This window comes from Gammaproteobacteria bacterium, from assembly GCA_015709635.1.
Taxonomy (GTDB): domain Bacteria; phylum Pseudomonadota; class Gammaproteobacteria; order Burkholderiales; family Nitrosomonadaceae; genus Nitrosomonas.
This window is the reverse complement of sequence record CP054180.1, coordinates 980,412-1,211,097: the sequence shown is the minus strand read 5'-3', so window position 1 is coordinate 1,211,097 and position 230,686 is coordinate 980,412. Positions and strand designations below refer to the sequence as shown.

General features: G+C 50.4%; 222 protein-coding genes, 4 tRNA genes, 5 pseudogenes and 1 riboswitch (2 of these 232 only partly in view). Of the genes and pseudogenes, 88 read left to right on the top strand and 143 right to left on the bottom strand.

The features are described 5' to 3' along the window. Positions 1-1,403: the 5' portion of a dihydroxy-acid dehydratase gene (gene ilvD, locus HRU78_05510; GenBank protein ID QOJ23174.1), read on the bottom strand. Its footprint begins 271 nt before the window's first position; only the first 1,403 of its 1,674 coding nucleotides appear in the window; it begins with the start codon at positions 1,401-1,403; its stop codon lies off the left edge, out of view. 99 nt (positions 1,404-1,502) lie between these two features. On the opposite strand from ilvD, the gene HRU78_05505 reads away from it, so the two are divergent. After that, positions 1,503-2,327: a prolipoprotein diacylglyceryl transferase gene (locus HRU78_05505; protein ID QOJ23173.1), complete on the top strand. Its 825-nt coding sequence runs from the start codon at positions 1,503-1,505 to the stop codon at positions 2,325-2,327. Positions 2,328-2,372: 45 nt separating this feature from the next. Here the strand turns inward: HRU78_05505 and phoR are convergent, their stop codons facing one another. After that, on the bottom strand, positions 2,373-3,677 hold the full coding sequence (gene phoR, locus HRU78_05500) for a phosphate regulon sensor histidine kinase PhoR (protein ID QOJ23172.1): 1,305 nt from the start codon (positions 3,675-3,677) through the stop codon (positions 2,373-2,375). Positions 3,678-3,827: 150 nt separating this feature from the next. Next, on the bottom strand, positions 3,828-4,550 hold the full coding sequence (phoB, locus tag HRU78_05495) for a phosphate regulon transcriptional regulator PhoB (protein QOJ23171.1): 723 nt from the start codon (positions 4,548-4,550) through the stop codon (positions 3,828-3,830). 84 nt (positions 4,551-4,634) lie between these two features. On the opposite strand from phoB, the gene HRU78_05490 reads away from it, so the two are divergent. Beyond that, positions 4,635-5,045, top strand: a complete 411-nt coding sequence (locus HRU78_05490; protein QOJ23170.1) for a DUF971 domain-containing protein — start codon at positions 4,635-4,637, stop codon at positions 5,043-5,045. Positions 5,046-5,089: 44 nt separating this feature from the next. Further along, on the top strand, positions 5,090-5,824 hold the full coding sequence (gene ubiE, locus HRU78_05485) for a bifunctional demethylmenaquinone methyltransferase/2-methoxy-6-polyprenyl-1,4-benzoquinol methylase UbiE (protein QOJ23169.1): 735 nt from the start codon (positions 5,090-5,092) through the stop codon (positions 5,822-5,824). A 20-nt stretch (positions 5,825-5,844) separates the two neighbouring features. On the opposite strand, the gene HRU78_05480 is transcribed toward ubiE, so the two are convergent. Further along, positions 5,845-7,263: a hypothetical protein gene (locus tag HRU78_05480; GenBank protein QOJ23168.1), complete on the bottom strand. Its 1,419-nt coding sequence runs from the start codon at positions 7,261-7,263 to the stop codon at positions 5,845-5,847. Between the two features lie 402 nt (positions 7,264-7,665). On the opposite strand from HRU78_05480, the gene HRU78_05475 reads away from it, so the two are divergent. Continuing rightward, a complete protein-coding gene (locus HRU78_05475; protein QOJ23167.1) occupies positions 7,666-8,616 on the top strand; it encodes a chemotaxis protein CheV in 951 nt (316 codons plus the stop codon). Between the two features lie 36 nt (positions 8,617-8,652). Here the strand turns inward: HRU78_05475 and HRU78_05470 are convergent, their stop codons facing one another. Then, the gene (locus HRU78_05470) at positions 8,653-9,306 is read right to left on the bottom strand and encodes a redoxin domain-containing protein (GenBank protein QOJ23166.1); all 654 of its coding nucleotides are present in this window, start codon (positions 9,304-9,306) and stop codon (positions 8,653-8,655) included. Positions 9,307-9,480: 174 nt separating this feature from the next. Between HRU78_05470 and HRU78_05465 the strand changes: the two genes are divergently transcribed. The 3 genes from HRU78_05465 to HRU78_05455 all read left to right on the top strand — a co-directional run bounded on the left by HRU78_05465 (position 9,481) and on the right by HRU78_05455 (position 11,178). Beyond that, positions 9,481-9,936, top strand: a complete 456-nt coding sequence (locus HRU78_05465; protein QOJ23165.1) for an EVE domain-containing protein — start codon at positions 9,481-9,483, stop codon at positions 9,934-9,936. Positions 9,937-9,968: 32 nt separating this feature from the next. After that, positions 9,969-10,766, top strand: coding sequence for a sulfite exporter TauE/SafE family protein (locus HRU78_05460; GenBank protein ID QOJ23164.1), 798 nt, complete (start codon positions 9,969-9,971; stop codon positions 10,764-10,766). 256 nt (positions 10,767-11,022) lie between these two features. Next, a complete protein-coding gene (locus HRU78_05455) occupies positions 11,023-11,178 on the top strand; it encodes a hypothetical protein (protein ID QOJ23163.1) in 156 nt (51 codons plus the stop codon). Positions 11,179-11,333: 155 nt separating this feature from the next. Here HRU78_05455 and HRU78_05450 read toward each other — a convergent pair whose 3' ends face one another. Together HRU78_05450 and fumC are read right to left on the bottom strand one after the other, a co-directional pair. Beyond that, positions 11,334-12,635, bottom strand: coding sequence for an MFS transporter (locus tag HRU78_05450; protein ID QOJ24931.1), 1,302 nt, complete (start codon positions 12,633-12,635; stop codon positions 11,334-11,336). 25 nt (positions 12,636-12,660) lie between these two features. Further along, the gene (fumC, locus tag HRU78_05445; GenBank protein QOJ23162.1) at positions 12,661-14,046 is read right to left on the bottom strand and encodes a class II fumarate hydratase; all 1,386 of its coding nucleotides are present in this window, start codon (positions 14,044-14,046) and stop codon (positions 12,661-12,663) included. Between the two features lie 658 nt (positions 14,047-14,704). Between fumC and HRU78_05440 the strand changes: the two genes are divergently transcribed. Genes HRU78_05440 through HRU78_05430 form a run of 3 tightly spaced genes read left to right on the top strand, consistent with a single transcriptional unit; the run spans position 14,705 to position 15,695 of the window. Further along, entirely contained in the window at positions 14,705-14,908 is a 204-nt protein-coding gene (locus tag HRU78_05440) for a hypothetical protein (GenBank protein ID QOJ23161.1), read from the top strand. Next, positions 14,863-15,207, top strand: coding sequence for a transposase (locus HRU78_05435; protein QOJ23160.1), 345 nt, complete (start codon positions 14,863-14,865; stop codon positions 15,205-15,207). The genes HRU78_05440 and HRU78_05435 overlap by 46 nt, the downstream gene beginning before the upstream one ends. Beyond that, on the top strand, positions 15,204-15,695 hold the full coding sequence (locus tag HRU78_05430; GenBank protein ID QOJ23159.1) for an IS110 family transposase: 492 nt from the start codon (positions 15,204-15,206) through the stop codon (positions 15,693-15,695). The genes HRU78_05435 and HRU78_05430 overlap by 4 nt, the downstream gene beginning before the upstream one ends. Before the next feature lie 63 nt (positions 15,696-15,758). Here HRU78_05430 and HRU78_05425 read toward each other — a convergent pair whose 3' ends face one another. The 6 genes from HRU78_05425 to HRU78_05400 all read right to left on the bottom strand — a co-directional run bounded on the left by HRU78_05425 (position 15,759) and on the right by HRU78_05400 (position 22,621). After that, on the bottom strand, positions 15,759-16,091 hold the full coding sequence (locus HRU78_05425) for a helix-turn-helix transcriptional regulator (GenBank protein QOJ23158.1): 333 nt from the start codon (positions 16,089-16,091) through the stop codon (positions 15,759-15,761). Positions 16,092-16,198: 107 nt separating this feature from the next. After that, positions 16,199-16,435 (bottom strand): type II toxin-antitoxin system RelE/ParE family toxin, encoded by a 237-nt coding sequence (locus HRU78_05420; GenBank protein ID QOJ23157.1) that lies wholly within the window; start codon positions 16,433-16,435, stop codon positions 16,199-16,201. A 225-nt stretch (positions 16,436-16,660) separates the two neighbouring features. Then, positions 16,661-17,548 (bottom strand): hypothetical protein, encoded by an 888-nt coding sequence (locus HRU78_05415; GenBank protein ID QOJ23156.1) that lies wholly within the window; start codon positions 17,546-17,548, stop codon positions 16,661-16,663. A gap of 81 nt (positions 17,549-17,629) precedes the next feature. Further along, on the bottom strand, positions 17,630-18,829 hold the full coding sequence (locus tag HRU78_05410; GenBank protein ID QOJ23155.1) for a ribonucleotide-diphosphate reductase subunit beta: 1,200 nt from the start codon (positions 18,827-18,829) through the stop codon (positions 17,630-17,632). Between the two features lie 83 nt (positions 18,830-18,912). Beyond that, a complete protein-coding gene (locus HRU78_05405) occupies positions 18,913-21,771 on the bottom strand; it encodes a ribonucleoside-diphosphate reductase subunit alpha (protein QOJ23154.1) in 2,859 nt (952 codons plus the stop codon). A gap of 409 nt (positions 21,772-22,180) precedes the next feature. Continuing rightward, positions 22,181-22,621 (bottom strand): YaiI/YqxD family protein, encoded by a 441-nt coding sequence (locus HRU78_05400; GenBank protein QOJ23153.1) that lies wholly within the window; start codon positions 22,619-22,621, stop codon positions 22,181-22,183. A gap of 230 nt (positions 22,622-22,851) precedes the next feature. Here HRU78_05400 and HRU78_05395 point away from each other — a divergent pair, with 230 nt between their 5' ends. Further along, a complete protein-coding gene (locus tag HRU78_05395) occupies positions 22,852-24,510 on the top strand; it encodes an alkaline phosphatase D family protein (protein ID QOJ23152.1) in 1,659 nt (552 codons plus the stop codon). A gap of 196 nt (positions 24,511-24,706) precedes the next feature. On the opposite strand, the gene pgsA is transcribed toward HRU78_05395, so the two are convergent. The 16 genes from pgsA to HRU78_05315 form a co-directional block, all read right to left on the bottom strand. Beyond that, complete coding sequence (gene pgsA, locus HRU78_05390; protein QOJ23151.1) at positions 24,707-25,300, bottom strand: CDP-diacylglycerol--glycerol-3-phosphate 3-phosphatidyltransferase; 594 nt, start codon at positions 25,298-25,300, stop codon at positions 24,707-24,709. Between the two features lie 57 nt (positions 25,301-25,357). Next, positions 25,358-27,175, bottom strand: coding sequence for an excinuclease ABC subunit UvrC (uvrC, locus tag HRU78_05385; protein ID QOJ23150.1), 1,818 nt, complete (start codon positions 27,173-27,175; stop codon positions 25,358-25,360). A 5-nt stretch (positions 27,176-27,180) separates the two neighbouring features. Next, entirely contained in the window at positions 27,181-27,369 is a 189-nt protein-coding gene (locus tag HRU78_05380) for a 4-oxalocrotonate tautomerase family protein (protein QOJ23149.1), read from the bottom strand. Between the two features lie 28 nt (positions 27,370-27,397). Then, a complete protein-coding gene (locus HRU78_05375) occupies positions 27,398-28,072 on the bottom strand; it encodes a uracil-DNA glycosylase (GenBank protein QOJ23148.1) in 675 nt (224 codons plus the stop codon). A gap of 88 nt (positions 28,073-28,160) precedes the next feature. Continuing rightward, positions 28,161-30,839 carry a bifunctional acetate--CoA ligase family protein/GNAT family N-acetyltransferase gene (locus HRU78_05370; GenBank protein ID QOJ23147.1) on the bottom strand — a complete coding sequence of 893 codons (2,679 nt, stop codon included), beginning with the start codon at positions 30,837-30,839 and terminating at the stop codon, positions 28,161-28,163. 82 nt (positions 30,840-30,921) lie between these two features. Then, the gene (gene der / locus HRU78_05365; GenBank protein ID QOJ23146.1) at positions 30,922-32,319 is read right to left on the bottom strand and encodes a ribosome biogenesis GTPase Der; all 1,398 of its coding nucleotides are present in this window, start codon (positions 32,317-32,319) and stop codon (positions 30,922-30,924) included. A 57-nt stretch (positions 32,320-32,376) separates the two neighbouring features. Further along, positions 32,377-33,639, bottom strand: coding sequence for an outer membrane protein assembly factor BamB (gene bamB, locus HRU78_05360; protein ID QOJ23145.1), 1,263 nt, complete (start codon positions 33,637-33,639; stop codon positions 32,377-32,379). Next, positions 33,617-34,252: a tetratricopeptide repeat protein gene (locus HRU78_05355; protein QOJ23144.1), complete on the bottom strand. Its 636-nt coding sequence runs from the start codon at positions 34,250-34,252 to the stop codon at positions 33,617-33,619. Before HRU78_05355 ends, bamB begins: the two co-directional genes overlap by 23 nt. Before the next feature lie 24 nt (positions 34,253-34,276). Continuing rightward, positions 34,277-35,554 (bottom strand): histidine--tRNA ligase, encoded by a 1,278-nt coding sequence (hisS, locus tag HRU78_05350; protein ID QOJ23143.1) that lies wholly within the window; start codon positions 35,552-35,554, stop codon positions 34,277-34,279. Further along, a complete protein-coding gene (ispG, locus tag HRU78_05345; GenBank protein QOJ23142.1) occupies positions 35,554-36,792 on the bottom strand; it encodes a flavodoxin-dependent (E)-4-hydroxy-3-methylbut-2-enyl-diphosphate synthase in 1,239 nt (412 codons plus the stop codon). The genes hisS and ispG overlap by 1 nt, the downstream gene beginning before the upstream one ends. Positions 36,793-36,828: 36 nt before the next feature. Beyond that, complete coding sequence (locus HRU78_05340) at positions 36,829-38,022, bottom strand: helix-turn-helix domain-containing protein (GenBank protein ID QOJ23141.1); 1,194 nt, start codon at positions 38,020-38,022, stop codon at positions 36,829-36,831. Then, the gene (gene pilW / locus HRU78_05335) at positions 38,022-38,807 is read right to left on the bottom strand and encodes a type IV pilus biogenesis/stability protein PilW (protein ID QOJ23140.1); all 786 of its coding nucleotides are present in this window, start codon (positions 38,805-38,807) and stop codon (positions 38,022-38,024) included. The genes HRU78_05340 and pilW overlap by 1 nt, the downstream gene beginning before the upstream one ends. Then, positions 38,804-39,904 carry a 23S rRNA (adenine(2503)-C(2))-methyltransferase RlmN gene (gene rlmN / locus HRU78_05330; protein ID QOJ23139.1) on the bottom strand — a complete coding sequence of 367 codons (1,101 nt, stop codon included), beginning with the start codon at positions 39,902-39,904 and terminating at the stop codon, positions 38,804-38,806. Before rlmN ends, pilW begins: the two co-directional genes overlap by 4 nt. Positions 39,905-39,927: 23 nt before the next feature. Further along, positions 39,928-40,353, bottom strand: coding sequence for a nucleoside-diphosphate kinase (gene ndk, locus HRU78_05325; protein ID QOJ23138.1), 426 nt, complete (start codon positions 40,351-40,353; stop codon positions 39,928-39,930). Between the two features lie 154 nt (positions 40,354-40,507). Beyond that, entirely contained in the window at positions 40,508-41,338 is an 831-nt protein-coding gene (locus HRU78_05320; protein QOJ23137.1) for a DUF3025 domain-containing protein, read from the bottom strand. A gap of 52 nt (positions 41,339-41,390) precedes the next feature. Then, positions 41,391-42,137 (bottom strand): EI24 domain-containing protein, encoded by a 747-nt coding sequence (locus tag HRU78_05315; GenBank protein ID QOJ23136.1) that lies wholly within the window; start codon positions 42,135-42,137, stop codon positions 41,391-41,393. 281 nt (positions 42,138-42,418) lie between these two features. Here HRU78_05315 and flgM point away from each other — a divergent pair, with 281 nt between their 5' ends. Together flgM and HRU78_05305 are read left to right on the top strand one after the other, a co-directional pair. Next, positions 42,419-42,724: a flagellar biosynthesis anti-sigma factor FlgM gene (gene flgM / locus HRU78_05310; protein ID QOJ23135.1), complete on the top strand. Its 306-nt coding sequence runs from the start codon at positions 42,419-42,421 to the stop codon at positions 42,722-42,724. After that, on the top strand, positions 42,724-43,188 hold the full coding sequence (locus HRU78_05305; GenBank protein QOJ23134.1) for a flagellar protein FlgN: 465 nt from the start codon (positions 42,724-42,726) through the stop codon (positions 43,186-43,188). The genes flgM and HRU78_05305 overlap by 1 nt, the downstream gene beginning before the upstream one ends. Before the next feature lie 20 nt (positions 43,189-43,208). Here HRU78_05305 and motD read toward each other — a convergent pair whose 3' ends face one another. The 7 genes from motD to flhB form a co-directional block, all read right to left on the bottom strand. After that, positions 43,209-44,000 (bottom strand): flagellar motor protein MotD, encoded by a 792-nt coding sequence (gene motD / locus HRU78_05300; protein ID QOJ23133.1) that lies wholly within the window; start codon positions 43,998-44,000, stop codon positions 43,209-43,211. 36 nt (positions 44,001-44,036) lie between these two features. Beyond that, positions 44,037-44,777: a flagellar motor protein gene (locus tag HRU78_05295; GenBank protein QOJ24930.1), complete on the bottom strand. Its 741-nt coding sequence runs from the start codon at positions 44,775-44,777 to the stop codon at positions 44,037-44,039. A 70-nt stretch (positions 44,778-44,847) separates the two neighbouring features. After that, positions 44,848-45,564, bottom strand: a complete 717-nt coding sequence (locus HRU78_05290) for an RNA polymerase sigma factor FliA (protein QOJ23132.1) — start codon at positions 45,562-45,564, stop codon at positions 44,848-44,850. Positions 45,565-45,569: 5 nt separating this feature from the next. Further along, positions 45,570-46,466: an AAA family ATPase gene (locus HRU78_05285; GenBank protein QOJ23131.1), complete on the bottom strand. Its 897-nt coding sequence runs from the start codon at positions 46,464-46,466 to the stop codon at positions 45,570-45,572. Continuing rightward, positions 46,459-47,754: a flagellar biosynthesis protein FlhF gene (gene flhF / locus HRU78_05280; GenBank protein QOJ23130.1), complete on the bottom strand. Its 1,296-nt coding sequence runs from the start codon at positions 47,752-47,754 to the stop codon at positions 46,459-46,461. The genes HRU78_05285 and flhF overlap by 8 nt, the downstream gene beginning before the upstream one ends. Then, positions 47,751-49,832 carry a flagellar biosynthesis protein FlhA gene (flhA, locus tag HRU78_05275; GenBank protein ID QOJ23129.1) on the bottom strand — a complete coding sequence of 694 codons (2,082 nt, stop codon included), beginning with the start codon at positions 49,830-49,832 and terminating at the stop codon, positions 47,751-47,753. Before flhA ends, flhF begins: the two co-directional genes overlap by 4 nt. 38 nt (positions 49,833-49,870) lie before the next feature. After that, positions 49,871-51,022, bottom strand: a complete 1,152-nt coding sequence (gene flhB / locus HRU78_05270) for a flagellar type III secretion system protein FlhB (GenBank protein QOJ23128.1) — start codon at positions 51,020-51,022, stop codon at positions 49,871-49,873. A 221-nt stretch (positions 51,023-51,243) separates the two neighbouring features. On the opposite strand from flhB, the gene HRU78_05265 reads away from it, so the two are divergent. Further along, entirely contained in the window at positions 51,244-53,628 is a 2,385-nt protein-coding gene (locus tag HRU78_05265) for a penicillin acylase family protein (GenBank protein ID QOJ23127.1), read from the top strand. Positions 53,629-53,665: 37 nt separating this feature from the next. On the opposite strand, the gene HRU78_05260 is transcribed toward HRU78_05265, so the two are convergent. From HRU78_05260 to HRU78_05245, 4 genes are read right to left on the bottom strand one after another with little or no spacing between them, the layout of a single operon-like run. Further along, positions 53,666-54,034, bottom strand: coding sequence for a hypothetical protein (locus HRU78_05260; protein ID QOJ23126.1), 369 nt, complete (start codon positions 54,032-54,034; stop codon positions 53,666-53,668). Then, on the bottom strand, positions 54,031-55,338 hold the full coding sequence (gene pepP / locus HRU78_05255; protein ID QOJ23125.1) for a Xaa-Pro aminopeptidase: 1,308 nt from the start codon (positions 55,336-55,338) through the stop codon (positions 54,031-54,033). Before pepP ends, HRU78_05260 begins: the two co-directional genes overlap by 4 nt. A 17-nt stretch (positions 55,339-55,355) precedes the next feature. Next, positions 55,356-56,069, bottom strand: coding sequence for a nucleotidyltransferase family protein (locus HRU78_05250; GenBank protein ID QOJ24929.1), 714 nt, complete (start codon positions 56,067-56,069; stop codon positions 55,356-55,358). 19 nt (positions 56,070-56,088) lie between these two features. Further along, positions 56,089-57,093: a phosphotransferase gene (locus HRU78_05245; GenBank protein ID QOJ23124.1), complete on the bottom strand. Its 1,005-nt coding sequence runs from the start codon at positions 57,091-57,093 to the stop codon at positions 56,089-56,091. Between the two features lie 227 nt (positions 57,094-57,320). On the opposite strand from HRU78_05245, the gene HRU78_05240 reads away from it, so the two are divergent. The 7 genes from HRU78_05240 (at position 57,321) to trmB (ending at position 62,290) form a co-directional block, all read left to right on the top strand. Continuing rightward, positions 57,321-57,617, top strand: a complete 297-nt coding sequence (locus tag HRU78_05240) for an accessory factor UbiK family protein (protein ID QOJ23123.1) — start codon at positions 57,321-57,323, stop codon at positions 57,615-57,617. A gap of 84 nt (positions 57,618-57,701) precedes the next feature. Further along, positions 57,702-59,213 (top strand): YifB family Mg chelatase-like AAA ATPase, encoded by a 1,512-nt coding sequence (locus HRU78_05235; protein ID QOJ23122.1) that lies wholly within the window; start codon positions 57,702-57,704, stop codon positions 59,211-59,213. 222 nt (positions 59,214-59,435) lie between these two features. Continuing rightward, positions 59,436-59,996 carry a PEP-CTERM sorting domain-containing protein gene (locus tag HRU78_05230; GenBank protein ID QOJ23121.1) on the top strand — a complete coding sequence of 187 codons (561 nt, stop codon included), beginning with the start codon at positions 59,436-59,438 and terminating at the stop codon, positions 59,994-59,996. Positions 59,997-60,183: 187 nt separating this feature from the next. Further along, positions 60,184-60,273: a hypothetical protein gene (locus HRU78_05225; protein QOJ23120.1), complete on the top strand. Its 90-nt coding sequence runs from the start codon at positions 60,184-60,186 to the stop codon at positions 60,271-60,273. A 251-nt stretch (positions 60,274-60,524) separates the two neighbouring features. Next, positions 60,525-60,728: a sulfur carrier protein ThiS gene (gene thiS / locus HRU78_05220; protein QOJ23119.1), complete on the top strand. Its 204-nt coding sequence runs from the start codon at positions 60,525-60,527 to the stop codon at positions 60,726-60,728. A 40-nt stretch (positions 60,729-60,768) separates the two neighbouring features. Continuing rightward, positions 60,769-61,590 (top strand): thiazole synthase, encoded by an 822-nt coding sequence (locus HRU78_05215; GenBank protein QOJ23118.1) that lies wholly within the window; start codon positions 60,769-60,771, stop codon positions 61,588-61,590. 34 nt (positions 61,591-61,624) lie between these two features. Further along, the gene (gene trmB, locus HRU78_05210; protein QOJ23117.1) at positions 61,625-62,290 is read left to right on the top strand and encodes a tRNA (guanosine(46)-N7)-methyltransferase TrmB; all 666 of its coding nucleotides are present in this window, start codon (positions 61,625-61,627) and stop codon (positions 62,288-62,290) included. 49 nt (positions 62,291-62,339) lie between these two features. Here trmB and HRU78_05205 read toward each other — a convergent pair whose 3' ends face one another. From HRU78_05205 to HRU78_05180, 6 genes are all read right to left on the bottom strand, one after another. Continuing rightward, positions 62,340-63,557 carry a vanadium-dependent haloperoxidase gene (locus tag HRU78_05205; GenBank protein QOJ24928.1) on the bottom strand — a complete coding sequence of 406 codons (1,218 nt, stop codon included), beginning with the start codon at positions 63,555-63,557 and terminating at the stop codon, positions 62,340-62,342. A gap of 110 nt (positions 63,558-63,667) precedes the next feature. After that, positions 63,668-64,879: an HD-GYP domain-containing protein gene (locus tag HRU78_05200; protein ID QOJ23116.1), complete on the bottom strand. Its 1,212-nt coding sequence runs from the start codon at positions 64,877-64,879 to the stop codon at positions 63,668-63,670. A 324-nt stretch (positions 64,880-65,203) separates the two neighbouring features. Then, entirely contained in the window at positions 65,204-65,989 is a 786-nt protein-coding gene (locus HRU78_05195; protein ID QOJ24927.1) for an aldolase, read from the bottom strand. Between the two features lie 15 nt (positions 65,990-66,004). Then, on the bottom strand, positions 66,005-66,409 hold the full coding sequence (locus tag HRU78_05190) for an RNA-binding S4 domain-containing protein (protein ID QOJ23115.1): 405 nt from the start codon (positions 66,407-66,409) through the stop codon (positions 66,005-66,007). A 1-nt stretch (position 66,410) separates the two neighbouring features. After that, positions 66,411-67,649, bottom strand: a complete 1,239-nt coding sequence (locus tag HRU78_05185) for an OsmC family protein (protein QOJ23114.1) — start codon at positions 67,647-67,649, stop codon at positions 66,411-66,413. 132 nt (positions 67,650-67,781) lie between these two features. Further along, entirely contained in the window at positions 67,782-68,651 is an 870-nt protein-coding gene (locus tag HRU78_05180) for a hypothetical protein (protein ID QOJ23113.1), read from the bottom strand. 224 nt (positions 68,652-68,875) lie between these two features. Between HRU78_05180 and HRU78_05175 the strand changes: the two genes are divergently transcribed. Then, entirely contained in the window at positions 68,876-69,781 is a 906-nt protein-coding gene (locus HRU78_05175; protein ID QOJ23112.1) for a hypothetical protein, read from the top strand. A 97-nt stretch (positions 69,782-69,878) separates the two neighbouring features. On the opposite strand, the gene HRU78_05170 is transcribed toward HRU78_05175, so the two are convergent. Together HRU78_05170 and HRU78_05165 are read right to left on the bottom strand one after the other, a co-directional pair. Continuing rightward, positions 69,879-71,657 (bottom strand): Ig-like domain-containing protein, encoded by a 1,779-nt coding sequence (locus HRU78_05170; protein ID QOJ23111.1) that lies wholly within the window; start codon positions 71,655-71,657, stop codon positions 69,879-69,881. A 108-nt stretch (positions 71,658-71,765) separates the two neighbouring features. Further along, a complete protein-coding gene (locus HRU78_05165; GenBank protein ID QOJ24926.1) occupies positions 71,766-73,868 on the bottom strand; it encodes an FG-GAP repeat protein in 2,103 nt (700 codons plus the stop codon). A 1,093-nt stretch (positions 73,869-74,961) separates the two neighbouring features. On the opposite strand from HRU78_05165, the gene HRU78_05160 reads away from it, so the two are divergent. The 4 genes from HRU78_05160 (at position 74,962) to HRU78_05145 (ending at position 79,233) form a co-directional block, all read left to right on the top strand. Further along, positions 74,962-75,882 carry a branched-chain amino acid transaminase gene (locus HRU78_05160; protein ID QOJ23110.1) on the top strand — a complete coding sequence of 307 codons (921 nt, stop codon included), beginning with the start codon at positions 74,962-74,964 and terminating at the stop codon, positions 75,880-75,882. A 24-nt stretch (positions 75,883-75,906) separates the two neighbouring features. Further along, the gene (locus tag HRU78_05155; protein ID QOJ23109.1) at positions 75,907-76,110 is read left to right on the top strand and encodes a zinc-finger domain-containing protein; all 204 of its coding nucleotides are present in this window, start codon (positions 75,907-75,909) and stop codon (positions 76,108-76,110) included. Positions 76,111-76,211: 101 nt separating this feature from the next. After that, positions 76,212-77,588 (top strand): phosphomannomutase/phosphoglucomutase, encoded by a 1,377-nt coding sequence (locus HRU78_05150; protein QOJ23108.1) that lies wholly within the window; start codon positions 76,212-76,214, stop codon positions 77,586-77,588. Between the two features lie 25 nt (positions 77,589-77,613). After that, positions 77,614-79,233: an NAD+ synthase gene (locus HRU78_05145; protein QOJ23107.1), complete on the top strand. Its 1,620-nt coding sequence runs from the start codon at positions 77,614-77,616 to the stop codon at positions 79,231-79,233. Here HRU78_05145 and prmB read toward each other — a convergent pair. Then, positions 79,219-80,118 (bottom strand): 50S ribosomal protein L3 N(5)-glutamine methyltransferase, encoded by a 900-nt coding sequence (prmB, locus tag HRU78_05140; protein ID QOJ23106.1) that lies wholly within the window; start codon positions 80,116-80,118, stop codon positions 79,219-79,221. The two genes, HRU78_05145 and prmB, sit on opposite strands and share 15 nt — an antisense overlap. Positions 80,119-80,261: 143 nt before the next feature. Between prmB and tadA the strand changes: the two genes are divergently transcribed. Both tadA and HRU78_05130 read left to right on the top strand, forming a co-directional pair. Continuing rightward, entirely contained in the window at positions 80,262-80,753 is a 492-nt protein-coding gene (gene tadA / locus HRU78_05135; GenBank protein QOJ24925.1) for a tRNA adenosine(34) deaminase TadA, read from the top strand. After that, complete coding sequence (locus HRU78_05130; protein QOJ23105.1) at positions 80,743-81,222, top strand: L,D-transpeptidase; 480 nt, start codon at positions 80,743-80,745, stop codon at positions 81,220-81,222. Before tadA ends, HRU78_05130 begins: the two co-directional genes overlap by 11 nt. Positions 81,223-81,324: 102 nt before the next feature. On the opposite strand, the gene HRU78_05125 is transcribed toward HRU78_05130, so the two are convergent. After that, on the bottom strand, positions 81,325-81,633 hold the full coding sequence (locus HRU78_05125; protein QOJ23104.1) for a hypothetical protein: 309 nt from the start codon (positions 81,631-81,633) through the stop codon (positions 81,325-81,327). A gap of 280 nt (positions 81,634-81,913) precedes the next feature. Here HRU78_05125 and HRU78_05120 point away from each other — a divergent pair, with 280 nt between their 5' ends. The 9 genes from HRU78_05120 (at position 81,914) to HRU78_05080 (ending at position 88,899) form a co-directional block, all read left to right on the top strand. Beyond that, positions 81,914-82,414 (top strand): low molecular weight phosphotyrosine protein phosphatase, encoded by a 501-nt coding sequence (locus HRU78_05120; GenBank protein QOJ23103.1) that lies wholly within the window; start codon positions 81,914-81,916, stop codon positions 82,412-82,414. 5 nt (positions 82,415-82,419) lie between these two features. Further along, positions 82,420-83,526, top strand: a complete 1,107-nt coding sequence (locus HRU78_05115) for an S-(hydroxymethyl)glutathione dehydrogenase/class III alcohol dehydrogenase (GenBank protein ID QOJ23102.1) — start codon at positions 82,420-82,422, stop codon at positions 83,524-83,526. 2 nt (positions 83,527-83,528) lie between these two features. Beyond that, complete coding sequence (fghA, locus tag HRU78_05110) at positions 83,529-84,371, top strand: S-formylglutathione hydrolase (GenBank protein ID QOJ23101.1); 843 nt, start codon at positions 83,529-83,531, stop codon at positions 84,369-84,371. Positions 84,372-84,513: 142 nt separating this feature from the next. Then, positions 84,514-85,140 carry a hypothetical protein gene (locus HRU78_05105; GenBank protein QOJ23100.1) on the top strand — a complete coding sequence of 209 codons (627 nt, stop codon included), beginning with the start codon at positions 84,514-84,516 and terminating at the stop codon, positions 85,138-85,140. A gap of 142 nt (positions 85,141-85,282) precedes the next feature. Next, positions 85,283-86,107, top strand: a complete 825-nt coding sequence (locus HRU78_05100) for a hypothetical protein (protein QOJ23099.1) — start codon at positions 85,283-85,285, stop codon at positions 86,105-86,107. Positions 86,108-86,315: 208 nt separating this feature from the next. Beyond that, positions 86,316-86,513 (top strand): type II toxin-antitoxin system HicA family toxin, encoded by a 198-nt coding sequence (locus HRU78_05095; protein QOJ23098.1) that lies wholly within the window; start codon positions 86,316-86,318, stop codon positions 86,511-86,513. Continuing rightward, a complete protein-coding gene (locus HRU78_05090; GenBank protein QOJ23097.1) occupies positions 86,510-86,749 on the top strand; it encodes a hypothetical protein in 240 nt (79 codons plus the stop codon). The genes HRU78_05095 and HRU78_05090 overlap by 4 nt, the downstream gene beginning before the upstream one ends. A gap of 191 nt (positions 86,750-86,940) precedes the next feature. Next, entirely contained in the window at positions 86,941-87,174 is a 234-nt protein-coding gene (locus tag HRU78_05085) for an AbrB/MazE/SpoVT family DNA-binding domain-containing protein (protein QOJ23096.1), read from the top strand. A gap of 99 nt (positions 87,175-87,273) precedes the next feature. Then, on the top strand, positions 87,274-88,899 hold the full coding sequence (locus HRU78_05080) for a formate--tetrahydrofolate ligase (protein ID QOJ23095.1): 1,626 nt from the start codon (positions 87,274-87,276) through the stop codon (positions 88,897-88,899). Positions 88,900-89,007: 108 nt separating this feature from the next. Here the strand turns inward: HRU78_05080 and rdgB are convergent, their stop codons facing one another. The 4 genes from rdgB to HRU78_05060 all read right to left on the bottom strand — a co-directional run bounded on the left by rdgB (position 89,008) and on the right by HRU78_05060 (position 91,839). Next, positions 89,008-89,601 carry an RdgB/HAM1 family non-canonical purine NTP pyrophosphatase gene (gene rdgB, locus HRU78_05075; protein ID QOJ24924.1) on the bottom strand — a complete coding sequence of 198 codons (594 nt, stop codon included), beginning with the start codon at positions 89,599-89,601 and terminating at the stop codon, positions 89,008-89,010. A 5-nt stretch (positions 89,602-89,606) separates the two neighbouring features. Then, the gene (gene rph, locus HRU78_05070; GenBank protein QOJ23094.1) at positions 89,607-90,329 is read right to left on the bottom strand and encodes a ribonuclease PH; all 723 of its coding nucleotides are present in this window, start codon (positions 90,327-90,329) and stop codon (positions 89,607-89,609) included. Between the two features lie 37 nt (positions 90,330-90,366). Then, entirely contained in the window at positions 90,367-91,173 is an 807-nt protein-coding gene (gene map / locus HRU78_05065) for a type I methionyl aminopeptidase (GenBank protein QOJ23093.1), read from the bottom strand. A gap of 72 nt (positions 91,174-91,245) precedes the next feature. After that, positions 91,246-91,839, bottom strand: coding sequence for an SPOR domain-containing protein (locus tag HRU78_05060; protein ID QOJ23092.1), 594 nt, complete (start codon positions 91,837-91,839; stop codon positions 91,246-91,248). A gap of 130 nt (positions 91,840-91,969) precedes the next feature. Between HRU78_05060 and HRU78_05055 the strand changes: the two genes are divergently transcribed. Continuing rightward, the gene (locus HRU78_05055; protein QOJ23091.1) at positions 91,970-92,638 is read left to right on the top strand and encodes a cytochrome c4; all 669 of its coding nucleotides are present in this window, start codon (positions 91,970-91,972) and stop codon (positions 92,636-92,638) included. A 106-nt stretch (positions 92,639-92,744) separates the two neighbouring features. Here HRU78_05055 and hemL read toward each other — a convergent pair whose 3' ends face one another. Genes hemL through thiD form a run of 3 tightly spaced genes read right to left on the bottom strand, consistent with a single transcriptional unit; the run spans position 92,745 to position 95,543 of the window. Then, entirely contained in the window at positions 92,745-94,025 is a 1,281-nt protein-coding gene (gene hemL, locus HRU78_05050; GenBank protein ID QOJ23090.1) for a glutamate-1-semialdehyde 2,1-aminomutase, read from the bottom strand. A 39-nt stretch (positions 94,026-94,064) separates the two neighbouring features. Continuing rightward, a complete protein-coding gene (locus tag HRU78_05045) occupies positions 94,065-94,703 on the bottom strand; it encodes a thiamine phosphate synthase (GenBank protein QOJ23089.1) in 639 nt (212 codons plus the stop codon). Then, positions 94,704-95,543, bottom strand: coding sequence for a bifunctional hydroxymethylpyrimidine kinase/phosphomethylpyrimidine kinase (gene thiD / locus HRU78_05040; protein ID QOJ23088.1), 840 nt, complete (start codon positions 95,541-95,543; stop codon positions 94,704-94,706). 52 nt (positions 95,544-95,595) lie between these two features. Between thiD and HRU78_05035 the strand changes: the two genes are divergently transcribed. Continuing rightward, positions 95,596-95,784, top strand: a complete 189-nt coding sequence (locus HRU78_05035) for a rubredoxin (protein ID QOJ23087.1) — start codon at positions 95,596-95,598, stop codon at positions 95,782-95,784. Next, the gene (gene gloA / locus HRU78_05030; protein ID QOJ23086.1) at positions 95,785-96,180 is read left to right on the top strand and encodes a lactoylglutathione lyase; all 396 of its coding nucleotides are present in this window, start codon (positions 95,785-95,787) and stop codon (positions 96,178-96,180) included. It abuts the gene before it with no gap. Between the two features lie 50 nt (positions 96,181-96,230). On the opposite strand, the gene HRU78_05025 is transcribed toward gloA, so the two are convergent. Together HRU78_05025 and apaG are read right to left on the bottom strand one after the other, a co-directional pair. Further along, positions 96,231-96,935, bottom strand: coding sequence for an SAM-dependent methyltransferase (locus HRU78_05025; protein ID QOJ24923.1), 705 nt, complete (start codon positions 96,933-96,935; stop codon positions 96,231-96,233). Positions 96,936-96,993: 58 nt separating this feature from the next. Beyond that, positions 96,994-97,377, bottom strand: a complete 384-nt coding sequence (apaG, locus tag HRU78_05020; protein QOJ23085.1) for a Co2+/Mg2+ efflux protein ApaG — start codon at positions 97,375-97,377, stop codon at positions 96,994-96,996. 162 nt (positions 97,378-97,539) lie between these two features. On the opposite strand from apaG, the gene rpe reads away from it, so the two are divergent. Genes rpe through HRU78_05005 form a run of 3 tightly spaced genes read left to right on the top strand, consistent with a single transcriptional unit; the run spans position 97,540 to position 100,457 of the window. Beyond that, positions 97,540-98,217, top strand: a complete 678-nt coding sequence (gene rpe, locus HRU78_05015) for a ribulose-phosphate 3-epimerase (GenBank protein QOJ23084.1) — start codon at positions 97,540-97,542, stop codon at positions 98,215-98,217. A gap of 30 nt (positions 98,218-98,247) precedes the next feature. Then, positions 98,248-98,976, top strand: a complete 729-nt coding sequence (locus HRU78_05010) for a phosphoglycolate phosphatase (GenBank protein QOJ23083.1) — start codon at positions 98,248-98,250, stop codon at positions 98,974-98,976. An 8-nt stretch (positions 98,977-98,984) separates the two neighbouring features. Continuing rightward, positions 98,985-100,457, top strand: a complete 1,473-nt coding sequence (locus tag HRU78_05005; GenBank protein ID QOJ23082.1) for an anthranilate synthase component I — start codon at positions 98,985-98,987, stop codon at positions 100,455-100,457. Between the two features lie 101 nt (positions 100,458-100,558). On the opposite strand, the gene HRU78_05000 is transcribed toward HRU78_05005, so the two are convergent. The 16 genes from HRU78_05000 to HRU78_04925 form a co-directional block, all read right to left on the bottom strand. Then, positions 100,559-101,149, bottom strand: a complete 591-nt coding sequence (locus HRU78_05000) for a CBS domain-containing protein (protein ID QOJ23081.1) — start codon at positions 101,147-101,149, stop codon at positions 100,559-100,561. Positions 101,150-101,273: 124 nt separating this feature from the next. Continuing rightward, the gene (gene dacB, locus HRU78_04995; protein QOJ23080.1) at positions 101,274-102,716 is read right to left on the bottom strand and encodes a D-alanyl-D-alanine carboxypeptidase/D-alanyl-D-alanine-endopeptidase; all 1,443 of its coding nucleotides are present in this window, start codon (positions 102,714-102,716) and stop codon (positions 101,274-101,276) included. Between the two features lie 21 nt (positions 102,717-102,737). Further along, a complete protein-coding gene (locus tag HRU78_04990) occupies positions 102,738-103,049 on the bottom strand; it encodes a hypothetical protein (GenBank protein ID QOJ23079.1) in 312 nt (103 codons plus the stop codon). Positions 103,050-103,091: 42 nt separating this feature from the next. Beyond that, positions 103,092-103,967 carry a succinate--CoA ligase subunit alpha gene (sucD, locus tag HRU78_04985; protein QOJ23078.1) on the bottom strand — a complete coding sequence of 292 codons (876 nt, stop codon included), beginning with the start codon at positions 103,965-103,967 and terminating at the stop codon, positions 103,092-103,094. Positions 103,968-103,984: 17 nt separating this feature from the next. Continuing rightward, positions 103,985-105,160 (bottom strand): ADP-forming succinate--CoA ligase subunit beta, encoded by a 1,176-nt coding sequence (gene sucC / locus HRU78_04980; GenBank protein ID QOJ23077.1) that lies wholly within the window; start codon positions 105,158-105,160, stop codon positions 103,985-103,987. 15 nt (positions 105,161-105,175) lie between these two features. Continuing rightward, entirely contained in the window at positions 105,176-105,685 is a 510-nt protein-coding gene (locus HRU78_04975) for a hypothetical protein (GenBank protein QOJ23076.1), read from the bottom strand. Next, entirely contained in the window at positions 105,682-106,029 is a 348-nt protein-coding gene (locus HRU78_04970) for a nucleotidyltransferase domain-containing protein (GenBank protein QOJ24922.1), read from the bottom strand. Before HRU78_04970 ends, HRU78_04975 begins: the two co-directional genes overlap by 4 nt. A gap of 35 nt (positions 106,030-106,064) precedes the next feature. Continuing rightward, positions 106,065-106,628 carry a hypothetical protein gene (locus HRU78_04965; GenBank protein ID QOJ23075.1) on the bottom strand — a complete coding sequence of 188 codons (564 nt, stop codon included), beginning with the start codon at positions 106,626-106,628 and terminating at the stop codon, positions 106,065-106,067. 90 nt (positions 106,629-106,718) lie between these two features. Further along, positions 106,719-107,366 carry a SagB/ThcOx family dehydrogenase gene (locus HRU78_04960; protein QOJ23074.1) on the bottom strand — a complete coding sequence of 216 codons (648 nt, stop codon included), beginning with the start codon at positions 107,364-107,366 and terminating at the stop codon, positions 106,719-106,721. A gap of 22 nt (positions 107,367-107,388) precedes the next feature. Beyond that, entirely contained in the window at positions 107,389-108,006 is a 618-nt protein-coding gene (locus HRU78_04955) for a hypothetical protein (protein ID QOJ23073.1), read from the bottom strand. A 4-nt stretch (positions 108,007-108,010) separates the two neighbouring features. After that, complete coding sequence (locus HRU78_04950) at positions 108,011-108,553, bottom strand: glutathione peroxidase (protein ID QOJ23072.1); 543 nt, start codon at positions 108,551-108,553, stop codon at positions 108,011-108,013. Positions 108,554-108,634: 81 nt separating this feature from the next. Next, the gene (locus HRU78_04945) at positions 108,635-109,927 is read right to left on the bottom strand and encodes a porin (protein ID QOJ23071.1); all 1,293 of its coding nucleotides are present in this window, start codon (positions 109,925-109,927) and stop codon (positions 108,635-108,637) included. 114 nt (positions 109,928-110,041) lie between these two features. Then, the gene (locus HRU78_04940) at positions 110,042-111,241 is read right to left on the bottom strand and encodes an ABC transporter permease (GenBank protein QOJ23070.1); all 1,200 of its coding nucleotides are present in this window, start codon (positions 111,239-111,241) and stop codon (positions 110,042-110,044) included. A 7-nt stretch (positions 111,242-111,248) separates the two neighbouring features. Continuing rightward, positions 111,249-112,451, bottom strand: coding sequence for an ABC transporter permease (locus tag HRU78_04935; protein QOJ23069.1), 1,203 nt, complete (start codon positions 112,449-112,451; stop codon positions 111,249-111,251). Continuing rightward, positions 112,438-113,121, bottom strand: a complete 684-nt coding sequence (locus HRU78_04930) for an ABC transporter ATP-binding protein (GenBank protein ID QOJ23068.1) — start codon at positions 113,119-113,121, stop codon at positions 112,438-112,440. Before HRU78_04930 ends, HRU78_04935 begins: the two co-directional genes overlap by 14 nt. Continuing rightward, the gene (locus HRU78_04925) at positions 113,118-114,266 is read right to left on the bottom strand and encodes an efflux RND transporter periplasmic adaptor subunit (protein QOJ23067.1); all 1,149 of its coding nucleotides are present in this window, start codon (positions 114,264-114,266) and stop codon (positions 113,118-113,120) included. The genes HRU78_04930 and HRU78_04925 overlap by 4 nt, the downstream gene beginning before the upstream one ends. Before the next feature lie 138 nt (positions 114,267-114,404). Between HRU78_04925 and HRU78_04920 the strand changes: the two genes are divergently transcribed. Continuing rightward, positions 114,405-116,039, top strand: a complete 1,635-nt coding sequence (locus tag HRU78_04920) for a DNA mismatch repair protein MutS (protein QOJ23066.1) — start codon at positions 114,405-114,407, stop codon at positions 116,037-116,039. Positions 116,040-116,111: 72 nt separating this feature from the next. Here the strand turns inward: HRU78_04920 and HRU78_04915 are convergent, their stop codons facing one another. Continuing rightward, positions 116,112-117,254 carry a response regulator gene (locus HRU78_04915; GenBank protein QOJ23065.1) on the bottom strand — a complete coding sequence of 381 codons (1,143 nt, stop codon included), beginning with the start codon at positions 117,252-117,254 and terminating at the stop codon, positions 116,112-116,114. An 879-nt stretch (positions 117,255-118,133) separates the two neighbouring features. Here HRU78_04915 and HRU78_04910 point away from each other — a divergent pair. After that, entirely contained in the window at positions 118,134-118,982 is an 849-nt protein-coding gene (locus tag HRU78_04910; GenBank protein QOJ23064.1) for an endonuclease/exonuclease/phosphatase family protein, read from the top strand. Positions 118,983-118,988: 6 nt separating this feature from the next. Here the strand turns inward: HRU78_04910 and HRU78_04905 are convergent, their stop codons facing one another. From HRU78_04905 to gcvT, 6 genes are read right to left on the bottom strand one after another with little or no spacing between them, the layout of a single operon-like run. Then, positions 118,989-119,924, bottom strand: a complete 936-nt coding sequence (locus HRU78_04905) for a carbohydrate kinase family protein (GenBank protein ID QOJ23063.1) — start codon at positions 119,922-119,924, stop codon at positions 118,989-118,991. Positions 119,925-119,966: 42 nt separating this feature from the next. Then, positions 119,967-121,418: an aminomethyl-transferring glycine dehydrogenase subunit GcvPB gene (gene gcvPB / locus HRU78_04900; GenBank protein QOJ23062.1), complete on the bottom strand. Its 1,452-nt coding sequence runs from the start codon at positions 121,416-121,418 to the stop codon at positions 119,967-119,969. Positions 121,419-121,439: 21 nt separating this feature from the next. Further along, positions 121,440-121,937: a thiol peroxidase gene (gene tpx, locus HRU78_04895; protein QOJ23061.1), complete on the bottom strand. Its 498-nt coding sequence runs from the start codon at positions 121,935-121,937 to the stop codon at positions 121,440-121,442. 32 nt (positions 121,938-121,969) lie between these two features. Further along, positions 121,970-123,322 (bottom strand): aminomethyl-transferring glycine dehydrogenase subunit GcvPA, encoded by a 1,353-nt coding sequence (gene gcvPA / locus HRU78_04890; GenBank protein QOJ23060.1) that lies wholly within the window; start codon positions 123,320-123,322, stop codon positions 121,970-121,972. A 59-nt stretch (positions 123,323-123,381) separates the two neighbouring features. Further along, a complete protein-coding gene (gene gcvH, locus HRU78_04885; GenBank protein ID QOJ23059.1) occupies positions 123,382-123,771 on the bottom strand; it encodes a glycine cleavage system protein GcvH in 390 nt (129 codons plus the stop codon). 34 nt (positions 123,772-123,805) lie between these two features. Then, entirely contained in the window at positions 123,806-124,888 is a 1,083-nt protein-coding gene (gcvT, locus tag HRU78_04880; protein ID QOJ24921.1) for a glycine cleavage system aminomethyltransferase GcvT, read from the bottom strand. 53 nt (positions 124,889-124,941) lie between these two features. Continuing rightward, positions 124,942-125,042: riboswitch (glycine riboswitch) on the bottom strand. Between the two features lie 287 nt (positions 125,043-125,329). On the opposite strand from gcvT, the gene HRU78_04875 reads away from it, so the two are divergent. The 6 genes from HRU78_04875 to HRU78_04850 are packed head-to-tail and all read left to right on the top strand — an operon-like array spanning position 125,330 to position 128,930. Next, positions 125,330-125,572, top strand: coding sequence for a type II toxin-antitoxin system ParD family antitoxin (locus HRU78_04875; protein ID QOJ23058.1), 243 nt, complete (start codon positions 125,330-125,332; stop codon positions 125,570-125,572). After that, positions 125,573-125,866, top strand: coding sequence for a type II toxin-antitoxin system RelE/ParE family toxin (locus HRU78_04870; GenBank protein ID QOJ23057.1), 294 nt, complete (start codon positions 125,573-125,575; stop codon positions 125,864-125,866). Positions 125,867-125,896: 30 nt separating this feature from the next. Then, positions 125,897-126,883, top strand: a complete 987-nt coding sequence (locus HRU78_04865; GenBank protein ID QOJ23056.1) for a hypothetical protein — start codon at positions 125,897-125,899, stop codon at positions 126,881-126,883. Between the two features lie 35 nt (positions 126,884-126,918). Continuing rightward, positions 126,919-127,362 carry a hypothetical protein gene (locus HRU78_04860; GenBank protein QOJ23055.1) on the top strand — a complete coding sequence of 148 codons (444 nt, stop codon included), beginning with the start codon at positions 126,919-126,921 and terminating at the stop codon, positions 127,360-127,362. Positions 127,363-127,402: 40 nt separating this feature from the next. Further along, positions 127,403-128,551 (top strand): SUMF1/EgtB/PvdO family nonheme iron enzyme, encoded by a 1,149-nt coding sequence (locus tag HRU78_04855; protein ID QOJ23054.1) that lies wholly within the window; start codon positions 127,403-127,405, stop codon positions 128,549-128,551. Next, positions 128,469-128,930 carry a formylglycine-generating enzyme family protein gene (locus HRU78_04850; GenBank protein QOJ23053.1) on the top strand — a complete coding sequence of 154 codons (462 nt, stop codon included), beginning with the start codon at positions 128,469-128,471 and terminating at the stop codon, positions 128,928-128,930. The genes HRU78_04855 and HRU78_04850 overlap by 83 nt, the downstream gene beginning before the upstream one ends. Positions 128,931-129,128: 198 nt before the next feature. Here the strand turns inward: HRU78_04850 and HRU78_04845 are convergent, their stop codons facing one another. Further along, positions 129,129-131,150 (bottom strand): CopD family protein, encoded by a 2,022-nt coding sequence (locus tag HRU78_04845; protein QOJ23052.1) that lies wholly within the window; start codon positions 131,148-131,150, stop codon positions 129,129-129,131. Positions 131,151-131,410: 260 nt separating this feature from the next. Then, positions 131,411-132,460, bottom strand: coding sequence for a retroviral-like aspartic protease family protein (locus HRU78_04840; protein QOJ23051.1), 1,050 nt, complete (start codon positions 132,458-132,460; stop codon positions 131,411-131,413). Positions 132,461-132,705: 245 nt separating this feature from the next. Between HRU78_04840 and HRU78_04835 the strand changes: the two genes are divergently transcribed. After that, positions 132,706-133,146 carry a hypothetical protein gene (locus HRU78_04835; protein QOJ23050.1) on the top strand — a complete coding sequence of 147 codons (441 nt, stop codon included), beginning with the start codon at positions 132,706-132,708 and terminating at the stop codon, positions 133,144-133,146. A gap of 16 nt (positions 133,147-133,162) precedes the next feature. Then, positions 133,163-133,708 (top strand): hypothetical protein, encoded by a 546-nt coding sequence (locus HRU78_04830; protein QOJ23049.1) that lies wholly within the window; start codon positions 133,163-133,165, stop codon positions 133,706-133,708. Positions 133,709-133,888: 180 nt separating this feature from the next. On the opposite strand, the gene HRU78_04825 is transcribed toward HRU78_04830, so the two are convergent. From HRU78_04825 to HRU78_04800, 6 genes are all read right to left on the bottom strand, one after another. After that, a complete protein-coding gene (locus tag HRU78_04825; GenBank protein QOJ23048.1) occupies positions 133,889-134,443 on the bottom strand; it encodes a hypothetical protein in 555 nt (184 codons plus the stop codon). Between the two features lie 502 nt (positions 134,444-134,945). After that, positions 134,946-135,149, bottom strand: coding sequence for a YjfB family protein (locus HRU78_04820; protein QOJ23047.1), 204 nt, complete (start codon positions 135,147-135,149; stop codon positions 134,946-134,948). A 128-nt stretch (positions 135,150-135,277) separates the two neighbouring features. Beyond that, positions 135,278-135,880, bottom strand: coding sequence for a hypothetical protein (locus tag HRU78_04815; protein QOJ23046.1), 603 nt, complete (start codon positions 135,878-135,880; stop codon positions 135,278-135,280). Positions 135,881-136,000: 120 nt separating this feature from the next. Continuing rightward, a complete protein-coding gene (locus tag HRU78_04810; GenBank protein QOJ23045.1) occupies positions 136,001-137,812 on the bottom strand; it encodes a diguanylate cyclase in 1,812 nt (603 codons plus the stop codon). A 342-nt stretch (positions 137,813-138,154) separates the two neighbouring features. Next, positions 138,155-139,309, bottom strand: a complete 1,155-nt coding sequence (locus HRU78_04805; protein QOJ23044.1) for a cation transporter — start codon at positions 139,307-139,309, stop codon at positions 138,155-138,157. A gap of 2 nt (positions 139,310-139,311) precedes the next feature. Continuing rightward, positions 139,312-141,750, bottom strand: a complete 2,439-nt coding sequence (locus HRU78_04800) for an AAA family ATPase (protein QOJ23043.1) — start codon at positions 141,748-141,750, stop codon at positions 139,312-139,314. A gap of 298 nt (positions 141,751-142,048) precedes the next feature. Here HRU78_04800 and HRU78_04795 point away from each other — a divergent pair, with 298 nt between their 5' ends. Further along, positions 142,049-142,636 carry a hypothetical protein gene (locus tag HRU78_04795; protein QOJ23042.1) on the top strand — a complete coding sequence of 196 codons (588 nt, stop codon included), beginning with the start codon at positions 142,049-142,051 and terminating at the stop codon, positions 142,634-142,636. A 144-nt stretch (positions 142,637-142,780) separates the two neighbouring features. Further along, positions 142,781-143,479: a hypothetical protein gene (locus HRU78_04790; protein ID QOJ23041.1), complete on the top strand. Its 699-nt coding sequence runs from the start codon at positions 142,781-142,783 to the stop codon at positions 143,477-143,479. A gap of 379 nt (positions 143,480-143,858) precedes the next feature. Here HRU78_04790 and umuD read toward each other — a convergent pair whose 3' ends face one another. The 13 genes from umuD to HRU78_04725 form a co-directional block, all read right to left on the bottom strand. Continuing rightward, entirely contained in the window at positions 143,859-144,476 is a 618-nt protein-coding gene (umuD, locus tag HRU78_04785; GenBank protein QOJ23040.1) for a translesion error-prone DNA polymerase V autoproteolytic subunit, read from the bottom strand. Between the two features lie 297 nt (positions 144,477-144,773). Continuing rightward, entirely contained in the window at positions 144,774-145,391 is a 618-nt protein-coding gene (locus HRU78_04780; GenBank protein QOJ23039.1) for a dienelactone hydrolase family protein, read from the bottom strand. Next, a complete protein-coding gene (gene amrS / locus HRU78_04775; GenBank protein QOJ23038.1) occupies positions 145,388-146,485 on the bottom strand; it encodes an AmmeMemoRadiSam system radical SAM enzyme in 1,098 nt (365 codons plus the stop codon). Before amrS ends, HRU78_04780 begins: the two co-directional genes overlap by 4 nt. Next, positions 146,478-147,074: an AmmeMemoRadiSam system protein A gene (amrA, locus tag HRU78_04770; GenBank protein ID QOJ23037.1), complete on the bottom strand. Its 597-nt coding sequence runs from the start codon at positions 147,072-147,074 to the stop codon at positions 146,478-146,480. Before amrA ends, amrS begins: the two co-directional genes overlap by 8 nt. Beyond that, positions 147,071-147,871, bottom strand: coding sequence for an AmmeMemoRadiSam system protein B (gene amrB / locus HRU78_04765; GenBank protein QOJ23036.1), 801 nt, complete (start codon positions 147,869-147,871; stop codon positions 147,071-147,073). Before amrB ends, amrA begins: the two co-directional genes overlap by 4 nt. 360 nt (positions 147,872-148,231) lie before the next feature. Then, positions 148,232-149,410 (bottom strand): lipase, encoded by a 1,179-nt coding sequence (locus HRU78_04760; GenBank protein ID QOJ24920.1) that lies wholly within the window; start codon positions 149,408-149,410, stop codon positions 148,232-148,234. 153 nt (positions 149,411-149,563) lie between these two features. Continuing rightward, positions 149,564-150,478, bottom strand: a complete 915-nt coding sequence (locus HRU78_04755) for an FAD:protein FMN transferase (GenBank protein QOJ23035.1) — start codon at positions 150,476-150,478, stop codon at positions 149,564-149,566. A 58-nt stretch (positions 150,479-150,536) separates the two neighbouring features. Further along, a complete protein-coding gene (locus tag HRU78_04750) occupies positions 150,537-153,233 on the bottom strand; it encodes a DUF3570 domain-containing protein (GenBank protein ID QOJ23034.1) in 2,697 nt (898 codons plus the stop codon). Positions 153,234-153,273: 40 nt separating this feature from the next. Beyond that, complete coding sequence (locus HRU78_04745; GenBank protein QOJ23033.1) at positions 153,274-153,495, bottom strand: DUF4266 domain-containing protein; 222 nt, start codon at positions 153,493-153,495, stop codon at positions 153,274-153,276. A 27-nt stretch (positions 153,496-153,522) separates the two neighbouring features. Then, positions 153,523-154,029, bottom strand: a complete 507-nt coding sequence (locus HRU78_04740) for a TlpA family protein disulfide reductase (protein ID QOJ23032.1) — start codon at positions 154,027-154,029, stop codon at positions 153,523-153,525. A 60-nt stretch (positions 154,030-154,089) separates the two neighbouring features. Continuing rightward, a complete protein-coding gene (locus HRU78_04735; GenBank protein ID QOJ23031.1) occupies positions 154,090-154,548 on the bottom strand; it encodes a hypothetical protein in 459 nt (152 codons plus the stop codon). Positions 154,549-154,667: 119 nt separating this feature from the next. Continuing rightward, positions 154,668-155,450, bottom strand: coding sequence for a hypothetical protein (locus HRU78_04730; protein QOJ23030.1), 783 nt, complete (start codon positions 155,448-155,450; stop codon positions 154,668-154,670). 103 nt (positions 155,451-155,553) lie between these two features. After that, positions 155,554-156,285 (bottom strand): hypothetical protein, encoded by a 732-nt coding sequence (locus tag HRU78_04725; GenBank protein ID QOJ24919.1) that lies wholly within the window; start codon positions 156,283-156,285, stop codon positions 155,554-155,556. 389 nt (positions 156,286-156,674) lie between these two features. On the opposite strand from HRU78_04725, the gene HRU78_04720 reads away from it, so the two are divergent. Beyond that, positions 156,675-158,228 (top strand): fused MFS/spermidine synthase, encoded by a 1,554-nt coding sequence (locus HRU78_04720; GenBank protein ID QOJ23029.1) that lies wholly within the window; start codon positions 156,675-156,677, stop codon positions 158,226-158,228. A 2-nt stretch (positions 158,229-158,230) separates the two neighbouring features. Here the strand turns inward: HRU78_04720 and recN are convergent, their stop codons facing one another. Both recN and HRU78_04710 read right to left on the bottom strand, forming a co-directional pair. Then, entirely contained in the window at positions 158,231-159,907 is a 1,677-nt protein-coding gene (gene recN / locus HRU78_04715; protein QOJ23028.1) for a DNA repair protein RecN, read from the bottom strand. A 19-nt stretch (positions 159,908-159,926) separates the two neighbouring features. Continuing rightward, a complete protein-coding gene (locus HRU78_04710; GenBank protein QOJ23027.1) occupies positions 159,927-160,799 on the bottom strand; it encodes an NAD kinase in 873 nt (290 codons plus the stop codon). A gap of 302 nt (positions 160,800-161,101) precedes the next feature. On the opposite strand from HRU78_04710, the gene hrcA reads away from it, so the two are divergent. Both hrcA and HRU78_04700 read left to right on the top strand, forming a co-directional pair. Next, the gene (gene hrcA, locus HRU78_04705) at positions 161,102-162,121 is read left to right on the top strand and encodes a heat-inducible transcriptional repressor HrcA (protein ID QOJ23026.1); all 1,020 of its coding nucleotides are present in this window, start codon (positions 161,102-161,104) and stop codon (positions 162,119-162,121) included. 31 nt (positions 162,122-162,152) lie between these two features. Then, positions 162,153-163,238, top strand: coding sequence for a ferrochelatase (locus HRU78_04700; protein QOJ23025.1), 1,086 nt, complete (start codon positions 162,153-162,155; stop codon positions 163,236-163,238). A 48-nt stretch (positions 163,239-163,286) separates the two neighbouring features. Here the strand turns inward: HRU78_04700 and HRU78_04695 are convergent, their stop codons facing one another. Continuing rightward, a complete protein-coding gene (locus tag HRU78_04695) occupies positions 163,287-163,631 on the bottom strand; it encodes a metal-binding protein SmbP (protein ID QOJ24918.1) in 345 nt (114 codons plus the stop codon). A gap of 400 nt (positions 163,632-164,031) precedes the next feature. On the opposite strand from HRU78_04695, the gene HRU78_04690 reads away from it, so the two are divergent. The 5 genes from HRU78_04690 (at position 164,032) to HRU78_04670 (ending at position 167,728) form a co-directional block, all read left to right on the top strand. After that, positions 164,032-164,107 (top strand) — tRNA-Asn (locus tag HRU78_04690). Positions 164,108-164,362: 255 nt separating this feature from the next. Beyond that, positions 164,363-164,548, top strand: a complete 186-nt coding sequence (locus HRU78_04685) for a hypothetical protein (protein QOJ23024.1) — start codon at positions 164,363-164,365, stop codon at positions 164,546-164,548. After that, entirely contained in the window at positions 164,535-164,834 is a 300-nt protein-coding gene (locus HRU78_04680) for a type II toxin-antitoxin system RelE/ParE family toxin (GenBank protein ID QOJ23023.1), read from the top strand. The genes HRU78_04685 and HRU78_04680 overlap by 14 nt, the downstream gene beginning before the upstream one ends. A 453-nt stretch (positions 164,835-165,287) precedes the next feature. Continuing rightward, positions 165,288-166,694, top strand: a complete 1,407-nt coding sequence (locus tag HRU78_04675) for a hypothetical protein (GenBank protein QOJ23022.1) — start codon at positions 165,288-165,290, stop codon at positions 166,692-166,694. A gap of 308 nt (positions 166,695-167,002) precedes the next feature. Next, a complete protein-coding gene (locus HRU78_04670) occupies positions 167,003-167,728 on the top strand; it encodes a hypothetical protein (GenBank protein QOJ23021.1) in 726 nt (241 codons plus the stop codon). A gap of 217 nt (positions 167,729-167,945) precedes the next feature. Here HRU78_04670 and HRU78_04665 read toward each other — a convergent pair whose 3' ends face one another. The 15 genes and pseudogenes from HRU78_04665 to HRU78_04595 form a co-directional block, all read right to left on the bottom strand. Next, on the bottom strand, positions 167,946-169,796 hold the full coding sequence (locus HRU78_04665) for a DUF4347 domain-containing protein (GenBank protein ID QOJ23020.1): 1,851 nt from the start codon (positions 169,794-169,796) through the stop codon (positions 167,946-167,948). A gap of 230 nt (positions 169,797-170,026) precedes the next feature. Continuing rightward, positions 170,027-171,669: pseudogene (locus HRU78_04660) on the bottom strand (replication endonuclease). A 7-nt stretch (positions 171,670-171,676) separates the two neighbouring features. After that, the gene (locus HRU78_04655; protein ID QOJ23019.1) at positions 171,677-171,871 is read right to left on the bottom strand and encodes a helix-turn-helix domain-containing protein; all 195 of its coding nucleotides are present in this window, start codon (positions 171,869-171,871) and stop codon (positions 171,677-171,679) included. 117 nt (positions 171,872-171,988) lie between these two features. Then, the gene (locus HRU78_04650) at positions 171,989-172,636 is read right to left on the bottom strand and encodes a hypothetical protein (GenBank protein ID QOJ23018.1); all 648 of its coding nucleotides are present in this window, start codon (positions 172,634-172,636) and stop codon (positions 171,989-171,991) included. Between the two features lie 307 nt (positions 172,637-172,943). Then, positions 172,944-173,252: a helix-turn-helix domain-containing protein gene (locus HRU78_04645; GenBank protein QOJ23017.1), complete on the bottom strand. Its 309-nt coding sequence runs from the start codon at positions 173,250-173,252 to the stop codon at positions 172,944-172,946. Then, positions 173,224-173,547: a type II toxin-antitoxin system RelE/ParE family toxin gene (locus HRU78_04640; GenBank protein QOJ23016.1), complete on the bottom strand. Its 324-nt coding sequence runs from the start codon at positions 173,545-173,547 to the stop codon at positions 173,224-173,226. The genes HRU78_04645 and HRU78_04640 overlap by 29 nt, the downstream gene beginning before the upstream one ends. A 25-nt stretch (positions 173,548-173,572) precedes the next feature. Beyond that, positions 173,573-174,820 carry an integrase family protein gene (locus tag HRU78_04635; GenBank protein ID QOJ23015.1) on the bottom strand — a complete coding sequence of 416 codons (1,248 nt, stop codon included), beginning with the start codon at positions 174,818-174,820 and terminating at the stop codon, positions 173,573-173,575. A 343-nt stretch (positions 174,821-175,163) separates the two neighbouring features. Beyond that, entirely contained in the window at positions 175,164-175,328 is a 165-nt protein-coding gene (locus tag HRU78_04630) for a DNA-binding protein (GenBank protein ID QOJ24917.1), read from the bottom strand. 467 nt (positions 175,329-175,795) lie between these two features. Next, positions 175,796-176,859, bottom strand: a pseudogene (locus tag HRU78_04625) (IS21 family transposase). Positions 176,860-177,066: 207 nt separating this feature from the next. Continuing rightward, positions 177,067-177,756, bottom strand: a complete 690-nt coding sequence (gene kdpE, locus HRU78_04620; GenBank protein QOJ24916.1) for a two-component system response regulator KdpE — start codon at positions 177,754-177,756, stop codon at positions 177,067-177,069. Then, positions 177,747-180,413 (bottom strand): sensor histidine kinase KdpD, encoded by a 2,667-nt coding sequence (locus tag HRU78_04615; GenBank protein QOJ23014.1) that lies wholly within the window; start codon positions 180,411-180,413, stop codon positions 177,747-177,749. The genes kdpE and HRU78_04615 overlap by 10 nt, the downstream gene beginning before the upstream one ends. Continuing rightward, a complete protein-coding gene (gene kdpC, locus HRU78_04610) occupies positions 180,413-180,988 on the bottom strand; it encodes a potassium-transporting ATPase subunit KdpC (protein ID QOJ23013.1) in 576 nt (191 codons plus the stop codon). Before kdpC ends, HRU78_04615 begins: the two co-directional genes overlap by 1 nt. A gap of 14 nt (positions 180,989-181,002) precedes the next feature. Continuing rightward, entirely contained in the window at positions 181,003-183,057 is a 2,055-nt protein-coding gene (gene kdpB, locus HRU78_04605) for a potassium-transporting ATPase subunit KdpB (protein ID QOJ23012.1), read from the bottom strand. Positions 183,058-183,069: 12 nt separating this feature from the next. Further along, a complete protein-coding gene (gene kdpA, locus HRU78_04600; protein ID QOJ23011.1) occupies positions 183,070-184,863 on the bottom strand; it encodes a potassium-transporting ATPase subunit KdpA in 1,794 nt (597 codons plus the stop codon). Continuing rightward, positions 184,860-184,952, bottom strand: a complete 93-nt coding sequence (locus HRU78_04595) for a potassium-transporting ATPase subunit F (protein QOJ23010.1) — start codon at positions 184,950-184,952, stop codon at positions 184,860-184,862. The genes kdpA and HRU78_04595 overlap by 4 nt, the downstream gene beginning before the upstream one ends. Before the next feature lie 358 nt (positions 184,953-185,310). Between HRU78_04595 and HRU78_04590 the strand changes: the two genes are divergently transcribed. The 3 genes from HRU78_04590 (at position 185,311) to msrA (ending at position 189,884) form a co-directional block, all read left to right on the top strand. Next, positions 185,311-186,576, top strand: a complete 1,266-nt coding sequence (locus tag HRU78_04590) for an MFS transporter (GenBank protein ID QOJ23009.1) — start codon at positions 185,311-185,313, stop codon at positions 186,574-186,576. 213 nt (positions 186,577-186,789) lie between these two features. Further along, the gene (locus HRU78_04585; GenBank protein QOJ23008.1) at positions 186,790-188,409 is read left to right on the top strand and encodes an MFS transporter; all 1,620 of its coding nucleotides are present in this window, start codon (positions 186,790-186,792) and stop codon (positions 188,407-188,409) included. A gap of 134 nt (positions 188,410-188,543) precedes the next feature. Next, positions 188,544-189,884, top strand: coding sequence for a peptide-methionine (S)-S-oxide reductase MsrA (msrA, locus tag HRU78_04580; GenBank protein ID QOJ23007.1), 1,341 nt, complete (start codon positions 188,544-188,546; stop codon positions 189,882-189,884). Positions 189,885-189,997: 113 nt separating this feature from the next. Here the strand turns inward: msrA and HRU78_04575 are convergent, their stop codons facing one another. After that, positions 189,998-190,366, bottom strand: coding sequence for a hypothetical protein (locus tag HRU78_04575; protein ID QOJ23006.1), 369 nt, complete (start codon positions 190,364-190,366; stop codon positions 189,998-190,000). Positions 190,367-190,499: 133 nt separating this feature from the next. After that, complete coding sequence (locus HRU78_04570; GenBank protein ID QOJ23005.1) at positions 190,500-191,192, bottom strand: Crp/Fnr family transcriptional regulator; 693 nt, start codon at positions 191,190-191,192, stop codon at positions 190,500-190,502. Positions 191,193-191,389: 197 nt separating this feature from the next. Here HRU78_04570 and HRU78_04565 point away from each other — a divergent pair, with 197 nt between their 5' ends. Then, positions 191,390-191,884 (top strand): YbhB/YbcL family Raf kinase inhibitor-like protein, encoded by a 495-nt coding sequence (locus tag HRU78_04565; protein QOJ23004.1) that lies wholly within the window; start codon positions 191,390-191,392, stop codon positions 191,882-191,884. Positions 191,885-191,959: 75 nt separating this feature from the next. Here the strand turns inward: HRU78_04565 and HRU78_04560 are convergent, their stop codons facing one another. Together HRU78_04560 and HRU78_04555 are read right to left on the bottom strand one after the other, a co-directional pair. Next, on the bottom strand, positions 191,960-193,753 hold the full coding sequence (locus HRU78_04560) for a hypothetical protein (protein QOJ23003.1): 1,794 nt from the start codon (positions 193,751-193,753) through the stop codon (positions 191,960-191,962). Between the two features lie 111 nt (positions 193,754-193,864). Next, entirely contained in the window at positions 193,865-194,245 is a 381-nt protein-coding gene (locus HRU78_04555) for a hypothetical protein (protein QOJ24915.1), read from the bottom strand. A 415-nt stretch (positions 194,246-194,660) separates the two neighbouring features. Here HRU78_04555 and HRU78_04550 point away from each other — a divergent pair, with 415 nt between their 5' ends. The 11 genes from HRU78_04550 to HRU78_04500 all read left to right on the top strand — a co-directional run bounded on the left by HRU78_04550 (position 194,661) and on the right by HRU78_04500 (position 205,741). Continuing rightward, complete coding sequence (locus HRU78_04550; protein ID QOJ23002.1) at positions 194,661-194,882, top strand: YezD family protein; 222 nt, start codon at positions 194,661-194,663, stop codon at positions 194,880-194,882. Positions 194,883-195,024: 142 nt separating this feature from the next. Beyond that, positions 195,025-196,713 carry an alginate export family protein gene (locus HRU78_04545; GenBank protein QOJ23001.1) on the top strand — a complete coding sequence of 563 codons (1,689 nt, stop codon included), beginning with the start codon at positions 195,025-195,027 and terminating at the stop codon, positions 196,711-196,713. 31 nt (positions 196,714-196,744) lie between these two features. Beyond that, complete coding sequence (locus HRU78_04540) at positions 196,745-197,746, top strand: sulfate ABC transporter substrate-binding protein (GenBank protein ID QOJ23000.1); 1,002 nt, start codon at positions 196,745-196,747, stop codon at positions 197,744-197,746. Between the two features lie 48 nt (positions 197,747-197,794). Further along, a complete protein-coding gene (locus HRU78_04535; GenBank protein QOJ22999.1) occupies positions 197,795-198,139 on the top strand; it encodes a DUF2325 domain-containing protein in 345 nt (114 codons plus the stop codon). Positions 198,140-198,228: 89 nt separating this feature from the next. Further along, positions 198,229-199,062 (top strand): EAL domain-containing protein, encoded by an 834-nt coding sequence (locus tag HRU78_04530; protein QOJ22998.1) that lies wholly within the window; start codon positions 198,229-198,231, stop codon positions 199,060-199,062. A gap of 92 nt (positions 199,063-199,154) precedes the next feature. Continuing rightward, complete coding sequence (locus HRU78_04525) at positions 199,155-200,072, top strand: hypothetical protein (protein QOJ22997.1); 918 nt, start codon at positions 199,155-199,157, stop codon at positions 200,070-200,072. Next, the gene (locus HRU78_04520; GenBank protein QOJ22996.1) at positions 200,059-201,891 is read left to right on the top strand and encodes a cysteine desulfurase; all 1,833 of its coding nucleotides are present in this window, start codon (positions 200,059-200,061) and stop codon (positions 201,889-201,891) included. The genes HRU78_04525 and HRU78_04520 overlap by 14 nt, the downstream gene beginning before the upstream one ends. A 36-nt stretch (positions 201,892-201,927) precedes the next feature. Further along, a complete protein-coding gene (gene cysT, locus HRU78_04515) occupies positions 201,928-202,761 on the top strand; it encodes a sulfate ABC transporter permease subunit CysT (protein QOJ22995.1) in 834 nt (277 codons plus the stop codon). Positions 202,762-202,769: 8 nt separating this feature from the next. Further along, positions 202,770-203,648 carry a sulfate ABC transporter permease subunit CysW gene (gene cysW, locus HRU78_04510; protein ID QOJ22994.1) on the top strand — a complete coding sequence of 293 codons (879 nt, stop codon included), beginning with the start codon at positions 202,770-202,772 and terminating at the stop codon, positions 203,646-203,648. Next, positions 203,645-204,733, top strand: coding sequence for a sulfate ABC transporter ATP-binding protein (locus HRU78_04505; protein ID QOJ22993.1), 1,089 nt, complete (start codon positions 203,645-203,647; stop codon positions 204,731-204,733). Before cysW ends, HRU78_04505 begins: the two co-directional genes overlap by 4 nt. 57 nt (positions 204,734-204,790) lie before the next feature. Beyond that, the gene (locus HRU78_04500; GenBank protein ID QOJ24914.1) at positions 204,791-205,741 is read left to right on the top strand and encodes a serine acetyltransferase; all 951 of its coding nucleotides are present in this window, start codon (positions 204,791-204,793) and stop codon (positions 205,739-205,741) included. A 46-nt stretch (positions 205,742-205,787) separates the two neighbouring features. Here HRU78_04500 and HRU78_04495 read toward each other — a convergent pair whose 3' ends face one another. Then, positions 205,788-206,075: a hypothetical protein gene (locus HRU78_04495; protein QOJ22992.1), complete on the bottom strand. Its 288-nt coding sequence runs from the start codon at positions 206,073-206,075 to the stop codon at positions 205,788-205,790. A 193-nt stretch (positions 206,076-206,268) separates the two neighbouring features. Here HRU78_04495 and HRU78_04490 point away from each other — a divergent pair. The 5 genes and pseudogenes from HRU78_04490 (at position 206,269) to HRU78_04470 (ending at position 208,044) form a co-directional block, all read left to right on the top strand. Continuing rightward, positions 206,269-206,343 (top strand) — tRNA-Gly (locus HRU78_04490). Positions 206,344-206,455: 112 nt separating this feature from the next. After that, positions 206,456-206,529, top strand: a tRNA-Cys gene (locus HRU78_04485). A gap of 18 nt (positions 206,530-206,547) precedes the next feature. Continuing rightward, positions 206,548-206,637, top strand: a tRNA-Leu gene (locus tag HRU78_04480). A gap of 34 nt (positions 206,638-206,671) precedes the next feature. After that, positions 206,672-206,912: pseudogene (locus HRU78_04475) on the top strand (antA/AntB antirepressor family protein). Positions 206,913-207,951: 1,039 nt separating this feature from the next. Beyond that, positions 207,952-208,044, top strand: a pseudogene (locus tag HRU78_04470) (PEP-CTERM sorting domain-containing protein). 507 nt (positions 208,045-208,551) lie between these two features. Here HRU78_04470 and tnpA read toward each other — a convergent pair. The 5 genes and pseudogenes from tnpA to HRU78_04445 form a co-directional block, all read right to left on the bottom strand. After that, positions 208,552-208,857, bottom strand: a pseudogene (gene tnpA / locus HRU78_04465) (IS200/IS605 family transposase). After that, positions 208,845-209,081, bottom strand: a complete 237-nt coding sequence (locus HRU78_04460) for a transposase (GenBank protein QOJ24913.1) — start codon at positions 209,079-209,081, stop codon at positions 208,845-208,847. Before HRU78_04460 ends, tnpA begins: the two are co-directional and overlap by 13 nt. After that, on the bottom strand, positions 209,057-209,431 hold the full coding sequence (locus tag HRU78_04455; GenBank protein ID QOJ22991.1) for an IS5 family transposase: 375 nt from the start codon (positions 209,429-209,431) through the stop codon (positions 209,057-209,059). Before HRU78_04455 ends, HRU78_04460 begins: the two co-directional genes overlap by 25 nt. A gap of 314 nt (positions 209,432-209,745) precedes the next feature. Then, a complete protein-coding gene (locus HRU78_04450) occupies positions 209,746-210,390 on the bottom strand; it encodes an IS1595 family transposase (GenBank protein QOJ22990.1) in 645 nt (214 codons plus the stop codon). Between the two features lie 169 nt (positions 210,391-210,559). Then, complete coding sequence (locus tag HRU78_04445; protein ID QOJ22989.1) at positions 210,560-210,871, bottom strand: DUF4156 domain-containing protein; 312 nt, start codon at positions 210,869-210,871, stop codon at positions 210,560-210,562. Between the two features lie 623 nt (positions 210,872-211,494). Between HRU78_04445 and HRU78_04440 the strand changes: the two genes are divergently transcribed. Beyond that, positions 211,495-212,484 (top strand): malate dehydrogenase, encoded by a 990-nt coding sequence (locus tag HRU78_04440; protein ID QOJ22988.1) that lies wholly within the window; start codon positions 211,495-211,497, stop codon positions 212,482-212,484. 130 nt (positions 212,485-212,614) lie between these two features. On the opposite strand, the gene HRU78_04435 is transcribed toward HRU78_04440, so the two are convergent. Further along, entirely contained in the window at positions 212,615-213,880 is a 1,266-nt protein-coding gene (locus HRU78_04435; GenBank protein QOJ22987.1) for a lytic murein transglycosylase, read from the bottom strand. An 11-nt stretch (positions 213,881-213,891) separates the two neighbouring features. Then, entirely contained in the window at positions 213,892-214,332 is a 441-nt protein-coding gene (gene fur / locus HRU78_04430; GenBank protein ID QOJ22986.1) for a ferric iron uptake transcriptional regulator, read from the bottom strand. 74 nt (positions 214,333-214,406) lie between these two features. Between fur and HRU78_04425 the strand changes: the two genes are divergently transcribed. Genes HRU78_04425 through HRU78_04415 form a run of 3 tightly spaced genes read left to right on the top strand, consistent with a single transcriptional unit; the run spans position 214,407 to position 216,511 of the window. Continuing rightward, positions 214,407-214,862: an outer membrane protein assembly factor BamE gene (locus HRU78_04425; protein ID QOJ24912.1), complete on the top strand. Its 456-nt coding sequence runs from the start codon at positions 214,407-214,409 to the stop codon at positions 214,860-214,862. 18 nt (positions 214,863-214,880) lie between these two features. Continuing rightward, entirely contained in the window at positions 214,881-215,687 is an 807-nt protein-coding gene (gene dapB, locus HRU78_04420) for a 4-hydroxy-tetrahydrodipicolinate reductase (protein QOJ22985.1), read from the top strand. Positions 215,688-215,707: 20 nt separating this feature from the next. Beyond that, positions 215,708-216,511, top strand: a complete 804-nt coding sequence (locus HRU78_04415) for a symmetrical bis(5'-nucleosyl)-tetraphosphatase (protein ID QOJ22984.1) — start codon at positions 215,708-215,710, stop codon at positions 216,509-216,511. Here the strand turns inward: HRU78_04415 and HRU78_04410 are convergent. The 10 genes from HRU78_04410 to HRU78_04365 form a co-directional block, all read right to left on the bottom strand. Continuing rightward, positions 216,462-217,256 carry a 1-acyl-sn-glycerol-3-phosphate acyltransferase gene (locus HRU78_04410; protein QOJ22983.1) on the bottom strand — a complete coding sequence of 265 codons (795 nt, stop codon included), beginning with the start codon at positions 217,254-217,256 and terminating at the stop codon, positions 216,462-216,464. The two genes, HRU78_04415 and HRU78_04410, sit on opposite strands and share 50 nt — an antisense overlap. Before the next feature lie 155 nt (positions 217,257-217,411). Beyond that, positions 217,412-217,729 (bottom strand): transcriptional regulator, encoded by a 318-nt coding sequence (locus HRU78_04405; protein ID QOJ22982.1) that lies wholly within the window; start codon positions 217,727-217,729, stop codon positions 217,412-217,414. Positions 217,730-217,771: 42 nt separating this feature from the next. Beyond that, on the bottom strand, positions 217,772-218,728 hold the full coding sequence (locus HRU78_04400) for a sodium-dependent bicarbonate transport family permease (GenBank protein QOJ22981.1): 957 nt from the start codon (positions 218,726-218,728) through the stop codon (positions 217,772-217,774). 303 nt (positions 218,729-219,031) lie between these two features. Next, positions 219,032-220,306 carry a HAMP domain-containing histidine kinase gene (locus tag HRU78_04395; protein QOJ22980.1) on the bottom strand — a complete coding sequence of 425 codons (1,275 nt, stop codon included), beginning with the start codon at positions 220,304-220,306 and terminating at the stop codon, positions 219,032-219,034. Next, positions 220,281-220,976: a response regulator transcription factor gene (locus tag HRU78_04390; protein QOJ22979.1), complete on the bottom strand. Its 696-nt coding sequence runs from the start codon at positions 220,974-220,976 to the stop codon at positions 220,281-220,283. The genes HRU78_04395 and HRU78_04390 overlap by 26 nt, the downstream gene beginning before the upstream one ends. 31 nt (positions 220,977-221,007) lie before the next feature. Then, positions 221,008-222,081, bottom strand: coding sequence for a uroporphyrinogen decarboxylase (locus HRU78_04385; GenBank protein ID QOJ22978.1), 1,074 nt, complete (start codon positions 222,079-222,081; stop codon positions 221,008-221,010). Positions 222,082-222,227: 146 nt separating this feature from the next. Next, positions 222,228-223,346: a deoxyguanosinetriphosphate triphosphohydrolase gene (locus HRU78_04380; GenBank protein QOJ22977.1), complete on the bottom strand. Its 1,119-nt coding sequence runs from the start codon at positions 223,344-223,346 to the stop codon at positions 222,228-222,230. Next, a complete protein-coding gene (gene aroB, locus HRU78_04375) occupies positions 223,343-225,037 on the bottom strand; it encodes a 3-dehydroquinate synthase (protein QOJ22976.1) in 1,695 nt (564 codons plus the stop codon). The genes HRU78_04380 and aroB overlap by 4 nt, the downstream gene beginning before the upstream one ends. Positions 225,038-225,105: 68 nt before the next feature. Then, positions 225,106-228,264, bottom strand: coding sequence for a multidrug efflux RND transporter permease subunit (locus HRU78_04370; GenBank protein ID QOJ22975.1), 3,159 nt, complete (start codon positions 228,262-228,264; stop codon positions 225,106-225,108). Between the two features lie 11 nt (positions 228,265-228,275). Beyond that, positions 228,276-229,304 carry an efflux RND transporter periplasmic adaptor subunit gene (locus HRU78_04365; protein QOJ24911.1) on the bottom strand — a complete coding sequence of 343 codons (1,029 nt, stop codon included), beginning with the start codon at positions 229,302-229,304 and terminating at the stop codon, positions 228,276-228,278. Between the two features lie 498 nt (positions 229,305-229,802). Here HRU78_04365 and HRU78_04360 point away from each other — a divergent pair, with 498 nt between their 5' ends. Beyond that, on the top strand, positions 229,803-230,686 hold the 5' portion of the coding sequence (locus HRU78_04360; protein ID QOJ22974.1) for a multicopper oxidase domain-containing protein. 826 nt of this gene lie beyond the right edge of the window; only the first 884 of its 1,710 coding nucleotides appear in the window; it begins with the start codon at positions 229,803-229,805; the stop codon falls past the right edge of the window.

Below are 230,686 nucleotides of genomic sequence, written 5' to 3'. Positions count from 1 at the left end.
GTGACCAAGCCGACGGAATCGCCCAACCCTTCACCGATCAGCGCGGCGGTCGGCGACAACATTTCCCGCATGCCAGGGCCGCCTTTCGGCCCTTCGTAGCGGATCACCACGACATCACCCGGCTGGATTTTGCGCGCCAGAATCGCCGCCATGCAGGTTTCTTCCGATTCAAACACGCGCGCAGGTCCGGTAATTTTCGGGTTCTTGATACCGGAAATTTTCGCCACGCACCCTTCGGTCGACAAATTGCCTTTCAGAATCGCCAGATGACCTTGTGCATACATCGGATGATCCCACTGGCGGATTACATTTTGACCGGCGCGCGGTGTATCGGGAATATCTTTCAGTACTTCCGCGATGGTTTGTCCGCTGATGGTGATGCAATCGCCGTGCAGCAGCCCATGATTCAGCAGCATTTTCATCACTTGCGGAATACCGCCGGCTTGATGCAAATCGGCAGCCACATAACGTCCGGATGGTTTCAGGTCGCATAATACCGGCACTTTGGCGCGCATCCGCTCAAAATCGTCTATGTTCCATTCGATTTCAGCGGCATGCGCAATCGCTAGAAAATGCAGGATCGCATTGGTCGAACCACCCACCGCCATGATCACGGCAATAGCATTTTCAATCGATTGGCGTGTGATGATATCGCGCGGCAGGATCTGTTTTTTGATGGCATGCACCAATGCTTCGGCGGATTGCCCGGCGCTGAACATTTTCTCGCCGTCTTCCGCGGACATCGTGGAAGAATACGGCAGACTCATACCCATCGCTTCGAACGCGGATGACATGGTATTCGCGGTATACATACCGCCGCACGACCCGGCACCGGGGCACGCATGCCGTTCGATCTGCAGCAATTCCTCATCGTCGATCTTATGCGCGCTGTGCTGCCCTACCGCCTCGAATACGCTGACTACCGTCAGATCCTGATTTTTATAGTGCCCCGGCTTGATCGTGCCGCCGTAGACAAAAATCGCCGGCACATTCATGCGCGCAATCGCAATCATCGCGCCCGGCATATTTTTGTCGCAACCGCCGATGGCGATCACACCGTCCATGCTTCCGCCCTGCACGCAGGTTTCAATCGAGTCGGCGATCACTTCGCGCGACACCAGCGAATACTTCATGCCTTCGGTACCCATCGAAATGCCGTCCGATACCGTAATGGTGCCGAACATCTGCGGCATCGCGCCTGCTTTTCTAAGCGCCGATTCGGCTTTCAATGACAGTTCATTCAGACCTTTATTGCACGGCGTAATCGTCGAATAACCGTTAGCCACGCCGACAATCGGCTTGTTAAAATCCCCATCACTGAAACCAACCGCGCGCAACATAGCGCGGCTGGGTGCGTGTTGTGTCCCTTGAGTGATGATCTGGCTCCGTTTATTGTCTGGCATGCTTGCTCCTGAATAAAATAAAAATACGATTTATGACCAGGCGTACGCAAACGCACTTGGTATAATGTCCGCTATTTTACCGTAAATAAGGCCGAAACTATGCTCGTTCACCCGCAAATTGATCCCGTCGCCATCGCCATCGGACCGCTTTCCATTCATTGGTACGGATTGATGTATTTGCTGGGTTTCACGTTCTTTGTTTTGCTTGGACGGTATCGCATCAAACACAACCCGCATTCCACTTTCACTTATGAAATGCTCGACGACGCGTTGTTTTACGGCATGCTCGGCGTGATTCTGGGCGGGCGCCTGGGGCATGTGCTGTTCTATCAATTCGGTTATTACCTGGAACACCCGTTGCACATTTTTGCCATCTGGGAAGGCGGCATGTCGTTTCACGGCGGCTTTCTCGGCGTTTTCATCGCCATGATGCTGCTGGCGCGCAAATATAAACTCTCCTGGCTCGCCGTCACCGACTTCATCGCTCCGCTGACTCCACTGGGCTTGGCTGCAGGCCGCATCGGCAATTTCATCAACGGCGAACTCTGGGGACGGCACACCGATGTACCGTGGGGCATGGTTTTCCCGTATGTCGACGAGTTCCCGCGTCATCCTTCCCAGTTGTATCAATTCGCGCTCGAAGGTGTGTTGCTGTTTATCTTCATCTGGATTTACTCATCCAAACCGCGCGCAACCGGCGCGGTCACCGGCATGTTCATGATCGGCTACGGCGTGTTGCGCTCATTCGCGGAATTCTTCCGCGAACCGGAAGACGGTTTCATGGGCGTGATGACACTCGGAGTTACCATGGGTCAATGGTTATCGATCCCGATGATTGTGGCGGGAATCGCCGTGTTGGTGTGGTCTAAGCGGAAAGCCGCAAGCAATCCGCATACTAATCCGCGGAAAAACAAGAAACGTTAAGAATCGACTGGAAGACAAATGGGAAATTTAGGTTCACACGCGATCTTAATCTCCGGATACCAACCGCTTGGCCGGAAACCAGACGGTAAACCGGCTGCCTTTTCCCATAGCACTGGTAATTTCGAGACGTGCTTCATGCCGGTTCAGCACATGCTTGACGATCGCCAGCCCTAATCCGGTTCCGCCGGTTTCGCGCGAGCGGCTGCTGTCGACACGATAAAAACGTTCCGTCAAACGCGGGATATGCTCCGGTTCTATGCCGATACCGCTATCCTGCACAAAGAACACCCCCTGCCCGCCGCGCTTCTCCCAATTGATCGTAATCTCGCCTTCATCCGGTGTATAGCGGATGGCATTGCTGATCAAGTTGCCAAATGCGCTACGTAACTCTTGCTCGCTTCCCAGCAACTGATCATGCGTTGCAATATTCAATTTGATTTGGTGGCGGCCCGCGCTGAGCGATTCGGCATCCTGCAAGACATCGTGCAACAAGCTGACGACATTCACGGTCTTTTCGCTTACTTTATTCTGTTCATTCTCCAAGCGCGATAAAATCAACAAATCTTCGACCAGCCGCTGCATGCGGGTGGTCTGTTCCGTCATCAATGCCAGAGCGCGCTTATTGAAGCCGGTATTCACATTCTCATCGCCCGACAAAGTTTCGAGAAACCCGCCGATAACCGTCAGCGGCGTGCGCAATTCATGCGAAACATTAGCGATAAAATCGCGCCGCATCGTTTCTATTTTTTCAAACCGCGTGATGTCTCGGCTGATCAGAAGCTTCTGGTTATAACCGTAAGGCACCAGTTGTAACGAAACGATGATGCCTTGCTGGCGTGTTTGTTTCAAAATCAAGGGGGTACTGAATTGCCGCGCGGCCAAGTACTCGACGAACGGTATTTGCCTGACCAGATAAGTAATTTGCTGCCCGGCATCCAATGCCAGATTAATTCCCAAATGCTGCTCGGCTACCGGATTACACCATTCAATCCGGTCATGCTCATCCAGAATAACGATGCCATCCGGCATCGCTGAAGTAACGCTACGCATCCGTTCCAGCGCCGAACTCAACAATTCCCGGCTTTGACTATGCTGACGCACGTAGCGCGCCAAATGAGCGAATACATCGTCCCAGGCACCGGATCCGGCCGGAATACTGGCAGGAGAATGATCGGACAACTGTAACCAGCGTTCCAGCGCGACGATATGACGGATATGATGAAATACCATCCATAACATCGTCACGCTAAAAAAGATCAAGGCCTTCACGCTGCCGAGCATCATCCATAGCACCGTGGTAATAAAGATGACCAGCAAAACATTAGAAGAACGTTGCCAAATATCAGACACTTAATAAATCCCGAAAAAAATGATGATGCGAAGAAAGCTCAAGCAGAGATGATTGTGCAATTTACCGCTTTACTGCGCATGCAAATTAACCCTACTTTTTTACACCTTCGTGTCAAAACATCATAACGCCATAACATCACAGGGAATGGCTTAAATCTCCCTATTGGAATCTTTTGCCGGCTGTGCAACCGGCGCAGAAAACCGGTAACCTGTACCCCGGACAGTTTGTATCCAATCATCTTTGCCTGCCGGTTGCAACGCCTTGCGCAACCGGAGAACGTGCACATCGACGGTGCGTTCTTCGACAAACACGTGATCGCCCCAAACCCGGTCGAGCAATTGGCTGCGCGAATAAACCCGCTCGGTATGCGTCATCAGAAAATGCAACAAGCGATATTCCGTCGGTCCCAGTTCAATTTCCCGATTTCCGGCCAGCACGCGATGATTAACCGGCTCAAGCCGCAAACCGTCGATCTCCACCGCTTCGTCGGAAGCTTCCGGAATCAACCGGCGCAGCACGGCATTGATACGCGCAATCAGTTCGCGCGGTGAGAAAGGCTTGGTGATGTAATCATCCGCTCCCATTTCCAATCCCGTCACCTTATCCAGCTCCTGCGTACGCGCCGTCAACATGATGATCGGAATCAACCGGGTACGTTCACTGCGCCGCAAAACCCGTGCAAACTCAATGCCACTCAATCCCGGCAGCATCCAATCCAGCAAAATCAAATCTGGCAGTGCGGTATTGATAACCGCCATCGCTTGCTCGGCATTATCCGCACAAACCGTTTCGTAACCGGCTTGCTGCAGATTATAGGTGATCAGCTCCCGTATAGCCGCTTCATCTTCCACGATCAATATTGTTGCTGTCATATCCGCTCCTGGAGCAGTCAATTTTTCCGTACAGTTTGTTACAATGCGATCATGAATTTTTAGTCCGTAAACATCGAATACACTATGGCCGGTTTAACCAAAGATACACCTTACCCTACTGAAATTAAGCTGCATCAGAAATCCAGAATACTCGACATCGCTTTCTCCGATGGTAAAGCTTTTCAATTTCCCTGCGAGTTTCTGCGCGTTTATTCACCGTCCGCCGAAGTCAGCGGTCACGGCCCGGGACAGGAAGTACTGCAAACCGGTAAGAAAATGGTCAGCATCATCAGAATCGAGCCTGTCGGTAATTATGCCATACAGCTCAATTTCTCTGACGGCCATAACACCGGGCTTTATTCCTGGGATCTGCTGTATAACTTCGGTCTAAATCAGGATAAAATGTGGCAGCGCTATCTGCAGCGCATGGCTGAAGCCGGCGCCAGCAGAGAACCCGCGGCTCGCTCCGGCAATACCGGCCATTCCTGCAAATAAATTTTTCAACCATCGTCAACCAACCTGAGAACCCAATTCCCGTCATGACAAAAACCACACATTTTGGCTTTAATACTGTTGCAGAAGAGGAAAAAGCCGGCAAAGTCGCAGAAGTGTTTCATTCGGTAGCGGAGCGCTATAACGTGATGAACGACTTGATGTCGGCAGGTCTGCACCGTCTGTGGAAGCGTTTTACCATCGAAGTCAGCGGCGTTAAAAGCGGCGACAAGGTTTTGGATATCGCTGGCGGCACCGGGGATCTGACCGCGCTTTTTTTACAGAAAGTGGGCAAATCCGGCGAGGTTTGGTTAACCGACATCAACAATTCCATGTTGTCGATCGGCCGCGACCGCATGATCGACGAAGGCACGCCAACCCCCGTCGCGCAGTGCGACGCGGAAAAACTACCCTTCCCGGATAACTATTTCAACTGCGTGAGCGTGGCGTTTGGTCTGAGAAACATGACGCACAAGGATGCCGCGCTCAAGGAAATGCTGCGCGTCATCAAACCGGGAGGGACTGTCATTGTGCTGGAGTTTTCCAAAGTCTGGAAACCGCTGCAACCCGCCTATGATGCGTACTCATTCAAATTACTCCCCACCATGGGAAAAGTGTTTGCGGATGATGCGGATAGCTACCGCTATTTAGCCGAATCCATCCGCATGCATCCTTCCCAGGATGAATTAAAGGAATTGATGGAGCAAGCAGGCTTCGAGCGTGTCGAGTACTTCAATATGACGGCGGGCATCGTGGCGCTGCACCGCGGCTACAAGTTATAAGTAAAAACCGGCGGCTTTGATCAATTCAACCGTTCTCTGGGAATTGTCGCATTTCCGATATCCCGCTCCAGGAGCTTCAATTTCTCCTTCATCAGCTTACCGATAAATAATTGCGGTTCGGAGGGAATCAGATTTTCGTGCAGCTCGCGTTGCCGGATTTTTTCCATCGCCTGGACAAAGTGCCCGACAAACCGGTAAGGTTTGTCTTCCATGTTTTTGAACAGCGCTTCGCCAAAATAAGTGTACTCATTTTCGTTGGCACAACCGAAAGATGCCTTATCAGCTGCGGCAGCAGTAAAAATCAGACTGTATTCGTTTTGCAGCGCTTTGATAAAACCGCCGGAATAGCAAGCCGAAATCAGAATAATGCGCCAGCGGATACCGGCATCATCCAGGTATGTTCTGATATCTTCCGGGCGTATGTAATTGAGATCGAGCGGCCACATTTCCACGGCCAGTTCATGATTCATCGATCCATGGCTGGTCAAGTAAAGAAATACCACATCTTCGTCACGATTCATTTTACTGCCGATATGCTGCAGCGCAATCCTGAGGTTGGTGGAAGATGCCAGCGGTGCGGTATCGAGCGTTTTCAGGTTATTGACCAAAGCAACGGAACGCCCCGACACGCCCAGACGCTCGGTCATGACGCGCTGCACATGGTCGATTTCCCGCATAAAAACATCTTGCGTGGAATCGGCGCCAAAGCCGACAAAGAACAAATCGTTAATCCCCGCGATGCCCGGTTTGATCGGATCCAGTGCATTATTCAACAGCCGGTACTGGCTATAGTAAACATACTCCTGATTGACATCGTAGCGGCCATCATCGGCATGCGCAGCCAGCTCACCGCCATCGTCATAACCTTCGTACCAGAAACTGAACGATAAATTGGCCAGCGGATAAGATGCGCTCAACCACAGCAGCGTGATCAAGATAGCTTTAGCTTTATTGCCTGCGAGCAATTGCTGTGCGATATAAAAACAAACGGCCAAAGCCCAGGCGATAAAAATGACATAACCGCTGACCAGGAATTCTGCCGGCAGATAAGTCAACAGAACATAAGAAATCAAATAAAAGAAAGGCAGAACACAATACGTGATCACTAAAATCTTCAGCAAATCGCCCGGATTGCCGGTCAATTTTGCAAATACAAAACCCACCATCAAGGCGATCAATAATTTGACACCGAGATAGCCCAACCCTGACAGATCAAAAACAGGGCTGGGTGTCACAGCATATGAAACAACCAGTGCCGTCAGTGCATGAAACGCCAGCAACAAAATGAATTGATCGTATGAAATAACGATTCTTTCGATTGCAATACGGCGAAAAGCAAGCAGTTGGATACCGCAATAAAGATTCAGAAATGCAATCCGGAATTCCCTGATCAACCCGGATTGTTTCGATTCTTTGGCAATGCTTGCATATAAATCCATTCTTCTCTCCAGACTAAAGGTCGGCTGCTCCAGCGTGTTATCAACGGCATGAATCGATCCGAATATAGGTGATGCCAATGCCGATTACGGCAAATTACCGCCCAAACCCGCCTGACCTAAGTCTTGTTAAATTAACAAAAAAACACGGAAAATTAGCCTTAACTCAGATAATCGCCAGCCGATAAAGTTCAGCCGCAGCAATACGGATTTTAGTGCGCGCCGGATTAATTCCGGCATCCAATCCGTTAACGCTTAAAAACGCAAATAAGCGGGTATTTGTCACGCTTCTAAAGTTTTTCCATCGCGGATCGATACGTTACACTTCTGATATTAATCCCGATTTTCTCTCGGGTTAGTCGCAGATCCGAACGCAACTTACTTATCAATAGCGGGGAATATTACATGAACACAGCATTGCATGAAATTGACGAACGCACGAACCTGACTGCCAGCAACAAATTCGAGCTCCTGCTGTTCAGGTTGGGCGAAGCCTCCGGCAATGGACAGCGGGAATTGTTCGGCATCAATGTTTTCAAAATCCGCGAGATTCTGGTCATGCCGACTATCACCGCCATCGCCAATGCACCCGCCAATGTGATGGGTGTGGCCAACATCCGCGGCCAAGTCATTACCGTTATCAATCTCCCCAAAGTTGTCGGCTGCACGCCGAAAAAAGGGCTCCCGATTCTATTAGTTACCGAGTATGCCCGTTCGACGCAGGCTTTCGCGGTTGAGGAAGTCAACGAAATCGTGCGTCTCGAATGGAATCAAGTCATCGCGGCGGAAGGTAAAGGCGGCAAATTAGTCACCAGCATCGCCAGGATCGACGGCAATACGGAAGATTCCCGGCTGGCGCAAGTACTCGATGTCGAACAGATTCTGCGTGACGTTCTACCTGCACCCGTTGAAGAAATGACAGCGGAGAAAATCGGCCCCTCGATCAAACTCCCGGCCGGAAAAGTCATTCTGGCGGCAGATGATTCGCCACTGGCCCGCAGCATGATCGAAAGCGAACTGAAAGCGTTAAATGTGCCATTTGTCATGACCAAAACCGGATTGGAAGCCTGGAATCGCATCCAATCCATGTCGGACGCCGCCGCAACCGAAGGTAAAACCATTCAGGATAAGGTCGCGCTGGTGCTGACTGACTTGGAAATGCCGGAAATGGATGGTTTTACGCTGACACGCAACATCAAAAGCGACCAGCGATTCAAATCAATCCCAGTGGTGATTCACTCCTCATTAACGGGTGAAACCAATGAAAAACACGTCAAATCGGTAGGTGCGGATGCTTATATCGCCAAATTCGTCGCGGAAGAACTGGCCGAAACCATCCGCAAGGCATTAGCGTAGTCGTAGTAATGCTGAATGCCGGATAGACTTCAGATATCATTTTTCCGCCAGAAAATGCTCGACCATTGCTTGTTTATAATCGATCTGGCCAAACGAAACATCCTTGAGCTCGCTCTTCCGGTCGAACAAAATACAGGACGGCGTTCCCTGTAGCGCAAAACGCTCGAAAGTTTCCGCGCGCATCGATTTTTGCTCCATGTAACGCCGCACCTGCTGCAACACCGTTTGCTGCTGCCCGGCGCTGAAGTTGCCGAAATCGGGCAGAAATTTTTGCGCATACTGCAGCACGCGTTCATCGGTAACCGGTTCGGTTTCCGTCACAACGCGATCCATCCCCACCGCAAACGGAATTTTCCACGGCAATTTACCTTGCGGCAACAGGTTATATTGATTGAGCGCCTTGTAGGTTTCGCCGATCACTTCTCCGGTAGTAACCAGTTTCTGCAAATTCTCCAGCGTATTTTTATCATAATCCTCGAATGCGGTAGCCAAGCCGATCACAACCAGTCCCCGCTGGTGATAACGTTCGTGTAAATCAACCGCTCTGGGTAGTGAATAAATAAAACAACCGGGACAGTTCACCTGAAAAACCTCGATCAATACGACCGAACCGGTCAGATCGCTCAACGACAGCGGACCGCCTTGTACCCAGGTATCCACCGTAATATCGGAAAGTGTGTAATTATTCATTGTTAAGGTAATTGGAATGAGCAAAAAACGTTGGAATATTACAGAAGCTATGCATTATCGTGCAGATTTTTCATCAACAGAAGATAGTTTTTACAAGAACCGATTGAAAGCAATGAACTATAATTAGCGCTTTCCCGCTAAACTGCCGAACAAAAATCACCATCCACTCAGAAAATGCGCTACTGGTTAATGAAGTCCGAGCCTTATGAATTCAGCATCGATGATTTTGCCGCCCTGCCGAATCAAACGGTCGCGTGGGAAGGTGTGCGTAATTATCAGTCGCGCAACTTCATGCGCCATCAAATGACCATTGGCGATCGGGTATTTTTCTATCACTCGTGCTGCAAGGATCCCGGCATCATGGGCATCGCCGCCGTCAGCAAACCGGCTTATCCAGATGCCACGCAATTCAATCCCGCCAGCAAGTATTTCGATCCCAAAGCGGCCAAAGACAATCCGCGCTGGTTTAACGTCGAGATCACCCTGCAACGCAGAACCCGGCTGATCGCGATCAAGGAATTGCGGCAATACTCCGAACTGCGCCGCATGCGCGTGCTGCAAACCGGCAACCGCTTATCGATCACACCGGTCGATCCGACCGAGTGGCAATTCATCATGGGTATTCTGTAATGTGCTTCGATTCTTTTTATCCGGCCTGAATCATGGAATGGTGGCTGATCTATCTGTTGACCGGTGCGTTTGTGGGATTTTTTGCCGGGTTGCTCGGTATTGGCGGCGGTCTCATTATCGTGCCGGTGCTGATTTCGCTATTCACCGCACAAGATTTCCCTGCTGACCGCATCATTCATTTGGCGCTGGGCACCACGATGGCGACGATCATTTTCACTTCGGCTGCCAGCTTGCGTACCCATCATCAGCATGGCGCAGTGAACTGGCAAATCTTGAAAAATATCACCCCAGGCATTTTTCTCGGTACATTCGGCGGCGCAGCACTCGCGGGATCAATGACCGGTCAGCTTTTGAGCGTTATTTTTGTCATTTTCATCTTTTACGCCGCTACCCAGATGCTGCTGCAATTCCGCCCCAGTCCGATGTTCCAGCTTCCCGGGCCAATCGGCCTGTTTCTCGCTGGTAATGTCATCGGCGCACTGTCCAGTCTGGTTGCCATCGGCGGCGGATTGCTATCGGTGCCTTTTCTGACATTGTGCAACGTTAAGTTACAACACGCCATCGGCACCGCCGCCGCCATCGGTTTTCCCATCGCACTGGCCGGCACGGCCGGTTACGTTGTAAACGGCATGTTGCAAGCGGAAAGGCTGCCCGATTATTGCCTGGGCTATGTGTATTTACCGGCTTTGTTCTGGCTGGTAGCCGCCAGCATGCTGACAGCACCGCTCGGGGCAAGGCTCACGCATTCCACTCAAACGGCGATCCTGCGGTCAATCTTTGTGGTATTGCTCTATGGCTTAGGCATCCGCATGTTAATCAGCATTCTTTAAGGAAACTCTGAAAAACGACTGCGCTCGTTCAGGCTGCGTTGAAATCAGGTTCAAAATGCTCATTTACTCACTGTAAATTGCGCTTTTTCACCGGATTTCGCCTTGCCTGATCATCGCTCGCTACCTTTTTCAGAGCTTCCTTAAGGAAATTCCAGATAACAATTTTTCAGTGATTTTTTCTTGTATCATGCTATAGTCGCAATGCAGTAAAAAAGTAAGCGATGTATTTTTTTAAATTTTAAGGATATAGCTATAAATGAAACTCTCAGCATTTTTTGTTGTAACACTTTTAGCATTAACATTAGTCGCATGTGGCAAACCTACAGCGCCTGAAAGCGCAAGTTCAGAAAACTATGGCACCACCCATGAAGGTAAAGCACCTGAAGGCCGTAACGAGCTGCCAGGTAAATAATAGTTACTTGAGTAATTATTAAGACGATTTATCGTCCAATGTAGTTGAGGTACACCCTGTAGGATCTAATGTTCCTACAGGCGCCTTCAGGCAGTCAGCAGCAAAACTCCGGAAAATTCCCTGCAGAAATTCTTCTCAGTTTCAAAGAAAATCCATCAGTAATCGATTCCCGCCATCTCGCGCCCTCTTTTCTCATCGACCGTTGCCAGCATCGCCAGACCGAGAACAAAAAACACCAGCGTGCTGAGTAACGCGATACGGTGATCCCCGGCAAACACATAAACCATTGCGCCGTACGTGAGTGGACCGACGATCGCCGACAATTTCGTTGCCAGTCCCCACAAACCGAAAAACTCACCTTGCCGCCCGGATGGTGTAAATTGACCCACCAGCGCCCTTCCTGCCGATTGCGCGCCACCGAGTGCGGTGCCGATCAAATTGGCGGCAACCCAGAATAGAAATTCATCAACCGCAAAATACGCGCAAATAATCGCTGCAATCCAAATCACCAGCGTGATCGCGATACACCGCAGCGAACCGATGCGATCCTGCAAATGACCGAATAGGAAAGCGCCGATGGCTGCCGTCACATTCACCACCATAATCAGAACAATCGTATCCTGCGTTTTGAACCCCATCACTTCTTGCGCGTACACCGCCGCTAGCACGATCACGATATGGATGCCGGCATAATATGTAGTCAGCGCCAGCAAAAAACGGAATAAATCGGTATGCAGACGGGCTTGGCGCAGCGTGGCACGCAAACGACCAAAGCCTTGCCGCACGATATGCGTACTATCAAATGATTCCGCCACAGCCGCGCGCTCGCGCAGCCATAACAAAGTCGGCAACGCGGCGATAGCAAACAACGTCGCCACAATCAGATTGGTCACCGGCACATACTGCGCGGCTTCCATGCCCTGCTTTTCTGCGTACGTGACATAACCGAGACACAACGCCAACGTCAATAAACCGCCCAAATAGCCCAGCGCCCAGCCATAACCGGACAGCCGCCCGATCGTTTGCGGCGTGCTGATTTCCGGCAGAAAGGCCGCGATCAGGTTTTCGCCGCTGGCGAACATCACCGTCGCCAGAATCACCAGCACAACCGCCAAGGCGATATCGCCCGGCCCGGCAAAATACAATAACGCGGTAAACAGTACGCAACCCACCGTCGTTACGGCCAGAAAACGCTTTTTCGCCCCGGAATAATCGGCGATGGCGCCCACGACCGGCGCACTCAACAACACCAGCGCATTGGCGGCCGCCATGGTCAGCGTCCACAGCAGCGTCGCCGAACCGTTGCCGCTGCCAGCGGCAATCACGCCGACGAAATACGCATTGAAAATAGCGGTCAGAATGACCGTGGTATAGCCGGAATTGGCGAAATCGTACATGCACCACGCAAAGCGTTCGCGGCGCGTAACGGGTGCAAAACAGTCAGCGGGAAATGCCATCATTAAAGCAAGCTCTTAAAATTGGCTATTGACCCGTCATTTTTTCCGGCACCACCCAGGCATCGAATTGCTCCGCCGTCAGATAACCGGTCGCAATTGCGGCGGCTTTCAACGTCGTGCCCTCGCGGTGCGCTTTTTTGGCGATTTCGGCGGCCTTGTCGTAACCGATATGCGGATTCAACGCGGTCACCAGCATCAACGAATTGTGCATCAGCGCATCGATTCGCTCGACATTGGCTTCGATGCCGGTGGCGCAATGCTCGTTGAAACTCACCATCGCGTCCGCCAGCAGCCGCACGCTTTGCAGGAAATTATGAATGATCAGCGGTTTCATCACGTTTAATTCAAAATTCCCCAGCGCGCCGCCCATGTTGACCGCGACATCGTTGCCCATCACTTGGCAGCACACCATCGTCATCGCTTCCGATTGCGTCGGATTGACCTTGCCCGGCATGATTGAACTGCCCGGCTCGTTCTCGGGAATGCGCAATTCGCCGATGCCGCAACGCGGTCCAGATGCCAGCCAGCGGATATCGTTGGCGATTTTCATCAACGACGCAGCCAATGTTTTCAATGCGCCGTGCGCGTGCACCAAGGCATCGTTACTGGCCAGCGCTTCAAACTTATTCGGCGCGGTGATAAAAGGAAGTCCGCTCAGTCGCGACAATTCAGCCGCCACGCGAGCGGCGAATTCCGGATGCGCATTGAGTCCCGTGCCGACCGCCGTGCCACCAAGCGCCAGCTCGCACACATGACCCATCGACGCTTGCACATGCCGCAAGCCGTGATCCAATTGCGCGACATAACCGGAAAATTCCTGCCCCAAAGTGAGCGGTGTCGCATCCTGTAAATGCGTGCGGCCGATTTTGACGATGGCATTGAAAGCTTGCGCTTTGGTGGCCAAGGTTTCACGCAACAACTGAATGGCCGGAATCAAGTGATGCTGCAACTCCTGCATGGCGGCGACATGCATCGCGGTCGGGAACACATCGTTGGACGATTGCCCTTTATTGACGTCGTCGTTCGGGTGCACTTTGCGATCCGCGCCGCGCCCGCCACCGAGAATTTCCGATGCCCGGTTCGCCAGCACCTCATTCACGTTCATGTTGGTCTGCGTACCGGAACCGGTTTGCCACACCACCAACGGAAATTGGTCGTCGAAATCCCCCGCGATCACTTCGTCGGCCGCCTCGATGATCGCCGCGGCGCTGGCGGCATTGAGCACTCCCAGATCGTGGTTGACTTTGGCGGCGGCACGCTTGACCTTGGCCAGCGCATGAATCAACGCCACCGGCATGCACTCACCGGAAATCTTGAAATTCTGCAACGAGCGCTGCGTTTGCGCGCCCCACAGGGCTTCGGCGGGCACTTGCACCGGCCCCATGGTGTCTTTTTCTTCACGGATTTGCATGGGTAGTTACCTCACTAAATGGGATGAATTGGAGTACCGGTTTACTAACAAGCCGCTGAATTATTCTAAATTTGTCATTCCGGCGAAGGCCGGAATCCAGAAAAAACAACGAACTGGACACCGGCCTTCGCCGGTGTGACGAATAATTTAGTGTTTCCATAAGATTCCGGTTTAGCGTTTCATTCATTGCATATATGATGTTTTCTATCCGAGGTCGCCACGACTGCTAAATGTTTTATCCGATTACAAGGCTCCTCGCGATTGCAACCAGCATTATGAGCGGAATATACCCCCCCCATACTGCCGCCGGGTACCGCATCATCCTCAATGGCAACAACCCGTAGGTTGGTTTGAATGAAATGAAGCTCAACGATTGGCGATTTTGTTGATGTTGGGGTTCGTGCCTTACCCCAACCTTGTATATTAACCCGACAAGAAAATTGTATTAGAGTAATACCAATTTCTGGGGAAGTCGACCCAACCTTAAGCTCCGAGCTTGTACGTAGAAAGGCTCCCCGCCCTCGTCATCCATATCGTGGAGTATCCAAGGTCTGTAAGCTTAGCTTCTGAACCTGAATTTGCAAGGAAGATAGATGAAGTGCCAGGGTCAGGGAAACCAGAAAGCATGATAACAAAAATGATTTCGAGGTGATAAGCAATGAATCACATTGGTATTGATGTTTCAGGTAAAGCATTGAGTGTGGTGGTCAGTGTTAATGGCAAGCATCGAAAAGCACAACCGTATGAGAATGCACCGGAAGATCATAAACGCTTAGTTGCTTTGATTCAAAATTGCAGGGTGAAAGCATCGTGTGTATGGAAGCGACAGGTATGCATCACTTTGATCTGGCCGTTGCCTTGAGCCGTTCCGAAAAGATTACGGTAACGGTAATCAATCCCAAAGCTGCTCATAACTTTGCCAAGGCACTGATGCAGCGGTGTAAGACCGACAGTATTGATGCGGATGTATTGGCGAGCTATGCCGAGCGGATGCCGCTTGTTCAATGGCAGCGCCCAAGTGAAGAAGCGCTTGCGTTACGCGCTTTAGCGCGCCGCATTTCCGCAACCAACAAAATCAAAGCGCAGGTGAAGAATCAGTTAGGTGCATTGATGGTGACTCAGGAAACACCGGAAGTGATCCTCACGCAGACAAAAGTTTGATTGGCACACTTGAAGAACAAATTGCTGGTTTCCGTATCAACGCATTGAGCATTATTAACAGAAACCAAGAATTACGTGAGATTTTTGCCTTGATTACTAGCATGAAAGGTATTGCCGAAGCCTCTGCCATTCAGTTGCTAGGCGAACTATTGACTATGCCTGATGATTTAACGATCAAACAATGGGTAGCCTATGCAGGCTTGGATCCGAGGCACTTTGAATCGGGCGGTAGCGTGGTCAAGCAAACAAGGATTAGTAAAGCAGGCAACCGGTATATCCGCCAAGCCTTATACATGCCTGCGTTGGTGGCAAGCCGCAGCGAGCCTCATGTTGCAGCTTACTACAAACATTTACAGGAAAAACGTGGGTTACTGAAAATCCAAGCATTATGTGCAGTCATGCGCAAAATACTGCATGCAATTTACGGCATGTTACGCAGCAAACAGCCTTTTGATGGCCGTATGTTTTTTCGTATGGAAACAACATGATTTCTTAAAAATCATTTGCAAAAAGAGAGAGTATCTACAAGCTACGAGCTCCAAACGCGCCCTTCAATACGCGAGTTGATCCAAGGTAATACCCATCGCCGCTGCGGCTTTCTCAAGTGTTGCCTTACGCGGGCGTTTGGCAGATTCGATCTGCGCGTAACCGGCTTGCGTAATCCCCATGCGTTTAGCCATTTCCTCTTGCGTCAGCATCAGGTATTCGCGCCAGGCGGCGAGCATACTGACTTCATTCATGATGCGTTTACCGGCAACCTCGTTGGGGATCGTGCCCGGGCGTACTACGCCGGGCAGTTTGACAAACTCGGCATAAGGCACGACGACAAAAGCCGGTTTTTCGTTGCTATCCAGGATGGTTTGGTAATTAATAAGTGCGCTCATCGCGTTTTTCACCTCCTCAATATCAATAATTCCGTTTCTAAATCAGACATGACGCGAAAGCTATCCGAAGGACAGTATAATTAATACGACAAGGATAGCTGACAAACTCATGTTTGATTTAGAAATGGAATAACATGCACGCTGCCATCAAACTCGAAAAATACCCGATAATCGCCAACCCGCAGCCGGTAGCTATACGCATGATTGGCAAGTTTCTTGACACCTTGGCAATCCGGAAAATCAGCCAGCAACTGGACTTCAGTAAAAATTCGTTTGCGCACGGCGGCAGCCTTGATTTTTTCAACCTGCTTAAGCGCTTTGGGTTTCCAGTCAATGTCATTCACACTTATTATTATAAGCCTAAAATAAGTATTTCAACAAAAATATAAGGGTTCAGATCTTTGTGAAACTTTATTTCTTGAAATTCTGCAATAAGCGCTGTGTTATCTTCAATGAGAACAACCCGTAGATACTCTCTCTTTTTGCAAATGATTTCTCAAAAATCATTTGCAAAAAGAGAGAGTATCTACGAGCTGCATCCGGTGACGCAAGGTTATGCCCTGATACCTTCATTTAGGTGGTAAAACTTTATAAGAGAGTATTAGAAAGTCATCGACTCCCATTTGCATGCGATGCCAATCGTTCTTAGTTGTCAACCGACACTGAATACCAAACTGCTGACAGACGTGCTTGTTCGTAATTGGAATAACAATGCGAGGACCGGTCAGGGAGGATAATCCATCATCTTTTACTGATCCCCAGGTGAGAGTATAGGTATCAGGATTGAATGACGGATCTACTTCCAGCTCAAGAACTAGCGTGTCACCTGGATGGAGAAAATATTGAGGCTGATCAAGAAACGTCTCCATAATTCCGCCATCGTGGCACGGTCTAAACTGACTGCGCGTAAATACTTGCCCAAACGAGTCGGTTACCTTGAGGATTAGAGGTACATTGTAATCTTGATGCATTCCGCACTCACGGTAATAATTTTTCAGGGATTCGATGACGTCGTTTACGTAGCAGACGATTTGTTCAGCTTGCCTAATACTAATTGCATTTGCGTGCGCAAGATTGTTTCGAGGAACAAGTAAGCGACAGAGAAACGTTTTCGCTTCCTCTCGTCCATTTGGAAAAGCTTCTGAGAGCGGCTTCTTGAAATGCTTGCTAAACAATTCTTCCTTACAGATGATGTCTACGGCATCCTTTAGCAATACCGCGTCAATTTTGCGAGGGTAGCGAGTAGGCTCATTCATTTGACGATTCTTGACCTGTTCTGAGAGGTTTTTCTTAATTAGATTAGTGCCATTTGCATCGGCATGCGTGAAGTAATCACCGTATGTTGGCGCCAACTGGTCATCTATTAGGCGACGAAGCCAATGCTCAAGAGCTTCGATTCGTTCTTTGCAGATACTTCGTAACTCTGCGTCGGTGACTTTTTGTAAGGCGAGACTCATTGGCTTGTTACGGTATAATCATAATAAATCAAAAAATATCGCCTAAACTGAATGACACCGATTGCGATTATCCAACAACCCTCAATCCCAACTCAACGCCCCCCCCGTTTGATACTCGGTCACCCGCGTTTCAAAGAAATTCTTTTCTTTCTTCAAATCGATCATTTCCGACATCCACGGGAACGGGTTGTTGGCGTTCGGGTACAGCGCGTCCAGGCCGATTTGCTGGCAGCGGCGGTTGGCGATGTAGCGCAGGTATTCCTTGAACATCGGCGCGTTCATGCCGAGCACGCCGCGCGGCATGGTGTCTTCGGCGTAGCGGTATTCCAGCGCCACGGCTTTTTGCATCAGCGCACCGATTTCATCGCGGAACGCTTTGGTCCACAATTGCGGGTTTTCCATTTTAATCTGGTTGATCACGTCGATGCCGAAATTACAATGCATTGATTCGTCGCGCAGGATGTATTGGTATTGTTCCGCCGCGCCGGTCATTTTGTTTTGCCGCCCCAACGCCAGAATCTGCGTGAAGCCGACATAGAAGAACAGCCCTTCCATGATGCAGGCGAACACGATCAGGCTTTTGAGCAATTGCTGGTCGGTTTCCAAGGTGCCGGTTTTGAAGTGCGGATTGGTCAGCGTGTCGATGAACGGAATCAAAAATTCGTCTTTGTCGCGGATCGACGATACTTCGTGGTAGGCGTTGAAGATTTCGCCTTCGTCCAGCCCCAGCGATTCGACGATGTACTGATACGCATGGGTGTGAATCGCTTCTTCGAACGCCTGGCGCAGCAAATACTGGCGGCATTCCGGATTGGTGATGTGGCGGTAGGTGCCGAGCACGATGTTATTCGCCGCCAGCGAGTCGGCGGTGACAAAGAAACCCAGATTACGTTTGACCAGACGGCGTTCGTCCTCGGTCAGGCCGTTCGGGTCTTTCCACAGCGCGATATCGCGGCTCATGCTGATTTCCTGCGGCATCCAGTGATTGGCGCAAGCACCGAGGTATTTATCCCAGGCCCACTTGTACTTGAACGGCACCAGTTGGTTGACGTCCGCTTTGCAGTTGATGATTGATTTGTCCTCGACTGAGATGCGGCGGTTGGCGCTGCCCGCCACGTCATCCGCGCCTTCCATACCTATTGGGCGGCTGGCGCTGCTGTGATCCCGGTCATCCCGCGCCGGTGTGGTCAGCGGCAATTCAAAATCGTGCAGCGCAGTGCGCGGCATGGCGTTAACGGGCGGTACTTCGGGTTGCAGCGGTTCGTCGTCAAATGTCAGCATAATGAATTCCTTTATATTTCGATTATCTTTGTGTTTCGATTACTGGCGAAACATCGATTAATTCAGCGTTTCCTTGTTGCTACTTACTGGCAAGATTCGCAGCTCTCATCGTCGATGGCGCAGTACTTGATCTCGACCGTCGACACTTCCACCGCCGCCTTAACGATACCGCCATCGGCAGGCACGGCATTCAGCGAACCGGCGCGCACCGTGGATTTTTCCGCCGCCGTGGCGCCCATCGAACGCAAGTAATACGTCGTTTTCAAACCGCGCAACCACGCCAGTTTGTACGTCTCATCCAGTTTTTTACCGGATACGCCGCCCATGTAAATATTCAGCGATTGCGATTGGTCGATCCACTTCTGCCGCCGCGCGCCCGCTTCGATCAGCCAGAGCGGGTCCATTTCAAACGCAGTGGCGTACAAGGCACGGATATGGTCCGGAATGCGGTCGATTTTGCTGATCGCACCGTCGAAGTATTTCAAATCCGAAATCATCACTTCGTCCCACAGATTGAGTTTTTTCAGATCGTTGACCAGCGATTTGTTGGCGATGGTGAATTCGCCCGACAAGTTCGATTTGACGTACAGATTCTGATAGGTCGGCTCGATACTGGCGGAAACGCCGACGATGTTGGAAATCGTCGCGGTTGGCGCAATCGCCAGACAGTTGGAATTGCGCATGCCGTACTGCTTGATGCGCGCGCGCAGCGCGTCCCAATCCAGCGTGGCGGATAAATCCGCTTCGACGAAGCCGCCGCGTTCCTGCCGCAGCACTTCCAGCGTGTCGTGCGGCAGAATGCCGCGATCCCACAGACTGCCTTTGTAGCTGCTGTAGCAACCGCGCTCTTCCGCCAGTTCGGTCGATGCCCAGTACGCGTGATAAGCCACCGCTTCCATCGAGCGGTCGGCGAATTCCACCGCTTCTTGCGAGCTGTACGGAATACCCAATTGATGCAAGCAATCCTGGAATCCCATGATGCCCAATCCGACCGGGCGGTGCTTGAGGTTGGCGTTACGCGCTTTGGCTACGGCGTAGAAATTGATGTCGATGACGTTGTCGAGCATGCGCATCGCAATACGCACGGTGCGTTTCAGTTTATCCAGATCGAGCGCGCCGTCTTTCAGATGCGCGACCAGATTGACCGAACCGAGATTGCACACGGCGATTTCCTTATCGTTGGTGTTCAGCGTGATTTCCGTGCACAAATTAGAGCTGTGCACCACGCCGATATGATTCTGCGGCGAACGCACGTTGCACGGATCCTTGAACGTGATCCACGGATGCCCGGTTTCGAACAACATGCTCAGCATCTTGCGCCACAACTGCACCGCCGGGATTTTTTTGTACAGCGTCAATTCGCCGCGTTCGACTTTCGCTTCGTACCCAAGATACGCCTGCTCGAACTGCTGGCCGAATTTCTCGTGCAAATCGGGTACATCCGACGGCGAAAACAATGTCCAATCACTGCCGTCCATGACGCGTTTCATGAACAGATCGGGAATCCACGTCGCGGTGTTCATGTCGTGCGTGCGGCGGCGGTCGTCGCCGGTGTTTTTGCGCAACTCCAGAAATTCTTCAACGTCCAGATGCCAGCATTCCAGGTACGCGCATACCGCGCCTTTGCGTTTGCCGCCCTGGTTGACCGCCACGGCGGTATCGGACACCACTTTCAGGAACGGCACCACGCCTTGCGATTTGCCGTTGGTCCCTTTGATGCGCGCACCCATGGCCCGCACCGGCGTCCAATCGTTGCCCAGTCCGCCGGCGTATTTCGCCAGTAACGCGTTTTCCTTGATCGCTTCGTAAATGCCGTCGAGATCGTCCGGTACGGTGGTCAGGTAGCACGACGACAATTGCGAGCGGCAGGTGCCGGAATTGAACAGTGTCGGTGTCGAGCTCATGAAATCGAAACTCGACAGCACGTGATAAAACTCGATGGCGCGCGCTTCGCGGTCGATCTCGTTCAACGCCAGTCCCATCGCCACGCGCATGAAGAAGGCTTGCGGCAATTCGATGCGGCGTTCTTTGACGTGCAGGAAATAGCGGTCGTACAGCGTTTGCAAACCAAGGTAATCGAACTGCAAATCGCGATCGGCATCCAGCGCTTCGGCCAAGCGCTTCAGATCGAACTGCGCCAGACGCGGATCGAGCAGCTCGGCTTCGATACCGCGTTTGATGAATGCCGGGAAATAGTCCTGATACTGCGTATGCATCGCCTGTTGCGTCACTTCCTCGCCCAGCACTTCGTAACGCACGTTGTTCAGTAACAAACGCGCGGTGACGTAGCTGTACGCCGGGTCTTTCTCGATCAGCACGCGCGCTGATAACACCACCGATTTACGCACTTCGTCGAGCGACACGCCATCATACAAGTCCTTCAAAGTCGCTTTCAGAATCAAGCCGGGGTCGACGGTATTGCCGAGACCGGCGCAGGAGGATTCGATCAATGCCGTCAGTTTGGCGACATCGAGCGGCACACGTTGGCCGTTGTCGGTCACGGTCAGCGTTTCCGCCACCGCTTCGGCGCTTTGCTTTTGCTTGGCGCGCTCGCGCGACCGCGCTTCGCGGTATAGCACATACGCACGCGCCACATCGTGCTGCCCCGAACGCATCAACGCCAGCTCGACTTGATCCTGAATATCCTCGATATGGAACGTGCCGCCGTCCGGCTGACGGCGCAGCAAGGCATTCACCACATCGTTGGTCAGACCCGCCACGACCTCGCGCACCCGCACCGAAGCCGCGCCCTGCCCGCCGTCGACGGCGATAAACGCTTTGGTCATCGCCACCGAAATCTTGCCCGGCTCAAACGACACTACCGCACCGTTGCGGCGGATGACTTTATGGCTGGAAAAAAGGGAATTTTGCGTAGGTGTATCCATAAAACCTTGACTTCCGGAAACAGGTTTGAGGTGAGTATGTTCTGTCGCGAGCTGCATCGGTGATCCCTCCTGACTGGTGATTCATCAAAGAAAATACAAATTTCTGTTGATTCAATGGAATAGCATTATTTGAATAGAACCACAATATCTAGTGGTTGATGGAGAATGCTATGGCACCAATGGTACAACACAAATTATTTTTTGTGCAGAAAAATTTTGCGGATTTTTTTAATCCAGAATAAAAAACCGATCATTTTTTGATTAAGATTAATTGCTATCAGGAAGTTAAGATTGCATTGACGCGTGATGCTAATTTGCAACGGATGATGCCAGCACATCCGCTGCAATTCAAATCACATCGCTTGCACGACTCGTGCAGCCTCTTTCACTTTTGCTCACGAAAAAGCCCGGATGGTCAATCATTGATCGAAGGAAAAAACACCGCGGAATAAGAAATCCGGCCCGGCTATTGCGCCAACAGCTTGTCCAACTGATTGGCAAATGTTTTGCGGTCATTCTGGCTCAAGGCGGACTGGCCGCCGGTATCCACGCCGCTGTTGCGCAAAGTTTCCATAAAATCACGCATGCTCAAACGCGCGCCGATATTTTCCTTGGTATACAGTTCGCCGCGCGGACTCAGTACCAAACCTTCTTTTTTAATGACTTGCGCTGCTAACGGTATATCGCTGGTAATCACGAGATCGCCGCTTTCCACACTTTTGACGATTTCATTATCCGCCACATCAAATCCGGATTCGACTTGCTGCATGCGGATAAAGGGCGATGGCGGGATGTAGACGGGATGATTGGCGATCAGTATTAAGTGCCGCCGGGTTCGTTCGGCCGCTCTAAAGAGAATTTCTTTAATCACGACCGGACAGGCATCCGCATCAATCCATATTTTCATTCTTTTTCACTTGAGTTGAGTACATGATGATTCCGGTTTTCTTCTGCGAGCACTCTCAGACGCGACGGCTTTCGAATGACAGAGCAAAAAGCCTCGGACCGTTCTCTATAGTAATACAATAATGCTGGTGCTATGGCACAATGGCTTTTATAAAGACCGCCTGTAAAAGAAGAGTCTACGCAGCTTGTTGATGTTTTTCTAAACTGACACATTTTCACTAAGGAGTTCACATGCCTTTACTTGATCCGACATCCAATGAACTGAAAAAAGACAAGCTCTACAGCGCAGCGATTATTGGCGCTACTACCTACAATAGCTCGCGAATATGGATACGCTCTTATGCGGAAGGTAACTGGACGCTGGTGATTGCAAAAACGCCGCTGACAGGCGATCTGGTCCGGTTGCAAGAAAAACCCATCGCACAATTCATGGCGGATATGGGCATTGACATCGCCGACATTCAATCGCACGACTTTTCCCAGCAAACGAACTTGACGCATACCTTCGATATTACCGGTTTAGACGCCGACACCATCTATTACTACGCTATAATCTCCGGCGAACTGGATGCCGCTAAAGTACCGCGCCGTACCGAACTGGGCGGCGACAAACCGCTATGGTTCTGCACTATGCCCGAGTCACCCACGGAACTCACCTTCGGCTTTTATAGCTGCCACGATCATATCAGCGCCAACGGCGATGTCGGCGCCTGGCCGCATTTCCATGAAAAACTGACGGATACCGGCGCACATTTCGTCATTGGCGGCGGTGATCAAATTTATGTCGACACCAATGCCAAACAAAATTTCCCGGATATTTGGCAGTGGTTGAAAGACAATAAAGATGATTTACTGAAAACCTTTGCCAAGGGCGATGATTACGACCGGGAAGGCATTCAGCTGTACTTGCTGAATATTTACCGCTGGTACTACCGGGTTTATTGGAATGTATCGTCCTTGCGCGAAATATACGAGCGCTTTCCGCAATATATGGTATGGGACGATCACGAGATCATGGACGGCTGGGGCTCTTATACGCATGACGACAGGCTGGACAAAATTTCCCGCATGTTTGAACACGAAGACGAGAAAGTCGGCGACATGCTGGTCGATTTGATGTGGAAAGCAGCTTGTCAGGCTTATTACGAATATGAACACAGCCACAATCCGCCAACCGCGATAAATATGCAGAACCCCGACGCGTGTCAATGGGATTATGCCTTCAGTCATGGCAGCTCGGCATTCTATATGCTGGAAATGCGCGGCCATCACGATCTGGAAAAGGACAAAAAAATCGACCCGTATATCATTCTAGGCCGCGATCAATTCAATCGCTTTAAAAACTGGCTGGCTGCAGAAGCCGGCGGCGACAGCAGGTTTCTGTTTGTCGTTTCGCCCGTTCCCATCCTGCACTGGATCGACAACATCGTGAATTACGCCGATCTGGGCGGTGCGAAGGATGATCTCATGGATGAATGGAGTCATGAGTCCAACTGGAATGAACGGAATCAATTGCTGGAGGAAGTATTCAGTCAATTGAAGAATGGCAATAAAACGCTCGTTTTCTTGAGCGGCGATGTGCATTGCGCTTCCGTGTTCAGAATGCGGCATAAAAATTACCGCGGCGCAAAAGTCTATCAACTGACGTCTAGCGCCATTTCCAGAAAACCGGCGCCGTCCATCAGTTATTTAGGCATCACCAATGGCGGAGCGATGAAAGGAAATGACAATATCTACAGCGAGCGCTTGTTCGCCCTGGCGGGCAATAAGAATTTCTCCATTCTGCGCGTACGGCGCAATGCAGCTGGCGCGGAAGCAGCAACCGCCGACTTATATTGGCCCACCGGGGACAATGGCGAAGTCACCAAAAAGCAAATCGTTTTCGATTGAAACCGGATACTCATCCAATGCCGGCGGGCGGTTTTTTCGCTGTGCGAATGATTTAAGGAAATTCTGAAAAAGGTAGCGAGCGACAGCCAGGCAAGGCGAAATCAGTTGAGAAAGCGCAGTTTATGGTTGATAAATGAGCATTTTGAGTCTGATTTCAACGCCGTATGGCCGAGCGCAGTAGTTTTTCAGAACTTCCTTAATGCCCGGGCGGTGTATTTCTTTCGTTCGCCAGCACCTGCGGCAGCGCCGCCCGCAAATAATAAAACATCGACCATAGCGTCAACACCGCGGCAATGTAAATAAACCATGTGCCGACTTGCTGCGGATCGAAGTGTTCGCCGATTTTTTCGTGGTACAGCAGCAGCGGGATCGCGATCATTTGCGACGTGGTTTTGATCTTGCCGAGAAAAGATACAGCCACACTTTTTGACCTGCCGAGTTGCGCCATCCATTCGCGCAGCGCCGACACCGTGATTTCGCGTCCGATAATGACGAACGCAATCGGCGCGTCGAGCCGTTCCAAGTAAACCAATACAATCAGCGCAGCGGAAACCATCAATTTGTCGGCGACCGGATCAAGAAAAGCGCCGAAGGCCGAGGTTTGGTTCAAAACGCGTGCCAGATAGCCGTCGAGCCAGTCGGTAATGGCCGCACCGGCAAAAATCAATGTCGCAGCCAAATTCTGCTCGGCCGGTGACAGCCAGGAATGCGGCATATAGAAAATACCGACAAATAACGGAATGGCGAGAATGCGCAGCCAGGTCAGAATGTTAGGAAGATTGAAAGGCATGATGGTTGAAAATAAATGTTTTTGGGGCAGCGATCCGGATCGCTATCCGGCACGAGGTCAATGTAATTCCTTGTAGATTTTCTCCGCCAGCTTGCGGCTGATCCCTTCGGTTTGTTGCAATTCCTCAATACTTGCGGTCAACACCCCTTTCAATCCGCCGAACCGGCCCAGCAGCTGCTGCCTGCGCTTGGCGCCGACGCCTTCGATATTTTCCAGCGTGGAACTGGTACGGGCTTTGGCGCGCCGGCCGCGGTGGCCTTGGATGGCAAAGCGGTGCGCTTCGTCGCGGATTTGCTGAATCAGGTGTAATGCCGCATGCTCGCTGGGCAATTGTAACGGCTTTTCGAACAGCGGAGAAATCAATTGTTCCAACCCGGGTTTGCGCTCTTCGCCTTTCGCGACACCCAGCAAATTGGCATCGGAGATACCGAGCTCCTGCAAGGCTTCCTGCGCCGCCGCAACTTGCCCTTTGCCGCCGTCGATCAAAATCAGATCGGGCAATTGCCCTTCGCCGCTGACCACTTTCTGGTAACGCCGCGATAACGCTTCGCGCATCGCGGCATAATCGTCGCCAGGCGTGATGCCGTCGATGTTGTAGCGGCGGTACTCGTTATTGCGCATGGCGCAATTATCGTACACCACGCACGATGCCACGGTCGCTTCGCCGAGCGTGTGGCTGATATCGAAACACTCGATGCGCTGTATTCCCGGCATGCTCAATTCCTGCTGCAATGCTTGCAAACGTCTTTCCTGGCTGGCTTGGCGGCTCATTATTTGTTTCAGTGCCAACTGCGCATTCTCGGCCGCCATGTTGAGCCACACGCGCTTTTCACCGATCGGATTGAGCTGGATGGCGATTTTATGCCCGCACTGCTCGGTCAGTAGCTGCTGCAACGCTTCACGCTCGATTTGCTCGCCCAGAATAATCAACGGCGGCGCGCTGCGATTCAGATAATGCTGCGCCAGAAATGCTTCGAGCACGTTGGCCGCACTGTAATCGTCGGCATTTTGCGGGAAAAAGCTTTTATCGCCCAAGTGCCGCCCGCCGCGGATCATCGCCAGAGTAACGCATACCTTGCCGGAACCGTCCGGCGATTGCACGCAAGCCACGACATCGGCGTCGAGCGCTTTGCCGCTATCGACAAACTGCTTCTCGCGAATGCGCCGCAACGCCTGAATCTGGTCGCGCAATAACGCGGCCTGCTCGTATTCCATGCGCTCGGAAGCTTGAAGCATCTTGGCGTTGATCACTTCCATCACTTCCGTTTGTTTGCCTTGCAAAAACAATTCCGCACTTTTCACGTCCGCTTCGTAAGCCTGCCGGTCGATTTGCCCGATGCACGGACCGCTGCAACGCTTGATCTGAAACAACAGGCACGGTCGGGTGCGATTGCTGAACACGCTATCCTCGCAGGTGCGCAGGCGGAAAATTTTTTGCAGCAACTGAATGCTTTCGCGCACGATACCGGCATTCGGATACGGCCCGAAATACTGGTGCGTTTTATCCAGCACGCCACGGTAAAACCCCAGCCGGGGAAATTCGTGTCCGCTCAGAATCACGTATGGATACGACTTATCGTCGCGGAACAGAATGTTATAGCGCGGCTTCAGGTTTTTGATCAGGTTGTTTTCCAGCAGCAACGCTTCGGCTTCCGAACGCGTCACCGTGGTTTCAATCCCGCTCACTTGCGACACCATCAACTGCGTCCGGGGCGCCAGATTGCTTTTCTGAAAATACGAAGAAACGCGCTTCCTCAAGCTCACCGCTTTGCCGACGTAAATCACTTCGCCCTTGACGTTGAGCATGCGATATACGCCCGGCTGCAGCGGCAGGCTGCGGCAAAATACCTTGGCGTCAAAAACGGTGTCCGTCAAACCGTTTAGTCCCCGTTGCCGAGCAGTTTTCCCGCCACCGCCCAGTTTTCATCGGGCAGCTCGTCGAAACTGATATAGGTGTACGACTTCGGTTTCTTGGCGATACGTTCCAGCGTATCGGTCAATTCCTCGGCAATCTGTTGTTTCTGCTCGCGCGTTAATGTTCCCGCCACGCGGATATTGACGTATGGCATGTATAAATCCCTCCTTTTTAATGAGTTGTTATGGCTGAAGTTCAGCAACGATGTGAGCAAACACCTGCGCAAACATTTCCGCCGTCAGGCGTTTGGTTTGCGTATTGTAGCGGCTGCAATGATAGCTGTCATAAAGTCGCACACCGCCGCCCGGCGGCAAACGATGCACCGCGCCGTGCGCAAACGGATAGTCCTTGGCTTTCAGGCGCAGACTCAGCAACACCGCTTGATGCGCCACCGTACCGAGCGCAAGCACGGCAGCACCGCCACCTTGCACGAACCGGTTCATCTCAACAGTTAGGTATTGATTGCACTGCTTGATTTCCTGCGGCACCGGCTTGTTTTCCGGCGGTAGGCATTTCACCGCATTAGTGATGCGGCAACCGGTCAGTTGCAGCCCGTCATCGGCGGAGATTGATTCAGACCGGGTGGCGAAACCATATTTGTGCAAAGTTTGGTACAGCAAAATCCCGGCATAATCGCCGGTAAACGGCCGCCCGGTGCGATTCGCGCCGTGCATGCCGGGTGCCAGACCGACGATCAGCAGCTTGGCATTGGTATCGCCGAATGCGCTGACGGGGCACGCATGATAATCCGGGTAGCGCGCTCGTACCGTTTGCAGAAAACCGGCCAAGCGCGGGCATTGCGTGCAGTTCAACACGCCCAAGTCATCGCCCGTTTGGTGCAAAGAATCGTTCGTCATTCGGGAAGCTGGAACTGTAGGTTTAAATACATTATTTCAATCGGGCCAGGCATAGAGCGCCATCGGATGCCAGTTTGAGACAAGCTCATCACAGCGGTTTGACAACCCTTTTCACAGCAACGTCTTCCTGGCTGGCGCTCACCGCAAAACCAAGGCGGCGGACCAATTCCAGCATCGAGCCGTTAGCTGCCAGTACTTCGCCTTCCATGACTTTGATGCCCTTGGCGCGCGCGGCGTCAAACAAACAGTTCATCAATTTGTTGCCGATGCCCTTGTTTTGCCATTCATCCGCGACCACCAAAGCAAACTCGCACGATTGACCGTCGGCGCTCGCCATGTAGCGGCACACGCCCAGCTCCTGTTCCCGGCCGTCCTGTTCCAGCACCGCGATCAACGCCATTTCGCGGTCATAATCGATTTGCGTGAAACGCACCAGCATGCTTTGCGATAATTCCTGCAGCGCATCCATGAAGCGGAAATATTTCGATTCGGCGGACAATCCGCGCACGAACGCCTGCTCGATCTCGGCATCTTCCGGACGGATCGGCCGGATGGTCAGGTCGGTGCCGTCCGGCAATTGCCAGCGCGTGATCAAGTGAGCGGGGTACGGGTGAATCGCCATGTGCGCGTAGCGATCGGCCGAAGGCTGCAGATAATCCACGACAATGCGCGCGTCGGCGGCGCATGCGCCGTGCTCGTCGATGATCAGCGGATTGATGTCCATTTCCTTGATCCACGGCAGCGCGCACACCATTTCCGATACGCGCAGCAGGATACTTTCCAGTGCAACCCTATCAACCGGCGGCATATGACGGAAAGCGCTCAGCAGTTTGGCAACTCGTGTCCGCTGAATCATATCCTTCACCAAAAAATCGTTCAGTGGCGGCAAAGCCACCGCGCGGTCGCCCAGCACTTCGACCAGCACGCCGCCGGCGCCGAAGGTGATGACGGGACCGAATACCGCATCGGTGGTCACGCCGACCATCAATTCCCGGCCGTTGGGCTTGACGATCATCGGTTCGACGATGATGCCGTCGATCCTTGCGTCGGGATTTTTCTTTTGCACCGCCTGAATGATGTCGTGGTACGCCGAGCGCACGGCTTGCGCGTTACCAAGATTGAGGCGGACTCCGCCGGCGTCGGATTTGTGCGTAATGTCCGGAGAATTGATTTTCATCGCTACCGGGAAACCGAATTCTTCCGCAATCAGCAACGCTTCGTTCGGAGAACGCACCACCACGGCCTTGGCGATCGGAATGCGAAACGCCGCCAGAATCGCTTTCGATTCGATCTCGGATAGAATTTTGCGATGCTCCGCCAATGCGCCTTCGATCAACAAGCGCGCACCTTCTTCGTCCGGCATGCAGTGATCGGAAATCGGGCCGGGGGTCTGTAGCAGCAGTTTCTGATTTTGATAATAGGCGGAAATGAAGGAAAACACTTCAACCGCCGGTTCCGGTGTGCGGAAATTGGGTATTTTTGCCTGATTAAACGCTTGCCTGCACGCAGCGACTTGCACTTCCCCCATCCAGCACGCGATCAGCGGTTTGTCGAACTTCGCCGCGAGTTCGATGACCGCATGAGCGACTTCCAGCGGTTGCGTCATCGCTTGCGGTGTCAAAATGACCAACACGCCGTCGACACCATCATCCTGTAAACACTGCGCAACCGCATGCCGGTAGCGCTCCGCCGTCGCGTCACCGATGATATCGAGCGGATTGCCGTGCGACCAGGTAGCGGGTAACAGCGCATTCAATTGCGTCAGTGTCTCGTCGGACAGTGTGGCCATCGTCACGCCCAGATCCGTCGCGCGGTCCACCGCCATAACGCCGGGGCCGCCGCCGTTGGTGACGATCGCCAGACGATTGCCTCCGGGCCGGAAGTGCGTCGAAAGCGCTTGCGCAGCGGAAAACAACTGCACGATCGTGTCCACCCGGACGACCCCGGCGCGCTGCAAGGCTGCATCGAATACATCATCCGAGCCGACCAGCGCGCCACTGTGTGAAAATGCCGCTTTCGAGCCCGTTGCATGGCGCCCCGCTTTGACGATGAAAATGGGTTTGATCCTGGCTGCAGCGCGCAATGCGCTCATGAAACTGCGAGCGTGCTGAATACCCTCGATATAGAGCAAAATGCTGTCGGTATGCGGGTCGGATGCCAGATAATCGAGAATCTCGCCAAAATCCATCCCCGCAGCGGCACCCATGGAAATGATATTGGAAAAACCGACATCGTTGGGTTTGGCCCAATCCATGATGGCCGTGCAGAATGCGCCGGATTGGGAAATCAGTGCCAATCCGCCCGCTTTCGCACCGCCGTTGCTGAAAGTCACGTTCAAACCCGACCAAGGACACAGAATGCCCAGGCAATTCGGCCCGATCAGCCGCATACCGTAACGCCGGGCATTTTCAACCACGGCCTGTTCCAGCGCCGCCCCCTGCGGTCCGGTTTCCCTGAATCCTGCCGACAGCACCAGTACGAAGCGCACGCCGCATTTGCCGCACGACTCGACGATGTCCGGCACTGTCGCCGCGCGTGTGATGATGACCGCCAAGTCGACCGTTTCAGGAATCGACTCGATCCCGGCATAGGCCTGCACACCTTGTATCTCGCTGTGGTTCGGATTAACCGCATAGAACTTGCCTTGATAGCCGCTCTCCAGCATATTCTTGAACACCACCCCGCCGACCGAATCCATCCGGCTGCTGGCGCCGATCACGGCTATGGAACGGGGCGAGAAAAGCAGATTGAGATAATGCATGCTCATGGATTTACCCGTTCCTGCTGATTAACTTACCGGAAAATGGCGTGAAAGTTGATCATCGTCCGGTTTCATCGATTTTTCCGGTTTAACCATATTTCTTGCGGTTACGGCGCCGCCGGTTGTGCGCGCGGCGCAGTTCATCTTCAGTCGGCGGTGGAGGTTTTTTATCGGCGTAGGGATTATGCCCGGTTTTAAAATCAACACGCAGCGGCGTGCCGGTCAGTTTAAAAGTTTCGCGGAACGTGTTTTCCAGGTAGCGCCGGTAGCTTTCCGGCACATGCTCGAGCATGCTGCCGTGCACGATAATCAACGGCGGATTGGAACCGCCTTGATGGGCATAGCGCATTTTCGGGCGCGACATGCCGCCGCGCGGCGGCGGGTGTTTCTCGACTGCGGCGATCAATGCCCGGGTCAGTTTCGGTGTCGGCAAATGCGTCATGGCGGCGGCGTACGCAGCGTCAATCGAAGGCAGCAAGTTCTTCATGCCGGTGCCATGTAATGCGGAAATATAGTGCAATTGTGCAAAACTCAAAAAAGCCAGCTTACGGTTCAATTCGCGCTTGATGGTGTCGCGCTGATAGTCATCCAAACCGTCCCATTTATTCACGACAATCACCAGTGCGCGCCCGGTTTCCAGGATAAACCCGGCGATATGCGCATCCTGATCGGAAATTTCATTGCGGGCATCCAGCACCAGCACCACGACATTCGCGTCTTCAATCGTTTGCAGTGTTTTGATGACGGAAAATTTTTCCACGGTCTCATGCACCTGGCCGCGGCGGCGCAATCCGGCCGTATCAATCAGCGTGTATTGCTTGTCTTTGTGGGTAAAATCGATGTAAATGCTGTCGCGCGTCGTACCCGGTTGATCGAATGCAATGACCCGCTCCTCGCCGAGCAGCGTATTGATCAGCGTGGATTTTCCGACATTCGGGCGGCCGACAATGGCAATCTTGGGATGCTTACTTTCAGCAGCATCTTCCTGCACATCCGGAAAATCCGCTAACGCAAAATCGGCAAGTTCCCCGATATTATCGCCATGCATGGCGGAGATCGCGCACGGTTCGCCCAAGCCCAATTCATAAAACTCCGCGGTGACGACCGCGGTCGCCATACCCTCGGTTTTATTCACCACCAGCAGAATCTTTTGCCCGGATTTGCGCAATTGCTCGGCGATGATTTTGTCATGCGCAGTGACACCCTGGCGGCCATCGACGATGAACAGCACTTTATCCGCTTCATCGATGGCCTGCAGCGTTTGCTTCGCCATGGCATGCAGAATGCCGTCCTTGACCACCGGCTCAAGACCGCCGGTATCCATGACCAGATAGGGTTTGTCCCCCACCCTGCCTTGGCCGTAGTGCCGGTCCCGCGTCAAACCGGGAATATCCGCAACGATGGCATCACGCGTGCGCGTCAGGCGGTTAAACAAGGTCGATTTGCCGACATTCGGACGGCCAACCAGAACAAGAGTGGGTTTCATGATTTTTTGCTGCTACCGTAATACGTTATGTGCCGCCAAGCGGAGAAAATAAAACGACTAGAATTGCGTGCTGAAAGCGTAAATACCGCCTTTTGCCGTCTGCACCGCAAAACCATCGGGCAACAGACTGGCGGCATTATGAATCACACTGCCATCGGTGGCGGCGCGAGCCATCAAGGCGCCATCGTAGTTGCGCAACAGATTGACAAAACCTTGATCGTCCCCTACCACGATATATTGTCCGGTAATGATCGGCCGGGTCAATCTCTTACTACCCAACCGCCCCTGTTTCCACATGCTGGCACCGCTCAGCAAATCGTAGGCGGCAACCACGCCGTTATCCTCGGTCACATACACATAATCATTGTCCATCACCAAACCGGCGCTGCTGGAAGATTCGCGCGCCCATATTTGCGCACCATCGTTAACGGCGAAGCAAGCAATACGTCCCTGATACGCCACTGCGCATACCAGGCGGTTATTCACCACCGGTGCACTGGTAATATCCGTCATGCGCTCCAGTTCGGTCACGCCACGTGGCTGGGAAACGGCGACTTCCCAGCCGATGTTGCCGTTAAACAAACTCATCGCCACCATTTTGCCACCCGGAAAACCGGCAAATAAAGCACCATGCGCCAGCGTTATCCCTGCTGTGCTGCGTACCGTCAAAGAAGGTGTTGCACCTTGGTAAATCCACTTGCGCTTACCGTCGATGGCATCGAGCGCGAAGATGCGGCCGTCGATGGTGCGCACGGCGACGACATTATTTTGCACTTGCGGCGGACTCAAAATTTCGCTGCTCACGGAGGCTTGCCATACCGTATGGCCCGATTCATTAAAGGCCAGGACTTCGCCTTTGAAAGTTCCCACCAGAATCAATCCTTCACCCATGCCGACACCGGTGGAAAACTTGCTTTTTGTCTTGACTTGCCACTCTTGTTTACCGGTCGCTGCGTTGTATTTAGTCAGCTTGCCGGCTTCGTCGGCAACGTAGACGGCACCATTTCCATACGCAGTGGCAAAAGAAGCGATTTCGTTTTCACTGACGGAATTTTTCCACTTCAGCGGAATGCGCTCGGCCGCTTTTAAAGCATTCAGTTCTTCCTTGTCATAAACGATAGGCTCATCGGTTACCAGCAGATCGGATATGCCGGTACTCATCGATTCAATGATGCGCATATCGAAAGGATTCATCGTGCCGCACCCTGACAGCAACCATGCGCAAATCAACCCGCAGTAAAATAACCGCCCGAAGGATCGGGCGGGATCCAACAGGATGGTTACTGTAATGCGTAATCTAGTCGGAAACACCCAACGCATCCAATTTCATTTGGACGATATTGAAATAATTGTTACTTTTACTTAACTTATCGATCGCTTCCTGATAACTCAACTTGGCTTCGGAAATTTTACCCGCCGCGACTTGAATATCGCCTTTGCGATCCAGATACAATCCGGCGAAGGCTTTGCCATGGCCGGTATTCAGCAGGCGCAATGCTTCGTCGTACTTACCTTCGTCCAGCAAAATACCGGAAATCCTCAAGCGCGCCAGGTCATGCATTTCCGTTTCTTTTGCATGATCGATAATCCATTGCAGATTTTGTATCGCACGCTTACTGTTGCCCGCTTGCACATCCGCTTGCGCAGCGATCAGCGCTGCACGGGGTGCGTAACCGCTGGCAGGATAGCCTGTCGTCAGCAATTGTGCCGCATCGTTGATTTTCGCCGCATCGCCGCCGGTTTGCACTTGCTGCAATAAAGCGTACAAATCGGCCGCCTGCAGCGCCTGCTTCTGCTGATAATACTGCCATGCCTTGGTACCCCCGGCCGCTACCAGAACCGCCGTCAACACAATGGTGACGGCATTACCGTACCGCTTCCACCATGCAGCGAGTCCTTCAATTCTTTCCTGATCTTCATGCGAATACGCCATGGTATTTTCCTCATTAATGCGAATCTATTGAGAGTGTGATTTTTTGTTATTGATCAATTCGGCAACAAGGTCTAGTTTCACGCCAGCTTGTTCAACCGGTTCGCGCAACGGCTTGAGTGTCACTTCTTGCGCCTTGAATTCGTCATCACCGATAATCATGGCATAGCGGGCGCCGGAAGCGTCGGCTTTCTTCATTTGCGATTTAAAGCTGCCGCCGCCGCAATGCAAAATGACGTCAAAACCTTGATCACGGAGCGATTCGGCGCACTTCCAGGCATAACCTTGCACTGCTTCACCTTGATGTACGATATAAATATCCGGCGCCGGTTGCGGGATTTTTCCGCCGCATTCCTGCATCAGCGCAAGCAAGCGCTCAATACCCATGGCAAAACCACAGGCGGGCGCAGATTTTCCCCCTACTTGCTCGACCAAGCCATCATAGCGCCCTCCCGCACAAACAGTCCCTTGTGCGCCGAGTTTGTCGGTCACCCACTCGAAAACCGTGCGATTGTAATAGTCGAGCCCTCTGACCAAGCGTAAATTAATCTCAAAATTAATACCTTGCTCACACAAAATGTGCTGCAAGGATTCAAAATGACTCAACGATTCGGCATCCAGATCGTCCATCAGCTTTGGCGCATTTTCAATGATGCCTTGCATGGCCGGATTTTTGCTGTCGAGGATGCGCAACGGGTTGGTATGCAAGCGTCGCGATGAATCCTCGTCGAGTACATCGCGATGTTGTTCGAAGTATTTGATCAAGCGGGAGCGATGCAATGCACGCGATTCGGCGTTTCCCAGCGTGCTGATTTCCAGCCGCAAGCCGGAAATTCCCAGCAAATCCCACAAACGCGCGCACATCACGATCAGTTCCGCGTCGATATCCGGGCCGGCATAACCCAGCGCTTCCACACCGACCTGATGAAATTGCCGATAACGGCCTTTTTGCGGGCGTTCGTGGCGGAACATCGGGCCGGCATAATACAGGCGTTGCGGGCCGGCATATAACAAACTGTGTTCGATTACCGCACGTACGCAGGAAGCGGTGCCTTCCGGCCGCAACGTCAGACTGTCATTGTTGAGATGATCGACAAAGGTATACATCTCTTTTTCCACAATGTCGGTCACTTCGCCGATGGAACGGATAAATAAATCGGTCTGTTCAACGATCGGTGTGCGGATATTGCGGTAACCATAAGCGGCAAGCCAGCGCTGCACGGTCTGCTCAAAATGCGCCCACAAATACGATTCATCCGGCAGGATGTCGTTCATCCCGCGGATCGCTTTCACTCCATTAGCCATCAGACCGCTTTTCTCGGATACTTCTCGCTGACATAGCGATCGACAATCGCGCGGAATTCGTTGGCGATATTATCGCCTTTCAATGTGACGGTTTTTTGTCCGTCGACAAATACCGGCGCTACCGGAGTCTCGCCGGAACCGGGCAGGCTGATGCCGATATTGGCATGCTTGCTTTCACCGGGACCGTTCACCACGCACCCCATGACCGCCAGTGTCATATTCTCCACGCCGTCGTATTGCTCGCGCCACACCACCATTTCGTCACGCACATACGCCTGTATGCTTTCCGCCAGCTCTTGGAAATACGTACTGGTGGTGCGTCCGCATCCCGGACAAGCGGCTACCAGCGGAACAAACGCACGCAACCCCATGGTTTGCAGAATTTCCTGCGCGACGATCACTTCGCGCGAACGCGTCCCGCCCGGTTCCGGCGTCAGCGAGATACGGATGGTATCGCCGATACCTTCCTGCAGCAGCACGGCCAACGCCGCCGTCGACGCCACAATCCCCTTGGAACCCATGCCTGCTTCGGTCAAACCGAGGTGCAACGCATAATTACAACGCTTGGCCAGTTCCCGGTAAACCATAATCAAATCCTGCACGCCGCTCACTTTACACGACAACACAATTTTACTACGCGGCAAACCGATTTCCTCCGCCTTGGCCGCACTCTCCAGCGCTGACGTGATCAGCGCCTCGCGCATGACATATTTGGCGTCCTGCGGATCACTGGATGCGGCATTTTCATCCATGATGCGCGCCAGCATTTCCGGATCGAGACTGCCCCAGTTGACACCGATACGCACCGGCTTATCGTACTTGCAGGCAATTTCAATCAGTGTGGCGAATTGTTCATCGCGTTTCTTGCCATGCCCGACGTTACCAGGATTAATTCGCAGCTTGGCGAGCGCTTGCGCGCATTCCGGATAACTGGTCAACAGCTTGTGGCCGTTGAAATGAAAATCACCCACTAACGGTACATGGCACCCCATATCATCCAGGCGCGCACGAATTCCCGCCACCGCTTTCGCCGCCTCCATCGAATTGACGGTGATACGCACCAGCTCAGACCCGGCGCGCGCCAACTGGGCAACTTGCTCGGTCGTGGCAATTTCATCCACCGTATCGGTGTTGGTCATGGATTGCACCACGACCGGCGCGCCGCCGCCCAGCATGACGGAACCCACCCGGACACCAACGCTGGATCGGCGATTTATTGAATTACTATTGTCAGACATAATTAATGTATTGAGATCAAAAGATTGCAGATGCTTTTATTCGAGCGTGAAACGCGCGGTTCCACCTTGTTTTTTGTAGAGTGAAATATCAATTTCCTTGTCATTATAGGTGAGATTAACACCGGATGCATTGCCAATCACAATTGACAATGGCCTCTTGCCCGTGACGGTCTGCTCGCTACCGCCCTTCTTGAGTTGCTCAAACACCGGAGTGCCAGTACCGTCAACAACTTTCACCCATGAATCCGCAGTAAATTTGAAATATAAGTGACCGGTATTTTTTTCCGTAGTCGCTTTCTTATCGGCCTTTTCGGTTTTCTCGATTTTCTCGGCTTTTTCAGTTTTTTCGTTTTTCTCAACAGCAGGTTTAACTTCTATTACCGCGGTATCCGTTTTAGTGTCCGGCAGTGTTTCAGCATTCTCCGGACTGCGCGCTGCATGAACGATCTCGGATGCTTTATTAATTTGCGCATCGGTTGCATTCTTAACCGCTGCTGACAAAGGCAACTGAATCTCCACGGAAGCTGTCGCGGATTCGGTCTTTGTTTCTTCGCTTGCCGCGCTGACATCGGAATTTTTATTCCAACCGCCATTTTCAAAAAGAAAATACGCACCTAACACGATAACAAACAAAATGGATGCAATGATCAATGAATGATTACCCGGCTTTTCGCGATTCGAAGAAAACGATATCTGTTTGTTCTTAAACGGGGTACGTTCATAGGTCGATACTACCCGTGTCGATTCAGGGAGCATTTGCATCAATGGCGCCGGATCCAATTGAACCAGATTGGCATAATTGCGAATGAAGCCGCGCAAGAATGTACGCCCGGGCAATCTCTCAAAATCTTCTTTTTCGATCGCTTCAATTTGCTGCGCCGAAAGACGCAATTGCCGCGATACATCGTCGATACTCAAACCCTTGGCTGTGCGCGCATTACGCAACAAGTGCCCGATGCTTTGCACGACACTCGCCGAATCGATGCTGTTGAATTCATTTTTTACCGGCTGATTGTCAGAAGGAGCATTCATGTTGTTGTAATTATTATTGGTTTGAAGCTGTCTGTGCGGATTATCCGGAGCGGATGCATGCGAACTGAAATCCCCTTCGCGCCGATCAGCTGAAATTGTTTGCTCCGCGGCCGCCGGTATATTTCCAGATGCTGCCGGTGCCGATTGAACGCTTTCAGAAAATTCATGATCACTGCTGTTCTTTTCATCCGTAGTCATCACTTCACCCTTCCTTCTCGAACCATTGCAGTTTCTTTGGATTCAGGAAAATGTTTCTGTAACTGAAAAATATAACTATCAACAGCCAATTGATTACCCATGGCTTGCTCAATCTTTATCGCCATCAACAAACTCTCCGCAGTGGGTGAGTTATTTTGTGAAAATTGTGCCAGCTTGGATTTTGCCTCCGCCACATTACCGCGCTGAAAATCGATATCAATCAATCCGATTACCGCAGGCGAATAGTTAGGTTGAAGGGATAACGCCTTCTGGAAAAGCAGTCTCGCTTCCGTGTAATTCTGGCGTTTTGTCTCGCAAATTCCGGCATTGGCAAAGGACATTTCCGGCGTTGCATAGAGCGGATCCTTGGCCGCCGTCATGAAATGATCAATCGCCTGATCCATGCGCTGCGAAAAGCGCTGACATAGAAACCAGCCATAGTTATTGTGAATTTCGGAGTTTCTCGGTGCCAGCCGGATAGCCCGCTCAAAATTCTCCAGCGCCTTGTTGTTTTCATTTAGCGTCATATTGATCAACCCCAGCACATTGTAGGCAAGCGCATAGTTGGATTGAGCTTTTAATGCTTCATTGACTTCTTCGATGGCAACATCGAACTGCCCGCGGTAATAATATTCGGCCGCCAGCTCGGTATGGATTTTCGCGCTCTGCAAAGCCCGTTCCGATCCGGTCTGAACCGGCGTACCATTGTTCACCGCTTGTTGCACACACCCGCTTAGCCATAAAAGCGCCGCTAACAGTGCAAAAAGAAGCCGCTTTTTTTTCACCGCACCGCCTCTATTTTTAAACCGGCTGTGCGGCGCGTCTTATCTTTTACTTGACCGGCCAGTTGACCGCAAGCCGCGGCGATATCGTCACCCCGGGTTTTCCGTACTGTGGTAACGAAACCCGCTTGCATCAACAAATCGCGGAAAACCCGCACGGCTTCGGCAGAAGAACGTTTAAAACCGGAACCCGGAAATGAATTGAACGGAATCAAATTGAACTTACAGGGAACATCCTGCACCAGTTTGATGAGCTCGCGCGCATGCGCAGCACTGTCATTGACGCCGTCCAGCATGACATACTCGAACGTGATGAAATCGCGCGGAGCGGACGGCAAATAACGTTGGCAAGCAGCCAATAATTCCTTGATCGGGTACTTCTTATTAATCGGCACCAGTTGATCGCGTAACGTATCGTTCGGCGCATGCAAAGAAATCGCCAAAGCCACCGGGCAGCGTTCCCGCAATCGATCGATGGCGGGTACCAATCCAGATGTACTGACCGTTACGCGCCGGCGCGAAAGACCATACGCATGATCGTCCAGCATAATATCCAACGCGGTAACTACATTATCAAAATTAGCCAGCGGTTCACCCATGCCCATCATGACTACATTGGTCACCGCTCGGTTTGTCTGCGGTACCTTGTCGCTGACCTCCAATCCGATCATCTTGTTGGCAATCCACAGCTGTCCGATAATCTCGGCCACTGTTAAGTTACGATTAAAACCTTGTTTTCCCGTCGAACAGAAGGTGCAAGCCAACGCGCATCCTACCTGACTCGAAACGCACAGCGTGCCGCGGTTTGCTTCTGGAATAAAAACGGTCTCGATACCGTTACCGGAACCGACCGACAGCAACCATTTACGCGTACCATCGGCAGCCACAGAGTCATACGTGATTTGCGGCAACTCGATAACCGCCATTGCCGCCAGCTTTTCGCGCAGACTCTTGGCCAAATCGCTCATCGCGGCAAAATCAGCGACTCCGGATTGATGAATCCAGTGCAGCAGCTGCTTTGCGCGAAAAGGCTTTTCACCGATCTCAGTACAGAAATCAGCTAGGCCTTTGCCATCGTAATTCAACAGATTGATTGTCACTGTTTGGATATTACCACTGATCTTTAACGGGAATAGATATTCAAGGCCGGGAAAAAACAGGCAATTTCAACCGCGGCAGTTTCCGGCGCATCCGAACCGTGGACGGCATTGGCGTCGATACTATCGGCAAAATCAGCGCGAATGGTTCCTTTCTCCGCTTTCTTTGGATCGGTAGCACCCATTAAATCGCGGTTCTTTTTAATGGCATCATCTCCCTCCAATACTTGCACCATCACGGGACCGGATATCATGAATTTGACCAAGTCGTTAAAAAAAGGACGAGCATGATGCACCGCATAAAATTGCTCGGCATCGGCTTGTGATAAATGCACCATCCGTGCTGCAATAATTTTCAAACCGTTTGATTCAAAACGGGAATAAATTTGCCCAATCACATTCTTCGCTACCGCATCCGGTTTAATTATCGACAGTGTTCTTTCAATTGCCATCAAATACTCCAATAAATTAGTAAATTAAACGTTATATTTTAACAAAAAAAAAGTTGTGATTCTAAAAACATACGAATTAATTCGCACTTCAATCGCTAACCAATGGAATTGAACCGGATCATTGCTTCATTATCAATGTAACTATATTCCCAGATCACTTGAATGAGCTCCGCCGCTCGCGAAAATATTTTTTATTTTCATAAAATATTTCATCATCGTTATCTTCGATCCAGCCCGGGTAGCCCAATAACGGGATAGGTGCGAGATCGGAGCTGGATGACAAGGTGTGTAACAGAAAAGGTTCCAACATTGAATCAATTGCAGCGAGTTGTACTGGTAGAGTTTGTGCTAAGAAAGCTTGCTCCACTTGAAAAATGATGGCTTTGCCAGTCATACCAACATAGGGATTAAGCGCTTTTTCATACAATCCATGTCCAAACACAAAAAACCGCATTGATGATAATACCGCATTGCGCTGTTGCCAAAATAATTCCTTCCACTCAAAATCTTTGATTAATCGAATTAATGAAGCTTGGCTAGTGACCACCACCACACCTGATTCATCAAAAAGTGTTGCGGCATCCCGCAACTCACAACGATTTTTTTCCCTATTTGATAATTCGACTAACTGAGCCTGAAAATGCAGCTCGTTGAGCACTGCTTTGGCACGTGGAAATATTTTCCATACCAATGCATTAAAAAAATCGTGCCAATTCCTGGCTCTTGTTGGCACTTGCCCGGTCAGGTAAATTCTCGCTTCATATTTTTGTTCAATACCCTGTTTTCCAGGGATTTGAGGCACAAAGCAGATCGGATTTCCGGACCGGGCAAAAATAGGCTGATTTTGTGGCAAACCTAGCTTATTTAGATCAGCAGATTCTGGCCAGTAGCGTTGATTTTTGAAATATTCTTTCAGATGGCAAAAAGATTCAAACATGGGTGAAAGAGCAATGAAATCAGGATTCCACTGGTCGCTCACACCCATATTTGATTTCGGTATAACCGGAGTTATTCTTATTTATTGCAACTTGTAAAAACTATCGATCATCCAGCGGTGAATCTTTTACATTGTCCGCAATGCGCAGAAGCTTAAGATGATCCAATCCAAAGTGAATAAATGCCAAGGCTGTATAAATCGGAGCCAGCAAATTTAGTACCGGCACAAACTGCATCAATCCTGTTAACAATCCCAATCCCCACAGTGAATACCGGCTTTGAGCGCAGATCTGTTTAATTTCTTGTTTAGTGGCGTGCTCGGATAATGCATCGTAACGGAACAGCTGTTGATTCATGAATGCCGCCGCAACAAAAGGAACGATAATACCCGCTCCTACTGCCCATAGCGGCACAGTGACAATCCAAATCAGTATAAATACACCGAAAGCCAGTAACGCATTAATGATACTTCCAGTGATAGTACCGCCATATTCACGCTTCAGCTCAGGATAGTCACGATTCGCCACTAGATTGATCAGTGCCGGCATTACAAAAATAGCCGTAATAATCAATGTGGTCACTATTACAAGCGGTATATATACCATCATGTAAATCAGATTCTCAATGGTAGCAGAAACCCAATCAGACTCCAGATTCCGTAACCACTCGCCGATACCGGCTTCATTCAAAAACAAAAAAACCAGCTCGGAAAAATTTTCACGAAAAACGAAACCGATAACGAACCATAACAGAGTTGAAACCAATATCGGCCAGACGATAATCCAGGCAATCTTGAAACGTATCAGATCGCGAAAGGCACTTGTAATTGCTTTAAATATAAAAGACATTTAGTTTTATCAGTGAAAAATGTTATATGATTTCGAGATGAAATTATCTATGATATCTATGGGGCTTGCCAATTGCCATTTTCAAAGCAATAAAACCAAACATTTAAGAACTATTGAATTTGTTCCAATATATGCCGTTAAAAATTACAACAATAGCTACTGAAGAAAATTAATTACTCGTTTTTTAATAACCCTAAATTGCAGGGAAAAGCTTCAAATACTAAAGTTCCAAATAAAGGTGTCGATATGGCACTCAATAAATTTCGTTAAGAGGTATAAAAATGAAAATAGATAAAACATTACAGCCAGTGTCTACCGTATCTGTCAATGATGGAAAAAGACGTACTGATATCACTCCCACCACGAATACGAGTCAAGAAGATAGCGTACATTTAAGTGCAAATGTTGCGAAATTACAAAATATAGACAGCAGTTCCGCGAGCGATTCAATCGTGAATTCAGCACGTGTCCAAGAAATTAAACAAGCAATTAGTGAAGGAAACTTTCAGATAAATCCTGGGGTCGTCGCAGACCGGCTAATGGAAACAGTAAAAGAACTAATTCAATCTAAGAAAGGTGCTGTTTAATGTCTTCGTCACAACACGTAACCCGTTTTATGAAAGAACTGGAAACTGAAAGAAATATCTTTCAAGCATTTATTGAGATTCTTAAAAAAGAAGAAAGTGCACTCATTGAAGGAAAAATAGAAGAAATCGATCACCTTGCCTCGGATAAATCACGTTTAATTGAAGAATTGATTCAATTTGATGAAGATCGTAATGAGTATTTAAAGAAACAAGGACTCATTCTGGAAAAAGATAGCATCAATAATTGGCTGTCTGAATTGGCTAAACAGTATTCCAATCTATCCAAAATAAGAATTTTATGGAATGAATTGCTCGATCTGGCAAAAATTGCGCAACAGCTTAATCATTCCAACGGTTTGATGATTTCGACCCAACTGCAGCATAACCAACGCGCTTTTGCCGCACTGCACTGTGCGGCAGGAAATGTTTCTCTCTATGGCCCCAAAGGTCAAACTTATATTTGATCTTGTTGTATTCAATAGATTTACTCCACAATTGGAATCTCAGTTACTTTATCCGGATTGGTTGATAGAATCATAACCGATACCCGGCGATTTCTTTTTCTACCTTCCTGTGTTTCATTGCTTTCTATAGGTCTATTTTCACCATAGCCTATTGCGGTAAGCCGGTGCGCCTCAACACCATTTTCGATAAATAACCTGACCACGCTGCTCGCCCGGGCGGTCGACAACTCCCAGTTTGATGGAAAATTGCCGTTATGAATGGGTAAATTATCGGTATGCCCTTCGACATGAATCTCATGCTCATGTCCTTTGATCACATTGGCAACCGCTTGCAGCGTCAGGCTAGAATTCTCGGCAAGCTTGGCCTGCCCGGGAGAAAAAAGGACACTGGCATTGATCTCCACCGTTATTCCCTGGGAACTTTGCGTAATTCTGACCTGGCCGTCTTTGACCAAAGGATCCAGAGCATGCAAGATATCTTTGGCCATGCCTTTCATTTTTTCTTGTTTCTTCGTCTCATGTATGCTGAGATTGTCAATCAGCTTGATTGAATCCGTTTGATTCGATGGATGGATATTAATGGGAATGAATTCCGTCGATTGCACAGGCACTGCATTCGTGGGATTGCTGCTTTTAAATGCGCTTACTAACGAAGAACTTAACACACGATACTTGCCTTCATTGACCGATGAAACCGCGTACATGACAACGAAAAAAGCGAAAAGCAGCGTTATAAAATCGGCATAGGATACCAGCCAACGTTCCTGATTTTCAGCATGTTCCTCGGTTTTTTGTTTTCTTCGTCTTAACATGAATGTTCAATCATCGTTCAATTAAAAGCATACGGCTTAAACGAAATAACCATTCAACCGGCTCTCGATAAGCCGCGGATGTTCGCCCTGCGCAATCGCAACAAATCCGTCGACCAGTATTTCTTGCAGCACGACATGTTCACCGATGATCGTTTTCAGCTTATTTGCGACCGGCAAAAAAACCAGATTGGCCAAGCCGACACCATAGACCGTCGCAACAAAGGCGACCGCAATGCCATTTCCCAAAAGATCAGGATCGGACAAGTTTTCCATCACGTGTATCAATCCGAGTACTGCGCCCAAAATGCCGATGGTCGGTGCATAGCCGCCCGCAGCCTCCCAAATCCGCGCCGATTGGCGCTGATAATTCTCCACAGCTAAGATTTCGATTTCCAATGCTTCGCGCAGCTTATCCGGCGTACTGCCATCTGCAAGCAGCTGCAGTCCTTTTTTCGAGAGCGGATCTTTGACGCCGGGGACAAGTTCTTCCAGCGCCAATAGCCCGTCCTTACGGGATATTTGCGCCCAATTGATAATTTGTTTAATCAACACTTGCGGGGAATTGGACGGCGGAAAAAAAACCCAGGCACTCATCCGGATGCCATTAACAAAAATTTTCACCGGACTCTGCAACAAAACCGCCCCGACCGTGCCACCCATGACGATCAATAAAGCCGCCGCCTGCATCAACGAACTGAGATGGCCGCCCTCGAGAAACTGTCCGCCGATGATCGCCACAAAAGCCAGCAGAATGCCGAAAACACTGTTCAAATCCATCTTTGATTTTTTGAACATGACTAAATCCGTTTAGGGCCCTGTTGCTGGATAATCGCGATGCAAGCACACTTTAAGTATTTCTCAAGCGGCTGCGCAACCGTGCAACCGCCTGCGTATGTAGCTGACATACGCGGGATTCGCTGACCCCGAGCACTTCGCCGATTTCCCTTAAATTCATTTCCTGTTCGTAATGCATACCCATTACCTGTTTTTCCCGTGGCGGGAGGTTATCGATGGCGGCAATCAACGTATTGCGGAAATTCTCGTCCAGCAATGCATTCAACGGATCACCCTCGGAATCGATGAACAAGCGATCCAGAAAAGGTTCTTCGTCTTCCTGCTGAAAATCCTCGTAATAAATCAATTGCGCGCCGCGCGCACTTTGCAATGTCTCGTGATATTCGTCCAATGACATATCCAGTTCCGCTGCCAAGTCTAGCTCGCTTGGTGCACAACCCTTGCGCTGTTCCAAAGAACTGACCGCCGCTTCAATCCGGCGCATTTTTTTCCGTATGCTGCGCGGCAACCAATCGGCTTCACGCAACTCATCCAGGATGGAACCGCGTATCCGCTGCGCCGCATAGCTTTCGAACTGGCGCCCGTATGAACCTTCATAACGGTTGATCGCATCCAGCAAACCGATCATGCCGACTTGAATCAAATCGTCGACTTGCACGCTGGCCGGTAAACGCGTCATCATGTGGTAGGCGATGCGTTTCACCAACGGCGTAAATTCAGTGATAAATTGTTCTTTATCAATCGTTTTAGTTCCAGTCGCTGTATACATATCAATCACACCGTAAAATTAGTCATACTCAAATGACTTGTCATAATCAACCGCTGCATAAAACGGTCAATCCCACCGGTAAATTTATCCGGACAGGAAGACCGCAAAATATTTTGTGCCGCATACCGGAAACAAATGGCGGCTGGCGAAGCCGGGAATATTTCACCCACCGGTTTGCACAATTGCGTGGCATTTCGTAATCTTTCGTCGCTCGGAATGTAACCGGCATATTCCAGCGTTATCGACAGATAGCGCCGCGCCACCTTGTACAAATTCTGGTAAATGGCGAGTGCTTCCGTTTCCGAATCCACTTTGTTCACCAGAATTAAGAAATGCTGTTTGGCATATTCCTGACTCATGATCTTGATCAACGCATAAGCACCGGTAATCGACGCCGCCGAACCGGAAATGACGATCATGACTTGTTCCGAAGCCAGGCTGAGCGGCAGAACATGCGTTGTGCCGCTCATCGCGGTGTCGATCAGCACGATATCGACGGATTCGGTCAACTCGGCAAAACTCTTGACCAGCCAATCCTGTTCCAGCGGATTTAGCGTGCTCAAGGCATGAATACCGCGCATCGCGGACAAGATGGTGATATTTTCCGGGCCTTGCAGCAGCACTTGATCCAGTCTTTTGTCTTTATGAATCACATGCAGCAAATCAAAGCGCGCTTGTAATCCCAAACTCGTGCAAATGTTGTTATGGCAAGGATTCTCATCAATCAATAAAACCCGCTGGCCGTTTTGCGCCAGCGCTGCGGCCAGATTCACCACAACACTGGTTTTCCCGACACGCGATTTTCCCCCGGCGATGGTAAAAACACGCGCCGCGTCATGCCCTTGATACGAAACCAGGTTACGCAAACCCGCCGCTTGATCTTGTACTATCAACCTAGTCATACATCAATCCCGCAAATGATTTTTCCTCCGCCTGCGGCAGCTCGGCGCTGTTCTTGCTTGCCATGATCAAAGCAAACTCCGCATCCTGCAGCGTGAAAGCGGTGTCACCCGGTGCCGCTTTAAAGATGCGATGCAGCAGATAACGCGCATTGGCGGCATGAATATCTTCCGGAACCTTTTGCCCGTTCGCCACATAGTGCAGCGACAGCCTTCTGCGAATGACGACATCCAGCGCCACACCCAAGCTCGCGGCCTCGTCAACTTTAGTGATGATGCAACCGTAAATGCCATTCTTCTGATAGGCGGAAATCACTTCATCCAATGTCCTGCCATTGGATGCGGCGCTAAGGATGAGCATACGTTTCACTTCCGTGCCGCAGTTGCTGAGCATGGCAATCTGCTGCGCCACCATCTGATCGCGCTGGCTCATCCCCACGGTATCGATCAGCACCATATGCTTGTTTCTCAACTCCGACAGCGTCAACTGCAAATCCTCGGTATCCTTGATACTGCGTACCGGAACGCCCAATAACTGCCCGTAGATTCTAAGCTGCTCATGACCGCCGATACGGTAGCTGTCGGTCGTCAACAGCGCGACTTTGTCGGCACCGTGCCGGATAACGCAGCGCGCCGCGATTTTGGCTGTGGTCGTGGTTTTTCCGACACCGGTTGGACCGACCAAGGCGTAGACACCGCCTTTTTCGATCATGTCGTCGCTGGCAACCGTGTGCAAATTAAACGTCAAAGCGGATATGGCTTGCTTCAGGCTTTGTTCGTAATCGAGACCATCCGCTAGTTTGTCGATCAGACGGCGCGCCAGCAACGGACTGAAACCCGTATCCAGCAGGGTGCGCAGCAGTTTCATTTTTTCCGGCCGGCGCTGCGTGAAATTTCCCCATGCCACCGTCGCCAGCTGATCTTCCAGCGTGCTTTTCATTGCCTGAATCTCAGCGATGATGTCTTTAACCAGCGATGCGGATAACACGTCGTTGGAATTTTTTGCAGCTTCCACCGGTTCGCTAGCCAGTGGCGACAGCGCCGCATACCGTTCCTGCGCGCTCAGCATTTTGTTTTGTTCGTAGTGCGCGATCCCTTGCGATGGCGGCATTGCAGGCGGCGATGGCTGCGTATGCACCAGATTGCTCATATCGGAATCCGCCAGTGCCATGATCTCGACGCCGTCCCGGGTTTTCCGGTTCGACAGAATAACCGCGTCTTCACCCAATTCCTCTTTGACATGACGTAGCGCTTCGCGGGATGTGGAAGCAAGATAGCGTTTTACTTTCATTTGTTACCTCCAATCACGGAAGTGATTTTGATTTTTCGAGAATCCGGAATTTCGGAATGCGCCAGTACGCGCAACTGCGGAATGGCACGGCGCAAAAATTTTGCTAACAGGAAGCGGATCGCGCCCGGCACCAGCAGCACCATCGGCAACCCCAGTTTTTCCTGCTGCTGCGCGGCGCTGCGGGCTTCGCGCAACACGGTATCAGCAAGCCCCGGTTCGATGCCGGTGCCTTGCGCGCCGCCGGTTTGCATGACCTGGGTCAGAATGTTTTCCAGTTCGTGATGCAGACTCATCACCTGCACCTCGGAACCGGCAGGATAATACTGGTCGACGATCGCACGCCCCAGGGCGCTTCTGACAATGGCGGTCAACTCGATGGCATCCTGCGTTTGCGCTGCATACTCGGTCAATACATCGATGATGGTGCGCATATCGCGGATATGCACATTCTCTTCCAGTAAATTGTGCAAAACCTTTTGTACCGTCGATAGCGGCAGCAGCTTCGGCACCAGGTCCTCAATAAGTTTCGGAAACTGCGTATTGAGATGATCCAGCAGTTTCTGCAATTCCTGCCGCCCCAGTAACTCAGCGGCGTGCATATGGATCAAATGATTGATATGGGTGGTCACCACCGTGCTGGCATCGACCACGGTATAACCGTTGATTTGCGCTTGCTCGCGCAAGTTCGCTTCGATCCACACGGCAGGAAGGCCAAATGCCGGATCGCTCGTCGCCGTGCCGGGCAACTGCGCTGTCACACGTCCCGGATTGATCGCCAGATACATGCCGGAATACGACTCGCCTTGCCCGATAATCGAGCCTTTCAATGTAATGCAATACGCATTCGGCCGCAGCTCCAGGTTATCGCGGATATGGATGACCGGCGGCAAAAAGCCGATATCCTGTGCGAATTTCCGGCGGATACCATTGATCCGCTTCAGCAAATCACCCTGCTGCGCTTTATCGACCAGAGGAATCAAGCGATAGCCGACTTCCAGTCCCAAGGTATCGATCGGCGTGACGTCGTTCCAGCTTGCATCGGCTTTTTCGATCGTAGGCAATTCCGGCGCGGGCGCTTCAACCGGCTGGACAACCGGATTTTTCAATTTGAGATACGCAATCCCACCCAAAATGGAGGCAATCAGCAGAAATACGAAATTCGGCATGCCGGGAATCAGCCCCATGATGCCCAGTATGGAAGCGGTAATAATCAGGATTTGCGGCTGACTGAACAATTGATTCAGAACCTGTTCACCGAGATCTTCGTCGGTCGTGACACGGCTCACCATCAAACCGGCAGCGGTGGAAATAATCAACGCGGGAATTTGTCCGACCAAACCGTCGCCGATGGTCAGCAAGGTATAATTCTTCGCCGCCGCAGCCACTTCCAAATCATGCTGCATGACACCGACAATCAGCCCGCCGACGATGGTAATCAGCATAATCAATATGCCGGCAACCGCATCGCCGCGCACGAATTTACTGGCACCATCCATCGAGCCGTAAAAATCGGCTTCCTGAGAAATGACCGATCGGCGTTTGCGCGCCTCTTCTTCACCGATCAAACCGGCATTCAAGTCGGCATCAATGGCCATTTGCTTGCCGGGCATGGCATCCAGGGTAAAACGCGCGCTGACTTCGGCGATACGTCCCGCACCCTTGGTGATCACGACAAAGTTGATCACCACCAGAATAATGAACACCACCAGCCCGATCGCGTAATTACCGCCCACCAGGAAGTGTCCGAACGCTTCGATCACCTTACCGGCCGCATCCGGTCCGGTATGACCGTACAGCAGTACCACCCGGGTCGAGGCGATGTTCAGCGACAGTCGCAACAACGTAGTCAGCAGCAGAATCGTCGGGAATACCGCAAAATCGAGCGGATTTCTAGTATACAAACTCACCATCAAGACGATGATCGACACCGCAATATTGAAGGTGAAAAACAGATCCAGTATGAACGGCGGCAACGGCAGCACCATCATGGCCAGGATGATGATAATCAGAATCGGACCGGCCAGATTCCTGAGATTGCTCATTGTTCCTAAAGATGACAGGGTGATTGCATTATTCATAGTGCCGCCAGTAAAAACTCATCATTAAAATTGCCGGTTTACGCATTGCCCGGTTCTGCCACGCCCGGATCCAATTCCGCCGGAACCGGTACATCCACCGGCGGTTGCGGCACTTTGCCGCCGTATTCGTTATAGCGTCTTAACTGAAAAACGTAAGCCAGCACTTCGGCAACCGCGGTATACAATTTTTCCGGTATTTCACTTTCCAGCTCGGCGTGGTAATACAACGCCCGTGCCAGCGGCGGTGCTTCCAGAATCGGGATGCGATTCTCTTCGGCGACTTCACGGATACGCGCCGCCAGCAAATGCACGCCTTTGGCGACCACTTTCGGCGCCCGCATGCTGCTGCTCTGATAGCGCAGCGCCACGGCGTAATGCGTCGGGTTGGTTACAATCACATCGGCTTTCGGCACTTCCGCCATCATGCGGCGGCGCGCGGCTTCCCGTTGCAGACCGCGAATACGCGCCTTGATGAACGGATCGCCTTCGCTTTCCTTGTATTCCTTGCGGATTTCTTCCTTGGTCATACGCAACTGCTTGGCATGTTCCCAGAGCTTGTAAGGCACGTCGATCAAGACGACCAGGATCATCGCACCGACGATCAGCAGAAAACTCATCGTCAGGAATTCACCGGTGCGGGTAATGCCCAAATCAACCGGCATCGTCAGCAACATCATCACGGTGTCTTTGTTGCTCCAGATCACCAGTGCAGCGACACTGCCGATCACGACCGTTTTAAGAATCGCTTTGACCAGTTCAACCAAGCTATGCATCGAGAAAATCCGGGCAAAACCGCTCATGGGATTGATGCGATTGAACTTTGGCATAATTGCATTGGTACTGAACATCCAGCCGCTCAACGACATCGGCGCGAAAAAAGCCACGATCAGGAGTAAAAGCAGTAAGGGTGCAATCGCCAGCAGGCCTTCAAAAGCCAGCTCGTAAAAGCGATTGAGCATCAAATCCGGCTGATGCGCCAATTCACGTTCTATGTACATGCCTTCTTTCATCACTTTCAGCAGTTTATCCATCAGGCCGGAGCCCATGAACACGATGCCACCTGCTGCAGCCAGCAATAACGTGAATGTCGTCAGTTCTTGAGAACGCGCAATCTGGCCTTCCTCTCGCGCTTTCTCCAAGCGCTTCGGCGTCGCCTCTTCCGTTCGTTCTAAATCACTGTCTTCAGCCATGATCAACTCCAATTTTCCACAAATGAATTATCATTGCGAATACATAGATTCAATGCCGGGAATAAAGAAGGAATCAGCCCTTTTATTATCAGAATATCGCAAACAATCATTTATAAATTTTAATATCAATGAGTTATATAAATTTTCTGGGATAACGATATCAATCTGGTGCACGCTGGAAAGCTGCACCGGCAGCTTGATTCGATTACTTTCATATGCATATGCAGTCTACATTTCGATTTATCCGCTTCTCCCTGCTAATAAGCCTGTCAATTACCGGCTTATTAATGCTTGCAGCTGTTTTATCACTGCGCGGCAGCTTGCCGCAGTATGACGGCGAAGCGGCATTACCCGGTCTAAGCACAGCAGTAGCGGTCGAGCGGGATGCATTAGGCAGCGTCACATTTCACGGCGCAAACCGGATGGATTTGGCGCAGGCGATGGGTTTTGTGCATGCGCAGGAACGTTTTTTCGAGATGGATTTGATGCGTCGGCAAGCCGCGGGCGAACTCGCCGAATTGTTCGGCGCCGGCGCGCTTTCGCATGACCGCAAAGCACGGCCGTTCCGCATGCGCACACGCGCCGCCGAAGTATTACAGCGGCTTCCGGAAGAACAACGGCAATTGCTCGATGCTTACCGGATCGGTGTCAATCAGGGCCTCGCCGCGCTGACGGTGCGGCCTTTTCCTTATTTGCTGACGCAGACCGTGCCGGTAATCTGGCGCAATGAAGACAGCATCCTGGTCATCTACGCCATGTTTTTCATCCTGAACGAAGAAAATATTTACCGCGAGCTGGGACTCTCGCACCTGCACGCCGCACTGCCCGCAACGGTTTACGAATTTCTGACGCAGAATGCCGGTGTCTGGGATGCGCCGCTGATCGACGAGCCTTTTTCTCTGGCACAACTGCCGCCGGCAACGGATATCAACTTGCAAACGCTGGATTCGCATTTATTCCAAGACGGTGATTTGCACACCGAACAAGCGCCGGGCAGCAACAGTTTTGCGGTTTCCGGCGCATTGGCCGACGGCGCCGCGATCGTCGCCAACGACATGCATTTGACGCTGCGCGTGCCCAATGTCTGGTTCCGCTCGCGGCTCGTTTACCCCGATGCCATCACCATCGGCCAAATACATGACATCACCGGCATCAGTCTGCCCGGCGTTCCGGCGATTGTCACCGGTTCAAACCGCCATATCGCCTGGAGTTTCACCAATAGCCACGGCGACTTTTCCGATTGGGTGCGCATCCAAATCGATGAGCGCGATAACACGCGTTATCTCGGTGCAACCGGTTGGCAACCGTTGCGGATCGTGCAGGAAACTATCCGTGTGCGCAATGCGCCGGATGAAGTGCTGACCGTTTCAGAAACCGAATGGGGGCCGGTCATTGCGCAAGATCATGATAAAACGCCGCTGGCGCTAGCATGGACAGCGCTCCAGCCGGATGCCGTCAACCTAAAACTGACCGAATTGGAAACGGTAAGAACGGCGGCGCACGCGGCAGAAATCGCACCCCTGTTCGGCATTCCGGTACAGAATTTCATCGTTGGCGATCGCGACGGCAATATCGGTTGGACACTCGCGGGCCGTATTCCCGCGCGCTCGGCCGGTTATAACGCGCAAATACCCGCCGACTGGACACCTCCGGGCAACGGCTGGCATGGCTGGCTTGATCCGGAAGATTATCCGGAACTCCACAACCCGCCCTCACACCGTCTGTGGTCAGCCAATTCGCGCACCGTTTCGGGCGATCAGCTGACGCTGCTCGGTAACGGCGGCTTCGATCTCGGCGCGCGCGCACTGCAAATCCGTAACCGTCTGTTCGCCAGCGAACAATTCGACACTGACGATATGCAAGCGATTCAACTGGATTACCGTGCGCTGCTGCTAACCCGTTGGCATCAATTGCTGCAAACGACGCTCGAATCAACCGGCAGTGACGCTGCGTGGATCGCGGCAATGAAAACCGCGTTGTCCGATTGGGATGGAGCCGCGTCCGCGCATTCCGTCGCGTACCGCATCGTGCGTACGTACCGCTACGAAGTCATGAAGACCGTAATGAACGGCTTTGCCGCACCGGTGCGTCAGCATCACACCGGTTTCGAGCTTCCCCGGTTGAGCCAGACCGAACTGATTCTATGGCAATTAATCGAACAACAACCGCAGCATTTGCTCCCGCCGCAATTCAAAAACTGGCAGGAATTGCTGCAGCACTGCGCCCAAACGATCGCACAGCAGCTGCAGCAGGATGGCGGCATTACGGAACGCGACTGGGGAACGCAGAATGCGGCGCGCATCAAGCATCCGCTCAGCCAGAAACTGCCGTCATGGATTTCACGATGGCTCGACATGCCGCACGATCCGCTGCCGGGCGATCACAACATGCCGCGCGTGCAATCGCCGAATTTCGGCGCGTCACAGCGTTCGGTGGTTGCTCCGGGTCAGGAAGAACAAGGGTATTTCGATATGCCGGGTGGGCAAAGCGGGCACCCGCTGTCACCGTATTACGGCAGCGGGCACGCCAACTGGGTCAGCGGCGAACCGACACCGTTCCTGCCGGGTGCGGCTGAGCGGCGGATGAAATTGATGCCACGGCGATAAATTACGATTGCAAACGGCGAAGCCGGTCTAATCCGGCTCAGTGCTTCTTCTGTCCAGTCCGCTGCACTTCCGTTTCTTCGATGATCTGCGCATCTTCGATGATCACCGTCTGGTCTGCGTCAGATTGCCGGTTTGCTTCGCCGGACTGCTGCATGGTGTTTTCATACTTTCTGCGCAACCACCAGAAGCGTATCCCGACCACCACAACGGCAACAGCCAATAAAGCGAGAAAAGCGGCAAAAAAGAAAACACCCAGTACCGCCATAATGATGACGAACGGAATGAGGATCGCATAAGTAAGCCAGCGATTCACCGGAGAAACCGGCACACGCTGATAGTCACCCGATTCGTTCTGGCGGTATTCGGAAATTCTGCTGATAATAATTTTCCTGTCATCATCACTCATTGCATCAGCTCCTCTATTTCGGCTATTGTTTTGGGCGCCGCCAGCGTCAAAATTTCATGCCCTGACGGCGTAACCACAACATCGTCTTCTATACGAACACCGATATTCCAGAAATGTTCCGGAACATTATCTGCCGGGCGGATATAACACCCCGGTTCGACGGTCAGCACCATGCCCGGTTGCAATTTACGCCATTCACCTTGCAATTTGTACTCGCCGGCATCGTGAACGTCCATGCCGAGCCAATGTCCGGTTCGATGCATGTAGAAACGCTTGTAATCCTCCGATTCCACAACGGCATCGACACTGCCCCGGCACAACCCCAGATCGATGAAACCCTGCGCCAATACCTGCAATGCCGCTTGGTGCGGATCATTCCAATTGTTATCCGGTTGCACTTGCGCGATCGCCGCCGCCTGCGCGGCTAGCACCAGCTGATAAACATCGCGCTGCGGCGCAGTGAATTTACCGTTCACCGGGAATGTGCGGGTGATGTCCGATGCATAGCCGTTTAATTCACACCCGGCATCGATCAATAGCAAGTCACCCGATTTCAGCTCAGCGTCATTCTGCACATAATGTAACACACACGCATTGGCCCCGCCGGCAACGATGGAAGTATAAGCCGGCGCCTGCGCGCCGTGCCGGTAGAACGTGTAGAGCAATTCCGCTTCGATTTCGTACTCACGCATGCCCGGTCGCGTTGTCTGCATCGCGCGCTGGTGCGCTTGCGCCGAAATATCGGCGGCGCGCTGCATAACCTGCAATTCCTCGGTGTCTTTGATCAAGCGTATCTCATCCAGCAATGCGCGGCTGTCGCGAATTTCTGTTGGCGCGGCAACGCCCGTACGCGCTTGTTCGCGTACCCGGTTCAACCAGCCGATGACGCGCTGGTCCCAAGCCGGATCCAGCCCCAGTGCCGTATAAACAGCCTTTTGATCGGCCAATAATTTGGGAAGTAACTCATCCAGTTTATCAATGGCATGCGCTTCGTCAAAACCGAAAATTGCTTTCGCGGCTTCCGGCCCATAACGGTAACCATCCCAGATTTCCCGCTCCTGATTCTTTTCGCGGCAGAACAATAGCTGTTTCGGCGGCGCATCATCACCTGCGATAACGAGCACCAGCACCGCCTCCGGTTCGCGAAACCCGGTCAAATAATAAAAATAGCTGTCGAAACGGTAAGGATAATGTGCGTCACGATTGCGCAGGCGTTCCGGCGCGGTCGGGATAATCGCGATGCCGGATTGCATTTTGCTTGCCAGATGCTGGCGGCGGGCGATGAAATGTTGAAAGTGTGTCATAACGAGTTCTTTATTCCTTAAAGCGATCCGGCGGATGATTCTGCGCGAGATTTGAGTTGTTTATCCAATAATTCAAGCCGCTCCGGCGTTCCGACATCGACCCATTGACCGGAAAAATAGGCGCCGCTCACCTTCCCTGCCTGCATGGCCTGCCGCAACAACGGTGCAAGTTTAACCGGCAAACCGGGTTGTATACCGCTGAAAAGCCGCGCCTGATAAATACCGATGCCGCTGAACGTCAGTTTTGGATTTCCAGTCAGCTTAACTTGGACACCGCACAACGCAAAATCACCATCGGCATGGTGCGGCGGATTATCGACCAGAACCAGGTGCGCAAGCCGATCCGTATCAGTCTGCATTTCCTGCAATGCCGGTAACAACGCTGCATAATCCATTGTGCAATAGATATCGGCGTTCACCACCAGAAACGGCTGATCGCCGGATTCTCCCGTCAATAGTGGCAAGGCATTGGCAATCCCGCCTGCCGTTTCCAGCACCACCTGCTCGGGCGAATAGCGGATACGCACACCGTAGTGTTCACCGCAACCCAAAGCTTTTTCGATCATTTCACCCAGATACGCATGATTGATGACGATGTCGGTAAAACCGGCGCGCGCCAGATTGTTCAATTGATACTCGATCAATGCGTGCCCACCCGCCTTCAGTAACGGCTTGGGCATTGCATCGGTGAGCGGACGCATGCGTTCACCGCGCCCGGCGGCGAGTACCATCGCAGTATAGGGAATGCGTTCAGAAGGTATAGCCAACTTTCTGACCGGATTCGACCGGATGCAATGCATCCAGCAAATTCAGCAACGGATCGAGTTCGCGGTAGCGCTCGCACGTTTTGCGCAAATACTGCATCACCAGCGGCATATCGTTCAAATACGCCGCTTTGCCGTCGCGATAATTGAGCCGGGCAAAAATCCCCAGCACCTTGAGATGGCGCTGCACGCCCATCCATTCGAAATCCCGGTAAAACGCAGCAAAATCCGCACTGACCGGAAGTTCAGCCCGGCGCGCTTTTTCCCAATAACGGATAGCCCAGTCAAGAATGCGCTCTTCGTCCCATTGGATGTACGCATCCTTCAAGAGCGACACCAGATCGTACGTAATCGGGCCATACACGGCATCCTGGAAATCGATGATGCCCGGATTGGGAGCAGTCACCATCAGATTGCGCGAATGATAATCGCGATGCACCAGCACTTTGGGTTGCACCAGATTGTTGTGCAGAATCCGGGAAAAAACGGTGCGCAACACAGCCTGTTGTTTTTCCGTTAAATCCGCTTGCAGATGTTTTGCAATATACCAATCCGGAAACAGATCGAGTTCTCTTTGCAGCAAAGCTTCGTCATAAGCCGGCAGGCTTTCCGCCTGATGCGACAATTGCATTCTGACCAGCGCATCAATTGCTTCGCCATAAAATCGGCTGGCTTCATCGGGTTGCTGCCGGAGTGCTTGCAGGAATGTCGTATTCCCCAGATCGGATAACAGCAAGAAACCCAGATCGAGATTTTGCGCCAGTATTTTAGGCACATGCACGCCGGTTGCCGCGAGAATTTCCGCCACACGCAAGAATGGCGCGCAATCTTCATGCTGCGGCGGCGCATCCATGACGATAACAGTCTGATCGTCAACAGCAACACGGAAATAACGCCGGAAGCTGGCATCCGCCGATGCCGGTTGTAATGTAAACGGTTGTGCGGGAAATTGATCCTGCAACCAATGCTCAAGTAATTGTCTGCGTTCCATTCATATCTCCGGATAATCAACCATTATTCAATCGGTGAATTGTTGAGGGTATTCATCTATTCATTGACGGGCGGCAGCATGGCAAAATAACCGGCGATCCTTAACAGTGGAACCTTACGCAATAACAGTGGATAATCCGAGGTTGTAAAGAAATACCGTTTGAGATTTTATCACGTAGCCATCCGCATCAGCTGATCAAGTAGTGAATCATCAACAGGAGAACATCAATGCTTAATAAAAACGTAATCGACGAAATCAATGCCAAAGTCAGCGACATTCTGCACAACAGCCCGGCCAAGGATATCGAAAAAAACATCCGGGTACTGTTATCGGGCGCTTTTACCCGGCTTGATCTTGTCACGCGCGATGAATTTGACGTGCAGCAGGAAGTGCTGCAACGCACCCGGGAAAAATTGATACTCCTCGAAGCCAGAGTGGCCGAATTGGAAGCGCGCTTGAATCAATCCGCATCGGGTGCAACAGAAAAAAATGAAGCACCGGATCGCGTGCAAGCCGAGGGGTAGATTGAGTCAATTTCTGCTCGTGGTTTGATATTCTTGAGCCTTTTCGCATCCACACCTGACTGCACTCAGGTTTGCGTTTATTAAATGTCTCTTGCCGTTCTGTATAGCCGGGCGCTTGCGGGTATCCAAGCGCCGTTAGTGACGGTGGAAACCCACATCGCCAACGGTTTACCCAGTTTCACCATCGTCGGTCTCCCCGATACCGAAGTCAAAGAAAGCAAAGACCGCGTCCGTGCGGCACTGCAGAACGCGCAGTTCAAAATGCCCGCGCAGCGTATCACGGTCAATCTGGCGCCTGCCGATCTGCCGAAAGAAAGCGGGCGTTTCGATTTACCGATCGCACTCGGCATACTCGCAGCCACCGGGCAAATTCCCGGCGACAAACTGGATCAGTACGAATGGGCCGGAGAACTCGCGCTGACCGGTGAACTGCGGCCCATCCACGGTGCGCTGGCGATGACCTACAACGCTTCACAATCCGGCCGCAGTTTCGTACTGCCGCAACAAAACGCCGCGGAAGCGGCACTCGTTAACAAAGCCACGATTTATGCCGCCAAGTCGTTGCTGCAGATTTGCGCGCATTTGAGCGGGCACGAACCTTTGCCGGTTTACCGGAATCTCCCGGAAAACGGCAATGGCGCACAGGATTCGGTCTATCCTGATCTGGATGAAGTCAAAGGGCAAACCCATGCCAAACGCGCACTGGAAATCGCCGCCGCCGGTGGACACAGTCTTCTGATGATCGGCCCGCCGGGCACCGGCAAGTCGATGCTGGCAGCGCGCTTTCCCGGTATTCTGCCGCCCATGACCGAGCAAGAAGCTTTGGAATCCGCCGCGATTCAATCGCTCGGTTACGGCAATTTCAACGTTAAAAACTGGAAACGGCGCCCATTCCGCTCCCCGCATCACACCGCTTCCGGCATCGCTCTGGTCGGCGGCGGCAGTCAGCCGCGCCCTGGCGAAATCTCACTGGCACTGCACGGCATATTGTTTCTCGACGAACTCGCCGAATTCGACCGTAAGGTACTGGAAGTCCTGCGCGAACCCCTCGAATCCGGCAAAATCACCATCTCCCGCGCCGCCCGCCAAGCCGAATTCCCGGCGCAATTTCAACTGATCGCTGCGATGAATCCCTGCCCTTGCGGCTACCTAGGACATCCCTCCGGCAAATGCCACTGCACCCCCGATCAGATCGCCCGCTACCGCAACCGAATCTCCGGCCCATTACTCGACCGCATCGACATGCAAATCGAAGTACCCGCTGTGCCGCAACAGGAACTGGTGAAACAGCAAATTAGCGGCGAGAAAAGCAGCACGATCCGCCAGCGCGTTGAAAAAGCCTATCAATTACAACTTGACCGGCAGGAAAAAACGAATAGCCGCTTGAGTGTTAAGGAAATCGATCGATTCTGCGCACTTGATAACGCCAGCGAGAATCTGCTGAAACAAGCCATCAGCCGTTTGAATTTATCCGCTCGCGCGTATCACCGCATTCTCAAAGTCGCGCAAACCATTGCGGATTTGGCGGGAATCGAAAAAATCAACAGTCAGCATATTGCGGAAGCGATTCAGTATCGCCGGTTGGATAAACAGTAAGCTTCATATGCATTTTTTCAAAACTAAAATATAAAGCACCTGCCCCAACGGGTGAGGAATTAAATCCGATAAGAGTTAAAAAACAAGGATTAATGGGATTGTAGTAGATTTGTTTAAATGATAAGCCGATTGAACAGATATAAGTTACTGTATATTAATATATTACTTGACGCCTCACTATTCTTTTCGTAAACTGTAATCCCTAAAAAATAAAGGATTAAAATGAAAAAATTAATCATTGGAGTCTTTCTTATCATCTCATCGTTTTCTGCGCAAGCTGCAGTTACGATAAAAGATCTTACACTCTTCAATTCTGAAAATCCTGGACAAATCTGGGTTACCTGGACGACAGGTCATTGGATACTGGGAGTTAGTGATTTAGCTCATGGGCCATTACTTAATGCACCGGATGCATCGGTTGAAGGAATTCCACAAGGTAATTACTGGTTATTTGCGGATCCAGCCGGTCTCGGAACATTTCCTGAATTAGACGTTACGTTATCCGATGGATCAACTATGAGTGCTATTTTCGAAGTTTCTGGCAGTAATGGAACTGCACAATCATGGACACGGATAAGTGGCAGTCCGTTGCTATCTCTTGGATGGGCAGATGGATCTGCTGATCTAGTGGGTACTTATGCTGGCATCTCACCCGATGGCGTAAATGATTTCTATATGTACGCCACAATTGGAGCAGTACCAGAGCCTTCTCAGTACATTATGCTGCTTCTTGGATTTATAATCGTTGGTTCTTTTACGAAGCGTCATTACAAATTTTCATAACTTAAGGAAATGCTGATTAATTGGCCGAGCAAGATGATATGCAAGACGGATGAGTGCAAGAAACAAGACGTATCAATACGATAGGCGAGTTTTTGAACACCACCCAGCACAGCAAATTGCGTGTACAGGCAATTAATCAGTGTTTCCTTAAAGAAATCGATCAATCTTGTGCACTTGACTCAGCCATTTGAACTTGTCAGCCCGAGCGTATCACCATATTTTGAAAATCACTTGGGCGATTGCAGATTTGACGAGTACCGATAAAATCACTAATTAGCATATTGCAGAAGCGATTCGATTCGATATCGCAGACTCGATAAGCAATAAGCTTTAGCATCATTCCATCAGGATTGCTCAAACTCTCGGAGCGATGACTGGTAAGCTGCCGTTTTAGCAGCAAATATAACTTTCATCATTGCCGGTTCAAATAAATTACTCCAATGCCTTATTACTCGCATGCTAAAATTCACCCTGAATTTTGATTGTTCGTCCGGTTAACCTGAAATATCAATCCTCGTTTTATCATCCATGATACAACTCACCATTAATGGACAACCGCAGCAATTCGAGGCACCGATCAATGTAGCGCAACTGATCGATCATCTTGCGCTGCACGGCAAACGTATCGCTATCGAATGCAATGGCGAAATCGTGCCGCGCAGCCGGTTCTCGGATCAGATGCTGATTCATGGTGATCAACTCGAAGTCGTTGTCGCCGTCGGCGGCGGTTAGTTTGTCATTTCGTTTTAAAACACTCTGAAAACATCATCGCATGAACAGCTTAGTCATTGCCGGTAAAACTTATTCTTCCCGTTTACTAGTCGGTACAGGAAAATACAAGGATTTCAACGAAACCCGCGCGGCGGTGGAAGCCAGCGGCGCTGAAATCATCACGGTGGCGATCCGACGCACGAATATCGGGCAAAATGTCAACGAACCGAATCTGCTGGACACACTGCCGCCGTCGAAATACACGCTGCTGCCCAATACGGCGGGCTGCTACACAGTTGACGATGCGGTACGCACATTACGGCTAGCGCGCGAATTGCTCGATGGACACAGTTTGGTCAAATTAGAGGTGCTGGGTGATCCTCGAACCCTGTATCCGAACGTGGTGGAAACTCTCAAAGCCGCAGAGATCCTGATTAAAGAAGATTTTCAGGTAATGGTGTATACCTCGGACGATCCGATCATGGCCAAGCAATTGGAAGAAATGGGCTGCGTCGCGGTGATGCCGCTCGCCTCGTTGATCGGTTCCGGCATGGGTATTTTGAATCCTTGGAATCTGCAAATCATCATCGATAACGCCAAAATTCCGGTGCTGGTCGATGCCGGCGTCGGCACCGCTTCCGATGCAACCATTGCCATGGAACTCGGGTGCGATGGCGTATTGATGAATACCGCGATTGCTGCCGCGAAGAATCCGGTATTGATGGCCTCGGCGATGCGCAAAGCCGTCGAGGCCGGGCGTGAAGCCTATCTGGCCGGCCGTATGGCAAAAAAACTCTACAGTGCCAGCCCCAGTTCACCAACGAAAGGCATCATCGCACAAGCGGAAACAGTATCGAAAAAACCCGCCAGCGGTAAACCCTGATCGTTTTAGTTTAGTCTTGCCAGCCCTTTAATCCATGCAACAAACCATACGCAGCTTTGTTCTCCGGCAAGGACGCGTTTCCAACGCGCAACGCCGCGCCTGTGAAACGCTATTGCCCAAGTACGGCATTCCGTTCAGCGAAAATCTGCTCGATCTGGATCGGGTGTTTGGACGCCAGGTGCCTAAAATTCTGGAAATCGGATTCGGCATGGGTGAAAGTACAGCGGCTATCGCCAAATCGCATCCGGAAAACGATTATCTCGGTATCGAAGTGCATACGCCGGGTGTGGGCAGTCTGCTCAATCAAATCGAGCAGCACGGATTGACCAATTTACGCATCATTCAGCACGATGCCGTCGCGGTATTGCAACATATGCTGCCCGCCGCGTGCCTGGATGGCATTCACATCTTTTTCCCCGACCCTTGGCCGAAAGCCAGACACCATAAACGCAGACTGATTCAACCCGCTTTGGTTACCCGCTTATGCAGCCATTTGAAACCGGGAGGCTATCTTCATGCCGCGACCGACTGGGAAGATTATGCCGAGCAAATTTTGCATGTTTTGAGCCAGGAACCGCAACTCAATAATACTGCAATGGATTATGCGCCGCGGCCGGATTACCGGCCATTAACCAAGTTTGAACAAAGAGGAATCAAACTTGGGCATGGCGTATGGGATTTGATTTTCCGGAAGAACTGAGTTTTATCCAGTGAAAATGGAGCCTCTCGCGCGACTGGATTTTCCCGGTTTATTTTGTTTTCAATAAGTATTTCTCAGCAGCCAGATTGGCAATTTTCTTGCCCATCTCGGAACCTACTTTGCCGGAATTGCGGTAATGCACACCATCGTAAATGCGTGCATTGGCAACTTCTTGCATAAAATCGTCAAGCTTCGTCCAACTGCGTGCTACACCGCCCGCAGCGGCGCTGGTCGTTGTTAGCGCCGGCGTTTGACCGTCGCCGATTTCGATTTGCAGCACCGTCCCGACGGCAGCGGAAACGATGCAGTGCGCGCAAGGGTATTCCGGGTGCATCGGCGTATCAATAAAAGGCAGCCATGATGCATCACGCCCGGTTGCATCGTTACCGTCGATATCGCCGTTGCGGATCGCCGTCACCGGCCGCCAGAAACCGTAATGATATTTCGCATCGAACACGGCAATCAATCCATCATCCGAGGCTTGCGTCACAGCGGCGAACAAGCGTGCATTTTGCGTAATTTCCCTTCCCGGCCTATCGGCAATCGAACGCACGACACCGTGATAAATCGGCGGCATGACTTCTTCCCAGAAGCGGGCGATGGCGGTTTGTTCCGCACTTCTTTGTTGACTATTCTTACCGCCGAGCGCCTTGACTTCGTTATAATCGCGCGCCCATAATTCGCTGCCCAGTTCAGGCGGCGGTGCCGGGCGGAATTGAGCCGGGTGTGTCATCAACCAAGGCTTACGATGCATCCATTGCGGTGCTTCAGGTATCACCGTAGGCACGTAAACTCCCGCTTTGGCGTAAGGACGATAAGATTCTCCGGCGCTTGCTCCGTCATCGATACGTAGCGCCAGGATTGCAGCAGCTGCTTTCTCACCCACCGTAATGCCGCTGGCTTTGCTTTCTCCATCAGCGATCACGGCCAGCGCGGCTTGATATACCTGATCGATTGCGGATTGCTGAGATGGCACAAGCTTAGACAATGCCGCCCGATTTGCCGCGGCTACCGCCGCTTCAACCGACGCACCAGGCGCCGCTTCCAGTTTTGTATCTTTCACCGTATAACGCCGGGTAATCGCATTGACAGCCTCATACACGGATGCTTGCACAATCGCCAGCGCTCGTTCGGCTGGTAGCGGTCCGATCTTGGCATTCACCACGATATCGCCCGCCAGCTGATTCCAGTCGGTCACGGCATCGGCGAGTACCTCAAGCGGCGCCAGCATCCACAAAAACGACGTAACGGCCATCACTCTGCGCATTTCTCGATATTTTCCAGCTATTTGCATCATGTCTATTTCCCACAAATTTATTCTTTGAAATTTTCCGATATTTCCGATTGCCCTTGTTTGATTAAGATCATCAGCTCACTTCATATCCCTTGTATTTTATTGATATCAAACCCCCATTGAAGCGGATCCTCAATATTTTCTACACCATCGGTGCCTTTGGATAAATCCAGAATTTCGACCGGAATATGCGCATTGGCGCGTGTCGAAAAGAAAGTTTTAATGATGGGCGTGGTCAGTTTTTTTGTGGATTGCTCCATGACGACCCCCAATCGCCCGGATTTAAGTTTTAACAAAGTACCGCTTGGGTAGATGCCGATCGTCTTCACAAAAGCCTGAAAAATCGTTTCGTCAAAATGTCCGTCTTTCCAAGAAGCCATTTTGCGAATCGATTCCGCCGGAGACCAAGCAGGTTTGTAGCAGCGATCCGACGAGATGGCGTCGTAAACGTCGCAAACCGCGCCCATGCGGGCAAACAGCGTCAATGCATCACCGGATAATTTTTTCGGATAACCTTTGCCATCAACGCGCTCGTGATGATGCAAACACACATCCAAAGCGGTTTCATGCACTTGATAACAGGATTTCAGAATCTCCCAGCCGCGCTCCGGGTGGCTTTTCATGATGACAAACTCTTCATCTGTCAATTTGCCCGGTTTGTTCAGTACCTCATTCGGAATCACCATTTTTCCGATGTCGTGCAACAATCCGGCTGTACCCGCCTGTTTGATTTGCGCCGCGTCCAAGCCCAATTGCCTTCCCAGAGCGACCATCAGCATGCAAACCGCAACCGAGTGCATGTAGGTATACTCGTTGACATTCTTCAGGCGAATTAATGTCAACAGCGCATTCGGGTTGCGCTCCATCGATTGATTGATCTCATCGACCAGCGACTCCGCACCTTCGATTTCAAGCGCTTTTCCCATACGCACTTCGCTGAACATCGAAGTCACCGCTTCTTTGGCTTTCTTCTGAATTTTTTTTGCGGTTTCCAATTCCTCCTCTACCGAAACCCGCGCCACGGGCTTTTTGACCGGCTGCGCCGCACTGCCGGTATCGACCGGCTTGGCAGGCTGGGGATTTTCAACATGGATTTTTTTATCACCGGCGACGTCGAGTCCTTTACTGGTATCAATCCATATTTCATCCAGATCGCAGCTTACCAACTTATCCAGATCTTTTTGCAGCTCCAGTTTGAATGATTTCTTCCAAAACGGATGTTCCAGCCAATTACCGCGGATCGCATGAATATACATTCCCAACCGGACATCATTTGTTTGCACTTTTTTTATCATACGGATTCAATATAAAAAGCTGAGAAATTACGAATATCAATAAGAATCCGGATTCACCGATCGGACCGCATCGATCAGTTTCCGGATTTCAGATTCCACATTCAACTGAAAAAGAAGAGTGCCTATTGTGCACTTTTCAGTGGGAAAGTTAACGGTAAGATTGCGATGTTTTTATAGGGGTATTCCAATCATCATAAGAAAGGGTCGAATACCCCGGAAGTTGGTGGTATTTGCATCAGGCAATGCATCAATAGGCATCCGCTACTGCAGATTTCGATTTTCTCAGGAAAAATCTGCTTCATTTTCTTGTTTGCTGTGGGCCATTTATTGCAAACAGTCTGCGTTCTTTTTCAAAGTACGCCGTGCATAATAAGCAAAAGCCACCGCGCTGCGTTGTCCGCGCAGAATCCAGTCATGCGCTTCCCGGCCCAAATCGGGGTCGATCGGCTGAATGGTGCCTGCGGAAGCCGCCAGCAGATGCATGCGCGCCGCCCGCTCAAAGGCAAGCGCCAAAATGCAGCCTTGTTCAATGCTCGAACTGGCGATCAATAAGCCGTGATGCGCCAACAACAGCGCATGCTTGTTGCCGATAGCTTTGGAAATCAATTCACCTTCCTCGTTGCCGACCGGCACGCCGGGCCATTTCGGCAGAAAAGCGACATCGTCGTAGAGCACGCAGTTGTCCATGTGGGAAATTTCCAGCGGTACTTCCAGCATGCTGAGCGCGGCGGTATGCACGGCATGCGTATGAATGATGCATTGCACATCGGGCCGCGTGCGGTATAGCCAGGAATGAAAGCGGTTGGCCGGATTGGCCATGCCGTCGCCTTGTAAAACTTCCAGATCTTCATTGACAAGCAGCAAATTGCTCGCGCAAATTTCGTCAAAACCGAATCCCAGCCGTTGCGTCAAATAGGTCCCGGGTTGTTCACCGCGTACGGTGATCTGCCCCGCCAATCCGGAATCGTGTCCGTTATCGAACAAAATCCGGCAAGTCAGCGCCAGCTTCTGCGCTTGCGTGTAATCAGCACCTTGCAGGTGTTGATCCATCTGCACAAAGGATTGTTTGATCAGTTGCTCTTTATTCAAATCGAAAGTGTCATTGCTCATCATTTTTCCCGGATTCTAATGTTCGTCGTGACGGGTGATAAAACGCTCAATTTCGCGGCGATCGCGTTTGGTTGGGCGTCCTTTGGTATAAAACGGCTGCGGCTGCGCTTTTAAACGGACTGCCAGCAACTCCCGCTTTTCCCGGCTTGCCTCGGTTTCACGGTACAGCTGCTGCGCCACGGTGGCGGATCCTCTTTTATTGGATAGTCCCAATACTTCGATGTCGTATTGGTAATTATCGATGCGAATGGTTAATTGGTCTCCCGCAGCAAGCACTTTGGCCGGTTTAACCCGCTGACTGTTCACGGTTACCCGACCCCGATCGATCGCTTCGGCGGCCAGCGAGCGTGTTTTAAAAAAACGTGCCGCAAACAGCCATTTGTCTACGCGGAATTTTTCTATCGCATCATCCGGTTGCATTTCAAAATGTATCCACGAGATTAGTTTCTATCTTGATTTTGCTCTGCAGTGTTTTATGCACCGGGCATTGATTGGCGATTTCCAGCAACCGGGCTCGTTGCTGCTCGCTCAAATTGCCGCTCAACCGGATCTTGCGCGTAATGACATCAATCATTGTTTTCTGCTGCTCACAACCGGCGCAATCGTCGGCATGAATCCTGTCGTGATGCAACTCGACACGAATATCCTGCAAATCGATTTGTTTGTGATTGGCGTACATGCGCAGCGTCATCGACGTGCAGCAACCCAATGCGGCGAGCAGTAATTCATACGGATTAAGCCCGAGATCCGCGCCGCCGAGTGCGATGGGTTCATCGCTGATCAGCCGGTGATGCGGCGTCAGAACCTCGCGCGTGAATTTTTTATCGTATTCGTGCACGATCACATATCCCGATCCAATCGGCGGTTGTTGCTCATCCGCCGCTTTAGCCGGTACTTGTTCCGCTTGCAGATAACGGCTTGCCCAGGCCGACAAAACTTCCGCGACATAGCGCGAATCGTGCGGATTGGACAGCATATGATCGGCATGATCAAGCGACACAAAGCTTTTCGGGTGCTTGGCTGCGGTAAAAATTCGTCCTGCTTCGTCGATCGGCACGATCTCATCGAGTGGTGAATGAAAGATCAATAGCGCTTTTCTCAGTGCACCGATATGAGCGACTGAATTATATTTCTCCAGATCATCAATGAACTGACGCCGTATCTTGAAGCTTCTTCCGGCCAATTCAACCTGCACCGATTCTTCATTCTGCAACTCGCGGTAAGAATCCGCGAACAAATGTTTGACATGATCGGCTGTCGCCGGTGCGCCGATAGTGGTTACCGCTTTGACCGAAGGCAGATCTTGCGCTGCCGCCAGAACAGCGGCACCGCCCAGGCTGTGCCCGATCAATAGCGTGGGCGCGGCATAGTGTTGTTCAAGATAACGCGCCGCGGCTAATAAATCCTGCAAATTGGAGGAGAAATTGGTATTGGAAAAATCCCCTTGGCTACTGCCGAGACCGGTAAAGTCGAAACGCAATACCGCGATGCCGCATTCAGCGAGTGCGAGCGCAATCCGTGCAGCCGCCGGATTGTCTTTGGAGCAGGTGAAACAATGGGCAAAGAGTGCATACGACTTGATCGTGCCGGCTGGAATTTCCAGCAAACCGGATAACGATTCGCCTTGCGGATTTTGAAATACGGCCTCAATGCGGGACATGGACTATTTACCTTTCAAACAGATCAAAAACAGTCTTTCAAGCGGAATGCTGTTTGCAAATAGTATCAAAAATCGAATGAAAAGATTCTTTTCTTCGCGGAAAAAACGGCAGGGATTCAGGAAGTCAAGCACTCAAATAATGTATTCGATCGGCATGACTGTTTTTCTTGGTAAGGATGACAAAACGCTTTTCTGGATTTTCAGCACTTCATCCAACTGAAAATCCGCATCCATATTGAGAGAGAAACCGCTGCGATCACTGAGCAAATTATCGATCGCCGCTTTGGCGGTAGCAATCGTGCGATCATCAACTGTCACCTGGGTCAGAATGCGCTGTAAAGTTTCGCGATCGATCGCGTGAGCCGCTCTGTCCAGGGAATAATATCCGGCTACCGCTACGCGATTGTCTAAAAGCACTGCCGCATTTCCCCACACTACATTGTCACGATCCACACCGGCCACTGTATCGATAGCCCACACGGCCATATCGCCAAAGGTCTTGTCGGCAGCCATTTGCGCGAGCATATGATCGACCACCACCGATTTATTTGCCGGCGAGAATGTACTATCAAGCAAATGATTCACGACCCGTGTCACATTGTGCGTCTGGTAGTGCAGTGAAGCTTTTCCCCAGCTGGAATCCGTGAATGGCACAGACGTCAAAGCTCCCGTCACTTGCGCAATCATCTCATTTTGTGTAGCACCGGCAGTCAACTTGTGCGTAATAAAATCAATCACCAGATTCTTGTCACTCTCCGCTGCCCGGTTACCAACCAAATCATGAATAAAAGTGCTGGCGAATTCAGTATGACTCAATCGCACGTGATACTGTTTGTCGAAGAATAAAGCACTTTGCGCCAATGATTGCGCTACGCTTGCCAAGGATTGGCCATTCTGCAACCGTGTACCGAGAATTGTCAGATTGACTGCACCGGGTGCAGTATTAAACAGCGCCAGTATGAGCTGAAAAACGGAGGTCTGTTGTTGAACAGTAAGCACCATATCAAAATTTTATCGCACGGATTCAATTATTTTGCATGCCATTTATGCATGCGATTCGAATTGTATGTAATTGCAAAAAACAATTGTTGAGCAAAATCAATTCCAAAACGCTTACCTACTCCTGCGCCCGATTTTCGGTAATAATCCTTTCATTTGCAATGCGGCAAATTGCCGCACCTGAAGATAATGGCAGTGGAGATCTCACGAAAGTACCCATTTAATTTATGACAACATCGTTACAAATTCTCATCCTGGGTCACGGCGAAATGGGTCATGCGATGGAATTCCTGCTCAAAGACCGGCACACGCTGAGTATCTGGGAGAAATTTCCACATATCGACCGCCCTTACGTCACGCTGGAACAAAGTGCGCCGCATGCCGACATTGTGTTATTTTGCCTGCCGGTCAACCCGCATCGCGAAGTTATTCAGCACATGGCACTGCTGCTGCAAAAGACCTGCCTGTGCGTCAGCATCGCCAAAGGGCTTGACGAATGCGGCAAAACCGCAGCACAAATCTTTGCTGAGAATTTACCGGAGCATCAACCGTACGCACTGCTGTACGGCCCGATGATTTCCGAGGAAATCCGCGCCGGGCGATATGCATTTGCGCAGCTGGGATGCCGGGACCTCACAGCATTTCATACGCTGCAAGCTTGTTTCAATCACACCAAGCTGTACATCGATCATACGACGGACATCACAGGTATCAGCTGGTCGGTGATTCTAAAAAACGTGTATGCAATGGCATTCGGCATGGCCGATGAACTTCAGCTCGGCGATAATGTACGCGGTTTTCTGGCAACCATGGCCTTGCACGAACTTAGCAGGATTGTGCAAACGATGGGTGGGCAAGCCGATAGCCCGTATCATCTGGCGGGATTGGGAGACTTAATCACCACTGCTACCAGCGCAAGCTCGCATCATCATGAATTAGGCCGCAAATTGGCGCGAGAGGAAACAAACGATATTTCCGGCGAAGGGCCGCATACTTTAAAAATGATTAATCAGTACGGACTATTAAACTTACAGCATTACCCACTCTTTCAGTTGATCGACGAAATGGTGCAAAATCCATGCAATGTCCGGTCAAAATTCGAAGATTACTTCAAACAAACTTTTCCGCGGTAGCAGTAAGAACTAAACCTCAACACCCGGTGAATCTTATCTGCTTTGAAAGCCGATACAATGAGTCGACACACATTCGGTAATTTAATCGCATCAGTTTTTAAGATATCGCACCGACAGTAAAAGATGCATCCGAAAAACCAACATACGCATTACCTTCCGAATCCGTAATAGCTCCACTTGTCAGGTACGCTGTATAGATTGCACCAGGCATTAAATCATCAGTTGGATCGATAATGACACTTCTGCCATTAAAAGTAACTTGACTGCTATCAGTCATGGCAATGCTCCGGGTATCCGCTCCATTTCTGAGAACAAGACCACCGCTTCCCGCAACAATTTTTTCGTCAAATCTCAAGACAATCGGTTGATCTGACTTAATATTCCCTTCATTATTGGGATAACTGCCAACAAGCAATGGCGCGGAATCAATTGTTCCCAAAATGATCTGATAGTCGCCTCCCGACAAAGGATTTCCTGCCGTATCAGTAATTGCATGAGCGGGAATTTGCACGGTATAAATTGAGTCTGGATTCAAGTCTGCTATCGGATTGAGAGTTATGATACCTTTTCCAAAAGTTACTTGATCAGCATCTCTGACGTTAATGGTTCGTATATCAGAACCATTGCTGATAACGATATTCCCATTTCCAGCAACCACCTCTTCATCTAAAAAGAATCTGATATCCTGATCCGTTTTAACATTATCAATTTTTAGCCCCGATTTAATTGAAAAAAGAGGACCGGGGTCAATCGTTGAAAAAGTAGCATCAGTAAAGCCATCGTATGGAATACCTGCTTTATCGGTAATCACACCACTTGCCATTCGTGCTGTATAAGTTGTTCCAGGAATCAGATCTTCTGACGGATCGATGATGACTTTGTCACCATCAAAGGCCACTTGATTTTTATCGTCGATAGCGATAAATCGTGTATCGCTCCCATTGCTGAGCACAAGATAGCCAGTACCGGCTTTAACTGCCTCATTGAAACGCAGCGTGATGTCATTATCAACTTTAAAATCCGGCGAATTATTTTTAGGATTACTATCAACAAGCAATGGTTGAGGAATAGCAGGAGCTGTTTTATAGAATGAGCTCAATAAACCCGTGTTTGGATGACCTGCGATATCAGTAATTACTCCGCTTTCAATTTGAAGCACATAATCCGAATCAGGTAACAAATCATCCACAGGATTGATAGTGACAGTATCTCCCGCAAAGGCAACCTGGCTAGTATCGTTAATTGCAATGGTTCTGACATCGGTGCCATTGCTAATTACAATGTTCCCTGCCGCGGCTTTAACTGCTTCATCAAAGTGAAGTTCGATATTCTCGTCAACCGGGAAAAATACTCGATTTAAAGAGTATAAATTGGGAGATGAATCCGTTGTCTCAAAGGATGCATTGTTAAAGCCTGCCTGCGATTTTCCTTCGCTATCCAGGAAAACCCCATCTGCAACTTGGATTGTATAAGCAGTATCCAGCAGTAAATCGGCTGATGGACTGATGGTCACTACACCAAATTCTCTTGATTGCAAAAAAGGACTTCTAGAATGGTAATCCTGTGGACCAAATTTAACTTGACTGCTGTCATTAACATCAATGTATCGCGTATCGGTACTGCTGCTGATAACAATATTCCCTTTTCCAGCACTTACAGGTTCATCAAAATAAAAAAATACAATCTCATCATCGATTTTGAAAGTAGGTTTTACTGAATTGAATACAACGGGATAAGTCTCATGAGGAAAAAGATCGGCAGCAAAGTTACCATACCGGTCATAAGGCTCCGCCCTTGAAATGGTATCCGAAATGCCGGGAGTCAACAGGTTATTAACAGTTAATTTTGAATCAATGGAATCATCATCAGTGAACATCGCGCTTATCCTCTAGCAACAGGCCATGTGTATTGGTGAGAAAAAACTGCGCTTTCCAGCTTAATTTGTTACGCACCGGTCAACTCGAAAACAATTTCTAACAAACTACTAAGCGAAATGTATCGTTACATCAGTTCCGATCAGCAATGTCGCGGCATCAAATGTGTAAGTGTGATAAGCACCGCTAATCCCACCGTCAACCCAACCGCTGCCAAGGCCGGTTAATATATCTCCTGTATTGCCATCTACTGTCAAAGTATTGCTGGTATCCGACAAATTCAGTAAATCCAACCGGCTGACTGTGAGTGTATTGTTACCGCTGCCGGTCAAATCGATGGTTTCGATACCATCGATCTTGCCGCGCACATCGGCCAGATTGAGGTTCAAGCCGCTGCCCGTTAGTGCCAGCGTATCGCTGCCCGCGCCACCGTCCACAAGCCGGAAATCGAGACCGGATACTTTGATGATGTCGTCGCCTGCGCCACCATGAAACACATCCGCACCGCCACCACCGGTCATCAAGTCGTTGCCATCACCGGCGGCAAAACTTTCTGCCGCTGCAGTACCACCAGTCAAGTGATCGTCTCCGGATGTTCCCAGGAATGCCACGGCATTATTAAAATTCGCACCGAACACGACATAACTAGATCTGGAGCCAAAGAAAGCGATATCGCTCTCTGAAACACTCATGATCACATCATCCAATCCATCACCGTTGACATCCCCTGCATCGCTGATGAAATCACCCAACCTGCCATTTAGTTGAGGTCCTTTTAGGATTAGACCGTTGCTTCCATCCAAGCTGGATAGATTCAAAGAAGCACTAAAACCAGATTCTTTACCAAATACGATATAACTTGCACCCACTCTAAAACCGTCCGGATCAGCATTGGGCGCGCCAATCATCAGATCATCGAAACCATCGCCATTAAAATCTCCAATACCGCTCACTGAAGACCCAGCGCCGCTAAATTCTCTTTCTCCATCCAAACGAAAGCCGTTATCGCCATCCAGGCTGGATAAACCCAGTACCGCACTAAATCCCGATGCTTTGCCGAATACCACATAACTGGAATCGTTCGGATCAACACCTGGTGCGCCAACAATCAAATCATCAAATCCGTCTCCGTTCACATCGCCCGCGGTGCTGATTGAATATCCCGCATGATCGCCCGCTGCTTCGCCATCCAAACGAAAACCATTGCTCCCGTCTAAACTCGATAAATCTAGCGATTCATTCATGCCTTCGGCTTTGCCAAACACCACATAGCTGGAACCAGAACTCTCACCGTTCAGGTCAGCATAAGGAGCACTAATGATCAAGTCATCGAAGCCATCCCCATTTACATCTCCGGCTGTATTTACTGTATCTCCGGTAGCGATTCCATCCAGGCGAAAACCTTTGTCAGCATTTAAATGAGTCAAATTAAGCACAGCATCGAACCCGGAAGCCTTACCAAAGATCAAGTAGCTGGAATGAGCTACAGGCGAACCAAGGATCATGTCATCAAAGCCATCACCGTTGAAATCCCCTGCACTGCTGACAAAATTACCGGGATCTTCAGCTACAGCCAATCCATTCACGCGAAAGCCATTGCTTCCGTCTAAACGGGATAAATCCAGTGATGCATTGAAACCGGCAGCTTTGCCAAATAGCACGTAGGCGTTGCCGGAATATCCGCTATCAGGGCCATACAATGTAGTGCCAATGACCAAATCATCAAAGCCATCGGCATTGATATCACCGGCATTACTGATCGAGAAATCATTAGAAACATTTGCATTTATTCCATCAATACGGAAGCCATTACTACCATTCAGATTAGATAAATCCAATGTGGCACCAAACCCTGAGTTTTTGCCGAATACGATGTAAGCGGCGTCGGATACGAGATTGCTTGAACCCAAAGAATCAATATCAGAATCAGAATTTTCCACGCCAATCATCACATCATCGAATCCATCGCCGTTAAAATCTCCGGCACTACTAACTTTATAGTTCGGATAATCACTGACAATACTTTCAGTCAAGCGAAAACCATTGCTGCCATCGAGGCTGTACAGATTAATGTTACCTTTAAGAAAATCGTCGATCGCAGCTTTGGCGGTATCCACCGTAGCTGCATCGGCTGTCACCCTTGCGAGAATTTTAGCCAATGCAATGGAGCTTTGAGCTGAATCCGGTATTGTGTACGGAGTATTGCTTAACATGGTGATAGTAGTCTTTATCAGCATATCTAGAGTTACTCCCGCTGGCACTTGCGAAAGAATATATTGCAGCATCAATGGGCTGGTCGCAGCACCAATTTTGTCAATCGAGTAATAGCTCGACACCTCGATGCGATTATCAAATAGCGCTGCCGCCTTCCCCCAAACGGGATCGGAGTGATCGATACTATCCAATGCCGTTATAGCCCACTCGACCATTGCACCAAAGGTTTGTCCGGCAGCCATTTGAGCGAGGATGTAATCAACCGCAAATGCTTTATCCGCTGCTGTAATTGTATTTCCCGTTAGTCTCAATACTAATTTCTCAGCAATACGCGTGTTATAGCTCGTTGCAGCTTCACCCCAATCCGGGTCTGAAGTTGGAATGGAAGAGAGCGTTTGCGTCAGCTCCGAAACCACTTCGGCTTGCGTGGCACCAGCAGTCATTCTGCCGATGATGTAATTTTCCGCCCAGGTTTTATTACTGGCGGAAGCATGATCACCCACCAGGTTATCAATAAAGCTCTTGGCAAACTGGCTGGGAAATACGTCGTTATAAATGGGCCCAAAGAATTGATTCGTTCCGGATAACGATTGCGCCAGGTCAGCGAATGACTTTCCATTACGCAATTGATCACCCAGCATATCCAGAAAAACCGCACCGGGAGTCGAATTAAAGATTACTTGGGTGAGCTGCAGAATTTTGGTTTGCTGCTGTGCTGTCAGTGCCATGCGATGAATCTCCTCGATGAATACGATCCTTAAAGACCCAGTTTAAAAAGCAATCGATTTCATGCAGATAAATGCGTAAACGGCTCACAGTACAACATTTCTTTTCGATTGACTGTGCGTTTTCGCACTGCGCACTGTGAATTTTTCCAGCCACACGCGTTATTCATGCCCGGAAAAGTGCGATATAGGGCAAGCGCCGGGATTCCAGCATAGAATCGACCTATGCTGGATATTTAATAAAAATCCCACAAAAACAATTAATCAATCTTTTATGGGATGCCCCTATATGTTGCTGTATTTCATCGCTGGGGTAAAAATACGTTAGAATATGCGCCTTTTAGAAATTTTTATCGGGAGTTCCTGAATGTCAATGGCTGACCGTGACGGTGTAATCTGGTATGACGGGAAAATGGTTCCCTGGCGGGATGCCAATACGCATGTACTAACACACACGTTGCACTATGGTTTGGGTGTTTTTGAAGGATTGCGCGCGTATGAAACCGCGCAGGGTGCGGCAATTTTCCGCTTGCAGGAGCATACCGACCGCTTATTCAATTCAGCACATATCTTCATGATGAAAATGCCGTACGACAAGGCCACCATCATGCAGGCGCAATGCGATGTAGTAAAACAAAATAAACTCTCGTCCGCGTATATCCGCCCGATCGCTTTTTATGGCGCCGAAGCGATGGGACTTTCCGCCAGAACCCTGTCGGTGCACGTCGCCATTGCCGCCTGGTCATGGGGAACGTATTTAGGGCCGGAAGCGCTGGAAAACGGCATTCGCGTCAAAACATCGTCGTTTACCCGTCACCATGTCAACATCAACATGTGCCGCGCCAAATCGGTCACCACCTACGCCAATTCGATTCTGGCCAACCAGGAAGTGGCGTTGAACGGTTACGACGAAGCCTTGCTGCTGGATGTCGAAGGCTATGTGGCCGAAGGCTCCGGGGAAAATATTTTCATCGTCAAGCAAGGCAAACTGTACACACCGGATTTAACGTCCTGCCTGGAAGGCATTACGCGCGCTTCGATTATCGAAATTGCCGGGGAGCTCGGCATTCCGGTAATCGAAAAACGCATCACACGCGACGAAATTTATTGCGCCGACGAAGCGTTTTTCACCGGCACCGCCGCCGAAGTAACGCCGATCCGCGAATTGGATAACCGCATTATCGGACCAGGCAAACGCGGCCCCATTACCACGCAAATACAAACCCGTTTCTTTGATTGCGTCAAAGGTCGAGCCCAAAATCACGCTGATTGGCTTACCTTAGTTTAATACCGTCACATTGGAGTTATCGTTATGAATCAGCAAAGCAATAATAAAGCACGAGAAATCGAAATTACCGCCGACGATTTGCCGTTGCACTGCCCGACACCGGCGATGATGCTATGGAATACCCATCCGCGGGTTTTTCTGCCCATCGAAGCCACCGGCGAGGCGCTCTGTCCCTACTGCGGCACACATTACACGCTGAAAGGCGGTGCTGTCGCGGGACATCATTAAAACCGGTTGATTTCCGCGCAAACTTGCATTCCGGCGATCGCGATGAATCAATGATGGTGGATCGCGTTTTATCAACACTCTTTCTTTCGGACGATTAACCTATGCCAGCCATTCCTCATGAAATTTTCAAAGCGTATGACATCCGCGGCGTTGTCGGCAAAACGATCACCGCGGAAAATGTCGAAAAAATCGGTCACGCCATCGGTTCCGAAGCGCGTGCAAGGAATCTGACCGCCATCGCCATCGGCCGCGACGGCCGGTTATCCGGTACTGAGTTATCGCAAGCACTGGCGCGCGGCATCCGCAAAAGCGGGATCGACGTCGTCGATATCGGCATGGTGGCGACACCCATGTTGTACTTCGCTGCGCACGAATTGTGTCAGTACTCCGGCGTCATGGTGACCGGCAGTCACAATCCACCGGAATACAACGGTTTCAAGATCGTACTGGGCGGCCAGACGCTGGCGGCGGAAACCATTCAGGCGCTGCGCCTGCGTATCGAAAACAACGATCTGACACAGGGCGCAGGCCATTACTCCGAACACAACATCGCCGCAACCTATTTGCAGCGCATTACCGGCGATATCAAACTGGCCCGTCCGATCAAAATTGTGGTCGATTGCGGCAACGGCGTGGCGGGCGCCTATGCACCGGCGCTTTATCGCGGCTTGGGTTGCCAGGTAAGCGAATTGTTCTGCGACGTGGACGGTTCTTTTCCCAACCACCACCCCGATCCTTCCGTGCCTGATAACCTGAACGATGTCATTCAAGCGCTGCAAACGACCGATGCGGAAATCGGCCTGGCATTCGACGGCGACGGTGACCGGCTCGGCATCGTCACCAAGGATGGCCATATCGTCAATGCCGACCGCCAGCTGATGCTATTTGCCGCCGATGTGCTGTCGCGCAATCCCGGCGGAAAAATCATTTTCGACGTCAAATGCACGCGCAATCTGGCGCCATGGATCCGTCAGCACGGCGGTACGCCGGTAATGTGGAAAACCGGTCACTCGTTCATCAAATCCAAGCTCATCGAAGAAAAAGCATTATTGGCTGGGGAAATGAGCGGGCACTTATTCTTTAAAGAACGCTGGTACGGCTTTGATGACGGTTTATACGCCGGCGCGCGTTTGCTGGAATTGCTGAGTCGCGAACAGGACATCACCGCCACGCTGAAAAACCTCCCCGACAGCCTCAATACACCGGAATTGCAGGTGCGTACGGCGGAAGGCGAAAATCACACATTGATCGCACAATTGCAGAAAAACGCCGTGTTCGATAATCCGCAGCAAGTCATCACCACCGACGGTTTGCGGGTCGAATACTCCGATGGTTTCGGCCTGGCGCGCGCTTCCAACACCACGCCGGTCGTGGTGCTGCGCTTCGAAGCCGACAATCAAGCCGCGCTACAACGCATTCAGGAAGATTTCCGCCGCAATATCCTGCAAGCCAAAGCGGACGCGCAATTGCCTTTCTAGGCCGCGATCGCGGCTTTGCCACACGATGCGCATCGCAATCGCCCAAATCAATTGCACGGTTGGTGATATCAGCGGCAATGCCGGAAAAATACGGCAAGCAGTAGAACAAGCCAAACAATCGGGTGCGGAATTAGTCGTCACACCGGAACTGGCGCTTTGCGGCTATCCACCTGCCGATTTATTACTGCGCGAAACGTTTTGCCGCGCGTGCCAGCAAGCGTTGGCGGAACTGGTTGAAGCGATTCGCGGTGTCACGTTGATCGTCGGTCACCCGCACTTTCAGGATGGCAAGCTCTACAACGCCGCTTCCGTGATTCGCGACGGCGAAATTCTGCACAGCTATCGTAAAAGAATTCTCAACGCCTCCCCGTTTTTTAACGAGCATTACTACTTCGATAGCGGCACTGCACCCTGCATTTTCGAGCTTGGTGGTGTGACATTCGGCATCGCGATTTGCGCCGATTTTTGGCTGGAAAGATTATCCGATGCAGCCGTTTACGGCAATCCCGATATTTTGCTGGTGCTCAGCGCATCGGCTTTCCATATCGACAAGCAAGTTTCCCGCTATCAAATCTCGCACCGTTTCGTCACGCGTACCGGCATCCCGGTCATTCACACCCATCTGGTTGGTGGGCAAGATGAGCTGGTTTTTGACGGCGCATCCTTCGCCATGAACGGACAAGGCGAACTCACGCAGCAAGCGGCGGAATTTGCCGAAGCCGTCGAGTTGATCGAGATTCACGCTAAACAGCCGGTAAAAACCAATCTACCGGCTGCACAACCTGCGATTGCCAGCATTTATCAAGCATTGTGTCTGGGGGTGAAAGATTACGTGCGGAAAAATGGTTTTCCCGGCGTCATTCTGGGGCTTTCCGGCGGCATCGATTCCGCCTTGACGCTGGCGATCGCGGTCGATGCGCTGGGTGCGGACAGCGTGACCACCGTCATGATGCCATCGCAGTACACGGCGAACATCAGCCGTGAAGATGCCGATGAAATGGTCGAATTACTAGACGTTAAACACTACGAATGCAGTATTCAGTCACTGTTCGAGCATTATCTGTCGGCAATCGAAAGCGCTTTCGGCATTTCCCATGATGCCGCAGAAACAACCATGCCAGAAAATCTGCAAGCGCGCATCCGCGGTACTTTGTTGATGGCGCTATCCAACCAAACCGGCGCGCTGCTGCTGACGACCGGCAATAAATCCGAATTGGCGGTAGGTTATTGCACGCTCTACGGCGACATGGCCGGTGGCTTGGCGGTATTGAAAGACGTCAGCAAAACACTGGTGTATCAGTTATACGAATACCGCAACCGCATTCAGCGCGTCATTCCGGAGCGCATCATCCAGCGCGCACCATCAGCAGAACTGCGCGCCGACCAAACCGATCAGGATAGCTTGCCGCCGTACGATATTCTGGATGCAATCATCGAAGCATATGTTGAAAAGAACTGTTCAGCAGATGAAATCATCGCGCAAAATTTTGAAGCAGCAACCGTAACGAACGTGATACGGCTCATTCATCGCAATGAATACAAGCGCCACCAATCCGCACCGGGAATCCGTATCACACGCTGCGATTTTGGCACGGCATGGCGTTATCCCATCACATCCACTTATCGAGATTCAGAGCTTCCCTAATTGCTCTCGCTGCAACATAAATACAAATTCATCCCCACCACTGGTTTCCAGCCAAGTGAATGGTAATTGCGGAAATGCTTGTTCCAGCGCATCGCGATTGTGGCCGATTTCGACAATCAGGATACCGCCATCGGCCAAGTGCCGTGCGGCTTGTTGCAGAATTTGCCGGGTTGCGTCCAAACCATCTTCACCGCTGGCCAGCGCATTCTCCGGTTCATGGCGGTATTCTTGCGGTAGTTGCGTCATCGATTCGGCATTGACGTACGGCGGGTTACTGATAATCAGGTCGTAGCGTTTTCCCCGCAAACTCGAGAATAAGTCGGATTCGATCAGGTTAATCCGTTCTTGCAGTCCGTAATCCTGCACGTTTTTGTGTGCGACAGCGAGTGCCTGCGTGGAGATATCGGCGGCATCGATGGTGGCGTTTGGGAAGCTGTGCGCAAGCAAAATGGCGAGGCAACCGGAGCCGGTGCAAAGGTCGAGCGCGGCAGTGATGCGATCGGGATCGATGACCCAAGGGGATAGTTGCGTTTGCAGCAATTCCGCGATGAACGAGCGCGGGATGATCACGCGCTCGTCGACATAAAAACTGAAATCGCCGAGCCAGGCTTCGTGCGTCAGATAAGCCGCGGGAATCCGGTCTTTGACGCGGCGCTCGATGATTTCCAGCACCAGCTTGCATTCGGTTCCGGTTATGCGCGCATCCAAAAAAGGATCGAGCTGATCCAGTGGCAAATAAAGCGTTTTCAGAATAAGATACGCCGCTTCATCGTAAGCAGTGGCGGAACCGTGACCGAAATGCAAACCGGCTTTGTTAAACTGGCTGACGGCAAAACGCAGCAGGTCACGGATGGTATGGAGTTGCGATTGCGCTTGAGCGATCATAGGTGCAAGAAAAATGAAAAAGTATTTGTGTTCATGGGAAGCAACCGGAAAAAGCTTATCCGGTCAAAACGGACTCGCAATGTAGCATAAAAACCGCAATGGAAATGAATCACAAAATACCGAGTATGCCATACGACCCCACGATGCCAACGGAAACAACGCGCGATCATTATTTCATGCAAGCCGCTTTGGAGTTGGCGCAGCAAGCGCAAGACCACGGTGAAGTACCGGTCGGCGCGGTTGTGGTACACAACGACATCATCGTCGGGCGCGGCTTTAACCGGCCGATTTCCGCAACCGATCCCAGTGCGCATGCCGAAATAATGGCATTGCGCGCCGCCGGTAACCATCTGGACAATTACCGTTTACTGGATTGTACGTTGTATGTCACGTTGGAACCGTGCGCGATGTGCATCGGCGCGATTTTTCACGCGCGCATCCAGCGCCTGGTGTACGCCGCAACTGACCCGAAAACCGGTGCCTGCGGCAGCGTTATCGACCTTCCGGCGGAAGTCCGGTTAAATCATCATTTGCAAGTGCAAGCCGGCATTATGGCAACAGAAGCCAGTACATTATTGAAACAGTTTTTTGCGCAAAAACGCAAAGCAGCCGAGCGAGGCAGCGATGAAAATTGATATTACGATAGCAACCCAGCAACTGGATTTATTGGATGAACACGGAAAAATCGTGCGGCAATACCGGATTTCATCGGCTAAAAACGGCACCGGCCAGGAAAATGGCAGCTTTTGCACACCGCTGGGGAAACATGTCATTCGCGCCAAAATCGGCACCGGCGAGCCGGTCAACACCGTTTTTATCAAACGCCGCCCTACCGGTGAAATTTATTCGCCGCAACTGGCACAACAATTTCCCAAACGGGATTGGATTTTGACGCGCATCTTGTGGTTATGCGGCTGTGAACCGGGTTTCAACCGTTTCGGTTCGGTCGATACCATGCGCCGCTATATTTACATTCATGGCACGCCGGATAGCGTGGAGATGGGTAAGCCCGGATCAATCGGATGTATCCGTATGCGTAACAGCGATTTACTGGAATTATTCGATTTGATCAGTGCGGGAACTCAGGTGAATATTCACAACTAAACGTTGGGTTTTAACTGGTGTTACACCTGCTGATGCGCCTATCAACGAAAATTAAGTATTCCTACTAATCCTTCTTTGCTTTACTTCGATCTTCAGAAATCTCTAAATCATCATGGTGCTGTTGTTTCTGGCGCGTGTACCGGGCATCAAACCATCGTCCGACTTCAACCCAGGAAATGCTTTCTGATGTATTTCCTGTAATGCATAGATCTCCGTTAACACTTCCAGCGGAAATCCTTGCCTACCCCGGTCTCTCTCAACGACAAGTAATTTTTGAACATACTGATAAAACTCCTTGTACCCCCAATGCAACTGAATCATCTCCGCAACTCGTTTGTAGTTTGTATCCAACAACGATTCCTTGTCACCCAAAAAAGTTGCAAATTCTTTAATCGATTTTTTTAATGACATCTCAACACTCCTCATCTATTCGTTCATCAATAGCTGAAAATTCAATTCATTACAGCTCACTATCTTTTAGCTTATGGGGTTTCATATTAGAAGCCCAACAAACCTTACATTTTAGTTTTTTGTTTAACGGCAGATTGTAGGAATTATCTGAGATATTTTTAATGCGACTCAAAAGGGAAGCATGTTTCATGAGAATCACTGTTTACGGCGCGCGCGAATTTCGTTTTCACCGATGTCGTGTTAATCTCTGCGCTGCATTTGCATTCTGATTTGATTAGTTATGAACAACGATAAAAAAATAAAAGTTTTGTTTGTCTGTATGGGCAATATTTGCCGCTCGCCGACCGCCGATGCGGTTTTCCGGCACCATGTCAAAACCGCCGGAGCCGATCATCTGATCGAAGTTGATTCCGCCGGAACCCATGCCTACCATATCGGCAACCCGCCGGATGAACGCTCACAACGCACGGCGTTGCAGCGCGGCTACCGAATGCACGAACTGCGCGCTCGTGCGGTACAATCCAGCGATTTCGAGGAATTCGATTACATTCTGGCGATGGACAAGGAAAATCTGACACTGCTGCTGCAGCGCAGCCCGCGGCAGCATGTCAACAAGATTCAGCTTTTCATGCAATACGCGCCAAGCGCTGAGGCGGATGCCGAGGTTCCCGATCCCTATTTCGGCGGACAGCATGGATTCGAGCTGGTGCTGGATATGGTCGAGGAAGCCAGCCAAGGTCTGCTGGCGCATCTGCGCACTATCAATACACAACAAGGATAACTCCCATGAAAACAAAAGCCGCTGTCGCCTGGAAAGCCGGTCAACCGCTGACGATTGAAGAAATCGACCTGACCGGCCCCAAATCCGGCGAAGTGCTGGTCGAAATCAAAGCCACCGGCATTTGCCACACCGATTACTACACCTTGTCCGGTGCCGATCCGGAAGGCTTGTTCCCCGCTATTCTCGGGCATGAAGGCGCAGGCGTGGTGGTCGATGTCGGCCCGAACGTAAAATCATTGCGCAAGGGCGACCATGTGATTCCGCTGTACACACCGGAATGCCGCGAATGTAAATTCTGCCTGTCGAAAAAAACCAATTTATGCCAGGCCATCCGCAGCACCCAAGGCAAAGGCCTGATGCCGGACAGCACGTCGCGTTTTTCCATCGGCGGCAAACCACTGTTTCACTACATGGGTACGTCGACTTTCTCCAATTACACCGTCGTACCCGAGATCGCGCTGGCGAAAATCCGCGAAGACGCGCCGTTCGATAAAGTGTGTTATATCGGCTGTGGCGTCACCACCGGCATCGGCGCAGTGATCTACACCGCCAAAGTCGAGGCTGGCGCGAATGTCGCAGTGTTCGGTCTGGGCGGCATCGGCTTGAACGTGATCCAAGGCGCGCGCATGGTCGGCGCGGACAAAATCATCGGTATCGATATCAACCCCGAACGCGAAGCGATGGCGCGCAAATTCGGCATGACGCATTTCATCAACCCGAACGATGTGCCCAACATCGTCGACGCCGTGGTGCAACTGACCGGCGGCGGCGCGGATTACAGCTTTGAATGCATCGGCAGCACCAAAGTCATGCGTCAGGCATTGGAGTGCACGCACAAAGGCTGGGGACGCAGCATCATCATTGGCGTGGCCGAGGCCGGCGCCGAAATCAGCACACGCCCTTTCCAGCTCGTCACCGGACGCAAATGGGAAGGCTCCGCGTTCGGCGGCGCGCGCGGCCGCACCGACGTGCCGAAAATCGTCGACTGGTACATGGAAGGCAAAATCGACATCGACTCGCTGATCACGCACACGCTGACGCTGGACAACATCAACGAAGGTTTCCGCCTGATGAAAGCCGGTGAATCGATCCGCTCCGTGGTGATTTACTGATCGTGACCACACTCGAAACCCGCAGCCTGCATCACTGCTTTGGCGGCATCCAGGGCTATTATCAACATCCGTCCACGGTTATTGGTCTGCCGATGCGCTTCTCGGTGTATCAACCGCCGCAAGCGGAGCAGCAATGCGTTCCGGTACTGTTTTTTCTCGCCGGACTGACCTGCACCGAAGAAACGTTCATGATCAAGGCCGGGGCACAACGTTACGCCGCCGAGCTCGGCTTGATGCTGGTCACCATGGACACCAGCCCGCGCCAAACCGACATTCCCGGCGAAACCGATGCTTGGGATTTTGGCGTCGGCGCCGGGTTTTATCTCGACGCAACCCAAGCGCCCTGGTCGCAACACTACCGCATGGAAAGCTACGTGACGCAGGAATTGCGCAACATCATCATCGAACAATTTCCCGCAGACCCAGATCGCATCGGCATTTCCGGTCATTCGATGGGCGGCCACGGTGCATTGACGCTGGCCTTGCGCTATCCCGAACTATTCCGCTCGGTCTCCGCATTCGCACCGATCTGCGCCCCGATGCGCTGCCCGTGGGGACAAAAAGCGTTCAGCAACTACCTCGGTGAGAATCAGCAAGACTGGCAACAATACGACACCACCGCATTGCTCCAAGCCGGACACCGCGTCCCCGATCTGCTCGTCGATCAGGGATTCAACGACCAATTCCTAACCACACAACTCTTCCCCGAAGCACTCGAACAAGCCTGCGGCGATGCCGGTCAACCGCTGACATTGCGTTTCCACCAAGGTTACGATCATAGTTATTACTTTATCAGTACGTTTGTTGGGGAGCATTTGAAATATCATCGGAAGCAGCTTGGGTAGCGTGTGTATTACATTTCAAAAATGAATTGGGAGTGATAATTTGTTGCCGGGTATTTGCTTGTGCGATTTATCGACAATATTCTTTATACGTGACCTGATCCTTGCTGTGTTTTAGTCAAGCAAAAAGAAAAAGGAAATCAATTTGAGTAGTAACGTTATTTTTGCAAGACAGTATGCCAAACTAAATTTTGGAGAATGCGTTTCAGATTTAGAACATTGCAAAGAATTAGCTAACGCTGGTTACTATACCGAAGCTTTTCTTGCAATGTGGATATTGGTTGAAACAATTTCTAAAAAGATACAAATCACATATCGATGTTCGATGGATGCTAAAAAAATTTCTGATAGCCTATTGGCAGGGCCACATATGCATAAGATTGTCATAGAAAAAAATAATCTTATCATTGAAATAAATGATACTTTGTTTAATAAAGTAAAAGAAATATATGGCAACAAACGTGAAAGTATATTTGAAAATATTGTAATTTCTGGCCTGATGCTTATTGAACCAACTGCTGATAAGTCTCAACTCAAATATTTACTTGCATCAAAGATTGGCGAACCGCCAAAAGGGCTTACATCAAAAACAACAATTCGTGAGCGTCGTAATCAGGTTATCCATAATAATTCAAAAATTACACAAGATTCTTTTAATAGTACCATTAATTATTTTGACTATTTCTTTTCGCTTACTATTAAGGCAGCGTCTGTTACTAATGGAACTGATGATATGGCGATCACCGCCAACATTGATCCCATAGATACGTAGTACGAGCATATATTAGAGTGCAGGGTGGAGAATAACTTATCTCAGTGTTTCGAATTAATATGATAGCTTTTGCGCACAATATGCGTAGAAAGCATTAAGGGCTGCGGAACATCCCGAAAATCTATAATAAGCGAAAATATCCATGATCTATGTTAAGCAACAGCTCTTTGCCGTCCTTATCTTGGCGATGAGTACGATACCATCAGTATCGTTTAGCCAAGAAAAAAATAAATCTGAATCAAATTTGACGGATACTGATATAGAAATATTTGGTTTTCAGCTTGGTAAAACATCCATTGATGACTTGAAAAAAATCACTGAAGTCGATGATAAATGCAAAGTATCTAGAATATTATGTTCATTACAAGAAGAACATAACCAAGAATTAGAATTGGACTCAGGGTCCATAAGCACTATATGGCACGGCCCCAAAGAGATAGATAACTTAAAAACATTCATCCTTAAACAAGAAGATAAAACATTAATACTGACGTTCTATGAAAATGTGCTAGCAGGAATTGTTGTGGCTCCAGATCATTATCAATATACTTTTCATAAAGAAATAGACAACAAATTAGCTAAAGAGTTAAGGCCTTCATTTGACAAAAAATATAACAAAATAAGGTCGGCTCAGTACTCCAAGAAGGCATTACCTAAAGATGCTATTAAAACAAGTTATTTATATCATCGTTGGGAACATAAAAGTGGATCATTCTTAATTCAATTGAAAGAAATAAGAGAGACCGTTAATAACGCAGGGGCATGCTACAGATCGCTTTCAGGGTTAACGGGATTGACCCGTGCTAAGATGAAAAATCTTTGTGAGAATAAAAATGAAGTGTCATATGCGCTTTCATATCGACACCCTGAGCTTTATCGAGAAGCTTACAATTACTTATTCCAGAAAATAAAAGAAGAGAAGAGGAATTCTGAATCGAAAAGAAAAGAAAAAGTTTCGTCATATTAGTCACCCATGCATGTGAGGGGTCATGTCTTGGCACAACACTTTTTTTGTGACGAAACCAAATCCATCGCCGTAAATTAATAGATTCAAAAACAGCAAGGAAACAGATCGCGAATACAGAATTGAGGTTCAGACCTGACAATGAGAAATCTTCGATATTACGCTGCATATTTTTCATGGCATTCAATATAAATCGAAAGTTGTACGTTTTATGCCCAAAAAAATCAAAGAACTTATCGGTGAACTGGAAAAAGCCGGTTTTGTTAATCGAGGCGGCAAAGGCAGTCATCGAAATTTTATCCACCCGCTGGTAATGAAACCGGTTGTACTCTCCGGAAACACGGGCGATGATGCCAAGAAATATCAGGAAAAAGCGGTTGCAACGGCTATAGAGGAATCCAAAAAATGAATGCAAAACACCATTATGTGAAAATTGTCGAGTGGTCTGATGAAGATCAGTGCTTTGTCGGAAGTTGTCCTGGGCTTTTTTATGGCGGTTGTCATGGCGGTGACGAAAGACAGGTTTTTGCCGAACTCTGTGAAATCGTTGATGAAACGATTGCCCTGTACGAAAGGGATGGCAAATTGTTACCGCCACCGACATCGGGCAAAGATTATGCAAATAAAATGCTTAGCGTGGTTTAGCCGACATTTTCTCCACGACAAATTTATCTTAGTGCAATGACTGTGTTACTGTTTCATCGTTAAATGAATGCACGATCTACCGTACAGAAATCAGAATCTTACTTCCTTCTACACAATCTGTTTTTGTCACGATTGACATGGCGATAACCAGGCCTATGTTTTGTCATACACCAAGATTTGGAGATCATCATATGCACAATGAACGACATGTCAGTCTGTTCAGAAACGGGCGCAACCAAGCGATACGAATCCCTCGCGATTTTGAATTGGAGGGAACCGAAGCGATCATCCGCAAAGAAGGAAATAAACTGATTATCGAACCGATCAAGAAAAAGAGCCTGAAGGAACTACTTCCGGTTTTACCGGCGTTGGATGACGATTTCCCAGAAATAGTCGATCCGGTTGTCGAACCTGACAATATTTGATGGCTCTCGTTACTTACTGGATAAGAATCCATATCCGATCAGAAACTGACGCTGTACTATCACCAGGACAGTTTATTTCCTTAATCCGAGATTCCTAAAATGAGACTCATAGTGGATATCGCCGCAAAGCTTGGTCTACATCCGGATAAGCTCATGCTGTTCGGTGAGCACATGGGCAAGCTACGGCTAAATACTTTGTCTCAAAAAGATGCGCAAACGAAAGGCAAAATCATATTGGTTTCGGCGATCAATCCGACGCGCACCGGCGAGGGAAAAACGACGGTTTCAATCGGTTTGGCGCAAGGTCTTGCGCGTATCGGGCAGCACGTTGCATTAGCGTTGCGCGAGCCGTCTTTGGGGCCTGTTTTCGGTATTAAAGGTGGCGGTACCGGTGGTGGACGTTGCCAACTTGAACCTTCGACGCGCATCAATATGCATTTCACCGGCGACATGCACGCCGTCGGCGCAGCGCACAACCTGCTGGCTGCGTTGCTCGATAACGCCGTGCATTTCCGCAGCGGATTGGATCTGGAGCACCGTCAAATTTTCTGGCGTCGTGTGCTGGATATGAACGACCGTTCGCTGCGTCAAGCGGTGATCGGATTGGGCGGGCGGCTCAATGGCGTGCCGCGGGAAACCGGTTTCGACATTACCGCGGCTTCCGAAGTGATGGCTATTCTGTGTCTGGCCGAAGATCTCGCCGACCTCAAGGCGCGATTGGGGCGTATCTTGGTGGGATTCGATCGTTCCGGCAATCCAGTAACGGCGCAGAGTCTGCAAGCAACGGGCGCGATGTCGGCTTTGCTGCACGATGCGATATTGCCGAATCTGGTGCAAACTAACGAGGGCGTGCCGGCTTTTGTACACGGCGGACCATTTGGCAACATCGCGCATGGCTGCAATAGCGTGATTGCCACCAAGGCCGCCGCAGCCTGTGCTGATTGGGTGGTGACGGAAGCGGGTTTCGGCTTCGATCTGGGTGCGGAGAAATTTTTCGATCTGAAATGCCGCAGTTCCGGTTTATGGCCGAGCGCCGTGGTGCTGGTTGTCACCGCACGCGCACTGCGGGTGCATGGCGGCGGCGATTCTTCCCGTCCCGGCACCATCGCAGAAATCGAACGCGGCCTGCCACATTTGGAACATCACGTGCACAGTGTGCGGGCTTTCGGTTTTGAACCGATCATCGCCATCAATCGCTTCGCAGGCGATACTCAAAACGATCTAAGCATCATCGAACAGTACTGCGCCAAGCTTGGATTGAGTACCGCTCTTTTCACCGGTTTTACCGATGGAGGTGCTGGAGCTGAAGCGCTGGCACATGCGGTTATCGCCGCAGCCAACCGGCCGCAACCACCTATCCGTTATTTATATGACTTAAACGCTTCGCCCGAAGACAAGATCGCCGCTGTTGCCCGCACCATTTATGGCGCCAGCGAAGTCGAGTTCAGCCGGACAGCCCAGAAAGATCTGGAGCAGATTCGCGCGTTGGGTTACGACCGGCTCCCGGTATGCATCGCCAAAACCCATTTATCGCTGAGCAGCGACCCCGCCAAAGTCGGCCACCCCGAAGCATTCCCGCTACCTGTGGAATCGGTGCGCATCGCCGCCGGTGCGGGCTATTTGCTAGTCATGACCGGCGACATCGTCACGATGCCGGGACTACCACACGATCCGGCCGCCCATCGCATCGATTTAAGCGACGATGGTGACATTATGGGTGTTTGAGTGTTGAATAAAACAACCCCGTGGCAAGACCACAGAGAATCGCAAATTTAATACCAACTACCATTACCCGCTGAATACCGGTACAACTCAGCATTCAGTTTTATCGATTCAAAACTTCCCGCTCTGTAAAATTTCCACCAATTTAGCCAATGCCTGCCCCCGATGGCTGATTTGATTTTTCTGCTCGGCAGTTAGCTCAGCGGATGTTTTATCGAATTCCGGCAGGTAAAAATACGGATCGTAGCCGAAGCCGCCGCTGCCGCGCGGCTGATCGACGATTTCACCATACCACGAACCATCAACGATGACCGGTTGCGGGTCGTCGGCGTGGCGTACCAACACGATTACGCAGTAATAATAAGCGCGGCGGTCGGTTTGGTTTTTAAGCGCTTCGATCAGTTTTTGATTGTTGCGTTCGTCGGATTTGGGTTCTCCTGCGTAGCGCGCGGAATTCACGCCGGGAGCACCGCCCAGTGCGCTGACGCAGATACCGGAATCGTCCGCAAGCGCGGGCAGGCCTGAACAACGGCTAGCGTGGCGGGCTTTGGCGAGAGCATTCTCCACGAATGTGATGTGCGGTTCGTCGGCTTCGCTCACGGCATATTCGGATTGCGGTACGACTTCAATGGCCAGCGGCGCGAGCAATTCGCCGATTTCGCGCAATTTGCCTTTATTGCTGCTGGCAATGACCAGTTTTTTCAGCATGCTCATGGTTGCGTCAGCACATTGCGCTGAATGGCGATCAGTTCTTCGATGCCCTGCTGCGCCATGTCGAGCATGGTGCTCAATTCGGCGCGGCTAAAGGCATTGCCTTCGGCGGTTCCCTGCACTTCGATGAGATGCAATCTGCCGGTCATGACGACGTTCATGTCGGTGTCGCATGCGGAATCTTCCGCATAATCCAGATCCAGCACCGGTGTGCCTTCGAAAATACCCACCGAAATCGCCGCGACATGATCGAGGATCGGCGTGGCTTCGATGAGTTTCTGATCGAGTAATTTCTGGATCGCGTCGTGAAGCGCGACAAAAGCGCCGGTGATGCTGGCAGTGCGGGTACCGCCATCGGCCTGGATAACGTCGCAATCGATTTGGATGGTGCGCTCGCCCAGTTTTTTCAGATCTACCGCGGCGCGCAAAGCGCGTCCGATGAGGCGCTGGATTTCCATGGTGCGCCCGGTTTGTTTGCCTTTGGCCGCCTCGCGCTGCATCCGGCTATGCGTCGAACCCGGCAGCATGCCGTATTCCGCGGTCAGCCAGCCCTGCCCTTGACCTTTCAGGAACGGCGGAATCTGTTCGCTGATGCTGGCCGTGCAGATGACTTTGGTATCGCCGCATTCGATCAACACGGAACCGTCGGCATGTTTGATGTAACGGCGGGTGATTTTAACCGGGCGGATTTGCGCAGCGGTACGATGATGACTTCGTGTCATAGTAAACAATTCCAGGATAAAGAGAGAATTTAATGGCCTAGCTACCGAAGCGGTAAACTGGCTTGGGAGGAGAACCTGCCGATACGGTCAACACTTCGTAACCGTCGTCGGTCACCAGAATGGTATGTTCCCATTGCGCCGACAGACTGCCGTCCTTGGTGGTGATGGTCCAGCCGTCCGGCAAATGGCGAATCGCCGCTTTTCCGGCGTTGATCATCGGTTCGATGGTAAAAATCATGCCGGGTTTGAGCTCCATGCCCGTGCCACGCCGGCCGTAATGCAGCACTTGCGGATTTTCGTGAAATTTGGCACCGATACCGTGTCCGCAAAATTCCCGCACCACGCTATAGCCAACACCTTCCGCCAGCTTCTGAATGGCAAAGCCGATATCGCCCAGATGGTTGCCCGGCTTCACTTCGTCGATACCGCGCCACATGGCTTCGTAGGTCACTTCACACAACCGTTTGGCCTGAATCGACGGTTCGCCGACATAAAACATCCGGCTGGTGTCGCCATGATAGCCTTCGTAAATCACGGTGATATCGATATTGACGATATCGCCATTCTTCAGCTTTTTCTGCCCGGGAACGCCGTGGCAAATCTGATTATTGACCGAGGTGCAAATCGACTTGGGATAAGGCGTATGCCCTGCGGGCGCGTAATTCAACGGCGCGGGTATCGTTTTTTGCACGTCCACTATGTAACGGTGGCACAAGTTATCCAATTCTTCCGTGGTAACGCCCGTCACGACAAACGGCGTGATGTAATCCAGAACTTCCGCCGCCAGCCGTCCGGCAATGCGCATTGTTTCAATTTCTTGCGGTGTCTTTATGGGTACCGTCATGGTATTTTTTGTTTAATTATTGAGTGATCGACAGCGATAGTGTTGATTATTTCACTTGCGCAACACCGTCTATTATAAACGTTCGCATTTGTCTTGAACCAGCTTGGTATCGTCAAATTGTTCGACTAATTTTTGCATTTGTTCCTTGACCATATGCGCCGGGTTATGAATGACGATTTTCTTCAGCATCACGCTGCGTTCTTCTATCTTAGCATTGGTAATGCCTTTTTTTTCGATCTCACGCAGCTGTTTCAGCGCATCCTTCTGATCGTAAAACATCCCGAGCGAGACTGCATTCTGCCATTGCGTATCGTCTTTGACACGGAAGCTGACAATACCGAGATTCCTCAATTTGTTGATTTCGCGATTCGCCGCTTCCTTACTGGAATAGCGTGGAATGTACAACCAGTACATCGTGGTCTGGCCGGATTCTTCCTCGTTGTATATCAGATCCGGAAATAATTCCGATAGCACGGTTCCGGCGTAACGTATTTGTTCTTCGTAAAAATCGCCCCACATCAGACAATTTTCGCGCCCCGGGACTAATACGATTTTTTCCGGATTTACCAAGGCCGGCGCAACCGTGTTTTGCTGGTCAAAATTCAGCCGAGTACCAACCAGATAGGCGATATTGGCAATCAATAACAGCATAAAGATTATTTTCATTGAAAAATAAAATATTAAATAATGAAGACCCTATGAATTTTGTTGTTAATGCTCTGGCGCCTTGTTAAAATACGCCGTTAATTCTCAACACACCCACCAACTTTTGAATGCTCTTAACGGAACGCGAAATATGAAAATGATTAAAAATATGGTAATGCTCGCAGTACTTGCAATGGCTGCGCCTCTGACAGCCGAAGAAACGGCTGCTGACTCGAATGCTGCCTCTGCCGCCCCTGCTGCTCCCGCCAGCGCGCAAGAAATCGCATCCGGCGTATGCGCCGGCTGCCACAATCCGGACGGCAACAGCGTCATTCCGATGAACCCGATTCTGGCCGGTCAGCACGCGGAGTATATCACCAAGCAATTGATGGATTTTAAAGCGATCGGAACCGAACCGGCCAAGCGCAACAGCCCGGTGATGTCTTCGATGGTTGCCGCGCTTTCACAGGAAGATATGAAAAAATTGGGTGAGTACTATGCCCAGCAAACGATAAGCCCAAGTCAAGCGGCCACTGACGCCGATGAAAAACTAATCGCAATGGGAAAAATTCTTTATCATGGCGGCAGCCTGATCGATGAGATACCTGCTTGTGCGAGCTGTCATGGCCCTACGGGCTCGGGCATTCCACCTCGTTATCCTGCACTTGCCGGTCAGCATGCAGAGTACACCATGGCGCAATTAAATCTATTCAACGCGGGCGATCGTGTCAATGACAACAGTGTCATGCGCAAAGTGCTTACTCGCATGAATCCGGAAGAAAAACGCGCCGTTTCGGCTTATATCGCCACTATGCGTTAAGCTAAGCGAAGTTTGTGTTCAAGCAAAAAAGGCGGCAAATAATACCGCCTTTTTTATTGCCTTCACTCACGCGCAATAACGGTAATAATGCTACCGCTTACCAGTTTTACCAGCTTTTAAATATTTTCTCCGCTGCGGATAACGTTTTATCCAATTCAACATCGCCATGCTTGGATGATACAAATCCAGCTTCAAAAGCAGAAGGCGCAAAATAGACACCCTCTTCCAGCATGGCGTGGAAGAACCGGTTAAAGGCCGCTTTGTCGCACTGCATCACTTCAGCAAAGCTGGTTGGAATATCGTCGCTGAAATATAACCCGAACATGCCGCCGATAGATTGTGCACAAAAAGCAATACCGTGTTTTTTCGCGGCTGCCGTAATGCCGTCGACCAACTGCCGCGTTCTGTCCGCTAATCGATCGTAGAAACCGGGCGCTTGAATCAGCTTGAGTGTAGCCAGACCGGCTGCAACCGCCACCGGATTACCGGACAATGTACCGGCCTGATAAACCGGACCAAGCGGCGCCAGGCATTGCATGATGTCGCGGCGCCCGCCGAATGCAGCCATCGGCATACCGCCACCGATCACTTTGCCCATCGCGGTCAGATCAGGTTTAATCTGATAAAGTCCCTGCGCGCAACCCAAGCCAACCCGGAATCCCGTCATTACTTCGTCAAAAACCAGCACGCTGCCGTTTTGCGTGCACAGTGACCGCAATTTACTGAGAAAATCGGCCTTCGGCGCGATCAGATTCATGTTACCGGCCACCGGTTCGACGATTACCGCGGCAATTTCTTTGCCCCATTTATTAAAGGCTTCTTCAACACCGGCAATATCGTTGAAATCCAGCACGATGGTATGCCCTGCCGTCTCTGCCGGAACACCGGCAGAACTCGGATTGCCGAAAGTCAATGCACCCGAGCCCGCTTTGACCAACAGGGAATCGTCGTGACCGTGATAACAGCCTTCAAATTTGATAATTTTGCTTCTGCCGGTAAAACCACGCGCCAGACGGATCACGCTCATGCCAGCTTCGGTGCCGGAACTGACCAAGCGAACTTGTTCGATGGATGGAATCAACCGGCAAATCAGTTTTGCGATTTCCAGTTCGGCTTCGGTCGGTGCACCAAAGGTCAAGCCATTTTGTACCGCCGCTTGTACGGCTTTCACCACATCCGGATGGGCATGTCCGAGAATCAGCGGCCCCCAGGAGCCGACATAATCAATGTATTGCTTACCGTCCGCATCCCAAAAATAAGCACCTTCGCCGCGCTGAAAAAAAACCGGCTCCCCGCCCACGGATTTAAAAGCACGTACGGGAGAATTCACCCCGCCCGGAATATAGTGTTGGGATTGCTCGAATAATTGATGATTGCGTGATGTCATTTGGTTACTCATGATAAAAATGGATAAAAGTGGTTTTGTTTAAATGGAACGATGTGCTGTAAATAAGCGTGCGTATTGTTCTGCTTGCGCTGCGCTATTTTCCGTTGCGAATAAATCATTGCAAACGGCAATCGCATCGCAGCCGCTTTGAATCACCGTTGCTGCATTGGTCAAGCGAATGCCGCCAATCCCAACCAGCGGAATTGTTATTTTTTGTTTGGCTTGACCGATCAGACTTGCCGGAACCAGTACGGTATCCGTTTTGGTCGTCGAAGGAAAAAACGCGCCAAAAGCGGCGTAATCCGAACCGAGTGCTTGCGCTCGCAGTGCCAGCTCCAGGTCGTTATAACACGATGCACCGACAATCTTGTTTTGTCCCAATTGCTTGCGTGCATCGCTAATCGACATATCATCGCGCCCCAGGTGTACACCATCCGCATCGAGCGTGACTGCCAGCTCGATGTGATCGTTGATGATCAACGGAACCCGGTATTCTCTGCACAATTGCAGCAATAACCCGGCTTGCTCCCTGCGCAACGTGTCATCCGCCGATTTATTCCGGTATTGCACAAGCTGCGTACCGCCTTCCAGTACTTGCTGCGTTTTTTTCAGTAATTCGCCGGTATTGCTCAAATCCGGCGTTATCGCATAGAGTCCGCTGATTCTTGGCTTTCTCAATCACGCATCCTGCCCGTTCTGATCGTCTTCGGCATCTCTCACCCAGAACAGCCGGTTGGGAATATATTGCCCCATACCGGGACGAAAACCCGCTTGCAATGTATGCCAGGTATAGTCCTGCGCTTCCAGGATGCTATCGCTGACCGACAATCCGTTAGCTAAAGAAGCGGCTATCGCGGATGCCAGTGTACAACCGGAGCCATGATAATTATTTTCAAGTCTTTTCCAATGATCCGTGCGCACCACGCCGTCAGTGGCATAGAGCGTATTGGCTACCTGCGCGGTATTTTCATGGGTGCCGGTTATCAACACATACTCGCACCCCATATTAAGCAGCCGTTGCGCGCAAAGACTCAAATCCAACCTCGTTTCGCCGCTATCATTCTCCTGCTGCGCGAGATGCCTGGCTTCCAGACTATTCGGCGTCAATATCGTAACTTGCGGCAACAGTAGTTCCCGCATCGCATCGATCATTTCTTCGTTCGCCAGTTCGTCGCCGCGACCGGAAGTCAGTACCGGATCCATGACCAACGGAATATGGGGATAATCGGAAATCACTTCGGCAATCGCGGCGATAATCTCAACGCTGCCCAACAAACCGATCTTGAACACATGAACCGGCATGTCTTCCAGCACTGCTCTGGCTTGATCGGCGACCCATTCGGGATCGAGTGGCATGATCTCATCCACGCCTGCCGTGTCCTGCACGGTTATTGCCGTCATCACCGATAACGGATGGCACCCCAGGCTCGCGATAGTTAACAGATCAGCCTGCAACCCCGCCCCGCCACTAGGGTCATTGGCTGCAAAAGAAAGTACGATTGGGGGTGGCTGTAACATGCATTAATACCGTAAAATATCATTTTAACCTAAAAGGAAACTGCTATCTATCATGCCTACCGAAGAGAATCGTGAATTCAATCGTTACATGTGCTTAATTTGCGGCTATATCTATGATGAAGCCTTGGGATCTCCGGATGAAGGCATTGCGCCGGGTACACGCTGGGAAGATGTGCCGATCAATTGGACTTGCCCGGAATGCGGTGCACGCAAAGAAGATTTTGAAATGGTGAAAATCTAGATGCGCATTTTGCATACCATGCTGCGCGTCGGCAATCTCGACAAGTCGCTGGCGTTTTACACACAAGTCCTGGGCATGAAATTGCTGCGCCGCAAAGAGTATCCCGACGGCAGATTTACGCTGGCTTTTGTCGGTTATCAGGATGAAACGGACGGCGCCGTGCTGGAACTGACCCACAATTGGGATACATCCTCGTACAACCTGGGTGAAGGCTATGGTCACATCGCCATTGAAGTCGACGACGCTTATCAAGCGTGTGAAAACACCAAGAAACTGGGCGGCAAGGTAACGCGCGAAGCCGGTCCGATGAAGCATGGCACAACGGTCATCGCGTTTGTCGAAGACCCCGATGGATACAAAATCGAGTTCATTCAGAAAAAACAGCTCGGCCAGTAATACCCGCAATAGCCGCAAACAGCGACTTCACGATATCCGGTCAGTAAAATTCATCCCTGCAATAAAAAAATTGCCGGTATCTTGTTGATATCCGGCAACGAGCGCCGCCATTCCTTAACCGGTTTGGTTATCACCCTCTCGCTGGAAAAGGTAAGATGGCTCGCGATGCACAAATCCGTACTGTCTCTGCATACGGCAACCAGCTGTTCCAGCAATTTCTGATTGCGGTACGGCGCTTCGATAAAAATCTGCGTCTGTCTCAAACTGATCGATTGTTTCTCCAACTCCGCTATTTTGCTGGCGCGCGCTGCGCTTTCAACCGGCAAATAGCCATGAAAGGCAAACCGTTGCCCGTTCAAACCCGAAGCCATCAGCGCCAGCAAAATGGAAGAAGGACCGACCAACGGCACCACGGTAATATGATTTTTATGCGCCAAGCGCACTAACTCGGCACCAGGGTCTGCTACCGCCGGACACCCCGCCTCTGACAGCAATCCGCCATCCTGCCCTGCCAGTATCGGTTCGAGCAATGCCGGCAAATCTTTTGCCGCGGTATGTTCGTTCAGGGGCTGCATATGCAAGGCTTGCAATGGCTGTTTGCAGTTGAGCTGCTTGAGGAATTGCCGCGCCGTTTTGGGATGCTCGACGATGAAATACGATAATTCCGCAATGCAGTGCTGAACTTCCGCAGGCAAAACCCAATCGATGTTTTCCGGACTGATCGGGGTTGGAATTAAATACAGCTTTCCGGCCATTACCATACCGGTGATGAGAAAACATCAAACATGAAATTAATCAAGGAATGCAGTTAGCCTAATGCAGCGTTCTCGGCGCACTCAGAATGAACTCCGGTATCGCCACGTCAAAATGATAACCGTCTTCCGCCGCCATCTGGTAGCTCCCTTTCATCGAACCGACAGAAGTCGAAATGACCGTGCCGCTGGTGTACTCGAAACTATCGCCCGGTTTCAGCAATGGCTGCTCGCCCACGACGCCGAGTCCGCGCACTTCCTGTGTCGTTCCATCGCCATTGTTGATAATCCAATGCCGGCTGATCAGCTGGCTAGCCACCGTGCCGTTATTGGCGATGGTAATGGTATACGCAAACACGTGCCTGTCCGCATCTTCATCCGATTGATCGGGCAAATATACCGTGCGGACAGCGACGTCAATTTCATACTTCTTCTCTTCGGTCATGTTGCGATCCAATTTGTTTTTATGATTTTGCGGTAGGTAGTTTACCAAGAAAAAGTTTAAGGCGGATCAATCGGAATTATTTGCGCAATAATTTCCACTCTGTTACGCGCACCCCATCATTTGCGGTTAAAATACCGGATTTGTTTACGAGAGGTTTTTTTCATGTATCGCTTAGCACCTAGCATTCTTTCCGCCAATTTCGCCAAACTTGGCCAAGAAATCACCGATGTCATCGACTCGGGCGCGGATATCGTTCACTTCGACGTAATGGACAATCACTATGTGCCGAACCTGACGATCGGCCCCTTGGTCTGCGAAGCCATCCGCCCGGTCACCGATGCCATCATTGATGTACATTTGATGGTGGAACCGGTGGATAGAATCATCCCCGATTTCGCCAAAGCCGGCGCCAACATCATTTCGTTCCACCCGGAAGCATCCAACCACATCGACCGCACCATCGGTTTGATCAAAGAACAAGGTTGCAAGGCGGGATTGGTATTTAACCCGGCCACTCCGCTGTATTATCTGGATCACGTGCTCGACAAACTGGATTTGATTCTGATCATGTCGGTCAATCCCGGTTTCGGCGGACAAAAATTCATCCCCGAAGCGCTGAACAAACTGCGCGCGGTTAGAAAACGCATCGACGCCAGCGGTCGAGACATCATGCTGGAAATCGACGGCGGCGTGAAAGTCGACAACATCGCCGAAATCGCCCGTGCCGGTGCCGATACTTTTGTCGCCGGATCGGCTATTTACCAAGCTGGCAAGGATTCCGATCCGCATCGCTACGATTCCATCGTGGCTGCGTTCCGCGCTGAATTGGCAAAAGTTTAACTCACTGAAACGGCTGTTTCCTGTATTCAAATGAACCCAAGTCTCTCTAGCAACGCAAACGCCCCGGCAAAGAAAATCGAGCCTCCGTTAGCGGTCAAAGTCATCATGATCGATCTCGATGGCACGCTGCTCGACACCGCCGAGGATCTCGCATTATCCGCGAACCTGATGTTGAAAGATCTGAATATGCCGGAGCAATCGACGGCAACGATCCGCTCGTATATCGGTAAAGGCATACAAAAGCTGGTCAAACGCACCTTGACCGGCCAGCTCGACGGCGAACCGGATGCCGCCTTGTTTGCCAAAGCGCTGCCGATTTATGAAAAGCACTACGCGAACAATCTGAGCCGGAACACGCGCCCCTATCCGGGTGTGGTCGAAGGTGTGGCGGCATTACAGCAAGCGGGTTTCAGACTGGCTTGCATCACCAATAAAGCGGAAGCTTTCACGCTCCCGCTGCTGCGCGCCACCGGATTGTTCGACAAATTCGAAATCATTCTGTCCGGCGACAGCTTGCCGAAGAAAAAACCGGACCCGCTGCCGCTGACGCATATCTGCAAGCACTTCAACGCGCAACCGCACGAAGCGCTGCTGATCGGCGATTCTCTCAATGATGCCATCGCCGCCCGCGCGGCGGGCTGTCACGTGTTCTGTGTAACCTACGGGTATAACGAAGGGCGTAACGTATACGAGCTGGATTGCGATGCCATCGTCGAGTCGTTGGTGGACGCATCCAAATTGATCACGAAACTGCCCTGAATGCGCACATGACCGAAGCCGAATTTGATCAGCTCGCCCAGCAAGGATACAACCGCATTCCGGTTGTGCTGGAAACTTTTGCCGATCTCGATACACCGCTATCCATCTATCTGAAACTGGCTAACCAGCCTTATTCTTATTTGCTGGAATCGGTGCAAGGCGGCGAGCGTTTCGGCCGATTCTCGATCATCGGCTTACCGGCGACAACGCGTATCGAAGCGCGCGAAAATTCGGTCACCACGATCAATCCGGATTCATCGGAAACCGTTACGGTCGACAATCCCTTGGTTTTTGTCGAATCCTATCTGGCGCAATTCAAGGCGGCGCCCTGCCCGGCAGGAAAATCGCGCTTCTGCGGCGGCTTGGCCGGTTACTTTTCGTACGATACCGTGCGTTACATCGAGCACAAATTGCAGGGTCACGCCAAACCGGATGTTCTGAATACGCCGGATATGCTGTTATTGCTATCGGAAGAACTGGCCGTGGTGGACAACCTTTCCGGCAAGCTGTACCTGATCGTTTATGTGAATCCGGAAAATAAAAACGCTTATGCGGACGGGCAGAATCGTTTAAAAACGCTGCTGGCAAAGCTGCGTCAGCCGATTACGATTCCAACCGAACAAGCGGTTGCTTCCGCTGCCGCTGTTGCCGAATTTCCCGAAGCGGATTTCAAAGCCGCGGTTGAACGGGCCAAGCGCTATATTTACGATGGCGACATCATGCAGGTGGTATTGTCGCAACGCACCAGCAAGCCTTTCAATGCATCACCGCTGGCGCTGTACCGTGCTTTGCGCAGCCTCAATCCGTCGCCGTATATGTTTTTTTATCATTTCGACGATTTCCATGTCGTCGGCGCCTCACCCGAAATTCTGGTACGCCTTGAAAGCGGTACCGTAACCGTCCGTCCGATTGCAGGCACACGCCCACGTGGCAAAAATCCGCAGCAAGACGCCGAATTGGCCGCCGATCTGCTGGCCGATCCGAAAGAGATCGCCGAGCATGTCATGCTGATGGATTTAGGCCGCAACGACATCGGCCGCGTCGCACAAACCGGAACGATCAAAGTGACGGAAAAAATGCAAATCGAAAACTACTCGCACGTCATGCACATCGTATCCAACGTGGAAGGCCAATTAAAGTCGGAACTCAGCGCCATCGACGTGCTGCGTGCCACCTTCCCGGCCGGAACCGTCAGCGGCGCGCCGAAAGTGCGCGCAATGGAAATCATCGACGAACTTGAAATCTCCAAACGCGGTGTGTACGCCGGCGCAGTCGGCTACCTCGGTTTCAACGGCGATATGGACCTGGCCATTGCCATCCGCACCGCCGTCATCAAAGATGGCAAACTGCATGTCCAGGCAGGCGCGGGCATCGTCGCCGATTCCGTGCCGCAAAACGAATGGATAGAAACGCAGAACAAAGCCAAAGCCATACTTCGCGCCGCGGAAATCGCCGAGAACGGATTGGATAGTAAGATTTAACTGCTTATAGCTCATTCCGTTCATGACTCCGGATTGTTCGCGACATGAACGGAATGAGCCAGTAACGTGCTTGCCGCCCACCGTATTCGGAGGCGCTGAATCTAACTCGCAATCAATGTCGATTCGATTTCCGCAAAGCTCTTCGCGACATTGTTGGGTGGGATAACCGTACCGAGTTGTTTCTCGATTTGTGTCCAGGAGAAAATGCCACAGATCCTGGGTGAGGCGATGGTATTGTCATCGATCACCAAGGCATGCAACCGGCCGCTTTCGCGTAAGCTGGCAACGATATTGCCGACCCGCGCGTGCGCGACTTCTTCCAACGGAATGGCTTCCAGTTTCTCCTGCGGCGTCATCATATCCGCCACCAGAATTTCTCTGTATTTCACGCCCCTTTCCTGGATAAAGCGCATCGGTTTTTCACCCAGGATGTCCGTTGCCGTGATAATACCCGCCAACGAATCATCGTCGTCCATGACCAGCAAGGTACGCACGCCGCGTTGCATCATGTAGGTATTCGCAATCTCCATCGTCACACTGGGAGCGATGACGGCTGCGTGTATTTTGCGCAAATCGGTCATGACTTCGGATGCGGGTGAATCGAACGTTACCGGATTGGCTGAAGCGGGTTTGGAAATTTGCACGGTGCCTGCCAAGTACTGTACAGAAAGCGATTTATATTCATTCATCATGTTGTGCACTCCCTCGAGGGTTGAAAGGAAACACTGATTTCAAAATAGCTCAACTACCTTGAGTCGAAACTCTACGCCGAAAAGAATTTTGAATCAATAGGCCTGATTGCCGTAGGGAGAAAGCTCATTGCCGGTTATAAACCCATTGCACCAGCGCATCCATGACGGCACGGGACTGTCCGGCTTGCTCGTGATTGACAAAAAAAACCACGATGAAGCGCCGTCCCGATTTATCCAGCAGATAACCAGCCAAGGCGCGCACATTGTTGAGCGCACCGGTTTTCATATGCGCCAGGCCTTTCACCGGAGTATCGGTGAAACGGTTTTTCAGCGTGCCGTCGACGGCGGCGATCGGTAACGAAGAAATGAACTCCGGCATCACCGGGCTGTTAAATGCGGCCAGTAACAATTGCCCCATGTGCCGGGCGCTGATCTGCTCCTTGCGCGACAGTCCGGAACCATTTTCCACCACCAATTCGGGGAAATTCAGTTGTTTGGATGCCAGCCATTGGCGGATTGCCGTTTCGGATTTGGCCAGCGTTGCCGGAGAACTATTGATCACCACATCGCCTGTACCCAGCGTCAAATATAGCTGGCGCGCGGCGATATTGTTACTGAATTTATTGATGCCGCGGATGATATCGGCGAGCGGCGGAGATTGATAAATCTTCAGCGGTGACAAATGTTGCGGCGTTTTACCGAGCACCACATCGCCATGGAATAAACCACCCTGCTGCATCCACAAGCGTTTGAACAAATCGCGGGTATACACGGCACTATCCTGCAGGCTCAGCATATAGGATTGTTTCCCGCATTGCCGGGAGAAGCTACCGTTCAACGTCACGGTAAAATTATTTTTGTCTTCCTTGCCGGGTACAACATCGATCGTCAGCAAATTTTGCCAATCGCCGCATCTACCCTGAGTCAACTGCAAATTATTCTGCACCTGCACCGATTCCGGCAACGGCTCGACCACCACACGCACGGCATTCCTTACCGGTTCCGGAAACAAGTGGATGGTCGAGGTGCGGTAATTGATCAATAACGCTTCCGGCAACACGTTGTAAGTACGGTAGGGTTGCCCGTCGAACTCGCCGGGATCGTCAGCGGGAATATCGTAGTGCGAATGATCGAGAATCAGATTGCCTTTGATCTCGTGCAATCCGGTTTGCCGCAAGCGATGAATCAGCAGCCAGAAATTCTCCAGATCCAGTTTCGGATCGCCATACCCTTTGATGATCAAGTCACCGTGCAAAACGCCGTCGGCCATCCGGCCATTGGCATACAGCATGGTCGGCCAGGTATACGCCGGTCCCAGCAATTCCAGCCCGGCATAGGTCGTCAACAGTTTCATCACCGAAGCCGGATTCATCGCCGCATCGGCATTGACTGTGACGACCGGCTGACTCCTGCCGACCTCCTGCACATACACACCGATTGCCGATTCCGGTATCGCCAGCTGCTGCAGCTTTTGTTTAACGGATAGAGGCAAGCCGTACGAAAAAGCGGAAACCGGCAGGATGCACTGCAGGATCAGCAGGCCGATATAAAAATAGAAACGAGGCATTGCGGCTAGTTATCGGAAGCGCTATTTCTTTCCGTTACACAAGGCAAAACCGTCATCCCAACCCATACGGTACTGCCCATCCTTTTCATAGCGATTCAGGTCTTTGAATGCCCAATCGGTTCTTTTCGCAGTCTCACAGCCGTCGATATAGCCCTGCTGTGTATTTACCGGATAACCGCTCAGATTGTACTTGGGCTTGGCGCTTTGCGGCAGCGGCCCGGCCGGCCGCTCCGGTTTTTTACCCGGCAACGGCTGCTGTTTGGCAGGCATCGTACTGCACGCGGATACGATGACAGCGAAAAGTATGATGAGAAACGATAAACGAAAACGCATGAAGCTACCTTTGATGAGATATAGAACTGAAAGATGATGTAATTACAAAACCGATTTCAACAACTTGCCCATTTCCGCCGGGTTACGCGTGACTTTGATACCGCACGACTCCATCACCTCGAGCTTTTCCTGCGCCGTACCCTTGCCGCCGGAAATAATGGCACCGGCATGGCCCATACGCTTACCCGGCGGTGCGGTGACACCGGCGATAAAGCCGACCGCCGGCTTACGCATATTGTCCTTGACCCAGCGTGCACAATCCTCTTCGTCGCTGCCGCCGATCTCACCGACCATCAGCACCGCATCGGTTTCGTCGTCGTCGTTGAACAACTGCAACACATCCAAATGCTTCAGACCATTGACCGGATCGCCACCGATACCGATGCAAGTCGACTGCCCGAGGCCGAGCGCCATCAATTGCGCCACCGCTTCGTAGGTCAGCGTACCGGAGCGCGACACCACGCCGATACGGCCTTTTTTATGGATATAACCGGGCATGATGCCGATCTTGAGTTCGTCCGGCGTAATGATACCGGGACAGTTCGGGCCGATCAGCCGGGTTTTCTTGCCCTGCATGTTGTAGCGCGTGCGGATCATGTCGCGCACCGGAATACCTTCGGTGATGCAAATCACCAAATCCAGTTCGGCTTCCACCGCTTCGTCGATCGCCGCAGCGGCAAACGGCGGCGGCACGTAAATCACCGACACATTGGCACCGGTTTGCTGCTTCGCCTCCATGACGGTAGCGTACACCGGAATGCCTTCGAAATCCTCGCCCGGTTTGCGCGGATTGACCCCGGCCACGAAACATTCCTTGCCGTTGGCATAATCGCGGCACATGCGGGTATGAAACTGGCCGGTCTTGCCAGTTATGCCTTGCGTCATGACGCGACTGTTGCGATTGATCAGAATAGACATATGCGCTCCTGTGATGATTAATTCTGACAACCCGATTTGGCCGCATTCACCGCCTTTTGCGCGGCATCGGCCATATCCGTTGCCGAGATGATCGGCAAACCGGAATCGGCGAGAATCTGCTTACCGAGATCGACGTTCGTGCCTTCCAGTCGCACCACCAGCGGCACGGTCAGTTGCACCTCGCGCGCTGCGGCGACCACGCCTGCGGCAATTACATCGCATTTCATGATGCCGCCGAAAATATTCACCAGAATTGCCTGCAATTTGGGATTGCGCAGCATCAGCTTGAACGCTTCGGTCACTTTCTCCGTCGTCGCGCCACCGCCGACATCGAGAAAATTCGCCGGATTGCCGCCGTATAATTTGATGATATCCATCGTCGCCATCGCCAGTCCGGCACCGTTCACCAGGCAGCCGATATTGCCGTCGAGCGGAATATACGATAACTCGTGTTTCGATGCTTCGATCTCGACCGGATCTTCCTCGTCCAGATCGCGCAACGCGACGATATCGGCGTGACGAAACAACGCGTTATCGTCAAAATTCATTTTGGCGTCGAGCGCGATCACTTGCTTTTCCGCAGTCAACGCCAGTGGGTTGATTTCCAGCAACGATGCATCGGTTTCATCGAACGCCCGGTACAATCCTTGCAGCAAGGAAACGGCGCCAGGCAAGCTCTGCGCCGGAATACCGATTTTCTGCGCGATCTCCTCCGCTTGCTGCTGGCTCAATCCTGCGATGGGATCGATAAACACTTTATGAATCTTCTCCGGCGTTTCGGCGGCTACTTTTTCGATCTCCATACCGCCCTCGGAACTCGCCATCAAACACACGCGCTGCTGGCGCCGGTCGACCACCATACCGGCATAAAATTCTTTCTCAATTCGCACGCCCTGCTCGATGAAAAGGCGATGCACGATTTGCCCCTCCGCACCGGTCTGATGCGTCACCAGCCGCATACCCAATATCTCACCGGCACGCTGCCGCACCTCGTCCAATGACCGCGCTATCTTCACGCCGCCCCCCTTACCGCGCCCGCCGGCATAAATCTGCGCCTTCACCGCCCAGATATCGCCACCCAATTGCTTGGCCGCATTCACCGCCTCGTCGACGCTGAAGCATGCGATGCCTTGCGGCGTTGCCACGCCGTATTGCCGTAAAATTTCCTTGGCTTGATATTCGTGGATTTTCATGGATATCACTTCTCCTTAAGGTAATAACTCCGGCCACTCCGCCGCCGAAATACGCGAACGAGCATAACGATTAATGCTGCTGTAGACGGCAATCAGTAATGAAACCATCTCATGCGCTTTGTTCAACGCTACGGCAAATTCTTCCGGATCGGACACATATTCGTGAATCAGCTTATTGCGTAAATTACGCGCATTCAGCCAGTCCTCAACCGATGGCAAAAAACCGAGTTTCTCAGCCCGGTTCAGATTATCCAAGGCACTGCCGGGCTTTTCCGCCATCGACTTCAATAGCGTAGGTATCAACTTGTCTCCCACCGTATCCTGCATCCGCCCAAAACGGGACACAAAAGCATCCAGACGTTCCGCCAGATCATCATCGTTTTCCAACCGCCCCACCCAGGCGGCATCCAGTTCCGCTGCGAACAATCGCGCGTCCGTTTTCAACAACAACACCCCTTCACGCCGAACGATTTTCAGTAGCGCCAGCAATCGGATCGATTCTATTTTGAGTGTGTCCGTTGTCAAAGTATCACCCCGGTTTGGCGTGCTATTTGGTGAATCGGTTGTTCCCGTGTTTCCGGATCGACGATAATGACGTCGATTTTCTGATCACCGAGCTGCATTTGCAATTGACTCGTCAACCGGCATGCGGTCGAAACGCGATCGGCCAATTTCTGTTCCGTTTCGATCAATAGATCGATATCTCCGCCTTTCTCATCCACCTTCGCACGGGAGCCGAAAATGCGAATCCGCGCATCATCGCCCAGCAAGCGATGCACCGTCGCACGGACGATCTCGATTTCCTTGACCGATAATCTAACTTTAAGGTTGAAATTATAGCAGTTGGATTGATCGGGACTTGGCGTCATCATAAGCTAGGTTTCACTGATTAATCCGCTAAGTCTCATGGGATTACTCCATGGGATAATTTTTGGCTCTCAAGATACTGAATTAAACCCCTATAGAATTGCAATAAAATACCCTTAATTTGTTGTAAATCATAGTAATCCTCTTTAAATTCAACATACAGATCTGGCGTTGTCGATGTAAAAAAATATTGATACCAATCACTAACCTGAGGTTCCTTTTCAATTCTAGTAATACTACGCCCATCTTTCCAGTGAAAATGCTTACTGGCATTCGCTGTATGCGAGCATATCGACAATGCATTGTCGATATGATAGCAAACGTCTAAATAGGGATTAGGGAGGCAGCTTGTATCACTTATCCACTGCGCTGCCTTACTTGGTATCAACCAATTGCACTGACCTTTCTTAGGTTCTGCGAAAGGATCAGGTACAGAATCTGAAGAATAATATTTCTGAATCCATTCAGCGAGTACAGCTGCAGTCAGCATGAAATTGAATACACCGTACGTATGAGGCTTATTACCGAGTTTATCTGCTTCCCATTCCAATTTTTCAAGCAAATCACATGGTCGCTCTATACCGTATGATAACTGCTGCATCGTTCTCTTCATTCATTCAAACCGCCTGAGCTTCTCTTCAAATTCTATTTTTAAAATACAACCCATCTATCAGGAATTATCTGCTTAAACTTATACATTTTTTGAATAACCCACCGTCTGCGACAGCAACACCCGCTGATCATGCGTCAGCCCTAATGCTTCGGCAATTGCCGCGCGGTCGATCCAGGCGCGCAGCACTGTTGACAGGTTGTTGCTCGCGACAAACAGGTAAATATTCTGCGCGATGGCACCGGCAGCCACCGAGGCGTACGATTCGCGCTGGCTGAACGGTACTCGGCTCAAACGCGTGTAATCGGCGACGTAGACCAGATCCAGCGGCGCTTCGTCAACGAAATCCTGATAACCGGTGATCCGCCGCACATCGCTGGCTGCAACCAGCGTTAACACATTGGCTGCCGCATCGTAGCGGTAAGCGCCCGAAGGCAGTGCCACATAAATATCGATTTCCTGCGCATTGAGTGCGGAAGGTGCGGTGCGTCCGCCATCTTCCCGGTTGACGCCGAATGCTGCCCACAGCAAATTGGATAGCAACGTTAAGGGCAGTAGATCGGGTGCAAATTCACGCGATGAGCGGCGTTTGGCAAGCGCTTCCATCAAAGGAAGGCCACCCTGCTTCCCGGGCGGCGGTAACGCTATCACGGCTGCGGCATCTCCCGCGGCCGGTTTTGGCCGCAACCGCCCCATCATGCCAAGCACCAGTTTGCTTATGGTATGCATCGTTCCTCCGTTTCCACTCGCATTATCCAATCAACTCGATATCCAGCCGGACACCGTACCTCGTCTTGTTGCCATCTGCTTCGTAATTTCTGGTAAGAATCGCACTGCACACCGTGACCTGTTCCGATAACCCCTTTTCCTCGAGTTGATCCAGAAAGCTGCGTGCTAAACGGTGATCCAGGTAACCGACAGCGCGATTGTTGATGTTGATGCGGACGAAATCGGTATCATAAGGATTGCTATTGTCCGGTATCAAATGCGCCTTGAAGACTTGTGATTGCGTGGTTGAGCCGTTCTCCAAGTCAATGCCGTTTTCCTGTGCCAATTGCTGGATCGCATTCTGGTACGGCCGTGCAGCAACCGCACAGGAGAAATGACCCAACTCCGGCCAGGCATAGAGGTCATGCGCTGGTTTGCCAGTATGATGCGCGCTTTTTCCCGTTTCGGTCGCGGCAGCGATTTTGTCCCGCTTGAAGTAGAGAATGATCGCGGAAATCAGCGTCACCGGCAGGATTAGCGACACACCGGCGCCAGCACCGGTGATCAATCCCAAGAACAGCGACAGCCCCAGGATCGAGCCAATGCTGATTCCCGTTTTTTGTTTGCCTGGATCGCTCGAGGCATCAGGCTCACGATTCATCACGCTAATGCTGCAAAGCCTGTTCGATCGCTGTTACCACCGCTGGATCGGAAGGTTTGGTGTGCGGGGTGAAGTGCGTGATCAGCTTGCCGTCGCGGCCGATCAGGTATTTCTGAAAATTCCACGTCGGATAAGTGCCCGACAATTCCGCCAGCCGCACATAAAAAGGGTGCGCATCGCCTTTCTTCACGGTGGTTTTTTCAAACATCGGAAATTTGACATCGTAGGTGAGACGGCAAAAATCCTGGATTTCCGCTTCGGTTCCCGGTTCCTGCCCCATGAAGTCGTTGGACGGAAAACCCAATACCACAAGCCCTTTCGGTTCGTATTTTTCGTACAGCTGTTCCAGGCTTTCGTATTGCGGCGTATAACCGCACTTGCTGGCGGTGTTGACGATGAGCAGCACTTTGCCGGAATAGGCTTCGCATAAATTTACCGTATCGGTTCCGGCCAGTTCGCGGAAATTCTGATTGAGCAATTCGCTGTTGCAGGCGGCAAACACGGGGTCGAACAAAAAAGTTGTCAATAAAGCGAGAAAAATGCGCATGAGTAGTCTCCTCAAGTATTAGGGGGTGGATCAGAAAATAGCGCGATTCATTTTATCTTACTTCGTATCTTACTTAGTACTTTAAAAATTGATTTGCGTGCGGAAAGAAAGGGCTGACAGATGATCCGCGCGTGCCGGCGTGCCGGGACCGGCGTTACCGATCACCGCATCGGTCAGGTAATAGTTCAGCATAAAGCGCATGTTCGCGTTGGGATACCAGTTCATACCCAAGGTAATGATCTGGACCTGGCATTTCGACGTGCCGGTTTTGCACGGATCGGCGCTGAGGCTTTGCGAAAAATTTTCCGCCAGATCATAGCGCCCGGCCAATTCCAGCGCGCCCCATTTGCCGGCCGGCTGCGGCTTGCCGAAAGCGCCGCGGTCTTTTCTGTAGAGTGCGGTTTCGCCGGTCACAAACCAGCTGGCTTGCACATAGAAAGCCTGAATGGTGGAATCTCTGTTTCTGCCGCTCACTTGGTGCGTGTTGTCGAGCAGGGAAAGCGCATACTCACCCTGTAGTCTGAACGGACCGATGGCGTATGCCGCTTCTGCGGCGAAAGTCGACTGACTGTTGTGGCTGGGCGCACCCGCGCTCGCGCCGGCAACGCCCAGCGTTTTGCTGATGCCTTCGCGTCCGCCGTATACATCGGCAATCTTCGCTGGCAACGAATCCCGGTTGGCGGTGTCCCGGCTGGCGGACAGTCCCAAATGCAGAATATGGCTTGATTTGTCGATCGGCAGCCAGATAGCGCGCCCGCCGTAATTGATACCCTCCAACGGCAAACCGAAATGCGCCAAGCTCATCACGTAAACGCCGAAACCCAGATTGTCCCTCACCATTCCCCGATAGCCGATACCGGTTAAAAATTGCCGTCCGCTGTAGATCCCGGTGGATGACGTGGACGGCCGTTCCATCATGGTAATTTCATTGGAACTGGTGATCTCTTCCAAACCCCGGTATGCCTTGAACTGTCCAACGGTCAGCTGCCCCGGTCCTAATTTGGCGGCCACCCAGGCTTCGCGCAAGCTATGCGGAAAAGGCATAGTTTCATTGACCGCAAAGTCGTTCTCAAATTTGAAATTGACGCCGTGAATTTTTCCCGTGATAGTGGCATAGGTTCTGCGCCAGTTGAATCCGCCATTGTCACTGCCGTTCAAAAGCTGGCTACCGAATGCAGGGTAATTTGCACTTGGCTGATCTGGATAGAGCGAGTGCACGTCGAGGTGGGCACGGCCGTTCAGACCGATCTCGAAATTACCGTCATCACTCTTGATTCTGGGGCCGTTCTTATAAGTGAAGTTAACCGCATAGCACGACGCAATGCCGAAATGAGTCAGCACTAAAAGGCTACAGAGCGTAATCCTCGTTTGCATTCCGGCACACCGCACCCTTGCATGAATGGAATGCGTGCGATTATATATCAACCGGAAAAAAGCGAACGGCGTTCTATTTTGCCGTGACGCCGTACCCGCTCAAGCAAAGAACGGTTAATCCGTGCGCAAGGCATCCACCGGATTCAATTTTGCCGCGCGCATGGCCGGCACCACACCGGCAATCAAGCCGATCAGCATCGACAGGCACACCGCGCCGAGCACAAAATTCCACGGGATATTCACCGGCAATCCGCTGATCAGCAGTTTGAGCAATCCGGCGATACCTGCGCCGATGAGTAAGCCCGCCAAACCGCCGACGGTGGACAGCGCGGTCGATTCCAGTAAAAACAGCAGGCGGATGCGCCCGCGCGTCGCACCCAGAGCCGTGAGCAAACCGATTTCCGACACCCGTTCGGAAACGGCAATATGCATCAGCGTGATCATGCCGACCGCGCCGACGACCAGTGAAATACCGCCCAGCGCTGCAACCGCAAACTTCAGCACCGTCAGCACGGTGGATAGCGTACTGAGCATTTGCTGTTGCGGCTTGACGGTGAAGTCTTCGCGCCCGTGCCGCGCGATCAGGATGCGGTTGATGTCGTCGACCACCACTTGCACCGGCGCATCCGGATGATAGGAAAAGTTGATCTCCATGACGCCCTGGCGGTTGAATACCTCCAAAGCGCGTGCTGTCGGCATGAAAACGGTGTCGTCCAAGTCAAAACCGAGCACATTGCCTTTCGGCGCCATCACGCCGATGACGCGGAAGCGCGTCGCGCCGACCTGCAGCAAAGCGCCGAGCGGATTGGCATCGCCGAACAATTCGTTGCGCACCTTGGCGCCGAGCACGACGTATGCGCGCGGATTGCGCGGATCGTCATCGGGCAGAAACTGCCCGGTCTCGACTTGCATATTGAAGGCCCGGGCAAAATCGGGGCCTTGTCCGTACGCTGTTACGCGGCGGCTGCGGCCTTGCGCGCGGATTTCCGCATTGCCGATCACGCTGGCATTGGTGTAGCGCGCGTAGCGGCTTTGTTTCAACGCGATGGCATCTTCAATCGTCAGCAGCCGCGCGCTGCCGATGGCACCCAACGAGCCGCCGTGCGTATTGATCTTGCCCGGCGTGATGGTGACAATATTGGTGCCGAACTGCGTGAATTCCGCCAGCACGAAACGTTGTATGCCGTCGCCGATGGCGGTCAGCAAAACCACCGCGGCAATGCCGACAGCGATGCCGGAAGCCGACAAAAAGGTGCGCAAACGGTGCGCCGTTAGCGAGCGGAAAGCAAATTGGAAGGTGTCGATGGCATTCATTACAGATTTATCGCTTACTCAGTGCTTTGACGGCATCGAGCCGCGCCGCTTGGTTCGCAGGCCAAAGACTGGCGGCGATACCGGTCGCCAGCGCAACCACGATGCCCGCGATCGAGGCCCAAACGGGCGCCCATGCCGGAAGTTGCGGGTAAGCCAGACGCAGCATCAAGCTGCCCAATTGACCCAACACAGAACCGATAACAGCACCGGCAAACGACAGCCACACCGCTTCGGCAAAAAATAACCGGCGAATGTCGCCGGAGGTGGCGCCGATGGCCTTCAGCAGGCCGATTTCCGCAGTGCGTTGGTTGACCGCCACCAGCATCACATTCATCACCAGAATCCCGGCAACGATCAAGCTGATTGCGGCAATCCCGGCGACGGCCAGCGTCATCGTGTGCAGTATCCGGTCGAAGGTGGCCAGAATGGCATCCTGCGTGATCACGGTCACGTCTTCTTCACCGTCGTGACTCTGCTTCAGGGTCGCCAATATCGCCCGCTTGGCGGGTTCAATGTCATTATGGCTTTTCGCTTCGATCAGAATACGGAACAACGACGTAGTGTTGAACATTTGCTGTGCATAGTCGATCGGGATGATGACGATTTCATCGGTATTGAACCCCATCGATTCGCCTTGCGAAGCCAACACACCGGAGACGATGAACCGGCTGTCGCCCAGGCGCACGCGCTGGCCGATGGCTTGGCTGCGTGGAAAGAATTCACGGGCGATTTTCGCGCCGAGCACGATTTGCGCATTGCGTTCGGTGCCATGCGCCAGAAAACCGCCCTGCGCCAACTGCATGTGCCGCACCGGGATCAGATCCGCATTGCTGCCCAGCACGGTGACTTCGCGCAAACGGTTGGTGGCGGAAAGTTCCGCGGCGCCGACATTGAGCGGCGCATAACGCCGCACTTGCGGCAACCGGCCGAGCAATTGCGCATCTTTCAACGTCAAGTCGCGCGGTGTCTGGCCCAGCACCGCGCCGAGAAACGAACCCGACGTTTCCGCGCGTCCCGGCAAAACGACCAGCAAATTGGTGCCGATGGAGGAAAACTGGTTGATGACATAATTTCTCGCGCCGTCGCCGAGTGCCGTCAACATCACGACCGCAGCCACGCCCAATGCCATTGCCAGCACGATCAACAGGGAACGGATGCGATAACTCAGCACCGTTTTGAACGAAGTCTGTAAGGTATCAGCGAGCGTCATCGGATTGATCCGTCATTATCTTGCCATCGCGCATCGCGATCTGGCGATGCGCACGCGCACCCAGCTCGCGGTCGTGCGTGACGACGATCAAGGTGGTTCCGCTGTGATGCAGATTTTCCAGCAATGCCATCACTTCGGCGCCGATCTGATGATCCAGATTGCCGGTCGGCTCGTCCGCCAGAATGACGCTGGGCCGCATGATGGTCGCACGCGCGATCGCCACGCGCTGGCGCTGCCCGCCGGAAAGTTCGGCGGGCCGATGCTGCGCGCGCTGTTTCAGTTCGAAGGCTTGCAACGCCTCATCGACACGGATTTGCCGCTGCTCTTGCGGTATGCCGCTGAGAATGAGCGGCAGTTCGATATTTTCCGCCGCCGTCAGGCGGGGCACCAAATGAAAGGACTGAAAAACGAAGCCGATTTTTTCGCGCCGGATCTGCGCCTGCTCGGTTTCCGACAGTTCAGTGACCAACCGGCCATCAAGTTCATAGCGGCCGCTATCGGGCCGGTCTAGCAAGCCGACAATGTTCAGCAGCGTGGATTTTCCGGAACCTGAAGGTCCCATGATCGAAACGTATTCGCCCGAGGAGATAGTCAGATTGATATTGCTCAACGCGTGAACCGCCTGGTCACCCATGTGAAACGTGCGAGTAATCGCGCTCAAGCGGATCATGGAGCTTTCGGCTGCACCGCGGCACCGGCTTTGATTCCATCCTGGTCGAACGCGATCAAGACCCGGTCACCGGCATTCAAGCCGCTGCGGATCTCGGTGAAACTCCAGTTGCTCAGGCCGGTTTCCACTGGCTGCTCCACCAAACGGCTATGGCTGTCGACCAGCCAGACTTTATTATTCTGCCGGATGGCCTGCGTCGGGATGCGCAAGACATTGTCCCTACGCTGCAGAATCACTTCGACATCGGCGCTATAACCCACCAGCAGCGTATCCGCCGGAGCTTGCAGAAAATCCACTTCGATGTCGACGGTGCGCGCTTGCTTCTCAATTTCGGTCACATAGGACGCGATACGCCGGATTCTTCCGGGGAAAATTTTGCCCGGCATGGCATCCAGCGTGATACGCGCTTCCTGACCGACCCGGATTTTGGGCGCATCGACTTCATCCATCGGCGCCGTGACATACAAGCAGCGGTCGTCGATCAGGTCAATCGTCGGCGGTGTCGGAATCCCCGGCGGCGATGGCGTGGTGAATTCTCCCAATTCTCCGCTGATATGCGCAACTACGCCGGAGAACGGTGCGCTGATGATGGTGCGCTCCAATCCCGCTTGTGCGACACGCACTTGCGCTTCGGCGCGTTTGATATCGGTGATGGCGGCTTCGCAACTGGCCTGCCGGGAACGCGCGTTGGCATTGACGTCATCGGCACGTTGCGAGCTGACAAAGCCTTGCTCGACCAGTTGCTGCGTGCGCACCGCTTCGCGCCGGGCGTTTTCCGCCAGAATGCAGGTTTCGCGGCGGCGTTCCTGCGCCATCGCCAACTGCCGTTGCGCCAGTTCGCGCTGCGCCAGCAAATCCTGATTCCATAGCTCTAGTAAAACCTGCCCTTTTTGCACATGATCGCCTTCTTTGATCCAGATTTTGGCAATCTGGCCACCAGCGATCGGCGCCAGGTTGGAGCGCTGGCAGGATTTGATCGTACCCGCGCGGGTGTTGACGATGGTCGCTTCGACATTGCCGGTGGCGATGATTACCGATTCCACCTCGAGCAGCTTGGGACGTGTAAAGTACCAGCCGACAAAAGCGATTACGGCGGCGATCACGGCAAAGCCGATTAATCCGAGCGGTTTCTTAAGCAGCGGCATGATTGACGAGCGGGGTCGATGCGGTTACGGATGATATTGTGTTGTGTTTCATTGCAAATGTGCGTATTTTACACCTTCATTAAAGCTTAATGCCGTTTGCTGGCGATTCATGAAAAACCTTGAACTGACACGATCCGTATGATTGACATTTGGCGCACAAAATTCATCCTATCCGATTCCGATTGTCCCACAACTATGGAGGATATCCGCCCCACGGCGGCGGATCACGAGGCGCTTGATCCGAAAACATTCTCGGCGATAGAAACTGAGGCATTGTTTCATACCGTCGATCATACCAAGACCGAAACCGGCCGCTTGGCGCTGTACCGTTCGTTCGCCCGTCCCGCGCAAAATACCCAAGTGATACAGCAAAAACAAATTGCATTGCGCGAGATCGAGTCGAACCCGAAACTCTGCGGCGCGCTGTCCAATTTTGTCGAGAAGGCCGTTCCCGGTGAAAGATCGCTGAAGCATCTGCTGTATGGTGAGTTCTCCGGCGGTTTGGCGACCGATGAGCCGAGCAGCCGTACCGATAAACTGGAATTCGGCGGTTACGGCTACCGGCAATATCAGGATGGTACTCAGTTTGCCGTGAATCTGGCCGAGCAAGCCGGGAATTTGCCGTGCCCGCAATCCGCTTATCTGCGCACATTGCTCAATGCCATCCGGGATTTCGGCGAATCGCGCATTTATGCATTGATGAAAGGCCCGGTTTATTCCATGGGCGGCAAGTTCAAAACAAAAAAAGAGAAATCACGTTTTGATCTGTATTCGCGTTTCCAGCCTTCGCTGTTTAAAATTTTGCCGATCCTGACTTTTCTAGCTGCCGGTTATGGCATTTTATTTTTCTTTGAAATTCTGATGCCGCAGTTCGGTGCATCGTATATCAGCTACGGCATTCTGGCACTGACTGCACCGGTTCTGCCGATTGTTCTGCTGGCGATGGGTGTTTCCGACCGCGATTCGATCATTTATCCGTTGCGTAAACAATTCCGTGAAAGCCCGGAACTGGCCAAAGCGGTCGAAGCATTGGGATTGCTCGATGAGTTATTATCTTTTTACCGTTACGGACAATCCCTTCCCGGTGAAAAAGTTTTGCCGGAAATACTCGATGAGAAGCAGCACCGGCTGACTGCAAGCCGAGCCAGAAATCCCCTGCTGATCAAAACAATTCCGGATTATGTACCCAACGATATCCATCTCGATCCGGCCGGGCGGGTACTGATCATCACCGGCCCGAACAGCGGCGGTAAAACAGCGTATTGTAAGACCGTCGTGCAAGTTCAATTACTCGGGCAAATGGGCTGCTATATTCCCGCCGCGCAAGGACAATTGGTTCCCGCGGAGCATATTTATTACCAAGTACCCGACCCCGGCCAGCTCAGCGCCGCAATGGGACGTTTCGGTCATGAATTGCAACGCACACGTGAAATATTTTTTAACTCAACACCACGCAGTTTGGCTGTGCTCGATGAATTATCCGAAGGTACCACATTTGAGGAAAAAATGACGATTTCCGAATATATCCTGAAAGGATTTCATAAACTTGGCGCAAGCACGCTGCTGGTTACGCACAATCACGAACTGTGCGAGTTGTTGCAAAAAGACGGCATTGGCCGGTATTTGCAAGTCGAATTCCTGCAACAAGGCCCTACGCACCGCCTGATTGCAGGGATATCAAAAGTCAGTCACGCGGATCGCGTTGCCAATGCGATTGGGTTTAGTCGGAAGGATGTGGAAAAACATTTGGAACGGCAAAGTGAAACGGGGTAAATTAAAAAGACGCGAATCAATAACGTCATCTTCCTACGCAGTATTTTATTGACAAGCAATGAGCATGGCGTATTAAGAGGATTCCAGTTGCTGGAAATGCTGCTTAGCGTATGCGAACAAACTGAATCGATTCTTAATTCCCAGTTTACTAAAGATAGAAGTTAAATGATTGCGTAAGGTATGCTCACTCATACACAATTTTGCAGCTATCTGTTTATTCTGTTCACCGCCTGTGCCGTCAGAGAACGCCCTAAGAATCATGCATTCTTTACGGGTAAGCGTGGTAATTTTATCTGAGTCCGCATCGGTAGCAATCTTTCTACGGACACGTGAGTTCTGTAAAAGAATACGACCGGTTGTTATACGATCAAGCCATAATTCGCCATCATAAATCTTCTCAATCGCTCTGAGTATCGTTTGCATAGATTCTTTTCTGTGAACTACACCACGCGCACCACTCAGTACCGCTCTATCAATTACTTCTTTATCATGCGTTTCAGTAAAAATTACCACTCGCGTATTTCCATTACTGGCAAAATCAGGAATGTAATTGACACAATCCACCCCATCCAAATGAATATTTAAAATAAGAATATCCGGATTCTTTTCGAGAACAAGTCGTTTAGCATCCGAAATGCTGGTCGCTACGCCGACTACTTCCATGCGTGGTTTCACACCATCAATAAGTTTCTCTAATCCCCACAAAACAATTTGCTGATCGTCAACCAACAAAACCCGAATAGGTTGCACGGAAAGTTGTTTAATTTGATTATTCGATTCATTCATACCGTGATATTGACAAAAGCAAGACTCAAAGTCGGCATACTGTTTTTTTGTCGTATCTTTATTGATATTACAACCCATTGCGGTAGCAATTGTCATTGTACGTTGCACAATCGAATCACTGGCATACGCTGTAAAATAAATGCAAAGATTGGAATTATCAGTTTGCAAATTCAGTTGCTGCGCCAGATAGATACCGTCGCAATCGTTTAATTCCATATCTGTCAGAATTAAATCAGGCTTGTCTTTTTTTACTCTGACTATAGCCTCCTGGCTTGAAGTACAAACACCAATAATATTGTATTGCCAGTCATCGAGTATATTCCTCAGAGTTTCACCAGAAACATATTTATCCACAACAATCAGCACTCTGGTATCGTCGATTTCTCTGCGCGAGACTCTCGCAAGCATATGCTCTGTTTTGCTGGTCATTTAGCTTCACCTTTAAACAGCACCACGTTGTGATTCATCCTGAAAACCCCATTCTTTGAATTGTTGCACGAATAACTTAGATAGAAAGATGCTGAAAATAGAAATGATTCAATTCATTTTTATCTTTATCCATTACCTTAACGATGCACAGTGGTATTGATTACATTCTCTGCGACATTCCGCATACTTGACTACCTAGTTGACGATTCAATCTTTACTTATTGCGGATATACCAACCAGCTTTTATTTCGGATTTAGCATGAAAAACTTTAAATATTTTTTGATTGGAATAAATAAAAATATCAAAATTGGCCAATAATTAGAATAATTTAACTTTGCTAAATGACGATGTAGCTAGAATTATTGCTATAAAACTTAACTCAGAAACCCAATTGCTTATTAATGCACTCAGTATTCCTAAATTAACGAATTGATTTACTTAGAATAAATTAACCACCACGAGTACTCTGTGAAAATTGAACTCAATTAGGATTTTTTGACATAACCTGAGAGTTTCGGCGGCACACAAGCACTGGAAGAGTAAGAAGAAATGCCGTCCAGTTTACAAAATCCGGAGAATATCCAGCGAACCCCTTGAATAAACATTTTTTCGATCTCATGACGTTTTCTATGTAGAAATTACTTACAATGCCATTAACTTCTTATTCAGTGAGATTCGAATTAACTTGTTAAAATGACTAAAATGTTATCAAAAATTATTTGATATGAATGTGACATAAATCACATAAAAATTAGATAATTCTGATTCTGTAACAAACGTGTTCCTGATTGACAATAGTAACCTCATCAGAAATTAAGCTGCAAACAGACTACTGTAATCGCAATAGACCAACTACCAATTGCCACAACACAATCTTCATGAAATTACTCAGCTGGAATATTCAATGGGGACGCGGAATAGACGGGTGTGTCGATCTCGCGCGAATCGTTCGGACAATTCAGCAACTGGACGTGTTCGATGTTATTTGTCTGCAGGAAGTTGCCGTTAACTTCCCCGGGTTACCGGGTAACCCCGGAAAGGATCAAGTGACCGAGTTAGCCAAGCTACTACCCGGTTATACCGCCCTCTATGGCATTGCAACCGATATACCGGATGATCACGGTGGGCGAAGTCAATTCGGCAATGCTATTTTTACCCGTTTACCGGTTGGCCAGGTGTGGCGGCATTTACTGCCATGGCAAGCGGAACTGACCACACCCAGCATGCAGCGGGTGCTGGTGGAAGCCGTTGTGACAGCGGATATCGGGCCACTGCGCATCATGACCACACATCTCGAATACTATTCGCGATACCAGCGCAAAATTCAAATCGAGGCGATCCGGAACTTGCACCGGGAAGCATGTGCCATGTCACAACGTCAACTTCTCACTGAAGAACGGAATGGAACATTTGAAGTTTTTCCCAGACCTGCAGAAGCGTTATTGTGCGGTGATTTCAATTTTTCCGCCACAGCACCGGAACGCACACAATTTCTGGTCCCCTTTGATGACGGCACACTGAATTTTCACGATGCATGGTCGGCACTGCATCCCGGTACGCCGCATGCGCCTACTGTCGGGATTTATCCGGTAGATTTTGTCGATCGTCCGGAATGCTTCGACTTTATCTTTATCACCGGCGGATTAGCACACCGTCTTTGCACGTATGGCGTTGATGCCGAGACGGCGGCTTCGGATCATCAACCGGTCTGGGTTGAGTTCAAATGAAGAAACTCAGAAAATACGAGTGCCAAAACTTTCAAAGTAATACTGCCCGATCTCATCACGGGAAAATTGATGATTCTGCCCACCACGCTGGGCGATTTTCAGTGACCCCATCAATGAGCCAAGCTGACCCGCCGCTTGCCAATCGAAATTGTTGACGATGCCGTACAACAAGCCAGCACGATACGCGTCTCCACACCCGGTTGGATCGACAATCGTTTGCGGTTTGACACAGGGAATTTCGTATTTTTTCCCACCGGCATGGATAATCGAGCCTTGCGCGCCCAAAGTGACGATCAATGCTTTGGCATGATTCGCCAGCGATTCCAAGTTACGCCCGGTGCGGTCTTGCAGCATTTCTCCTTCATAGTCGTTGACCGCAATGTAATCGGCTTTATCGATGAAATCGAGCAATTCTTCGCCGTCATACATCGGTAGCCCCTGCCCCGGATCGAACACAAACGGAATCCCCGCTTCATGGAATTCGCGCGCATGCTGCATCATGCCATCGCGTCCATCTGGCGCGATAATGCCCAAGCGGATGTCACGCGACTCTTTCACGGAATTGAGATGGGAAAAATTCATTGCGCCCGGATGAAACGCGGTAATCTGATTGTCCGCCAGATCAGTCGTGATAAAAGCCTGTGCGGTAAAAGTCTCCGGCACATGCTGCACGTGCTCTTGAGTCAGATCCAGCTGTTTGAAGCGTGCCGCATAGGGCGCGTAATCATCGCCAACCGTAGCCATCATCACCGGTTCGCCACCCAGCATTTTAAGATTGTAGGCAATATTACCGGCACATCCGCCGAATTCACGGCGCATTTCCGGAACCAGAAATGCGACATTCAATACGTGAATTTTCTCCGGCAAAATGTGATTCTTAAAATGATCCGGGAAGACCATAATATTATCGTAAGCGATGGAACCACAAATCAATGTGCGCATAATTCAGCTACCGTGTAATGATGAAAAATAACTTGCACGCTCTCAAGCGCTTGGCTTCCACGCCAAATCCAACTCACGCGCGGCTTTGACATCGTCCAATTTACGCACCGACATGTTGTGCGGCGCACCTTTCACCATATCCGGTTCCTGTTCGATTTCACGTAGAATTTCTTTCATCGAGATTACGAAAGCATCCAACGTTTCCTTGGATTCCGTTTCCGCCGGTTCAATCAATAAACATTCCGGTACCAGCAGCGGGAAATACGTCGTCGGTGCATGGTAGCCTTTATCGAGCAAACGCTTGGCCAGATTCATCGCAGTCACGCCGGTTTTGTCCTTGATGTCCTTCATCGTGACAATAAATTCGTGACTGGCGCGACGGTTCGGGTACGCAATTTCAAAACCCGCTTTACGCAATTCAGCCATCAAGTAATTCGCGTTCAAGGTCGCAAACTCGGAAATCCGATGCATACCCTGCATGCCTAACAAGCGAACATAAATATAAGCCCGCAGCAACACACCGGCATTCCCCATGTGAGCCGATAAACGACCAATGGATTGGGGTTTATCTTTTTCGGTAATCCAACGATAGGTATCACCTTCCTTAGCCACGATCGGGATCGGCATAAAAGGCAGCAGGCGTTCAGCCACACCGACCGGCGCAGAGCCCGGTCCCCCGCCACCATGCGGTGTCGAGAAGGTTTTGTGCAGATTGATGTGAATCACGTCGAAACCCATATCGCCCGGTTTCACTTTACCCAGTACCGCATTCAGGTTGGCACCGTCGTAATATAACAACCCACCAGCCGCATGAACCACCCGACTCATTTCGGCAACGTTTTTCTCGAACACGCCCAGTGTGGAAGGGTTAGTCAGCATCAATCCCGCCGTTTGCGGTCCCACTGCCGCTTTGAGCGCATCCAGATCGACATTGCCGTCTTTGTCGGTGGCGATTTCCACCACTTTGAAGCCGCACATGACCGCTGTTGCCGGGTTGGTACCGTGCGCCGCATCCGGAACAATGATCTCGGTACGGGCGAAATCGCCGCGCGATTCGTGATACGCGCGGATCATCATGACACCGATCAGCTCACCTTGCGCACCAGCCATCGGCGTCAAGCTCACGCCCGCCATCCCGGTAACCGCTTTCAGAATCTCCTGCAATTCGTACATACACGCAAGGAAGCCCTGGCCGGTATCTTCCGGCGCCGATGGATGCCGCGATATGAATTGCGGCAGCATCGCCAACGAATTACACGCGCGCGGATTGTATTTCATCGTGCATGAGCCGAGCGGATAAAACTCGGTATCAATCGAGAAATTCTTTTGCGACAAACGGGTGTAATGACGCACCGTATCCATCTCGGAGACTTCCGGCAGCAACACTTTGGATTTCCGCAATAAATTTTGCGGGATTACCGACTTGCTTGCCGGTGTTGCAGGCGACTGCGAATAATTGCGCCGTCCTTTGCGTGAGTGTTCGAATATCAGCATAATGTATCAGTCAATCTCAGTTTATTTCTTCAAAGCAGCCATGGCTGCATCATAGTTCGGTTCGTTGGCGATTTCCGGAACCAATTCGGCGTGAATCACGGTATCCGATTCATCCAGAACGATCACGGCACGTGCCGTGATACCGCCAAACGCGCTATCGGCGATGTAAACGCCGTAATCTTTCATAAAATTCGCGCCGCGCATCGTGGACAGCGTAACAACCTTATCCAACCCTTCGGAGTCGCAGAAACGGGTCATCGCAAACGGCAAATCGGCGGCAATGATCAGCACTACGGTGTTGTCCATATTGCTGGCTTGTTGATTGAATTTGCGCGTCGAGATCGCACATACCGGCGTATCCAAGCTTGGCACGATGTTCAGCACTTTCTTTTTACCGGCATAATTGGCCAGCGTGACATCTTCCAGATCGCGATTGACCAATGAAAAAGGGGGTGCTTTTTGTCCGACTTTAGGAAACGTGCCTTCGAGTTTGATCGGCTTTCCTTTTAAAGTAACCATAATTTTCCTCTCAGATGAATTTAAAAATTGATTTAAGCAAGCGCTTGTTTCAAAGCGGCGGCATAATCTTGCAAATCGGCCGCTGTTTTGGTTTCAGTGACACAAACCAACACGGCATTGCCCAGTTCCGGATAATGCGCATTTAAATCGAATCCGCCCAAAATACCTTTTTGTTTTAATTTAGCCAGCACATCCGCGGCAGATTTAGGCATCGTCAGCACGGTTTCGTGGAATGCCGGCGTGCTGAACGTTCTTTTCACACCGCCGATTTTTTCCAGTTGCTCGACCAATTCCAAGGTACTGGCATGCGATTGCGCCGCAATGCGCCGCAACCCTTCAGGACCGATCAGTGACATGTAAATGGTCGCCGCAGTAACCATCAAACCTTGGTTGGTACAGATATTGGAGGTCGCTTTGGAGCGGCGGATATGCTGCTCACGCGCTTGCAATGTCAGCACGAAACCTTCTTTACCGTCCAGATCGGTGGTACGGCCGATGATACGGCCGGGCATTTGACGCACCAATTCATTTTTGCACGCCATGAAACCGAAATAGGGGCCGCCGCTGGAAAGCGGAATACCCAACGGCTGACCTTCGCCGACAGCGATATCAGCGCCTTTGCTGCCCCATTCGCCCGGCGGTGTCAGCATCGCCAACGCGGTCGGATTGACCACCCCGATGGCAAACGAATTTTTGCTATGCGCCCAGTCGGTTAATTCATCGACTTGCTCCAAAACACCGAAGAAATTGGGTTGCGGAATCACCAATGCGGCAAAATCGCCATAATCCGTCTTACTAATCGCTGCCAGATCGGCTTGGCCGGTTTTGCTATCGAACGGCAGCTCGACCACTTCGATTTTCTGATTGCTGACAATCGCACGCACCACTTGGCGGTAGATTGGATGCACGGTTTTCGGAATCAGAATCTTGCGCGAGGTTTTATGCGAACGCACTGCCATCAAAGCCGCTTCCGCCAATGCGGTGGCACCGTCGTACATACTGGCGTTGGAAACATCCATGCCGGTCAGCGACGCCATCATCGATTGGTATTCGTACAGCAATTGCAGTGTGCCCTGACTGGCTTCCGCTTGATACGGCGTATACGAAGAATAAAACTCGCCGCGCGTCGTGATCTGCCACACCGCAGCCGGAATGTGATGCTCGTATGCGCCGGCGCCGATGTAATTCTGGTAGAAACCATCCTTGTTCGCGCGCTCCATCATCAGACGCGTAATTTCCAGTTCGCTGAGTCCGGTTGGAACACCGGTCAATTCGCCGCTGACCAGTTCCTTGGGAATTTCGTCAAACAGATCTTCGGTGGATTTCGCGCCGATGCTGGCAAGCATTTCGGCAACATCTTCTTCGGTATGAGGAATAAACGGCATGATTTATTTTTGCAACTTAAAGTAATGAGAAATTAAAAAACGCAGGTATCAAATCAATCTTAGTGATCTTCGTTTTCTACCAATTCGGCGTAAGCTGCGGCATCAAGCAGCGCATCGATTTCCGCGGGATTGCTCGGTTTCATTTTGAACAACCAGGCCGAGTATGCATCTTCGTTGATTTTTCCAGGCTCGTCGACCAGCGGTGAATTCACTGCAATTACTTCACCGGAGATCGGTGAATACACATCGGCAGCGGCTTTGACGGATTCCGCAACGGCACACTCTTCTTTTTGTTTCAGCTTGCGTCCGACATCCGGCAATTCGACGAACACCATATCGCCGAGCAATTCCTGCGCGTGGTGGGAGATCCCAACAGTGACCGTGCCGTCGGCTTCAGGTTTCACCCATTCATGGGATTTACTATATTTCAGATTTGTTGGGATGCTCATAGATTCACTCCAGAAAGAAATTATATGTAGTTGCTTATACCAAAACTTTACCGTTACGCACGAACGGGTATTTTACCACTTTAGCGCGCAGCTTCTTATCACGAACGACAACGCTGACTTCATCGCCCACCGCAATTTGCACCGGAATACGTGCCAATGCGATCGATTGATTCATCGTCGGGGAAAAACCGCCGCTGGTGATCTCGCCTTTATATTCGACGCCGTCTTTTTCACCGATCACTTCCTGATGGCCGCGCAATACACCACGATCGACCAGCACCAACCCGACCAGGTGCTGCGTGACATTGGTATCCAACAATGCCTGCTTGCCGATGAAATCGCGCTCGGATTTCAGATCGACCGTCCATGCCAAACCGGATTCCAGCGGATTTTTTGTCTCATCCATGTCCTGGCCGTACAAATTCATCCCGGCTTCCAGCCGCAACGTATCGCGCGCGCCCAGTCCGGCAGGCACAATCCAGACACCGTGCAACGCTGTCCAGAAAGCCGGCGCATCCTTAGCCGGTAACATGATCTCAAAACCATCTTCGCCGGTATAACCGGTACGGGCGATAAAATAATCGCCCACGATCGCCGATTGGAACGGTTTCAATTCCTCGGTCGCCGCTTGCGAATTGGGGATCACTTGCCACACTTTGGCACGCGCATTCGGGCCTTGCACCGCCACCATCGCCAGATCGCGGCGCGGCGTGATTTCCAGCTTCGGCGCCAGCGCATCGCGCTGCTTCAGTATCCAGGCAAGATCCTTATCCGCGGTACCGGCGTTGACGACGATGCGGAACCAGTCTTCCGACAAAAAATAAATGATCAAATCGTCGATGATGCCGCCCTGCGGGGTCAGCATACAGGAATACAGCGCTTTGCCGGATACCGTTAATTTATCGACATTATTGGCGACGAGCTGGCGCAGAAAACCGCGCACGTTATCGCCTTTGACATCCACCGGCAGCATGTGCGACACGTCGAACATGCCGGCATCCTGGCGGACTTTGTGATGTTCATCCAATTGCGAACCGTAATGCAACGGCATATCCCAGCCGCCGAAATCGACCATTTTGGCATTCATATCGCGGTGGGTTTGATTCAGAGGTGTCATTTTCAGCACGGTTTTTCTCCCAAAAATATTGAGCCATTCAAACGTAAATGACTTCGTGCCCCTCTGTCCTTTTTACCTGAGAGATTGACAGAATTGAATCCGCATGCCCCTTCGGTGGCCGGAACCGGTTCCGGCACTCTCCAGATCGCCTGTCGCAAGCAGTTCTTAAGGAACAAAAGAATTTGACCCTGCCTGAGCGATTCCGGGGAGGTTACGCCTTCGGCGGCGCTAAAAAATAGCGCACTCTTCTGCTTGGATTGATTTGGCAAAGTGCGAACTATACCTGACGGACAAGGGTTTATTCAAGTTATTGCGGTAAATTTTGCATTGCGCCGCGAGGGCATTTAGTGCCCCCGGAACAGACCTGGAAACCTTGTTGCCATACTTACTAATAAATATTATTGTATGACGCAAACAGCGCAATTTTATGGAGAAACATTAATGTCAGCCCCGAAGAATACCAGCGTGACGCTGGGAGAGCATTTTGAAAGATTCCTGGCGCAACAGATCGAAACCGGACGTTATAGCTCAGCAAGCGAGGCGATACAGGCGGGACTCCGGTTGCTGGAAGAACATGAAATCAAACTGGAAGCATTGCGCCATGCGTTGATCGAAGGTGAAAAAAGCGGTACCGCTGATTATTCCCTGCAAGCCATCATTGATGAGCTGGAACGTGAAGAATAAATGGCAACATTCACCCTCACCCGCAAAGCCAAGGAAGATATGCTGGCAATTGGCCGCTACACGCGCAAGCACTGGGGAGCAACGCAACAAAATCATTATTTAAGTTTGCTCGACTCCGCATTTCATGATTTGGCAAACAAACGCGCGATCGGCCAGCCATGCACAGAAATCCGCACAGGTTATTTCAAATATCACATCGGTAAGCACTTGATCTTTTATCGTCATATCATCCCTGATCAAATCGAAATTGTGCGCATTTTGCATGGCCGCATGGATATCAGTCGGCATTTGTAACCAAACAGAATAAACGTTCCTAACAAACTTATGAGCCAAGGATTATTTCTTAACGCGATAATCAGCAACGCTGCAAATCGATTCATTCTCTCATTCATTGGTGTGCTGCTGGGATTTTGCCTGACCGGCGGCAATGCACTCAGTCAGAGCAATCTCGAATACCAAAAACGCGCCAATCGCTACGAAGGCACAAAACCGAAACCGGTTTCCGGACTCGGTATCGAACTGTTGTCGGCGCATATTGCGTATCAAGACGATACCAGCACGCTGGGAGAGCGCTATCAGGTCTGTTTTTTTCTCAACGAAACCCTCCCTGTGCATTTATTGGTCAGGGAACTCGATTACAAGCATTACTATTGGTTGGATAAGGTTGAACCGGAAACACCCTGGCGAACGGGTTTTTCCAATGTTTATAGCTGGCCGACCGCCGATGTTATCCGTCATCTCAGCCGCTTATCGCTCTACGATTTAGGTATTGTCGTGCGGCTGAATAAATCCGAACCAAGCGCGGATGAATGGGTAGTACCGGCATTACTGTACCAAACCGGCTACCCGGCAACAGCCGGTGGTTATGCGTTTGTTTTCCGGTTGCGGGAAGATGCAAAAATCAAAGGCGCGATTTACCGGGAATCGGGCGGAAATCCCATTTTTACACAAGATCTCGGTTTGAAGCGTGGCAATCGCCCATTCTGGTTTCAATGGAAATTGCTGGGAAATCATCGTGCTTCAGCGGTTTCAATCAATCACCTCGTCGATGCGAATAAGCCAATCGGTGCGTTGGAATCATTAAGAATCCAGCCGGATACAACCTTGATTCTGGATGCACCCCATTCGCCTTTGCCGTCCTTCACGCTGCAATTATCAGGAAATGCGCTTGAGCTCACACCGAATATTTTGCCAATCGGCCCATTCAAACTAACCGCCGAAAACGTTGCCAACCGGAACCGAGCCCCTTTACGCATTGACAATCAAGCAATGGATTTCAAGGTAGAGCTGGCGAAGACAATCCTTTCGTAAAGTTGAAAAGCGAACCGGACAATTTTGTTGTGACATTGACAGCTACAAGCAACTCATCCGGCGAATCCCTGGTAAAACAAGGCAGCACGATCAGCAAAATCGAATTTCTCAAGCAAGGCGATACGGGTGACTATGAGTCAACGCTCATTCGGGGAAAGATCGTGTACGCGGATTTTGCGAATTTGGCTCCGGTGATTGTGGCGCCTTATCACTTTCTCGCACTCGATGATTTGAGGAATGTAACCATACAAGCGCTTCGTTTCGATCCGCAATTACCCGGTTTTGTGCTGCATCTGACGGGCGAAGCCGGTAAAATCATCAGCCGGACTGGTGAATTGCGTAAGGATCACCGCCTGACGCAATTCGATGTACTTTGGCACGATCAAAAGCTCGCTCTCATTTTTGGCATCATCGTGTGGATGGGTTCCGTCATTTTGGGTGCTTATAAAATTTATCGAGAGATCAAGAAACATGCTTAGCGGGTTATTCTGCCGGATGCGCTGGAAAAACATTTTTTCGATGCACACCGTATGCAATCTCTGTTTGCTTATCGCCTGTTGGTTACAAACATCCGTTGTCGCACAAGAAATCGATTCGTTACGCAAAGGTGTAGTAAAACTGAGCGCAACAGCCAATGGCGTGCAAAAAACCGGCACGGGCTTCATCGTCCGCCGCGATAAGCAAGTGACGTACATCATCACAGCGATGCATGTCGTCGAAGGCGAAAAATTCCCCAAAGTTGCGTTTTACGGCCAACCGCATGTATGGATTGACACGGAGGTGCTGAAAAACGATCCGCGCAACGACATTTCCTTACTGAAAGTTCGCGATAACACGCAAGTGCCGATGAATGCCGCATCGTTGCATTTTTTGACCGAAGAGGATTTGAAAGACAGCGATGAGCTCAGCGTCATCGGATTCCCCGGCGCTATTGATTGGGCGCGGGTAACCATGGCGCTTGCCGGAAAAGACGGTCTTGATCTGATCATCGACCGCCAGCTCCAAGAAGGTTTCTCCGGTGCACCGCTGATCAAACACAATAAAGAGGTCATCGGTTTAATTACCCGCACCGATGATTTTGGCCGCGCGATACCGTCGGATATCGTTAGAAAAATAATCGCCGGATGGGGAGTGGCAATTTCATCGCAGCCTTCCGGTGGGAACGAGCGCTCGACCACGCCCCCTACAGCGAAACCGGTTTCTGAAACCCGGCTACCATTTGAACCCGATATGGTACGCATTCCTTCCGGTTCATTCCTGATGGATTCGCCCGAAACCGAAGCCGATCGAAGGAGTAATGAAGTTCCGCAACATCGAGTCAGCGTGGCATCCTTCGCCATCAGCCGCACTGAAATCACGGTGGCACAATTCCGGCAGTTTGTACAAGACAGCCGATATCAAACAACTGCTGAAAAGAGCGGTAAGGGTTGCTGGGTCTGGAATGTGAAAGAAAAGAAGAATGAGCAATTAGCGCAGCGCAATTGGAGCAATCCAGGCTTCAAGCAAGCCGATAATCATCCGGTGGTGTGTGTCTCGTGGGACGATACGCAAGCTTATCTTGCCTGGTTGACGGATCGTACCGGCCGTGAGGTACCGGCTGCCGACAGAAGCCGAATGGGAATACGCGGCACGTGCAGAAACCACAGCAGCACGCTACTATCGGGATGATCAGCAATGCGATTACGCCAATGGATTGGGACAAGAAGCGAAATCCATTGCAGGCCCCGGTTGGTCGTTGGCAAGCTGCGTGGACGGTTATGTATTTACCGCACCGGTTGCGCGTTTCTCGAAGAACCCATTCGGTCTGTCCGATATGCTGGGCAACGTGGGGGAATGGACACAGGACTGCTGGCATGAAAACTATAACGATGCCCCAACCGACGGTTCCACCTGGCTAGCAAAGAACAGCGTTGATTGTAATCGCCGGGTGGTTCGGGGCGGTTCGTGGTACGTCAGCCCACAGGTCCTGCGGTCGGCTGTCCGTGGTGGGAGCATCACCGATGATGCCGACATCAACCTGGGTTTTCGTATCGCCAGGGCTTTTTGATCTTTGTTCTTTGTGCTTTTGTCCTTTGCGGGGTCAGGGGCGCAGCCCCTGCGATTTTTTGGGACGTAGGGTGGATAAGCGAAGCGCCATCCACCGATGCGCCATGAAGAACGTAGAAAATTATGGTGGATGGCGCTTCGCTTATCCACCCTACCGCAATACCGCCGTTAATTTCTTCCCGGTCAACCATTGCCACCGTTAGTGCGCATGTTCCCCCGGCGGCGGCATGATTTCGCCTTCCTGGTTCAGTTGCGTCAATTGCAACGTCAACGCACCGACGTTTTGCCAGCCGAATCCCTCGAATTGCGCCACCCAGCGCGCGCGCAGGTAACCGAAGCGGTCGGTGAGGAATTCCATATGTTGCGGGAACATGCCTTTGCCCGATAAATCCGGCACGACCCGGACGCGCCGGTACCACCAGTAGGTATCCTTGATTTCCTGCCAGCCTTCGGTGACGATCGGGAATGGCGCGATTGCGGTGATCTGCTGCAATTGCTCGCCGGTCACTGAGTGAATCGGCACCGCTAGTATTTCGGTGTTGAGATCGCGAATGCGGTCGTACGACGCGGCCAATTGAAAGAAACGGTCTTTCGCTTGCGGCCAGGCGAACAATACCATCAGCACGTTTTTCTGCAGGCGGAAATCCTTCAGGTTGCCGCTGGAACCATCGCTCGCGGCATAGTTGAATACCGGCGATGCCACCGACGGCATTTCCGGAACGATCATGCTGCCGAGCAAGCGCGCATCGAAACCGCGCGACATGGCGTGCAGGAAATTGATCAAATCCCAGCGTTCTTCTTCCGACAATTTATCTGCATAACCCGGCATTTCGGTTTCCGGGATGCCGTATGACAACCGATGAAAAACGTTGCCGACGGTGTATTTCGCCGTATGCTGCTGGGTCAGCAAGTCGGTCGGATCGCGCAGATCAGGATCGGCGACCGGTTTGGTGCCCTTGCCTTGCGGGCCGTGGCAGTTGACACAATTCTCTGCGAACAGATGCGCACCGGCGACGATGGAAATGGCATCGATCGGTACCGTCGGTTTTTTATACGTCTCCGGAAACGCTTCGACGGCCAGCGGCGGCAACGCCAACGCCAGCGAACTGATCCCGAGCACGCCGGGCACCAGAATCTTCACTACGCTGCTCCAATGCAACCGGATGCCCAGCCAAACCGTACCCAGCGCTAGCGCAAACAGCACAAGGCCCGACCACACTTTATCCTGCACATCCGGTTCGTCCCAGGTCGCATCGATCGAGAAACGGAACGGATACGGCCAATTCTCGATCATGGCGTGCTTGGCCGGCAGCGTATTGGCCAGAATGGTGGCAAACAACACCAAAACAAGCGCCAGCACGAATTCGATACGCACCCATTGCCGCATATGCGCCCTGCCTTCACTTCCTGGTCCGTTTTCTCCCCGTTCCAGCAGCGGCAACCAGCGGTTGCGCGCTTGGTAAGCGATCACCAGAATGACCGCCAGGATGGCGAGTTTGATATTCAATAGCCAACCGTAGGGACTGGAGACCAATGCGTAGTATTTTTCGTCGACCAGGCGATCCGTCACCACCACACCGGTAAACATCAGCAAAACCATGACCGGCAGCGCGAGCGCGGAGAATTTTTTCAGGTAATCGACGGCTGTCTGCGTCGCGGTGATGCCAAGCTCCTTGCGCAGATTGAGCAGAATCAGCAAAAATGCCGGTAACGCGCCAAACCAGATTCCCGCCAGCAGGATGTGAATGGCGTACGGTGCGATGGCCGCAAACGACATTTCATCGGCGCTGGAGTGGCTCATCAAGGTGCCCGCGATCAACGGTAAAGCCGCAAGCATCGCCCATAAGACATAATGGCCACGCGTGCGGATGGAAGATTGCATTTTCACCACCGCACAAAACAGCACAATCGCCAGCAGCATCCGCGCCGCCCAGATATGGCCGATTTGCGTTTGCTGCACGATTTCCATCCAAACAGCGGGATTCCAGGCGTTCGCGACATCGCCGGTGGCGTCGCCGGTGGTGGTCGCCAGTATGCCGGTGAGTCCGGCGATGATAACGCCCGCGAGCCAGGGAAATATCTTTTCCAGCCGCATCATCCAGGGCGTTTCCAGAATACTTTTTTGCTGCCAGATCACAGCCAGAAAAACACAGCTGCCAAATAGGATCAAATTGGCGGTCAGTTGCGACCACCGGGCCATTGCTGCAATGATTTCAATCATGGTTTTACGATAGGAATGTAATGGTTACTTTGACAACACCTGCGCCGTTGGTTGCAATTGGATAACCAGCTCAACGGGCGATTGTACAATTTCCAGATGCAAGGGAATTTTTCAGCATATTCTACAAAAATGTCATGACCTATCCTAGCATCATATCCGCAAATGACGGCAAATTTGCAAATGAATGACGATCAGCCGCGCGTATCGGCAATGTATACGATGCGATTCCAGTCAGACAATCAGGCAGCCCAAGCAAACGATTACGGTGTGGAAATCCGCATGACTTTGCCGGCTTGTTCGATACGGAAATTGCGCAAAACATTCATGCCCAGCAGCGCATCCCCGGACATATTCGGCATGATCATCACATCCACATGCGCCAGCTTGAACGCTCCGAATGTCAATTCCGGGACCGTCGCAAGGCATGCATTGACTTGGCCGTTGGCGGTAGAAACCGGGCGAGGAACGCATTTCCGGATGCCGGCCCGCGCCGCAATCTTGGATGAAATGGATACGGCGGTAGCACCGGTATCGATCATAAACACGACCGGCGTACCACTGATGGTTCCGGAACTGAAATAATGACCATCCCGTGTTTGCTTGAGTTCGAGCATTCCGGAGCCGATCACTTCGGAAGATTGCGGCATCTCCTGCTGGCTCACGGATTGCGATTGCGGTTGCGATTGAGTATACGCAAGCGCCAGCCGGACTGGTTTAAGACCGGAACCGCTAAATTGCATTGCAGTCGTAGAACCTGCATTAACCGTGATGCCGCCATCGACAGAAACCGCAGCGCCGTCAATAAATCCGCTTTCCAAATTGCACCAATCCGATCCCACCAGAACCTGCATCCCGTATTTGCCAACCGGTACACTGAGTTGCACGGCTTCGCCGGAATGAATGGAAAACGCAAGCAATTTTCGTGCACCGGCAGAATCCGACAATACCGCCACCATCGGGTAATCATAGTGATTCGTGATTTCCAATCCGGCATACAGCACATCGGTACGTTTCATCACGGATGGATCGATTAAATAAGCCGATCCGTGCTGCGGTAATGTTGCGCAATCCGTCTGTAGGGTTGCTGTAGATGCGTCGTTCGCCGGTTGAATGTAAGGTTGCCGTAACGATTGTAAATTCTGAAAGACGATGAGCAGGACCAGAGCCAAAGCAATCCAAACAAGAATAGCTCGAATAACAGTTATCCACGGCCGTTGTGCCGATCGGTTCGCGCTCGTTGTTTGTTCTTTACGAGGTGTATTTTCATTTTCACGCTTCCGGTGAAAGTAATCGCGATCTTGAATACTCATTTTTCTCGGCAACCATGCTAGTCAGTACTGTTGAGATTTCCGGGGCAAATAGGGAGTACCCGGCTTATTTACGAGAAAGATCTATCCGCAAAATTGATATTTCTTACGGATGCGGTTATTTCAACTTGAGCGGATATCATTGCGGTGCTTCAAGACCTCTTTGTGTCCGCACGAAAATTGAATGTTCAGGATGCATTCAGCTCGCGCTTCCTATCATGGCGGAAAAGTATGTGCGAGGTGATGATATGAAGAAACTTAATCGATGGTATTGGATTGCCGGTTTATTGGCATTGACAGCGCAAGACATGGCTTTGGCCCGCGGCGGGCACGGGCACGGACATGGGCATCATGGACATGGCCATCACGGTCACGGTCACCGCCACGGTCATTTCAATCTCGGGATCACTATGGGCGGATTCGGCCCCGGTTTCTACGGTTCCGGTTTCTATCCGTACGGTTACTATGCGTATCCCGGTTCATTCTACGCTCCGCCTCGTTACCGCTATTCGCCAGCCGTGACTGCACCGGTCACACCACCGGTTTATATTCAGCGCGAGCAATCCGCCGCTGCGCAACCGCAAACCAATTACTGGCACTATTGCCGCAACCCCGAAGGTTATTACCCTGCGATCAAAAATTGTCCGGGAGGTTGGATACAAGTTGCACCGCAACCACCGGCCCCTTAACATCAAGAGACCCAACATGCGCATATTAAGAAATCTAATTATCGTCGCTATCACCGGCTGGTTGACGGCTTGCGTGCATCTGCCAACCGGCCCCAGCGTCATGGCCTTGCCGGGCTCCGGAAAAAACTTCGATCAATTCCGCTCGGATGAATTGGCATGTAAGCAATATGCGTACGAGCAAGTCGACGGCAAAACGCCGCGGCAAGCATCGCGGATGAGCGGTATGGAAAGCGCGGCCATTGGCACGGGGCTTGGCGCCGCAGCCGGTGCAGCACTGGGAGGAGGTCAAGGTGCCGCGGTTGGAGCTGGAATCGGCTTGCTGGCCGGCAGCTTATTGGGATCAAATACCGCGGCAGCTTCAGGTTACTCCAGCCAGCAACGCTACGACAATAGCTATGTTCAGTGCATGTACGCCATGGGTCATCGCGTTCCGGTCGATGGCCGGATCATCAATAATCCGTCGAGTGGTAGTACTGCGAACAGGAGACCGATCACACAACCGGGCAATTTTATTCCACCACCGCCACCGGCAGGCAATCCGCCACCTCCACCTCTGCGTTAGTTTTCATCAGTGGCTTGTCATCAACCTCCTGACAAGCCACTGACTTTCTCCCTCATGGTGCTGTGATTGCTACTCAGCTACTAAAGCGAATTCCCCAGTGCTGCACAATGGGTACGATCTATTTTTGTACTCGTTGTTACAGAGAAGTGCAGTAATATCAACAGAATAAAATACGATCATTCACTCCGCATGTTGACGCCGCTTCAACAACCGGTCGGTAAACAGCGCAAGCAACAAGAATGTAATGATATAGGGTACCGCTTTGATGAACAGATCCTGATAGTTAGTCACTTGTATCCGCAACGGATACTCATAATGCAGCGGCGGAACACCTTCGCCCGTGACAAATAACGTATATTGCCCTGGATCCAGATTGAATTCGCCTTTAATGGTGCCGTTCGCATGATTGGTGGAATGCAGCGTTGCTACCGTATCGCTTAATGCCTGTCCGGTGCCTCTTACAATTTTAACGACGATCGGCATGTCACGCAGCGCTTGGTCGACCAGGTCCAGAACCCACAACGTTTCACCTTCCTTGGGAATCTCGGTACAGTACTCGGCTTCCGGATCGTACTGCGGTTGATAGGTACTCAGATGAACCATACTGCCGGACACATTGCGCATACAAATATCCGCTTCCAAATTTACTTTTCCATGGGCAGCGGCTAGGCCGGAATAAAGCGCTACGGATAGCATGGCTGCTGAAGCCCATATTTTTATAACTTGTCCTATCATACAAACCTCCTCTACTTTTTGATCCATAATGGCTGAAATTCAGCTTAGTTTTTTTACTCCCGCAGTCCGCTTGCAGAGCCGCGGGAGAGGTTGCACTAGCTATCTAGTACTCAGGTTGGATCAAGGAACAGTCCGGTTGTTCAGAATTTCTTTGCTTTGACCGTTCCAGATCACGTCAGTCAGATTCGAGTAACGGATGATGATTTGTGCTGCAATACCGCCCGAGAATAAAGCACCCCGCTGCTTGCGGCAGGGTATTAACTGTGCGCTCCTCAATTTGCTGGTTTTCAACCAGCTTTCGTCTCCAAGGGCGGGGAATTGAGCCTGCAGAAATAAAGCACCCCGCCGCAAGCAGCGGGGAATTGAACCCGCAGAGATTAAAATATCACTTTTGAAGCTTTTGGAAATAGCCTGCAAACGGCAAGTCATCCGGAGAAATGCATGATCCATAATAAAACAGCGCTACCGAAGTAGCGCTGTTTTGCAAACGAAAAAGATACAGTTAAGCCGTGAGATTGATATTCTGCCCCAAATGCGGCGGCAGATTGGCAGCGGATTGATTCGCATCAGGCAGTGCTTCAATCAAGGCCAATGCACCTGCAGCATTCACATCCATCGCTTTTTTCAGAACCGCTATTCCGACTGCCTGGTTTGTGCTGGATTCAGCCATTGCGGTTGCCATACCTGCTATACCATTGATGTCCATAAAATTCTCCTCTCTATGTTTACAGCCATTAGCGGCACGCAGCACGCTTTTTTTAGGTACACGTAACAATATGTCGGATACGGTAGATGCCGATCCAGCCGAAATAACGGCAGATGGCATCAAGACTGTCAATCTCTTTTCAGCAACGGCGATAGCGCATTGCGAAGATGATTTTTCCAATCCAGCCCTACCTGCATCGGGATTTTCACTTGCAAATCGGCATTCTCGGTATTTTTCCCTTCCAGATACAAAATATACTGCCCCAGCTCGCTCAGTTTAAATGCCACTGTAATCACACCCGACGGATGCTGCCGCGCGGGCACCGACATGATCGGATGCTCCCGCTGATTTTCCTTTTTTTCATCGATGTCAAGTTTTACCAAACGCAGCGCTAATGAAAAATCGCGCGCCGACTCGGGATACAGTAGATCAATCGAAATATTGAGCGATGCCGGTTCGGGTATTTTGCCGCATTGTACCGGCACATGCGGCGAGCGGAGGTCATCCGGAGACTCGTAGTCTTTAGGAAGATAGTAACCGGAGTAACCGATAATGAGCGCTTCCGATTCTATCGTGCAGGCACCACCGCGAAAACCTTTGGGATACGTATCGGAAAAATCTCCTTGCGAACTGGTACGGTACAGCAAACCAAATGCAATAAAAGCAGATATCACCGCAATCAAAAGTGCAAACTGAAACTTGCGAGCGGAAAATTTGGATTGGGTTGGCATGACTTTTATTTATCCGGTATGCAAAGGCTTGGATTATATCAGTCAAATTTGCCAAGCATACAAGCGCATCCACGTGCAAATTTTGGGCACTGAGGGACGATTTAATCGATGATCGCAGACTTATGCAGCAACAACCTGATTCTTGCCGTTCTTCTTAGCGCGATACAATGCCTCATCGGCGCGCTTAAAAAGATCTTCTTGCGATTCTCCCGGATTAAACTGCGCGACGCCGGCACTGAACGTAATTAATAGCCGGTTATTGTCATGCAAAAAGAACTTCTTGGTCATGAAGCGGCGGATTCTGGATATGGCTTGGACCGCTTCCTTTAATCCGGTATTGGGCAGCAGGATTACAAATTCCTCACCGCCGTAGCGCGATACGACATCTTCCCGCCGTACCGTTTCTTTGACCGCATCCACCAAATGCCGCAAGGCGTTATCGCCCACATGATGTCCGTGGGTATCATTCAATTGCTTGAAATTATCAATATCCAGTAATGCAAAACACAATGGCGTATGGTTGCGTGTGGCGAATGATGCTTCACGCTGGTAGGCATTATCAAACCCGCGCCGGTTCAGTATGCCGGTCAGGTGGTCTTCATGCACTTTCTCACCCATTTCCTGCAATTGGGTTTCAAGCAGATTGATTTGACTTTGCGCCGTTTCGGCTTCCGCTCGTGCAGTGATCAGATCATTACGGTAATTCAGCACATTTTTCTGTACTTTCTGGGTCTCTTGCATGATTTCGGCAAGTAGCTGATTGATTTCGTCAATGTCGTCAGCTTCATTGATTCTTTTCGCGTAACCCTCCAGTTTCTGCTGATAATCGCCGGTCGCATCCGATAGTTCTTCCAGATTGGAGATCAGCGAAGTAACCATTTGCCGCATCGTTACCCTGGCTTTACTTAAACTATTCTTTACTACTTCCTGCCGTTGCACGATTTCTGCCAGATATTGCTCCGCTCGGGCGACGATTTGCATATCCAAAGGCCGCGCCATGGTCTCTTTCAACTTGGCAAGCTGACTTTTAATCCACTGATCTTCCGATAACAATTCACCAGTACTGTCCATCAACAGGTTCAATAACTTCAGCAAGCCTTGCTGCAAGCTGGCATCGCCTTGTTTCGACAATTCCAATCGAACACAGAACTGCTGAAAACGAACAACAAATTGCTCCATTTCCGGCTTATCTTTGATTTCCCGCACTTGAAGCGCCAATGATCGCGCTTCTTCCGCCAGAATCTTATTACTGATTTGATTGGCGATAACGTTTTCCAGCATCTGCGCGAGTAAATCCAGAAGCTGACCGGTATAGCTGCCATGCGCGTATTCTGGCTTTACCGCCGGCAATGACACTTCATTCCGGTCATCGCCGATCTGTTCTTGAGGCTCCGGCATTGGGGCTTTCCACGAATCCAGCAAAACCGATAATTGGTCATGCAATAATTCGGAATCGTTTGCGAATCCGTGCAAAACTTGCCGGAAGCTGTTCCGTTTCTTTTCAACCACAGATACGGCTTGGTTGCGATCCAGTTCGGCAAACAGATTTCCGATCGTTTCACCCCACGGTATTGCGGATTTGGTCTTTACCTGCACGGGAACCAGCGGAATTTCTCCGGCTGCGATTTCATTGCTGATGAATTTAATCAGGGCGGCTTTGTACTTTGACCAGTTTTTCTCACTCACCGCCTCTTCCAGGTTATTGGCGCAATTCAGCAACGGCGGCGTGTGGCGTGGAAATTCCTTTGCCAATTCGCTCAGCAATTTTGCGGTAATGGCTGAAATTTGATTTTCCGGATTGCCCGCAATCTGATCGTACAGTTTGTGATAATTATCCGGTGTCGGCGAAATTTTAAGTATGGCAAGCTGCTTCAACGTTTCGCGTGCAATCACGGAAGGATTTAAATTGGTATCTTTGATATCTTGTTTCATAGAAATTTCGCGTGCCTTCAATCCTTATTCCCCATTCTTTTTTTTATTGAGGTGCGTATAATTTTTCCATTTTTGCTAACCATACTGCCGCTTCATTCACAACTTCCATTCATTTTATTATAAATTTCAATAACTAATACGGCATTTTGCGTGTTTCTTGATATTAATTGATTCACTTCTCCGGTTTCGCAAGAACATGTTGAACGTAGCGTAGAACTACGATCAAATGCCCCGGATTCTTTAATGGGCAATACATATTATATTAATCAAAAAATTGAAATAATATGACCCAAGCAGCGATCTTGATTGCAGAGCATGCAACTTCGGTCGATACGCAAACCGCTAGACCCGGAACCGCACGTGCACAGTGTTGATATAGGGCAGTACCGAAACGGCTTGTTTCAGTTCTTGCACCAGATGTTTCGCTTCATCGATACCCTGCAGAATTCCGATCGGCAAATCCAGTTCCACATCAATCGCACCGGCCAAATAGTGCAATGTCACCGCCTCAACCGCATCAACCGGCAATTGCGGCCAGCGTTGCTTAAGTTCAGCGATGACCTGTTCACGCAAAGGCAGATCATGACAAGGCGAGCCGCGTTCATCATTTTCCGGATCGATATGCACGGTCACGTCGGTAACTTCGGTGACTTGTTGCAGCAAGCGCCGCCGCACGCTGTCACCAATCTGATGGCCTTCCGATACGCTGAGGCGAGGATCGACCTGGATATGCACATCGACAAAAGCGTTACCGGCGCTTTTCCGCGTTCTGAGCGTATGGATCGAACGCACGCCTTTGACCGCATGAATATGCCGGCGGATTGCACTGACTTTGTCGGGATCCAGCGCCACATCGATCAACTCGAGCGTACTCGAACGCACCAGGCTGGAGCCGATCTTGGCGATCATGGCAGCCACCACCACCGCCGCCACCGCATCCCAATACGGATATCCGAGCATCACACCGCTAATGCCGATCAGCACCACAACCGATGAAAAAGCGTCGGAGCGGCTATGCCAGGCGCTGGCTGTCAGCAAATCCGAACGTAAACGCCGCGCAGCCGATATCGTATAACGGTAAACCCATTCTTTGGAAATCACCGACAGCAATGCAACCAGCAATGCCACCGTAGTAAAATCTAGCACGACCGCCGGATCGTTCAACCGCTTGATCGCTTCATACGCAATACCGATCGCCACGCTGATCAGCACGATACCGAGGCTGACCGTTGCCAGCGTTTCAATCCGTCCGTAACCGTACGGATGAATTTCATCCGCGCTTTTATGCGCATGCTTGGCGGCGTAAAGCACGATAAAGCCGGTCAGCAAATCGGATAGCGAATGGATGCCATCGGCGATCAACGCTTGCGAATTGGCAAACCACCCCACGATGATTTTGGCGACCCCCAATACGAAATCCACCGCCGACCCGACCAAGGTGACCCTGCGCACCTCCCGGTAGCGCTGCTGATGCGATGGATCCGGAAATAAATTCACGGTTATTTTTCCGAACGGGATGGTAAGCGCCGGTGCTCGGTTTTCGGATGTTGCGTTAATTGGCAAGCACGGCGGAAAATCAGCAATGTTTTCTGCGCATGCCCCAGCACGGTATCGGAGGAATAACCGCTCATCCGCTCCGGCTCAGTGGCTCCGGACGGCAGGTCGGTCAGTAATTCCAGCCCTTCTGTAACATGCTCCATCGTGTAAATGGCAAACAATCCTTTTTCCACCGCCGCGATGATATTGTGATCCAGCATCAAGTGTTGGCGGTTCAGAGAGGGAATCAGCACGCCTTGCTCACCGGTCAACCCCGTTTTTTCACACAATTTGAAATAACCTTCGATTTTGTCATTAATGCCGCCAACCGGCAGCACCTCGCCATATTGATTCAAGGCACCGGTCACGGCAATGCTCTGTTTCAGCGGTAATTCCGCCAAGGCCGACAACAAGGCGTAAAATTCCGCGCAAGAAGCCGAGTCCCCTTCGATACCGGTGTATTCCTGCTCAAAAACAATCGATGCGCTCAACGCCAGCGGCGCCATATACGCAAACAATCCGGTCAGGAACTGCTGCAATATCAACATGCCTTTATCGTGAATCGGTCCGGACATGTCGACTTCGCGGGCGATATTGAGCACACCGTCTTCACCGGCAAAAGTGCGTGCCGTGACCCGCACCGGTGTACCAAAACGATGATCCCCCAAATCGATCTGCGTCAGTGCATTGATCTGCCCCACTGCCGCACCCTGCAATGCAATGGCTATTTCACCCTCGGTAATTGCTTCCTGCAAGCGCAAATCGGGATAATTATGGCGCCAATCGCGTGCTTGCAACGCCGCCGCCACATCCGCCACTTCCACGATATGGCCGCGACGCGCGTGGCATAGTGCGGCGCTTTCCAGCAATAACATCTCGGTGCGGGCAAAAATTGCACTCTGACGTTTTTGATCTTCCACTTCGCGGTGCGATTCTTCCAGCAAACGCGCCACGGCAGCCGCTGAAAAGTGCGGTAATTCTGCCGCATCGCAAGCGTGCGCCACGAACACCGCCGAGGCCCGGTAAGTGTCCGCACTGGCGGAGAAGCTCGCGGCAAAATCCACTTTCACGCGAAAACGGCGCATAAATTCCGGATCGATTTCCTGTAATTCATAATATTCTTCGCGCGATCCGATCAGAATGATTTTGACATTGACTTCGACCGCTTCGGGTTCAAGAGAAGCCGGATTATTGGAAGCCCACGCCGAGCCGGGTTCCTCAATTTGCAGCCGTTTGCTGCGCAAGAAGCGCCGCAGTTTCATCCACAAGCCACTGTCCGTCAGCACATCATCCAGATGCAACATCAAGAAGCCGCCATGCGCTTTCAACAAGCTGCCGACGCGTATGCGCATGAAATCGGTTTTCAGTTTGCCATTCTCAAACTGGTAGTCGATACTGCCAAACAAAGCATATGTTGACGGATTGTCTTCGATGATAACCGGCGCGCCCTGCAAATCAGCGTTATCCGCCACGAGATTGATCTGATAACGGGAAAACAACCGGTTCAGCTCCGTCTGCCGTTTCTCTTCATCGATAGTATCCGTTTCAAACAACGCCAGATTATCGAGAATATCCGTTTCCACTTGTTCGAAAAAAGTTTTTAATCGCTCCTTTTGTATCGGTTTCTGCTGTTCTGCCATAATTTTCTGTAGTGCAGAATTCAACAATGGCTGAACGATGCGGCGCTGCAATGCCGTCAGTGCTGTATTTTTTTCTTTTTCAGCCTGCTTGAATTCCTCGAAATACACAGCGATCGCTTCACGCAACGCCAACTCCGCTTGTTCTATTTCCAGTCTACGCGGCTTCGGCAGCTTCAATAAATTTTCCGCCGTCAAAATTTCACTTTTCTCATCCAGCAAAGTGAAGACAATTTGCTCGTCCTCGCGGTGAATCGTGAAACGCAGCGATTCCGCGAATTTATCCAGCTTTTTGTAAGCCTGACTCGTCTCGGTTTTAAATTTTTTCTCGATGCGATCACTCTTGATCTTGAAATCCTGTCCGCTCAGGCATTGCGTGATCTCGGTTGGTAGCGATTTTGCCAGTTGCTGCATGGCCTGCCGCAGCAAACGCCCTTGTCCGGCGGACAAACGCAAGGCCAGCGGCTTTTCCGGTGTGATGAAATTGTACAGATAACATAAATCCGGCGGCACCGGCCTGCCGGCCGCGGCTGTCCTCATCGCCTGCTGCAACAGGGAGAAACGCCCGGAGCCTGCTTCTCCCAGCACAAACAGATGATAATCCGGCTGCATCATGCCAAGACCAAAACGCACGGCCACTTCCGCCCGCTCCTGCCCGATCCAGGACAGCGTTTGCTGCAACAATTCGGAAGTATCGGAAAATCCCAGTGAATCGGGCGTGATGGTGATACGTAAGTGTGATGGGTCTAGGGGTATGATTGGCATGTTCGGATAGTGACAATGGCGGCGCTGAAATCGCGCCAATCGCGTATTGTACTCATTTAACTACGATTGCGTAATGAAGCCACCCATCCCGGTAGAAAGGCTCCGCAATTCAGAAACCACCCAATGGATCGGGATATCGTTGCGGCGGAGGCCGTAAAAATGAATGCAGAATCAGGAACGGCATCCCGGATCAGCGATGACAAAACACCACTATTGGAATCCTATGTGATTGTGTTATCGTATTTTTGCTTTCAACGTCAGGTGATGTACGCGAAAAACAATAACCACAGGAGAAACTATGGCTGCACATATTGGATCCAAGGAAATCAATGCGTTATCAGTAGCATCGTATGAAGAGCTACGCACCAAACTCAAATCCGGCGATCTGCTCTTTGCCTCGGGAGATTATTTGATCTCCAAGGCCATCCAGAAGGTCACCGATTCGCCGTGGAGTCATGTCGGTATCGTTTTCAGGCTCGACAGCATCGACCGCGTGCTCCTGCTGGAAAGTGTCGAAGACATGGGCGTCCGCTTCGCACCGCTGTCGAAATACCTGAATGACTATGAAGACGGCAAACCGTATAAAGGGCGCGTCGTGCTCGGGCGCTGTCATGACGTCGATCAGAATATCGTCGACGGACTGGCAAAGTTCGGTATCGATGAACTGACCCGTCCCTACGACAAAGATGAAATTGCCAAGATTCTGGCTCGCGTCACGCTGGGCATCGGAAAAAAAGAACGCGACAAGGAATACATTTGTTCGGAATTGGTTTACGAATGTTTTGCCAGTAGCGGCAGAGCATTTGTCTATGACAATCGCGGTTTTATCAGCCCGGAAAATATCTGGGCCGATGACAAAGTATCGCTCGTCGGGCGGATTCTTTAGCCGTATCATGACCATTGGCAGTGATTGCTTAGCGCGCTTTTTGACCTGATTCCGCCGTACCTGGCCGCCGCTCGCCGCCTTTTTCAAAATTTCCTTAGTACAAAATGGCTTAACGCATTGCCTTTACTCATGATTGGAGGATATATGAAAAGTACGATATGGCTCATCGCCGCAGGCTGTTTCATCGCATTTCAAGCCGTCGCGGAACCCACATGCACTGTCGACCTGAACAAGAAACCTTATTACCGGCTGGAATTGACGGTACCGGCAACCTTCTGCAAAAGCGGCAACAATAAGCAAGATCCCAGCTGTAAAGACTTTCCCAAAGAAGGTGCGATCCAATTGCACGGACTGTGGCCGAATTACGCGCAAAACTATCCGCAAGGCATTTGCAGTACGAGTGAATGCCCCAAAAGCCCTACGTATTGCGATTACCCCACGCCTCCTCAGTTATACGAATCGGATGGCTGGAAAAATCTGAAAGGCTACATGGCCGGATTGGAAAAATGTCTGGAACGGCACGAATGGGTCAAACATGGCATCTGTTCTCCGATGAAAGCACCCGCTTACTTTGAGTGGTCATTGGCAAAAGCCAAGGAAATTTCCGCAGCGTTTGCGCCGTATGTGGACAAAACCATCACCCGGAAACAATTCAATATGCTGATCGCGTACGCACTACCGGACATCGATGGCGCCGTGCGACTGAGCTGTTCCGGACCCAACTTGTTGAGCATGAGCGTCTTCTACCAGTGGGGCGAAACGCCACAAGAAGTCATTGCAACCAAGAGCGGACAAAATTCGTTCGGCAACTGTAAGCAAACATTCCGCATACCGGCGCACTAGACACCACACGCTCCACCCTGCTCCCTCGTAGCTTACACTGCGAGGGAGTTTTGCATACCACCCCGCTCATCAACCGATCCACGCTTGGGAGCATGATCTGCCGATGCCCGGTGGGGCGACAAGAACAGGGATCAAAAGGCGTGGTATCGTTTCAAAGTGCCAAACTTCACAGTGCAAGATTGACGGAAGACCTGGGAAATGGGCGGTCAGGCGCTGAATGAAAGACGGGATACTCGTTTGTGGATGATCACTGTACTCCAGCGCCCGGCTTCGACGCCGTTTTCATAGCGGATCAAACCGATTTCAATGATGCAGCCCTATACCGGTGTTGCGCCGGTTGTCTCCGGATCGAGCAGCACATAGACCGGCAACAGTGTGCTCATTTGAACCGGCGGAACGATCCGATCACAACGCCGAAAATTTCAAACTGCGAATCCGGCCGGATATAGATGGGTCGGTAAGCACCGGAAGAATTGGCAGGCAACAGCCGCGGCATCCTGTTTGCGCCATAGTCGAGGATTTTGATGGTAAATTCCCGATCCACGACAGCTAATACAATATCGCCGATATGCGGTGTTTTAGAGCGATCCACAACCACTTTGTCTCCCGGCAGCAAACCGACATCGATCATGGATTCCCCCCGGATCGTGACAAAGAACGTCGATGCCGCATGGTCGATCAGGAATTCGCTGACATCCAGCTGTTTCTCGACATGATCATCTGCAGGACTGGGAAAACCCGCTGCGACTTTGGTGGAGAAAAGCGGCAACAGCGTCGGCTGCTCGTTAATCGCCGGGGTGAAAAACTCATCCACTTCCACTTCAGCAACTGCGGTATCGCCGCCCCCCTCTGCTTTCTTGCGCTGCACAGCTTCCAGAAAGCTTCTGACCGTTGCAGTCTGACTTTGCGGTATGCGCATGACTTCCGTCGGTTCACCGAATTTACCTTGACCCCGCGGTCTGCCCGCATTTTCCCGTTTTCCGCCTCGATTCGACATGATGGATATACTCCCTACTGGATATGTGTAACGCTATTCAAACACACCTCATGTGATACTGTCAAATGAACAAGAAAGCTTCAGAATCCAATCACTAAAACGATCTTGAACATTTATCTAGCAACCGGAAAGTAAATGTTCGGAATTTGAAGGACCGATCAGGCACGTCTCTGGAAGATAGTGCAATCCAGTCGCGTCTCAAGCGTGACGCGAAGCGCTAGAACACGCTTCATCGAGGGTGAATTTGAATAGCTCTGTAAACAGCTATGAGATTTCTTACACTTAGTTGCGCAAGTACTACAGAAACCAGTCAGCCGCGAGCTGGGCGGCTTGTTCCAAAGTACCCGGCTCTTCGAATAAGTGCGTCGCGCCCGGTACTAAACTCAGCTGCTTTTTGCATTTCAACAAAACATAGGCCTGTTCGTTCAATTCGATCACGCCGTAATCCGCACCACCGACAATCAGCAGCGTCGGTGCCGTCACCCGGTTTAAGGCGGCTTCTCCCGCCAGATCGGGACGTCCGCCGCGCGACACCACGGCGGCAACGGCATCTTGCATTTCAGCGGCTGCTTGCAGCGCTGCGGCTGCGCCGGTGCTGGCGCCGAAATAGCCGATCTTCAATGACTTTGTTTCGGAGTTCGCCTGCAACCAAGCCGTGGCTGCAAGTAAGCGCTGCGTCAGTAACTCGATATCGAAACGCATGGCATAATCCTGATCTTCCGCGCGCGTCAACAAATCGAATAATAATGTGCCGATACCTTGCTGTTGCAGCACTTGGGCGACATAGGTATTACGCGGACTGAAACGGCTGCTACCGCTGCCGTGCGCAAACAGCACAACACCCGCTGCTGCAGGCGGCAATACCAGCTCACCGCTGAGTTCAACGGAACCGGCCGGAATTTTTACCGCGCTCATGCCGCCGCTCCGATTCGGACCGGAATGCGCTGCCGGCCGAATTGCCCGGTGAACGGTTCAAAGCGGCCTGCAATCGCGGCATTGCAGTTCTCGCAGCGACCCTCCGCAGTCAGGTGATACTGTTTTATTTCATACCAATCACGCACGATGACCGCACTGCCGCAGCCGGGACAAACCGTGGTATCGCCTTCGATGTTATGCACATTGCCGGTATACACATAGTGCAGTCCGGCATCCAGCGCGATCTTGCGCGCCCGCATCAACGTTTTCGGCGGTGTGGGCAGTATGTCGTCCAGTTTGTAATCCGGATGAAAAGCGCTGAAGTGCAGCGGTACATCGGGGCCCAGTTCTTTCATGATCCAGCTACTCATCGCGCTGATTTCCTCGCTGGAATCATTCAAACCCGGAATCAATAATGTGGTCAATTCGAGCCATACATTGGTTTCATGCTTCAAGTAGCACAGTGTATCCAGCACTGGCTGCAAATGCGATCCGGTTTGTTTGACGTAGAACGCCTCGGTGAATGCCTTCAAATCGACATTGGCAGCATCCATTTTGGCAAAAAAATCGCGCCGCGGTTCGGCATGAATATACCCGGCGGTCACCGCGACTGTCTTGATACCTTTGGTATGGCAGGCATCCGCCACATCCATTGCATACTCGGCAAAAATGACCGGATCGTTGTACGTGAACGCAACGCTTTTGCAGTGATATTTTTCCGCGCAGCGCGCAATCGCTTCCGGGCTGGCTTGATCCAGTAATTTGTCGAAGCTGCGCGATTTGGAAATATCCCAGTTCTGGCAAAATTTACAGGCCAGATTGCAACCCGCCGTGCCAAATGACAGCACGCTGCTGCCGGGATAAAACTGGTTCAATGGTTTTTTCTCGATGGGGTCGACACAAAAACCGGATGAACGCCCGTAGGTCGTCAACACCATCGCATCGCCCGCCCGTCCGCGCACAAAACAGGCGCCACGCTGTCCTTCGTGTAACTTGCAATCGCGCGGACACAAATCGCATTGAATGCGCCCGTCGTCAAGACGATGCCAATATTTGCCGGGGAATCGTTCTGCGGTACTGATCGATTCATCCATGCGCCACCTCCTTGACGTAATCCATTTCCCGCCATTTGCTGACGGTATAGCGTGACAACTTTACCCCTTCGTCCCAAAAATCCTCCGATAAACGTGCTTTGGATTTCAATTTGGCAAGAAATTGCAATGGTTCGGGCAGACTTTCCCAGACCTGCGGCAAAAAAGTGCTGCGATACGATCCGTATTCAAATACCACACCATCGATAGCCGGGCGCAATTGTGCCAGCGCATCGGCTTCACTGGCAAAACTGAGCGGCTGCAGTTCGGAAAGCAGCGATACTTCCACACTAACCGAGGCCAATTCGTCCGCCATCAACGGCATGAAACGCGGATCGTGCAGCGCAGCCGATACGGCATTGTTGCTCACATCGTCGATCAGCGGATCGCACGCTTGCAAAGAACCGATGCAGCCGCGCAGTTCACCGCGCTGCGTCAACGTGACGAAGGTTGCGCCAGGGTGGGACAACCAGACCATATTGCCATCCACCCGTGCCGGAGCACACGATACGCGCAAAGCCTGGCAAATTGCATGACGCGCGATGTGCAGCAATATTCTGCCTTGCTCGTTTTTTTCGATTGAACCCGTCATATCCTGTCCTCCTCTTCCTTAAAGGCAATCGCTGCATAGCCCACCACTTGATCACGCGGCCCGGCGGTATCTCCCGAGTTTCTCAGGTCCAGCAACTGCGGTGTCAGATGATGTTTTTGCGCCGCGATGATCAAACCGCTGACCGCAATACTGCCGCATGCATGATCAGGCGCAATCGGTTGCCGCAACTGCAATATCGCTTGAACAGTTTCGTGGTCAACACGCTGCGCGCTGGTGTAGGGTAAATAATGCGACAGATCGGAACTGATCACGATCAGGGTTTCTTCGCCGCCCCACAGCTTCTCCAATACCTCCGCCACTTCTTGCGCCGATGTCCAGCCAACCGCCAGCGGCAGCAAAGTAAAATCACCCAGTATATTTTGTAAAAATGGCAACTGCACTTCCAATGAATGTTCCAACGCATGCACTTCCCTGCTGATGGTCACTTGCGGCAAATGCGCAATCGCAGCCATCAGGCCCTGATCCAGTTTCACCCGGCCCAGCGGCGTCTCAAATACATCGACTCCCGGCAAAGCCAAACCATGCACCGCCACGCGATGCGCCGGACCGAGCAATACTACGCGTTTAATCGTAGCCGCGATGGCATTCAGGCTAGCATATGCCGATGCTGCAATCGCACCTGAATAGACGTACCCTGCATGCGGAACAATCAGTGCCTTGGGCCGGAAAGCGTGTGATTTTGCCGCGGCAAGCAGATGTTTCACATCCTGCGCCAGCTGCCGTGCATCGGCGGAATAAAACAATCCTGCCACCGCAGGTGAACGAATTATGGTCATAGCATTCTTTTCTCCATCGGTATTATCAACCCCACCATAAGACAGAAAATTGCGGAAAAGATTGCAGTCTCCGATAAAAACCGCCTTGTGATTGCCATGAAATTAGTTATGCTATTTCATGCAGTTAGATTTATTGTGCGGATGATGTAACGATGACTTTGATGAAGCACCCGTTGCTCCGGTTACCTGACCCGAACTAAGGAAACACTGATTAATTCGGCGAACGGGATAAAGCGATAGGCGCACGGAACGCAGAACCGGGACATCTCAACTCGATAAACGAGAGAGCGAATACCGCGCAACGAAGCGATTCGCTCGTGCAGTCCATTAATCAGCGTTTCCCTAAAAGATCGGCGGCGGTTACCAGCCATCCCGGTAAATATTCAGCAACGTAATTGCATTATTGGTAAGCCGGATAATGCTATGCCGGTCGAAACGCAGATCCTCCAGATCCACTTTCCGGGTAGGCAGTATTTCTTTCAGCTCAAAATTGAATTGCATCGGCGATGTAACGTGGTGGGAATCGAGGTATATTTTTCCGGTTTTATCGGTATTCGAAACCGGGTCGTGGACATCGCCAATGACGAAAATCAGATCGTCGAGTTCTTCGGCAGGGAGCGTAATCGTATACGTGTCAAAGAAATGATCCGGAACCGGCGAGGAATTAAAGGCAAAGGTCTCCAATCCCAGCGTAGAGCCGACCGCTTGCGCCAATCCGCCCCCCAACGAGTGCCCCGCCACGGTAATTTTAGTACCGGGATAACGGTTGATCACACCCTGAGCGAATCTAAACGCATCCTTGAATTGATCGCTCACTATGCCAGCGCCTATGGCCGCATCGGCTATGGCATCGCTAGCGGTATCTTCCAGCTCCTTGAACGAGCAAGGGAAATCGCAAGTTTCAGTGCCACGGAACACCAACGCCAGTTCATTGGTCTCACGGTTCTTGAACACGCCGGCATCCATTCCCGAGCTTTTCCCGTTGGACTCGATCAAATCCCAGGAGCCCACCGTCACATTGTCAAAATCATATATCGCATCGGCCAGTTGCGCATAAGGAATCGATCGCGCCAGTGTATCCACCGCGCGCCGTTCGTTAGGAAGCAGCATGCCGTAAGGTTTCCAGTTGACATTCGGCAGATAGTCGGGATTGATATACAGCGCAACCACCGCCAGTTCGAATACGGAAACCGCATCGTCCGTATCAACATCGTTATCCTTCAACCAATTCAGACTGACGTTATAGCGCTCCGTGCCGTTCAATTTGGGCACATCGACTTTGGGTAATATCAGCAAACCGTCGATCAACGAGAAAGTCGGGCTGTTCGCTCCGGAAGCATCGTCAAGTTCCACGTCTAACAACCTGAACTGGTTCGGTTTATCCGCACCCAGCCATTGCAGCGAGGCTTTGTAGAATTGCTCGCCGGAAGTATCTTTCACGATCACCTTTTGCAAGCAAACCAAACCATTCGACTCGATAAAAGTCGCCGGCGCGGTCAAATGCGTGCATCCTTCCGGCAGTGCTTGCGCCAATGGCATGGCGGCGGCAAAGGAAATAAAACTGATGAATTTGAATAAAAGAGAATGCCGATTTTTCATGAATTGCTTTGCCGGTTGATTGGATTGGGTGGCGGCAGTTTAATCATAATCAGAAGGGATGTGAATAGATTCCTTGCTTCGGCAACCAGGAAACTAAACTGCTTTTTCCAGCAACGATCCCCCGGATTCCCCTTGCACATTGACCCACAGATGCGGCAGACCGAGTTCATTCAGCCAATGAGGACCTTCTTCGCCTTTCAGCATACCGATGGTCGACGCACTGCCTGCGACCACGCAGAATTCGCCGATGACGCTGACCGCCGCCATAAAATTAACCGGCCAGCCGGTTTTAGGATTCAGCACATGGCCGTAGCGGATGCCGTTCACGGTAATGCAACGTTCATAATCGCCGCTGCTGGCCAATGCGCCGGAATGCAACAATAACGTTTGTAAAATGCCGCCGGGAATACGCGGGTGACGGATAGCGATGCGCCAAGGACTGCCGTCATCGTGCGGGCCGATGATCTTGACGTCACCGCCCAGATTAACCAGACCGTGTTCGATACCGGCTTCCCGGCATAGCGATGCCGCGCGGTCGACGGCATATTCCTTCACCACACCGCCAAAATCGATTTCCATACCGGGAAATGAGAAGGTCAGAACCGGCCGCTGCCAGCCGACTTTATGCCAGCCGATCTTTTCCAGCAGCGTTTGAATCGTTTCTTGGGTTGGTAAGTTGCCAGACTTGAAATTCCAGGCACGGCGCAGAATTCCCGAGGTGATATCGAACAAGCCTTCGCTTTGCTGATAGCAAGTCACCGCGTAATCGAGCAAACCGGCGGTTTCATCGTCGACGCTGATGCACCCGCCTTGCGCCGCAACGCGGTTTATTCCGGATAACAAACTGTCCGCACGGTAACGGGAATATTTCGCCTCCAGGCGGTATACGTCGTCCATAACAATCCGGGCGGCCCGTTTGGCTTGCTTGGTGCTTCTTGCATACAACTGAATCGCGCATGGTGAGCCCATTGCTTGAAAGTCGTAGTGGTAATAATTCAGCTGCGCCATTTGTTAGCCGGACAATAGCGAGTCGTCATTGAGATTACGAAAAAGAAGCTATCCTAACTTAAAACTGATAGCTCCAGGTTGCCGACAGCATGCCCTGCCGATCAAGCTGAATTCCGTTGAAATCGCTACGGATCGGTTGCACCCACTCAAACCCGAGCCGGTTTCCGGCGAAACGCCCGCCTGGAATGCGTGCATTCACGCCAAATCCCATATCCCAGAATTGCCCGCCATAATTCTTAGGAAAATCCAGCGGACTGATGCGTGCGTTAAATTGATTGAAATCCCGGTGAATCGCATCCTGCCACATATAAACACCCCGCACCGAAGCGCTGAGCCAGCGTGTCAGATCGAAACCGCCCCAACCGGTTGCCTGAATAATATCACCGAGACGATAGCCGGATTTATTTTGCGCTTCCATGCGCTTGACGCCGCTGAATTGCGCGCCCCACGACCAGCGGTTGTACTCACCCAGATATGTCAGGCTCGGCGTGAAATCCCATGTACCACTGCCGAGTTGCATGCCGAAATGAATCAATCCGCCATCTTCTTTATGCGCGCGGCGAAGCTCGATATCCGTTTTTCCGGTGGGCGCGCTGAACCCGAGATTCACATGCACGCGGTGACCGGGAATATCCAGCAACTTGATCAGTGATGAAAAGTAAGTATCGCTGACAGCACCGGTTTCACTTCCTGCCGCGCCATGCTGATGAGCGCCTGAAAGATCGACTGGCGCGCCTGCCAATTGGCGCAAGTTCATATTCATATCCATGAAGGTCGGCATCAGCATCACATTGAGCCACTTGGTCGGTGCATACATCAGATCGATCATATGCATGCGCATGTTCATGAATATCGGCGTAAACTGGCACCCTTGATCGCCGCAACCTTGGTTGACGATGGTTTGATCGCTCACTTTATGAGCGCCCTGCATCATATTCCCGCCGGTCCAGTGATACATGAAGCGGTACCCCGCCATGAAATCCCCGGGCTTATCGAGCATATGACCGAACATAATGGTCGCCGGCGGTACCTTGTGGTGACGATGCGCGGAAGTATGCGGATGCGATTCGGAAGAACTGCTTGTGCTGCCGATAGGCAAAGCAGTGTCCGGTTCGATGTCGAATTTTATGGCGGCATTTGCCACATAATAATCAAAATCGGCATAACTACTATTCCCGTTGCCGCTAATCTGCAGTGCGCTGGCGCGGGTGTAGTATTCAAAACTGGCCTCCAGCGCGACGCCTTTACCCAGTAACTTACTCAACACCACGCCTCCACTTAACGAGCCGAAACCCGCCAGCCGGTGATCGCTGGAAAAATTGGCAGGTAATTTACCGGCGTCAAATAGCGTGAATTTAGGCTGTGGATTGATGGAAAGCCCATCGACCGGATTACCATTTTGATCAACCAGACTAAATGGATCTTTGCCGAAATACTGGATAGTGGGGTTATTGTTATCAACCCAGATTTGCCGTCCGAGGCTATCGACTTCCGGTTTTGTGTAGGTTTGTTGCGTGATCAGATAGGGACGGAAAAAGCTGGCGGCATCCTGGGAATAGTAGCGAATCCGCGGTGTCAGCGTCCATCCGCCGCCCAGCGGTTGCACCCAGCTCGCATCGAAGGTATGCGAATTCACACCCCAATCGTCGACCGATAACCGGTAGCCCAAATGTATCGCCGCATTGAACGGATTGATATATTGCACATACTTGGCGCTGAGCGCCACTTGATTGCGGTTATTCGGACGCTGCTCGATCAGCGCACGCACATCACCGGTAATCAAATTATTGTTCAGACTGGCCGGATCGATGAAAATAACCGACGTGACTTTATAGGGATTCTCCAGAAACCCGTTACTATGCGTGTAACTGATATTGGCATCGATTAATGCATTCTTACTCAGTATTTGTGTCAAACCGATATTCGCCACCCAATCCTGGCGGTTTCCTTTTAAAATCTCTGATCCGCGGCGATTGACAATTTGCTGCGCGTACGCCGTTTTGGTGATGTACGGCGACGCATCATGATCGAGAATCGCGCCGATTTGACTGCTGGTATAGCCACCGCCGAATTTAACGCTGGTCAATTTCTGGTTAAAATCCAGCCGCCCGCCCATACTGCCAAAGCTCGACTGATAGTCTCTCTCGCTGGAAAAGCCGCCGCTTACATTCACAGCCGCTTCATTCCATTCATAGCTCAAACCGAAATTGGCTTGGCGGCGCGTTTCCGGAGAAGCTGACGACATCACCAGCACCGATCGGGTATCAATCGCGCCTGTGGATTGCTTCGTGATGGGGTCTCTCCCGATCGGGTTTAAATCATGATCGAGTGATATTTGACTGTTGATAATGGGAGAAGCACCAACCACCACGCCATTGATCGTATAGGGTCGATTGCCGCCGCTGGTGGCCAAGGGCGTAATGGTGATGGGCGTTGCGCCCGACCAGGTATCTTGTGTATAGCCAAAAGTAAATTTGACCCGATCGGTTAACGAAAAGATACCGCTGCCATGTAAGACATCGACCGAGATCGGATTGTAGCTTTGGGGGACACCATAGAGATTACGTTCGCCTTCCTGGTAGCGGCCATATTGAAAATTGATCCGGTCGGTTCCTGCCGCGTGTCCGGATGGCGTTATCAACAGGCCGGGCAAAACCAATGCCGCCGATGTCAACGCCTGCAGGGTATTGCTTCTTGGCTTTGCGGACTGTGTTTCCGAATTGTTGAATGGATGATTGCTACTGTTGCGCTGCAAATTGTAATGACCTCAAAAACATCCCTTGGCAAGAATCCGCTTAATAACAGCCACAGCCGCCGCCACCGGCAGAAGATTTGTGGCTGGGTGCCGCTTCACGGCTACTGTAATTGTGGGATTGCATTTCAGTCTGTAAAGGATAGGGATCAATGTCCATCTGCGGTTTTGCAAGATTTCCCCGCTCCCACGGCGCCACGTGTACACAACCCGGGAGCGCGATTGCAATCATCAGCAAGACTATGACATCGGGCGCTCTTTTCATCGCGATTATGGCGAGCGGCTCTGTATCTTAAGGATTTTCCATCACGAGCTGTGCGAGCAAAGCGCGCAACTCTTCCGTTTCACCCGGGCGGAAGCCTTGATGAACGTACCGGATATTTCCTTTTTTATCGATGATGTACGAAGTTGGCATCGCCATTACTTCAAGCACTTTTGCACATGCTTTGCTCGGATCCGCAACAATGGAGAAATGCGCCGGATGTTTGGCAAGAAAATCCTCGGCATCTTTAACTTTCTCGTCGAGATTGACGCCGATGACATGCACGCCCTGTTCTTTCATATCATGCTCAAGCTGATTCAGAAAGGGAAAAGATTTTACGCAAGGCGGGCACCATGACGCCCAGAAATCCATGTACACGACTTTTCCGCGTAATTCCTGCAAGACTGCGGCAGGTTTGCCGTCCAGTGTCTTTAAATCACAAGCGGAAGATACCTGGGAAAGATGGTCGGCAAAGGCGCTATGACTGCACAATAGGAGTGCGGCGATAACAAAAATTGATTGTTTTATTTTTTTCATGGCTCAACTCACTTCTCTAATTCATGGTGTTTTGTTTCAAAGGCTAACTACCGGAAATTTTCATTCAAATTGCTTAACTAAAATGTCCGTTCCGGTGTGTACATTACCAGCCGTCATGCAATGATATGTTACGATGAATGAGCGCGCGCCTATGTTGGTCTTATTGACCAGCAATTGATACACACCATTTCCACCGTGCACCCGGACTTCCGGACTGAAGTTTCCATCTCCCGATACTGGATCGGTTGTATTGATGGCGTGATCCCCTTTGATAATTTGTAGATTAACCAATAAATTATCTTGCGGCGGCGAAGTGTCTTTGACACTAGCGACCAAATTATCTGCAGGACCGTTTCCGTCATCAAAGCACGTCACTAATGCGTAGCCGGTAAAAGCGGCGACAGAGTTATTCGGATCCATGGTAGCACCAGCATCGTGAGCACCGCTGACACTTGCATAACTTAGCATAGTTATACAGGAAATAATGGTTACTGCTTTTTGAAAGAATCTATGCTCCATGATTGTCAAACTCCTTACACTATAATCATACGTTGGGCGGCAATTTTACTCATCAAGTATGGTTTTCCACAAATAACTTACGGGCACACTATGAATGTGCCCGCTTATCACACGACAAATTACTCAGCAGGCCATATCTGCTTTCCACCAAAGTTTATCCGTAAATCCCGATTTAATTGATTAGCCGATGGTTTAACCACGACATCAACGCCTGTTCCACAGGATGCCGGTAAAGGCGCGACACTGCGCATGACTTGCAACGTAGCTGGTGAATTATAACCATCAAGTCCTACGCCATCGTAAATCGAACCGACAGCAGGTGTCCACAATAGTACCGTCTCATCGCTAAACCCTGCTGGATTAGTAATTTGACAAATATCAGCAATTCCTAGAACAAATGTCACGCTCTTTGCGCAAGAAGTTGGTTCAATAACAACTCCGGCAGTTGCAAATGGAACAACCGCCCTAAAACCACCCGTCAAACCTTTACCACCACCGGTCCAGAAACCGAGCTTATTACCTAGAGAATCCTTTATATAATCTTCATAATCAAAAATGCTTCGGTCTTGAATTTTGGTAACAGGATTACCCCAGTTAGTCACAAAATCCGTTAATGGACCGCTATGCGGCTGACCATCGACCGTTATGATTGAATCCTTGCCATCTGGAAATACCATAACTGATCCAAGTGTATTGACATCCATAGCATTCGTCGTAGGATTTCTACAACCATGCGCAATCACCACGGCATTATAATCACTGCCAAACTCCGCTGCATTCTCCTGAATTACCGGTGTTTTCAAGCGAGTATGTGCAACGGCGGATTGCCATGTTCCGGTCAATCCGATCGCCGCCATCAGCATCAAGGCGCGATATTTAAATTTCCCTAATTTATTAAACATCTCAAACCTTCTCCCTTTAATTTAACTTCTCATTTTATTTTTAAAAACCTCACTCTATGAAAACAGGAGGAAAGAGTGAGGTTTTCGTAAAAACAATTACCACCTACTTCGGCCAAACCTGACTGCCATCCACTTTGATCGGCATATCGCGATTGATTTGCGCCGCGGAAGGTTTCACTTCAACCGCCACACCGGCGCCGCACGATGTCGGCAAAGTACTGGTTCTCGTAACGATCAGCGATGCCGGACCGTCATCGGTCGTGCTTTTGCGGTCGTAAGCTGTTCCCAATGCGTTATGCGTCCAGAGATTGACGGTATTATCATTGAACCCGGCAGTATCCGTGATCTCGCAAATATCCGCGATGGAGATATAAAATTTGACACTCTTAGCGCAGGAAGTCGGTTCTATGACAACTGCGCCCGATCTAAACGGAATATAACCATTCAAATGATGCGGCAAGGAATTACCGCCACCTGCCCAGAAACCCACAACATTACCTTTTGAATCTTCTTTTTCATCCTGGAACGTAAAAATAGCGCGGCTGTAGTTTTGCTGCATCAAGTTTCCCCAATTTTGCACAAAATCGGTCAATGCACCTGCGTGTGGATTACCATCAACTGTAATCGTAGAATCAACACCATCGGGAAATACCACGCTGGTGCCGATGACGTCAATTTCTCCGCACCCATGCCCAATAACGACGTTGTTGGTGATTCGGGTATTTTCATTAACCGTTGCGGTTTCTAGCCGGGTATGAGCTGATGCGGTTTGCGCCGTGCTTGCCAGAACGGCAATGGTCAGAGCGCTAGTGATTGATAGGTTGAGTTGCTTCATCGTTAACATGTCAAATTCCATTCAGATTAGTTATTCTTTTATCCTGCAAACATTCATTTTTTATTTGAAGCAATCAATCCGCTGAAGTGATCGCTAAGAATAAAACTGAAAAAACTTTTTTTCATACATAACTGGAAAATTTGACTTCCCGTTAAATCATAGAAAAAGAATCGTTTTCTGGACACAATCTTATTTTTCATTACATGAAATGACAATGTGACAAATTGTCGCACCGCGCTAAAGTACGATTAACAGGAGCTCTAGCCTGCTGCGGCAATTTGTCGCATTCCAAACACCCCGAGATCACCACTAGAATCCCGACGCCACAAAAATGAGCGTGGCATCTCTCTCCCTTTACCCAAGCGTATCTTCTATTGACAGGCAATGCGATGAATCACTTAACTTCCACTTATATGCTAAACCGGGCATGGCTTTACTGTACCGTTTTTTTGACCGGCGCCGCGGTCATGGTCATCGAGCTGCTCGGAACCCGGTTGATCGCGCCGTTTTATGGCGCCAGCTTGTATGTATGGACTTCGGTGATTTCGGTCACATTGATTGCACTGGCCTTGGGTTACTTTTCCGGTGGACGCTGGGCGGATCGCGCCAGAAAAACGGGCTTGGCGTTGATCATCGCACTGGCGGGATTACTCACACTCCTGATACCGTGGTTGACCGCGCCGGTATTGCTTGCTACCGATACCATGGGATTGCGCATGGGCGTTTTTATCAGCACCTTGGTATTATTCTCACCCAGTCTGATCATGCTCGGTATGGTCGGACCGTTCGCCGTCAAGCTCGCCACTTCCAGCTTGGACGGCATCGGCACCGGCACCGGCTCGATCTATGCTGTCAGCACCGTCGGCAGCGTCATTGGTACTTTGTTTCTTGGCTTTTATTTATTCCCCCAGGTAGGTTCACGCGAAATCTTCATGGGCTTGGGCATCGGTTTACTGATACTTGCAGTGGGCGTCGCTTTTTTCGAGCGAAAACACCTAAGTTTGGCAATGACACTACCGCCAATTGCAGCGCTGGTGATTGTCAGCATCATCGCGCTACCGCACGTAGCCGCCTCCGCGAACGACATTGCGCATGATGATTCCTACCGCATCCAGTTTGAACGTGAAAGTCTGTACGGCTGGGTTCGTGTCATCGACAAACCGGCGGAAAATTACCGCCTGCTGACCGTGGATGCTTCAACCATCGGCGCGGCCAGTATCAGTCACGGTGACAACGTACTGACTTACCAGAAAGTGGTCGACATCCTGCCCGCACTGTCGCCTCATATTAAACGCGCACTGCTGATCGGTCAGGGCGCCGGACATATGGCGATGACATTGAAAAAACACGGTATAGTCACCGACACGCTGGAAATTGACCCGGCTGTTGCCGAAGCAGCCAGCCAGTTTTTTGGTTTCACACCGACAGGCCAAACCATCATCGGCGATGCCCGCTATGAAATCCGCAAATTAACCGACAGCTACGATCTGATTATTCTGGATGTCTTCACCGGCGGCTCCGAGCCTTTTCACTTATTGACCGTCGAAACGATGATGCAATTACGTTCGCTGTTATCCGAACGAGGATTGCTCGCGCTGAATTTCGTTGCATTTCTGGAAAATGGCCAGAACAAGGCGCTCGCCTCGGTTGCCAAAACCTTGGCGCAGGTTTTTCCGCATCAGCAAGTATTCATTTCCGAACCGGATACCGATTTCAATGATTTTATTTTTCTTGCCGCACATCAAGCAATTGAATATGACAACGAAATCATATCCATTGAACAACGGAATTGGTTGAAAGCGCGGCACATTACAATCGATCAATCCCCGGGAACGATCTTAACGGACAATCTTAATCCGCTGGAAATGTTACAAATACGAAAATCCGAGCAATACCGGCGTCTGATCGTGGAATTGCTGGGAATCGATCATTTCATCCGCTGACTTCAGCGTTCAGCGGCATGATGCAGCATCTCCGCCGCATGCTGACGCGTGGTTTCGGTAATGTTGACGCCGCCCAGCATGCGCGCGATCTCCTCCACGCGCTGTTGCGGATCGAGTTCTGCGATCGTGCTGACAACCGGCTGGTTCTCAGCCTGCCCGGCGGATTTCACCACTTGCCATTGCTGATCGCCAGTAGCAGCCACTTGCGGCAAATGCGTGATGCACAGAACCTGCCGCTCCTGGCCCAGTTGCTTCAATAAATTGCCGACGATCTCGGCAACTTTTCCGCCGATACCGACATCGACTTCATCGAAAATGAGTGTCGGTACAACACCGACTTTACTGGTAATGACTTGTATGGCCAGACTGATACGTGACAATTCACCACCGGAAGCCGCTTTAGCCAGTGGACGCAGCGGCAATCCCTGGTGCGCCGCAACCTGAAACTCGATCTGCTCCAGTCCATGCGCACTGCCCTGCTCCATAGGAATCACCGCAACCGAGAATTCACCGCCCGACATCGCAATCGTTTGCATCGCGGCGCTGACTTTCCCGGATAACTCTTTCGCGGCATGCTGCCGGATGCTGCTGAGTTCTTGCGCATGCTTGCGGAACTCACTCTGCGCGGTTGCTTCGAGATCCAGAAAATGACCGATATCCGCATTCGATCCTAACGCGGCCAGTTGTTGTGTAATCGACTCCAGCAGTGCCGGTAACTCTTCCGGATTTACACGAAACTTTCGCCCAGTCGCATGGATGGCCGACAATCGTTGCTCAACATCATGTAACGCTTGCGGATCAAGATCCAGGCGCTGGCGGTAATGCTTGAGTTCGTACACGCTCTCCTGCACTTGGATTTGCGCCGCGTCAAGCAAGTCGGTGATCGTTCTCAGCTCGCCGTCGTATTCCAGTAAATTCTGCAATTGGTTATTCACCGCGGTAATTTGCGCCAGGACGGCCTGCTCGTTCTCCGCTAAGGTATCGACCGCCATGTCCGCTGCCGCCAGCAACGCTGCGACATGCGATAACCGGCCATGATCGGCTTGCAGCGTTTGCCATTCTGGCAAGGAAAAATTTAACGCGGTTAATTCCTGCAACTGCCATTCCAGTTGTTCGCGTTTATCGTGCGATTCGGCTGCGCGCCGTTCCAGAGCGATTCTTTGCTGACGGCAATCCTGCCAATGTTGATAGGCTTCCTTGACCATGCGTATCAATTCGGCACAGCCGGCGAAAGCATCGAGCAGTTCGCGTTGCGCGTCTTTTTGCAGTAGCGCCTGATGCGCATGCTGACTGTGGATGGCGACCAGGTATTCACCCGCCATACGCAACTGTTGCAAGGTCACCGCATGGCCATTGAGATAGTTGCGCGAGCGGCCGCCGGTCTCAATAATTCGACGCATCAGACAACTATCCGGATCGCCTTGCAAATCATGTTCATCGAGCCATTGCTGCAATGCCGGCAAATGGCTGATATCAAAAGTTACATTAATCTCCGCACGCTCGCAGCCGTGCCGGATCTGGCTGGCATCGCCGCGTTCCCCCAGGGCCAACGTCAGCGCATCGATTAGGATGGATTTACCTGCACCCGTCTCTCCGGTCAAAACGGTAAAGCCGGACATAAAGTCCAGATCGACTTGGTCAACGATGACAAAGTCTTTGATACTCAGTTGCTTCAGCATGGTTGCTCAGTGACGGTCATCAGGGAAATTCACTCCACCCCAATTTTTCCCTCAGCATGCGGTAATAACTGTGGTTGACCGAGTGCAGCAAGCGCACCGTCTTGGGAAAGCGCCGCACGATAATGTTATCCGTCTGTTCCAAATCGAAACACGAATGACTGTCGCAATTGATGCGCACATTAGCGCTACTATGCATGCGGATTTCCACGCTGGCATCGGGACCGATCACGACGGGACGGTTACTGAGCGTATGCGGGCAAACCGGCACCAATGCAATCAGATCCAGGCTGGGGTGCAGGATCGGCCCGCCGGACGATAGGGCATACGCGGTCGAGCCGGTCGGTGTGTTCACGATCAATCCGTCGGAACGTAAGGTATTCACATATTCGTTATTGACCCTCACCTCAAACTCGATCATGCCGCTGCTCATGCCGCGATACAGCACGACATCGTTGAATGCCAGGCTGCTGAAAACGCTCGCACCATCCCGGATGATTTCCGCGTACAACAGCATGCGGCGCTCGGTGGTATATTTTCCCGCCAGTATTTCATCCAGCGTTTCGAACATGGTGTCCACCGACAGGTCGGTCAGAAAACCCAGCCGCCCTTGGTTAATACCGATCAGCGGAACATCGTACGTCACCAGCATGCGGGCAATATTGAGCATCGTGCCATCGCCCCCCATGACCACGGCCAGGTCGGCTTGCGTACCGATTTCCTCGAGCGATACTGCCGGATACAGATCGCTGCCGATATGCGTTGCCGTGAGGTGATCGAGTAGAACCTTATAATTCTTGGCTGTCAGATACTCGGCCAGATTGAGCAGCGGAATCGCAATCTCGGGATTTTTGTGTTTACCGATCAGCGCTATGGTTTTAACTGGAGAATTCATGGCTTGGTACTATCGTTCGCTATTAGCGTATTGGTTGTAAGGTCTGAATAAAATAGCAAGATCGAATGACCGCTAAAATAAAAATTAGTGAGTTAAGATACCGTTGGGCTTGCAAAATTACGCCTTGTACATATTTAGATTTAGCCAGAGAAACCAAGCTTCCCGGAAAAATTCAAACCTATATTAAACCCCCAATCCATCACGGCAAGCCGATATCCAGGAAGTTTAGCATAGATAAGATAGGGCAAAATCACCGCTTATAACCAAACAATGAAACCTGTTGACTCGTGTAGAATTACGCCATGTTAAACGAACGTGCTCAAATCTTATTAAAAACACTGGTGGAACGGTATATCCACGAAGGTCAGCCGGTCGGTTCCCGTGCGTTATCCAAGTTCTCCGGGTTGGATCTCAGCCCCGCGACCATCCGCAATGTCATGGCCGATCTGGAAGAAATGGGGCTGGTTGCCAGTCCGCATACCTCAGCCGGCAGAGTGCCGACGCCGAAAGGCTACCGCCTGTTTGTCGACACCTTGCTCGTCGTCAAAAAACTCGACAAAATGGAACTGAGTCATTTGGAAAATCATCTCCACCCCGATAATCCTTCGCGCTTGCTCAATGTGGCGTCGCACTTGTTGTCGGATCTAACGCGCTTTGCCGGTGTCGTTGTAACGCCCAAACGCAAAGGCGCAGTTTTCCGTTATATCGAGTTCATGGCCTTATCCGAGAAACGCATTTTGCTGATTATCGTCACACCGGAAGGCGATGTGCAGAATCGCATCATTTTCACTAATACACCGTATAGTCAATCGGATTTGATCGAAGCCGGCAATTTCATCAACCAACACTATGCCGGTTGCACGCTGGACGAAATTCGCGGACGCGTGGATACTGAGTTAAAGCAATTGCGCAGCGAAATGATCAGTTTGATGAGTGCGGCCATCGAAGCCGGCGGCGACGCTATTAACGAAAGCAGTGAAACCGTGGTACTGGCCGGTGAACGCAATTTACTGCAGATCGATGATTTATCCGACAATCTAATCAGTCTGAAAAAACTGTTTGAATTGTTCGAACGCAAGACCAAATTGTTGCAACTGCTCGAGTTAAGCAGGCAAGCGCACGGTGTGAAAATTTTCATCGGCGGCGAAGCCGATGTGGCATCGCTGGAAGAATTCAGTGTAGTAACCGCACCGTATGAAATCGAAGGAGAAATCGTCGGCACTGTCGGCGTCATCGGTCCGCGGCGTATGGCTTATGAACGTATCATCCCGATCGTCGACATTACCGCAAAACTGCTTTCCAGCGGTTTGTCGCAGCACTAGCTTATCATTTCAGTAATTCAGCTTTATATCCATGACTTCCAAATCCGTCTATCAACATGGTTCACCGGATCGCACTGGCGTATTATTGATCAACCTGGGAACGCCGGATGCACCGACGGCCCAAGCGTTGCGCCCTTATCTTAAGGAATTCCTCAGCAATCCGCGGGTCATCGAAGTGCCCCGGCTGATCTGGTGGCCTATTTTGCACGGCTTCATCCTGCCTTTCAGACCGAAAGCTTCGGCTGAGAAATACGCCAAAATCTGGATAGCCGAAGGCTCTCCGCTCAAAGTGCATACCGAGCGGCAAACGGAACGCTTACGCGAAGCATTGACAGCACGGTTAAAAAATCCCCCGCTTGTCGAATACGCGATGAACATCGGTAAGCCTTCCGTTACTGATGTGCTGACCCGCATGCAGCAACAAGGTTGCGAACGCATTCTGGTCATTCCGCTGTTTCCGCAATATGCTGCCAGCAGTACGGCAGCGGCGATGGATAATGTTTTTGCGGTACTCAACAAAATGCGCAATCAGCCCGCATTGCGCACCGTTAAGCAGTATCACGACCACCCCGGTTACATCGCAGCGTTAGCGCAAAATGTCCACGACTATTGGGATGCACATGGACGGCCTGACAAGTTGATCATCAGCTTTCACGGCACCCCGCGCGCCAGCCTGGACAAAGGCGATCCTTATCATTGCGCATGCCAGAAAACGGGACGATTACTGGCCGAAGCATTAGCCCTTGAGGCAAACCAATATGCCGTGTGCTTTCAGTCACGCTTCGGCAAGGCCAAATGGCTAACTCCCTACACCGCTGCAGTCCTGGAGCAATTAGGCAAAGAGCAAACAAAGCGCGTTGATGTGATATGTCCCGGGTTTGTTTCGGATTGCTTGGAAACATTGGAAGAGATCGCCATCGAAGCGAAAAATACCTTTCTTCAGGCGGGCGGCGAGGAATTTCACTATATTCCCTGTCTCAATGAACGCAGTGACTGGATTGAAGCTTTAGCCGATATTACCTGCACACATCTGCAAGGGTGGCTGGATATTGAAGTTACTGAAGAAGCAGCTCAATTATCCAGGAAATTGGCGCTAGAAATGGGTGCTAAAGATTGAAAATGCTGTTCCTCGGCAAAAGCCGAGGACGGTTATTGATTGGAATGATTAGTGGCCGGATTGACGCATATGTTTCATGGCTTCTTCAGTGTGTTTAGCTGATTCCTGACCATGACCCATATCAGCATGTTTAATTGCCTCTTCCAAATGCTTGATCGCTTCATCCATATGTTTATGAGAAGCAGCGTGATCATCCCGAGCCGCCTTTGCATGCGCCAAGCTTTCTTTTGCGTGTTCAAGTGACTCTTTCGCGTGCCCCATTTCTCCATGCGCTTGCGCTTTACCGGCATGCTCCATCGCTTCCGAAGTATGTCCCGCATCCGACGCCAATACAGGGGCGCTTATAAAAAATGCCAATGTTCCGGTTACAATTATTGCAGATATAGTACGCATGATAATTACTCCTTTATAAATAATACATTGCATGAATACTTCTTGATAATCCCAGTGACTGGCAAGCCGCTTTATCGAAGAAGAATCAACTTCTTCCAGCGGACCAGAACACCAGATTTCAGTATATACCATTTCTCTATTTGAGGTATCGCGAAACTGCATGAACTCTTTGTCTCAAGGAATTCATGGATAAAATTATTCCTTTCAATTTTCCGCAGCAACAACAACCTTTGATATTTCGTCCTAATTCACAAATCTCTCTTTATTATTCAACCAAACTGCAAAATTTCTCTCGCCCGGCATAGCCAGATCCAGCTGTATAAAGTAAATTCTCAGTGCAAGACACTATCTGATGGTTGACCGGGAGGCTTCAAAACGTTAACATGCGCAACTCACCAATTCCCCGATAGCTCAGTCGGTAGAGCGACGGACTGTTAATCCGCAGGTCCCAGGTTCGAGCCCTGGTCGGGGAGCCAAAATAAACAGTAATTTACATAAAAGAAAGAAACTGGTGATAAATATTAGTAGCCGCATAGTAGACTAATCAGATAAAAGCTCGCGAAGTGTAATCTGCTCTACTCCCAAATTTTGCTCTATTAATTTGCGCGCAAAAAGTTTTGCTTTTGTACAAGGTTTAACAAAAAAGCATCTAAGCCACCCAAAATAAACACACACCGTACACCGTCTCACTGAATATCATCTTTCAACAAATGCCATAAGGAAAGATCGTTATGCAAACTGTCAAGCAAATTATTCAGGATATCGCTGCTCACTTGCCGGAACAAGCCACCTTTGACGATGCCATGTACGCTATCTATGTCCGCCAAAAGCTAGAGCATTCGCTCCAAGCGGCAAAGGAAGGCAATATCACATCACAGGAAGAGATGGAAAAGCGATATCTGAGTGATGCGCGTTGAATGGTCGAATTTTGCGCGAGATGATCTCGATGATCTAGTGCAATATATTAGTCGCGATTCGTCGTTTTATGCACGACGTTTCGGTGAAAAGATAGTACTCGCCACACGACGGTTAAGAAATTTTCCCGAAAGCGGACGCATTATTCCAGAAACCGAAGATCAAAAATTACGGGAAATCATCGTACAGGGATATCGCGTGATGTATCGTTTGGAAGCTGATCGCATTTTGATCCTTGCTATCATGCATGGCAGTCGTGATTTGACAGGAAAGGAGAAAGAACCTTAGGAAGAGAGTTAACAAGGTCAAATGAGAAACTTCACTGAGCGACTTGAGTTAGATATATCATCAAGCAAGGTTATAATAAGCATAAGCACACAATTTGCAATCAGTAGGTGGAGGTTCGATCACTCTCAACAATACCATTAAAACAAATAATTACATTACATTTAAGTATTTTATGATTTTCATGTAGACACTATATTCAAGTTGGATAAGGCATCCGAGACTCCCTAAAAATAAGACTAAATCTAGATGATCTACACGGATCACTGCGCCATGGTCTACTAAATTAATTTTCAGAAAATTGCCAATACCCCATTATCTAGGTCTAGGAAAATCGGTTAATGCCAGATAACCATAAGCAAGTAGTGACGCTTCAAGCAAATTCACTTCAAACGTTCAGAACGGGGAATCAAAATTAAACAACGAATAAAACACCTGATCCTATTTTTCTGCACAGTGCTTTTTCTTGGCACGATTCACTTTGCTTCTGCCGATACAGCTAGTGATACTGACACATTACTTAACTGGGCAGAAAATAATTATCCACAATATTTTCCCACTCATCAGACAACACAAAGTGCAACACCTTGGTTATTCCGCTTTTACCCGGATACAAATATTTATGCTGGCGTTAATACCGATAACAATGGCGTATTTGTATTAGGTGGACCATGGGGGAATGACAGTCCGACTTATATTGATAGCCTATCCAATTTATTGGCAATTGGGACAGGAAACTCGGGAAAGCTAACTGGTATTACCAAAATAGCTATTGATTATGATTCTAAGGTTCTTGCTCTTAAGAATGATGGAACAGTATGGAGATGGGGAAACACACCCTTACAGATTCCTAGTCTAACTAATATTATTGATATAAGTGGCGGTGGAGACCATGTGCTAGCACTAAAGGGAGATGGAACAGTCTGGGGATGGGGATTTGGCATGGAGGGTCAGCTGGGAAGTGGATCATTTATAGGAGTTAGTAGTGCTCCAGTCAAGGCATCTGGATTAACAAATATCATTGCAATAAATTCTTTTAGATCAACTTCATATGCGCTAAAGAGTGATGGAACAGTTTGGGCGTGGGGAGATAATGGCTTCGGTCAACTGGGGGATGGAACAACAACAAATCGTTATGCGCCAGGTCAAGTGATAGGTTTAGCTGATATTAAAGCTATTATTATTAATAGAAATGGTTTTTCTGGTAAAGCTTCGTACGCGATTAAAAACGACGGAACGGTTTGGGCGTGGGGAGGATCGATAGGTTTTGAAAGAGTTCGAGGGCATAATCTAAGTAGTGATATCCCTATACCAGTAAGCGAACTGAATGGTGCCATACACATAACAGACAGTTATGCCCTTATGAAAGATGGAACTGTATTACATTGGTTTAATTCTCCAATAAAACCAGTTAGCGGTTTAACGGATGTTATTCAACTCATCGAGTTTGGAGAATCGGCTTTCGCACTTAAAAATGATGGAACGGTCTGGGCATGGGGAAATAATTCCTATGGTTTAGTGAAAGATGATGGCAGAGTTAATGACTCTGTTTCACTTCCACTTCAAAACCCTAGCCTACATGACATTACCAACATTACAATTGCAAGAAATGTCGCTTTAGCTATACAGAAAGATGGGACAGTTTGGGCTTGGGGGAGAGGTGATTCTATACTCGAAAGGGATTCTCCTCACCCTGAAAAGATCGTTGGACTTACTGATATAACAGCCACTTATAACTTTTCCGACATGGCAATCGCTCTTAAGAGTGATGGTACAGTTTGGATTTGGGGAGGTCTCTTGTACGGATTGGGGGATGGAAAATCCACCTATAGCGCTACCCCTGTTCAAGTGATAGCGCCATAAACTTAGTGTTATCGACACTCTATAGTTTCTATAAAGAAAATCCCTTTGAAAGATTCGTAGCTCTAGACGATGGAATATTCTTAGGCTAGGACTCACCAATAACAGTCAACTTAGTCAGAGCGTCAAATGATAATTCATATCGCTCCATCCAAGTTCAAATAGAGATGCCATAAAAAATCTGCTATCGTTATCTTGAATTTAGTTGATTCAAGTACAAAGTGCACCTCTTAAGGGTTAATTAAGAAGCGATTTTCTATAGTAAAGATAATACCATTAATCAGAAATAACATAAAAAAGTGAAAAATACCATGAAAATTAGATTTATCATGCTCCTAGCTACGTTATCCGTTTTACTTGGTTCTTCCGTGCAATTAACTGCGGCACCATCAGCTCCTACACTGACGCATTCCATCAGTGGACTCACAGTCACAACTTCCTGGACAAGTGTTCCCGGTGCGACCGAATATAAACTGAGTTATGCCCCTATTCCATATACCGGGCCTGAGTCCATTGCGAGTTTGAATGTTGGAGGAGTAACCAGTTTTACGGCAAGCTTATGGGAAGGCGCAGCTTTCTATATTGCTGTTCAAGCAGGGGATGGAAATGAATTTAGTGAATACTCCAATATTGATAGTTTTGCTCTTGTTTCAGCATCAGTGAATCTCTCAGGAAACTGGAAAATAACTGAAACTTTCGGACCCAATAATTGCGCTTATCCGGTTGGAGCACAATATAATTACTATGTAATTTTTACACAGTCCGGGAATTCCATTACTGCGGATGGGTATTCTTCGGAATTGTTAAGCGGCAATTTAGTTGGAAATACAGCAACGCTAACAAGCAGTTACGAGGATAATGAAGGGGGTGAATATTATGCAGAAATAGATACAATGAAATTAACTATTCTGCCTGACAATTCGATTTCTGGTTCTTACTCAGTGATATCAGGAGATAAGCCTGGTGATTATTCAGGATGTTCAACAAATAATTCGTTTGTTGGAACTAAAACTGATTCCATACCAAAAGATGATTAAGTTCTTGTGATCCCAATACTGATAAAAATTATATTGAGAGAAATACATCCCGGTAGTTTTTTTGTTTCCGAAATCTGATTTTTCTGCAGGTTATTTCAAGGTATCTTTACTGATGACCTCCCCAGAATTTGGGGAGGTTAGAAATCTGCTTCATACCTTAGTGCTTTTTTCCGTTCTTCTATCTATTGCCTTACCAAACAACAAGATTTTCGTACGATCAAAACCCTGCTGCTATTGCACTGGGTAGAAAATCATCGACCGTCCCAACAAGAACAATGGAGTGGCTATCATAAAAATAAATATTCCCATTTTGTTCGCCGAGCGCGTTACCATTTTCGTACAGACGGGCATGGTAACCTGCAATTTCTTGCGAGGTTGCATGATTGGGAAAGAGAGCGGTGTATGCGCTTTCTGCCCAATTAAATAATCGATCTGCAGTCGCGGAAAAATCAACTACTCCAACCTCATTGCCGTTTGCATCGTAGCGCTTTGCTTTGATGTCATTAGAAGCTTGCCAGCTCACCACGAAACCGCCATCGGTGAGCGCAGCGATCGAAGGATCTGAGCTAGTCTCTATAGTGGTATTGACTCTGAGTTCGCCACCTTGCGCCACCCCATTGGCGTCAAAGCGCTGCACAAAAATTCCGAAGGAAGCTCTACCCACATCCAGAGCCTGCCAGATCGCCACAAAACCACCGTTGGAAAGTGCAGTGAGCGAAGAATTATCGGGAAATTTGGTTGTAGTGGTATTAACCTGAAATTCTGCGCCTTGCGCCACCCCACTGGCGTCATAGCGTTGCGCATAGATACCACCACCATGCTTATCCACATCCTGATCAGCAGTTATCCAGCTGACTACAAAACCGCCATTAGTAAGTCCTGAAATCGATGATTCTTTCTGATCGTCATCTGTAGTGGTATTGACTCTAAATTCTGGGCCTTGTGCTACTCCATTAGCATCATAGAGCTGCGCAAAAATTTCATCAGAATCAACACCAAAACCATTACGGACTTCAGATGTCCAGCTCACCACAAAGCCGCCATCGGAAAGTCCTGTAATTGATGATTCTGTCTGACCATCATCTCTAGTGGTATTGACTTTAAATTCTGCGCCTTGCGCTACCCCATTAGCATCATAGCGTTGCGCATAGATGCCAGCCAGGCCATGCCAGTTCGTCACAAAACCACCATCGGAAAGCGCAGCAATCGGTGAAACTATTAAAGGGTTAACATTACGTACATTCATCTCACCGCCTTGCACTATTCCATTGGCATCATAGCGCTGTAAATGGAGATCGCCGTCCGAGGACATCCAATTCACTACAAAGCCCCCATTGGGAAGCCCGATGACCGATGAATCAAAGCTAGAGTCAAACTTGGACGCATTAGTATCGACCTTAAATTCTGCGCCTTGCGCTACTCCATTGGCCTCGTAGCGTTGCGCATAGATGTGATCTCGACTGCCATCCTGACCCTCCGATAACCAGCTCACTACAAAACCACCAGTGGAAAGCCCGGTGATTGATGACTCAGCTTGCACATTGTCTGTATAGGTGTTAACTCTGAATTCACCAGAACTTAACACCCCGGAATAAGAAAAATGCAATGCTCTCACCTTATCCAAGCCGGTGTATGCTTCAAGTATCCAGTCACCACCCAAAGCTTCCGCGCCAGTGAGATTGATTGATGCCGCTACATTCACTCCCGTCAGCAGTGACAATTGTTCGATGAACGCCTGACCTTGTTTTCCCTGAGCGACTTCACAGCCATAAAGCAAAATATCGGCAGTATCGTTTAAGTGCGCGCCAATTTGTGTGAGTTGTTCAGCATACGCAGCCAGGTTGTTATTGTTCAACTCACTCGAACCCAGCTTCAGCACACCGGGTGCGCCATGAGAGATGATGTCTATCACACTGATTTCTGTTTTACCTTGCAGCGCTTCCAGGATTTGGATCACGCCGCCCTTGCTTGCGCCAAGGACAATTACTTCCGAGTCTTCGGGCAATTGTGGAATCAAGCTTTGATATTCAGTAACTTTAGAATCTATAAAGATGATGCGACGAGACATTATTTCTCCTCACTTTTAATGATAGTTGATTATTGTTGGTTATTTTTTACCGCTGGCATTGTATGGGAGAAACCATGTCTTGAATAGTGATACCGTTATCCTTTGAAGAAATTTAATGTTATTAAAATTCCTGGTAGATAAAAAAATTGAAAAACAAATATTGTTCAGCAATCTTTGGTTCTTATCTAATAATTATTTTCCGTACAGTTATTAACAGAACTCCAAGGCGGCTATGCCGCAAAAGCGCCGCCGCAGTCGCTAACGCTCCTCTGCGGGCGCTTTGCGCTATTCTTCTCAGTTACCTCTTCATTAACTGCACATCTTTCAATATGCCATTGGTGCAAACGGGTTGGTAATTGAATAGTGTCGGTTTCAACGCCACAAATCTTTTTCCCGATTGGGTCACCATACTTGCCCCGTTCTTTTGAATCGATTTTCATCAATTTGATCGGGTTGTTTTTGCGATTGGTTGTGGCACCACCCATCAATTGAATGAATTGCCACCATTTGCCCTGATCGGCTGCTTCCTGGGCTTGCTGTAGGATGCCTTCAGGTGCATCACTGATTCTGCGCAATTCGCGCCAGATTGAAACAGGAGCACCACCAATTTGCTGGAATTGCCGGATGCCCCAGGTCGACGCCCAGGCTTCTACCCGTTCCGCAGCTTGCTGTATCGGACTGCCGTCAATATCATGCTCAAGACCGTGGCCGTCGATATTCTTTGAGATGTATTTGGCGATATAGCCGACAGCGGTGCCTTTGCTTTTATCAATAGGCGTTACGTTAAAGCGGTGTTGCTGTGCGCCGGGTTCGTCGCCATCGGTTTGCAGGGCATAATGCCGCATGATTTCTCTAACTCTTGCGGTTTGTTCGGGCGGCATGAATAGCAGCATATGCCAGTGCGGTGTGCCGTCGTGTTGCGGTTCGGCAATGCGAAAGCCGTACACTTTGATTTTATCGCGATCAAATTTGGCGCGGATTCTTGACCAGACTTTGTTGAGGTACTTTTGCGCTTGTTTCGGTGTCGTGCCGTCATACTTGAATTCTGCTCGCCGCTGCCGGAGTGACGAGCATGCATTCTGGATGGGCAGGTGATAGTATAGAATACTCCGGCATGACCCAATTCGTTGGCGATATATTCAAAACCGTAAATACGCGCCATTAATTCATTGCGCCGGATGCGCGGATTAGCCAGACCTAACTCTGCCAGTTCGCTCAGCGTGAAACACTGGCCGAGTTCATTGGTTGCCAATAATCCATCGAGAACGCGGCGGATACGTTTTTTCTGTTCTCTGCGTCTTGCTAGTGTTTCGTCGCTGACATAGCGGCTGGCGCGTTCATGCACTAATCCGATGCGGATGGCGTCTTGTTCCAGCTTTTGTGCGTGAATCTTGCGTAGCCGTTGCAGCCACCAGATTTCATCGGTCAGGCGGGTATAGATGCCGGTGGCTGTAATGTTCGGGTCTTCAAACAATGACAGCTCGATTTCATACTTTTGCGCCCGGTGCAGCATCCGGGAAACAGCATATTCCAGGTTCTGGTAGATGCGGCTGGCTTGCTGCATTTCCTTGACGATGTTTCTTGCCAAATCTTTCAGGTCGTCATCGGTGGCATTGAGGGGAATGCCGTTTTTAGTGATTGTTCCGTAAACCTCCAGTAAGCCAAGGTTAGCTTGCTGCCTGCCTTCAAAGATGTAAGTTTCTTTGTAGTTATCGGCAACAATTCCGGCGAATCGTTTGGGCAATTGCCGGAATATCGGTGCGCGCCATCGTTTATCGTTGCCATTCGGCTCATCAAGTAAACTTAATATGCCTTCGGCGATGCGTTCACCGGGACTGAGCAGTTCATGGGGTTGATGTACTGACGTGTGCATACACACCTCAGTACTGGCTGGTTGAAAAGTGCGTGCACGATTCAATATAGGCGAGCAGATCGCTATGGCGATAGCGAACTGCCCGGCTGCCTACTTTGATGAATGGTACTCGCGCCCCGGCCCAGCGGTCTCGTTCCAGGAATGAGGTGCTGACGCCTAAGATTTGTGCTGCTTGTTTAGTAGTGAGTAATGGGTTTTGCATGATTGACCTCGTTAGTTAGTAAATACAAGGTCAATTTGCGACAAACGATGGAGTAAGAAAAGATGCTAAAAAAATAGATAGGTATCTATTTTTTTGAAGAGGGTTTTATTTTTTCTATTATGTTGATTTCTTTCTTCTTCCACCTTTCTTGGCAAACTCGGAAGCATGCTCTTTTGCCCAATCTTGGAATGAATCTTTGGTAAAAACAGAGGGGTTTCCATACTGTTTCATTATTGGATGGTTATAAATCTGGTCATACGACTGATCTGGATTTTCTTCCCATAACTTTTTAGCAAGTTCAAGACAACCTGTTTTCTTCCGACGCCTCTCAGTTAACTCGTCATACCAATTTTTGTTTTCTTCGTCGGTTTCAGTTGATTGGCTGGTTTGCAAACTTATCGCTGCCCAGCATGATGGAGGATCAAGCCGAGCCACATCAATGCACCAGTTGATTACTTCATTTCGTTTTGCGTAAAGATTATCCAGATAATGTTTGTCGAATCTGTTATTTCTTAAGCATCGATAAAATTTAAAATCATGGTAGAGATCAAAAACTGATGAGAGAAACGAATCATCCCTAAAAATCCGCAATCCCTTCCATCTAGCTGTGATTTCTTTAGTTGACATCGCATGCATCAAGCGATGAATAGCAATTCTAAGTTCAGTTGAAATTGCAGTGGGATCGGTTTTATCCGGGTCAGCCTCAATCCAGTTATGTGCCAATTGCCAAACAGTTTTAAAGTCGGGACTATTTTCTACATGCATAACAGATCATCCTCTGAGAAATAATCTCATTTGACGGCTGAATAATTTGCATGCTTGAGGAAATTTGCGGATGCTGTCGTGAGTACCTAGATTTGCCACCCTTGACAGACTGTCGTCGCCCGAAGGCTGGTTTTGTATGAAGGATAGCAATTTTGTGATTTAGCCTGAAAAAGCAAGTAGCTACTACGTGAGATCAACAAGATTCTAAAGACAAAAAGCTGTAATCCTTTGCCGGTATTGTTTTGGTCGGCGGCAGCCTGTCAAGGGCAAGCCGCTACGCGGTAGCGGTGACGGTAGCTGTGAAAATTTACGCAGTCATTTCTTTTAGTACATCGGGACGGCGCTCAGCAATTGCAATCAGCGTCTTAGCTGCACCGCTGGGCTGGCGGCGGCCTTGTTCCCATTCTTGCAATGTGCGCACCGATACACCCAGCAGTTTGGAAAATTCAGCTTGCGATAAGCCCGTTTTTTTGCGTGCCGATATGACGGGCGACATAACAGCATGCACCTTCCCTGCTGTCATCTGGCGCACGGACTCCAGCAATTCGGCTTCTAAGTCCCGGCTGTTTTCCCATACTTCCAATTCCTCATCGGTTAAAGGTTTTCTCGATTTCATGTTTCATTTCCTTCAAAGTTTTAGCGCTGATTGAATCCAATTTGCTTTTTGCATAGATAAAAACCAAGCAAATCTGGCCATTTGCTAGACGGTTAAAATAAATGACACGCACACCGCCGGATTTCCCCGAGCCTGAGCGGCTCCAGCGTACTTTGCGCATACCGCCGGAGCCTTTGACAATATCGCCGACCTCGGGGTTTTCGGTGATGAACGTTATAAATTCATCATACGCTTGATCTGTCCAATACGAAGGCCACAAGCGTTCAAAGATTTCAGTTTCAACAATGGTAAACACAATTTAATTATCCGTCAATGCCGTATTATACATTGTTGCGCGATTTCATTCTTGGCAAATCGCTTACCGTTGCTGTCGGCTTATAACCAGCGCACTTGAGGATATAGTCAGTAATTTTCTGCATCGGGTCTCGCAACCGTTCCACATCGGCAATAATGTAACCGGCTGTGATGTCGTTGTTCATTTTGTGATTGGCTAACCGTTTGACGGCATAAGCGGATATATCAAGACTTTCGGCAATTGTCATGAAGGTACGGCGTAAATCGTGAATCGTAAATGTTACGCCGGATTCTTTTATAACGTTGGCCATTTGTTTGCGCTGCTCGGTAATGTGCCCCTCCCCATCTGATCGTTGAAAAACGTAGTTATTTACAGCATTAACTTTTCGTTGTTGCAATAAATCATAAAGAAAGTCCGATAATGGCAGAGTATGATCCAAGTGATTCTTGGTATCGGTTACTTTCAGGGTTCTAGCTTGCAAGTCGACATTATTCCAGGTCATGCCGGCGGCTTCTTCTCGTCTCAATCCGGTAAAAAGCACCAATAGCAAGTAATCCCGTATGGTTTCACGGTTCTGGCTCTTGATATCGTTTTTCAAATTCATGACAGCCTGAAACCAGGGCTTAAGTTCATGCGGTTTAATCACCGTTTGACGGCGCTCGACCCGATACCAGGCGCGAGTTTGCGATAAGCGCTTGACTGGATTATCCTGAATCAATGCTTGTCCTTTACTATCTTCGTATTGTCCGGCGGCAAAGTTAAAGAGCGCACGCAAAAAACGCATGGTCAAATTAGATTGCGCTTGGCTGTTTTGCCCAAGTTCGGCATGCCGTTTAGCAATCATGTCTTTGGTGATGTCAGCAATCGCCTTATTATTCCAATCAGCCAGATAGGTACCCATGATGCGTTTGTAATCATAAATAGTGCGCGGTTTAAGCGCTTTCCGGGCGACCAGAAAATCCTGGAATACATGCTGCAAAGTCATACTTCGGGTTTTCTGTTCTCGGGCTTGGTCATTGGGGTTAATACCCTTTGACATCAGGAGCAGCAATTCTCTTGCTTGATTGCGCGCTTGCTCGGTTGTATAAATCCCGTGTTTACCAATGCTCACTCGAACGGTTTTACCGTTTACTTTGCTTTCAGCGATATAAACTTTGCTGGTAGCACCAACACGCAAACCGAATCCCTTAATTTCACTGTCACGGTAAAAAGCTTGCCCATTTCCTGGAAAAGGAATCGAATCGATAAATGTTTTTGTGAGCTTCTGCGGCATCTTAATCTCCACTCTACTAATTCTGTTTTCAGAATCTACCATTCAAATTAGTAGACTTATAGTAGACCAGAAAATTAAAGCGGCGTCAAAACTGAAGTGGGAAATTCAAACAACAGATAATTATATACTTTTATAATAAACAATAAATTATTAGTTATTTAAAACAGTTTAATACTTTTTCAGGGAAGATAAAATTACTGCAAAAAGTGGGTTATATAGAACTGTTAATCCGCAGGTCCCAGGTTCGAGCCCTGGTCGGGGAGCCAAAAAAAACAATAAGTTAGATGCAATTTCGGGTAACTTGAAAAACACCGGGTAACTTTTAGAACTTTACCTTCTTGGACTAAATAAAAGTATCTAAGTCGATGATGTCATAGTATATTATTTTGCTTAACTTATAATATGGAATAGTGTGTCTTTTTGTGCTTCTCCAAACTGCAAGGGTACCAACTGCCACGCCGATATACTTCGCAGCTTGTTCTGCTTCTAGTCTATTGTTTGTTATCATTTCGGCTGCTCCGGTGGTTTCATTCATGCTTTTGCAGAAAATGGCTCATATCAAATTATTTCCTTAAATCCTTGATTAATTCTTTTATTACTATGAGAATCATCCCGACCGAGATAACGCAAAGAATCAATGCAAATAAAGCCTTTGTCGCTACTAAAAATGTGCAAACACTGAAAAATAGTTCACACGGCCATTCTAAAAAGCTCATTTCATCCTGTCCTTTAGAACATTCTTGTTGACATTCGACTGGCAGCGTACACCAGAAAGTGAAGCGTAGCTGTTGATACCGGTTTAAAATTGCTCCCCATTACGGTTGAAATTTGACCAAGGGGAAACAGAGCGCAGGATACCCCGCATTTGTGGATAAGTCGACCAGACTGAGTTGGTATTTTGCCTCCTGTTGATGTTTCCGGTTCAATCGTGATTCGCTACGAATTGACCAGATTTTCTTCTGACGCATATATTGATACCAGGCTGAGTACTTTTGCCATGATTCGATTGGCTTGCTGACGTTCCCTGCGCCGCAGCGCTGTCTGCAACTGCAACAGGGGCGCCGGTAATTCAGCAAATGGCGCGCCGTTGCGCAAGGCGCCCGGTTTCTTCTCAATGACCGGAATATAATGTTGTCAGCCATAGGCTGACTTGGTCACTATCCAGCAGGCGGATATGACAGGCTGCTATAGCATTGTTATGAACGATTTCGATACGGTCGGCATACTGATGAACGGCTACCATCTGGTTGGCCAGGCGGCAAGGTACGGAATAACGATTGCGCTGCACTGTGACCAGACACGTGCTGGATACGCGCGCCAATCCACGCCTTTTTCCCAGCCGGAAGCAACATTGCAGAAATTCGGATCAAACAGATAATGCGCCGTCATCGCAAAGAAGCGCGTATTTACCACACGCCCGTTACCCCTTTGGACACCTTGTCCACAGCCGTCTTCATGTTGTCGTAAATGCCGCGTTTCGGCACACCGCCAAAAGCTGTGAATACACGGGTATGGGCTTCAAACAACATCTCGTGGCTTTGTGACGGATAACCCGATAACATGAAAGCACGGCTGGCGCATAGCTTGGTGTGTGCCGCCAACACCTTGCGGTGAAGTCCACCAATCACCAGCCACTCTTCGCTCCAGTCAAACTGAAAAGCTTCACCCAACGTAAACCGTAGCGGTACATACACCGATTTACTCTGACTGCCTTGATTACGCCATCCTCGGACAAAATCGCAAACAATGCTATAACCGCCCGTATAGCCTTCGTTCAATATCTCTTTGAACAACATCAATGCTGTGTGCCGATCCTTCTTCGGACGACGTGCATCCGCCTCTAGCGCCAACAGCAACCTGGATTCAAATAGTGTCAGCTTGCCAGGCTTCTTCGCTCTCTGATATTTAACCGCGCTGTCGTTGGGCGCTTTCAACCACTTCTTTATCGTGTTCCGTGACAGACTCGTTCGGCGCTGAATCTCATTAATTGACAGATGTTCACGGTAATACATCCGCCGTATCTTTGCATACATAACCATGGTAATCACCTCTTAAATTCTCCCGCCTAAAATTTAAACAAGATACGTGAATTACCTGGTCAGTTTTCAATCGGTGCAACTAGCTTTCTATGGTCAAATTTCGATCAGTGTCAACAATTTAGGGAAAAGAGAAAGTTATGATACGGATTGGAAAAACCGCTGATTTGATTCTTTCAATTCAGAGGCAAGCCATGAATGTAATCGCTTCTATACTAATCGATAACCTACACCCAGCTCGGTCAATAAAAATTCAGGTTGGGTTGGATCACGTTCTAATTTTTGCCGCAAATGCCCCATGTAGATGCGCAAATAATGTGTACGCTCAGAGTGGTTAGGCCCCCATACTGCCAGCATGAGCTGAGTATGGGTTAGTACACGCCCACGCGCACGGATGAGAGCGATTAATAATCGATATTCAATCGGTGTGAGATGAATTTCAGCATCCGCACGTGTTACTTTGCGGGCTGGCAGATCAACTGTAACATCACCGAAATGTACTATTGAATCGCTTTGATTTTCATTGGATTGATGTCGCCGCAAATGAGCTCGAATACGTGCAATTAATTCCGGTACACCAAAAGGTTTAGTTAAATAATCATCAGCCCCGGTATTCAGTGCCGCAACTTTCTCCTCTTCACGATCGCGAGCCGATAATACGATGATAGGTATTTCAGACCAGCTTCGAATTTGCCGGATTACTTCTTTCCCTTCGATATCAGGTAAGCCCAGATCTATAATCACCAGATCTGGTTGTCTGGTCGACGCTTCAATTAAGCCTCGAGCTCCATTATCGGCTTCAATGACATGGAAATTTTCCGCCTCCAATGCCAAACGCACGAAACGACGGATTTGATTTTCATCTTCAATAATCAAGATATGCACTGTTTTCACATCAATTCTTCCAACATAGGAGCAGTACCAAGTGGAAGAATGACAGTAAAACGTGCGCCACCGCTAATACAATTTTCCGCATGAATCTTTCCGTCGTGGGCTTCTACAATCGCTTTACAAAGAGCCAGGCCAAGGCCGACACCCGGTTTGTTTGATTCTGTTTCTCCACGAGTGAATTTTTCAAATATCTTCATTTCCTGACTGGGAGGCAGACCAGGACCATTATCTTCGATCACGATATTCATTTTGTTATTAATGACCATCGCTGTCATCTTGATCGTACTGTTCGCAGGTGTAAACTTTGCGGCGTTGCTCAATAAATTGACAATGACTCTTTGTATCAAAACCGGATCACACTCACATAACGGTAAGCCGGGAGGAATTGCGATAATCAGTTTGTGCGTGGCAAGTATGTGATGCACTTGCAGACTTGCGCTGCCGATGATTTCCTCAATCGACTGCCAATCCTTTTTCAGTTTTACCCCGCCAGTTTGTAAGCGCGCCATGTCGAGTAAATTGGTCACCAGTTCAGACATTTGCAATGCCTCACCTTGGATGGCTAATGCGAGTTCCTGGCGAGAATTTTCCGGTAGCTTGCTGCCGGCAAGCATGCTCGACAAACCGACTAAAGCAGTCAACGGCGTGCGTAGATCATGTGAAATCGATGAAAGCAATGAATTACGCAACCGCTCTCCTTCCATCAAGAGTAACGCATCTTGCGCCACCTCGACATAATGGATGCGCTCCAAAGCCAATGCGATTTGCGCCGCGAAGGTATCGAGCAAGCGCTTTTCTTCCGGTTGATCCAGAAAGAGCGAATTCTCAGGTTCTAAAACGAGCACACCGCGAGTCCGCATCGGGGCTTTCAACGGCAGATAATGCGAAACGGCTGCAGACAATGTATGTGTCCTTAACCCTGCAGGTAATTGATGATCGTAAACCCATTGTGCAACAGCGGCATCAACTACCGGTTGAGAAGATGAAGTGCCAGCGACTTTGATTTTTTCCTGACCGTCGGGAAGAAATAGGGCGGCAGCCGAATTAAATGTTCCACTAACGTGCCGTTTTGCAATTTCAACAACTTGTTCAACAGTCAACGCTCCGGATAACTCTTTGGAGAGAGCGGTTAATGCCTGTGCACGTTTTTCACGCAAGTTCGCAATGGTTGCTTCAAATCGCAGCCTTGCCGCAAGCTGCCCGATTATGAGAGCAATCAATAGCATTAAGGTAAAAGTGAAAAAATACTGCACATCGGAAACAGCAAATGAAAATCGTGGCGGCACAAAGAAAAAATCGAATAATAGAACCGATAAAGCCGCCGCCCACGCCCCGGCACCTCGACCGAATCTAATCGAAACTCCTACAACCGCCAGCAAAAACACCATGACAACGTTGGATAAATCGAATATTTGCAGTAACCCGGCTGTCAATAGCGCTGTAACTACACAGGTAACGGTAGCCCAAACATAGTTCCACCATTTAATGTTATCAAAGGTAATTTCCCGGCTCTTAATTCGAGAAAGCTTTTTACTGCTTACGACATACACGTCGATATCGGGAGAGAACCGGAAAAGCGCATCAATGAATCGCGAATGGCGAAGTTGGTACCAATATCCATCCGAAGGATGGCCGACTACAAATTTATTGGCGTTCCGGCTTTGCGCATATGCCACCAATGTAGCGACCAAATCGCTGCCAGCAAGTGTTGCGGTTTCTGCGCCTAGTTCTTCGGCAAGCTTGAGGTGATCAAGAACGTATTGCCGATCACGCTTGGAGAGACGTTGCAGCGCGGGTGTTTCAACATATACCGCCAGCCAATCGGCTTTTAGCTCATTGGCCAGGCGAGCGGCGCTTCGTACCAATTTGTCATTCGCCGGACCGGGGCCAATACAGGCAATAATACGTTCGCGTGCTTGCCAAACATTCGCAATGGCGTGATCCGCACGATAGGCGCGCATTTGGATATCAACGCGATCCGCTGTGCGCCTCAGCGCAAGTTCGCGTAATGCGATCAGATTGCCTTTACGAAAAAAATTTTTAGCAGCATGCGCAACTTGCTCGGGTATATAAACCTTACCTTCTTTAAGGCGCTCCAATAGCTCGTCAGGCGGCAGATCAACCAGCGTCACATCATCGGCGCTGTCAAAAAAGCGGTCTGGAACGGTTTCCCAAATACGGATACCCGTAATACTCCCAACCACGTCATTTAAGCTTTCAATATGCTGAATATTGAGCGTCGTATAAACATCGATTCCATTCGCCAAGAGTTCGTCAATATCCTGCCAGCGTTTTATATGTCTGGAGCCTTCTATATTGGTGTGTGCCAGTTCATCGACAATAATCAATTGCGGTGCCCGTTGTAATGCGGCATCAATATCGAACTCTGTCAGTGATTTTCCCCGGTAATCAACTCTACGTAACGGTAAAGCCGGGAGCTTTTCGAGAAGCTTCGCGGTATCGCTTCGTCCATGAGTTTCAACGATACCGACAACAACGTCTATTCCTTCGGCAAGCCTTTGTTGTGCAGCATTGAGCATGGCATACGTCTTGCCTACACCGGCGCAAGCACCGATGAAAATTTTTAATTTTCCGCGTTGCGCTGCAATTTCCTCATTTTTGATTTTTGCTAGCAGCTGATCCGGGTCGGGGCGTTCATCAGTCATTATTTCTGTAATGTATCCAAGGCTAAGTTAAGGCGTAAAACATTAATACGAGGATCACCAAATACACCCAGCTGAGGTATTTCAATATATTGCTCAACCAATGATCGGATAACAGCCGCATCAATACTACGGGCTGCCGCCACACGTTCAAGTTGGTAATATGCAGCGGCGGGTGAGATATGAGGATCCAATCCGCTGGCAGAGGCCGTCACTAAATCAGTCGGAATTTTCTCTTCTTTACCGGGGTGATGCGCTCGCAGATGTTTGATGCGCTCATCAATTGCTGTGATCAATACAGGATTGGTTGGTCCCAAGTTTGACCCTCCCGAATTTGCCGCATTATAGGGCATGGGAGAAGTTGCGGAAGGACGCCCCCAGAAATAAGCCGGACCGGAAAAATTCTGTCCAATGAGATCGGAGCCTATGACTTTATCACCACGTTTAAGCAGACTGCCGGCCGCTTGCTCCGCAAATGCAATTTGCGCAATACCCGTAACCGCAAGCGGATAAAGCAAGCCGGTAACAATCGATATCAGGATAAATAGCATCAAGACGGGGCGGATGAGGTTTTTCATTTTGATTCCTGGATTTAAAAGAGATTTAACAGAATATCAATCAGCTTGATGCCGATAAATGGCACGAGCAACCCTCCCAAACCATAAATCAGCAAATTCTTGCGTAATAGCGCTGCCGCGCCCAGTGCTTGGTATTTCACACCTCTGAGCGCCAGCGGTATCAGGAACACGATGATGATGGCGTTGAAGATGATCGCGGCAAGAATTGCCGATTCAGGGGTATTCAACTGCATGATATCGAGCATTCTCAGCTGTGGATAAGTTGTGGCGAATGCTGCCGGAATGATCGCAAAATATTTGGCCACATCATTGGCGACGGAGAAGGTTGTCAGAGCTCCGCGCGTCATGAGCATTTGTTTCCCTGTTTCAACTATTTCAATCAGTTTGGTTGGATTGGAATCGAGATCGACCATATTACTGGCCTCTTTTGCAGCCTGCGTTCCGGAGTTCATGGCAACCGCGACATCGGCTTGCGCCAAAGCCGGAGCATCATTGGTGCCATCGCCGGTCATTGCAACCAGCCGCCCCTGGACTTGGTATTCCCTGATCAACCGGAGCTTATCCTCAGGTTTAGCTTCAGCAAGAAAATCATCGACACCTGCTTCAGCAGCAATCGCAGCAGCGGTTAAACGATTGTCGCCGGTGATCATGACGGTCTTGATACCCATTTGTCTCAATTCGCTAAAACGTTCTCTAATACCGCCTTTAACGATATCTTTGAGTTCGACGACGCCAAGTACTCGTGCGCCATCCGCAACCACCAAAGGCGTACTGCCACGGCGTGATACTTGATCAACCAGAGTTTCGACACTCGCGGGAAAAGCGCTTCCCAGGTTTTCAATATAAGCACGAATCGTATCGGCTGCGCCTTTTCTGATCTTGCGATCGGCAATATCCACCCCGGACATGCGCATTTGTGCGGTAAAGGGAATAAAAACCGCATGTTGCAATTCACGGCCGCGTAATCCATATTCTTGTTTTGCGAGCATCACGATAGACCGCCCTTCCGGAGTTTCGTCGGCAAGTGAAGCAAGTTGCGCCGCATCAACCAACTCTTTAATCTGAATATGAGGCGCGGGTAGAAAGACGGATGCCTGGCGATTGCCAAGTGTAATGGTTCCGGTTTTGTCCAGCAGCAATACATCGACATCGCCGGCGGCTTCAACAGCTCGTCCGGAGGTGGCGATTACGTTGACTTGCATCATTCTGCTCATTCCGGCCACACCAATAGCGGACAGCAAACCGCCGATCGTGGTCGGAATAAGGCAAACCAGAAGCGCCACCAGTGCGGTAACGGATATCGGCGAACCCGATCCTGCCGATTCAGTACTATAAATTGATAGCGGTAGAAGGGTTACGCATACGATTAAAAATATTAATGTCAGCGTAACCAGCAATATAGTTAACGCAATCTCGTTAGGCGTTTTTTTGCGCTTGGCGTTTTCCACCATTCCGATCATACGATCAAGGAATGCTTCCCCAGGGTTAGCGGTAATACGGACAATCAACCAGTCCGACAAAATACGCGTACCCCCTGTAACCGCCGAAAAATCGCCGCCCGATTCACGGATGACAGGAGCGGATTCGCCGGTGATTGCGGATTCATCGACAGAAGCAACGCCCTCGATGACTTCTCCATCAAGCGGAATGAAGTCGCCCGCTTCGATGAGCACGATATCGCCTTTTCTCAGCGAAAGAGAGTCAGTGGCGGCAATTACCGCATCACGTCTCGGTTCAGCTAATTTTTTTGCGGCAATATTCTTCCTGCTGGTGCGTAAAGCCGCCGCTTGCGCTTTACCTCGGCCTTCGGCAAGCGCTTCGGCGAAGTTGGCGAATAACACAGTAAACCAAAGCCATGCAGCTATGGTAAGAATAAAACCGGCCGGCGCTTCTCCATGACCGGAGAGAGCGTCGATACCCAGTATTGTCGTGAGAACACTGCCGATCCACACGACAAACATGACCGGGTTGCGCCATTGCGTTTGTGGTGCAAGTTTCTTGAATGCATCGATGAGTGCCGGTTTTATCAGAACCGGATCAAATAAAGGAAGCGCGTGTTTCTTTTTCATGATAAACATGCCTTACGGTTGGCGAGCGAATAATTGCAAGTGTTCGATAATGGGGCTTAGTGCCAAGGATGGAATATAGTTAAGCGCCCCGATAATGATGACTGTGCTGATAAGCAATAGAACGAACAACGGCCCATGGGTAGGCAGTGTTCCACCGGTTACGGCAAGCTTGGGTTTGGCAGCCAATCTGCCGGCAATGGCAAGGACAGGAATGATAACGCCGAATCGTCCTAGCCACATCGCGATAGCAAGCGAGATATTATAAAAAGGGGTATTGGCTGAGAGCCCCGCAAATGCTGAGCCATTGTTATTCCCGGCCGAAGTGAAGGCGTACAGAACTTCGGAAAGTCCGTGCGCCCCCGGATTGGCCATGCTCGCTTTACCAATTTCAGTAACGACAGCGATGGCGGTACCGCCAAGCACAACCAAGGGTACGACTAAAATTGCAACTGCAATCATCTTCATTTCGAATATGCCGATTTTCTTACCCAAGTATTCCGGTGTGCGTCCGATCATCAATCCGGATAGGAAAACGGCGAGCATAGCGAAAATGAGCATTCCATATAATCCGGAACCGACACCGCCGAATACGACTTCTCCTAACATCATCAATCCCATGGGAATCAACCCTCCTAATGGCAGAAAACTATCGTGCATGGAATTGACCGCCCCGCAAGAAGCGGCTGTCGTAACTGCAGCAAACAATGCAGACGAAATGATTCCAAATCGAATTTCCTTACCTTCCATATTTCCCATCGAATCATCCACTCCCAGTTGAGTGATAAGCGGGTTTGAATAAGATTCCGAGCCAATCGCCGCGCTCGCCATAACAATGAACAACGCCGACATGGCAATGAGAATTGTCCAGCCTTGCCGGGGATCTCCGACCATTTGACCGAAGGCGAAGCAGAGTGCGGCCGGGATTAAAAAAATACTGATCATTTCCAAAAAATTGGTCAGTGGTGTCGGGTTTTCAAAAGGATGCGCCGAATTGGCATTAAAGAAACCGCCGCCATTGGTTCCAAGCAATTTAATCGCTTCCTGCGATGCGACAGGTCCCATCGCAATGGATTGCGTGTCTGATTTGATCATTGCGGTGATCGAATTACCTTGATCGTCCGTCAAAGGTTGATTATCGTGATCTTGCTTCGATGCAACATACTCAACCGGTTCAATCAGCATGACATCTTGATAAGCACTGAAATTTTGAATGACTCCCTGACTGACCAGAATTACCGCGAACAAAAAGGATAATGGCAGAAGGACATAAAATGTGGAACGAAACAGATCCAGCCAGACATTTCCAATTCCGCCGGCATTTTTGCGCGCAAAGCCGCGAATGAGTGCGATAACGACAGCTATTCCTGTCGCTGCCGATGCAAAATTCTGTACGGTTAATGCCAGCATCTGTGTGAGATAGCTCATGGTCGATTCTCCGCCATAACCTTGCCAGTTAGTATTCGTGACGAACGATACCGCCGTATTGAAGGCCGAATCCGAAGAAACCGCTCCAAGCGCCTGAGGATTGAGCGGCAAACCGCTTTGTAAGCGCTGCAGGCCATAAACAACCAAAACACCCAGTACATTGAACAACACAATAGCTGCCGCATAACGCTGCCATGGCATATCTTCTTCCGGATTGGCACCAATAAAGCGGCAAAAACCACGTTCAATGTTATCCAGCCAGATAAAGCGTCCCGTGAGGCGGTCATTGAATATATTGGCAAGATAGCAGCCTAATGGCCATGCCATGGAAAACAAAACGACGATAAACAAACCGATCTGAATCCAAGGTGATGTATTCATGAAATTTCCTCGGCGTTGAACAATGCATAAAGCAGGTAAATGAATATCAAGACAGCAAGGGTACAGGCCAACCAATAAATCCAGCTCATTTTTTACCCCTCATTAGTGGAAATCAGCAAACAACCCCATGGCTAATGCTGAAAAGGAAATGACATGATCTCTATAAATTACATAAGAATTACTTGTCGATATCTATTTATAGAGTATGAATAATTGTGTGTAAAAATGGGGTTAAGATACAACAATGGCACGTAAAAATAATGTAAAAAAGACAAGCTTCAAACTCATGGAACCAATAAAATCATTGCAATCCGATGCAATTCCATGAATTTCAGATCGTATAATCATTGGTTTGACAAACGATCCGATCTTCATTATCGTCGCCGTCGGTAAAAAAGGGGAATCATACTTTCCGTGATACCCGGAAAATTCTAAGGAAAACCGATAATGACCAGCCCTTATCGTCAGCATCGCCGCATACTCGTCGCGAGTTTGGTCGGAACGGCTGTCGAGTTTTATGATTTTTACATTTATGCGACGGCGGCGGCGTTGGTGTTCGGGCCGTTATTCTTCCCGGCCAGTTCCGAGGCCGCGCAGTTGATGTTGTCATTCCTGAGTTTTGGTCTCGCGTTCATCGCCCGTCCTTTCGGTGCGGTACTGTTCGGCCACTTTGGCGATCGGATCGGCAGGAAATCGACATTGGTGGTATCGCTGTTGCTGATGGGAATCTCAACCCTGCTGATTGCGTTCTTGCCCACGTATGCCATGGCCGGCTGGATTGCACCGTTGTTGCTGTGCACACTACGCTTTGGCCAGGGGCTTGGTCTTGGCGGAGAATGGGGTGGCGCGGCGCTGTTGGCGGTTGAAAATGCGCCGCAGGGATGGCGGGCGCGGTTCGGCATGGTTCCGCAACTGGGAGCACCGGTCGGCTTCCTTGCCGCCAACGGGTTGTTCTTATTGCTTGGCATGGGCTTGAGCGAGGCGGACTTTGCTGCGTGGGGCTGGCGCATTCCGTTTCTGGCAAGTGCCATTCTGGTCGGGCTCGGTCTGTGGGTGCGTCTGAAGATCAACGAAACACCCGAATTTGCCCAAGCGCTGGCAAAAGAACCGCCGATTCCGGTCCCAATCGGGGAACTGATCCGCAAGCATGCGCTGGCAACCTTTGCCGGAACTTTCGCCGTGGTTGCCTGTTTTGCAATTTTCTACCTTTCAACCGCTTTCGCACTCGCGCACGGCACAACCGCTCTGGGATACGACCGCGAGACTTTTCTGTCGGTCCAGCTTGCAGCAACTCTATTTCTTGTACTCGGCATTATCGCCTCGGGGGTGTATTCCGACGCCAGCAGTTCGGCGCAGGTGCTGACATGGGGATGCGTAGCAACCATCGGTGTGGGGATGATGTTCGGTCCGCTGTTGGGTTCGGGATCGCTTTGGCTGGTATGGGTGTCGCTGTCGCTGGCACTGTTCGTAATGGGCTTTGTCTACGGCCCGCTCGGCGCTTGGCTGCCGTCACTGTTCCCGCCACGGGTACGCTATACGGGAGCATCCGTCGCTTTCAATGCGGGAGGGATTCTGGGTGGAGCGGTCGCACCGATTGCCGCACAAGCGCTGAGTGAAATCGGCGGCACCGCCATCGTCGGTCTCTACCTGACGATGGCGGGAATGTTCAGTCTGACAGGGTTATTGCTAGCCCGGCGGTTTGAGTCGCGATAAATCTGAATCGTCACCTGTGTTGAATCAATTAGCGGATTCATTCGATAGGGTGAACCAGTACAAACTTCCGCTCTCAAAATCACCGATATCATCGCAAACAGGAGCCTCAAACCATGGCCACCAGTAAACCCAGCATAATTTTATTCAACAGCCGGACTGCAATGCCGAAAATACGCGATTCTGAGGCTTCCACCCACACATTCGCATACTGAAATGCCGGAATCGGTATTTACTCCCTTCAAGCATCGCGTTTTCGCCATTTTATGGCTGGCTACGCTGGTTTCCAATATCGGTACGTGGATGTTCAATGTTACGTCCGGCTGGATGATGACCGAGTTATCACCCTCGCCGTTGATGATTGCGCTGGTACAAGCGGCTACGGCATTGCCGATTTTCCTGTTTGCCCTGCCAGCGGGCGTGCTCGGCGATCTTTTCAACCGCCGCAAGCTTTTATTCTGGACACAGATTTTCCTGGCGGCTGTGCTCTTTATTTTTACCGCATTGCTGTGGACGGGCGTTACCAGCCCGTGGATACTGCTGGCATTCACTTTCTGCATCGGCGTGGGAACCGCTTTTGCTTCACCGGCCTGGCAAGCGATCGTGCCGCGCCTTGTACCGCGTAATGTACTGGCATCCGCCATCGTCTGGAACGGTATGAGTATGAATATCGCCCGTGCCATCGGTCCGGCGTTGGGCGGTTTTGTATTGGCAGCGGCAGGTGCAATGGCGACGGTATTTATCGATGCCCTATCCTACCTTGCCGTCGCCGCGGCATTGTTATGGTGGCGTGTTACAACAACACAGGCGGATACGTTGCCGCGTGAGCATTTAAGCGGCGCGATGCGCGCCGGTATCCGTTTCGCGCTGCACAGCAAACCGTTGCGCTACACCTTGATTCATGCATTGGCTTTTTTCACTTGCGCATCGTCCTACTGGGCATTGCTGCCCATGGTAGCCAAAGAATTATTGCAAGGCGGCCCCGGTCTCTATGGCATTTTATTGACCGCCCTGGGACTCGGGGCGGTAACCGGCGCATTCTTGCTCCCAGTGATGCGAAGACGCTGGAGTGCAAGCACCAACATGACACTGGCAACCGTCAGTACAGCGCTTTGCTTGGTAATGTTCGCTCTAGGCCAGCATCCGGTGCTCGGCATTATGGCGGGATTTACCGGCGGCGTCTCCTGGATCGTAGCGGTATCCACGTTGAATTACTCGGCGCAAGTAGCGCTGCCGGACTGGGTGCGCGCACGCGGCCTGGCCATTTTCCAGATGGCGGTTTTTGGCGCCATGGCTGCCGGATCTCTGGGTTGGGGACAAGTAGCGATCGTCAGCGATCTCCCGCCGGCTCTGCTGGCTTCGGGATTGCTGGCGCTTGTGCTGATCCCGGTCACTTACCGCTTCAAACTCAATCTGGGCGAACATCAAGACCATACACCCTCGGGACACTGGGCAGAGCCGGTTCCGGTAACGTTGATATCGCACGATAACGGTCCGGTGCTGGTGACACTGGAATACCGTATCGACGATGCCGATCGCGATGAATTTTTCAAGCTGATACGTGAAATGGGAACAATCCGCCGCCGGGACGGAGCCATTCAGTGGGGATATTTTGAAGATGTCGAAGATCATGGACGTTTCATCGAGATGTTCATCGTCGAATCTTGGATCTCGCATCTGCGCCAGCATGGCCGTGTATCCGCAGCCGATAAAATCCTGCAGGATAAAATCTTCGCCTTGCACCGAGGCGCAATGCATCCTCGGGTAACGCATGCTGTGACGCCGCAGTCTGAAAGTCACCAGACTGCGGCTCCCCAAACACATTATGACATTTGACCGGTATTGTTCTGCACCAGGCAACTATCGGTTTTCGTCCTTGTCTTTTGATAGGGTGTGCTCCAGAAAATGAAAATTCAGCCACCAAACCGGAATGTTGTAGAAACATCAAAATTTTGTCCCCGGGATGAATAATGAACGCTATTATTGCAGCAATTTTAAGTTTGCTATGTGCTACAGCAGCATGTGCGATGGAGAAAACCGTGATGCCCGATTCTGTAAAACCAAATCAGAAAATCAATCCGAAGACTGATTACATCGTCCTCGGCATGGGGTGTTTCTGGGGCGCCGAGAAGCGCATGAGCGAAATTCCCGGCATACTCGATGTCGAAAGCGGCTACGCCGGCGGCGATCTTCCCGGTGTGGGGTATCAGCAGATTCTGAATCACGAGCGGATGCTAAGCGCGGGCCGGACAACGGCGCGCAATCATGCCGAGGTGATCAAAGTCACTTTCGATGCGGAAAAAGTAACACTCGAAACCGTTTTGGCAAAATTCTGGGAAAACCACAATCCGACGCAAGGCGACCGCCAAGGCAACGACATCGGCAGCAATTACCGCAGTGCCATTTATTATCACGACGATACGCAGAAAGACCTGGCACTGCACTCGCAGAATGTTTATCAGCAGGCGCTGAATACCGCCGGATACGGAAAGATTACCACTGAAATCCTGCCGCTGAAAAATTACATCGCCGCCGAGGAATACCATCAAGACTACCTGTGGAAAAATCCCAACGGCTACTGCGGCCTTGGAGGCACAGGCGTTAAATACCCTGCAACGAGTCAGAAAGCCGCGCAAAATCCCTCAATGGCGAGTTCCGCAGGCGCGGAACGCATGAAACCGCTGGACGGCAAGGATTTAAACTTTTCTCAGCAATTGGTTATTTTCGAAGCCGAGCACTGCGAATTCTGCAAGCAGTTCGACAACGATGTTCTTAACAACTGGCAAGCGGAAGTGCCGGTCATGGCAACGATGAACACCAATCCGCCGACTGGCTGGACGCTGGAAAAACCGCTATTTGCCGCACCAACCATCGTACTGTTCAGAAACGGCAAGGAAGTCACCCGATACACGGGATACAACGGGGAGCAAGCCAATTTCTGGAAATGGCTTGGTTTTCAGCTGCTGTCGCCGGAGCAACAGAAGGTCGCGTTTGAGCAAGGCACCGAACCGCCGTTCACCGCCACTAACTTGGATGAAAAACGCCCGGGAAAATTTGTCGATCCGATTTCCGGTGCACCGCTTTTTCTCAGTCAGGCCAAGTTTAATAGCGGAACCGGCTGGCCCAGCTTTTTCGATCCCGTCGAAGGGTCGATAACACTGCACGACGACAACTCGCACGGCATGCACCGCATCGAAGTGCGCAGCGCCAGCTCCGGCATCCACCTCGGCCACGTCTTCGACGACGGCCCGCCGCCGAGCTATAAACGCTACTGCATCAATGGCAATGTGCTGAAGTTCGTTCCGGATTGATTCGATGATGACTCCGTTGAATCAACAATTCTTGGCCTCTGGAGGCGTTTGGAAGGAAAAACTCAATATCCGGCAGTTTATATGTAATCAAATGGCGTTACTGCCGCCAATTTTTATTTGATCTTCCGGTCTCTTACTTCAGCTTGATAATCAGTAAACATACCGGCTACGATGATGATAATACCCATCGCAATATAAAAATTCCTTGCTGCTTCTTCATCTGAAAAATTAAGGATAAAGGGTATGGCTATCAACAAGGGGCCAACCATGCGCTCAATCCAGCCATGAGCGGTAAATGGAATGAGCTTTACTACTCCAAAAGGAAAATCGGAAGCCAGGGTAACAATCAAATGCACTACGGCAAGGCCATAGGCAAGCATAGCTGATAGCTGGCCTAATCCTAAAAGTGTAGGAGCCAGTAAAAAAATAAAAACCGTCAAAAAATCAAAATAACCGTGTATACGCGGCGAGATTACTTTCATGTGAATGCTCCTCTATTAATTTTTGGTCACTCCGATAGTCACCATGATCAATAAATTAATACAGCGCAATCATTGATGTCTGTTAGCTACAAAACAAATTTACAAATATTTCTCGCCAAGTTATTAGGGGGTATTAGAATTTATAAGAATCATGAAGAGCAATGTCATTAATACAAATCTGATCGCGCGTATAATCAAGCATTCCGCGATTTCTGAAATCATTCAAAACCGTGCTCACGACTGAGCGGCTTGCTCCCACTAAATCCGCCACTTCCTGCTGGGTCAAATGAATTTCCAAGGTATACCCATGCGTACATCTTATTCCAAACATCCCGGCCAATTCTAATAATGTCGTGATAACGCGCATTTCAACGGGTTGAGTCAGAATAGTTCTTAGCTTGCGTTCCACCCTCTGCTTGCGGGCATACATATTTTCAATGACATACCAAGCCAACTCTGTTTGATGGGACATCATCGCTTTAAAATCGCCATGTGCTATTCGATAGTAATTAACTTCACTCAATGCTTGCGCAGTCTCCTCTATTTCCTGACTGGCAAAATTATTCTGAAAACAGCCAATGACATCCCCTCTTTTAAGCAGATCAACAGTAATTTCACTCCCCTGCTCGGTTAAATGAGAGAGTTTAACAATACCGCTTTTTATCCAAGATAAATCGGAATAACGATCACCTTGACGGTAAAGAAAAGTTTTCTTCGGCACATTAATTTCCAGAATGGAGGGATAGTTCTTCTGTAATTGATTTGTATCACATTCAAAAAATTCATTAATCAACTTAGACTTAGCATTGTACGTTATCGATTGCATTTTCAACTCCATTGACATCCAGCTGTATTTAATTATGCAATAATTTAGCTGCTTAACGAACTTAGGGAAACGCTAATTAATTCGGTGAACGAGATGAAGCGATAGGCGAGGAAGTGAGTACCGCGCAACGAATCGATTCGCTCGTACAGTCAATTAATCAGCGTTTCCTTAGTTATCCGATAGGGAGATTAAACATTATGGCTGCTTTAATGATGACCATTCTGACACTCACGTCAACGTCCTTTGCCCACAACGGTATGATCCCCGCCCGTTTTACTTGCGACGGACAAAACATTTCACCTGCGCTCAACTGGGCCGGCCTGCCGGAAGGCACGCAAAGCCTGGTGTTGATCGTCGATGATCCGGATGCGCCCGATCCGGCTGCACCGAAAATGACCTGGGTGCATTGGGTGCTGTACAACATTCCGCCTGCTGCAACTGGATTGGCGGAGAATATTGCGGAACAAAATTTGCCGCAAGGTATATTACAGGGAATCAACGACTGGAAGCGTACCGGCTATGGCGGCCCATGTCCGCCGATAGGCACGCACCGTTATTTTCACAAACTGTATGCGTTGGATGTGGTGCTGCCGGACTTAAAACATCCGACCAAAGCTGCGCTCGAACACGCCATGAAAGGTCATATCCTGGGTCAGGCGGAATTGATCGGGCGCTATCAACGTCAGCAGTAAGTAGGTTGATCGTACCGAGCCAATCCCGGCTGCTCCGGCACATATCAGCTTGCTGCAAAGGCAAAACGGTTTTTCTCACTGCACCGGTCTGCGTACCTCCCTGAACCAGGCCCGGTATTGCTCCATTTTCGCCCGTTGTTCCGTGGGTGCATGGCGGTGGCAGGTGGCATATTCTTCCGTATCCGGTTTGGCACCCCAGCGGATTTCGGCACAGTCGTTGGGATTGTAGGCCATTTCAAAAGCCGGTTTGCGCGCCAGCACATCGGCCACCGGCAGTTCCCACAAGCTGCCATCGCTGCGCGTGTAGCGAATACTGCTTTCCAGAATGCGTTGCGCGTGATGCTGCTCGATCCGGGCTTTGGCTTGCGCGGGACTTTGGTCGCCCAGAACAAACAATTCCGGATGACGCAGGATTTTTTCCGGCAGGCCGGTTAACACATTGATCGCGATGATCAGGCGCATATCGCGCGAAGGCGTGGAATAATCCTCCCAAGGTCCGATGGTCTGAAAAATCGCCGCACCGCTGGGCATTGGAATGACACTGCGCGGATTCTTGCGGAAATACGCTTCACCATTGTTGACCGAGGTGATGCGCGTTTCGATTTGCTCCACCAGCGCGGCCAATGTGGCTTCGTACGCTTGTTGCGGATCAAAACCGCCAGGGTTGATGAGTCTGGCCAGTTTGGCGTAGAAATCATCGGGCGTAAGTTGATCTTGCTCCAAGGAATAAGTGGTAAATTCCGGATGATCGATTAGTTCGTCATTGCTGAGCGCATGCCATTTACCGGGAGCGATCTGAATCAACGGGCGGAATGCCTTGAAGCCGGGCCCGGCATTGGCGGTATTGGCAAACAGCATAGTGCCTTCCCACACGCGCTTGCGTGTGACCGAGTTATCCGGCTGCGCATCGACCGCGAGCAGCATGCCGGGACTATCCGCCGTCTGCGGCACCCACTCGGCCAGCACCAGTATATGCCCGTATGGATCGGCATACACGGTGCCCGGCCACAGCGTTTCCCGGTTCATCGGAATCGGGTACAGATCGGTCGATTCGTCCGCCAGCGCCGTACGCGCCGAACCCGAATGAACGGTATCCACCAGCCGCCTGCTGAATTTCGTGAAACTGCTCTGCGAACTGACGCCACGGGTAAATTCCGCCATGATGGCCGGTGCGCCGCAATGCGGCGGCGTCTTGGCCGAACCGCGCCCGCACGCGCGAAAAGCGACCGGCAAACCGGTCTTCCAGGCAAAATACGCACGCAAGGTGTACGGCAAGTCGGCACAATCGGGCGTCAGCGGTAAATTATTGTCCTCGTTAAGGCCGAGATAGTTGTGCAAGAAGTTGCGCTCGGTGTTGCGCAATACCGGCTGCAGCGAGGTAAAGCTGAGATTTTCCCCGGGCGGCGCGCCAAATAACGTTTCAATCCAGACGGAATAAAACGCTTCGGCGGCAAGACTCCATTCTTTCAGTCTTTCCTGTGCATTGGTTTCACCCACTGTAAGTTGATGACAGGAAACAGATTTGCCATTGCGATTCGCCTCGATACGATGCAATCCTTGATCGGATTCCGCCAATTCGGCAGCCAGACTCCAGGGCGGGCCGCCGCGGCGACGCGATGGCAGCACGGTGCGTCGACCTTGATTGTCGATCATGAGCAATTCAGCCAGCGGACCATCGGTAGATACCGCCATAATCTTGATCGCCTCACCGGCTTTGGGATTCAGCGGTGAGATCCATAGTTGCGTGCCGCCGTGTTGCTCGCACGCGATATCTTCCGCCAATGCCGGTGGCGCCATGAGCCATAGCAATGTGAAAGTGCAAATATGCAGTCTAGTCAGAAAAGATTCCGGACCCGTTGGGGTTATCATGCAGATACTCCTATGAAGATTTTCCCGGATGGCAATCGCACATCACCGGATGATTATTTATCGATAGGTTTGCAAACCTGCTTAAAACCAAGCTTATTACCCGTCAGCGGGTTATTCTTTTTTTATCAGAGCGACTTCATCCACTCTATCATTTTCGTCATAACGGACTTGAAAAGCCATTTCATCGCCATTGAAGGTAATTTCCGTGGGCGTGCCGACCAGTTCCCACAACCCCAGCGTCACGACATCCGCCGCACCATGCAGAAATGCTCTGCCCGCTTTCGCACCGGTGCTGTACCCTTGCACGAATTTAAATATTTCATATCGTTTGCCATCGCGGTATTCGCTGATAACCGGCGCACCGAATTCGGAAATCAGCACAGCCCTGGATGTGCCCTCCTTCAATAAAGCGACATCTCTCTTCTCAGGCTGTTTAGCCGCCATAAAAACCGAACAACCGGAAACGGAAGCCGCCATTAGCGCCATTAGCATTGCAATCAGTAAAAATTTTCTTGGGTTAAACATATGCAGTCAAATTTATCTTAATAATCGAATAATTGATGATCCTGAATTCCGTATTTCCAGCGATCCATTTTACTGGAATCGCTTCCGGCCGGTATCGCCGCAACAATGACCGACTCATCCCGTTATTCATGCGAACAAATTGAGCAAATGTCACCGGGATCATACTAAATTCGTCATTTCAGTATCTTACTCATTTATCTCTCCGATTTACCCGGCTTTTTATATCGAACCTCCTTACCTCTCCCGAGTTCCCTGCATTCGGAAACAGCATTTCTAAATAATTTTATATTATTTAGAAATGAAAAAATATTATTTCTATTTATATAAAAAAATTGCTATTGTTCGCTTCCATTAATTTTCAACACTTTTCTGAGTACTGCAAATGACCACTGATTCCGGTTTAGAACCCAAAATCGCTGTTGCCAACGATCAACTCAAAAGAATTCCTGCAGAAATCGCGCAGGAAATTTTGCGCGCCGTTGCAAGCATCGAATACGGGTCGATTGAAATCGTCATTCATGACAACAGAGTCGTACAAATCGAGTGCCGGGAAAAAATTCGTGTCAACCAAAGCGGACCGAGTCGTAAGGCATTGAAATCCTAATCACTCAAACAACTTCCGGATCCGGTTGATACGACACAGCCGATCTCAAAATAAAAATACCGACCAGCAAAACTGGAGGGTAACAAATAACAAACATTAGTGACTCAACCGGATTCCCGGAGGGTTCACTCAGGAGAATGAAGTGAAGTTTCTTTGGTATTTTTTACACCTGGTGGCGTTGAGCGCGGTTGCGATCGGTTCCGTCAGCGCATCTTCCGAACAGAAGGCAATCGTTGATTTCCAGTCAGCGCAGCAAAATATTCTGCGGTTAGTACAACAAATGTCGGACGAGACCGCAAAACCAGCGGTCAATCAATCACCGGCACAAACCAAACCATCCGATCAAAGCAAACAAGCCGATCTGGAAAAATCGCTACCGGCCATTGCGCCCAAACCAAGCACGCCATCGGCCAGCTATCACCGGCGCTCCAACAGCTATGCCACCAACCCGGATTCCGATCCGCCGCGTTACGTACGCAAGCTAAGCGATATCGGTGTCGAGGCGTTCAAGGATATTACCTGGCTGGAAATCGGTCTGGAGTCGCGCATGCGCTACGAACATCGTCATAACGACATCCGCCGCATTGAAGGCGGCAACGACGATCCTTTTTTTCTGCGTAATCGCGCCTGGATCGGGATCAAAGACATTCTCGATCCATTCCGCTTTGCGGTCGAATTTCAGGACTCTCGGGTTTATAACAACCGCTTTGTACCGACCGACCAGGAAAGAAACGAGTATGACCTGCTTAACGCGTACGGAGAGCTTTATTTCAAAAAAGCACTCGGCGTCGACGACCGCGGCAACGATCGCCCAATCCGCTTTCGCGTAGGCCGTATGGCTTATGAAGCAACCGACCGGCGCTTTATCGCTCGTAACGAATGGCGTAACACCACCAATTCGTTTGAAGGTTTTCGCATCAATGTAGGTCGTGAAGCCAACGATTGGGAAGTTGATTTATTCGGTATGCAACCGGTGCGGCGCCTGCAAACGCAATTTGACGTGGCGAACAATCATCTGTGGACTTTTGGCGCCATCGGCACGTGGCGCCGCTGGTCCGACATTGTCACGATACAACCGTATTATATGGGGCAAATGCAATCGGCCGATCCCGATGGTTTCACCGCGACCAACCGATTGGACCGGGAAATTCATATGCCGGGATTCCGCGCCTACGGCAATGTGGGCAGCTGGTTTGATTTCGATGTCAGCTATAACCGGCAGCTTGGCTACACAGGACCCAATCGTATCGAGGCGCAAGGCTATACCGTCGAGCTTGGCAAAACCTTCAACCATCCGTGGAGGCCGCGTTTAGGGCTCTTCTATGGTTATGCCAGCGGCGACAAAAATCCCAATGACAATGTCGACAACCGTTTTGACCGCTTCTTCGGGTTTGCCCGGCCTTGGTCGGCAGATCACTATGTGATTTATGAAAACTTGAAAGCACCGAAAATCCGCTTCGAGTTCAGCCCGACGCAGAAACTCGGCTTTGAAATGGGTTACGGCGGATACTGGCTGGCCAGCAGCACCGATCGCATGTTCGATTTTCTCGATGGCAACATCAGCAATACCATCAAGGATCCCGGGTTCAATCGCGACCGCACCGGCAAAAGCGGTGATTTTGCCGGCCATTCGTTTGAAGGACGCATCCGTTATCAAGCCACATCCCGCATCAGCACCATTCTCGGTTACACCCACTTCACCGCCGGCGAGTTCGTGAAGAACCGCATCGCCGCAACCTCTTGCGCTGTGCTGCATAAAGAACCTTGCACCGACCAACGCTCAGGTGACACGGACTTCCTGTACTTTGAAGTGCTCATCAGCCTCTTGTAAACCCTCTCAAATTTCCAATGGAGAAAAAATTATGAACAGCAAGACATGGCTTACCACAAGCTTCCTGGCAGCGGCTTTGCTCATCGGCAACAATGCACTGGCGGAAAAAACCTTACTGAACGTTTCCTACGATCCGACGCGCGAACTCTATCAGGAATTCAACACGGCTTTTGCCAAACACTGGCAAGCGAAAAACAACGAGAAAGTCACGATCCGGCAATCTCATGGTGGCTCCGGCAAGCAGGCACGCTCCGTCATTGACGGTTTGGAAGCCGATGTGGTGACATTGGCTTTGGCTAACGACATCAATGCCATCGCCGAGAAAGCCAAGTTGCTGCCGGAAAATTGGCAAGCACGGCTGCCGCACAACAGCACACCGTACACCTCGACCATCATTTTCCTGGTGCGCAAAGATAATCCCAAAGAAATTAAAGACTGGGACGACCTGGCCCGCCCCGGTGTGGCGGTGATCACCCCCAATCCGAAGACCTCCGGCGGCGCACAGTGGAATTATTTAGCGGCGTGGCAATACGGCAAACGTAAGTATGGTGACGAAGACAAAGTCAAAGAATTCGTCGGCAACATTTATAAAAACGTACCGGTGCTGGATTCCGGTGCACGCGGATCAACCACGACGTTTGTTGAGCGCGGTGTCGGCGACGTGTTCATTTCCTGGGAAAACGAAGCATTTCTGGCACTCAAGGAATATGGCGCGGATAAATTTGAAGTCGTCATTCCATCGGTGAGCATTCTGGCGGAACCGCCGGTTGCAGTAGTCGATAAAGTCGTCGACAAACGCGGCACCCGCCAAGTAGCGCAAGCTTATCTTGAACATCTCTACTCCGAAGAAGGGCAGGAAATCGCCGCCAAGCATTTTTACCGCCCTACCCTCGACAAAGTGGCGGAAAAGTATGCCGGTCAGTTTCCCAAAATTGAACTCTTCAAGATCGACGAGGCATTTGGCGGCTGGAAAAATGCCCATAAAACCCACTTCGCCGACGGCGGCACCTTTGATCAGATTTATCTGAAGTAATGACAACGCAGCGCGCTACGGCGCGCTGTCAGACCAGGAGGATTCAACATGACCGTGCTGATTGTCGGTGGAGATTATATCACCTCGTTCAAACACTTCATTGCCGCGCAGCGCAATGCCCGCATCGAGCACTGGAGCGGCCGCGCGAAGGGATTCAATAAACGGCAATTGCCCAGCGAAACGCAATTGGTGATCGTGATTTGCGATTTCATTAATCACAACCTCGCCAACTCGATCAAGGAACAAGCCAGTCGTAACGGCATTCCGCTGGTTTATTGCCATCGCTCCGTCAATGAGCTGAAACGCAAATTAATGGATGTTTATCCGGCGGATAAAAACGGTTGCGCTGAAAGTTGTTGCAGTCATGGCAATCAGTCGCGGAGATTGCATTAAGGAATCCGACGGGCGACGAACAAATACCTGGGACATCTGTTACTCAGTAATCTGCTTACAGCAGCATTCATTTCTATGGAGATTATTCCATGAACACAACAGCAAACAATACGCATACCGCACTGGATGAATTCGAACTCATCAATTCAGCCACCGACTACACCTTGAAACGAGCCAAAAACGGCTGGATCAGCGGTTATTTCTACCAATGCGAATTGACCAGCGTTTTTCAGCCGATCTTCAACATTGGCCACGGTAAAACCATCGGTCATGCCGCCTATGTGCGTTCCAAATCAAATGAAGAAATCGCGCTTTGGCCATGGCAAGTTTTCGCCATGGCATCCAAAGACGATCAGTTGATCGAACTCGATCGCTTGTGCCGGGCGATTCATGCGTTGAATTATTATTTCAACCATCATTCCCAATCGGACAATCTGTTTGTCGAAGTCCATCCGCGTTTGCTGGAAAGCGTCAAGGACGATCACGGCCGCGCATTTGAGAACTTTCTCGACCTGATCGGGGTGAAAACCTCGCGCGTGGTCATCGAAATTCCCGCCATCGTCAACCGCAACTGGAAATTGCTGCAGCATGTCATCGGCAATTACCGTTCGCGCGGCTACCGGATTGCCGCCAACTATACCGGCAGCCGCAGCGACTGGATGGCGGAACTGGGCAGTTTGTATCCGGATGTCGTACGCATAGCGGCCAGCGATCTGCTGCGCCATGAAGCCATTACAGCACTGACGGATACTGTCCACAGCTTCGGTTCCAGCTTATTGGTGCGGGACATTGAAACACCCGAACAGCTGGTTATCGCCAAACGCAGCGATATCGATTACTTGCAAGGCAATTTACTCGGTAAAGCGGTATCGCTGATTGAAACCATCGAGTTACCGGAAGTAGCAAGACCAATGAAGCAATAAACAACAAAGCATCGGCCGATCCGGATGTTTTTTCATACATCCGGGCCGGCACCACAAAATCATAGCAATCATTCATCCAAGGAGAAAATACAATGACCGATATTCATCAAGCCCATACCGCATTAAGCGATGTCGCCGCCCGGACGCTTGCCAACGCCACCAAAACCGTGCCGATGATGGGCACCATTACGCCGCGCTGGCTCACCCACCTATTGCACTGGGTGCCGGTCGAGGCGGGTATTTACCGCGTGAACAAAGTAAAAGACCCCGATCAAGTCGAAGTCGACTGCTCCGCCAAGGATGAGCGCGAACTACCGGCGACATTCGTGGATTACGAAGAATGGGGGCGGGAGTATGTACTGAGTGCGGTGAATACCGTGCTGGATGTCCATACCCGCGTTTCCGATCTGTACAGCAGCCCGCACAATCAAATCCGCGAGCAATTGCGCCTCACCATCGAAACAGCCAAAGAACGTCAGGAAAGCGAGCTGATCAACAACAAGGAGTACGGTCTGCTGAACAACGTGGCAAAATCCATGAAAGTGAAGACACGTACCGGCGCACCCACTCCCGACGATCTGGACGAACTGATTGCGCGCGTGTGGAAAGAGCCGGGGTTCTTCTTGGCGCACCCGCAAGCGATTGCCGCGTTTGGCCGCGAATGTACCCGCCGTGGCGTTCCACCTCCGACCGTATCGCTGTTTGGCTCACAATTTTTAACTTGGCGCGGAATTCCATTGATTCCAAGCAGCAAGCTCAATATTACCGGTGGCAAAACCAATATTCTGTTGCTGCGTACCGGGGAAAGCCGGCAAGGTGTAGTCGGGCTTTATCAGCCGAACTTACCGGGCCAGCAAGGCATGGGATTGTCGGTGCGTTTCATGGGCATCAATCACAAAGCGATTGCTTCCTACCTGGTTTCCCTTTATTGCTCGCTGGCGGTATTGACCGAAGATGCGCTCGGTGTGCTCGAAAATGTCGAAGTAGGTCATTATCATGAGTACAAATAATCTCGACCGGCTGGCGGGCGAAGGCTTGCAAGCGACATCCGGCTTCCTGCCGGATGTCGAGCTGCTGACACGCTTGGCTAACGAATTTTTTACTGCGTTACCAAATACGGCATCCGTTGCTCATCCAAACGCACTGCCCGGCGCGGCGGCTGCGCCAGCGACAGCATTGGAGATCCCGGCATTTCCAACGGATCATCCGCACGTGGAGAACTCCGCATTCCGGCCGGACATTCCGTTGCCGTTTGAAACCGAACTCAACGCTCTGCTGGCGCCAGTAAAAGAATTCTCCCCCGCTTTATCCGCCACAGCCCCTGCCGCAAGCGTTCCCTCCACGCCGGCAGCAGCTGCTGCGGCGCTGGAAACTCCCGCATTGGCCTCAAATCCCCCAATTGCGGGAGTTCTTCCTTATCCGTCCACCATCCCCCTGCCGTTCGAAGACGAGTTACGCGCCCTTCTCCCGCCGGTGCAAGAAGTTCCGCATATCTATACTGGCATACCCATCACGCAAAATCCCGGATCGTCATTTTATTTTCTCGACAGCATCGCATCTTCCGGATCGGACGGACCGGTTGTGGAATTCGCATCCGCCCATCCCGCTTTTGACGTCAATGCCATCCGGCGTGACTTTCCGATCCTGAGAGAATTGGTCAACGGCCGTCCGCTGATTTGGCTGGATAACGCCGCCACAACGCAAAAACCGCAATCGGTCATTGATCGTCTCTCCTACTTCTATCAACACGAAAATTCCAACATCCACCGCGCGGCGCATGAATTGGCGGCGCGTGCGACCGACGCTTACGAGGAAGCGCGCAAAAAAGTCGGCCGTTTCCTCAATGCGCCATCGGCAGACGAAATCGTCTTCGTGCGCGGCACGACCGAGGGCATCAATCTCGTCGCGCAAAGCTGGGGACGGCAGCATATCAACGCCGGCGATGAAATCGTGATCTCCTGGCTGGAGCATCACGCCAATATCGTGCCGTGGCAGCAGTTGTGCAACGAAAAAGGCGCCGTATTGCGGGTCGCTCCGGTCGATGATCAGGGCCAGATCTTGCTGGATGAATATCAGAAACTGCTCAATTCGCACACCAAGCTGGTGGCATTTTCGCAAGTATCGAATGCGCTCGGCACCATCACCCCCGCGCAGGAAATGATCGCGATGGCGCACCGCGTTGGCGCACGCGTGCTGGTCGATGGCGCGCAATCCGTTTCACACATGCGCGTCGATGTGCAGCAGCTGGACTGCGATTGGTTTGTTTTTTCCGGCCACAAAGTATTTGCACCGACCGGCATCGGCGCGCTGTTCGGCAAAGCCGATCTGCTGAATGCGATGCAGCCCTGGCAGGGAGGCGGCAATATGATTCAGGATGTCACCTTCGAGAAAACCACGTTTCATGCGGCTCCGGCACGCTTTGAAGCGGGCACCGGCAACATTGCCGACGCCGTCGGGTTGGGCGCGGCGATCGATTACGTGCAGCGCATCGGTATCGACAACATCAGCCGCTACGAGCATCAACTGTTGGTTTACGCCACGCGCGGCCTCAGTGCGATTCCGGGATTACGCTTGATCGGCACCGCAGCGGAAAAAGCCGGGGTGCTGTCGTTCGTGTTGCAGGGATTCAGTTCCGAAGAAGTCGGCACGGCACTCAACCGCGAAGGAATCGCGGTACGCGCCGGGCATCATTGCGCCCAGCCGATTTTGCGCCGCTTCGGTGTGGAAACCACGGTACGGCCGTCGCTGGCGTTCTACAACACCTGCGCGGATGTCGATTTTCTCATCGCCGCACTGCACCGTATCCAAGGCGGGCGAACGAATTTTTGACCATGACTGGATGCAAATACCACAAGGAATTTTCGAGTGAGTACTTTTAAGCAATACAGCATTTTGCCGGGCTTCAATCTGGCGCTGGGATTCACCTTGTTGTATCTGAGCCTGATCGTCCTGATTCCGCTATCGGCGGCCTTTATCCGCACTGCCGAATTAACCTGGATGGAATTCTGGACGATTGTCACCACACCGCGCGTTTTAGCTTCCTACCGGCTGACCTTCGGCGCATCGTTCGCGGCTGCGCTGGTGAATGCGACATGCGGTCTTCTGGTGGCGTGGGTACTGGTGCGCTACGATTTTCCCGGGAAGAAAATTATCGATGCCTTGGTCGATCTGCCGTTCGCTCTGCCGACCGCCGTAGCCGGCATTTCGCTCACCGCGCTGTACGCGGGCAATGGCTGGATCGGGCAGTTTCTTGAACCCTTGGGCATCAAAGTGGCTTTCACACCGCTGGGAATTTTTGTGGCGCTGACTTTTATCGGTCTGCCCTTCGTGGTGCGCACGGTGCAACCGGTGCTCGAGGATATCGAAGCCGAGCTGGAAGAAGCAGCTGCCACACTCGGCGCCAACCGCTGGCAAACCTTCGCGCGGGTCATTTTTCCGGCACTCTTCCCGGCCTTGATCACCGGCTTTGCACTGGCGTTTGCGCGCGCCGTCGGTGAATACGGATCGGTCATTTTTATCGCCGGCAACATGCCGATGATTTCCGAAATCACACCGCTGCTGATTATCACCAAGCTGGAGCAGTATGACTACGCCGGTGCTACCGCGTTGTCGGTGGTGATGCTGGTCATTTCATTCATTCTGTTGCTGATTATCAATCTGCTGCAATGGTGGAGCCGGCGCCGCAGTATTGACTCTTGAGGATCACCATGGCCACGCTTACCTTTCCCGTTTCCAATGCAACTTTCCGCCAGCGCGCCACGCAAGAACCTGTCTGGGTGCGCCGCTCCTTGATCGGATTGGCGTTGGTATTTTTGACGTTATTTCTGTTTGTTCCGCTGATTTCGGTTTTTTATGAAGCGCTCAAAAAAGGCGTGGATGTTTATCTGGCGGCAATCACCGATCCCGATGCGGTTTCCGCGATCAAACTGACGCTCACGGTGGCGGCTATCGCCGTGCCGCTCAATCTGGTATTCGGTATCGCCGCAGCCTGGGCCATCGCCAAATTTGAATTTCGCGGCAAAAATCTGCTGATCACATTGATCGACTTGCCGTTCTCCGTTTCGCCGGTAGTATCCGGCTTGATTTACGTACTGGTATTCGGCTTGCAAGGCTGGCTGGGTCCGTGGTTAGCGGAGCACGATTTTAAAATTATTTTCGCCGTCCCCGGCATCGTGCTGGCAACCGTTTTCATCACCGTGCCGTTCATCGCGCGCGAATTGATCCCGCTCATGCAAGCGCAAGGCACCGAAGAAGAGGAAGCCGCGGTGGTATTGGGTGCCAGCGGCTGGCAAACCTTTTATCAGATCACCTTGCCGAATATCAAATGGGGTCTGTTGTACGGCGCCATTTTGTGCAACGCGCGCGCGATGGGCGAATTCGGCGCGGTGTCGGTAGTATCCGGCCATATTCGCGGCAGCACCAATACATTGCCGCTGCACGTCGAGATTCTCTACAACGAATACAACTTTGCTGCTGCGTTCGCCGTGGCTTCGCTGCTTGCCTTACTGGCGCTGATCACGCTGGCGCTAAAAACACTGATTGAGTTTCGCAACCAGCAATACCAAAAACAACGAGGTGAAGAATGAGTATTGAAGTTATGAGTCTTTCCAAACAATTCGGCACATTCACCGCGCTGCGCGATGTCAGCTTGCAAGTGCACTCCGGTGAGCTATTGGCGTTGCTGGGTCCCTCGGGTTCCGGCAAAACCACGTTACTGCGCGTAATCGCAGGGCTGGAAACCGCCGATAGCGGACAAGTGTTATTTCATGGCAAAGACGCCACCAACCAGCATGTGCGCGAGCGCCAGGTCGGGTTCGTTTTTCAGCATTACGCCCTGTTCCGCAATATGACGATTTTCGAGAACGTCGCATTCGGTTTGCGCGTGCGGCCTAAAGAATTCCGCCCGTCCAAAGCGGAAATCCGCGAACGCGTCATGCAATTACTGCATCTGGTGCAACTGGATTGGCTGGCGGATCGTTATCCGCATCAGCTCTCCGGTGGCCAGCGCCAGCGCATTGCCCTGGCGCGGGCGCTGGCGGTGGAACCGAAAGTGTTATTGCTGGACGAGCCTTTCGGCGCATTGGACGCCAAAGTGCGCAAGGAATTGCGTTCCTGGTTGCGCCGCCTGCACGACGATATGCATATCACCAGCGTTTTCGTCACGCATGACCAGGAGGAAGCGCTCGAAGTCGCCGACCGCGTGGTGGTCATGAACGAAGGCCGGATCGAGCAAGTCGGCACACCGGATGAAGTGTACGAGCAACCGGCCAGTCCGTTTGTCTATGAATTTCTCGGCAACGTGAACTTATTCCACGGCCGCCTGCACCGCGGTCGCGCCTGGATCGGCGACATCGAGGTGGATGCGCCGGAACACGCCGAAGCGGAGGAACTGGCCGCCATTGCGTATGTGCGCCCGCATGAAATCGAGGTGGAGCGTACGCGTAACGGTGAAGCGGCACTGGCGGCGCAAATCGTACATGTGCTGTCCATCGGACCAATTGTGCGGCTGGAATTGGTGCGCGAGAACGATACAGAAAAAAATCCGGTGCACGCTGAAATCAGTAAAGAGCGTTTTCGCGAATTGCAACTGGCGAAAGGCGACAAAGTGTTTATCAAGCCGCGACGGCTCGATTTGTTTCCCAACTATACGCAGAGCCATTTAAGGCATTGAAACAGGGTTTTCAGATTTTGCTCAGTAACTCATTAACGAACAAGGATGGACGGTATGATGCGCGACCTTAAAGGGTATGGTGAATCGGCTTCGGAAATTAACCGCCTGGAAATCGATAATATCGTTTCCCAGTTGCGCGCGTTGCGCGTGGCATCATTGGAACACCGGCAAAGGCTGAACAATCCGCCCAGACTGCCTGCCCGCAAAGCGCTGGCGGCGATCATCGAGAAACTGAGCGCGGCTTTATTTCCCAATCGCCTGGGCGCACCGAGCATCTCTGGTGAAGGGATTGATTATTACGTGGGTCATACCTTGGATGTGACATTGCGCGACTTGCTCGAGCAGATTCACCACGAACTCCATTTTGTTTCAGAGCAGGAAACTGCCGTTCATGCGATTCGCGAACGAGCTGCAGTCATTGCGAACACATTCGCCAAACAGTTACCCAAAATACGCAGTTTGCTGGAAAGCGACATCCGCGCCGCCTACGAGGGTGACCCGGCGGCGCGCAGTATCGACGACGTGCTGGTATGCTATCCGGGCGTTATCGCGATCATTCATTACCGCATCGGTCATGAATTGCATCAATTGGGCGTGCCGCTGATAGCGCGCATGATATCCGAAATCGCCCATTCGCTGACCGGTATCGAAATACATCCGGGCGCTCAAATCGGTGAAAGCTTTTTTATCGATCACGGTACCGGTGTCGTAATCGGCGAGACTGCCATTATCGGCCGCAATGTCCGGCTGTATCAGGCGGTGACTCTGGGCGCCAAACGTTTTCCCGTTGATGAGCATGGCATACTGGTGAAAGGCAATTTGCGGCATCCCATCGTTGAAGATGATGTGGTGATTTATGCCGGCGCCACGGTTCTCGGGCGTATCACGATCGGTCGCGGCTCCACGATCGGCGGTAATGTGTGGCTGACACACAGTATTCCGCCCGGCAGCCATATCATGCAAGCACAGACCCGCACGGAAGTATTCGAAGGCGGCGCGGGGATTTAGTGATCGATTTACCGGATATCGATCGATAATCAAATCAAGGATATTGTTAATCCACCGTGAAAGTCAGCTGATCGGAAAACTCACTGCTTGCTATTTTTTCCAGCAATTTTCTTGCTTTTTCACTGACTCCCGCACCATGCTGCAAATATGACTGCGCCGCCAGCGCCGGTGAGTAATTACTGACGGTATAACCCTGGATATTGATTTCCTTTGGCAAGACCGCAGTTATGGTCAGTCTCCCTTTTCCTAACTTGATAACCAGCAATTTCTTCCCGCTTGTTCCCACAATAATTGCAGTATTGCGATGTTGATTGATAATTACAGTCGGTTGCATTCTTTTTCAGTCTGAAACATTCGGGGACACATACTGCATACGATACCATTATTCCGCATCCCGATAACCGGTTTACAATCTGGAGAGACTTTTCTTCCCATTCTAGGTTTGCATTTCTTGACAAAACGCACAGCATCTCTATAATCCACCCTTTGTTTCTGAAGTGATTCCAATCACGCAGTAACTTCATAGCGCGGGAATAGCTCAGTGGTAGAGCACAACCTTGCCAAGGTTGGGGTCGCGAGTTCGAGCCTCGTTTCCCGCTCCATTTCCCTTGAGAAATGGCTCTTTTGAAAAATTGACGAATTGCTGGAAATCGAATAATTCCTTACCGGCTTTTTCCACAGGATTAGCGGCACACATAGAAGTTATGCAATAATGGCGGGGTGGCAGAGTGGTCATGCAGCGGCCTGCAAAGCCGTCTACGCCGGTTCGATTCCGACCCCCGCCTCCACCCATCTATTACTCCATCGCCCGGGTGGTGAAATTGGTAGACACAAGGGACTTAAAATCCCTCGGGCCTAAACCGCCCGTGCCGGTTCGATTCCGGCCCCGGGCACCAAAAACAACAGGTTACACAACTTTCTCAACCAAAAATTTCTCCTGTTTGTTCCGCAATTCTGAAAAATCCAGATCAATTTGACAAGATTTTGAGTAATAAGTCTGACGGCAAGGCAGGCAAGCACCTCACCGAATACCACCTAACCCTCGACATGGCCAAAGAACTAGCCATGGTCAAAACAACGAAAAGGCCATCAGATTCTCCGGTATTTCATTTCGCTGGAACGGAAATCAATCCCTGATCATTCGACGCAAATTGCGAAAATCAAAACTTAAGAAGTAATACAACTACCCGCGAAAACTTTTAGAACAATCCGGCTTCGTCTCAACTGATGGAAATACCTGGCAAGATTGCATATCGCCATGCAAGAAGCGATCATCAATGTAAGCGAAGCATTGGATGAAATTTTTAACAAAGTCGTGCAAGCCAGATTCATGGCTAAAGCCAGTACGACGGAGAAATAAGTAAGGCTGAACTCAGTCATGGATGATTGACAATCAATTTCCCATGTTTCTAACACCCCTAAAAATAGGATATTTGTACTGGACAAAAGAGCAAATAGGGAATTGCAGCAAGAATATATTTAAAATAAGATGATCCGGTAAAATTGCCACTTTGTTTTAGTGCAAATTTTCAAGTCTCTCTAGAACCTAAATCTACAGTTGAGGTAGAAATGAAAAAATTTATAAATACCTGATTGGCATGTCGCTTGCAGTCCCTATGTTTGCTTCCGCAGCTACAAGCTACAATCTATCAAATGATTTCAGTAACACCAGTAATCCAAATGGCGCATGGTCGTTTTCACAAGGCACCACTTTGTTAACACCGCAAATTCCATTAAATAATGGCAACCCGCTTTATCCCGCCACAACTTCCGGATATTTTGGCACGGGCCCTGATTTGTGGACAAACACACCGGATGTTATAAAAGCTGCAGTTAACGGCAGCAGCGCTGGAGAAACCAATGCCGATTTCCTTGCAGGCGATGTAATCGTTCATAGCCCAAACGGCGGAGATCCGTTATTTATTGTTTGGACCGCGCCCACAACTGGAAATATCGATTTCACCAGCGATATTTGGTACTCGCATTCGGTAGTCAACCGATCAAATGATGTTTCTGTTTCATTAGGCGGTTCATCTCTCGGTTCAGCCGCGATTTCAAACTCGTCTTATGGTGACAGGTCAACCCCATGGCATTTGAGCGGCAATAATTTGGCTGTGATTGCCGGGGATACACTGGTATTCGCCTTCTCCAAAAGCGCCGGGCAATCATTCGGTTCATTGGATGGAGTCAGCGTAGATATTTCGTTTGTCAGTGCAGTTCCTGAGCCTGAAACTTACGCCATGCTGCTGGCTGGATTAGGATTGCTAGGATTCTCTGCACGTAGTAGAAAACAAGTTGCATAAGAATCGGAACTGCCCGATAAAATCGGGCAGTTTCATTTAACCACCTGTATCCGTGCAAATAGCGAAGTAAAATGTACCAGTTTAAAGCCTATAAGCTGATGCGATGCATAAATTATCAGACTACATCAAGTTAGCAGCGGAAACATATTTTGAAGAAACAGGAAGCAGTGAATTGAATGCTTGCTGGATTGCTGAATTTTTCAAGACTATGATGTTCAGGATGCTTACCCGTCACAAAACCTAGTCAATTTTGCAAGAATGGTACAGAAAGAATTGACGAGAAACGAAGAGCAAGCCGCCAAAAGACACGTGTTGACACCGATCGAAACTTGACACTAAAAGCCTAGTTGTACCGGTTGAAAACTGACCAGGTAATTCACGTATCTTGCCTAAATTTTAGGCGGGAGAATTCAAGAGGTGATTACCATGGTTATGTATGCAAAGATACGGCGGATGTATTACCGTGAACATCTGTCAATGAACAACCCCGCCGCAAGCAGCGGGGTATCAGAAGAGAGCGAGTTGTCTGTCTTCGTATAACTGCTGATAGACATCTCCCTGCTTTCTAACGTAATTTCTTATTGTGTCCTCATCGCCATGACGGCCAACTGTGCTGACGAAATAACCATCAGTCCAGAATTCCCCGCCCCACAACTGTTTCTTCACATGAGGGCACAAGCGAAACACCTCCCGCGCCGTGATGCTCTTGATCAGTATTACCAGTCTTGTGACACTGTATGCGGGAACCGACCGCACCAGAAAATGCACATGATCCTTATCCGTACCGATCTCCATGAACTTCAACTGGTGACGGCCCGAATCCCGGCGTTCTTTAACCGATCAAGAATCCGCTCCGCCGCATCATACGCTTTATCGGCCAGAAAAGATTCTATACACGTCAGAATGTCCGGCAATAAAACATCCGCACCTTGAAGATCATGAGCTTGCCCCGGTGTAAGATGAAAACCGGTCGGGTTGCCAAGAGCATCACAGGTTACGTGTATTTTTGTGCTCAGTCCGCCTTTGCTGCGCCCAATACACTCCGTTTCCCTGTTCCCCCTTTTGCCCCCGCAGCATGCTGATGAACACGGATGATTGTACTATCGATCATCGCATACTCATTATCAGCATCTTCGGCCAAATACGTGAAAACCCTTTCCCATACGCCGCTTTCCGACCAGCGGCGATGACGGCGGGCTATGTTGTTCCAATCTCCCAAACGCTCCGGCAGATCACGCCATGGTATCCCAGCACGGTAGCGGTACAAAACAGCTTCAACAAATAGCCTGTTATCCTTGGCTGTTACACCAACTGTTTGCTTGCGGCCCGATAACAAGTGCTCAATCCGTTGCCATTGATCGTCCCGTAATCCATAGCGCTTCACCATTTATAACCTCCTCCAACTGTTTATAAACAGTAAATCACAATCTGATTCTCAGGGAAACTATATACAATTTAATTGTCCACATGCCCTAGTGCGTCTGAAATTTTTAAGAAGAATTGTGATTCTCATATTGGTGCCGCATTAAGTAATTTTGGATCTGTCTCAGAAGGCCGAGCATTTCATGATCTGAAATTCTCTGTAGGAGCGTCATTAGTTGATCAGTTTGCAAAAGATCATGCTTTATTTGGGATTGCATCGCAATTCTTAGAAAAGAATCTAGATTCACATTTAAAATCAGGGGGCTGTAGTAGATCAGGTTAAATCTGAGTCCAAAGTTTGAGTATTTTTAGTTGTTGTTTAGGTATTCCATAATTGAATCTGAATTCGCATTCTTTGAGAAACAGTGGAAATGATTCTTTAGGAATGCCATTGTATTTTCTTAAGACGCGTTTAGCCTGATTCCAAAAGTTCTCAATGCCATTGATGTGATTCTTACCTTGAGCAAAGAGTGTGGAATGATTGATCCGTTCATGGTAAAAATGATTCACATCAAGCGCATTGTAACTGCGATAATAATCTGTATAAACTACGCTGTCAGGTGCTATTTTTCTAGTAATGAGCGGCATCAACGTTTCTGTCTTGGTATCTCCAACAACCTTCGTATAGACCTTGCCACCGCGTTTCAATATGCCAAACACCGCAACCTTACTTGCAGCACCTCGACCTCGTTTACCTTTACGGATACCGCCAAAGTAGCTTTCATCCAACTCCACCACACCAGCAAAGATTTCGTGAGATTCCTGTTCCAAATGGTAAATAATCACTTCGCGTATTTTGCGATGAAACAGTGCTGCACTATTGGGTTGTATTTCGGCTGCCGATCTTGCTGTAACCTCCAACACAAAGTATTCCAGCAGCTTTAATTGTGTTTTCTTTAATAGTCTACAATAGCTTATCTTCATTCAATTAGCTTAGCATCTAAGCTAATCTACTACAGACCCAAAAGTTATAACCGCCCTACTTTTAAACACACCTTGGACGGCAAAAAAATTTCCGATCTTTATTCCGGAAAAAAGATGGGATTATTCGAACTCAGAAAAAAGAAGACTATCTTTGCTCGATAGGCTGCTGCTAGAAACATTGATAAACGCCAAAACTGCGTCTTCCATCGACAATTTCCGAGATGGGAATAATTGTATCGCCGCGCATCAAAGCTGCCTCATTACGCGCAAGATCAGCTAATTCCTCGGCAACTTTGTCTGCATCGCGATTGAAAATGACATGACTGACAACCTTTGCATTGACTCTCCCTAATTTTTTGCATGACTCAATTGCTTTAGCCGTGTGCACTAGACGCACACTTTCACCTTGCGATGTGACCTTAACCCATGCGCAAGAAGACAGGATTAAAGCGCTGCAGATGACGATCAAAGTTTTTTTCATTATACGATCCCCTTTTATGGACACTAGTGACGGTACGATACTGGAATATTTGTTTGCACTTCATGAATATTTTGGGCTGATATTCAAGAATCACATGATATGCCAACGGATAGTGGATTTAAACCGAACCACCGTTTGCTTTTGAAAATATTGATTGAGCCGATTCATTTTTCCTCATAGCCCGCTTTGCCATAGCGGGAAATATTCCTGGGTCGTATAAAAATGAGCAGCTTGATGATCAATCACAAGCAGGGAGCAATTGCCGCAACCAAGGTGGAGAGAGTGGCAGTAAAATGAGCATCCGCCATGTCTTTCTCCTAGCACAGTGTGAATTCTCGCATCATACGCAATGTTTACCGTGATGCAAGGTTAAGCAAATGAGCACGGTTTGCGCTTTTGCCTTAGAAGGCCAATAGTATTACAATTTCACGTCTATTGATGCTCTAACAGGATTTTAAGGGCTACCGGTATTTCAATATGCAATCAACGTACTATTGCAAGAATAATTTCTTCAGCAAACTTGCTCTTCCGCGAGCGCATGATTACCAGTATAATTTGCCCACTTTTCCCCATATACCGCCAATCTTCCAGTCTATTGGTGGCTTTTCGAGGATTGGAAAAAAATGAAATCGCCTATTCGCATAGCCGTTACCGGCGCTACCGGACAGATTTGTTATAACCTGCTCTATCGCATTGCAGCAGGTGAGATGCTTGGAAAAGATCAACCGGTCATTCTGCAATTGCATGATGTAACCGAAGCGCAGCCTTTCTTTGATGCAGTTGTCATGGAATTGTATGACTGCGCTTTCCCTTTACTGACCGAAATCATCACCACCGATAATCCGGAAGTAGCGTTCAATAACGCCGATATTGTGTTGCTCGTCGGCGCGCGGCCACGCGGAGAAAATATGGAACGCAAAGACCTGCTTGCTGCCAATGGCCCCATCTTCATTGAACAAGGAAGAGCGCTGAATGTTGCTGCTAAGCGAAGTGTTAAAGTGCTGGTTGTTGGCAATCCTGCCAACACTAATGCCTATATCACTTTAAAAAACGCCCCCGATCTCAATCCCAGCAACTTCTCTGCCATGCTGAGACTGGATCACAATCGTGCGCTATCGCAAGTTGCGTTAAAACTACGGGTATCGGTAGCAGACATTAAGCGAATGATTGTTTGGGGAAACCATTCCAATACGCAGTTTCCGGATTTAAGCCATGCCATCATTGGCAACGACAAGGTTTCTTCGCTTATCATCGGTGACTCGGCATGGGTAGAAAATCACTTCATTCCAACAGTGCAAAAACGCGGCACAGCAATCATTGAAGCACGCCGCGGCAAATCCAGCGCGGCCAGTGCAGCCAACGCCATCATCAATCATATGCAGGATTGGATTTTTGGTACCCGAGAAGGTGATTGGGTTTCAATGGGCGTTCCCTCCAATGGTTGCTATGGAATAGCATCTGGAGTCATTTACAGTTTCCCGGTTACCTGTCAAAACAGTCAATACAAAATTGTCGAAGGATTGGAAATAAGCCAGACAGACAAGGAAAAAATGCAAAAAAGCTACCAGGAATTGCTTGCTGAACAGGAAGCGATCAGGCATTTGTTGGCCTAAAAAAGTAGCGAGTGACGGCCAAGCAAGGTGAAATCAGGTAAAAAAGCGCAGTAGTTTACGAATGGTAAAGAGTATTTTAAATCTGATTTCAACGCAGTACAGTCGGATGCAATGGTTTCTCAGGACTTTCTCAACGTAACCCGCCGTTCGCCGCTTCACGGATAGCGATTAAAATTCCGGTATCCAAATGACCATCCGCAATGCGTTGCGTTTTCTGCTGAAAACGGCTGATTGCCTTGCGGGTGGTTGAACCGAGTATGCCATCCGGTTCCCCGGCATCAATTCCAAGTGCTGACAAATCCATTTGCAACTGGCGTACCTGCTCCCGGGATATTTTTACCGGATCCACTGGCGGTGTGCGATGTAATGGTGCTGCGCCTGCGATACGATCGGCTAAATGCCCAACCGACAAAGCATAAAATTCGGAGCGATTCCAGCGCATAATGATATAAAAATTCTTTGTCACCAGAAAAGCCGGTCCTTGATGACCTGAAGGAACAATTAATGCGGCTTTTTGTTCCGCCGGCGCTAGCGGAACTCCGGTGGCTGTCGTGATACCCAATTGGGCCCATTCTGCTAAGGGCAGCATCTGATCCCGCCCGGCAAGCGAATAATCAAAGGATTGCGGCAGCTTCACTTCCTGTCCCCAGTTCAAGCCGGGAACCCAACCCAGTTGCCGCAGAAAGTTGGCTGCAGATCCCAGGGCATCCGCAATGCTACCCCACAGATCGCGCCGCCCATCTCCATCGATATCCTTGGCATAGCTTAAGAAAGTTGATGGCATGAATTGCATATGCCCCATTGCACCCGCCCATGAACCGATCATGCGTTCTGCCGTGATATCGCCTGCATCCACGATACGCATGGCATTCAGCAATTCCTGAGTAAAAAAGGAGCTTCGCCGCGTATCGCAGGCGAGTGTCGCCAGCGAATCGATCACGGACCAGTCACCAAAATGCCCGCCGTAGTTGGTCTCCAACCCCCAGAATGAAACCAGATATTGTGCCGGGATACCGGTTTCGTGTTGAATCTGATTGAGTAATGCACGGTGCTTGGCATACAACTCCCGTCCGCGCTGTATGCGTTCGTCGTTGATGCGGGTAGTGAAATAATTGGCGAATGTCTGGGTGAATTCGGGTTGGCGCCGGTCGAGCTCAATAATGCGCGGCAAGAAACGAGCTTTGCTTAACACCTGATTGACTGTTCCATCGGAAATGCCTTCCGTTTTTGCTTGTGATTTTATCCGGATAATACATTCGCCAAAACCGTTATCAGTAGCATGAGCAGATTGTCCGCATGTGAATGCGATCAATATCAAACTTTTCCAGAAAAATTTATCCCAACACCTGGATTGGATGGAAATAAATTTTTCTCGAAAATTGCGTGTAAGAGTCATGGGGTATAACGTTACTTGCGATGCGGGCAGTTTTGTTTTGTACAATCAGCATAAAGCGACAATGAATGTTCCTGTAATGTAAAGCCGCGTTCTTTCGCGATCGCGATCTGGCGTTTTTCTATTTCTGCGTCGTAGAATTCTTCTACACGGCCACATTGCAGGCAGACCAAGTGATCATGATGACCATCCCCTTTCAGCTCAAATACCGCTTTGCCGCTTTCGAAATGATGGCGTTCCAGCAATCCGGCTTGCTCAAACTGTGTTAAAACACGATAAACCGTCGCCAATCCGATATCCTCGCCTTCGCTGATCAATTCCTTATAAACATCTTCCGCAGATAGGTGGCGCACACTACTCTGCTCAAACAAATTCAATATTTTGAGCCTCGGCAGTGTTGTTTTCAGACCAATATTTTTAAGATCGATACTTTTCAGATCGTCGAAGTTGCCCATGGTTGTCTCTGCCCGGAAAATTATTTACTGTATCATATGCTGTGTTCACTTTGGAAACATATAATATCAACAAAATGGTTGCAAAAATCTCCGCATTGATTGCTTTTCTGCTGCTAACGGGTTGTTCACTGCTCCCTCATGTTATCTTTAAGATCGATGTACAGCAAGGTAATGTGGTAACAGAAGAAATGCTGGAAAAATTGAAACCCGGCATGACAAAATCCCAAGTGCTCTTCGTTCTAGGCTCTCCCTTGATTATGGATGCTTTCCGGGATAATCGCTGGGATTATGTTTATTTGTATCGCAAAAAAGGCGATCTCGCTGAACAAAAACGATTAACTGTGTTTTTTGAGAACGATGCACTAGTCAATATCGAAAATAATCTGGCAAATGCTAAGGAGTCCGTGAAGACTAAGCCGATTGAAGCGAAATCAAATCAGAAGCAAGTGAATACTGATCAAAAACCAATGAACACCGATGATGATGACGATCTATGTAATGTTCCAAGCACCGTCTCTATCAAACCTTAATCATTACTGATACCGAAAATGAATATTCAAAAAATCGCAATTGCCGGAAGCTCCGGGCGTATGGGGCGCACTTTATTGGAAGCGGTGGCGCAGGCGCCGGATCTGCAGCTCGCAGCCGCATTGGAGCGCAGCGATAGCCCTTACCTGAGTAAAGACGCTGGTGAACTGATCGGTGCCAGTTGCGGAATTCCAATCGTCAGCGACTATGCCAATGCTTTGAAAAACTGCCATCATCTAATCGATTTCACCCGGCCGCAGGGTACGCTCGCGCATCTCGATATTTGCCGGAAAGCAGGCGTGAAAATGGTCATCGGAACCACCGGTTTTTCTGTGGAAGAAAAAGCGTTATTGAATGAAGCAGCCAAAGATATTGCGATTGTATTCGCGCCTAATATGAGCGTCGGTGTCAACGTGACGTTCAAATTGCTGGAAATCGCCGCTAAGGTGTTGAGTGAGGGGTACGACATCGAAATCATTGAAGCGCACCACCGCCATAAAGTCGACGCTCCCTCCGGCACCGCTCTCCGCATGGGCGAGGTCATCGCCGATGCCTTAAAAAGAGACCTAAGCAAGGTCGCAGTTTACGGCCGGGAAGGTGTAACCGGCGAAAGAAAACCGGAAACGATCGGATTTGCCACAATTCGTGCCGGCGACATCGTCGGTGATCACACTGCGATGTTTGCCGGTATCGGTGAACGCGTGGAAATTTCCCACAAAGCCAGTAGCCGTATGACCTTTGCCATGGGCGCATTGCGTGCAGTCCGTTTTCTTTCCGATAAACCCAACGGTCTGTTTGATATGCAGGATGTACTGGGGTTGCGCTAGAATTTCTACGCATCATTTCCATGGCAACATATGCACTCGGTGATTTACAAGGTTGTTTTACCGCATTCCAGCGCTTGCTCGATTTAATCCAGTTTGATCCAGCGCAGGATAAACTTTGGTTGGTGGGTGATATCGTCAATCGCGGCCCGGATTCGTTATCGCTATTGCGTTATATCAAGCAAGCCGGTGATGCCATAATCACAGTTTTGGGGAATCATGATTTGCATTTGTTGATGGTTGCAGCCGGAATTGCGAGAAACCATCCCAGTGACACGATCCAACCGATTCTTGACGCACCTGACCGGGATGAACTGTTATATTGGCTGCGGCAGCAAAAGTTATTTCATTCCGATGGGCGGTACGCTATGGTACATGCCGGCTTGCTGCCATCATGGTCGATTTCACAAGCCGCGCAACTTGCCGGTGAAGTCGAAAATGCTTTACGCGATGCCAATCATCATGAATTGTTCGCGCGAGTGTACGGCAACGAACCCAATTACTGGCAAGACGACTGGACGGGCTATATCCGCTTGCGGGTGATCATCAACGCGATGACGCGCATGCGAGTATGCACACCGGACGGTCGAATGAATTTTGTTTTTAAAGGTGATTTACCATCCATTCCGGCCGGTTATATGCCTTGGTTCAGCGTGCCGCACCGCATCAACCGGGATACTACCATCATCTGCGGTCACTGGTCCGCATTGGGGTTGCACATCGCAGATAACATCATCGCGTTGGATAGCGGTTGCGTGTGGGGCGGTCAATTGTCAGCTATTCGCTTGCAAGACCAGGAAGTTTTTCAGATTCCTTGTGCACGATAGGCAACGATAATGCATCGGCAATCGTTTGCTCAGACAAGCGCGCCAGTTCCCGGCGATTTTTCATACCGCATGAAATTGGTTGATTGAATGTCAATTCGGCGTCAAGGCTTGTCAGGCTTAAAATTTTCTGCAAAGACAAGCTGAGCGAAGGATCGATATAAGCCGCATCTTTGCAAATTTCTCCGGCTCTATCGCGATAGCTAATGGCAACCGGATAAAGCAATGCATCCGCCGTTACTGCCGATTGCAGCAAAGAAGCATGGAAGTGGTTTATTTGCGTACCGTCGGTTGTCGTACCTTCTGGAAATATCGTCACTCTCTCCCCCTTGTACAACACCTCACTGATTTGTTGATTGATGCGTAGCGTATCGCTGCGTTTTGCCCGCTCAATAAACAGAGTACCGGCATTCCGGCTTAAAAAACCTAGAACAGGCCACCGGCTAATTTCGGTTTTGGCGACAAAACGAGTCGGGCACGCCGCCATCAAAATACAAACATCCAGCCAGGATACGTGATTAGCTGCGATCAGCACACGTGGCGCTTCCAAGGACGGTAATGTTCCATTACAACACAATCTGATGGCAAGAATCGATAATAACCCGTCAGCCCAACGTTGCATCATATTCCGCTGAATGTGCAGAGGAAAATAGGGGTAAATAATTGATTGTAATAAACCTGAGACCACATGAAGCAATAAACGGATCAAACGAGCAATGCGTAATAGCGGGGGAGTTTTTTTCTGCATGACCAGGAATGTGCAAGCGAATCACATTGAATAATGACTACACCTGCTTATTCCATTTTTGTTAATGATTCAGTTTGCTGCAATACGGTGTAAATGAATCAAATTCTTTACTCGCACTGCAGCAAACCGGATGATAAATCCTATAAAACTGATAATTAGTAAGAAACAGCCGGCCCTTCAAGCCACAGGCAATCCGAAATCAGGCACATGCCTCCCAATCCCTTCAATGCCGGTCTCAATTCGCTCACTACTTTTTGCGCTTGCTCATCTTTACAGGCGAGTACAACCATGACATTTTCCTGTTCCATTAAAACATCACCCGGGTCACGTACACCACGTGACCCAAGACCACCTGCATTTTTAAGAACCGTATAACCGCGCACTGCGCATCTATCCAATAATTCAGTCAGTTGATCGAGCTGTTCAATACCGATGACGATCTCGAATCGTTTCATTGCGATCGTATTATTCATAAACTTTTCCCATTGATAGTAGGTTAATTAATTCAGTCTTTTTTAAACTGCGATGCCATGAAACCAGTGTGACATTTCCCAGTAAATCGGTACCCCGATAAATATGTTAAAGGGGAAGGTTACACCTAGAGACGCACCAATCGAAAGCGCAGGATCGGCATCCGGAACTGCAATGCGCATCGCTGCAGGCGCAGCAATATAGGAACAGCTAGCATACAAGACTGCCAGCAGCATAGTACCGCCTTCCGATAATCCGAACAACCATCCCAAATAAGCGCCAAACATTCCAGCCGTTAACGGGAATACAATACCAAATGCAATAATGAAGACCCCTTTATCTAGCACGGCTTTCAATCGAGCTGATGCCAGCAAGCCCATCTCAAGCAAGAAGAAGGCTAATACACCCATGAACAGGTCCATGAACATTTTATCCAATGGCGATACCAGTTTAACTACACCTGCGTAGTAACCGATAATGACACCGACAATCAATAGATAAAGACTGGTACCGGTCAAAATTTCGTGCATCAATTTACCCCATTGGGTTTTTTCACCGCCAGCACCCGCACGCGCCAGAACTGTACCGGTTACCAATGCAGGAATTTCCATCAGCGCCATAATCAACACCATATAACCTTCGGAAGGTTCGTTTTTAGCAGCCAGAAAGGCAACACCCACCGCAAAAGTTACTGCGCTCACCGAGCCGTAATGTGCGGAGATGGCGCCCGCATCCGCTTGCGTGAACTTACCGATGAATCGCAAAATTGGATAAGCGGTCAGTGGAATAAGTGCCGCTAAAACTACCATGGAAACAGCAATGGGCAGTACTTCCATAATTTCGTACTTGGCCATTGACACACCACCCTTAAAGCCGATGGCGATCAAAAGAAAGAGACTTAAACTCTTATACAGAGCTTCGGGTATTTTCAGGTCTGATTTTATGACCCCTGCCAAAACCCCTGCGACAAAAAAGAAAACTACCGGTTGTATAGTAGTCATGCAACACTCCCTATTTTATTGATTATGTATAATTCTGGTTTATAAAAATTCTTCTTCAGTATCACTCAGAGTGCTGTAAATTCGGAACTAAAAATAGCTAATCCCAGAAGTCATAAGATTTTTGGGAGATCCAATTCTTGCACCGAGATTTTATGAAGCGTAACAACTTGATTGAAGTATGTGACGATCAGAAACACTCTGCTTAGACCTGAAACCCGTGACTGAATTGCCCTTCACGCGGAAACGTTAACACAGGAAATGTGAAGAATTCGTGAAGACAATACCTACTATTTATCAGGGCATTCAGGGAAAAATGATATGGAAAGTTGTGCCTTTTCCCGGTGTACTATCGACTTCAATATTCCAGCCATAGTGATTGCAGATCCGCTTTACAATCGCAAGCCCGATCCCCAATCCCTCTCCTTGCGAAGAGCCGCGAAAGAACCGTTCATAAAGCAACGGTAAATAGGCCGGCTCTATTCCTATGCCGGAATCCGAAACGGATAGACGCCGATTATTAAATTCAATCCGGATATAACCTTGCTGGGTATATTGCACGGCATTTCGGATCAGATTCATCAATGCCGTATGCAATGCCTGCCGGTTGACGCTCAGTACCACGTCAGGAGCAATCAGCACCTCAAACGTAAGATTCTTCCTGGCGATTTCGGTACAGAGCGGATCCGCAGCGTCGTATACACACTCCGCCACGGCGACGGTTTCTATAACACCCAATGCTTGTTCACGCGCAAGGAACAATAATGCTTGCAATTGCTCCCCCATGCGAGTGGCGGCAGATTCGATCATTTTTACGCGATGATAAGCTTTGGCCGGAATATCCGCACCCGTCATCAATAATTCGCAACTGGTCAGAATGGTTGTGATCGGTGTCCTTAATTCGTGACTGATATTCGCGGTAAATTCTTGTTCGCGCTGCAGCATGCGTTTAATGCGATTCTGATAATCATCCAGCGCTCGCGCCAGCTGCGCGACTTCCTCATCCATATCCTGCTGCGCCAAAAGCCCGAGCTGCGCATCACCGGGTGCCAGCCGATTGACTCGTTCCGCCAAATCCGTTACTTGCTGAACCAAAACTTTAGCAAGCAGATAGCCGACAAAAAAAGCGATCGCAACCACAATGAGCCATGACAATACGATCAATAGTCTTAGTTCGCGCAAACGCTGTTTATGGAGCGTAATACGGTAGGCAACCACAAACTTTACCTCGCCAATGGCATGCACCAGGACGTGAAAATCCTCCGTTCCGTAATAGATCCTGTGATAATCCGGATTGAGCCCCCGCAAATAAGCGGGCAACCGGAGTTCTTCCTCCATATTACGAACAACGTAACTTTTCAGATGCGAACCGACCTGGGAAATAAAATCCGAGTGTTTCTGGTAGCGATGAACAAGATGATCCATTTCCATTTTAATCACTTGTTCAATATGCGCTTCCTCAATGTTATCGGAAGCGAAATAAAGAATAATGCACAAGGTACCGACAGTGAAAATACTGAATGTCGCCAATGCTACAGCGACGCGGTAGCGCAGACTACGTTCTATCGGAAATCTGGGCACGGGATGTTAGACAATAACCGAGACCATGAACAGTCTCGATAGGATCGTAGCCGCCCGCCTTGGTTAGTGCGCGCCGCAAAATATGCATATGACTGCGTAACGTATCGCTGGTTTCTTGAACATCCTCCCACGCCTCCAGTTCGAGTTCTTCCCGGCTGAACACCCTGCCCGGCTCGCTCATCATCAATGCCAATAAGCGGATGCATTTGGGGGGGAGTTTGACATTCTTGTTTTCAAAACGAATGGAAAGCGTTTTCGGATCAAAGGAAAGTTTGTCAAATTCCAATGTGCGATTGGCAACTTTCCCGACATGCCGCTTATGCATCGCCAGCAAGCGCGCTTCAACCTCTTTCAGTGCAAACGGTTTGATCAGATAATCATCCGCGCCTTGCTCAAAGCCCGCCAGTTTATCTTCCAGAGTGTCACGTGCGGTCAGCATTAAAATCGGCGTATCAATTTGGGATTCCTGGCGCAATTTCCGGCACAGCGTCATACCGTTCATACCGGGCAAGCCCAAATCGAGCAAAATGGCATCAAAACGTTGCGTCACTGCAAGATGAAGTCCGGCGACACCGTTGACAGCGGCATCCGCCGTATGTCCCCGGGACTCCAAAAAATCGTAAAGATTGGCGGCGATAGCTAAATCATCTTCAATGATCAATATATGCATAAAACTACCCGCAACGATAATTCAAATCCACTCAATTCCTTACCGTATGAAACTCACGGCTTAGCGTATGCACGGCATTCACCAATGCCGCGGCATTCTCCGGCGGCGTAAATTGCGAAATACCATGACCTAAATTAAAGACATGCCCGCTGCCGTTGCCGTAACTCACCAATATCTTGGCCACTTCTTTGGCAATGACGTCGGGAGATGCGAAAAGTACTGACGGATCGAGATTCCCCTGCAAAGCGACTTTATCGCCTACACGCCGCCGCGCCTCACCAATATCAATGGTCCAATCCAATCCGACAGCATCGCAACCTATGTCGGCAATGGTTTCCAGCCAAAGACCGCCGCCCTTGGTGAACACAATGCTGGGAACACGCATGCCATCATGCTCCCGCTTCAACCCGGCAACAATCCGCTGCATATAGCGCAGCGAGAATTCCTTGTAGGCTCCGTCTGAAAGCGCACCACCCCAGGTATCAAAGATCATCACCGCCTGTGCGCCGGATTCGATCTGGGCGTTAAGATATGCCGTCACAGCTTCTGCGTTTACCGTCAGTATGTGATGCAATAACTCGGGACGCTGATACAGCATGGTTTTAATTTCCCGGAATTCGGTACCGCCGCGCCCTTCCACCATATAACAAGCCAGCGTAAAGGGGCTGCCGGAAAAACCGATCAAGGGTACACGATTATCCAATGCCTTACGGATCTGCGAAACTGCATCCATCACATATCGCAATTCCACGCCGGGATCAGGAACCTTGAGTGCGCGGATTTCCTTTTCTTCGCGCAAAGGATGCTGGAACATCGGTCCCTCACCGTGGGCAAAATATAATCCCAGTCCCATGGCATCAGGTATGGTCAGAATATCCGAAAATAATATCGCGGCATCCAATGGAAAGCGGGCCAGGGGCTGCAGCGTGACTTCGGTCGCGAACCCCGGATTTTTGCATAACGATAAGAAATCCCCGGCGCGCGCCCGGGTTTCGTTATATTCCGCCAGATATCGGCCTGCCTGACGCATTAACCAGACAGGAGTGTATTCAACGGGTTGTCTCAGCAATGCGCGTAAAAACGTATCATTTTTCAGTGTTGTCATTCAAAAAGCCTATATTTTTTTTCTTTTGAAAGGCTGCTCCTAGCCAGTATCGAATCTTTTTTCGAGCGCTAATATTACCAGTGAATGGCTAGCGCGTATATTGTTAATCCGATGAATCTTCATTGCTGCATAATTCCGGTGCCTCCCTAGCTTTCCACAATCGCGAATAAGCGTTGGTATTCCTTAATGGCATACCGGTCTGTCATGCCAGCAATATAATCCGCAATCGCCTGATGTCCTTCCTGCTCGAATTTTTTCTGATACTTGGTCGGCAGCAATTGAATCTCCGTGCTAAACGCCGAGAATAACCGCTCGATCGTGTGATGCGCCTTGTTGCTCATACGTACGACGCGAAAATGCCGGTACAAATTATCGAACAGAAATTTCTTCAATTCCTGCTGTTCCTTTTTTATCTGCTGGCTAAATCCGATCAACGGCGGTGCGGCATGAACATCGGTCAAGCTTTCGATTGCGGCGTCTTGGATATTGCAAGTACTTTGCCGGATCAGATCGGTGACCAAGGTATTGATCATACTACGCACCGTTTCGTACACCATTCTGCGTTCTGGTAGCAAGGGATATCGATCCTGCACTTGTTTCAAGTGACGGGAAAAAATGGACACTTCCTGCATGTGTTGTAAAGTGATCAACCCCGAGCGCAGGCCATCGTCGACATCGTGGTTGTTGTACGCGATCTCATCGGCGAGATTGGCCAATTGCGCTTCCAGCGAGGGCCTTTTATGCTGCACAAAGCGTTCGCCCAAGGCGCCCAGTTTCGGAATGCTTTTCCTGGCGACATGCTTCAATATCCCTTCACGGGTTTCGTAGCAAAGATTCAGACCATCGAATGCTGCGTATCGCTCCTCCAGTACATCGACCACGCGTAAAGATTGCAGGTTATGTTCGAAACCACCGTAAGCACGCATGCACTCATTCAGCGCATCCTGGCCGGCATGCCCAAAGGGTGTGTGCCCCAGATCGTGCGCCAACGTGATGGCTTCGACCAGATCCTCGTTCAATCCCAGGTTTCTTGCAATCGAGCGCCCGATTTGCGCCACTTCCAAACTATGGGTCAGGCGCGTGCGGAATAAATCCCCTTCATGATTGACAAAAACCTGGGTTTTATACTCCAGCCGCCGGAAAGCGGCGGAGTGTATGATGCGATCGCGATCGCGCTGAAATTCACTGCGCCCGGCGGGCGGTTCTTCGTGGATCGCGCGTCCGCGTGAATTAGCGGCGGATACCGCATAAGTAACCTGATTCATTCCGCCATACATGTCAGAATAGTTTCGTTCAAAACATCAGGCGCAATATCCGCACGCATTACCGCTTCACCGATGCGGTTAAGCACAATGAAGCGCATTTTTCCGGACTCCACTTTTTTATCCAGTGCCATCAATTGCACATACTTTTCCGCTGCCATTTGCGGTGCGGTCACCGGCAATCCGGCTTGGATAAAAATCTTGCGGATGCGCTGTACATCAGCATCGCCGATCAGTTTCATGCGCCGCGACAATTCCGCCGCCAATACGGTCCCGGCGGCTACGGCTTCACCGTGCAACCAAGTGCCGTACCCCATGCCGTTTTCAATCGCATGACCGAATGTGTGCCCCAGATTCAGCAAGGCACGAATGCCTTTTTCCTTTTCATCGGCCGCGACGATTTCCGCTTTGTTCTCGCAACTGCGCTGGATTGCTTCGTTCATCGTGACTGGGTCGCGTGCCAGCAGACGGTGCATATTTTGTTCCAGCCAATCAAAAAAAGCCGGATCGCGGATCAAACCATACTTGATCACTTCGGCAAGACCCGCACGTAATTCTCTGTCCGGCAAAGTCTCCAAAGTCGCACTATCAGTCAACACCATGCGCGGTTGATAAAAAGCGCCGACCATGTTTTTACCCAATGGATGATTGATACCGGTTTTGCCGCCGACCGAGGAATCCACTTGCGCCAGCAAGGTCGTCGGTATCTGAATAAACGGTACGCCGCGCAAATAAGTCGCCGCCGCAAAGCCGGTCATGTCGCCCACCACGCCGCCGCCCAGCGCCAATAGCGCGGTATTCCGCTCACAATGATTGGTCAGCAAGGCATCAAAAATCAAATTCAAGGTTTCCCAGTTTTTATGCACTTCGCCATCCGGGAGAATGATCGGAACGGAATGGACACCGCGCTTTTCCAGCGCCGTTTGCAGTTTCTCCAGATAAAGCGGTGCAATCGCGGTATTGCTGACGATGGCGACGCGCTTTTGCGGCAAGTACGACGCGATCAAATCAGCTCGCTGTAAAATGCCGTGTCCGATATGGATCGGATAACTGCGCTTTTCCGATGAAGGGGTAAAATCGACCGTAATGGTTTGCATCGTATTTCTCTGGCCACCTTGCATAATCGTGTTGAAATCTATCGATAATAATTTGTTGATCAGTTTCTGGACTAAAAAACGGACACCTTGTTTTCCGCTATCGATGATGATATGGGCGGTTTCCCGGTACAGCGCATCCCGCTGCACGTACAGCTCGTTCAGCTTTGCATACAAATTCTGCGTTTGCAGTAGCGGTCGGTTTTTATCATGCCGGGTGCGCCGGTACAGATCGTTGACCGATGCCCGCAAATAAACCACGATACCGTTTTGTTTCAATAATTGCCGATTGTCGGGATTCAGAACGGCACCACCGCCGGTAGCCAGAATGATATTCCGTTTGCGGGTCAGTTCAAGCAGCACTTCCGATTCCCGTTTACGAAAACCCGCTTCCCCTTCGATTTCAAAAATCACCGGAATTTTTACCCCGGTACGTTCCTGAATCTCGTGATCGGAATCGACAAATTCCTTGCCCAGAGAACCCGCCAGTGCTTTGCCGATGGTTGTTTTACCGGCACCCATCATACCGACCAGAATTATATTGGTATTTTCCAGTTTTTTCTGGATGGGCTGCAGTATTTTTGTTTTACTTAAATTCATAGGCGTGATTGTAGCCGAATTAACATTCTGAACGCAGATGCCCGGACTGACTCAGCATTGGCGGAATGTCAATCGCGCGATTTCCTGATTGGCCGGTATGATAGCGCAGCCGGTTGCTGCACCGCATGCTGCCCACTTGCGGGTTGCTTGGTGTGGCGATAACGCACAAACCAGGAAAAAAACAGCGGGACGAATATCGTCGCCACACACGTGGCCATAATCATACCGCCAAAAACGCCGGTCCCCATCGATTGACGCGCCGCCGAACCGGCTCCGGTGGCGATCACCAAAGGCACGACACCCAATATAAACGCCATCGACGTCATGACGATCGGGCGGAAACGCAGTTGCGCCGATTGAATGGCCGCTTCATAAATACTGACGCCTTCCTTCATTCTCTGGCTGGCAAATTCGACCAATAAAATGGCATTCTTGGCCGTCAAGCCGATTAAGGTCACCATGCCGATCTGAAAATAAATGTCATTGGGCATATCACGCAGCAAAATGGCCGCCAAAGCGCCGACCATGGCAAACGGGATCGCCATGATGACCGCCAGCGGTAAGGCCCAGGTCTCGAATTGCGCGGCGAGAATCAAAAATACCATCACAACCGCCAGACTGAAAGCGAAAACCGCCGCATGCCCCATCTTCTTTTCCTGAAACGCGGTACCGGTCCAGGCAATCTGATAGCCCTCCGGCAATGTTCTCGCGGCGATGTCTTCAACCAACGCGATGGCATCGCCGGAACTGACACCATGCGCACCGCTGCCGACTATTTTTGCCGCCAGCAATCCGTTAAACCGTTCCAATTGCTCCGCCCCGACGATATGCTTCACTTTGCTCAGCGTCGACAATGGAATCATCGCACCGGAATCCGCGCGCACATACACTTTGCCGAGATCCTCCGCCTTCATGCGGTAGGCGGCTTCGGCTTGCAATTGCACGCGATACGTGCGGCCCGAGCGGTTGAAGTCGTTCACGTAAAACGACCCCATAGTGCTTTGCAGCGTGGCGTAGATATCCGAAATAGCGACACCTTGGGCAATTGCTTTGGCTTCATCCACTTCGACAAAATATTGCGGTACCGACGAGCGCAGAAAAGTATTGACTGTGGCAAACCTGGAATCTTGCTTCAATGCCTGCATGAATTCATTGACCACCGTAGCCAATTGCGTGGTATCGGAATTGGTGCGGCTTTGCACGTACAATTCAAAACCGCCGGTACTGCCCAGCCCGCGTATCGCCGGGGGATTGAATGCAATCGCCAAGCCATCCGGTTGCTGTCCGCCGACTAAAAACATCTTACCCACAATATCGGCAGCCGATGTGGTGCGTTGCGACCAATCCTTCAAGCGCACGAACATCGTCGACACATTGGTTTTGTTGCCGCCGCCAATGAAATCCAGTCCATTCACGGCAAACTGAAAAGCCACGGCGGATTCCTTGGCCATCTCGGTGCTGATGGCGTTCGCGGTCTTGGTGGTTCTCGCCAGCGTGGCGCCATCGGGCAGGATGACCGCAGCAATGACGTAGCCTTGATCTTCCGGCGGCACAAAGCTATCCGGAATATTTTTCACCAGATAGACCAATCCCACAATCATCACGACAAACAACAACACGCTCCGGCCGCTATGGCGCAAACTCAAACCGACGGTACCGACGTACAATCCGCGCACATGCTCAAAGCGGTTGTTAAACCAACTGAAAAAGGCCGAGTACTGGTGCGTTGGACGTAGTAATACCGAACATAGTGTGGGTGTCAACGTAAGCGCCACAATACCGGATATCAAGGCAGCAACCGCCACGGTCACGGCAAATTGCTGATACAGTTCACCGGCGATTCCACCGAGAAAAGCCACCGGGATAAAAACCGCCGCCAGCACCATCGTCATCGCGACCACCGCGGTCGATACCTGCTGCATCGCCTTGAGGGCGGCGTCAACCGGCAATAGATTTTCCTGCGTCATCAGCCGTTCGATATTTTCCAGCACCACAATGGCATCGTCGACCACGATCCCGATCGACAGCACCATCGCGAACAACGTCAACGTATTGATCGAATACCCCAGCACCCATAATCCGGCAAAAGTGCCGATCAGGGAAATCGGTATCGCGATGACCGGGATCAGCGTAGCGCGCCAGCTTTGCAGAAAAAGATAAACCACCAGCACCACCAGCAGCATGGCTTCACCGAGCGTTTTCACCACTTCCCAGATCGATGCTTTAACGAATACGCTGGTGTCGTACGAAATGAAGTACTGCAAGCCCTCGGGGAAGTAGTGCTGCAATTCGTCCATCTTGTCTTTAACGGCGGCCGCCGTTTCCAGTGCATTGGCGCCGGTGCGCAAGAAAATACCGATCCCCAGACCCGGTTCGCCGTTCAGCAAAGTCTGCGCGGCATAGTCTTGTGCACCCAATTCAATGCGTGCCACGTCCTTGAGATACAAAACGCCACGCGGACCATCCGAGCGCAGAATAATATTTTCAAATTCCTCCGGTTCCAGTAACCGGCCTTTTGCCGTCACGGTATAGACCAATTGTTGATCGGCAATTGCCGGTTCCTGGCCGATTTTCCCGACCGCCGGTTGCGCATTCTGCGTGCGGATGGCATTGGCGATATCGGTAGTGGTGATTCCCAATTGCGCCATCCGGTCGGGGCGCAGCCAAACACGCATGGAGTAGTCTTGCGCACCGAAAATTCGCGCTTCGCCGACACCCGATGCACGCCTTAAGTCATCCAGGAGATTATTGGTAATGAAATTGCTAAGGAACAGCGTGCTGTGGTTGGGATCCTTCGAGGTTACGGCAAAAACCAGCAGCAGATCGTTGGAGCGTTTCTGCACCGTGATGCCTGAGCGCCTGACTTCATCCGGCAAGCGCGCCAAGGCCGTGTTGATTTCGTTGCTGACATTGAACGTGGCGCGGTCGATATCCGTGCCGATTTCGAATGTGATGGTAATCGTCAAACGGCCGCTGGAATCCGCGCTGGAATTAAAATACAGCAATCCCTCAATGGCGCTGAGTTTCTCCTCGATCGGTGCGGCCACCGTTTTGATCATCGTATCGGCATTCGCTCCCGGAAAATTCGCCGTCACAATAACGGTCGGCGGCGTTATTTTCGGATATTGCTCAATCGGCAATTCCAGCGCCGCGGCCAATCCAGCTAATACAATGACAATCGATAATACCGATGCAAAAATCGGACGGGTGATGAAAAATCTGGCCATGAATACGGTTGCTAGTAATGAGGGGAGATTACTGGTCGTGCAGCAATGGGATCGCCGCGCGATTGCGGCTCAACCGCTTTGCCGGGCATCAGTTTAATGAGATTGTCGACCACCACGCGGTCATCGGTATTCAATCCTTGCAGAATAATCCAATCCTTACCGATCCAGTTATCGACGACCACAGGGCGCTGGATGACTTCATTGCGATCATTCACCACATAAACAAAGCGGCCCATATCGGATGTCAGTACAGCGACCTGGGGTACGATGAACACAGCTCTCGGTTCTCCAGCCGTGACGCGAATACGGACAAATTGTCCGGGCAATATCCGCTGCTCGCTATTGTCAAAGGTTGCGCGAAGTTGCTGCGTACCCAGCAAAGGGTCGATTTTACTTGCGGCAAAATTGATTTTACCTTGCTGCTGATACTCCGATCCGTCCGCCAAGATCATTTTCACACTATGCACATTTTTCTCGCTCAATTGCCCGCCTACCGGCGCGACCTCGTTATCCGAAAAACTGAAGCGCACCCAGATCGGAGACAATTGCGTGAGTGTCGTCAGCAAGCTGTTGTTGGCGGATACCAAGGTGCCTTCAGAGAATTGCGAACGGCCGGTGACCCCCTTTTCCGGTGCTCTGACGGTGGTATAGGACAGATTGAGTTCGGCCTGCTGCACTCGCACTTTCGCCGCTTGCAACGCTGCTTCGGCAATCGCCAGATCCGCTTTCGCCAGATCGTACGCACGCTGACTGACAAAATTTTCAACCAGCAGCTGCCGCTGCCGGTCTTCATCGCTTTTGGCACGCAATACGCGGACATATTGTTCATTATGCGCCGCCCGGGCTTCCGCCAACGCATTTTGAAAAGGCTCCGGATCAATTAAAAATAACGGCTGTCCGGCGCCTACCGCCATCCCTTCGGTATAAAGCCGTTTAAGCAGAATGCCACCGACGCGCGGACGAACTTCGATTTCCTTGGCACCCTCGGTTTGTGCGATGGTTTCCAGACTGATCGGCATTTTTACCGGCTGCATAACCATGACCGAAACCGGTAGCGCTTGATCCGCGCGCGGCGCCGGTTGTGCCGATTCCTTGCCGGTGCACGCAATGAGCAGAAAACCGATCAGACCGTAACAGAATGAAATACCGCAGGTCTTCTTTTTCGGTTGAACAACTTGCGGAAATTTCCAATAGCGATCGTTTAAATCTAGGAAAAAATTAGGGATTGTCACTCGGATAGTTACTGAAAAAATTAAAAAATCAAAATCTCATTTACTATGGAAAAACCACAAAAGCAGAGTTGGGTTCTGTATAATGGTTGCCGATGATAGTTTGATGGATAATGTCGCAGTATTGCATAGATGACGATAAGATGTACCTCATAATTTTACCTGCCAGCAAATACACCGCTCGATGATTACGCCTACAGTTCTGTCATATCAGATAGATACTGGCTATTAAACCCGGTTTTATAAAAACTTTTGATCTGATCAGCCATATTTATTTTAATACTCGATTAATTCTAAAGGTGCGTTGATATGCCTATTCACTTTTTTATTGCCATATTGACTTTTTTCATACTGTCGCCAGTAGCGGCACAAGCATCGCTGAAGCTGCCCGAAACGGTGAAAGTTGATCCGGCTGCGCTCACTGCTGAACCGATGTGCGATCCGAAGATCTCTCCAGCATGGCGCGAAGCTCAGGAAATTGAAGGAATCAAAATAGCAGCATCGCCCGGTTGCAGTCCGGACAATCCGGCCTGGGTCGCGGCAGCGGTTAAAGGAACCAACCATATTTCGATGGACACGCTGATGAAGACAGGCCTTTCACCGGATGCCATCATCAAAACCGATGATTTGGATGGAGACGGCGATCCCGACCGCATTATCATCAAATTGGAAATCATGGAATTGAACGGTAAATCACCTGATTTCCCAGGTCTGTTGCCGACATTCGACATTGCCCCCGGCGTACAGCCTGGTGCATGGGTATTTGCGCCGAAAACCAGCGGCATGTCAACCGAGAATTTTGAAAGTGTCAGAGCAAATCCGCTGCTCAGACTGCCTTCGCCGGTCATTCGTGTTGAAGTCGGTGATATCGTGCAAATCGTGCTGGAAAATACACATTATTTTCCGCACAGCATTCATTTACATGGTGTAGATCACCCTTTTTCGCACGGTGATCACGCCGGTCAGGACGGCGTGCCGCAGACCAGCGAAGTCGAATTGATGCCGGGTGGACGCCGCGTGTATGAATTCCAGGCTAGGCAACCGGGCACTATGTTCTATCACTGCCACGTGCAAACGCATACCCACTTGGCGATGGGTCTGGCGGGCATGATCGTCATCGAGGAAAACAGACCCAATAACTGGCTGCAAACCCTGAATATCGGTGCGGGCCATGTCCGCCATCCATCTGTCGC

What these genes read in the sequence shown, in the direction of transcription:
- HRU78_04945 (QOJ23071.1), bottom strand. Translation starts at nt 109,927, where the DNA reads ATGCAAACGAGGATTACGCTCTGTAGCCTTTTAGTGCTGACTCATTTC.
- HRU78_05425 (QOJ23158.1), bottom strand. Translation starts at nt 16,091, where the DNA reads ATGAGCGCACTTATTAATTACCAAACCATCCTGGATAGCAACGAAAAA.
- HRU78_05235 (QOJ23122.1), top strand. Translation starts at nt 57,702, where the DNA reads ATGTCTCTTGCCGTTCTGTATAGCCGGGCGCTTGCGGGTATCCAAGCG.
- HRU78_04870 (QOJ23057.1), top strand. Translation starts at nt 125,573, where the DNA reads ATGGCAACATTCACCCTCACCCGCAAAGCCAAGGAAGATATGCTGGCA.
- sucC (QOJ23077.1), bottom strand. Translation starts at nt 105,160, where the DNA reads ATGAAAATCCACGAATATCAAGCCAAGGAAATTTTACGGCAATACGGC.
- HRU78_04845 (QOJ23052.1), bottom strand. Translation starts at nt 131,150, where the DNA reads ATGATTGAAATCATTGCAGCAATGGCCCGGTGGTCGCAACTGACCGCC.
- fur (QOJ22986.1), bottom strand. Translation starts at nt 214,332, where the DNA reads ATGGGCAACTTCGACGATCTGAAAAGTATCGATCTTAAAAATATTGGT.
- HRU78_05400 (QOJ23153.1), bottom strand. Translation starts at nt 22,621, where the DNA reads ATGAAAATATGGATTGATGCGGATGCCTGTCCGGTCGTGATTAAAGAA.
- HRU78_04835 (QOJ23050.1), top strand. Translation starts at nt 132,706, where the DNA reads ATGAAGAAACTTAATCGATGGTATTGGATTGCCGGTTTATTGGCATTG.
- HRU78_05285 (QOJ23131.1), bottom strand. Translation starts at nt 46,466, where the DNA reads ATGACTAGGTTGATAGTACAAGATCAAGCGGCGGGTTTGCGTAACCTG.
- HRU78_05185 (QOJ23114.1), bottom strand. Translation starts at nt 67,649, where the DNA reads ATGTCCCGCATTGAGGCCGTATTTCAAAATCCGCAAGGCGAATCGTTA.
- HRU78_05190 (QOJ23115.1), bottom strand. Translation starts at nt 66,409, where the DNA reads ATGCAACCGGATGATGCGATAGAAAAATTCCGCGTAGACAAATGGCTG.
- trmB (QOJ23117.1), top strand. Translation starts at nt 61,625, where the DNA reads ATGCAACAAACCATACGCAGCTTTGTTCTCCGGCAAGGACGCGTTTCC.
- HRU78_05000 (QOJ23081.1), bottom strand. Translation starts at nt 101,149, where the DNA reads ATGATGAATGAATATAAATCGCTTTCTGTACAGTACTTGGCAGGCACC.
- HRU78_04570 (QOJ23005.1), bottom strand. Translation starts at nt 191,192, where the DNA reads ATGCAATCGATAACGTACAATGCTAAGTCTAAGTTGATTAATGAATTT.
- HRU78_04730 (QOJ23030.1), bottom strand. Translation starts at nt 155,450, where the DNA reads ATGTTTAATAAATTAGGGAAATTTAAATATCGCGCCTTGATGCTGATG.
- HRU78_04970 (QOJ24922.1), bottom strand. Translation starts at nt 106,029, where the DNA reads ATGACGCCAAGTCCCGATCAATCCAACTGCTATAATTTCAACCTTAAA.
- HRU78_05145 (QOJ23107.1), top strand. Translation starts at nt 77,614, where the DNA reads ATGCGCATCGCAATCGCCCAAATCAATTGCACGGTTGGTGATATCAGC.
- HRU78_04400 (QOJ22981.1), bottom strand. Translation starts at nt 218,728, where the DNA reads ATGACTACTATACAACCGGTAGTTTTCTTTTTTGTCGCAGGGGTTTTG.
- HRU78_05240 (QOJ23123.1), top strand. Translation starts at nt 57,321, where the DNA reads ATGCTTAATAAAAACGTAATCGACGAAATCAATGCCAAAGTCAGCGAC.
- HRU78_04440 (QOJ22988.1), top strand. Translation starts at nt 211,495, where the DNA reads ATGAAATCGCCTATTCGCATAGCCGTTACCGGCGCTACCGGACAGATT.
- HRU78_04710 (QOJ23027.1), bottom strand. Translation starts at nt 160,799, where the DNA reads ATGAATTCTCCAGTTAAAACCATAGCGCTGATCGGTAAACACAAAAAT.
- HRU78_04990 (QOJ23079.1), bottom strand. Translation starts at nt 103,049, where the DNA reads ATGCGTTTTCGTTTATCGTTTCTCATCATACTTTTCGCTGTCATCGTA.
- HRU78_05340 (QOJ23141.1), bottom strand. Translation starts at nt 38,022, where the DNA reads ATGACTACGGATGAAAAGAACAGCAGTGATCATGAATTTTCTGAAAGC.
- HRU78_04910 (QOJ23064.1), top strand. Translation starts at nt 118,134, where the DNA reads ATGAAATTACTCAGCTGGAATATTCAATGGGGACGCGGAATAGACGGG.
- HRU78_05395 (QOJ23152.1), top strand. Translation starts at nt 22,852, where the DNA reads ATGCCTTTACTTGATCCGACATCCAATGAACTGAAAAAAGACAAGCTC.
- HRU78_04520 (QOJ22996.1), top strand. Translation starts at nt 200,059, where the DNA reads ATGAGTACAAATAATCTCGACCGGCTGGCGGGCGAAGGCTTGCAAGCG.
- HRU78_04495 (QOJ22992.1), bottom strand. Translation starts at nt 206,075, where the DNA reads ATGCAACCGACTGTAATTATCAATCAACATCGCAATACTGCAATTATT.
- HRU78_04685 (QOJ23024.1), top strand. Translation starts at nt 164,363, where the DNA reads ATGCAAACTGTCAAGCAAATTATTCAGGATATCGCTGCTCACTTGCCG.
- HRU78_05415 (QOJ23156.1), bottom strand. Translation starts at nt 17,548, where the DNA reads ATGAGTCTCGCCTTACAAAAAGTCACCGACGCAGAGTTACGAAGTATC.
- bamB (QOJ23145.1), bottom strand. Translation starts at nt 33,639, where the DNA reads ATGCGTTGGGTGTTTCCGACTAGATTACGCATTACAGTAACCATCCTG.
- dapB (QOJ22985.1), top strand. Translation starts at nt 214,881, where the DNA reads ATGAATATTCAAAAAATCGCAATTGCCGGAAGCTCCGGGCGTATGGGG.
- HRU78_05260 (QOJ23126.1), bottom strand. Translation starts at nt 54,034, where the DNA reads ATGAGTGATGATGACAGGAAAATTATTATCAGCAGAATTTCCGAATAC.
- hemL (QOJ23090.1), bottom strand. Translation starts at nt 94,025, where the DNA reads ATGACATCACGCAATCATCAATTATTCGAGCAATCCCAACACTATATT.
- HRU78_04960 (QOJ23074.1), bottom strand. Translation starts at nt 107,366, where the DNA reads ATGCATACCATAAGCAAACTGGTGCTTGGCATGATGGGGCGGTTGCGG.
- HRU78_05375 (QOJ23148.1), bottom strand. Translation starts at nt 28,072, where the DNA reads ATGACGAACGATTCTTTGCACCAAACGGGCGATGACTTGGGCGTGTTG.
- HRU78_04555 (QOJ24915.1), bottom strand. Translation starts at nt 194,245, where the DNA reads ATGCTAATGGCGCTAATGGCGGCTTCCGTTTCCGGTTGTTCGGTTTTT.
- apaG (QOJ23085.1), bottom strand. Translation starts at nt 97,377, where the DNA reads ATGACCGAAGAGAAGAAGTATGAAATTGACGTCGCTGTCCGCACGGTA.
- HRU78_05095 (QOJ23098.1), top strand. Translation starts at nt 86,316, where the DNA reads ATGCCCAAAAAAATCAAAGAACTTATCGGTGAACTGGAAAAAGCCGGT.
- ispG (QOJ23142.1), bottom strand. Translation starts at nt 36,792, where the DNA reads ATGTCTGACAATAGTAATTCAATAAATCGCCGATCCAGCGTTGGTGTC.
- HRU78_05130 (QOJ23105.1), top strand. Translation starts at nt 80,743, where the DNA reads ATGAAAATTGATATTACGATAGCAACCCAGCAACTGGATTTATTGGAT.
- HRU78_05215 (QOJ23118.1), top strand. Translation starts at nt 60,769, where the DNA reads ATGAACAGCTTAGTCATTGCCGGTAAAACTTATTCTTCCCGTTTACTA.
- umuD (QOJ23040.1), bottom strand. Translation starts at nt 144,476, where the DNA reads ATGTCGAATCGAGGCGGAAAACGGGAAAATGCGGGCAGACCGCGGGGT.
- HRU78_04965 (QOJ23075.1), bottom strand. Translation starts at nt 106,628, where the DNA reads ATGCAGCAGTTATCATACGGTATAGAGCGACCATGTGATTTGCTTGAA.
- HRU78_04865 (QOJ23056.1), top strand. Translation starts at nt 125,897, where the DNA reads ATGAGCCAAGGATTATTTCTTAACGCGATAATCAGCAACGCTGCAAAT.
- phoB (QOJ23171.1), bottom strand. Translation starts at nt 4,550, where the DNA reads ATGACAGCAACAATATTGATCGTGGAAGATGAAGCGGCTATACGGGAG.
- ubiE (QOJ23169.1), top strand. Translation starts at nt 5,090, where the DNA reads ATGACAAAAACCACACATTTTGGCTTTAATACTGTTGCAGAAGAGGAA.
- HRU78_04635 (QOJ23015.1), bottom strand. Translation starts at nt 174,820, where the DNA reads ATGCCGCAGAAGCTCACAAAAACATTTATCGATTCGATTCCTTTTCCA.
- HRU78_05295 (QOJ24930.1), bottom strand. Translation starts at nt 44,777, where the DNA reads ATGGATTTGAACAGTGTTTTCGGCATTCTGCTGGCTTTTGTGGCGATC.
- gcvH (QOJ23059.1), bottom strand. Translation starts at nt 123,771, where the DNA reads ATGAGCATCCCAACAAATCTGAAATATAGTAAATCCCATGAATGGGTG.
- HRU78_05470 (QOJ23166.1), bottom strand. Translation starts at nt 9,306, where the DNA reads ATGAATAATTACACACTTTCCGATATTACGGTGGATACCTGGGTACAA.
- HRU78_05245 (QOJ23124.1), bottom strand. Translation starts at nt 57,093, where the DNA reads ATGGAACGCAGACAATTACTTGAGCATTGGTTGCAGGATCAATTTCCC.
- flhA (QOJ23129.1), bottom strand. Translation starts at nt 49,832, where the DNA reads ATGAATAATGCAATCACCCTGTCATCTTTAGGAACAATGAGCAATCTC.
- hrcA (QOJ23026.1), top strand. Translation starts at nt 161,102, where the DNA reads ATGTTAAACGAACGTGCTCAAATCTTATTAAAAACACTGGTGGAACGG.
- HRU78_04595 (QOJ23010.1), bottom strand. Translation starts at nt 184,952, where the DNA reads ATGAGCTGGATTTATTGGTTGGCCTGTACCCTTGCTGTCTTGATATTC.
- rpe (QOJ23084.1), top strand. Translation starts at nt 97,540, where the DNA reads ATGTATCGCTTAGCACCTAGCATTCTTTCCGCCAATTTCGCCAAACTT.
- HRU78_04720 (QOJ23029.1), top strand. Translation starts at nt 156,675, where the DNA reads ATGAATCACTTAACTTCCACTTATATGCTAAACCGGGCATGGCTTTAC.
- flgM (QOJ23135.1), top strand. Translation starts at nt 42,419, where the DNA reads ATGAAAATAGATAAAACATTACAGCCAGTGTCTACCGTATCTGTCAAT.
- HRU78_04740 (QOJ23032.1), bottom strand. Translation starts at nt 154,029, where the DNA reads ATGAAAAAAATAAAACAATCAATTTTTGTTATCGCCGCACTCCTATTG.
- HRU78_05180 (QOJ23113.1), bottom strand. Translation starts at nt 68,651, where the DNA reads ATGGTGCTTACTGTTCAACAACAGACCTCCGTTTTTCAGCTCATACTG.
- HRU78_04820 (QOJ23047.1), bottom strand. Translation starts at nt 135,149, where the DNA reads ATGGACATCAATGGTATAGCAGGTATGGCAACCGCAATGGCTGAATCC.
- HRU78_04585 (QOJ23008.1), top strand. Translation starts at nt 186,790, where the DNA reads ATGCCGGAATCGGTATTTACTCCCTTCAAGCATCGCGTTTTCGCCATT.
- HRU78_04755 (QOJ23035.1), bottom strand. Translation starts at nt 150,478, where the DNA reads ATGGCGCAGCTGAATTATTACCACTACGACTTTCAAGCAATGGGCTCA.
- HRU78_04780 (QOJ23039.1), bottom strand. Translation starts at nt 145,391, where the DNA reads ATGAGCGCGGTAAAAATTCCGGCCGGTTCCGTTGAACTCAGCGGTGAG.
- fumC (QOJ23162.1), bottom strand. Translation starts at nt 14,046, where the DNA reads ATGCAAATCCGTGAAGAAAAAGACACCATGGGGCCGGTGCAAGTGCCC.
- HRU78_04950 (QOJ23072.1), bottom strand. Translation starts at nt 108,553, where the DNA reads ATGCGCATTTTTCTCGCTTTATTGACAACTTTTTTGTTCGACCCCGTG.
- HRU78_05410 (QOJ23155.1), bottom strand. Translation starts at nt 18,829, where the DNA reads ATGCTGACATTTGACGACGAACCGCTGCAACCCGAAGTACCGCCCGTT.
- HRU78_04565 (QOJ23004.1), top strand. Translation starts at nt 191,390, where the DNA reads ATGGCTGCTTTAATGATGACCATTCTGACACTCACGTCAACGTCCTTT.
- HRU78_04390 (QOJ22979.1), bottom strand. Translation starts at nt 220,976, where the DNA reads ATGCATATATTGATCATTGAAGATGATTTAGCTATCGCCGCCAATCTT.
- HRU78_05150 (QOJ23108.1), top strand. Translation starts at nt 76,212, where the DNA reads ATGCCAGCCATTCCTCATGAAATTTTCAAAGCGTATGACATCCGCGGC.
- HRU78_05490 (QOJ23170.1), top strand. Translation starts at nt 4,635, where the DNA reads ATGGCCGGTTTAACCAAAGATACACCTTACCCTACTGAAATTAAGCTG.
- HRU78_04575 (QOJ23006.1), bottom strand. Translation starts at nt 190,366, where the DNA reads ATGAAAGTAATCTCGCCGCGTATACACGGTTATTTTGATTTTTTGACG.
- HRU78_05120 (QOJ23103.1), top strand. Translation starts at nt 81,914, where the DNA reads ATGAACAACGATAAAAAAATAAAAGTTTTGTTTGTCTGTATGGGCAAT.
- flhB (QOJ23128.1), bottom strand. Translation starts at nt 51,022, where the DNA reads ATGGCTGAAGACAGTGATTTAGAACGAACGGAAGAGGCGACGCCGAAG.
- HRU78_04550 (QOJ23002.1), top strand. Translation starts at nt 194,661, where the DNA reads ATGACCACTGATTCCGGTTTAGAACCCAAAATCGCTGTTGCCAACGAT.
- gcvPB (QOJ23062.1), bottom strand. Translation starts at nt 121,418, where the DNA reads ATGCTGATATTCGAACACTCACGCAAAGGACGGCGCAATTATTCGCAG.
- HRU78_05060 (QOJ23092.1), bottom strand. Translation starts at nt 91,839, where the DNA reads ATGAAAATAATCTTTATGCTGTTATTGATTGCCAATATCGCCTATCTG.
- kdpC (QOJ23013.1), bottom strand. Translation starts at nt 180,988, where the DNA reads ATGAAAAACCTCATCCGCCCCGTCTTGATGCTATTTATCCTGATATCG.
- HRU78_04405 (QOJ22982.1), bottom strand. Translation starts at nt 217,729, where the DNA reads ATGAATAATACGATCGCAATGAAACGATTCGAGATCGTCATCGGTATT.
- HRU78_05355 (QOJ23144.1), bottom strand. Translation starts at nt 34,252, where the DNA reads ATGGCGTATTCGCATGAAGATCAGGAAAGAATTGAAGGACTCGCTGCA.
- HRU78_05010 (QOJ23083.1), top strand. Translation starts at nt 98,248, where the DNA reads ATGAACCCAAGTCTCTCTAGCAACGCAAACGCCCCGGCAAAGAAAATC.
- tpx (QOJ23061.1), bottom strand. Translation starts at nt 121,937, where the DNA reads ATGGTTACTTTAAAAGGAAAGCCGATCAAACTCGAAGGCACGTTTCCT.
- HRU78_04905 (QOJ23063.1), bottom strand. Translation starts at nt 119,924, where the DNA reads ATGCGCACATTGATTTGTGGTTCCATCGCTTACGATAATATTATGGTC.
- gloA (QOJ23086.1), top strand. Translation starts at nt 95,785, where the DNA reads ATGCGCATTTTGCATACCATGCTGCGCGTCGGCAATCTCGACAAGTCG.
- thiS (QOJ23119.1), top strand. Translation starts at nt 60,525, where the DNA reads ATGATACAACTCACCATTAATGGACAACCGCAGCAATTCGAGGCACCG.
- map (QOJ23093.1), bottom strand. Translation starts at nt 91,173, where the DNA reads ATGACGGTACCCATAAAGACACCGCAAGAAATTGAAACAATGCGCATT.
- HRU78_04920 (QOJ23066.1), top strand. Translation starts at nt 114,405, where the DNA reads ATGATTGACATTTGGCGCACAAAATTCATCCTATCCGATTCCGATTGT.
- HRU78_04825 (QOJ23048.1), bottom strand. Translation starts at nt 134,443, where the DNA reads ATGATAGGACAAGTTATAAAAATATGGGCTTCAGCAGCCATGCTATCC.
- HRU78_04725 (QOJ24919.1), bottom strand. Translation starts at nt 156,285, where the DNA reads ATGAAGCAACTCAACCTATCAATCACTAGCGCTCTGACCATTGCCGTT.
- HRU78_05290 (QOJ23132.1), bottom strand. Translation starts at nt 45,564, where the DNA reads ATGTATACAGCGACTGGAACTAAAACGATTGATAAAGAACAATTTATC.
- HRU78_05435 (QOJ23160.1), top strand. Translation starts at nt 14,863, where the DNA reads ATGGAAGCGACAGGTATGCATCACTTTGATCTGGCCGTTGCCTTGAGC.
- HRU78_04670 (QOJ23021.1), top strand. Translation starts at nt 167,003, where the DNA reads ATGAAAATTAGATTTATCATGCTCCTAGCTACGTTATCCGTTTTACTT.
- HRU78_05305 (QOJ23134.1), top strand. Translation starts at nt 42,724, where the DNA reads ATGTCTTCGTCACAACACGTAACCCGTTTTATGAAAGAACTGGAAACT.
- aroB (QOJ22976.1), bottom strand. Translation starts at nt 225,037, where the DNA reads ATGAATTTAAGTAAAACAAAAATACTGCAGCCCATCCAGAAAAAACTG.
- HRU78_04535 (QOJ22999.1), top strand. Translation starts at nt 197,795, where the DNA reads ATGACCGTGCTGATTGTCGGTGGAGATTATATCACCTCGTTCAAACAC.
- gcvPA (QOJ23060.1), bottom strand. Translation starts at nt 123,322, where the DNA reads ATGCCGTTTATTCCTCATACCGAAGAAGATGTTGCCGAAATGCTTGCC.
- kdpB (QOJ23012.1), bottom strand. Translation starts at nt 183,057, where the DNA reads ATGAAAAAGAAACACGCGCTTCCTTTATTTGATCCGGTTCTGATAAAA.
- HRU78_04735 (QOJ23031.1), bottom strand. Translation starts at nt 154,548, where the DNA reads ATGGAGCATAGATTCTTTCAAAAAGCAGTAACCATTATTTCCTGTATA.
- HRU78_04455 (QOJ22991.1), bottom strand. Translation starts at nt 209,431, where the DNA reads ATGGTGAAGCGCTATGGATTACGGGACGATCAATGGCAACGGATTGAG.
- amrS (QOJ23038.1), bottom strand. Translation starts at nt 146,485, where the DNA reads ATGGATGAATCGATCAGTACCGCAGAACGATTCCCCGGCAAATATTGG.
- HRU78_05155 (QOJ23109.1), top strand. Translation starts at nt 75,907, where the DNA reads ATGAATCAGCAAAGCAATAATAAAGCACGAGAAATCGAAATTACCGCC.
- HRU78_04365 (QOJ24911.1), bottom strand. Translation starts at nt 229,304, where the DNA reads ATGGTTATGCAGCCGGTAAAAATGCCGATCAGTCTGGAAACCATCGCA.
- HRU78_05455 (QOJ23163.1), top strand. Translation starts at nt 11,023, where the DNA reads ATGAAACTCTCAGCATTTTTTGTTGTAACACTTTTAGCATTAACATTA.
- HRU78_05250 (QOJ24929.1), bottom strand. Translation starts at nt 56,069, where the DNA reads ATGGTACTCGCCGCCGGGCGCGGTGAACGCATGCGTCCGCTCACCGAT.
- tadA (QOJ24925.1), top strand. Translation starts at nt 80,262, where the DNA reads ATGCCAACGGAAACAACGCGCGATCATTATTTCATGCAAGCCGCTTTG.
- HRU78_04930 (QOJ23068.1), bottom strand. Translation starts at nt 113,121, where the DNA reads ATGATCCGCTTGAGCGCGATTACTCGCACGTTTCACATGGGTGACCAG.
- HRU78_05205 (QOJ24928.1), bottom strand. Translation starts at nt 63,557, where the DNA reads ATGCGCAGAGTGATGGCCGTTACGTCGTTTTTGTGGATGCTGGCGCCG.
- flhF (QOJ23130.1), bottom strand. Translation starts at nt 47,754, where the DNA reads ATGAAAGTAAAACGCTATCTTGCTTCCACATCCCGCGAAGCGCTACGT.
- HRU78_04435 (QOJ22987.1), bottom strand. Translation starts at nt 213,880, where the DNA reads ATGACTCTTACACGCAATTTTCGAGAAAAATTTATTTCCATCCAATCC.
- msrA (QOJ23007.1), top strand. Translation starts at nt 188,544, where the DNA reads ATGAACGCTATTATTGCAGCAATTTTAAGTTTGCTATGTGCTACAGCA.
- amrB (QOJ23036.1), bottom strand. Translation starts at nt 147,871, where the DNA reads ATGACCATAATTCGTTCACCTGCGGTGGCAGGATTGTTTTATTCCGCC.
- HRU78_05380 (QOJ23149.1), bottom strand. Translation starts at nt 27,369, where the DNA reads ATGCCATACGTCAATATCCGCGTGGCGGGAACATTAACGCGCGAGCAG.
- HRU78_04630 (QOJ24917.1), bottom strand. Translation starts at nt 175,328, where the DNA reads ATGATAACAAACAATAGACTAGAAGCAGAACAAGCTGCGAAGTATATC.
- HRU78_05125 (QOJ23104.1), bottom strand. Translation starts at nt 81,633, where the DNA reads ATGTCATTAAAAAAATCGATTAAAGAATTTGCAACTTTTTTGGGTGAC.
- motD (QOJ23133.1), bottom strand. Translation starts at nt 44,000, where the DNA reads ATGTTAAGACGAAGAAAACAAAAAACCGAGGAACATGCTGAAAATCAG.
- HRU78_04650 (QOJ23018.1), bottom strand. Translation starts at nt 172,636, where the DNA reads ATGCATGTAGAAAATAGTCCCGACTTTAAAACTGTTTGGCAATTGGCA.
- HRU78_05200 (QOJ23116.1), bottom strand. Translation starts at nt 64,879, where the DNA reads ATGATAAAAAAAGTGCAAACAAATGATGTCCGGTTGGGAATGTATATT.
- HRU78_05505 (QOJ23173.1), top strand. Translation starts at nt 1,503, where the DNA reads ATGCTCGTTCACCCGCAAATTGATCCCGTCGCCATCGCCATCGGACCG.
- HRU78_04540 (QOJ23000.1), top strand. Translation starts at nt 196,745, where the DNA reads ATGAACAGCAAGACATGGCTTACCACAAGCTTCCTGGCAGCGGCTTTG.
- HRU78_04450 (QOJ22990.1), bottom strand. Translation starts at nt 210,390, where the DNA reads ATGAAGATAAGCTATTGTAGACTATTAAAGAAAACACAATTAAAGCTG.
- HRU78_05080 (QOJ23095.1), top strand. Translation starts at nt 87,274, where the DNA reads ATGAGACTCATAGTGGATATCGCCGCAAAGCTTGGTCTACATCCGGAT.
- HRU78_04760 (QOJ24920.1), bottom strand. Translation starts at nt 149,410, where the DNA reads ATGCCATTGGCGCAAGCACTGCCGGAAGGATGCACGCATTTGACCGCG.
- HRU78_04830 (QOJ23049.1), top strand. Translation starts at nt 133,163, where the DNA reads ATGCGCATATTAAGAAATCTAATTATCGTCGCTATCACCGGCTGGTTG.
- HRU78_04745 (QOJ23033.1), bottom strand. Translation starts at nt 153,495, where the DNA reads ATGAAAAGAGCGCCCGATGTCATAGTCTTGCTGATGATTGCAATCGCG.
- HRU78_05230 (QOJ23121.1), top strand. Translation starts at nt 59,436, where the DNA reads ATGAAAAAATTAATCATTGGAGTCTTTCTTATCATCTCATCGTTTTCT.
- HRU78_05005 (QOJ23082.1), top strand. Translation starts at nt 98,985, where the DNA reads ATGACCGAAGCCGAATTTGATCAGCTCGCCCAGCAAGGATACAACCGC.
- HRU78_05480 (QOJ23168.1), bottom strand. Translation starts at nt 7,263, where the DNA reads ATGGATTTATATGCAAGCATTGCCAAAGAATCGAAACAATCCGGGTTG.
- der (QOJ23146.1), bottom strand. Translation starts at nt 32,319, where the DNA reads ATGAAACCCACTCTTGTTCTGGTTGGCCGTCCGAATGTCGGCAAATCG.
- hisS (QOJ23143.1), bottom strand. Translation starts at nt 35,554, where the DNA reads ATGGCTAATGGAGTGAAAGCGATCCGCGGGATGAACGACATCCTGCCG.
- HRU78_04370 (QOJ22975.1), bottom strand. Translation starts at nt 228,264, where the DNA reads ATGGCCAGATTTTTCATCACCCGTCCGATTTTTGCATCGGTATTATCG.
- HRU78_04380 (QOJ22977.1), bottom strand. Translation starts at nt 223,346, where the DNA reads ATGAATCAGGTTACTTATGCGGTATCCGCCGCTAATTCACGCGGACGC.
- HRU78_04700 (QOJ23025.1), top strand. Translation starts at nt 162,153, where the DNA reads ATGACTTCCAAATCCGTCTATCAACATGGTTCACCGGATCGCACTGGC.
- gcvT (QOJ24921.1), bottom strand. Translation starts at nt 124,888, where the DNA reads ATGACACCTCTGAATCAAACCCACCGCGATATGAATGCCAAAATGGTC.
- HRU78_05370 (QOJ23147.1), bottom strand. Translation starts at nt 30,839, where the DNA reads ATGAGCATGCATTATCTCAATCTGCTTTTCTCGCCCCGTTCCATAGCC.
- HRU78_04810 (QOJ23045.1), bottom strand. Translation starts at nt 137,812, where the DNA reads ATGAAACAAGATATCAAAGATACCAATTTAAATCCTTCCGTGATTGCA.
- recN (QOJ23028.1), bottom strand. Translation starts at nt 159,907, where the DNA reads ATGCTGAAGCAACTGAGTATCAAAGACTTTGTCATCGTTGACCAAGTC.
- HRU78_05315 (QOJ23136.1), bottom strand. Translation starts at nt 42,137, where the DNA reads ATGTCTTTTATATTTAAAGCAATTACAAGTGCCTTTCGCGATCTGATA.
- HRU78_04500 (QOJ24914.1), top strand. Translation starts at nt 204,791, where the DNA reads ATGCGCGACCTTAAAGGGTATGGTGAATCGGCTTCGGAAATTAACCGC.
- HRU78_04855 (QOJ23054.1), top strand. Translation starts at nt 127,403, where the DNA reads ATGCACACCGTATGCAATCTCTGTTTGCTTATCGCCTGTTGGTTACAA.
- HRU78_05440 (QOJ23161.1), top strand. Translation starts at nt 14,705, where the DNA reads ATGAATCACATTGGTATTGATGTTTCAGGTAAAGCATTGAGTGTGGTG.
- HRU78_05320 (QOJ23137.1), bottom strand. Translation starts at nt 41,338, where the DNA reads ATGGGTGTGAGCGACCAGTGGAATCCTGATTTCATTGCTCTTTCACCC.
- HRU78_05025 (QOJ24923.1), bottom strand. Translation starts at nt 96,935, where the DNA reads ATGGCCGGAAAGCTGTATTTAATTCCAACCCCGATCAGTCCGGAAAAC.
- HRU78_04940 (QOJ23070.1), bottom strand. Translation starts at nt 111,241, where the DNA reads ATGAATGCCATCGACACCTTCCAATTTGCTTTCCGCTCGCTAACGGCG.
- HRU78_04815 (QOJ23046.1), bottom strand. Translation starts at nt 135,880, where the DNA reads ATGCCAACCCAATCCAAATTTTCCGCTCGCAAGTTTCAGTTTGCACTT.
- amrA (QOJ23037.1), bottom strand. Translation starts at nt 147,074, where the DNA reads ATGACGGGTTCAATCGAAAAAAACGAGCAAGGCAGAATATTGCTGCAC.
- thiD (QOJ23088.1), bottom strand. Translation starts at nt 95,543, where the DNA reads ATGTTACAGCCACCCCCAATCGTACTTTCTTTTGCAGCCAATGACCCT.
- HRU78_04915 (QOJ23065.1), bottom strand. Translation starts at nt 117,254, where the DNA reads ATGACCAGCAAAACAGAGCATATGCTTGCGAGAGTCTCGCGCAGAGAA.
- HRU78_05465 (QOJ23165.1), top strand. Translation starts at nt 9,481, where the DNA reads ATGCGCTACTGGTTAATGAAGTCCGAGCCTTATGAATTCAGCATCGAT.
- HRU78_04645 (QOJ23017.1), bottom strand. Translation starts at nt 173,252, where the DNA reads ATGAAATCGAGAAAACCTTTAACCGATGAGGAATTGGAAGTATGGGAA.
- rph (QOJ23094.1), bottom strand. Translation starts at nt 90,329, where the DNA reads ATGACACGAAGTCATCATCGTACCGCTGCGCAAATCCGCCCGGTTAAA.
- HRU78_05405 (QOJ23154.1), bottom strand. Translation starts at nt 21,771, where the DNA reads ATGCAGCTCGCGACAGAACATACTCACCTCAAACCTGTTTCCGGAAGT.
- HRU78_05460 (QOJ23164.1), top strand. Translation starts at nt 9,969, where the DNA reads ATGGAATGGTGGCTGATCTATCTGTTGACCGGTGCGTTTGTGGGATTT.
- HRU78_04530 (QOJ22998.1), top strand. Translation starts at nt 198,229, where the DNA reads ATGAACACAACAGCAAACAATACGCATACCGCACTGGATGAATTCGAA.
- HRU78_04665 (QOJ23020.1), bottom strand. Translation starts at nt 169,796, where the DNA reads ATGTCTCGTCGCATCATCTTTATAGATTCTAAAGTTACTGAATATCAA.
- HRU78_04875 (QOJ23058.1), top strand. Translation starts at nt 125,330, where the DNA reads ATGTCAGCCCCGAAGAATACCAGCGTGACGCTGGGAGAGCATTTTGAA.
- HRU78_05165 (QOJ24926.1), bottom strand. Translation starts at nt 73,868, where the DNA reads ATGTTAAGCAATACTCCGTACACAATACCGGATTCAGCTCAAAGCTCC.
- HRU78_05115 (QOJ23102.1), top strand. Translation starts at nt 82,420, where the DNA reads ATGAAAACAAAAGCCGCTGTCGCCTGGAAAGCCGGTCAACCGCTGACG.
- HRU78_04955 (QOJ23073.1), bottom strand. Translation starts at nt 108,006, where the DNA reads ATGAATCGTGAGCCTGATGCCTCGAGCGATCCAGGCAAACAAAAAACG.
- HRU78_05265 (QOJ23127.1), top strand. Translation starts at nt 51,244, where the DNA reads ATGCAGTCTACATTTCGATTTATCCGCTTCTCCCTGCTAATAAGCCTG.
- kdpA (QOJ23011.1), bottom strand. Translation starts at nt 184,863, where the DNA reads ATGAATACATCACCTTGGATTCAGATCGGTTTGTTTATCGTCGTTTTG.
- HRU78_04935 (QOJ23069.1), bottom strand. Translation starts at nt 112,451, where the DNA reads ATGACGCTCGCTGATACCTTACAGACTTCGTTCAAAACGGTGCTGAGT.
- HRU78_05175 (QOJ23112.1), top strand. Translation starts at nt 68,876, where the DNA reads ATGACAACATCGTTACAAATTCTCATCCTGGGTCACGGCGAAATGGGT.
- prmB (QOJ23106.1), bottom strand. Translation starts at nt 80,118, where the DNA reads ATGATCGCTCAAGCGCAATCGCAACTCCATACCATCCGTGACCTGCTG.
- HRU78_04615 (QOJ23014.1), bottom strand. Translation starts at nt 180,413, where the DNA reads ATGACTGATGAACGCCCCGACCCGGATCAGCTGCTAGCAAAAATCAAA.
- HRU78_04790 (QOJ23041.1), top strand. Translation starts at nt 142,781, where the DNA reads ATGAAAAGTACGATATGGCTCATCGCCGCAGGCTGTTTCATCGCATTT.
- HRU78_05160 (QOJ23110.1), top strand. Translation starts at nt 74,962, where the DNA reads ATGTCAATGGCTGACCGTGACGGTGTAATCTGGTATGACGGGAAAATG.
- HRU78_04695 (QOJ24918.1), bottom strand. Translation starts at nt 163,631, where the DNA reads ATGCGTACTATATCTGCAATAATTGTAACCGGAACATTGGCATTTTTT.
- HRU78_04655 (QOJ23019.1), bottom strand. Translation starts at nt 171,871, where the DNA reads ATGCAAAACCCATTACTCACTACTAAACAAGCAGCACAAATCTTAGGC.
- HRU78_04410 (QOJ22983.1), bottom strand. Translation starts at nt 217,256, where the DNA reads ATGCAGAAAAAAACTCCCCCGCTATTACGCATTGCTCGTTTGATCCGT.
- HRU78_05100 (QOJ23099.1), top strand. Translation starts at nt 85,283, where the DNA reads ATGATCTATGTTAAGCAACAGCTCTTTGCCGTCCTTATCTTGGCGATG.
- HRU78_05475 (QOJ23167.1), top strand. Translation starts at nt 7,666, where the DNA reads ATGAACACAGCATTGCATGAAATTGACGAACGCACGAACCTGACTGCC.
- HRU78_04415 (QOJ22984.1), top strand. Translation starts at nt 215,708, where the DNA reads ATGGCAACATATGCACTCGGTGATTTACAAGGTTGTTTTACCGCATTC.
- HRU78_05085 (QOJ23096.1), top strand. Translation starts at nt 86,941, where the DNA reads ATGCACAATGAACGACATGTCAGTCTGTTCAGAAACGGGCGCAACCAA.
- pepP (QOJ23125.1), bottom strand. Translation starts at nt 55,338, where the DNA reads ATGACACACTTTCAACATTTCATCGCCCGCCGCCAGCATCTGGCAAGC.
- HRU78_04425 (QOJ24912.1), top strand. Translation starts at nt 214,407, where the DNA reads ATGGTTGCAAAAATCTCCGCATTGATTGCTTTTCTGCTGCTAACGGGT.
- HRU78_05090 (QOJ23097.1), top strand. Translation starts at nt 86,510, where the DNA reads ATGAATGCAAAACACCATTATGTGAAAATTGTCGAGTGGTCTGATGAA.
- HRU78_04840 (QOJ23051.1), bottom strand. Translation starts at nt 132,460, where the DNA reads ATGAGTATTCAAGATCGCGATTACTTTCACCGGAAGCGTGAAAATGAA.
- HRU78_04925 (QOJ23067.1), bottom strand. Translation starts at nt 114,266, where the DNA reads ATGCCGCTGCTTAAGAAACCGCTCGGATTAATCGGCTTTGCCGTGATC.
- HRU78_04505 (QOJ22993.1), top strand. Translation starts at nt 203,645, where the DNA reads ATGAGTATTGAAGTTATGAGTCTTTCCAAACAATTCGGCACATTCACC.
- sucD (QOJ23078.1), bottom strand. Translation starts at nt 103,967, where the DNA reads ATGTCTATTCTGATCAATCGCAACAGTCGCGTCATGACGCAAGGCATA.
- HRU78_05195 (QOJ24927.1), bottom strand. Translation starts at nt 65,989, where the DNA reads ATGAGCAATGACACTTTCGATTTGAATAAAGAGCAACTGATCAAACAA.
- HRU78_04525 (QOJ22997.1), top strand. Translation starts at nt 199,155, where the DNA reads ATGACCGATATTCATCAAGCCCATACCGCATTAAGCGATGTCGCCGCC.
- ndk (QOJ23138.1), bottom strand. Translation starts at nt 40,353, where the DNA reads ATGGCAATTGAAAGAACACTGTCGATAATTAAACCGGATGCGGTAGCG.
- pgsA (QOJ23151.1), bottom strand. Translation starts at nt 25,300, where the DNA reads ATGCCTTTCAATCTTCCTAACATTCTGACCTGGCTGCGCATTCTCGCC.
- HRU78_05055 (QOJ23091.1), top strand. Translation starts at nt 91,970, where the DNA reads ATGAAAATGATTAAAAATATGGTAATGCTCGCAGTACTTGCAATGGCT.
- HRU78_05450 (QOJ24931.1), bottom strand. Translation starts at nt 12,635, where the DNA reads ATGGCATTTCCCGCTGACTGTTTTGCACCCGTTACGCGCCGCGAACGC.
- HRU78_04590 (QOJ23009.1), top strand. Translation starts at nt 185,311, where the DNA reads ATGACCAGCCCTTATCGTCAGCATCGCCGCATACTCGTCGCGAGTTTG.
- HRU78_05035 (QOJ23087.1), top strand. Translation starts at nt 95,596, where the DNA reads ATGCCTACCGAAGAGAATCGTGAATTCAATCGTTACATGTGCTTAATT.
- HRU78_04445 (QOJ22989.1), bottom strand. Translation starts at nt 210,871, where the DNA reads ATGAAAAAAACTTTGATCGTCATCTGCAGCGCTTTAATCCTGTCTTCT.
- cysW (QOJ22994.1), top strand. Translation starts at nt 202,770, where the DNA reads ATGGCCACGCTTACCTTTCCCGTTTCCAATGCAACTTTCCGCCAGCGC.
- HRU78_04800 (QOJ23043.1), bottom strand. Translation starts at nt 141,750, where the DNA reads ATGCCAATCATACCCCTAGACCCATCACACTTACGTATCACCATCACG.
- HRU78_04560 (QOJ23003.1), bottom strand. Translation starts at nt 193,753, where the DNA reads ATGATAACCCCAACGGGTCCGGAATCTTTTCTGACTAGACTGCATATT.
- dacB (QOJ23080.1), bottom strand. Translation starts at nt 102,716, where the DNA reads ATGCCTCGTTTCTATTTTTATATCGGCCTGCTGATCCTGCAGTGCATC.
- HRU78_05170 (QOJ23111.1), bottom strand. Translation starts at nt 71,657, where the DNA reads ATGTTCACTGATGATGATTCCATTGATTCAAAATTAACTGTTAATAAC.
- HRU78_04795 (QOJ23042.1), top strand. Translation starts at nt 142,049, where the DNA reads ATGGCTGCACATATTGGATCCAAGGAAATCAATGCGTTATCAGTAGCA.
- HRU78_04385 (QOJ22978.1), bottom strand. Translation starts at nt 222,081, where the DNA reads ATGACAACACTGAAAAATGATACGTTTTTACGCGCATTGCTGAGACAA.